General features: G+C 60.2%; 230 protein-coding genes, 2 tRNA genes, 3 pseudogenes and 1 riboswitch (1 of these 236 cut by a window edge). Of the genes and pseudogenes, 107 read left to right on the forward strand and 128 right to left on the reverse strand.

Features of this window, described 5'->3' with window-relative positions; translation table 11 throughout:
• Positions 1-5: 5 nt before the first annotated feature.
• Complete coding sequence (locus ACI77D_RS08930) at positions 6-302, forward strand: hypothetical protein (protein ID WP_407016547.1); 297 nt, start codon at positions 6-8, stop codon at positions 300-302.
• Between the two features lie 57 nt (positions 303-359).
• On the opposite strand, the gene ACI77D_RS08935 is transcribed toward ACI77D_RS08930, so the two are convergent.
• The 25 genes from ACI77D_RS08935 to ACI77D_RS09055 all read right to left on the reverse strand — a co-directional run bounded on the left by ACI77D_RS08935 (position 360) and on the right by ACI77D_RS09055 (position 19,776).
• The gene (locus tag ACI77D_RS08935) at positions 360-1,454 is read right to left on the reverse strand and encodes an acyltransferase family protein (protein WP_407016410.1); all 1,095 of its coding nucleotides are present in this window, start codon (positions 1,452-1,454) and stop codon (positions 360-362) included.
• 92 nt (positions 1,455-1,546) lie between these two features.
• On the reverse strand, positions 1,547-2,518 hold the full coding sequence (locus ACI77D_RS08940; protein ID WP_407016411.1) for a hypothetical protein: 972 nt from the start codon (positions 2,516-2,518) through the stop codon (positions 1,547-1,549).
• On the reverse strand, positions 2,491-3,195 hold the full coding sequence (locus ACI77D_RS08945; RefSeq protein WP_407016412.1) for a hypothetical protein: 705 nt from the start codon (positions 3,193-3,195) through the stop codon (positions 2,491-2,493). The genes ACI77D_RS08940 and ACI77D_RS08945 overlap by 28 nt, the downstream gene beginning before the upstream one ends.
• On the reverse strand, positions 3,192-3,737 hold the full coding sequence (locus ACI77D_RS08950; protein ID WP_053253857.1) for a hypothetical protein: 546 nt from the start codon (positions 3,735-3,737) through the stop codon (positions 3,192-3,194). The genes ACI77D_RS08945 and ACI77D_RS08950 overlap by 4 nt, the downstream gene beginning before the upstream one ends.
• Positions 3,734-4,663, reverse strand: coding sequence for a hypothetical protein (locus tag ACI77D_RS08955; RefSeq protein ID WP_407016413.1), 930 nt, complete (start codon positions 4,661-4,663; stop codon positions 3,734-3,736). Before ACI77D_RS08955 ends, ACI77D_RS08950 begins: the two co-directional genes overlap by 4 nt.
• Positions 4,653-5,156 carry a hypothetical protein gene (locus tag ACI77D_RS08960; RefSeq protein WP_407016414.1) on the reverse strand — a complete coding sequence of 168 codons (504 nt, stop codon included), beginning with the start codon at positions 5,154-5,156 and terminating at the stop codon, positions 4,653-4,655. Before ACI77D_RS08960 ends, ACI77D_RS08955 begins: the two co-directional genes overlap by 11 nt.
• The gene (locus ACI77D_RS08965; protein WP_407016415.1) at positions 5,153-7,543 is read right to left on the reverse strand and encodes a phage tail protein; all 2,391 of its coding nucleotides are present in this window, start codon (positions 7,541-7,543) and stop codon (positions 5,153-5,155) included. The genes ACI77D_RS08960 and ACI77D_RS08965 overlap by 4 nt, the downstream gene beginning before the upstream one ends.
• Positions 7,544-7,551: 8 nt before the next feature.
• Positions 7,552-8,076 carry a phage tail protein gene (locus ACI77D_RS08970; RefSeq protein WP_407016416.1) on the reverse strand — a complete coding sequence of 175 codons (525 nt, stop codon included), beginning with the start codon at positions 8,074-8,076 and terminating at the stop codon, positions 7,552-7,554.
• Positions 8,073-9,245: a baseplate J/gp47 family protein gene (locus ACI77D_RS08975; protein ID WP_407016417.1), complete on the reverse strand. Its 1,173-nt coding sequence runs from the start codon at positions 9,243-9,245 to the stop codon at positions 8,073-8,075. Before ACI77D_RS08975 ends, ACI77D_RS08970 begins: the two co-directional genes overlap by 4 nt.
• Positions 9,242-9,559, reverse strand: coding sequence for a DUF2590 family protein (locus tag ACI77D_RS08980; protein ID WP_053253851.1), 318 nt, complete (start codon positions 9,557-9,559; stop codon positions 9,242-9,244). Before ACI77D_RS08980 ends, ACI77D_RS08975 begins: the two co-directional genes overlap by 4 nt.
• The gene (locus ACI77D_RS08985) at positions 9,556-11,952 is read right to left on the reverse strand and encodes a phage tail tape measure protein (RefSeq protein WP_407016418.1); all 2,397 of its coding nucleotides are present in this window, start codon (positions 11,950-11,952) and stop codon (positions 9,556-9,558) included. Before ACI77D_RS08985 ends, ACI77D_RS08980 begins: the two co-directional genes overlap by 4 nt.
• Before the next feature lie 6 nt (positions 11,953-11,958).
• Positions 11,959-12,102, reverse strand: a complete 144-nt coding sequence (locus tag ACI77D_RS08990) for a DUF6890 family protein (protein WP_407016548.1) — start codon at positions 12,100-12,102, stop codon at positions 11,959-11,961.
• 20 nt (positions 12,103-12,122) lie between these two features.
• Positions 12,123-12,410 (reverse strand): putative phage tail assembly chaperone, encoded by a 288-nt coding sequence (locus ACI77D_RS08995; protein WP_073638010.1) that lies wholly within the window; start codon positions 12,408-12,410, stop codon positions 12,123-12,125.
• Between the two features lie 14 nt (positions 12,411-12,424).
• Positions 12,425-12,895 (reverse strand): lysis system i-spanin subunit Rz, encoded by a 471-nt coding sequence (locus tag ACI77D_RS09000; RefSeq protein WP_407016419.1) that lies wholly within the window; start codon positions 12,893-12,895, stop codon positions 12,425-12,427.
• Entirely contained in the window at positions 12,895-13,428 is a 534-nt protein-coding gene (locus ACI77D_RS09005; RefSeq protein WP_407016420.1) for a lysozyme, read from the reverse strand. Before ACI77D_RS09005 ends, ACI77D_RS09000 begins: the two co-directional genes overlap by 1 nt.
• Complete coding sequence (locus ACI77D_RS09010) at positions 13,425-13,631, reverse strand: hypothetical protein (RefSeq protein ID WP_407016421.1); 207 nt, start codon at positions 13,629-13,631, stop codon at positions 13,425-13,427. Before ACI77D_RS09010 ends, ACI77D_RS09005 begins: the two co-directional genes overlap by 4 nt.
• Entirely contained in the window at positions 13,628-13,846 is a 219-nt protein-coding gene (locus ACI77D_RS09015) for a TraR/DksA family transcriptional regulator (RefSeq protein WP_407016422.1), read from the reverse strand. Before ACI77D_RS09015 ends, ACI77D_RS09010 begins: the two co-directional genes overlap by 4 nt.
• Entirely contained in the window at positions 13,846-14,295 is a 450-nt protein-coding gene (locus ACI77D_RS09020; RefSeq protein WP_407016423.1) for a phage protein, read from the reverse strand. The genes ACI77D_RS09015 and ACI77D_RS09020 overlap by 1 nt, the downstream gene beginning before the upstream one ends.
• Before the next feature lie 5 nt (positions 14,296-14,300).
• Entirely contained in the window at positions 14,301-15,428 is a 1,128-nt protein-coding gene (locus ACI77D_RS09025; RefSeq protein ID WP_407016425.1) for a DUF2586 domain-containing protein, read from the reverse strand.
• A gap of 11 nt (positions 15,429-15,439) precedes the next feature.
• Positions 15,440-16,120 carry a virion morphogenesis protein gene (locus ACI77D_RS09030; RefSeq protein WP_407016427.1) on the reverse strand — a complete coding sequence of 227 codons (681 nt, stop codon included), beginning with the start codon at positions 16,118-16,120 and terminating at the stop codon, positions 15,440-15,442.
• Entirely contained in the window at positions 16,110-16,559 is a 450-nt protein-coding gene (locus ACI77D_RS09035) for a phage tail protein (protein ID WP_407016428.1), read from the reverse strand. Before ACI77D_RS09035 ends, ACI77D_RS09030 begins: the two co-directional genes overlap by 11 nt.
• On the reverse strand, positions 16,556-17,017 hold the full coding sequence (locus ACI77D_RS09040) for a head completion/stabilization protein (RefSeq protein ID WP_407016429.1): 462 nt from the start codon (positions 17,015-17,017) through the stop codon (positions 16,556-16,558). The genes ACI77D_RS09035 and ACI77D_RS09040 overlap by 4 nt, the downstream gene beginning before the upstream one ends.
• Positions 17,018-17,115: 98 nt before the next feature.
• Complete coding sequence (gene gpM / locus ACI77D_RS09045) at positions 17,116-17,841, reverse strand: phage terminase small subunit (RefSeq protein WP_407016430.1); 726 nt, start codon at positions 17,839-17,841, stop codon at positions 17,116-17,118.
• Positions 17,838-18,860: a phage major capsid protein, P2 family gene (locus tag ACI77D_RS09050; RefSeq protein ID WP_407016431.1), complete on the reverse strand. Its 1,023-nt coding sequence runs from the start codon at positions 18,858-18,860 to the stop codon at positions 17,838-17,840. The genes gpM and ACI77D_RS09050 overlap by 4 nt, the downstream gene beginning before the upstream one ends.
• Before the next feature lies 1 nt (position 18,861).
• Positions 18,862-19,776 carry a GPO family capsid scaffolding protein gene (locus ACI77D_RS09055; RefSeq protein WP_407016432.1) on the reverse strand — a complete coding sequence of 305 codons (915 nt, stop codon included), beginning with the start codon at positions 19,774-19,776 and terminating at the stop codon, positions 18,862-18,864.
• A gap of 161 nt (positions 19,777-19,937) precedes the next feature.
• Between ACI77D_RS09055 and ACI77D_RS09060 the strand changes: the two genes are divergently transcribed.
• From ACI77D_RS09060 to ACI77D_RS09070, 3 genes are all read left to right on the forward strand, one after another.
• Positions 19,938-21,989: a terminase large subunit domain-containing protein gene (locus ACI77D_RS09060; RefSeq protein WP_407016433.1), complete on the forward strand. Its 2,052-nt coding sequence runs from the start codon at positions 19,938-19,940 to the stop codon at positions 21,987-21,989.
• Positions 21,901-22,779: a phage portal protein gene (locus ACI77D_RS09065; protein ID WP_407016549.1), complete on the forward strand. Its 879-nt coding sequence runs from the start codon at positions 21,901-21,903 to the stop codon at positions 22,777-22,779. The genes ACI77D_RS09060 and ACI77D_RS09065 overlap by 89 nt, the downstream gene beginning before the upstream one ends.
• Before the next feature lie 65 nt (positions 22,780-22,844).
• A complete protein-coding gene (locus tag ACI77D_RS09070) occupies positions 22,845-23,093 on the forward strand; it encodes an ogr/Delta-like zinc finger family protein (RefSeq protein WP_407016434.1) in 249 nt (82 codons plus the stop codon).
• A 61-nt stretch (positions 23,094-23,154) separates the two neighbouring features.
• On the opposite strand, the gene ACI77D_RS09075 is transcribed toward ACI77D_RS09070, so the two are convergent.
• Complete coding sequence (locus tag ACI77D_RS09075; protein WP_407016435.1) at positions 23,155-23,331, reverse strand: hypothetical protein; 177 nt, start codon at positions 23,329-23,331, stop codon at positions 23,155-23,157.
• Between the two features lie 100 nt (positions 23,332-23,431).
• Positions 23,432-23,779, reverse strand: coding sequence for a helix-turn-helix transcriptional regulator (locus ACI77D_RS09080; protein ID WP_128588458.1), 348 nt, complete (start codon positions 23,777-23,779; stop codon positions 23,432-23,434).
• A 92-nt stretch (positions 23,780-23,871) separates the two neighbouring features.
• Here ACI77D_RS09080 and ACI77D_RS09085 point away from each other — a divergent pair, with 92 nt between their 5' ends.
• From ACI77D_RS09085 to ACI77D_RS09115, 7 genes are all read left to right on the forward strand, one after another.
• Positions 23,872-24,072 (forward strand): DNA-binding protein, encoded by a 201-nt coding sequence (locus ACI77D_RS09085; protein ID WP_128588461.1) that lies wholly within the window; start codon positions 23,872-23,874, stop codon positions 24,070-24,072.
• A gap of 29 nt (positions 24,073-24,101) precedes the next feature.
• A complete protein-coding gene (locus tag ACI77D_RS09090) occupies positions 24,102-24,581 on the forward strand; it encodes a YmfL family putative regulatory protein (RefSeq protein ID WP_407016436.1) in 480 nt (159 codons plus the stop codon).
• On the forward strand, positions 24,578-24,814 hold the full coding sequence (locus ACI77D_RS09095) for a hypothetical protein (RefSeq protein ID WP_407016437.1): 237 nt from the start codon (positions 24,578-24,580) through the stop codon (positions 24,812-24,814). Before ACI77D_RS09090 ends, ACI77D_RS09095 begins: the two co-directional genes overlap by 4 nt.
• A gap of 74 nt (positions 24,815-24,888) precedes the next feature.
• The gene (locus ACI77D_RS09100) at positions 24,889-25,122 is read left to right on the forward strand and encodes a hypothetical protein (protein ID WP_407016438.1); all 234 of its coding nucleotides are present in this window, start codon (positions 24,889-24,891) and stop codon (positions 25,120-25,122) included.
• A gap of 4 nt (positions 25,123-25,126) precedes the next feature.
• Positions 25,127-27,925 carry a toprim domain-containing protein gene (locus ACI77D_RS09105; protein WP_407016439.1) on the forward strand — a complete coding sequence of 933 codons (2,799 nt, stop codon included), beginning with the start codon at positions 25,127-25,129 and terminating at the stop codon, positions 27,923-27,925.
• A 14-nt stretch (positions 27,926-27,939) separates the two neighbouring features.
• Positions 27,940-28,128 carry a hypothetical protein gene (locus ACI77D_RS09110; protein WP_407016440.1) on the forward strand — a complete coding sequence of 63 codons (189 nt, stop codon included), beginning with the start codon at positions 27,940-27,942 and terminating at the stop codon, positions 28,126-28,128.
• A complete protein-coding gene (locus ACI77D_RS09115; protein ID WP_215502449.1) occupies positions 28,125-28,400 on the forward strand; it encodes a pyocin activator PrtN family protein in 276 nt (91 codons plus the stop codon). Before ACI77D_RS09110 ends, ACI77D_RS09115 begins: the two co-directional genes overlap by 4 nt.
• A 1-nt stretch (position 28,401) precedes the next feature.
• Here ACI77D_RS09115 and ACI77D_RS09120 read toward each other — a convergent pair whose 3' ends face one another.
• A complete protein-coding gene (locus tag ACI77D_RS09120; RefSeq protein WP_407016441.1) occupies positions 28,402-29,526 on the reverse strand; it encodes a tyrosine-type recombinase/integrase in 1,125 nt (374 codons plus the stop codon).
• Positions 29,527-29,628: 102 nt separating this feature from the next.
• Here ACI77D_RS09120 and dusA point away from each other — a divergent pair, with 102 nt between their 5' ends.
• Both dusA and tal read left to right on the forward strand, forming a co-directional pair.
• Positions 29,629-30,639, forward strand: a complete 1,011-nt coding sequence (dusA, locus tag ACI77D_RS09125; RefSeq protein ID WP_407016443.1) for a tRNA dihydrouridine(20/20a) synthase DusA — start codon at positions 29,629-29,631, stop codon at positions 30,637-30,639.
• A gap of 485 nt (positions 30,640-31,124) precedes the next feature.
• Positions 31,125-32,051 (forward strand): transaldolase, encoded by a 927-nt coding sequence (gene tal / locus ACI77D_RS09130; RefSeq protein ID WP_064451405.1) that lies wholly within the window; start codon positions 31,125-31,127, stop codon positions 32,049-32,051.
• Positions 32,052-32,192: 141 nt separating this feature from the next.
• Here the strand turns inward: tal and rssC are convergent, their stop codons facing one another.
• Both rssC and rssB read right to left on the reverse strand, forming a co-directional pair.
• Positions 32,193-32,675, reverse strand: coding sequence for an anti-sigma factor antagonist RssC (rssC, locus tag ACI77D_RS09135; RefSeq protein WP_010566476.1), 483 nt, complete (start codon positions 32,673-32,675; stop codon positions 32,193-32,195).
• A complete protein-coding gene (rssB, locus tag ACI77D_RS09140) occupies positions 32,675-33,856 on the reverse strand; it encodes a two-component system response regulator RssB (RefSeq protein WP_064451404.1) in 1,182 nt (393 codons plus the stop codon). The genes rssC and rssB overlap by 1 nt, the downstream gene beginning before the upstream one ends.
• 276 nt (positions 33,857-34,132) lie before the next feature.
• Here rssB and ACI77D_RS09145 point away from each other — a divergent pair, with 276 nt between their 5' ends.
• The gene (locus ACI77D_RS09145) at positions 34,133-34,429 is read left to right on the forward strand and encodes a PilZ domain-containing protein (protein WP_064454876.1); all 297 of its coding nucleotides are present in this window, start codon (positions 34,133-34,135) and stop codon (positions 34,427-34,429) included.
• A 61-nt stretch (positions 34,430-34,490) separates the two neighbouring features.
• Here the strand turns inward: ACI77D_RS09145 and ACI77D_RS09150 are convergent, their stop codons facing one another.
• Positions 34,491-35,180: a VacJ family lipoprotein gene (locus ACI77D_RS09150; RefSeq protein WP_064451403.1), complete on the reverse strand. Its 690-nt coding sequence runs from the start codon at positions 35,178-35,180 to the stop codon at positions 34,491-34,493.
• 196 nt (positions 35,181-35,376) lie between these two features.
• On the opposite strand from ACI77D_RS09150, the gene ACI77D_RS09155 reads away from it, so the two are divergent.
• Both ACI77D_RS09155 and ACI77D_RS09160 read left to right on the forward strand, forming a co-directional pair.
• Positions 35,377-35,985 carry a hypothetical protein gene (locus tag ACI77D_RS09155; RefSeq protein WP_064451402.1) on the forward strand — a complete coding sequence of 203 codons (609 nt, stop codon included), beginning with the start codon at positions 35,377-35,379 and terminating at the stop codon, positions 35,983-35,985.
• Between the two features lie 110 nt (positions 35,986-36,095).
• Positions 36,096-36,362, forward strand: a complete 267-nt coding sequence (locus tag ACI77D_RS09160; protein WP_221294227.1) for a DUF4404 family protein — start codon at positions 36,096-36,098, stop codon at positions 36,360-36,362.
• 135 nt (positions 36,363-36,497) lie between these two features.
• On the opposite strand, the gene queF is transcribed toward ACI77D_RS09160, so the two are convergent.
• Together queF and ACI77D_RS09170 are read right to left on the reverse strand one after the other, a co-directional pair.
• Complete coding sequence (queF, locus tag ACI77D_RS09165) at positions 36,498-37,328, reverse strand: NADPH-dependent 7-cyano-7-deazaguanine reductase QueF (RefSeq protein WP_064451400.1); 831 nt, start codon at positions 37,326-37,328, stop codon at positions 36,498-36,500.
• A gap of 69 nt (positions 37,329-37,397) precedes the next feature.
• Positions 37,398-37,919: a plastocyanin/azurin family copper-binding protein gene (locus ACI77D_RS09170; RefSeq protein ID WP_407016444.1), complete on the reverse strand. Its 522-nt coding sequence runs from the start codon at positions 37,917-37,919 to the stop codon at positions 37,398-37,400.
• A gap of 155 nt (positions 37,920-38,074) precedes the next feature.
• On the opposite strand from ACI77D_RS09170, the gene ACI77D_RS09175 reads away from it, so the two are divergent.
• Complete coding sequence (locus ACI77D_RS09175) at positions 38,075-38,755, forward strand: heavy metal response regulator transcription factor (protein WP_407016445.1); 681 nt, start codon at positions 38,075-38,077, stop codon at positions 38,753-38,755.
• The gene (locus ACI77D_RS09180; RefSeq protein ID WP_407016551.1) at positions 38,752-40,107 is read left to right on the forward strand and encodes a heavy metal sensor histidine kinase; all 1,356 of its coding nucleotides are present in this window, start codon (positions 38,752-38,754) and stop codon (positions 40,105-40,107) included. The genes ACI77D_RS09175 and ACI77D_RS09180 overlap by 4 nt, the downstream gene beginning before the upstream one ends.
• Before the next feature lie 106 nt (positions 40,108-40,213).
• Here the strand turns inward: ACI77D_RS09180 and ACI77D_RS09185 are convergent, their stop codons facing one another.
• Genes ACI77D_RS09185 through ACI77D_RS09195 form a run of 3 tightly spaced genes read right to left on the reverse strand, consistent with a single transcriptional unit; the run spans position 40,214 to position 43,460 of the window.
• Entirely contained in the window at positions 40,214-41,458 is a 1,245-nt protein-coding gene (locus tag ACI77D_RS09185) for a lipoprotein-releasing ABC transporter permease subunit (RefSeq protein WP_064451397.1), read from the reverse strand.
• A gap of 60 nt (positions 41,459-41,518) precedes the next feature.
• Positions 41,519-42,202 carry a lipoprotein-releasing ABC transporter ATP-binding protein LolD gene (lolD, locus tag ACI77D_RS09190; protein ID WP_017477213.1) on the reverse strand — a complete coding sequence of 228 codons (684 nt, stop codon included), beginning with the start codon at positions 42,200-42,202 and terminating at the stop codon, positions 41,519-41,521.
• A gap of 7 nt (positions 42,203-42,209) precedes the next feature.
• A complete protein-coding gene (locus ACI77D_RS09195; RefSeq protein WP_407016446.1) occupies positions 42,210-43,460 on the reverse strand; it encodes a lipoprotein-releasing ABC transporter permease subunit in 1,251 nt (416 codons plus the stop codon).
• Positions 43,461-43,554: 94 nt separating this feature from the next.
• Between ACI77D_RS09195 and ACI77D_RS09200 the strand changes: the two genes are divergently transcribed.
• Both ACI77D_RS09200 and ACI77D_RS09205 read left to right on the forward strand, forming a co-directional pair.
• Complete coding sequence (locus ACI77D_RS09200) at positions 43,555-44,139, forward strand: PilZ domain-containing protein (RefSeq protein WP_064451395.1); 585 nt, start codon at positions 43,555-43,557, stop codon at positions 44,137-44,139.
• Between the two features lie 44 nt (positions 44,140-44,183).
• A complete protein-coding gene (locus tag ACI77D_RS09205) occupies positions 44,184-44,906 on the forward strand; it encodes a glycerophosphodiester phosphodiesterase family protein (protein WP_064451394.1) in 723 nt (240 codons plus the stop codon).
• A 42-nt stretch (positions 44,907-44,948) separates the two neighbouring features.
• On the opposite strand, the gene sthA is transcribed toward ACI77D_RS09205, so the two are convergent.
• Positions 44,949-46,343: a Si-specific NAD(P)(+) transhydrogenase gene (gene sthA / locus ACI77D_RS09210; RefSeq protein ID WP_012722857.1), complete on the reverse strand. Its 1,395-nt coding sequence runs from the start codon at positions 46,341-46,343 to the stop codon at positions 44,949-44,951.
• 234 nt (positions 46,344-46,577) lie between these two features.
• On the opposite strand from sthA, the gene ACI77D_RS09215 reads away from it, so the two are divergent.
• A complete protein-coding gene (locus tag ACI77D_RS09215) occupies positions 46,578-47,120 on the forward strand; it encodes a chalcone isomerase family protein (protein WP_407016447.1) in 543 nt (180 codons plus the stop codon).
• A gap of 257 nt (positions 47,121-47,377) precedes the next feature.
• Positions 47,378-48,676: an MFS transporter gene (locus ACI77D_RS09220; RefSeq protein WP_407016448.1), complete on the forward strand. Its 1,299-nt coding sequence runs from the start codon at positions 47,378-47,380 to the stop codon at positions 48,674-48,676.
• Positions 48,677-48,838: 162 nt separating this feature from the next.
• On the opposite strand, the gene ACI77D_RS09225 is transcribed toward ACI77D_RS09220, so the two are convergent.
• Complete coding sequence (locus tag ACI77D_RS09225) at positions 48,839-50,302, reverse strand: glyceraldehyde-3-phosphate dehydrogenase (RefSeq protein WP_017137429.1); 1,464 nt, start codon at positions 50,300-50,302, stop codon at positions 48,839-48,841.
• A 340-nt stretch (positions 50,303-50,642) separates the two neighbouring features.
• On the opposite strand from ACI77D_RS09225, the gene mfd reads away from it, so the two are divergent.
• Genes mfd through ACI77D_RS09240 form a run of 3 tightly spaced genes read left to right on the forward strand, consistent with a single transcriptional unit; the run spans position 50,643 to position 57,373 of the window.
• The gene (gene mfd, locus ACI77D_RS09230; RefSeq protein ID WP_407016449.1) at positions 50,643-54,092 is read left to right on the forward strand and encodes a transcription-repair coupling factor; all 3,450 of its coding nucleotides are present in this window, start codon (positions 50,643-50,645) and stop codon (positions 54,090-54,092) included.
• An 11-nt stretch (positions 54,093-54,103) separates the two neighbouring features.
• The gene (locus ACI77D_RS09235) at positions 54,104-54,673 is read left to right on the forward strand and encodes a CsiV family protein (RefSeq protein WP_064451390.1); all 570 of its coding nucleotides are present in this window, start codon (positions 54,104-54,106) and stop codon (positions 54,671-54,673) included.
• Positions 54,674-54,682: 9 nt separating this feature from the next.
• Positions 54,683-57,373 (forward strand): DEAD/DEAH box helicase, encoded by a 2,691-nt coding sequence (locus ACI77D_RS09240; protein WP_128586655.1) that lies wholly within the window; start codon positions 54,683-54,685, stop codon positions 57,371-57,373.
• Positions 57,374-57,467: 94 nt separating this feature from the next.
• Here the strand turns inward: ACI77D_RS09240 and nagZ are convergent, their stop codons facing one another.
• Positions 57,468-58,478: a beta-N-acetylhexosaminidase gene (nagZ, locus tag ACI77D_RS09245; protein WP_407016450.1), complete on the reverse strand. Its 1,011-nt coding sequence runs from the start codon at positions 58,476-58,478 to the stop codon at positions 57,468-57,470.
• 153 nt (positions 58,479-58,631) lie between these two features.
• Positions 58,632-59,339, reverse strand: a complete 708-nt coding sequence (locus ACI77D_RS09250; protein ID WP_053255043.1) for a TetR/AcrR family transcriptional regulator — start codon at positions 59,337-59,339, stop codon at positions 58,632-58,634.
• Positions 59,340-59,602: 263 nt separating this feature from the next.
• On the opposite strand from ACI77D_RS09250, the gene lexA reads away from it, so the two are divergent.
• Together lexA and sulA are read left to right on the forward strand one after the other, a co-directional pair.
• Positions 59,603-60,211: a transcriptional repressor LexA gene (lexA, locus tag ACI77D_RS09255; RefSeq protein WP_017137423.1), complete on the forward strand. Its 609-nt coding sequence runs from the start codon at positions 59,603-59,605 to the stop codon at positions 60,209-60,211.
• Positions 60,212-60,221: 10 nt separating this feature from the next.
• The gene (gene sulA, locus ACI77D_RS09260) at positions 60,222-60,695 is read left to right on the forward strand and encodes an SOS-induced cell division inhibitor SulA (RefSeq protein WP_064451387.1); all 474 of its coding nucleotides are present in this window, start codon (positions 60,222-60,224) and stop codon (positions 60,693-60,695) included.
• Between the two features lie 284 nt (positions 60,696-60,979).
• Here the strand turns inward: sulA and ACI77D_RS09265 are convergent, their stop codons facing one another.
• The 7 genes from ACI77D_RS09265 to ACI77D_RS09295 form a co-directional block, all read right to left on the reverse strand.
• The gene (locus ACI77D_RS09265) at positions 60,980-61,213 is read right to left on the reverse strand and encodes a hypothetical protein (protein WP_053255041.1); all 234 of its coding nucleotides are present in this window, start codon (positions 61,211-61,213) and stop codon (positions 60,980-60,982) included.
• A 266-nt stretch (positions 61,214-61,479) separates the two neighbouring features.
• The gene (locus tag ACI77D_RS09270; protein ID WP_064451386.1) at positions 61,480-62,001 is read right to left on the reverse strand and encodes a DUF6586 family protein; all 522 of its coding nucleotides are present in this window, start codon (positions 61,999-62,001) and stop codon (positions 61,480-61,482) included.
• Between the two features lie 126 nt (positions 62,002-62,127).
• On the reverse strand, positions 62,128-64,749 hold the full coding sequence (topA, locus tag ACI77D_RS09275; RefSeq protein WP_064451385.1) for a type I DNA topoisomerase: 2,622 nt from the start codon (positions 64,747-64,749) through the stop codon (positions 62,128-62,130).
• 114 nt (positions 64,750-64,863) lie between these two features.
• Positions 64,864-65,100 (reverse strand): DUF1653 domain-containing protein, encoded by a 237-nt coding sequence (locus ACI77D_RS09280; RefSeq protein ID WP_064451384.1) that lies wholly within the window; start codon positions 65,098-65,100, stop codon positions 64,864-64,866.
• 97 nt (positions 65,101-65,197) lie between these two features.
• On the reverse strand, positions 65,198-66,373 hold the full coding sequence (gene fadA / locus ACI77D_RS09285; protein ID WP_053255037.1) for an acetyl-CoA C-acyltransferase FadA: 1,176 nt from the start codon (positions 66,371-66,373) through the stop codon (positions 65,198-65,200).
• Positions 66,374-66,402: 29 nt separating this feature from the next.
• On the reverse strand, positions 66,403-68,550 hold the full coding sequence (fadB, locus tag ACI77D_RS09290; RefSeq protein WP_064451383.1) for a fatty acid oxidation complex subunit alpha FadB: 2,148 nt from the start codon (positions 68,548-68,550) through the stop codon (positions 66,403-66,405).
• A gap of 511 nt (positions 68,551-69,061) precedes the next feature.
• Complete coding sequence (locus ACI77D_RS09295; RefSeq protein ID WP_064451382.1) at positions 69,062-69,499, reverse strand: hypothetical protein; 438 nt, start codon at positions 69,497-69,499, stop codon at positions 69,062-69,064.
• Between the two features lie 105 nt (positions 69,500-69,604).
• Between ACI77D_RS09295 and ACI77D_RS09300 the strand changes: the two genes are divergently transcribed.
• A complete protein-coding gene (locus tag ACI77D_RS09300) occupies positions 69,605-70,057 on the forward strand; it encodes a universal stress protein (RefSeq protein WP_058419614.1) in 453 nt (150 codons plus the stop codon).
• Positions 70,058-70,268: 211 nt separating this feature from the next.
• Here the strand turns inward: ACI77D_RS09300 and ACI77D_RS09305 are convergent, their stop codons facing one another.
• Entirely contained in the window at positions 70,269-72,188 is a 1,920-nt protein-coding gene (locus ACI77D_RS09305; protein ID WP_064451381.1) for an ATP-binding cassette domain-containing protein, read from the reverse strand.
• Positions 72,189-72,401: 213 nt separating this feature from the next.
• Between ACI77D_RS09305 and ACI77D_RS09310 the strand changes: the two genes are divergently transcribed.
• On the forward strand, positions 72,402-74,330 hold the full coding sequence (locus ACI77D_RS09310; RefSeq protein WP_407016451.1) for a transglycosylase SLT domain-containing protein: 1,929 nt from the start codon (positions 72,402-72,404) through the stop codon (positions 74,328-74,330).
• An 88-nt stretch (positions 74,331-74,418) separates the two neighbouring features.
• Here ACI77D_RS09310 and ACI77D_RS09315 read toward each other — a convergent pair.
• Both ACI77D_RS09315 and ACI77D_RS09320 read right to left on the reverse strand, forming a co-directional pair.
• Positions 74,419-75,183, reverse strand: a pseudogene (locus tag ACI77D_RS09315) (Fic family protein); the annotation flags it as partial.
• Positions 75,184-75,245: 62 nt separating this feature from the next.
• Positions 75,246-77,021, reverse strand: a complete 1,776-nt coding sequence (locus tag ACI77D_RS09320; RefSeq protein ID WP_262667314.1) for an ABC transporter transmembrane domain-containing protein — start codon at positions 77,019-77,021, stop codon at positions 75,246-75,248.
• 246 nt (positions 77,022-77,267) lie between these two features.
• Between ACI77D_RS09320 and ACI77D_RS09325 the strand changes: the two genes are divergently transcribed.
• Positions 77,268-77,441: a PA1571 family protein gene (locus tag ACI77D_RS09325; RefSeq protein WP_053255030.1), complete on the forward strand. Its 174-nt coding sequence runs from the start codon at positions 77,268-77,270 to the stop codon at positions 77,439-77,441.
• 53 nt (positions 77,442-77,494) lie between these two features.
• Here ACI77D_RS09325 and pdxB read toward each other — a convergent pair whose 3' ends face one another.
• Complete coding sequence (gene pdxB, locus ACI77D_RS09330; RefSeq protein ID WP_064451377.1) at positions 77,495-78,637, reverse strand: 4-phosphoerythronate dehydrogenase PdxB; 1,143 nt, start codon at positions 78,635-78,637, stop codon at positions 77,495-77,497.
• Between the two features lie 284 nt (positions 78,638-78,921).
• Between pdxB and ACI77D_RS09335 the strand changes: the two genes are divergently transcribed.
• On the forward strand, positions 78,922-80,304 hold the full coding sequence (locus ACI77D_RS09335) for an MATE family efflux transporter (protein ID WP_064451376.1): 1,383 nt from the start codon (positions 78,922-78,924) through the stop codon (positions 80,302-80,304).
• Here the strand turns inward: ACI77D_RS09335 and tusA are convergent.
• Together tusA and rlmM are read right to left on the reverse strand one after the other, a co-directional pair.
• Positions 80,301-80,552: a sulfurtransferase TusA gene (tusA, locus tag ACI77D_RS09340; RefSeq protein ID WP_053255027.1), complete on the reverse strand. Its 252-nt coding sequence runs from the start codon at positions 80,550-80,552 to the stop codon at positions 80,301-80,303. The genes ACI77D_RS09335 and tusA overlap by 4 nt on opposite strands.
• Positions 80,553-80,693: 141 nt before the next feature.
• Positions 80,694-81,770, reverse strand: coding sequence for a 23S rRNA (cytidine(2498)-2'-O)-methyltransferase RlmM (gene rlmM / locus ACI77D_RS09345; protein ID WP_407016452.1), 1,077 nt, complete (start codon positions 81,768-81,770; stop codon positions 80,694-80,696).
• A gap of 196 nt (positions 81,771-81,966) precedes the next feature.
• Between rlmM and acnA the strand changes: the two genes are divergently transcribed.
• Positions 81,967-84,708, forward strand: a complete 2,742-nt coding sequence (acnA, locus tag ACI77D_RS09350; RefSeq protein ID WP_407016453.1) for an aconitate hydratase AcnA — start codon at positions 81,967-81,969, stop codon at positions 84,706-84,708.
• A gap of 127 nt (positions 84,709-84,835) precedes the next feature.
• On the opposite strand, the gene ACI77D_RS09355 is transcribed toward acnA, so the two are convergent.
• Positions 84,836-85,774, reverse strand: coding sequence for an aspartyl/asparaginyl beta-hydroxylase domain-containing protein (locus tag ACI77D_RS09355; protein ID WP_407016454.1), 939 nt, complete (start codon positions 85,772-85,774; stop codon positions 84,836-84,838).
• A gap of 279 nt (positions 85,775-86,053) precedes the next feature.
• Positions 86,054-87,028 (reverse strand): cysteine synthase A, encoded by a 975-nt coding sequence (gene cysK, locus ACI77D_RS09360; protein WP_262667308.1) that lies wholly within the window; start codon positions 87,026-87,028, stop codon positions 86,054-86,056.
• Positions 87,029-87,152: 124 nt separating this feature from the next.
• On the opposite strand from cysK, the gene ACI77D_RS09365 reads away from it, so the two are divergent.
• The 4 genes from ACI77D_RS09365 (at position 87,153) to ACI77D_RS09380 (ending at position 90,668) form a co-directional block, all read left to right on the forward strand.
• On the forward strand, positions 87,153-88,226 hold the full coding sequence (locus ACI77D_RS09365) for a DUF748 domain-containing protein (protein WP_407016455.1): 1,074 nt from the start codon (positions 87,153-87,155) through the stop codon (positions 88,224-88,226).
• 90 nt (positions 88,227-88,316) lie between these two features.
• A complete protein-coding gene (locus ACI77D_RS09370; RefSeq protein WP_407016456.1) occupies positions 88,317-88,538 on the forward strand; it encodes a hypothetical protein in 222 nt (73 codons plus the stop codon).
• 106 nt (positions 88,539-88,644) lie between these two features.
• Positions 88,645-89,490, forward strand: a complete 846-nt coding sequence (locus ACI77D_RS09375; protein WP_003210690.1) for a MoxR family ATPase — start codon at positions 88,645-88,647, stop codon at positions 89,488-89,490.
• Positions 89,490-90,668, forward strand: a complete 1,179-nt coding sequence (locus tag ACI77D_RS09380) for a VWA domain-containing protein (RefSeq protein WP_064451368.1) — start codon at positions 89,490-89,492, stop codon at positions 90,666-90,668. Before ACI77D_RS09375 ends, ACI77D_RS09380 begins: the two co-directional genes overlap by 1 nt.
• A gap of 121 nt (positions 90,669-90,789) precedes the next feature.
• Here the strand turns inward: ACI77D_RS09380 and ACI77D_RS09385 are convergent, their stop codons facing one another.
• Genes ACI77D_RS09385 through ACI77D_RS09395 form a run of 3 tightly spaced genes read right to left on the reverse strand, consistent with a single transcriptional unit; the run spans position 90,790 to position 93,142 of the window.
• Positions 90,790-91,704 carry a biotin-dependent carboxyltransferase family protein gene (locus ACI77D_RS09385; RefSeq protein ID WP_407016457.1) on the reverse strand — a complete coding sequence of 305 codons (915 nt, stop codon included), beginning with the start codon at positions 91,702-91,704 and terminating at the stop codon, positions 90,790-90,792.
• The gene (locus ACI77D_RS09390) at positions 91,701-92,405 is read right to left on the reverse strand and encodes an allophanate hydrolase subunit 1 (protein ID WP_262667304.1); all 705 of its coding nucleotides are present in this window, start codon (positions 92,403-92,405) and stop codon (positions 91,701-91,703) included. The genes ACI77D_RS09385 and ACI77D_RS09390 overlap by 4 nt, the downstream gene beginning before the upstream one ends.
• Positions 92,402-93,142: a 5-oxoprolinase subunit PxpA gene (locus tag ACI77D_RS09395; RefSeq protein ID WP_221294216.1), complete on the reverse strand. Its 741-nt coding sequence runs from the start codon at positions 93,140-93,142 to the stop codon at positions 92,402-92,404. Before ACI77D_RS09395 ends, ACI77D_RS09390 begins: the two co-directional genes overlap by 4 nt.
• A gap of 175 nt (positions 93,143-93,317) precedes the next feature.
• On the opposite strand from ACI77D_RS09395, the gene ACI77D_RS09400 reads away from it, so the two are divergent.
• The gene (locus ACI77D_RS09400; RefSeq protein WP_064451364.1) at positions 93,318-94,238 is read left to right on the forward strand and encodes a LysR family transcriptional regulator; all 921 of its coding nucleotides are present in this window, start codon (positions 93,318-93,320) and stop codon (positions 94,236-94,238) included.
• A 108-nt stretch (positions 94,239-94,346) separates the two neighbouring features.
• Here the strand turns inward: ACI77D_RS09400 and ACI77D_RS09405 are convergent, their stop codons facing one another.
• From ACI77D_RS09405 to ACI77D_RS09415, 3 genes are read right to left on the reverse strand one after another with little or no spacing between them, the layout of a single operon-like run.
• Positions 94,347-94,889 carry a DUF2937 family protein gene (locus tag ACI77D_RS09405; protein WP_064451363.1) on the reverse strand — a complete coding sequence of 181 codons (543 nt, stop codon included), beginning with the start codon at positions 94,887-94,889 and terminating at the stop codon, positions 94,347-94,349.
• Between the two features lie 11 nt (positions 94,890-94,900).
• Positions 94,901-95,677 (reverse strand): class II glutamine amidotransferase, encoded by a 777-nt coding sequence (locus ACI77D_RS09410; protein WP_407016458.1) that lies wholly within the window; start codon positions 95,675-95,677, stop codon positions 94,901-94,903.
• Positions 95,678-95,707: 30 nt separating this feature from the next.
• Positions 95,708-96,244, reverse strand: a complete 537-nt coding sequence (locus ACI77D_RS09415; protein ID WP_221294215.1) for an MFS transporter — start codon at positions 96,242-96,244, stop codon at positions 95,708-95,710.
• 21 nt (positions 96,245-96,265) lie between these two features.
• Between ACI77D_RS09415 and ACI77D_RS09420 the strand changes: the two genes are divergently transcribed.
• Together ACI77D_RS09420 and ACI77D_RS09425 are read left to right on the forward strand one after the other, a co-directional pair.
• The gene (locus ACI77D_RS09420; RefSeq protein ID WP_407016459.1) at positions 96,266-98,320 is read left to right on the forward strand and encodes a S9 family peptidase; all 2,055 of its coding nucleotides are present in this window, start codon (positions 96,266-96,268) and stop codon (positions 98,318-98,320) included.
• A 66-nt stretch (positions 98,321-98,386) separates the two neighbouring features.
• Positions 98,387-98,860 (forward strand): cyclic nucleotide-binding domain-containing protein, encoded by a 474-nt coding sequence (locus tag ACI77D_RS09425; protein WP_064451359.1) that lies wholly within the window; start codon positions 98,387-98,389, stop codon positions 98,858-98,860.
• Here ACI77D_RS09425 and ACI77D_RS09430 read toward each other — a convergent pair.
• The gene (locus ACI77D_RS09430) at positions 98,857-99,141 is read right to left on the reverse strand and encodes a hypothetical protein (protein ID WP_053255010.1); all 285 of its coding nucleotides are present in this window, start codon (positions 99,139-99,141) and stop codon (positions 98,857-98,859) included. The two genes, ACI77D_RS09425 and ACI77D_RS09430, sit on opposite strands and share 4 nt — an antisense overlap.
• A gap of 78 nt (positions 99,142-99,219) precedes the next feature.
• Here ACI77D_RS09430 and ACI77D_RS09435 point away from each other — a divergent pair, with 78 nt between their 5' ends.
• A complete protein-coding gene (locus ACI77D_RS09435) occupies positions 99,220-99,906 on the forward strand; it encodes a spermidine synthase (protein WP_064451358.1) in 687 nt (228 codons plus the stop codon).
• A 113-nt stretch (positions 99,907-100,019) separates the two neighbouring features.
• Here the strand turns inward: ACI77D_RS09435 and ACI77D_RS09440 are convergent, their stop codons facing one another.
• The gene (locus tag ACI77D_RS09440) at positions 100,020-100,940 is read right to left on the reverse strand and encodes a ParB/Srx family N-terminal domain-containing protein (RefSeq protein WP_262667301.1); all 921 of its coding nucleotides are present in this window, start codon (positions 100,938-100,940) and stop codon (positions 100,020-100,022) included.
• A gap of 151 nt (positions 100,941-101,091) precedes the next feature.
• Between ACI77D_RS09440 and ACI77D_RS09445 the strand changes: the two genes are divergently transcribed.
• From ACI77D_RS09445 to ACI77D_RS09455, 3 genes are all read left to right on the forward strand, one after another.
• Entirely contained in the window at positions 101,092-101,466 is a 375-nt protein-coding gene (locus ACI77D_RS09445) for a YajD family HNH nuclease (protein ID WP_003172528.1), read from the forward strand.
• A gap of 96 nt (positions 101,467-101,562) precedes the next feature.
• Positions 101,563-102,030, forward strand: coding sequence for an RNA methyltransferase (locus ACI77D_RS09450; protein ID WP_003189607.1), 468 nt, complete (start codon positions 101,563-101,565; stop codon positions 102,028-102,030).
• A gap of 67 nt (positions 102,031-102,097) precedes the next feature.
• Positions 102,098-102,448, forward strand: coding sequence for a DUF2892 domain-containing protein (locus tag ACI77D_RS09455; protein WP_064451356.1), 351 nt, complete (start codon positions 102,098-102,100; stop codon positions 102,446-102,448).
• 156 nt (positions 102,449-102,604) lie between these two features.
• Here the strand turns inward: ACI77D_RS09455 and ACI77D_RS09460 are convergent, their stop codons facing one another.
• Together ACI77D_RS09460 and ACI77D_RS09465 are read right to left on the reverse strand one after the other, a co-directional pair.
• Positions 102,605-103,813 carry a hypothetical protein gene (locus ACI77D_RS09460; protein ID WP_407016460.1) on the reverse strand — a complete coding sequence of 403 codons (1,209 nt, stop codon included), beginning with the start codon at positions 103,811-103,813 and terminating at the stop codon, positions 102,605-102,607.
• A gap of 13 nt (positions 103,814-103,826) precedes the next feature.
• The gene (locus ACI77D_RS09465) at positions 103,827-104,276 is read right to left on the reverse strand and encodes a YcgN family cysteine cluster protein (RefSeq protein WP_064451354.1); all 450 of its coding nucleotides are present in this window, start codon (positions 104,274-104,276) and stop codon (positions 103,827-103,829) included.
• A 152-nt stretch (positions 104,277-104,428) separates the two neighbouring features.
• On the opposite strand from ACI77D_RS09465, the gene ACI77D_RS09470 reads away from it, so the two are divergent.
• Positions 104,429-105,022: a nitroreductase family protein gene (locus ACI77D_RS09470; protein ID WP_064451353.1), complete on the forward strand. Its 594-nt coding sequence runs from the start codon at positions 104,429-104,431 to the stop codon at positions 105,020-105,022.
• A gap of 123 nt (positions 105,023-105,145) precedes the next feature.
• Here ACI77D_RS09470 and ACI77D_RS09475 read toward each other — a convergent pair whose 3' ends face one another.
• The 5 genes from ACI77D_RS09475 to ACI77D_RS09495 form a co-directional block, all read right to left on the reverse strand.
• Positions 105,146-106,078: a D-2-hydroxyacid dehydrogenase gene (locus tag ACI77D_RS09475; RefSeq protein ID WP_128586687.1), complete on the reverse strand. Its 933-nt coding sequence runs from the start codon at positions 106,076-106,078 to the stop codon at positions 105,146-105,148.
• Between the two features lie 107 nt (positions 106,079-106,185).
• The gene (locus ACI77D_RS09480) at positions 106,186-106,479 is read right to left on the reverse strand and encodes a YcgL domain-containing protein (protein WP_259762901.1); all 294 of its coding nucleotides are present in this window, start codon (positions 106,477-106,479) and stop codon (positions 106,186-106,188) included.
• A complete protein-coding gene (gene rnd, locus ACI77D_RS09485) occupies positions 106,476-107,609 on the reverse strand; it encodes a ribonuclease D (protein WP_064451351.1) in 1,134 nt (377 codons plus the stop codon). The genes ACI77D_RS09480 and rnd overlap by 4 nt, the downstream gene beginning before the upstream one ends.
• Before the next feature lie 122 nt (positions 107,610-107,731).
• Positions 107,732-108,331 carry a class I SAM-dependent methyltransferase gene (locus tag ACI77D_RS09490; RefSeq protein WP_128586689.1) on the reverse strand — a complete coding sequence of 200 codons (600 nt, stop codon included), beginning with the start codon at positions 108,329-108,331 and terminating at the stop codon, positions 107,732-107,734.
• Positions 108,332-108,431: 100 nt separating this feature from the next.
• A complete protein-coding gene (locus tag ACI77D_RS09495) occupies positions 108,432-109,802 on the reverse strand; it encodes a glutamine synthetase family protein (RefSeq protein ID WP_064451349.1) in 1,371 nt (456 codons plus the stop codon).
• Positions 109,803-110,216: 414 nt separating this feature from the next.
• Here ACI77D_RS09495 and ACI77D_RS09500 point away from each other — a divergent pair, with 414 nt between their 5' ends.
• Positions 110,217-110,990, forward strand: coding sequence for a transporter substrate-binding domain-containing protein (locus tag ACI77D_RS09500; protein ID WP_407016461.1), 774 nt, complete (start codon positions 110,217-110,219; stop codon positions 110,988-110,990).
• Between the two features lie 49 nt (positions 110,991-111,039).
• Positions 111,040-111,876, forward strand: coding sequence for a cache domain-containing protein (locus ACI77D_RS09505; RefSeq protein WP_407016462.1), 837 nt, complete (start codon positions 111,040-111,042; stop codon positions 111,874-111,876).
• Between the two features lie 71 nt (positions 111,877-111,947).
• Here ACI77D_RS09505 and ACI77D_RS09510 read toward each other — a convergent pair whose 3' ends face one another.
• Together ACI77D_RS09510 and pobA are read right to left on the reverse strand one after the other, a co-directional pair.
• Positions 111,948-113,465: an MDR family MFS transporter gene (locus tag ACI77D_RS09510; RefSeq protein WP_407016463.1), complete on the reverse strand. Its 1,518-nt coding sequence runs from the start codon at positions 113,463-113,465 to the stop codon at positions 111,948-111,950.
• Between the two features lie 66 nt (positions 113,466-113,531).
• Complete coding sequence (gene pobA / locus ACI77D_RS09515; protein WP_407016465.1) at positions 113,532-114,725, reverse strand: 4-hydroxybenzoate 3-monooxygenase; 1,194 nt, start codon at positions 114,723-114,725, stop codon at positions 113,532-113,534.
• A 180-nt stretch (positions 114,726-114,905) separates the two neighbouring features.
• Between pobA and ACI77D_RS09520 the strand changes: the two genes are divergently transcribed.
• Positions 114,906-115,781, forward strand: coding sequence for a helix-turn-helix domain-containing protein (locus tag ACI77D_RS09520; protein ID WP_064451344.1), 876 nt, complete (start codon positions 114,906-114,908; stop codon positions 115,779-115,781).
• On the opposite strand, the gene ACI77D_RS09525 is transcribed toward ACI77D_RS09520, so the two are convergent.
• Both ACI77D_RS09525 and ACI77D_RS09530 read right to left on the reverse strand, forming a co-directional pair.
• Positions 115,774-115,950, reverse strand: a complete 177-nt coding sequence (locus ACI77D_RS09525) for a hypothetical protein (protein WP_167353682.1) — start codon at positions 115,948-115,950, stop codon at positions 115,774-115,776. The genes ACI77D_RS09520 and ACI77D_RS09525 overlap by 8 nt on opposite strands.
• A 98-nt stretch (positions 115,951-116,048) precedes the next feature.
• The gene (locus ACI77D_RS09530) at positions 116,049-116,954 is read right to left on the reverse strand and encodes a LysR family transcriptional regulator (protein ID WP_259762902.1); all 906 of its coding nucleotides are present in this window, start codon (positions 116,952-116,954) and stop codon (positions 116,049-116,051) included.
• Between the two features lie 108 nt (positions 116,955-117,062).
• Here ACI77D_RS09530 and ACI77D_RS09535 point away from each other — a divergent pair, with 108 nt between their 5' ends.
• Both ACI77D_RS09535 and ACI77D_RS09540 read left to right on the forward strand, forming a co-directional pair.
• On the forward strand, positions 117,063-117,929 hold the full coding sequence (locus ACI77D_RS09535; protein ID WP_407016468.1) for an MBL fold metallo-hydrolase: 867 nt from the start codon (positions 117,063-117,065) through the stop codon (positions 117,927-117,929).
• 34 nt (positions 117,930-117,963) lie between these two features.
• Positions 117,964-118,578 carry an NAD(P)-dependent oxidoreductase gene (locus tag ACI77D_RS09540; protein WP_407016469.1) on the forward strand — a complete coding sequence of 205 codons (615 nt, stop codon included), beginning with the start codon at positions 117,964-117,966 and terminating at the stop codon, positions 118,576-118,578.
• Positions 118,579-118,693: 115 nt separating this feature from the next.
• Here ACI77D_RS09540 and ACI77D_RS09545 read toward each other — a convergent pair whose 3' ends face one another.
• Complete coding sequence (locus ACI77D_RS09545) at positions 118,694-119,572, reverse strand: LysR substrate-binding domain-containing protein (protein ID WP_221294206.1); 879 nt, start codon at positions 119,570-119,572, stop codon at positions 118,694-118,696.
• A 110-nt stretch (positions 119,573-119,682) separates the two neighbouring features.
• Here ACI77D_RS09545 and ACI77D_RS09550 point away from each other — a divergent pair, with 110 nt between their 5' ends.
• The 4 genes from ACI77D_RS09550 to ACI77D_RS09565 all read left to right on the forward strand — a co-directional run bounded on the left by ACI77D_RS09550 (position 119,683) and on the right by ACI77D_RS09565 (position 125,221).
• A complete protein-coding gene (locus ACI77D_RS09550; RefSeq protein ID WP_407016470.1) occupies positions 119,683-121,308 on the forward strand; it encodes a 5-guanidino-2-oxopentanoate decarboxylase in 1,626 nt (541 codons plus the stop codon).
• Positions 121,305-122,747 carry an aldehyde dehydrogenase family protein gene (locus tag ACI77D_RS09555; RefSeq protein ID WP_221294204.1) on the forward strand — a complete coding sequence of 481 codons (1,443 nt, stop codon included), beginning with the start codon at positions 121,305-121,307 and terminating at the stop codon, positions 122,745-122,747. The genes ACI77D_RS09550 and ACI77D_RS09555 overlap by 4 nt, the downstream gene beginning before the upstream one ends.
• A gap of 213 nt (positions 122,748-122,960) precedes the next feature.
• Positions 122,961-124,148, forward strand: a complete 1,188-nt coding sequence (locus tag ACI77D_RS09560) for a cyanate transporter (protein ID WP_407016471.1) — start codon at positions 122,961-122,963, stop codon at positions 124,146-124,148.
• A gap of 137 nt (positions 124,149-124,285) precedes the next feature.
• Complete coding sequence (locus tag ACI77D_RS09565) at positions 124,286-125,221, forward strand: LysR family transcriptional regulator (RefSeq protein ID WP_407016472.1); 936 nt, start codon at positions 124,286-124,288, stop codon at positions 125,219-125,221.
• 3 nt (positions 125,222-125,224) lie between these two features.
• On the opposite strand, the pseudogene ACI77D_RS09570 reads toward ACI77D_RS09565, so the two are convergent.
• The 3 genes and pseudogenes from ACI77D_RS09570 to ACI77D_RS09580 all read right to left on the reverse strand — a co-directional run bounded on the left by ACI77D_RS09570 (position 125,225) and on the right by ACI77D_RS09580 (position 127,806).
• Positions 125,225-125,586 (reverse strand): annotated as a pseudogene (locus ACI77D_RS09570) (5-carboxymethyl-2-hydroxymuconate Delta-isomerase).
• Positions 125,587-125,656: 70 nt separating this feature from the next.
• Entirely contained in the window at positions 125,657-126,844 is a 1,188-nt protein-coding gene (locus ACI77D_RS09575) for a low temperature requirement protein A (protein ID WP_064451334.1), read from the reverse strand.
• Between the two features lie 26 nt (positions 126,845-126,870).
• Positions 126,871-127,806, reverse strand: a complete 936-nt coding sequence (locus ACI77D_RS09580) for a LysR substrate-binding domain-containing protein (RefSeq protein WP_064451333.1) — start codon at positions 127,804-127,806, stop codon at positions 126,871-126,873.
• A 129-nt stretch (positions 127,807-127,935) separates the two neighbouring features.
• Here ACI77D_RS09580 and ACI77D_RS09585 point away from each other — a divergent pair, with 129 nt between their 5' ends.
• Entirely contained in the window at positions 127,936-128,112 is a 177-nt protein-coding gene (locus ACI77D_RS09585; RefSeq protein ID WP_167353681.1) for a hypothetical protein, read from the forward strand.
• Between the two features lie 55 nt (positions 128,113-128,167).
• Positions 128,168-128,560 carry a VOC family protein gene (locus ACI77D_RS09590; protein WP_407016473.1) on the forward strand — a complete coding sequence of 131 codons (393 nt, stop codon included), beginning with the start codon at positions 128,168-128,170 and terminating at the stop codon, positions 128,558-128,560.
• Positions 128,561-128,624: 64 nt separating this feature from the next.
• On the opposite strand, the gene ACI77D_RS09595 is transcribed toward ACI77D_RS09590, so the two are convergent.
• Positions 128,625-128,771 carry a hypothetical protein gene (locus ACI77D_RS09595; RefSeq protein ID WP_167353680.1) on the reverse strand — a complete coding sequence of 49 codons (147 nt, stop codon included), beginning with the start codon at positions 128,769-128,771 and terminating at the stop codon, positions 128,625-128,627.
• 197 nt (positions 128,772-128,968) lie between these two features.
• Between ACI77D_RS09595 and ACI77D_RS09600 the strand changes: the two genes are divergently transcribed.
• Positions 128,969-130,273, forward strand: coding sequence for an MFS transporter (locus ACI77D_RS09600; RefSeq protein ID WP_407016474.1), 1,305 nt, complete (start codon positions 128,969-128,971; stop codon positions 130,271-130,273).
• The gene (locus ACI77D_RS09605; protein ID WP_407016475.1) at positions 130,273-131,031 is read left to right on the forward strand and encodes a substrate-binding domain-containing protein; all 759 of its coding nucleotides are present in this window, start codon (positions 130,273-130,275) and stop codon (positions 131,029-131,031) included. The genes ACI77D_RS09600 and ACI77D_RS09605 overlap by 1 nt, the downstream gene beginning before the upstream one ends.
• On the opposite strand, the gene ACI77D_RS09610 is transcribed toward ACI77D_RS09605, so the two are convergent.
• Positions 131,023-131,925, reverse strand: coding sequence for a LysR family transcriptional regulator (locus ACI77D_RS09610; RefSeq protein WP_064451328.1), 903 nt, complete (start codon positions 131,923-131,925; stop codon positions 131,023-131,025). The genes ACI77D_RS09605 and ACI77D_RS09610 overlap by 9 nt on opposite strands.
• 340 nt (positions 131,926-132,265) lie before the next feature.
• Between ACI77D_RS09610 and ACI77D_RS09615 the strand changes: the two genes are divergently transcribed.
• The 3 genes from ACI77D_RS09615 (at position 132,266) to ACI77D_RS09625 (ending at position 133,828) form a co-directional block, all read left to right on the forward strand.
• Positions 132,266-132,547 (forward strand): type II toxin-antitoxin system ParD family antitoxin, encoded by a 282-nt coding sequence (locus ACI77D_RS09615; protein ID WP_407016476.1) that lies wholly within the window; start codon positions 132,266-132,268, stop codon positions 132,545-132,547.
• A complete protein-coding gene (locus ACI77D_RS09620; RefSeq protein WP_407016477.1) occupies positions 132,544-132,882 on the forward strand; it encodes a type II toxin-antitoxin system RelE/ParE family toxin in 339 nt (112 codons plus the stop codon). The genes ACI77D_RS09615 and ACI77D_RS09620 overlap by 4 nt, the downstream gene beginning before the upstream one ends.
• A 112-nt stretch (positions 132,883-132,994) precedes the next feature.
• Positions 132,995-133,828 (forward strand): hypothetical protein, encoded by an 834-nt coding sequence (locus tag ACI77D_RS09625; RefSeq protein WP_407016552.1) that lies wholly within the window; start codon positions 132,995-132,997, stop codon positions 133,826-133,828.
• A gap of 23 nt (positions 133,829-133,851) precedes the next feature.
• Here ACI77D_RS09625 and ACI77D_RS09630 read toward each other — a convergent pair whose 3' ends face one another.
• From ACI77D_RS09630 to ACI77D_RS09645, 4 genes are all read right to left on the reverse strand, one after another.
• On the reverse strand, positions 133,852-133,983 hold the full coding sequence (locus tag ACI77D_RS09630) for a hypothetical protein (protein WP_257784296.1): 132 nt from the start codon (positions 133,981-133,983) through the stop codon (positions 133,852-133,854).
• Positions 133,984-134,144: 161 nt separating this feature from the next.
• A complete protein-coding gene (locus ACI77D_RS09635) occupies positions 134,145-134,696 on the reverse strand; it encodes a tetratricopeptide repeat protein (protein ID WP_221294194.1) in 552 nt (183 codons plus the stop codon).
• 247 nt (positions 134,697-134,943) lie between these two features.
• A complete protein-coding gene (locus tag ACI77D_RS09640) occupies positions 134,944-135,198 on the reverse strand; it encodes a hypothetical protein (protein ID WP_128586716.1) in 255 nt (84 codons plus the stop codon).
• Positions 135,167-135,451 carry a hypothetical protein gene (locus tag ACI77D_RS09645; protein ID WP_407016478.1) on the reverse strand — a complete coding sequence of 95 codons (285 nt, stop codon included), beginning with the start codon at positions 135,449-135,451 and terminating at the stop codon, positions 135,167-135,169. The genes ACI77D_RS09640 and ACI77D_RS09645 overlap by 32 nt, the downstream gene beginning before the upstream one ends.
• Before the next feature lie 28 nt (positions 135,452-135,479).
• Between ACI77D_RS09645 and ACI77D_RS09650 the strand changes: the two genes are divergently transcribed.
• Complete coding sequence (locus tag ACI77D_RS09650) at positions 135,480-136,706, forward strand: MFS transporter (protein ID WP_064451323.1); 1,227 nt, start codon at positions 135,480-135,482, stop codon at positions 136,704-136,706.
• Between the two features lie 77 nt (positions 136,707-136,783).
• On the opposite strand, the gene ACI77D_RS09655 is transcribed toward ACI77D_RS09650, so the two are convergent.
• Positions 136,784-138,250, reverse strand: a complete 1,467-nt coding sequence (locus ACI77D_RS09655; RefSeq protein ID WP_407016479.1) for a glycosyl hydrolase family 18 protein — start codon at positions 138,248-138,250, stop codon at positions 136,784-136,786.
• A gap of 446 nt (positions 138,251-138,696) precedes the next feature.
• On the opposite strand from ACI77D_RS09655, the gene ACI77D_RS09660 reads away from it, so the two are divergent.
• Positions 138,697-140,385 carry an FAD-binding protein gene (locus ACI77D_RS09660; protein WP_407016480.1) on the forward strand — a complete coding sequence of 563 codons (1,689 nt, stop codon included), beginning with the start codon at positions 138,697-138,699 and terminating at the stop codon, positions 140,383-140,385.
• 197 nt (positions 140,386-140,582) lie between these two features.
• Here the strand turns inward: ACI77D_RS09660 and ACI77D_RS09665 are convergent.
• The 5 genes from ACI77D_RS09665 to dapA all read right to left on the reverse strand — a co-directional run bounded on the left by ACI77D_RS09665 (position 140,583) and on the right by dapA (position 144,271).
• A tRNA-Ser gene (locus tag ACI77D_RS09665) sits at positions 140,583-140,672 on the reverse strand.
• Between the two features lie 83 nt (positions 140,673-140,755).
• Positions 140,756-141,469, reverse strand: a complete 714-nt coding sequence (purC, locus tag ACI77D_RS09670) for a phosphoribosylaminoimidazolesuccinocarboxamide synthase (RefSeq protein ID WP_407016481.1) — start codon at positions 141,467-141,469, stop codon at positions 140,756-140,758.
• A 27-nt stretch (positions 141,470-141,496) separates the two neighbouring features.
• Entirely contained in the window at positions 141,497-142,255 is a 759-nt protein-coding gene (locus ACI77D_RS09675) for an MBL fold metallo-hydrolase (protein ID WP_064451320.1), read from the reverse strand.
• A gap of 4 nt (positions 142,256-142,259) precedes the next feature.
• Positions 142,260-143,375, reverse strand: coding sequence for an outer membrane protein assembly factor BamC (gene bamC, locus ACI77D_RS09680; RefSeq protein ID WP_064451319.1), 1,116 nt, complete (start codon positions 143,373-143,375; stop codon positions 142,260-142,262).
• A gap of 17 nt (positions 143,376-143,392) precedes the next feature.
• Positions 143,393-144,271, reverse strand: a complete 879-nt coding sequence (gene dapA, locus ACI77D_RS09685) for a 4-hydroxy-tetrahydrodipicolinate synthase (protein WP_064451318.1) — start codon at positions 144,269-144,271, stop codon at positions 143,393-143,395.
• A gap of 273 nt (positions 144,272-144,544) precedes the next feature.
• Between dapA and ACI77D_RS09690 the strand changes: the two genes are divergently transcribed.
• Together ACI77D_RS09690 and ACI77D_RS09695 are read left to right on the forward strand one after the other, a co-directional pair.
• Positions 144,545-145,105, forward strand: a complete 561-nt coding sequence (locus ACI77D_RS09690) for a glycine cleavage system protein R (RefSeq protein ID WP_003172487.1) — start codon at positions 144,545-144,547, stop codon at positions 145,103-145,105.
• Positions 145,106-145,115: 10 nt separating this feature from the next.
• A complete protein-coding gene (locus tag ACI77D_RS09695) occupies positions 145,116-145,589 on the forward strand; it encodes a peroxiredoxin (protein ID WP_262667284.1) in 474 nt (157 codons plus the stop codon).
• A gap of 37 nt (positions 145,590-145,626) precedes the next feature.
• On the opposite strand, the gene ACI77D_RS09700 is transcribed toward ACI77D_RS09695, so the two are convergent.
• On the reverse strand, positions 145,627-146,697 hold the full coding sequence (locus ACI77D_RS09700) for an AI-2E family transporter (RefSeq protein ID WP_064451316.1): 1,071 nt from the start codon (positions 146,695-146,697) through the stop codon (positions 145,627-145,629).
• Positions 146,698-146,727: 30 nt separating this feature from the next.
• The gene (locus ACI77D_RS09705; RefSeq protein WP_064451315.1) at positions 146,728-146,967 is read right to left on the reverse strand and encodes a sulfurtransferase TusA family protein; all 240 of its coding nucleotides are present in this window, start codon (positions 146,965-146,967) and stop codon (positions 146,728-146,730) included.
• 94 nt (positions 146,968-147,061) lie between these two features.
• On the opposite strand from ACI77D_RS09705, the gene ACI77D_RS09710 reads away from it, so the two are divergent.
• On the forward strand, positions 147,062-148,495 hold the full coding sequence (locus ACI77D_RS09710) for a M48 family metalloprotease (RefSeq protein ID WP_064451314.1): 1,434 nt from the start codon (positions 147,062-147,064) through the stop codon (positions 148,493-148,495).
• A 74-nt stretch (positions 148,496-148,569) separates the two neighbouring features.
• On the opposite strand, the gene ACI77D_RS09715 is transcribed toward ACI77D_RS09710, so the two are convergent.
• The 4 genes from ACI77D_RS09715 to rpoE all read right to left on the reverse strand — a co-directional run bounded on the left by ACI77D_RS09715 (position 148,570) and on the right by rpoE (position 152,424).
• Positions 148,570-150,012 (reverse strand): DegQ family serine endoprotease, encoded by a 1,443-nt coding sequence (locus tag ACI77D_RS09715; protein ID WP_064451313.1) that lies wholly within the window; start codon positions 150,010-150,012, stop codon positions 148,570-148,572.
• A gap of 234 nt (positions 150,013-150,246) precedes the next feature.
• Positions 150,247-151,206, reverse strand: a complete 960-nt coding sequence (locus tag ACI77D_RS09720; RefSeq protein ID WP_407016482.1) for a MucB/RseB C-terminal domain-containing protein — start codon at positions 151,204-151,206, stop codon at positions 150,247-150,249.
• Positions 151,207-151,222: 16 nt separating this feature from the next.
• Positions 151,223-151,810, reverse strand: a complete 588-nt coding sequence (locus tag ACI77D_RS09725; protein WP_003172479.1) for a sigma-E factor negative regulatory protein — start codon at positions 151,808-151,810, stop codon at positions 151,223-151,225.
• A 32-nt stretch (positions 151,811-151,842) separates the two neighbouring features.
• The gene (gene rpoE / locus ACI77D_RS09730) at positions 151,843-152,424 is read right to left on the reverse strand and encodes an RNA polymerase sigma factor RpoE (protein ID WP_003172477.1); all 582 of its coding nucleotides are present in this window, start codon (positions 152,422-152,424) and stop codon (positions 151,843-151,845) included.
• Between the two features lie 464 nt (positions 152,425-152,888).
• Here rpoE and nadB point away from each other — a divergent pair, with 464 nt between their 5' ends.
• Positions 152,889-154,505, forward strand: coding sequence for an L-aspartate oxidase (gene nadB / locus ACI77D_RS09735; RefSeq protein ID WP_064451311.1), 1,617 nt, complete (start codon positions 152,889-152,891; stop codon positions 154,503-154,505).
• On the opposite strand, the gene ACI77D_RS09740 is transcribed toward nadB, so the two are convergent.
• Both ACI77D_RS09740 and ACI77D_RS09745 read right to left on the reverse strand, forming a co-directional pair.
• Entirely contained in the window at positions 154,474-154,920 is a 447-nt protein-coding gene (locus tag ACI77D_RS09740) for a protein YgfX (RefSeq protein WP_064451310.1), read from the reverse strand. The genes nadB and ACI77D_RS09740 overlap by 32 nt on opposite strands.
• Positions 154,904-155,158, reverse strand: a complete 255-nt coding sequence (locus ACI77D_RS09745) for a succinate dehydrogenase assembly factor 2 (RefSeq protein WP_053254893.1) — start codon at positions 155,156-155,158, stop codon at positions 154,904-154,906. The genes ACI77D_RS09740 and ACI77D_RS09745 overlap by 17 nt, the downstream gene beginning before the upstream one ends.
• 140 nt (positions 155,159-155,298) lie before the next feature.
• Between ACI77D_RS09745 and ACI77D_RS09750 the strand changes: the two genes are divergently transcribed.
• Both ACI77D_RS09750 and ACI77D_RS09755 read left to right on the forward strand, forming a co-directional pair.
• Positions 155,299-156,240: a YgfZ/GcvT domain-containing protein gene (locus ACI77D_RS09750; protein ID WP_407016483.1), complete on the forward strand. Its 942-nt coding sequence runs from the start codon at positions 155,299-155,301 to the stop codon at positions 156,238-156,240.
• Positions 156,241-156,277: 37 nt separating this feature from the next.
• Positions 156,278-157,099, forward strand: coding sequence for an HDOD domain-containing protein (locus tag ACI77D_RS09755; RefSeq protein ID WP_064451308.1), 822 nt, complete (start codon positions 156,278-156,280; stop codon positions 157,097-157,099).
• Here ACI77D_RS09755 and ACI77D_RS09760 read toward each other — a convergent pair whose 3' ends face one another.
• Together ACI77D_RS09760 and ACI77D_RS09765 are read right to left on the reverse strand one after the other, a co-directional pair.
• Positions 157,100-158,485 (reverse strand): sensor histidine kinase, encoded by a 1,386-nt coding sequence (locus ACI77D_RS09760; RefSeq protein ID WP_064451307.1) that lies wholly within the window; start codon positions 158,483-158,485, stop codon positions 157,100-157,102.
• A complete protein-coding gene (locus ACI77D_RS09765) occupies positions 158,478-159,149 on the reverse strand; it encodes a response regulator (protein ID WP_064451306.1) in 672 nt (223 codons plus the stop codon). The genes ACI77D_RS09760 and ACI77D_RS09765 overlap by 8 nt, the downstream gene beginning before the upstream one ends.
• 235 nt (positions 159,150-159,384) lie before the next feature.
• On the opposite strand from ACI77D_RS09765, the gene ACI77D_RS09770 reads away from it, so the two are divergent.
• The 5 genes and pseudogenes from ACI77D_RS09770 to ACI77D_RS09790 all read left to right on the forward strand — a co-directional run bounded on the left by ACI77D_RS09770 (position 159,385) and on the right by ACI77D_RS09790 (position 164,827).
• Positions 159,385-160,674: an OprD family porin gene (locus tag ACI77D_RS09770; protein ID WP_407016484.1), complete on the forward strand. Its 1,290-nt coding sequence runs from the start codon at positions 159,385-159,387 to the stop codon at positions 160,672-160,674.
• A gap of 34 nt (positions 160,675-160,708) precedes the next feature.
• Positions 160,709-161,692 carry a Bug family tripartite tricarboxylate transporter substrate binding protein gene (locus ACI77D_RS09775; protein ID WP_407016486.1) on the forward strand — a complete coding sequence of 328 codons (984 nt, stop codon included), beginning with the start codon at positions 160,709-160,711 and terminating at the stop codon, positions 161,690-161,692.
• A 130-nt stretch (positions 161,693-161,822) separates the two neighbouring features.
• Positions 161,823-162,281, forward strand: a complete 459-nt coding sequence (locus tag ACI77D_RS09780; RefSeq protein WP_407016487.1) for a tripartite tricarboxylate transporter TctB family protein — start codon at positions 161,823-161,825, stop codon at positions 162,279-162,281.
• Position 162,282: 1 nt separating this feature from the next.
• Positions 162,283-163,797 carry a tripartite tricarboxylate transporter permease gene (locus ACI77D_RS09785; protein ID WP_407016488.1) on the forward strand — a complete coding sequence of 505 codons (1,515 nt, stop codon included), beginning with the start codon at positions 162,283-162,285 and terminating at the stop codon, positions 163,795-163,797.
• Positions 163,790-164,827 (forward strand): annotated as a pseudogene (locus tag ACI77D_RS09790) (AbrB family transcriptional regulator). The gene ACI77D_RS09785 and the pseudogene ACI77D_RS09790 overlap by 8 nt, the downstream one beginning before the upstream one ends.
• A 123-nt stretch (positions 164,828-164,950) precedes the next feature.
• Here the strand turns inward: ACI77D_RS09790 and ung are convergent.
• Positions 164,951-165,643 (reverse strand): uracil-DNA glycosylase, encoded by a 693-nt coding sequence (gene ung, locus ACI77D_RS09795; protein ID WP_407016489.1) that lies wholly within the window; start codon positions 165,641-165,643, stop codon positions 164,951-164,953.
• A 135-nt stretch (positions 165,644-165,778) separates the two neighbouring features.
• Between ung and ACI77D_RS09800 the strand changes: the two genes are divergently transcribed.
• Positions 165,779-166,891: an enoyl-CoA hydratase/isomerase family protein gene (locus ACI77D_RS09800; RefSeq protein ID WP_407016490.1), complete on the forward strand. Its 1,113-nt coding sequence runs from the start codon at positions 165,779-165,781 to the stop codon at positions 166,889-166,891.
• Positions 166,892-166,898: 7 nt separating this feature from the next.
• On the opposite strand, the gene ACI77D_RS09805 is transcribed toward ACI77D_RS09800, so the two are convergent.
• Positions 166,899-167,330, reverse strand: coding sequence for a DUF3757 domain-containing protein (locus tag ACI77D_RS09805; RefSeq protein ID WP_407016491.1), 432 nt, complete (start codon positions 167,328-167,330; stop codon positions 166,899-166,901).
• Positions 167,331-167,493: 163 nt separating this feature from the next.
• On the reverse strand, positions 167,494-167,832 hold the full coding sequence (locus ACI77D_RS09810; RefSeq protein ID WP_262667279.1) for a hypothetical protein: 339 nt from the start codon (positions 167,830-167,832) through the stop codon (positions 167,494-167,496).
• A gap of 421 nt (positions 167,833-168,253) precedes the next feature.
• Positions 168,254-168,355, forward strand: a riboswitch (guanidine-I (ykkC/yxkD leader).
• Positions 168,356-168,415: 60 nt separating this feature from the next.
• On the opposite strand from ACI77D_RS09810, the gene ACI77D_RS09815 reads away from it, so the two are divergent.
• The 13 genes from ACI77D_RS09815 to ACI77D_RS09875 all read left to right on the forward strand — a co-directional run bounded on the left by ACI77D_RS09815 (position 168,416) and on the right by ACI77D_RS09875 (position 181,626).
• A complete protein-coding gene (locus ACI77D_RS09815) occupies positions 168,416-169,483 on the forward strand; it encodes a putative urea ABC transporter substrate-binding protein (RefSeq protein WP_262667278.1) in 1,068 nt (355 codons plus the stop codon).
• Between the two features lie 12 nt (positions 169,484-169,495).
• Positions 169,496-170,311, forward strand: a complete 816-nt coding sequence (locus tag ACI77D_RS09820; protein ID WP_064451296.1) for an ABC transporter permease — start codon at positions 169,496-169,498, stop codon at positions 170,309-170,311.
• Positions 170,308-171,072, forward strand: coding sequence for an ABC transporter ATP-binding protein (locus tag ACI77D_RS09825; RefSeq protein ID WP_221294186.1), 765 nt, complete (start codon positions 170,308-170,310; stop codon positions 171,070-171,072). The genes ACI77D_RS09820 and ACI77D_RS09825 overlap by 4 nt, the downstream gene beginning before the upstream one ends.
• Positions 171,069-171,794 (forward strand): urea amidolyase associated protein UAAP1, encoded by a 726-nt coding sequence (locus tag ACI77D_RS09830; RefSeq protein ID WP_407016492.1) that lies wholly within the window; start codon positions 171,069-171,071, stop codon positions 171,792-171,794. Before ACI77D_RS09825 ends, ACI77D_RS09830 begins: the two co-directional genes overlap by 4 nt.
• A 9-nt stretch (positions 171,795-171,803) precedes the next feature.
• The gene (locus ACI77D_RS09835; RefSeq protein WP_064451293.1) at positions 171,804-172,433 is read left to right on the forward strand and encodes an urea amidolyase associated protein UAAP2; all 630 of its coding nucleotides are present in this window, start codon (positions 171,804-171,806) and stop codon (positions 172,431-172,433) included.
• A gap of 258 nt (positions 172,434-172,691) precedes the next feature.
• Positions 172,692-176,330, forward strand: coding sequence for an urea carboxylase (uca, locus tag ACI77D_RS09840; protein ID WP_407016553.1), 3,639 nt, complete (start codon positions 172,692-172,694; stop codon positions 176,328-176,330).
• 28 nt (positions 176,331-176,358) lie between these two features.
• Positions 176,359-178,131 carry an allophanate hydrolase gene (gene atzF, locus ACI77D_RS09845; protein ID WP_407016493.1) on the forward strand — a complete coding sequence of 591 codons (1,773 nt, stop codon included), beginning with the start codon at positions 176,359-176,361 and terminating at the stop codon, positions 178,129-178,131.
• 63 nt (positions 178,132-178,194) lie between these two features.
• Positions 178,195-178,407, forward strand: coding sequence for a cysteine-rich CWC family protein (locus tag ACI77D_RS09850; RefSeq protein ID WP_064451291.1), 213 nt, complete (start codon positions 178,195-178,197; stop codon positions 178,405-178,407).
• Entirely contained in the window at positions 178,407-179,099 is a 693-nt protein-coding gene (locus ACI77D_RS09855) for a 16S rRNA pseudouridine(516) synthase (protein WP_407016494.1), read from the forward strand. Before ACI77D_RS09850 ends, ACI77D_RS09855 begins: the two co-directional genes overlap by 1 nt.
• Before the next feature lie 304 nt (positions 179,100-179,403).
• On the forward strand, positions 179,404-180,288 hold the full coding sequence (locus tag ACI77D_RS09860; RefSeq protein ID WP_064451289.1) for an alpha/beta fold hydrolase: 885 nt from the start codon (positions 179,404-179,406) through the stop codon (positions 180,286-180,288).
• A 214-nt stretch (positions 180,289-180,502) separates the two neighbouring features.
• A tRNA-Gly gene (locus ACI77D_RS09865) sits at positions 180,503-180,576 on the forward strand.
• A 196-nt stretch (positions 180,577-180,772) separates the two neighbouring features.
• A complete protein-coding gene (locus tag ACI77D_RS09870) occupies positions 180,773-181,297 on the forward strand; it encodes a DUF3833 domain-containing protein (protein WP_064451288.1) in 525 nt (174 codons plus the stop codon).
• A 23-nt stretch (positions 181,298-181,320) separates the two neighbouring features.
• On the forward strand, positions 181,321-181,626 hold the full coding sequence (locus tag ACI77D_RS09875; RefSeq protein ID WP_221294183.1) for a DUF6482 family protein: 306 nt from the start codon (positions 181,321-181,323) through the stop codon (positions 181,624-181,626).
• Between the two features lie 81 nt (positions 181,627-181,707).
• Here ACI77D_RS09875 and ACI77D_RS09880 read toward each other — a convergent pair whose 3' ends face one another.
• Entirely contained in the window at positions 181,708-181,947 is a 240-nt protein-coding gene (locus tag ACI77D_RS09880) for a DUF6124 family protein (protein ID WP_064451286.1), read from the reverse strand.
• Positions 181,948-182,379: 432 nt separating this feature from the next.
• On the opposite strand from ACI77D_RS09880, the gene ACI77D_RS09885 reads away from it, so the two are divergent.
• Positions 182,380-182,583, forward strand: a complete 204-nt coding sequence (locus tag ACI77D_RS09885; RefSeq protein ID WP_221294182.1) for a hypothetical protein — start codon at positions 182,380-182,382, stop codon at positions 182,581-182,583.
• 19 nt (positions 182,584-182,602) lie between these two features.
• Here the strand turns inward: ACI77D_RS09885 and ACI77D_RS09890 are convergent, their stop codons facing one another.
• The 4 genes from ACI77D_RS09890 to ACI77D_RS09905 all read right to left on the reverse strand — a co-directional run bounded on the left by ACI77D_RS09890 (position 182,603) and on the right by ACI77D_RS09905 (position 185,762).
• Positions 182,603-182,896, reverse strand: a complete 294-nt coding sequence (locus ACI77D_RS09890; protein ID WP_064451284.1) for a DNA-binding transcriptional regulator — start codon at positions 182,894-182,896, stop codon at positions 182,603-182,605.
• Positions 182,896-183,210: a hypothetical protein gene (locus ACI77D_RS09895; RefSeq protein WP_221294181.1), complete on the reverse strand. Its 315-nt coding sequence runs from the start codon at positions 183,208-183,210 to the stop codon at positions 182,896-182,898. Before ACI77D_RS09895 ends, ACI77D_RS09890 begins: the two co-directional genes overlap by 1 nt.
• 189 nt (positions 183,211-183,399) lie before the next feature.
• Complete coding sequence (locus tag ACI77D_RS09900) at positions 183,400-184,602, reverse strand: MFS transporter (RefSeq protein ID WP_407016495.1); 1,203 nt, start codon at positions 184,600-184,602, stop codon at positions 183,400-183,402.
• Positions 184,599-185,762: an MFS transporter gene (locus ACI77D_RS09905; RefSeq protein ID WP_221294179.1), complete on the reverse strand. Its 1,164-nt coding sequence runs from the start codon at positions 185,760-185,762 to the stop codon at positions 184,599-184,601. Before ACI77D_RS09905 ends, ACI77D_RS09900 begins: the two co-directional genes overlap by 4 nt.
• Positions 185,763-185,857: 95 nt before the next feature.
• Here ACI77D_RS09905 and ACI77D_RS09910 point away from each other — a divergent pair, with 95 nt between their 5' ends.
• The 6 genes from ACI77D_RS09910 (at position 185,858) to ACI77D_RS09935 (ending at position 189,089) form a co-directional block, all read left to right on the forward strand.
• Positions 185,858-186,751, forward strand: coding sequence for a LysR family transcriptional regulator (locus tag ACI77D_RS09910; RefSeq protein WP_221294178.1), 894 nt, complete (start codon positions 185,858-185,860; stop codon positions 186,749-186,751).
• A gap of 167 nt (positions 186,752-186,918) precedes the next feature.
• Positions 186,919-187,101 carry a type II toxin-antitoxin system HicA family toxin gene (locus tag ACI77D_RS09915; RefSeq protein WP_221294177.1) on the forward strand — a complete coding sequence of 61 codons (183 nt, stop codon included), beginning with the start codon at positions 186,919-186,921 and terminating at the stop codon, positions 187,099-187,101.
• A 22-nt stretch (positions 187,102-187,123) separates the two neighbouring features.
• Positions 187,124-187,534: a type II toxin-antitoxin system HicB family antitoxin gene (locus ACI77D_RS09920; RefSeq protein ID WP_064451279.1), complete on the forward strand. Its 411-nt coding sequence runs from the start codon at positions 187,124-187,126 to the stop codon at positions 187,532-187,534.
• Positions 187,535-187,619: 85 nt separating this feature from the next.
• Positions 187,620-187,952, forward strand: a complete 333-nt coding sequence (locus tag ACI77D_RS09925; RefSeq protein ID WP_262667268.1) for a hypothetical protein — start codon at positions 187,620-187,622, stop codon at positions 187,950-187,952.
• 100 nt (positions 187,953-188,052) lie between these two features.
• Complete coding sequence (locus ACI77D_RS09930) at positions 188,053-188,553, forward strand: methylated-DNA--[protein]-cysteine S-methyltransferase (RefSeq protein WP_407016496.1); 501 nt, start codon at positions 188,053-188,055, stop codon at positions 188,551-188,553.
• 110 nt (positions 188,554-188,663) lie between these two features.
• Positions 188,664-189,089, forward strand: coding sequence for a low affinity iron permease family protein (locus ACI77D_RS09935; protein WP_064451276.1), 426 nt, complete (start codon positions 188,664-188,666; stop codon positions 189,087-189,089).
• A gap of 54 nt (positions 189,090-189,143) precedes the next feature.
• Here ACI77D_RS09935 and ACI77D_RS09940 read toward each other — a convergent pair whose 3' ends face one another.
• The 4 genes from ACI77D_RS09940 to ACI77D_RS09955 all read right to left on the reverse strand — a co-directional run bounded on the left by ACI77D_RS09940 (position 189,144) and on the right by ACI77D_RS09955 (position 191,828).
• Positions 189,144-189,671: a DUF4142 domain-containing protein gene (locus ACI77D_RS09940; RefSeq protein ID WP_064451275.1), complete on the reverse strand. Its 528-nt coding sequence runs from the start codon at positions 189,669-189,671 to the stop codon at positions 189,144-189,146.
• Positions 189,672-189,790: 119 nt separating this feature from the next.
• A complete protein-coding gene (locus ACI77D_RS09945) occupies positions 189,791-190,432 on the reverse strand; it encodes a LysE family translocator (RefSeq protein ID WP_128586749.1) in 642 nt (213 codons plus the stop codon).
• A 54-nt stretch (positions 190,433-190,486) separates the two neighbouring features.
• Entirely contained in the window at positions 190,487-190,897 is a 411-nt protein-coding gene (gene fos, locus ACI77D_RS09950; protein ID WP_064451273.1) for a fosfomycin resistance glutathione transferase, read from the reverse strand.
• A gap of 13 nt (positions 190,898-190,910) precedes the next feature.
• The gene (locus tag ACI77D_RS09955) at positions 190,911-191,828 is read right to left on the reverse strand and encodes a LysR family transcriptional regulator (protein ID WP_407016498.1); all 918 of its coding nucleotides are present in this window, start codon (positions 191,826-191,828) and stop codon (positions 190,911-190,913) included.
• A 77-nt stretch (positions 191,829-191,905) separates the two neighbouring features.
• Here ACI77D_RS09955 and ACI77D_RS09960 point away from each other — a divergent pair, with 77 nt between their 5' ends.
• Positions 191,906-192,394 carry a DMT family transporter gene (locus ACI77D_RS09960; protein ID WP_064451271.1) on the forward strand — a complete coding sequence of 163 codons (489 nt, stop codon included), beginning with the start codon at positions 191,906-191,908 and terminating at the stop codon, positions 192,392-192,394.
• Here the strand turns inward: ACI77D_RS09960 and ACI77D_RS09965 are convergent, their stop codons facing one another.
• From ACI77D_RS09965 to yiaY, 6 genes are all read right to left on the reverse strand, one after another.
• The gene (locus ACI77D_RS09965) at positions 192,395-193,726 is read right to left on the reverse strand and encodes an MFS transporter (RefSeq protein WP_407016500.1); all 1,332 of its coding nucleotides are present in this window, start codon (positions 193,724-193,726) and stop codon (positions 192,395-192,397) included.
• Between the two features lie 59 nt (positions 193,727-193,785).
• On the reverse strand, positions 193,786-194,727 hold the full coding sequence (locus tag ACI77D_RS09970; RefSeq protein WP_407016501.1) for a hydroxymethylglutaryl-CoA lyase: 942 nt from the start codon (positions 194,725-194,727) through the stop codon (positions 193,786-193,788).
• On the reverse strand, positions 194,724-195,917 hold the full coding sequence (locus ACI77D_RS09975) for a CaiB/BaiF CoA-transferase family protein (protein ID WP_064451268.1): 1,194 nt from the start codon (positions 195,915-195,917) through the stop codon (positions 194,724-194,726). The genes ACI77D_RS09970 and ACI77D_RS09975 overlap by 4 nt, the downstream gene beginning before the upstream one ends.
• 68 nt (positions 195,918-195,985) lie before the next feature.
• Positions 195,986-196,915, reverse strand: a complete 930-nt coding sequence (locus ACI77D_RS09980; RefSeq protein WP_262667264.1) for a LysR family transcriptional regulator — start codon at positions 196,913-196,915, stop codon at positions 195,986-195,988.
• Positions 196,915-197,589, reverse strand: a complete 675-nt coding sequence (locus ACI77D_RS09985) for an NAD(P)H-binding protein (protein ID WP_407016502.1) — start codon at positions 197,587-197,589, stop codon at positions 196,915-196,917. Before ACI77D_RS09985 ends, ACI77D_RS09980 begins: the two co-directional genes overlap by 1 nt.
• 92 nt (positions 197,590-197,681) lie before the next feature.
• Positions 197,682-198,830 (reverse strand): L-threonine dehydrogenase, encoded by a 1,149-nt coding sequence (gene yiaY, locus ACI77D_RS09990; RefSeq protein WP_064451265.1) that lies wholly within the window; start codon positions 198,828-198,830, stop codon positions 197,682-197,684.
• A 123-nt stretch (positions 198,831-198,953) separates the two neighbouring features.
• On the opposite strand from yiaY, the gene ACI77D_RS09995 reads away from it, so the two are divergent.
• Positions 198,954-199,970: a DUF4917 family protein gene (locus ACI77D_RS09995; RefSeq protein WP_407016503.1), complete on the forward strand. Its 1,017-nt coding sequence runs from the start codon at positions 198,954-198,956 to the stop codon at positions 199,968-199,970.
• Positions 199,971-200,111: 141 nt separating this feature from the next.
• On the opposite strand, the gene ACI77D_RS10000 is transcribed toward ACI77D_RS09995, so the two are convergent.
• Positions 200,112-200,639: a helix-turn-helix domain-containing protein gene (locus ACI77D_RS10000; protein ID WP_064451263.1), complete on the reverse strand. Its 528-nt coding sequence runs from the start codon at positions 200,637-200,639 to the stop codon at positions 200,112-200,114.
• 159 nt (positions 200,640-200,798) lie between these two features.
• Between ACI77D_RS10000 and ACI77D_RS10005 the strand changes: the two genes are divergently transcribed.
• From ACI77D_RS10005 to ACI77D_RS10030, 6 genes are all read left to right on the forward strand, one after another.
• Complete coding sequence (locus ACI77D_RS10005) at positions 200,799-201,581, forward strand: aldolase (RefSeq protein WP_064451262.1); 783 nt, start codon at positions 200,799-200,801, stop codon at positions 201,579-201,581.
• Between the two features lie 27 nt (positions 201,582-201,608).
• Positions 201,609-202,481 (forward strand): dihydrodipicolinate synthase family protein, encoded by an 873-nt coding sequence (locus ACI77D_RS10010; protein ID WP_221294170.1) that lies wholly within the window; start codon positions 201,609-201,611, stop codon positions 202,479-202,481.
• Positions 202,482-202,678: 197 nt separating this feature from the next.
• Positions 202,679-203,218, forward strand: a complete 540-nt coding sequence (locus ACI77D_RS10015; RefSeq protein ID WP_221294169.1) for an RNA polymerase sigma factor — start codon at positions 202,679-202,681, stop codon at positions 203,216-203,218.
• Positions 203,215-204,183, forward strand: a complete 969-nt coding sequence (locus ACI77D_RS10020; RefSeq protein ID WP_064451259.1) for a FecR domain-containing protein — start codon at positions 203,215-203,217, stop codon at positions 204,181-204,183. The genes ACI77D_RS10015 and ACI77D_RS10020 overlap by 4 nt, the downstream gene beginning before the upstream one ends.
• A 125-nt stretch (positions 204,184-204,308) precedes the next feature.
• Complete coding sequence (locus tag ACI77D_RS10025; protein WP_407016504.1) at positions 204,309-206,867, forward strand: TonB-dependent hemoglobin/transferrin/lactoferrin family receptor; 2,559 nt, start codon at positions 204,309-204,311, stop codon at positions 206,865-206,867.
• 285 nt (positions 206,868-207,152) lie between these two features.
• Positions 207,153-208,052, forward strand: a complete 900-nt coding sequence (locus ACI77D_RS10030; protein ID WP_262667260.1) for a DMT family transporter — start codon at positions 207,153-207,155, stop codon at positions 208,050-208,052.
• A 154-nt stretch (positions 208,053-208,206) separates the two neighbouring features.
• Here ACI77D_RS10030 and ACI77D_RS10035 read toward each other — a convergent pair whose 3' ends face one another.
• From ACI77D_RS10035 to ACI77D_RS10050, 4 genes are all read right to left on the reverse strand, one after another.
• Entirely contained in the window at positions 208,207-209,424 is a 1,218-nt protein-coding gene (locus ACI77D_RS10035; protein ID WP_221294166.1) for an SAM-dependent methyltransferase, read from the reverse strand.
• Between the two features lie 245 nt (positions 209,425-209,669).
• Entirely contained in the window at positions 209,670-210,287 is a 618-nt protein-coding gene (locus tag ACI77D_RS10040) for a TPM domain-containing protein (RefSeq protein WP_407016506.1), read from the reverse strand.
• 49 nt (positions 210,288-210,336) lie between these two features.
• Positions 210,337-211,065: a YgcG family protein gene (locus ACI77D_RS10045; RefSeq protein ID WP_064451254.1), complete on the reverse strand. Its 729-nt coding sequence runs from the start codon at positions 211,063-211,065 to the stop codon at positions 210,337-210,339.
• Positions 211,066-211,083: 18 nt separating this feature from the next.
• Positions 211,084-211,695, reverse strand: coding sequence for a LemA family protein (locus tag ACI77D_RS10050; RefSeq protein WP_407016507.1), 612 nt, complete (start codon positions 211,693-211,695; stop codon positions 211,084-211,086).
• 241 nt (positions 211,696-211,936) lie between these two features.
• Here ACI77D_RS10050 and bglX point away from each other — a divergent pair, with 241 nt between their 5' ends.
• On the forward strand, positions 211,937-214,228 hold the full coding sequence (bglX, locus tag ACI77D_RS10055; RefSeq protein WP_407016508.1) for a beta-glucosidase BglX: 2,292 nt from the start codon (positions 211,937-211,939) through the stop codon (positions 214,226-214,228).
• 114 nt (positions 214,229-214,342) lie between these two features.
• On the opposite strand, the gene ACI77D_RS10060 is transcribed toward bglX, so the two are convergent.
• From ACI77D_RS10060 to ACI77D_RS10075, 4 genes are all read right to left on the reverse strand, one after another.
• Positions 214,343-215,500: a phospholipase D-like domain-containing protein gene (locus tag ACI77D_RS10060; protein WP_407016509.1), complete on the reverse strand. Its 1,158-nt coding sequence runs from the start codon at positions 215,498-215,500 to the stop codon at positions 214,343-214,345.
• A 1-nt stretch (position 215,501) separates the two neighbouring features.
• Positions 215,502-216,083 carry a YceI family protein gene (locus tag ACI77D_RS10065; RefSeq protein WP_064451250.1) on the reverse strand — a complete coding sequence of 194 codons (582 nt, stop codon included), beginning with the start codon at positions 216,081-216,083 and terminating at the stop codon, positions 215,502-215,504.
• 171 nt (positions 216,084-216,254) lie between these two features.
• On the reverse strand, positions 216,255-216,569 hold the full coding sequence (locus ACI77D_RS10070; protein ID WP_064451249.1) for a hypothetical protein: 315 nt from the start codon (positions 216,567-216,569) through the stop codon (positions 216,255-216,257).
• Entirely contained in the window at positions 216,566-217,648 is a 1,083-nt protein-coding gene (locus ACI77D_RS10075) for a serine hydrolase domain-containing protein (protein ID WP_407016555.1), read from the reverse strand. The genes ACI77D_RS10070 and ACI77D_RS10075 overlap by 4 nt, the downstream gene beginning before the upstream one ends.
• Before the next feature lie 335 nt (positions 217,649-217,983).
• Between ACI77D_RS10075 and olsB the strand changes: the two genes are divergently transcribed.
• A complete protein-coding gene (gene olsB, locus ACI77D_RS10080) occupies positions 217,984-218,739 on the forward strand; it encodes an L-ornithine N(alpha)-acyltransferase (protein ID WP_064451247.1) in 756 nt (251 codons plus the stop codon).
• Positions 218,739-219,530: a lysophospholipid acyltransferase family protein gene (locus tag ACI77D_RS10085; RefSeq protein WP_407016510.1), complete on the forward strand. Its 792-nt coding sequence runs from the start codon at positions 218,739-218,741 to the stop codon at positions 219,528-219,530. Before olsB ends, ACI77D_RS10085 begins: the two co-directional genes overlap by 1 nt.
• A gap of 115 nt (positions 219,531-219,645) precedes the next feature.
• Here the strand turns inward: ACI77D_RS10085 and ACI77D_RS10090 are convergent, their stop codons facing one another.
• The gene (locus tag ACI77D_RS10090) at positions 219,646-220,230 is read right to left on the reverse strand and encodes an ACP phosphodiesterase (protein WP_064451245.1); all 585 of its coding nucleotides are present in this window, start codon (positions 220,228-220,230) and stop codon (positions 219,646-219,648) included.
• 154 nt (positions 220,231-220,384) lie between these two features.
• Here ACI77D_RS10090 and ACI77D_RS10095 point away from each other — a divergent pair, with 154 nt between their 5' ends.
• Both ACI77D_RS10095 and ACI77D_RS10100 read left to right on the forward strand, forming a co-directional pair.
• Positions 220,385-220,711 carry a helix-turn-helix transcriptional regulator gene (locus ACI77D_RS10095; protein WP_053254831.1) on the forward strand — a complete coding sequence of 109 codons (327 nt, stop codon included), beginning with the start codon at positions 220,385-220,387 and terminating at the stop codon, positions 220,709-220,711.
• A 14-nt stretch (positions 220,712-220,725) separates the two neighbouring features.
• Positions 220,726-221,743: the 5' portion of an MFS transporter gene (locus ACI77D_RS10100; RefSeq protein ID WP_407016511.1), read on the forward strand. Its footprint extends 149 nt past the window's final position; 1,018 of the gene's 1,167 nt are visible here — the first part of the coding sequence; its start codon is at positions 220,726-220,728; its stop codon lies beyond the right edge, outside the window.

Here is a 221,743-nt window from a genome sequence, read left to right on the forward strand (position 1 = left end):
CTAGGATGCACATGCTGATTACGCCCATGCGCTTTAAAGGCGTTGCTTTGACCGCCCTGGAAAGGCGGCAATACGCTGCATTCAAAGGTGACGTTAGGGTCGTCGCGGAAGACAGAGCAGAATTGGGCCGCAGTTCGAATATTGGGAAGGTTTTCGCAGGATTGCCGCTGGAACCGTCTCCACTTCCCGACTTGCTTGATGCAACACTATCGGGAATGGCTACGACAGGATTTGTCTTGAGCGGTATCGAGTACGTCGACGGCTGTGCTTACGCGCAGTCTTGGTGGTGTCGACAAGGATGAAACATCGATCAGCCGGGCCTTATAGGGCATAAGGTCCGGCCGACGATCAATTAATTACTAACTGGCTGGCTGGCTAGTCGTGCGCACTTTAAAACCTTGCGAAAGATACCTCGTCAAAGGGCGCTCTATGAATCTGTAACTTATATACGCCACTGCAATAACCACCGGCAGCGATATAGCCCAAAAGATCATAGATGCTACAACCCCACCCTCAGCACCACCAAGGGTGATCCAAACTCGGCCGCACACGCTTAGCGTCAAAATATGCGATAGATAAAGCGAATAAGACATGTCCCCTAACGACTTAAGGAAGCCTGGCACTTCCCTTTGGGATTTAAACTCCTGCATTGCTAATGCAAGCAAAAATAATGTGTACCCACCGCCCACTATAAGCGCTCTTTCTAGAGAGATAGATTGAATTACATCTGACCCGTCTATTTGTACTGCGAGCATCGCATAAGCTATAAGTGCGGCTCCGGCCAGAGCGATAACGCCGGTAGGCAAACGCCACTTAGATGGCTCATTCATGCCTTTCAAGTAGACGACACCGGCAAGCGCGCCAAGGATGAATTCAATGGAAAATTCGTGCTTTACAACTCGTAAATATGGGTTGACCGGGCCTGTGTACAGGACAGACGCACCAATGATCGCGCAAAGCCAAACAACAAATGCCAATGGCATCCATCGCTGTGGCAACAGCAAAATGAAGGCGAATACCAGGTAAAACCAAACTTCATGAATAAGCGACCAGGCGACCATAACAAGTGGTAAGTTATCGTCAGGTAGAAGGAGAAATGAGTGAAGAAGATTCACTTCGCCCGCTTGCGAGCTATTGACCATGCCAGGCTTTAATAAAAACACCATCAGCACGGCGAAGAAGTAAACCCAATAGACCGGATATATGCGTATTACACGCCCTTTAAGAAAATTAAAAACCTCACTCCGCACACCAAACTTATTTGCAGAAGCCAGCACCATAACGAAGCCGCTTATTACAAAAAAAAGATCCACTCCCGTTTGCCCAAACACGAACATATCCGGTAACCAGGTGTCACCAGGAACGTACTTTGCATTAATAAAAAGCGAGTGGAATGCAATTACCGCTAGTGCGGCCAGCCCTCTGGCCGCTTGTAATGATGAAATCTTATGCACAGTGTTCTGTCCTTTACGCTAGTGCTTTTCGGGGCGGGCATATTGGGAGAAGCCCGGAACAGTTGCAAGCTGCACGGTCAGGAAAGAGGACGCTACATAGTGACGGGCTTTAATCTTCCTGCCATTTGAGTGGCGCTGACGGCGTTGGCTGAGAATGCAGCCGCGTTTCCAGGTGGCGGTGTCGGTCCATGCGTATGCGCCGCCAGCTGCGTATTCATTTGCTGGAGCAGATCGAGCGTATCGCAGACCACTTTAAACAAGTTGACGCTTTCGGACCCGACCCAATTTTTCGGCGCTTGCAGCCGTTGACTGACCGCCGCCACGCTCTTACGCAGACCCTGAATCCTTTCCTCCATATCGCCACCCACCGTGGCGTTGTGCTTCTGCCCCACCACCAGGTTCAAGTCTCGCCCGGTCGCCTGGTGCAGATCATCGACAGCCGCCAAACTCGCAGATCCGCCCGACAGCAGCTTGAGCGCGCCCAGGGCCTCCAGCGTCTTGATGCCCCCTACCGACTCGGTTGAATGGTCGTCCACGGTCCTGGTGTGGCTCTGGTACCGCTCGGTGTTGCCCATCGCCTCCACTTCCCGCTCGATCGCCTTGTCCAGGATCTTGCCGTCAGTCTGGCGCAGCCAGTTGCCGTCCGCGTCGACACGTTGCTGACAGGCCTCGCTGTGCTGCCACACCTGGTCACCCTTCGGGACGCTGGGCATGCTCAGGCCGTGGGGCAGAATGGTTTGGATATAGGGCTTGTGTGGCAGGCCGTAGGCAAAGCACACCACGACTTGGGTGCCTTCCTCGGGGAACGCGTAGATGCCCATTTCCTCGCCACCGGTGGGCAGCGGCAACGGCACGCCGGCAAGGATCGGCAGCTTGGTGTCTGGCTCGCCGTCCGGCCCCAGGACCTCGATGTCGACGGCATAGCGCGGCCGGAAATCGTCACAGATGCCGGCGCCGGCCGGGGCGTCGGCTACGGCGACAACACGGGCAAATCGTGGCAGGTGGTAACCGCCGGTAAGTTCGGGAAATTGTCGTTCTACGCTGCGGCGGATTGCGTCGTCCATCGGATGGCCATCTGGTTGTCGATGAGCGCCACACTGGTGATGCGCTCGCCGTGGTTGATTGTTGCACCTGGTCGCAACCCGGGAAGGGCCGCAATCATCGCGCTTTGGTTACCCTGGTAGTCGTCGAACAGTTCCACCGGCAGCTGCAGCGGCGAGCGAACGCCGAAGAAACTGTCAGCCCAACTGCCTACGAATACTTCCCCGTCACCCTGCTGTTGCCAGATGAAGTCTGGAATGTTGAAAACCCGGGCCAGGCTATCCATAGCTTGGTAGCCAGCTGCCAGGCTGTAGAAAAATGGCGCCTTGACGCTCGCATAAGGCTGTTCTGGGATACGGAATCGCAAACCGGTGTGCTGGCCGATCTCGACCAGGACCGCGCGCAGGTCGACGTGTCGAAGATTCAGCGGCAATGGGTTGGCCAGGATCGCGGCCAGCTCTCGGCAGAACAGCACCTGCTGGCCACTGCTGGCCGTGGTGGAGCGTTCCACGTAGCCAATGAAGTGTCGCTGCAGCGTGCTGTCGTTGTAGCCGATATCGAGCGTCACAAGCCCTTTGACCGGCGCAGGGGCCTGAATGGTGAACGTCGCCCGGCCTGGGCTTTTTGCATCCAGCCGTACTTCGTTTTTGACCAGGACATACGGTTTGCCGTTGATGGCCAATTCCTTGTGCAGCTTCATTCCTTGGCACTCCCGCCCAGCCAGGTATCAACTTTTTTCAACGTTGCTTCAAAGCCGGTCAGTTCCTCGGCCCCATCAGGAGAGTCGCCACCGGCGCCGCCAACAGCCCCGCCAGGGCCAGACTGCGCGGTAACCGCGTTGCCCGATCGCCGTCCCTCGACCTTTTCGGGGTTGGACAGTTTTTCTGCCAAGGTGAACTGAATCAGCCAAGCGCGCAGATTGTCGTCTTCCCGGGCGCTCACGCCCTCGGTGAACGTCACCTGGCGCATGCCGAACGCGGCAGCAGTGTCGTTGACGATTCGGTAGGTCTTGAGCTGGCCACCGCCGGCAGTAGCTTCCACCAGGCGCATCAGATCGCGCAGTTGCACCTGGTCAACAAAAGGAATCATCAGGCTAACCGTCAGAGTCTTCGGCTTGAAGCCTTTGTGCCCCTTGTCGGTATTGCTGGTCTGGCCTGATAGGTCGTCGCTCTCGATGCGCAAATTGCCGGTGACCTTGAGGTTTTTCCCGCGCACCTGTTGCCCGTCAAGTAACAGAGTCATAGGCCCACCAGTTCGCGGACGAAGCTCAAACCCTTCTCAGATCCCACCAGCAGCGCGCCCGCGCACAGCACCCATTCATGCCCCGGGGCATCGCCCGTCAACAGCGCCTCGCGTAGCTCGGTGGCGTTGCCAGGGCCGATCATGCGGACACACATGCTGCTGTCCGGGTTGCCATCGGCCAACAGCGCTTTAAGGTCGGCCAGTTGCTGATCCCGCCCCTTTTGCTGGGCGGCTTTGCGACTGGCCAGCGCGGCAAGGTCAGCCATGGGCGAACTGTCGGCGGCGTAACCCTCCAGAACAGCAAGCTGGCCCGCCATGGATTGCTGCGCGGCCTTTACGACGGTGCAGCGCTCCAGTGGCAGCGACTGCCAACGCGGCAAGGTGCCGGCGGCGGGGATCTCCCACTTTTCCGTCTCCAGCTTCGACAGGTGACGTGCGCGGCGTTCAGTTCGCACCAGGTCAGGCAACGGCAACAAGGCGTTAAAGCGTGCCAGGCTCGCAGCCAACTGATCAAAGCGCGTCGACAGGAACATTACGCAAAGGGCGAACCGGGGGCCGTCCGGCCGGCCGGTGTCGCTCACATCCACCAGTTTGCCGGCCAGCTGCTGCAGCAAGTTCGGCGCCGAAAGAAAACGCTGGTAACCACTGCCCTGACCAATCCCGCTTTGAAATGGCGTCACCACCAGACATGTAGGAACGTCGCCCATTTGATCAGCGAGTGCAGCTCGACCCGCCGCTATCGCGCCCTGGGCGGCATCACCCACTGGCCCTGGGCTTGTTGAGGTTTTCCCGCTCAGGTCAGCCAGCCGCTTAGCTGTGCTGGCCAGCTCGCCGCCGGCAAGTCCTTGGGCCGCTGAAAGCTGCCCCATCCACTGCGTAGCCTGGGCAGGCCAACGCATGGTTACCGGCGCCCAATCACTGATCATTTTTCAGAACCGCGCTCAACCATTGTGGGGCATCGGGCCGGCTCGACTCCGCCGGATACCGTTTTGCCTTGGGCCACTCCCTTACCGCCTGACGCCAGGTCAGCAGAGCCGTGAACTGCTCAGCCGTAATGGGTGGAGTCCCGCCCAGGTCCCGGGCGTCGCGGTATTGAGCAACGAGCGTTTCCGTATTCTGCAAACTTGTTTCGGCCCAAAGCCGAGCGATAACGATCGGATCTGACTCGACAAAAATGTCCTCTGCATATTTTTTAAACTTGCCACCCTCGTCCAGGTAAGCGCGAACAGCTTGATACAACGGGGCGTTATAGTCCTGGGTAACATGGCAACGATTGCCAGCGACAGTAACCACAAACGTTTTGTCCGGCTTTACCGAGACATCGCTAAATGTAACCAATACCTCCGCCAGGGGCACTTCCGAAGACTTCTCTACAGGGGCAATAGCCCCGATTACTTTAGTTTTATTTTCATTGCTCAAGGTGCATACCTCCAAGCGAAGCCATAGATAGTTGCCCCGCCACTAAAAGAAATAACTGTGCCACCAGGTGCGTGTCCACTTTTACCAACAACGCCCTGACCTGCCGCGTAGTAGTGCATTACCGAGTAGCACCATGAGCCACCAGCAGGTAGCTGAAAAGACGTGCCTGTAACACCGACCGGCATAAAGTTGTTGGGGTCGGGTCGATAGAAATTTGCCTCGCCCCACTGAATACCCAAATCGGTCGTATCAACTTGGGCACGCATCCCGCGACCTTGCGCATCCCAGCCGTACCTGACTTTATTCGCGGACTGGCCTACGCCACCGCCCTGCTCAGTCGGCACGAAACCCAGACGACGCTGTAGATAGAGAACTTCACTGGTGGTCTGATCTCGAACATAGGGGTACTCAGGATTACCGCTCGCAATTCCAGCATGCGAAATACCGTCACCGATAACCCTCATCGACAACTGTTGGTTAGTCTGAGCGATGGTGTAACCATCCGTAATCCCATAGCCTGCAAGCGTATTAGCCTTTAGCGCACGCGTCTGAACGTCATCATAAGTGCCGAGTCTCACAACCACGTTAGATGTTGAATGCCGAAAGTACGGCTGCGCTGCGTTTCCGCCTGCAAAGCCAGCAAAGGACAACGTGTCAGCGTTAACTTTCGTTGCTAGAAACTGGTTCACGGCATCTTTATTGTAGACAGCGGCTACATCAGCCTTCTGTGAGGGATCAAAATTGTACTCACTCCAAATCCCTCCCAAATCCAAGTTATCGACAGTGACTTTTAATTTATTTCCGCTCCAGCCCATATAAAGATCGTTTGGGCTCTGACCGATACCACCGCCTTGCTTTACAAACCCAAGCTTGGTTTCAGCTTTCGTAAATGCATCCGAAATACCATAGCCACTGAGGGAGGTAGCTTTGTCGGCCTTGCTATTAGGGTTAAAGACATTTTCAGTCCAGATCCGCCCCAGATCGAGTTCGTCTACGGTGGCCTTTAAACCATCAGCGGACCAACCAATGTAAACCCTGTTGAATGTCTGACCGACACCCCCACCCTGCTTTACGAATCCGCTCGCCACCTCATTTTTTGTGTATCCATCGGTAATTCCATAACCGGCAAGCGTCGTTGGGTTACTTCCAGCGAAGACCACGCCTTTAGAGTTGACGGCCACTTTCGTATAAGGGCCTGGCACCACACCGCTATCGGCCAGTGTCAGGGTAATTTCCGGGTCCGCGGTGCCGTCAAACGTCGCACTACCTGTGACCGCACCATTAAATTTAAACGTGCGCGCCGTAGCCAGCTTCAAGGCTTTGCCCGCCGCCGTGGTGCCGGACACCAACGCGTTGATGCCGGCGGCGAGGTTGTGTCGCACCCTCTGCACCATATGCGTGGTAGCCAGTACCCAAGGGTCATCAGACTCCGAATCAGTGCTGATGGCATTCGGGACTTGCCCCAGCCCCACGTCAGCCTTTGTCGTGGATCGAGCGCGTAAGCCCGGATAATCGCCAGTACGAGCGGCCAGGTGCTTGATCAGTTCGCCGGCGATCGGCTCAACGGCTCGCAGATCGCTGATCGAGGCCGTTGTTGGCAGTTCCGCAATGGGGACCAGGTAATGCCGTACACCTGCGCTGTCGGTGTAGTCCTGCTTGCCCCAACCAAATACGACCTGGAACGTACCGACCACATCGCTTAATTCGCGCTGCAGGCGCACGTCAAGCCAGGCCACGTTAGGGATTGAAGGCACAGCAACAGCTTGGGCGCTTTTTAGCTCCAGCCGAACACCTTCAACATAGGCAATGCCGGGTTTCAGGCTGTACGCATTGCCCACTTTTTGCAGTTCAAGCGCACTGCCGTGGAAGCAAGCGCGCCCGAAAACATCGCGATTGCTCAAGCGCTCGCGCTCATCGATGCCGCTTAGGCGCACGGTAAAGTCATGCTGCCAGGTGCTGGCATCGACCTTGATCCCGGTCAGCGCCTGGGCACCGTCGAACACCACCAAAAAGTTACGCGTTACGTTGTTGCCGATCTGACGCGGCGGAATGTTCCGGCGCTTTTGCTGTACCGGCACATAAGCTACGGCCAGCAACACGTTTTCACTGGTCTCAAGGCCGATCCAGTTGAAGTCAAAGTCTCCGATATCGCTACCAAGCATCAGGCTATAGACCACCTGGTTCGGATTCACAAAACCTTTCTGGGTAACGTCATAGGTGCCGACGATTTGCGCCGGCACTGGCTTGCCCGCTGTTCGATCCACACCGGCATTCGGGTCAAGCCCGGGCACGTTGGCCAGGACAAATCGGGCAACGCTTAGTGTTTGTTGTGCGCCGAGTTTCTGCGCGATCAGGCTTTCACCTGCAAGGGTCATGCTGGCTCCCATGGGGGCTCCTACAGGCTGGCAACCAGCGTTTGCTGGTCGTCGTTGAAGTCCACCGCGACGATGCGCAGTGATACGGGGGTGATGGTCACGAAGTCATATCGCCGGCAGGTGCGGCCGTACTGTTGAATCAGCACGCGCATCAGCTCCGGGTTTTGCGACAGTTGGGAATCGGAGAGGCGCAGCAGCACCACGTCCCAATCCCGATCGGGTAACCGCTCGTTGATCTCGACGTAACCAACGCCCAGTCGCTGCAGGATGCGTTTGAGCCCGGCCGTGCTGCCGGCGTCAACCGCGTTGATGAAGGCGAACTTCACCCGCAGTCGGTAAAGGTTTTCCGGCTCGTCCTTGAAACGGCTGATATCGCGCTGCCAAGCCAGCAGATCGAGGATCGTTATGTGGCAGGTGTCCGCGTCCATCTGCAGGAGCGGCCATTGCAGCCAGCCTTCGACCTTTTCCCACCAGGACTGCGCGGCCGCTTTCAACTTGGCCAACTGCGGGCCGTCCAGCCAGAAAGGCAAACTTAGCTTGATCATGCCGGCACCACCTGCAGGGTCTTGATCCTGGGAATGCTCAGCTCTGACACGATGTCGGCATTGTCAAAATGTAGCGACTCGATGCCGGCGAACTGCTGGTGAAGCTCTTCGCCCAAGCGGCTGAACGAAAACCGTGACTGGGGATAGGTCAGCGTCGGCTGATAGTCGCCCGTGCCGCTCTCGCGAAAGGCTGCCCGGATGAACTGCCCAATTTCCGCCTGCAGCTTTTCGCGCTGCTCGACGGTCAGCAACGATCGTGGCCACCAGGTGAGGCTTAGCGCGTGCTGTGTCTCAGGCATGACCATCACCAGCAGGTCATCACCGTGGCCATGGTTGCCCTGGTCGCGGATATGCGCGTTGATTTGCTCCAGGTAAGTCGCCGCCGGCACATCCGCATCAAACAGCACATAGGCATTGGCGCTGCCCGGGCCACGTGGCGCGCCGTGCAGGAAATACACGCCATCTGGCCGCACGCCTGGGAAGGCTGAAATCATGGCGCGGTACACCGAATCGGTGTGCCACTGGTTGACCGCTGAGAACTGGTTGCGTGTACGCAAACGCAGCTGATCGTCCGGCTCGGGGTCTGCACCTGGTGCAATCAGCCAACCGTCCGCATTCACCACCTGGGCGATGCCGGCAATGGGCACGGGGAGGATTGCGTAATAACCCGGGGCCAGGTTGTAACCGCTGCCCACTTCCTGGGCCTCTACCGGGACTTCCAGCTGCAGCACGCCATCAGCGAAGGTCACGGCCTGGGTCGTGGTCAACTGGTAGATATGGCCGTTGATAGCAGCGGACTGCACCAGGACGCCGGCGGGCAACTCAAGCACGCCGCCGGCGACATTGCGGGTAAAAAGCAACACACCTTTGGCCTTGGTCGCCCCTTTGCGCTCGACGTTGACCGCCCAGGCCAGCATGTCCAGCCACTTGCCAACAGCGGTTTTAACAAAGAAGTTGGGCAGGACGGTGCCGCTGACAAAGTTGATCAGCCACAACACCGGCTTGGTCACCAGCGCTGTGATCAGCCGCCAGAACGGCGAGTAGGCGCTGGTGTTGCTCAGCTTGCTACCTTGCGCGGCAACTTCGCTTTCCCAGGCCTTGCGCAAGCCGTCCTCAGTCACCGGAATGCCGCTGTCTGCCAGTGCCTGTTTAAAATCTACGTCGCTCACAACGTCACCTCGATGTCGCCAAATTTCAGCGTTTTCGCCGTGACCAGGTAATGGCCAGACTCCACTTGTTTGATCAGCGCCGTACCCGGCACCAGGCGCTCGTCGGCCTCCACCAGCAGCTCCAGTTGCTGGATGCAGTCGCGCTGACGCAGACGGCTACGCTCGGCCACCAACGTGACCAGCAAGCCGCTCTCGCGGATCATGTGCGCGATGTCCTGGGCGATGCTGGCCCGATCCTCGATCAGCAGCGGCTGACGCGACGGGTCCAGTACCAGGTCGTTGTCCATGATCAGCAGGTCGATGTATTCGCTCATCCGCCCACCGCCATGGCCAACATGCCTTCCAGCTCCAGCGAGTTCATTTGCTTGCCGGTGTGAATGTTGACGTTCTCCACATGAGTGCCCTTGTTCTGGGTTTGATTGTTGTTCTGGATGCTGGCCAGGAAACCGCCCCGGGGCACGGTGTCAGGCCGTTTCGGAGACAAGCTTGATACCGAGCCGTTGATGCGCTGCTGGCTTTGCTCGGCCTTCTCCGTGGGAGCGGGAGCGGTGACCAGGGGCGGCGTCTGCAGCGGCTGCGGGATGGTCAATTGCGGCCCGATCGGCGCCGGGGTCTGCACCGGTGGTACTGCCACCAGCTTTGGCAACGTGCTCGGCAATTCCCGGGGCGTTTGGGGTTGAGCCACCGGTGCCGGCGCTTTCGGCACCGGTGCCAGGACCTGGACCGGAAGCTGTGCCGGCGGCTGCAACGCTGCAGGTGTAGCCATTGCCGGTGCTGCTGCCTTCGGGGCCGGGGCCAATACCAGTGCCGGCGCCTTCGCTGGGGGCTGCAACGCTTCCAGCGTCGGCATCACCGGCGCCGTTGCTTTAGGCGTGGGAGCCAGCACCAGGGGCGGTGCCTGGATCGACTGCTGGGGCGCGCTTACCAGTTGAGGCAGTAACGGCGCTTCGACCTGCGGGGCGCTGATGGTTGGAATCTCCGGCGCCGCCGGCATATCCCCGAACGCCGCTTCAATGTTCACGCCGGGGATCTTGTTCAACATTTCAATCAAGCCATCGATGGCGCTTTTAAAGACGTTGACGATGGCGTCCCACGCGGCGCTGGCCATGTTCGACCAACCGCCCATCGAGTCGAACCACTCCGACAGCGCAGTCAGCTGGCCGCTAACCCACTGGAACGCCTCGCTGTTGAGTAGTGCGCTGGTCCAGTCGTCCCAATAGATGATCGCAGCCGCCACGGCCGCGACCAGGGCCACAATGCCGATCACGATCCACGCCACCGGGTTGGCCAACAACGCGGTGTTGACCAGCCAGATCGCGCCCTGCCACAGCAACATCGCGCCTTTGACCAGGCCCATCCAAGCGACCATCAGCACCAGGCCGGCCACGAACCCCACCACCATGACGGTGTGGTACAGGAACATGGCGATGCTGCGATAACCCGACCAGGTGAGTGCGTTCCACACCACGACGGCCCCCAGCCACGCCATTTTCGAAAGCCCCACGGTCAGCGTAAGCAACGACATGGCGGCGGTAATCGCCAGGAACGACAGGGTTACGATCCCAATCAAGCGCGTGATGTTGGGGAACAACTGAGTCCAGCGGGTTAACGTGCTGGCAATCCCCACCAGGCGCTCCATCAGTGGGGTCAAGATCGGGATCAACACCTGGCCGAAGGCAATGCGCAACGCCTCGACAGCGGAGCTAAACTGCTGCCATGGGTCCACCATGTTCTTGGCCATCCGCTCGGCGTTCTCCAGGCCGCGCACATTGCCCAGTCGCTCCATGCCGTTTTTCAGGCGGTCGGTGTCGCCCATCAGGCTGCTTATCAACCGTGCAGCTTCGCCACCGAAAGCTTCGCGCAGCTTCGCGCCGTTGGCCTCAATCGATAGATCCCCAAACTTGCCTTTGAGCTTGTCCAGGATGTCCATCATCGGCAGCAACTTGCCCTGCTGATCCACGAACTTCATGCCCAGCTTTTCAGACGCGCCGCTGACGTTCTCAAAGAAGGATTTGTAGAGGCCGCCGGCCTCGCCGCCGTCCATGGTGCTGCCCAGCGTGCCCAGCACTGCCATCTGCTCGGCCAGGCTTACACCGGCGGTGCTGGCCAAGCCACCTGCAGCCTTGAACGCCTCACCGATCTGCTCGCCACTGGTGCGAAACAGCTGCACGGCCGTGGCCGTCTGGCCCGCCAAGGTTTCAACCCATTGGCCTTTGCCCATGGCGTCGGCCTGGCCTTTGAACAGGTTGTACATGGTGCCGACGTAGGTGCCCATGGTGTCGGCGTCGGACTTGGTGGCCTTGGCCAACACGTTGCTGGCATTGGTGAAGGTGGCCAGCTGACTGCCAACCAACCCTTTGATGGCGCCCTCGATGTGATACGCCGAGGCGACAAAATCCTTGGCGTTCTCGCCGTAGGCCACTGAAAATTCCAGTGACTTACGGTTCAGCGAGTTCAAGGCGTCTTCGGCCACGTTCAGCGATCGGACCTCGCCAAGGGCGCGGTTCATCTCCAAGGCGGGTTCCATGGATTGTGTGATACCGACATAAGCGCCCGTGATTCCCGCCAGACCAAAACCCATGGTTTTGATGTGCTTTTCGCTCTGTTCGGCCAGGTCGGAAAAACCGGTTTTGACCTTGCCCATTGGCGCCGTGACCTTATCGGTCAGGCTCAAAATAAAGGCCAGGCGGGCGCTTTTGTCAGCCATCAGTGTTTATCCGTTGAGTGCGTAGGCAATGCCATTGGCAATGGCGATTTCCATACGGCGCCAATGCTCGTCCTCCAGCCACTTGGCCGTTCCCATCACCTCGGCGGTGGGCTCGGCACCTGGTAGCCAGCGGCAGGCCAGGGCCACCAGTTGGCCCAGGCCGTTTTCGGTCAGTCGTTCGGCGTGGTCGAGGGCTTTTTTACGGTGATTTCAATGTCCGGGCCGTACTCTTCCAGCAGCGCGCCGGCCAGTTGCATGACCAGCACCGGGTTACCCAGCTGGGACTTGAGCGTGGCGCGCTGTTCCTGCTTAACGGTGGTCACCAGCAGGTTGTTCGCCGGCGAAACCTTGTTGGCTTGGGTAACGGCGTTGAAGTACTTCGTCACGTCCTGCGGGGTCATTTCGAAGGTGAATTCCTGCTCGCCTACTTCCAGGGTGATATCGCGTTTATCGGTCATGGGTGTTGCTCCGTTCAGGGGTTGAGTGTTGGTTGGCGCGGGCATACCCGCAGGGCGTGGTCTTGCAGGCCCAAGATCATTTTTTTGCTCAGGGCGAGCTGGTCGACAAGGGTGAAATAATCCGGTCTAGCGTCTGCTGCGAGTTCGGCGGTGGCTGCATCAGCCACGCCGCCGGCGCGGGTACTGGCGGACACTGGGGCGCTGCAGGTGGCGTTGACGCGCAACCGCTTAAGGCCAGCATCAACATCAAGGCGCAGAGCATCGTTTTCAGCACGTTCATGGTTCAATTCCTGGGTACGTTGAAGGTCGATAGCGTCACGCTCAGCCAGCATTTCGCCGCTGATGCGGGCCGCTTCGCGAAGGCCGCTCATTTCGCCCTGCGCGGCGTCACGCTCAGCACGTGCGGTGTCGCGCTGGCCTTCCAGCAGGTCGAAGCCGAACCAGGCCAGCAGGCACAGCACCAGGATGAAAGAGCCCTCGCGCATCACAGGCCCGCCTGACACAGAGCGGCTTCCGCCAATCGGCGGGCGTGCAGGCCTGGGACAAACACATTTTTGCCTTGGCCGGTCGTCACAAAGGCCCACACCGGCGTCCTGCCATCAGGCGCCCAGGCAAGCGCCTGGCAGCCCTCTTTAATGCGGCCGGCATTGATCAGGCCCACGGCACGACTGGCGCACGTGCTGGCCGTGCCGAAGTTGTGGCCATGGCTACTCAGGGCATCGAATGTGTTCTGGCCCACGTTCTGGTTGGTGATGCAGTCGGCCAGCTGCAGTTGGCCCTTACTGATCACCAGCTGCTCCACCTCGCTGCAGCGCGCATCCGACCAGTAGTCGCCTACAACCACCGGGTAGGGGCTTGTATGACGGGTGATGCCCTTGCACACGGTGGGCAGGCCACGGGCCAACTTGTCCGCATAAACGGTGTTCTGGGCGTTGCCTTCCCAGGTGCCCAGGAAAACGACCAGCGCAGAGCTGCAGAGCGTGATAGCGCCGGCGGCGATCTTGCCGCGCAGGCTCATAGCTTCACCTTCCAGTCGCGCAACATCTGGCGATACTTGGGAACCAACAGCAGAATCTGCAGAACCATGTAAATGGCAGTCAGCATGTAGGCGACAGCCGACCAATCGATGGCCCCTGTCGCCCCAGTGGCGGCTACCCCGATCGCAGGTGACGCCTTCGCCAGCGCGATGGCGGTGTCCTGGGCCGCCTGATTCGTGCTCATCGCTGCACTCCTTTTTCGAAAAAAGACTGGCACGGGACGCAACGGGTCTTGCCGCCCAGCGCGCGGCGCGCCTCGGGAATTTCGTTATCGCAATCCACGCAGTAGGTAAGGCTTGGGCCCGTTGATTCACGCCGGGCTTGGGCCAACTGGGCGTTGATAGCCTGGTCCCGCTGACGTTGTTCCAGGGCTTGGGCGCGATCGAACGGGCATACCATCAGCTAATGCCCTCGATCTCGGTGGAGTCCAGGTAAGGCACGCCGTTGATGCGGATAAAGTCCGGACTGGTGACCTCAAACGGCACCTTGTGCTTGGTCTTCTCGCCGCCCTTCGGATCAATGCTCAGCAGGCTGGAAATCTTCAACTTGCAGCCGAACGCCTCGATGCGCAGCTCGTCGTCGCCAGCCATGGCGAAAAACACCACGTCGAACGCATCCAGCTTGCGGAAGCTGCCGGCAGTGCGTGCAGCTTCGACCACCAGGTTAAAGTTGGTCGAATCCAGCTCAACTTCACCAGCCGCCGCCACGTCGCCGTCGACGTAGCCATCAGGCACGCCCCGGGTTTGCGCAGTCTTGCTGTTGTCGGTGATATCCAGGGTGCAGCTTTCGACGTGTACCTGCAGATCGCCCAGGTTCACGTCAAAGTTCTTGCCGCCAATACGTGACATGGGGGTTACTCCGAATCGTCGTTGGAAAGATCCAGGGCGATGTTCGCCGTGAGGTCTTTCGGGCAGTTGTGGGGCTTGAGCTTGATGTAGGCCTCGACGGCGGTTTTGCTCTTCCAGGTCAGCACGATGTCGCCGTCTTTCGGCGTCTCGATCTCTCCCGGGAACACCTGGCCGGCGAACTTGACCGACTTGGCCATCTGGCGCAGTGGCGCCATCAGCGCGTTGACGTTCACGGCCATGCTGTTGGGGGTGTTGTTCAAGCGACGATCAGCCACACGGCGGATTAGCAGCGGCCGCACCTGGCGCGCCGCCTTGTCCGTCAGGCGCAGATATTCGATTACCTGGTAGTCGCTGCCTGGGGTGTCCAGCATGTTGCCGTCGCCCCAATAAACACCCGGGTAGTCCGGGTAGGTCTGGGAAACAGAAAAGCGAGACTTGTCCAACTCGGCGCGGATTGCGGACGGCAGCGGCACGCCCTTTTTATCGACCGGCACACTGCCCAGGCCGGTTACGGCACCGGTGGCCACACGCATTGGGCTGTCGGCAATACTCACGGCAGCGTTGGCCAAGCGACCGGCCAACACGCCCAGGTCATTGCCGTGCAGCTGCGGCACCACCATCACACGCGGCGCTGCCACGTTGGCGGTAATTGCCTTTTGCTCGGCCACATATTCCGCCCAGGACTGCAGCACTGTCGGGCTGGCAGTTGCGGCCATCACGAACAAGCGGCGGCCGTAGACGTTATTAACCGACACTGCCGCGTCGTGCATGGCAGCCAGGTCGTCGCCCTTGGTCACAGGCTGGGTGATAACGACTGCCTCGACCGAAAAGCCCTGCTGCTGGCAAGTCTCCAGAGAGGCGCGCCAGTCGGTATCAGCCACGATCGGTGCCGCCAGACAGGCCCAGCGATCGCCGCCGTTCGAGCGCGCAGCAGTGATTTGTGTTTTCAGGTCACTGGCAGCAGTACCCAGGGCGACATCGAGGTCGCTTTCGGTATTGAGCGGCACCAGTTTGCCGAAGTTTTTGGGAGCGGTTTTCGGACCAGGCCCGATAAACAGAAAATAGCGTTCGATCTCAGTCACGGCGCCTTGGCCCAGATTGAGATTGTTAACGCTGACTTTGCCAAGTGCCATGCTGTGCCTCGTTAGCGGGGTGAATTAAGGATTTGTTCAAAGACCTGGTTAACCAGCTCGCGGGTTTCGCTGCCGGTCTCCACGCCAAGGAACTGGCGTTTTGGCAGGGTGATGTCCCAGCTTTGCGCGCCCGTTTTCTCTGTTTGTTCGTCGTTCAATATGCGGATCAGCAAGCCGGCCTTGGCGTAGTTCACATGCTCTTGAATCCATGCCACCGAAGGCCTGGCCATCGCCTTTTTGCCCTTCTGGCGAACACGGAAGCCCAGCCGGCGCAGGCGCTTGGCCTGTTTGTCGGTGCATGCAATACCGGGCGGGACTTTGTTCCAGCGGCGCATTTGCGCAGCGGTACGTCGCTCGCTGACGCCGTTGTGCTGCTGGGCGGCGACCCAACGGGTTAAGGCGTTCTTCCAGCCCAACTCGGCTTCGTCAGAACTAACGCGGGTGATCTGCAGTAGCTTGGCCAGGCCGGCTTCCATCTTCTTTTTGCCTTTGGCGCTGCCCTTGCGTTCAGCGAACGGGGTGCCGTCGGTGTTCTTCTGCTCGCGCACACGCTTACGGCTCATCGTCCGCACGCGTGTGGTCACTCTGTTCAGCAATCGCCGGCGCAGCTGCGGAGGCAGTTCAAGCAACGCCAACTGGGCGTCGACGTCGAGCAAGCCCCTGATATCGAGGTCGAGCGGGTTAGCGGCCATTGCTGCCAACCTCGCCATGCTCGGCAATCCACAGATCGAAAGGGACGAAAGCCCAGGTCTTGCCGAATGCCTCAATCTCGCCGGTGGGATCTTCGGCCAGGTACTGCGGCTCAACGAATTCCAGCGACAGCTCCACGTCGAAGCTGTCCTGGTCGAGCGGTTCGACGGTGAACATCGGCGCCGGCAGTTCGTGGCGGTCGCGGTCGGTGTCGTGGGTTTCCAGCCAACTGCCCACCAGGGCCATCAGCCTGGCCGGGTGGCCGGTGAAACGCTCCAGGGAGAACACGGCGCGATAGCGCATGTCACTCATGTGCAGGCCGTCGCGGTCGGGCTTCCAGATCAATTCCAGACTGACCTGCTCGGTCCAGCTGTCGAACTGCTCCGGGGCAACCAGGTTTCGGGCCATGAGGTAGGCGGTCAGCGCCTGCAGCTGGATCACAGCAGCGCCGCCGTGATGCGGCCACGGCCCTGCAGGGCACGCACGGCTTGCTGGCTGAAAGCCAGGAAGGTTTCGGCACGCTCGGGCGCTTCCTTGCCTGTGTTTTCGGCGCTTTCGCGTCGGGTGACGGTGGCGAACTGCGGCAGCAAGTTGCCCTTAGCGCGGCAGTACACGGCGCGCTTGTATAGCTTCACCTGGAAGGAACGTTCCGGCAGCAGCGTGGAATCTGCGGACTCGACACGCGCAACGCCGTTGGCTTGCCAGCGGGATTTGCACTTGGCCAAGTCCGTATTGACCTCGAACATGGCGGCGTTCAAAGCATCGGCCAGCAGCTCTACCAGGTATTCCGCCGGTAGGCGTTGTTCCTTCTGGAATTCGGACACGGAGAGGTCTGGCCAGAAGCCGTCATTCTCAATCGTCAGTTCCACAAAGGTGGTGGGTTTCCCGGAAAAGCTCATTGCTGGCTGCTCAAATAGGGCGGGGAGCCTGTTTTCAGTGGGACGGTCCATAAATGGGCGGCTCACTTCCACAGGTCCCCGCTGGGGGGGGTAGTCGGTTATTCGGAAGCCGGGGTAGCGGCCGCTTGTTTTGCCAGGGCCTTGCGGACCTTTTCGATACGGGTGTCGTTGCCGGCCTGGGCGTACAGTTCCGTCGAACGCTCCAGGTGCTTGAGTGCTTCCTCAAAATTCCCGGCCTCCATGGCACGCATACCGATTAACTTGTGGTACTTGCTCGGGATCTGCTCCGTCAGTTGCCATTCACCGTCAACTAGGGGCAGCAGGTCGGAGAGGTAAGGCTCTGGGCTGCGGTTGGCTTTGTATTCGGCGTAGGCCCACTCGCACACAGCGTCGGCGACGAAGGTCTGGATATCGCGGCGCTTGAAGCGCTCCGGCATCTGCTGGCCCTGCTCGATCAGGAAGTCCGCCAGTTCCAGGGCATCGTCGAACTGCGCGGTATCGAACAGCCAGACCATGACCTGCACCGCAACACGATTCGGGAAATTCAGCCCCGATTCGCAGTAGCGCTGGACGTATTCCTGGTACTTGGGTAGCAGCTCTTCGCGCTTGAGCGCCTGACGCCCAGCCAGGCCGTTAATGGCGCTGATCCGTGCCAAGTCCTGGTCCAAAGCCGCTTCTTGCAACAGCAGGTGTTTACGCGCATTGGCGGGACTGCTCAGGGCATCAGCCGGGGAATAGGCCATGCCTGCAGTAGCAGCGAGTGCCGCCACTGCAGTGCTGCCCAAGGCGATAGTGCGGCGCTTGTGCGCCAGGGCCAGGCTCACGCGACCACCAGCTCAACGTTTTCAGTAAACGCGATCTTTTCCAGCTGCTCGATCACGTAGCCTTCGTTGCGGCTGTTGTAGTCCTCGACTCGTGAGCGTTTCGGGTTCTCGATCGTCTGCTTACGCCAGCTGGTGTCCTGGAAGTAAATCGAGAGGTTGTCCCAGCTGGTGACCAACACCGCGTTGACCGGGAAGTTCGGCACGCTGAACGCCGGCAGACCGCCGTAGGTCGCAATGACCTGCGCGTTTTCGATGCGCTCTTTTTCGGTCGGGGTGTCCCCCTGCTTGGTGTACAGCTTGGCCTTGTCAGCGGCGAGCAAATCGGTGCCGATGATCGCAACCAGGTCGCCGTCTTCGCGCAGAATCTCGTCCACCATCTGCTTGGTGTCGTGCACCAGGGCATCAAGGTTGGCGTAGTCGCCACCGGCGCCGAGCGTGACCTTGCCAGCAGTGGTTCCCTCTTTCAGAACCTGCTGCGGGGCCTGCTCGCGCAGTTGCTGCAGCCAGCCCTTGTTCACGTCCTGCAGCTTGGGGAATTTCGCCAAGTCGGTCTGCGTGGCGGCGTGGGTACCATGGAAACCGATAACGATTCGGTCCTGCGCGATACGCTTCTGCACTGCAGCGGAATAACGCTCTTTGAAGTCCGGAAACTTCGCCCAGGCGTCGATTTTGGCGTACGGCAGGCCAACGTCCGACTGGGTATCAGCCAGCTCGTAGGTAGTATTGTCCAGCGCCGAAGCATCCTTGGCTTCTCGATCGGTTGTCTTGGTGTTGGTGCGGCCAGTGACTGGGCCATTCACACCGATGAAGACTTTTTCGCCCTTGATCTCACTCACCGGAACGACGTTGATACGCTCCAGGAAATCAGCCTTGGCGGTGATCGCGTCGTTCAGCTCCTGGGCGATCGTGGGTTCCACACTGAACATGCGGCTCGATCGCTCGACGCCATAGGCTTCGGCCATCGCTTCCTGCAGCTCGGCATATTGCTTGGCGCCACGGGCGCTTAAAGGCTGGGCCATATCAGAGCACCTTCTTTTTGGTGGTGGTCACCGGGCCGGCGTTGCGGGGCAACTGGCGACCGGTCGAGGTGTTCTGCAGTGCGGAGAACTGCTTTTGCAGCTTCTCCAACTGAACCAGAACGGCCTTGTTCGACCCACCGCTACGGCGGAACTCACGTTCCTCCTCGGCGGTTGTGACGATATCGTCCACGGCCGCGCTCACATCGTCGATGGGTGCTTGGTCTGGTTCTGGCGCATCTGCGGCGGCGGGTTCAATCACAGCCTGAATGCCGGCAGCGACGACAAGCAGCTGCTCCAGCAGAGCCTTGAGGGCCGTTGCGGTAGCTTCATCCATTGGGGTTTTGCTCTCAGTTGGGGTGGTGGGTTCGGCGGGGTCGGCATTCGTGGCAAAGCGCTTGAATAGGCCAGTGAGCAAGCCGATCAGCTTGCCGACCTCGCTCTGCGGTTCGGCTTCAAAGGAGCTCAGCTCGACGGAGGCGGCATAGAAGGAGTTTTGGTGGGTCTGCTTGGAAAAATAGAGTTCCTGGGTGCCCAGGCTGGCGGGCTCATCGGTGACGCCAAGACCTGTCAGGTAGGCTTTTCCGCTGCCGGCGAAGTTCGGGGTGATCTCGATGCTGGAAAAGAGCTTTTGGCCCTGATCATTCAGCTGCAGTAGGCGATCATTGGGCTTGAGCTGTGCCTCCAAGGCGATTTGCCCAGGCTCAAGGTCTTCGCCCTCTTCCACCAGGCGCACCGCAAAGACGGTACCGTGGGAACCGCTCCACCGTTCGTGGTCGCACCAGATCACCGCCGTGTATTTCGATGGTTTGTAGGTTTCAGCGATATCGCGCAGTTCCTGGGGAAGGATCTCGCGACCATCGGCGGTGGTGCCGCTGGTGGCGACACGTTTCCAGTACGAAACAAGGGAACGGGGCATGGGCGATAACTGCGCTCAATCGTTGAATGAGCCGCCACGATAGGGAGCCGCCAAGCCCCAAACAAACGGTTCAAATGCGCGTTTCTCCTATATTCGACATATAGGTGGATCACGGAATTTAACCCCGCGTTTCCAGCGTTTTCGCCGCATAGACTGCGGCCATGTACTACTCGACCGAAGTTAAAGAAGCCGCCAAACGCCTGTTTCTGCGCCGCTATAAGGCCAAGGAAATTCAGGCGCAGCTCAACCTGCCCAACATCCGCATCGTCTACTACTGGATACGCCAGGGCGGTTGGGAAGACATGCTGTCGGATGAAGAACCGCTGACGGCCGTTGGCCGGCGAATCACCCTCCTCCTGGACAAAGCCGGCAGCCTGACCAAGGATGAACTCAACGAGCTGGACCGGCTGACCACCTTGCGCGAGCGTCTATTGAAGCAAGCCGCCAAACCGTTGCCAGCGCCGATCGGGGAAACTGCCAACGAGCCACAGGAAGGCCGCCAGAGGCCGCGTGGCGAACGCTCGGCCCGGGGGGATAGCGGCGGAAAGAAACGCGAAAAGAAAGCCAAGAACGACATCAGCGGGCTGACCGAAGTCGACTTCCTGGATAAGTTCATCAGCAAGATGTACCGCTATCAGCAGGAGCTGTTCGCAGCCAAGCAAAGCCCGCTGACGTGCCGAATCCGCAATATCCTGAAAAGCCGCCAGGTGGGCCTGACGTACTACTTCGCCGGCGAAGCCTTCATGGACGCGGTGCTGACGGGTGACAACCAAGTATTCCTGTCAGCCAGCCGCTCGCAGTCGGAAATTTTCCGCAGTTACATCATCCAGTTTGCCAAGCAGTGGTTTGACATCGAGCTGACCGGCAACCCGATTACGCTCAGCAACGGCGCCGAGCTACGTTTCCTGTCGACCAACAGCAGCACCGCCCAGGGCTACCATGGCCACGTCTACGTCGATGAGTATTTCTGGATACGTGACTTCGACAAACTCAGCACCGTGGCCAGTGCCATGGGCACCCACAAGAAGTGGCGTAAAACCTACTTTTCGACGCCCAGCGCGGTGTCGCACCAGGCGTACCCGTTCTGGTCGGGCGAGGAATTCCGCAACAGCAAGCGCGGCAAGAAGGCCGGCGGCACCTGGCCCACCGAGGCGTCCTACACACAGGGCGCGCTGTGCCCGGATGGCCAATGGCGCAAGACAATCACCCTGGACGATGCCATCGCCGGCGGCTGCGATTTGTTCGACCTCGAGCAACTGCAGCTGGAGTACGACGAGGACAAATTTCAGCAACTGTTCTACTGCAAGTTCATCGACAGCAGCCAGAGCGCCTTCGGGCTCAAGGATCTGGAGCGGTGCTATTCCGACCTGTCGTTGTGGGAGGACTACAACCCGGATCTGGATCGGCCCTTCGGCAACAGCCCGGTATGGCTTGGATACGATCCGAGCCGCACCCGTGACGACGCCACGTGTGTGGTGGTCGCCCCGCCACTGGAACCCGGGGCGAAATTCCGCATTCTGGAAAAGCACAGCTGGCGGGGGCATTCGTTCACATACCAGGCCGCTCAGGTCAAAAAGCTTACCGAGCGTTTCAACGTGCAACACATCGGTATCGATATCACCGGTGTGGGATACGGCGTGTTCGACCTGGTGCGCGACTTTTACGCGAAGGCCACGCCGATCCACTACAGCCTTGAGACTAAAAACACACTGGTACTCAAGGCCCAAGACACGATCCAAGGCAGTCGCATCGAGTGGGACGCCGGATGGACCGATATCGCCCAGGCATTCCTGACCATCAAACGCGGCACCACCACCAGCGGCCAGGTGACCTACAGCGCTTCGCGCACGGACGCCACCGGCCACGCCGACATCGCCTGGGCCCTCATGCACGCCCTGGCCAATGAACCCCTAAACCACAACAAGCGGCGCCGCAGCCGCTATGTCACGAGCTCAACCAATGCCCAAGCCACGACGCAGAAAACCCCAGGCCAACCAGCAGGCGCAACAGCCACAGCCCATGCGGGCGTTCACCTTCGGGGAACCCGAACAGGTGCTGTCCGGCAACATCGGCGAGTACCTGGGGGTATTTCTCAGCGACGACGGCGAAATCTACAAGCCACCGGTGTCCCGGGCGGGCCTGGCCAAGCTGCTGCGCGCCAACGCTCACCATGGCGCCATTCCCAAGTTCAAGCGCAACCTGCTGTTGCGTGAATTCCTACCCTCAGAGGGCTGCAGTACGCAGACCATGGGCCGGGCCAGCCTGGATTACATGGTGTTTGGCGAAGCATATTTCTATCGCGATACCAACGCCTTTGGTGAAGTGCTGGAGATGCAGCACCTGCCGGCGATTAACATGCGGGTGAAGGTGGACGGCGGATTCAGGATGCTGCTGCCAGACAGCAAATATATGGACTTCGACCAGGACGAAATCGAACACGTCCTGGACTACGACGTGGAACAGAACATCTACGGCGTGCCCGACTACCTGGGCGGTCTGCAGGCGCTGTTGCTCAACGAAGCCGCGACCCTGTTCCGCCGGCGCTATTACAGCGACGGCGCACACGCGGGATACATCTTCTACACCAACGACCCGGACCTGACCGAGGAAGACGAAGAAAACCTGCGCGCCCAGATCAGCGCCAGTAAGGGCGTGGGCAACTTCCGCTCGATGTTCGTCAACATCCCCAACGGCAAGGAAAACGCGATTCAGATCATTCCCGTGGGGGACTTCCAAGCCAAGGACGAGCTGGAGAAGGTCAAGAACATTACCCGCAACGACGTGATCGCCGCCTGGCGGATGAACCCAGCTTTGGCCGGGATCATCCCGGAAAACAACGGCGGGTTTGGGGATATCGAAAAGATCGATCGCGTTTACACCAGTAACGAAATAAGGCCAATTTGTCAGCTGTTCAATCAGTTAAATGAAACACTGAGAAAAGACAGGAAAATAAGCTGGGAAAAGCCAATAACACTAGTTAATAGCACTCCAAAAACAGACTAAAGCAGCTATTACCACTAACAATTGTGGCAACATATAGGCTGTTGGCTGCCCTGGGGAGGGACACAATGAGAGTTGTATGCAAGTGCGGAAACAAAGGCCGTATCGCCTCTAGAGAAGAGCTTTCGCGGGATTTTGCGAAGCTGTATTGCCAGTGCCTCGACGCAACATGCGGGCACACATGGGTAGCGAATTTGACGTTTTCGCACACGCTCAGCCCGTCCGCTCAATCCTACGAAAGAATGCTATTTGACCGATTGAGGGATATGCCCAAGGCGAAGCAACGAGAACTGTTCGATCAGCTTGGCGCTGCTTGAGACCTAAGGAAACGCCGGTCACAAGGGGCCGGCGCATGCTTTCGAGGTTATGACAGGTTTGTCATTCGACGTCAGAGGGCTGAGCTAAATAACCAGTAATCCGTCGTACTTGCTTACGGTCTTTTTCAGATATTTGTCGGTATAGCTTGATAAGGCGCACTTCCAATGCAGTCAGTTCCAGCCATTCATTACCAACTGATTCGCGATAGCTGCTTTCCAATTTCTTGCGATCCAACATGCGTACTGCTCCGTTATTGCGTTTGCTGAACCGCCGTTATTTGGCAGTGATACCCAGCCTGACGCAGCAATTTCATCGGAGAGACGCAAATTGTTACAAGTTAATCGCGATGTTCATCCGCCTCAGCAGCCATGGACTTTACGATCCGACGCACAGTTTTTTGATCATCAGCAGGCAAACGCCTGAACTGTTCAACCAGATCCGCTTCTGCAGGATCAAGGCCCTGACCTGGTGGCGGGGAGCGGTGTCCAGAAAGCACGTAGCCCGCGTCAACCTTGTGTTCCGTCAATGCAGAAACATAACGAAGGTCCAATGAATTGGCACCTAGCTCGTAATTTTTTTGAGTCCCACGGCTGACCCCCAGCAACGTTCCAAAATCCGTTTGATTCAAACCTAATCGCTCGCGCTCTTCTCTTAGGCGATCACCTACCCCGTCAGCTATGAGCATTTTTTTATTCACCACACTTGACCTGATCAAATATTTGACCAAGAATCGCCCCAGACAAACAGAAATAACCACAAACAAACAGAGTAGACATGATGCCCGCCACCATTACACCCGAGCAAGCCCGGGCCGCTCTTGATCACAAGGGAGTGAGCATCGCGGAGTTCAGCCGCAGACACGGTTTGAATAAAAATTTAGTCAGCGACCTATTGAACGGTCGGATCAAAGGTCGCCGTGGGGAGGCACATCGCGCCGCCGTGTTGCTCGGCATCAAAGACGGCGTAATTGCACAGTAATAGCCAGGCCATTGGGGGAACAGCAGAAGATGAAAAGTCAGGTTCTAAAAACACGCCGTGAAGTCGTCAGTGCAATTATTTGCACCTTTGAAGGTGGCCGCGAACGCGCCGCCGCGCGCATCGGCCTGCCACTCAAGAAGTTCGATAACCACGCTTACGAGAACAACAACTGCCGCCCGCTGACAGATCTGCAGATCTTTCAACTGGAACAAGTCACAGGCACCCAGCACCTGGCCAACTACGTAGCGGCAATGTACGGCGGCATGTTTGTGCCGGTCATCCAACCGGAAAACCTGGACAACGTTGAGATGTACGCACGGGCAGTGCAGACCTCGGCCAAACAGGGCACGGTCGATCAGGTTATCGCTCAGGCGATCGAGGACGGCGTAATCACCGAAGACGAGGCCGAGCTGATCCTCAATGCGCACGTTCTGCACATAGCTGCGCGCACTGCCGAAATTCATGCCGCCATCGATCTTTACCGTGTCAAGTCAGGGAAAGGTCAATGAACACTCAGACAAATGCTTTGGACTACCAACAGTACATTCAGAACGCTGCACTGGCGTTCCTTAAGCGCCATCAAGCCGAACACCTGGGCGAACTATCGGCACTACGTAAACGGGCAGTCATTCATCTGGTGGAGAGCCTCGACGTGGCCAAACCGGTTGCAACCAAACTGACCGAACTTGCCCACATCGAGTTGTTGGACCTGGCACACCGCCAACGCTCCGCAAACTCCTAACACCCAACCCAACCAATCGCCGGCCCCACTTACCGTGGGTTTGGGTGAGCTGCGCCCGAAATTGAGGTTTAACGATGACAAACGCCGTAATTGTCACCACACATCTGCCCCCAGCCGAGGCCGAAGCGTTGCTGGCCAACCTGCGTGAACAGTATCGCTTGAGCCTCAACGAACACTGGTACGCCGACCAATTCCGCCTTGTTACGGCCGGTCTGCGCCACGGCGCGATTCTCGCCCATATCCCGGTCATGGCTGCGCAAAAACGCCTCATGGCAGCCCTGTCCCACAGCCTCAAAGCAGTGAAGTAACCCCATGAAAGAAGACCTACGTCACGACGTGCTGCAACGGCTTCAGGCCGACTTCGGGCTCAAGCACCGCACGGGCACCGACTACATGCGCGGCGGCACCTGCCCGAAGTGCAAAAAGAAAGAACTGTATTCCCGCTTTGATACGCCATGGATGGTGATTTGTGGTCGCCCCGAAAAGTGTGGCCACACCCTGCACGTAAAAGAGCTGTATGACGATCTGTTCGAAGACTGGAGCAAGCGAGCGCCGGCGACAGACCAGCACCCTAACGCAACAGCACGCGCCTACCTTGAGTTTGCCAGGGGCTTTCGGTTTGAGCTGATCCAGGGCTGGTTCACCCAGGAAACGTTCTACTCCGCTGAACACAACGCCGGCAGCGCAACGGTGCGCTTCGCCCTGGAAAAAGGCGGTTGGTGGGAACGCCTGATCGATCAACCGCACCGCTTCGGCAAGATGAAAGCGCGCTTCAAATCCAAGGACAGCTATCGCGGCGTCTGGTGGTGCCCGCCCTGCGTCGACCTTCTTGAAGCCAAGGAAATCTGGATTGTCGAAGGGATCTTCGATGCCATCGCTTTGGTGCACAACGACATCGTGGCTGTCTCGGCCATGTCCTCTAATGCGTTCCCAGGGGATTCGCTTAAAGCGTTGGTCAAGATCCGCGATGGCGGGAAGTTGCCCAAGTTGGTTTGGGCGCTTGATAACGAACCCAGCGCCAACGCATACACCCGGCGCTGGGTACGTGAAGCCCGCGCACTGGGCTTCGTCTGTGAGTCGGCACAGATCCCACAACGTGACGGCCGCAAATCAGACTGGAACGACGTTCATCAGCGCTGGAGCTTCATCCAGGACGACACCAAGCGCGCCGAACAGATCGCTGCTGACCTCAAGCAAGCCCGTCACCAGGGCGCCCTACTGCTGGCCGAGAGCGCAGCGGAAAAGGCCTTGCTGATGTACGACTGGAACAAGCGCGGGGAATTTCACCTGGGTTTCGGCAGCCGCCTGTACTGGTTCAAGTTGGACATGGAGAAATTCAACCGGGCCATGTCCGACATCGAGGACAGCGAGAATCACGACGACCAACTGCTTAACCAGGCGCAACAACGCGAAAAAGCGCTGCAGCAGTCAGGCAGTGTTGTGGAGATTGCCAACTGCTACCCACAAGCCCTGTACTTCCAGCGTAACGAGGTAACAGACGAATCCTGGTACTACCTACGCGTGGACTTCCCGCACGACTCCGAAAGCGTGAAAAACACCTTCACCAGCGGCCAGCTGTCGGCCGCAAGCGAATTCAAAAAGCGACTGCTCGGCATGGCGGCGGGCGCAATGTTTACCGGTAGTGGCCAGCAGCTCGACAAGCTCATGAAGGACCAACTGTTTGGCATCAAAACCGTTTCAACCATCGACTACGTGGGTTACAGCAAGGAATACGCCTGCTACGTCTACGGCGATATCGCGATCAAGGACGGCACCACCTACAAGGTCAACAGCGAAGACTATTTCGAGTTCGGCAAGCTGCGCCTAAAAACTCTGCAGAAAGGTGTCCCCATCAAACTGCAGCGCGAAGCAAAGGGCTTTGACGAGAAGTGGGTGCAGTTGCTGTGGACCTGCTTCGGCGCCCAGGGCTTTGTCGCCCTAGCGTTCTTCTTCGGCTCGCTGTTCTGCGAACAGATCCGCGCTCGCTACCAGTCCTTCCCGTTCCTGGAAGCTACCGGTGAAGCCGGCGCCGGCAAAACAACACTGCTGAACCTACTTTGGAAACTCCTCGGTCGTGAAGGCTATGAAGGATTTGACCCGATGAAATCCACCAAGGCCGGGCGCTCTCGTCTGATGGGCCAGGTCTCCGGTATGCCCGTTGTATTCCTGGAAGCCGATCGACACAGCGATGATCGGGCACACGCTAAAACCTTCGAATGGGACGAGCTGAAAGACTTCTACGGCGGCGGCACTTTGGCCACCAAAGGCGTCAAGACAGCGGGCAACGAAACGTATGAACCGCCTTTCCGGGGAACGATCGCAATCAGCCAAAACGCGGCTGTGGTCGCCCACGAAGCGATCATGACGCGCATTGTAAAACTGCACTTTGTACGCCCCAACGTCACACCAGAAAGCCGCGCTGCAGCTGATCAGTTAAACGCTTTAGACGGCGGCACCCTTAGCCACTTCCTTTTGCGTGCCGTGGGCAAAGAGTCCGCGGTGCTTGAGTTGTTCGCCCAGCGTATGTCCGAACACGAAGCGAAACTGCGTCGCCTGCATACCCAGTGCTTTGCCTGCGGCACCGCCTATACCAGCGATCAGGGCAACTGCTGCAGTTGCGGTTATGACTTGCGCGGGTACATCCGTGTTGAGCGCATCAGCAAGAACCACGCGCAGCTGCTCTCGCTGCTGGATTGCCTGCGCCTGGTGCTGAAGCTCAGTGATCCCCAGGTCGCTGCCACCCAGCGACAAATTGTGCGGATGGCGATCGAGCGCCAAGCCTCGATCAGTTCCGACCATTCGGCCGTGGCCGAGTTTTGGGAGGTGTACGACTACCTCGAGTCCTTGAGCGAAGAACCGGTGGTGAACCACAGCAGCGACCCCACCGTGATAGCTATCAACCTCAACGAATTCAGCGAACGCGCCGCTGAACACAAACAGAAGTTAGCCGACGTGGCTACGTTGCGCGATCTGCTTAAAGAGTCACGTTCCCGCAAGTTTCTAGACCGCAACAAGGCAGTACACAGCGCAGTCCGCGCTGCGATGAATAGCAAAACACCACTGGCGCCAGGTCGTCCCACGACAGTCAAGTGCTGGATTTTCAAAGCGTAAGGGAGGCTACAACGATGCAAATCCAAGTTTTTATGGGTAATGCTGGTGGCAGCAAGACGAGCAAGCTGCAGGAGATACAGGACCGGCTGGAATGGATGAATGCGGATGAGTTCGCTGTTATTGCTCAACTATTTGCTGGGCATCCATCGACTAGGAACGACAGAACTATTCGGACTTTTTCACTTGAAGGAGCAACACAATGAAAACGTTATTTGTCTTGATGGCTCAATACAACGGCCAGGTGGTCATTCCCCTGGATCGAGTATGTAAGGACTACTTCACTCATCTAACCACCGAGATGTTCCAGCGCAAGGTGGGGGCCGGGCAAATCAAGATTCCTATCACGCGTATGGAGCCAAGCCAAAAAAGCGCAAAGGGTATTCACATCACGGACCTTTCCGAATACCTGGATGCGCAACGCGCCGCTGCCGTCAAAGAGAGCAATCAGCTGAACAGCGCGCCACGCGGTAGCTAGATCACTTAAGTGTCCTGGCGCCCAGCTTTACGGGCGCCTGTAGGACTTTTTCCAACCACTTCCATTTTTCGTACGCGTCCCCGCGTCCGCGAAGGTGGGTATAGCGCCGCATTGAGTTCCAATCACGATGCCCCGATACACTCGCTACCCGAGGAATGTCCCAGTCCATTTCGAACAGGCGGCTGACACCGTCGTGGCGCAAGTCATGAAAGTGCAGATTCTCGATTCCAAGTATCTGACAAGCCCTGGTCCATGAAGTGGATACAGACTCTGCACTGTAAGGAAATATCTCCGGTAGCACCTTCGGCATGGTTTGGAGAATTGCCCAGGCTTCTGGCGGTAAATGGCACCACACGTCGTTACCAATCTTCTGGCCAGGGTTTTTCATGTCACGTACCAGTACCCGATGGCCCACCTCATCGAGATCCGTCCACTGAATCCGCGTAATTTCCTCCTGCCGGCGTGTTGAAAACAATGCGAACCCGGTCATCTTGAGCATGTTGATCGACGTTGGGCGGCGCGCTTGGATACCCTGAAAGTGCGTAAGTAGCTTGTCGAGTTCCTCCAAAGTGGGGCGTCGATCTCGCTCGCGACTTTTCATGTTATACCCCAGCTTTTTCAAGACCCGCCGTGCATCCGTCATTGCGTGTGGGTCGACTGCATAACCCCAGGCAGGCCGAGCGATAGATAGCACCGCACCCAGATGCGCCAGATCATTGCCAGCCGTCTGTGGCTGTACTGTCCCGCCCTCCTTGCCCATGCGCCACAGCGCGTACTCCACCAGCACCTGACTGCTAATGTCCTGATCGTTCAATTTGCCCAGGTACGATTCGCTAATTGCTTTGAGCGTAGCGAGCTTGGTCTTACCCAAAGGTCGGACCTTTTCCATCTCACTCAAATAACGATCAATCATCTCCTTGACCGTCGCGGCTTTGCGGTTAGCGCGCTCGATCGCGCCGGGCTCAGCCAGCTCGGTTTCGCGTTTGCGAGCCCACGCTTGGGCGGCCTGTTTCCGGGCGAAGGTCTGGCACTCTTGGTAGACTAAGGCCCCTTTGTTTTTAAGGCGGATCTGGACCGTATAACTGACCGATCCGTCGGCCTTCTTTCTTGCTCTAATGGTTGCCATCGTTCCAGTGGTACAAATGAGAAAGTGAGTGGTACATTTTACCACCGGCCTTTAAAAAACGTCTGAAAACGCCTAAAAACGGCCCAGAATTCGCAGAGAAAAATGCTAGCTAAAACAGTCACTAAACCACAGAACACAAGCTCTGCACTGTCTCGGCGGTTTAGCGTTGCGCCCATGATGGACTGGACCGACCGCCACTGCCGGTTCTTCCTGCGCCTGCTCTCCAAGCACGCCCTGCTCTACACCGAGATGGTCACCACTGGCGCGATCCTGCATGGCGACCACGAGCGCTTCCTGCGTCACAACGAAGCCGAGCACCCGCTTGCGCTGCAGTTGGGGGGCAGTGTTCCTGCCGACCTGGCCGCTTGCGCGCGTATGGCTGAGGCTGCCGGTTACGATGAAGTGAACTTGAACGTCGGCTGCCCGAGTGATCGGGTGCAGAACAATATGATCGGCGCGATCCTGATGGCGCACCCTGCGCTTGTGGCGGATTGCGTGAAGGCGATGCGTGATGCGGTGTCGATTCCGGTGACGGTGAAGCATCGTATCGGGATCAATGGGCGCGACAGTTATGCCGAGTTGTGTGATTTCGTCGGGACGGTGAGGGATGCCGGGTGCACCAGTTTTACGGTGCATGCGCGGATTGCGATTCTGGAGGGGTTGTCGCCGAAGGAGAATCGCGACATTCCGCCGTTGCGCTATGACGTGGCGGCGCAGTTGAAGCAGGATTTCCCGGAGCTGGAGATTGTGCTGAACGGTGGGATCAAGACGCTGGAGCAGTGCCAAGCGCATTTGCAGGTGTTTGATGGGGTGATGTTGGGGCGCGAGGCTTATCACAATCCGTATTTGCTGGCGGAGGTGGATCAGCAGTTGTTTGGCAGTGAGGCGCCGGTGATTAGTCGGGCTGAGGCGCTGGCGCAGTTGCGGCCGTATATTGCGGAGCATTTGGCCAGTGGTGGGGCGATGCATCACATTACTCGGCATGTGCTGGGGTTGGGGACAGGGTTTCCGGGGGCTCGCCGGTTCAGGCAGTTGTTGTCGGTGGATATTCATAAGGCGAGTGATCCGTTGGCGTTGCTGGATCAGGCGGGGGAGTTGTTGGAGGGGCGGTGATTTAGCGGGTTGGGTGTCAGTGGGGTTATTTGGGGCTGACAGGCCGCCTTCGCGAGCAAGCCCGCTCCCACAGTTTTGGGTGATGGGTGTCAGGGGGATGTTTAGTGGCTGGGCTGGCATCATCGCAAGCAAGCCCACTCCCACAGTTTTGGGTGATGGGTGTCAGGGGGATGTTTAGTGGCTGGGCTGGCGTCATCGCTGGCAAGCCAGCTCCCACATTTTGAGCTGTGTGCATCAGGTAGGTGGTGGTGGTTTTTTGAGGGCGTCATTGCTGATACGCCAGCTCCCACATTTTGCCCGGGGTGGTCATCGGGCAGTTGGGTTGAACCTGATGGCGATTTTGGCCTCCTAACTAGCAGTATGGCCGGTGATTCAAACGGCTGTTTTCAGGTTGTTGCCCTCGCAAACGATCGAACGCATTTGCGCCCTTGAGCGCCTGCCGGCGCTCGGGTAATGTCATCAGACCCACAGGACAGAGCACGCCCATGACTTCCAAGCTGGAACAACTCAAGCAATTCACCACCGTTGTAGCCGATACCGGCGATTTTTCTACTCTCGCCAAGCTCAAGCCGCAAGACGCCACCACCAACCCTTCCCTGCTGCTCAAGGCCGCTTCGATCCCAGGCTATGCCAAGCTGCTGGATGAGTGCGTTAAGGACTGTAACGGCGACGTGGGCCTGGCCAGCGACCGTTTTGCGGTGGCGGTGGGTCAAGAGATTCTGAAAGTCGTACCGGGCCGTATTTCCACTGAGGTGGATGCCCGCCTGTCGTTCGACACTGACGCCGTACTCAAGCGTGCGCACCGTCTGATCGACCTGTACGACAAAGCCGGCGTTGGCCGTGACCGTGTGCTGATCAAGATCGCCTCCACCTGGGAAGGCATCCGTGCAGCCGAAACACTGGAAAAAGAAGGTATCCAGACCAACCTGACGCTGCTGTTCTCGTTTGCCCAGGCCGTGGCCTGTGCCGAGGCTGGGGTGTTCCTGATTTCGCCGTTCGTGGGCCGTATCTACGACTGGTACAAGAAGGCCAACGGCAACGACTACACCGGTTCCGATGATCCGGGCGTGCAGTCGGTGACGCGCATCTACAACTACTACAAGGCCAATGGCTACAAGACGGTGGTGATGGGTGCGAGCTTCCGTAACCTCAGCCAGATTGAAGAGCTGGCCGGGTGTGATCGCCTGACCATCAGCCCGGACCTGCTGGAGAAGCTGGCGGCGGATGAAGGCAAGCTGGAGCGCAAGCTGGCACCAGGCCATGCCGGTGAAGCACGGGTGCATTTGACTGAAGCGCAGTTCCGTTGGGAGTCCAACGAGGACGCGATGGCGACTGAGAAACTGGCGGAGGGGATTCGTCAGTTTGCTCGGGACCAGGAGAAGTTGGAGGCGTTGTTGGCTGCCAAGTTGTAAGGCAGTCGGCGACAAAAAGGGCGGCACCTGTGAGGGTGCCGCCCTTTTTTGTGCCTTTCGCTGGTCTCAAGCCGGTCACAGTTCAAACTGTGGGAGCTGGCTTGCCTGCTCCCACATTGGAATTGGGTTTCAACTGGGAGGCTAGTGGCGTTCCAGGGCGTTGACGAGGTCGTGGAAGGCTTCGCGGTTGGACTCGTTCAGGCCCATCAGGATCTTGTGCGCTTCGAGCACCTTGATCCGTACCACTTCTTCGGACTGGTCTTGCGAAGGCAGGTCGGTCAGGCATTCCGGGCAGGGGATCGGGCGGTCAACGATGTTGAACACCTGGTCGAAACCCATGGACTGCAACAGCCGGGTGATGTCTTCGTGGGTGGTGACGACAGTCGGCAACAGGCCGACCTTCTGCCGTGACAGAATGGACAACTTGGCCAGCAACCCAAGGGTGGTGCTGTCGATGCTGCGGGTTTCGGTCAGATCGATCACGATCGCCGAGAAATTCAGGGCTGTGAAAATCCGCTCAATCGTTGCATCCAGCGCCGAACATAAGGTCAGGCGCACTTCACCGACAAACTTCAGGACGAAGGTCCCGTCTTGCTCGGCGAATTGGATTCTTCCGGTACTCATCAAAGATTCCTGCTCAACACCAATAGGGCGATATCATCCGGCATCTCCCCTAGCGTGGCCAATCCAAAAACCTGCCGCAGGCCATCCAGGCTGCCGCCCGCCGACTTGACCTTTTCAGGCAAGGCGGCTTCTTTCTCCTTGAGTGTAGGCTCTGGAAGCAGGTCCAGGATACCGTCGGACATCAGCGTGAGGCTGAAGGTCGGCGGCAGTTCCAGGATGTGGTCTTCGTAGGTGGCTTCATTGAACAAGCCCACCGGCAGACCACGGCCTTCCAGGTAACGCACACTGTCTGGAGTGTATAAAACCGGCATCGGCAGGTGACCGCCGATGCTGTAGGTCAAAAGACCGGTTTCTTCATCGATCACGCCGCCGACCATCGTCACGTGCTTGCCCAGCTTACAGCTGATCAGGCCTCGGTTGATGTGGCCCAGCACCTCGGAGGGGGTGAACTCCGGCAAGGTGCCATTGCGCTTGGATTCGAACAACAGCCGTGTGGTCATGAACTTCAACAACACGGTGACAAAAGCAGAAGAAGCGCCGTGGCCGGAGACGTCGGCCAGGTAGAACGCCACACGCCGCTCATCGACGCGGAAATAATCGACGAAATCACCCGACAGGTACAACGACGGGATGATCTGGTGCGCAAACTTGAACTCGTCGATGGTCCAGGGGCTGACCGGCAGCATGTTCATCTGCACCTGGCGACCGGCGTTCTGGTCTTCCTGGAGCAGGTTGAGGCTGGCTTCGAGCTCGCGGTTGGCGGTTTCGAGCTTTTCGCGGTAGCGCTGGTTTTCCAGCAGCAGGCGGGCACGGTCCAGCGCGCGGCGCACCGAGTGCTCCAGCACGGCCAGATCTTCCAGGGGCTTGATCAGGTAATCGGCAGCGCCCAGGCGCAGGGCCTCGACGGCGTCGTTCATCACGCCGGCACCGGACACAACAATCACCGGCGTCTGCGGGGCAAGCTCAGTCACCTGGCGGATCAGCTCGAGGCCGCCCATCTGGGGCATGCGCAGGTCGCAGATCACAAGGTCGGGCTTGTCGCGCTCGAATACCTGGAGACCCTGTTGGCCATTGCTGGCCTGCAGGACGCTGAAGCCACTGTCTTCCAAGTAGGCCGCGAGGCTCGCGCGCACTACTTCGTCGTCATCGATTATCAGCAGCGTGGCACTGGTTTTTTGCATGTGGGCAAACGGCGCCAGAATTAGGTTGGCGTAGGTGGCTCGACAATGGCCGGGCTCACGTACTGGATTCGCTTTCTAGCCTCTCTGTCCTACAAAGCATTGGGATTTTGCCCATGCACAAAGGTAAAGCAGAGGTGCCCTTCTAAGGCGCAGACGGTACTCCCATCCGTCAGGGGTTTCAAGCTCATGCCGATGGTCGCCGGGCGTCTTTACACCGCAAATCACCGGGAGTTATAAGAACAGCCACCACCACAACACAAAGTAAGGATGGAAGCTGTGAGCGAACATGAGCGCGACTACGCCGAAAAACGCGATTTCATCCGCATGCGAGTGGATGCCGATGTGTCGTTGATCCACGCCGGGCAGGAGATTGCCGGGGTCTGTGTAGACCTTTCCAGCTCCGGTATGCAGGTTGAGGCACCGCGCCAGTTCGAGGTCGGAGACCCGCTGACGGTGCGTATTGATTCAGAGCACGCTGCCCTCGCGGGCCTGGAGGCGGACACCGAGGTGGTGTGGGCCAGGAATGAAGGCGAGCGCCAGCACCTGGGCCTCAGGATCTTGAAAATGCGCTGAAACCGCGCACAAAAAAGGCGACCACTCGGGTCGCCTTTTTTTCATTTCAAAACGTCACGGCTTAAAAGTCGTCGACGACCTTGCCGTCCTTGACCTTGAACTCACGGTTTTGCAGGTAAGCGTTACGGATGAAGGTGTATTTGTCGCCAGAGATCAGCTTCTCGCTGTCGAGCAGGCTGGCACGGGTATCGACGATGTTCAGGCCGAAGGTGCTGTTGCGCCAGCCGATATCGTTCATGTAACGGTACGGTTGGGTGTAGCTGTCAACGTATTTGGACGGCGCATCACGCAGGGTGCTTGGGCCGAGCAGCGGCAGCATCACGTAAGGACCGCTGCCGACGCCCCAGCGACCCAGGGTCTGGCCGAAGTCTTCGTCGTTGCGTTGCAGCCCCATTTTGGTGCCGACATCAATGAAGCCCAGCACACCAAACGTGGTGTTCATCAGCAAACGAGCGGTGTCGACACCGGCCGCGTGTGGCTTGAGCTGCAACACGTCGTTGGCAAAGTTGCCGACATCGCCGATGTTGCGGAAGAAGTTATGGATGCCCGTCTGCATGAATTGCGGGGTGACAAACTGGTAGCCCTGCGCCAATGGCTTGAGCGCGTAGGTATCAACGGTATCGTTGAAGGTGAAGATCGGGCGGTTAACGCTTTCCCATGGATCGTCTTCCGACGCAGCCTGGACGGCGAACGGGGCCAGAAGGACGGTGGCACACACAGATAGCTGAGCGAAGTAGTGGCTCCAGCGCATAGCTTTTGCTCCTTGAATGGTCTGTCATGGGCGCTATGCCCTGAATAAGATCGTCAGTATATGACGGAAGTGTCGATTTAGGCAGCAGCGAGGAAACGACATACGCAAAATGCACAAAATTCCTACAAGCACACCTGAGTGTCATCCGCTTGTCATGTCGCCCCGATAGCGTCACAGCTATTTCAGGGATGTCGAAATGCCTCACGCCGAAATTGCCGTCGCCAGAGCCCCCTCCTTGACTGCCGTGCTGTTTGGCCTGAGTGGCTGCCTGGTGGATTTCGGTTCCCAGGCCCGCACCGACTCGCCCGCCCCCGATTCCCAAGCCACGCCTGGCGCGCTGAAGATATTGCGCAGCCTCAAGGACCAAGGCGTACCTTGCGCCTGGCTGGATGAGCTGCCCGCCTCAGTGACCACACCGCTGTCGGCCGCATTGCCCGACTGGGTGAAGGCAACGCCGCCCTCCTCCATCCGCTGGCCGGCGCCGCATGCCTGCTGGCAAGCCTTGATGGCCTTGAATATCGAACGCCTGGAAGGCTGCGTGCTGGTCAGCGGCGAGCCACGCTTGCTGCAAGCGGGCCTCAACGCCGGGTTGTGGACCATCGGCCTGGCGTCCTGCGGCTCACTGTGCGGCTTGGCACCGGAGCAATGGCAGGCGCTGACCGAGCAGCAACGCGAGCATAAGCGCGGTAAAGCCACGGTGGCGCTGTATGGGTTGGGCGTGCATTCGGTGATCGACCACCTTGGCGAGCTGGGCACGTGCCTGGCGGATATCAGCCTGCGCCAGCTCAAAGGCGAGAAGCCCTGATAGAGATCATGCACTGAAGGCGCCGGTGGATTAATCTACAGGTCAGCCCGTAGACCTTTCCCGGCGTGCCGCGGTCTATGCCAGTGCCTATCGATAAAAGGAAGAACGCCATGCCTGCCCGCGAAGAGTTGAAAAACCAAGTCAAAGTATTGCGCGAGCAATTGGACAGCGACCCGCTGATGTCAGCGGAAAAACGCGACGAACTCGAAACACTGATTGCCGAACTTGAAGTTCAAGAGCCTCTGGAAGGCGCCATTCAGGACCCAAGCATCGCCGATGGCGTGAACCTGGCGGTTGAACGCTTCGAACTGGACCACCCGGGCATTGCCGGGACCTTGCGCAATATTGTGACGACCCTGGGCAATATCGGGATATAACCCGAACCCAAGCCAAACGCAGAACCAAAATGTGGGAGGGGGCTTGCTCCCGATTGCAGTGGGTCAGGCACAAATACTGTGCCTGACACTCCGCTATCGGGAGCAAGCCCCCTCCCACATTTTTTTGTATTAAGGCTACTGACGCGCCAGGCGCACGTTCTGGAACGGCATGTCTTCCGTGCTGCGATACGGGTTGATGTCCAACCCACCGCGCCGCACATACCGCGCATACACCGTCAATTTTTCCGGCTTGAGCAAGCGCTGCAGGTCGAGAAAGATCCGCTCCACGCACTGCTCATGGAAGTCCGAATGCTGGCGAAAGCTCACGATGTATTCCAGCAGGCTGGCGTGATCCAGGGCCGAACCACGGTATTGCACCGCCACACTGCCCCAATCGGGCTGGCTGGTAACCGGGCAGTTGGATTTGAGCAGGTGGCTGTGCACGCTCTCCTCGACAATGCGCGAATCATCGCAGCGCAGCAGTTCCGGGCGCGGGTGTTCGTAGTTGCTGACGCTGATGTCCAGGTCATCAATGCACACACCTGGCAACGCCTGCACACCTTCGGCCTCAACCTCGGCCAAACGGCGGATACGCACGCTCACCGGTTTGCCGGCGGCGGCGCTGAGGTCGGTGCGCAAGGTCGCTTCCAGGCTTGCCGTATCGGCAAACGCGGTCTGGTTCAGCGAGTTGAGGTACAGCTTGAAGGACTTGGACTCGATGATGTTCGGCGAGTCGGCCGGAATGCTGAATTCACCGATGGCCACCACCGGCTTGCCCGACGGCAGCAGCCAGGACAATTCGAAGCAGTTCCAGAAATCCACGCCTTTGTAAGGCAGGGTTTCGGCGCTCAGTCCCAGCTCGGCCCATTTGGCGGCGCGAGGGATCGGGAACAGCAACGACGGGGTGTAGGTGGAGATGTATTCACTGGACTTGCCCAGCGGCGAATGTTCGGCTGCGGGATGCATGGCGGAAACCTGGCTAAATAAACCGCGCCAGTCTACCAGCCTTTGCCCCCGCCCCTAAAAAACACCCGATCAATCGACGTTGAGCTTGCCGACCATGCCCGCCTGATAGTGCCCGGGGATATTACAGGCGAATTCCAGGCCCGTGGCCTTGGTGAAGGTCCAGGTCAGCTCGGCCGTTTTGCCGGGCTCTACCAGCACACTGTTGGGGTCGTCATGTTTCATGCCGCCCATGTCACCGTGGCCCATGGCGCTGTGGTCCATCTTGCCCATGCCGGTGGCGGTGAGCATGCCGCTGGCCTGCATCTGCAACATTTCCTTCTGGTGTTCGGCATGCATCGCCGCGTCGCCCAGGTTGAATTCATGCAGCAACTGGCCTTTGTTGACCAGCACAAAGCGCACGGTCTCACCGGCTTTTACGTCCAGCGACTTGGGCGAAAAGGAAATATCCTGCAGCACCACTTCCACGCTGCGCGTGGCTTTGTCAGCCGACGCCGCATGGCCGAAGGCAAATGTGTGGGCCGTGTCAGCCACCGCATCGAAACTCAAGGCCAACAGGCAACCCACCAGCAACAGGGGTGAACGCAACGCCATCTCGATTCTCCAAAAGTGTGTGAACAGCTTGGGCAGCACTCTAAGATGGCGCCGCTGCCAGCCAGCTGACTGCTAGATTACAACTTTGTCAGGTTGCGCCCCTGCCCTGGCGCCCACGGTATAAAGCCCGCTGCTCCCGCTGCCAAGAGTCGCCCATGAAACTGCTGATCGTCGAAGACCAACCGAAAACCGGCCATTACCTGCGCCAGGGCCTGACCGAGGCGGGCTTTACCACCGAATTGGTGGCTGACGGCACCACCGGGCAACATCTGGCGTTGACCGGCGATTACGACCTGCTGATCCTCGATGTGATGCTGCCGGGCCGCGACGGCTGGCAAATCCTGCAAGCCGTGCGCAGCGCCGGCCTGGACATCCCGGTGCTGTTCCTCACCGCCCGCGATGCCGTGGAAGACCGCGTGCACGGCCTGGAGCTGGGCGCCGACGATTACCTGGTCAAGCCCTTCGCCTTTTCCGAACTGTTGGCCCGGGTGCGCAGCCTGTTGCGCCGTGGCAGCAGCACACCGCAGGAAACCGCGCTGCAACTGGCCGACCTGCGCCTGGACCTGATCCGCCGCCGCGTCGAACGGGACGGTCAGCGCATCGACCTCACCGCCAAAGAATTCTCCCTGCTGGAACTGCTGCTGCGCCGCCAGGGCGAAGTGCTGCCCAAGTCGCTGATCGCCTCTCAAGTGTGGGACATGAATTTCGACAGCGACACCAACATCATCGAAGTGGCGATTCGCCGATTGCGCCTGAAAGTCGACGACCACTTCCCCAACAAGCTGATCCACACCGTGCGCGGCATGGGCTATGTGCTGGAGGAACGGTGCAATTGATCAAGCGCCTGTCCCTGGCCAGCCGTCTGGCGCTGCTGTTTGCGGCGTGCACGGCGGTGGTCTCGCTGATCGCCGGCGTGTTGTTCAACCAGGCCAGTGAGGCGCACTTTGTCGAACTCGACCAACAGTTGCTGGACGGCAAACTGGTGGCCTTGCGCAGCACGTTGCAGGGTGTGGATACGCCGCAGTTGTTCGCCCAGCGCGAAGCGCAATTGCGCACCGAACTCAACCGGCAACCTGACCTTGCGTTGCGCATCACTGCCGCCGGCCAGCGCTGGTATGACGGCGCACCGGGCGTCGCACTGCCCGCGGCGCCCGGCCTGCACAGCCTGCAAAACGCCGGCACCGACTATCGCGTGTACAACGTGCCGTTGCTGCCAAACCAGCCGGGCTCGCCGCAACTGAGCCTGATGCTCGACATCACCCATCACCAGCACTTCCTGCAACGCATGCAGCATCTGATCTGGCTGACGGTCGGCCTCTCGGCCCTGGCCACCGCCCTGCTCGGCGCCTGGGCGGCGCGCAGTGGCTTGCGGCCGTTGCGGCGCATGAGTGAAGTGGCTGCCGGAGTATCTGCTCAGTCATTGACCCAACGCCTGCCCCAGCAGCAAATGCCGGTGGAGCTGGCCGAGCTGGCCCAGGCCTTCAACGCGATGCTGGGCCGCCTGGACGACTCGTTCCAGCGCCTCTCGGCCTTCTCTGCCGACATCGCCCACGAACTGCGCACGCCGCTGTCGAACCTGCTGACCCACACCCAGGTCATCCTCACCCAGCCGCGCCCACTGGAGGATTACCGCGAGGCGCTGCACAGCAACCTGGAGGAGCTGCAATGGATGGCGCAGTTGGTGAATGACATGTTGTACCTGGCCAAGGCGGATCACGGGCTGCTCATGCCCAAGCGCGAAGCCTTGGTGCTGGAAGATGAAGTGGAGGCGCTGCTGGAGTTCTTCGCCTTGTTGGCGGAAGACGCCCACGTGAGCCTGGTGCGCGAAGGCACCGCCCATACGGCGGGTGATCGCGGCATGTTGCGCCGGGCCTTGTCGAATTTGCTCGATAACGCACTCAGTTTTACCCCGGCCGGTGGCGAGGTGCGGGTGCGGATGGTTGAAAGCAAACGGGGCGTGAGGCTGACGGTGGAGAATACGGGGGAAGGCATTCCAGCGGCGTTGTTACCGCGGTTGTTTGACCGGTTCTACCGGGCGGACCCGGCGCGCCGTGAAGGCAGCAGCGAGCATGCAGGGCTGGGGTTGGCGATTACCCAGTCGATTGTACGGGCGCATGGGGGGAGGATTTATTGTGAGTCTGGGGCGGGTTGGACCAGGTTTGTGATTGAGTTGCCAACAGCAGATTGATGCAAGCTGTACCGGCCCTATCGCGGGCAAGCCCGGCTCCCACATTTTGATGTGTGAATACATTCAAATGTGGGAGCTGGCTTGCCTGCGATAGCGGTCTCAGACTTTACGAATACCTGAGCGCATGCGCCGGCTCAATCTTCGCCGCCCGATACGCCGGGTACAGCGTCGCCAAAAAGCTCAGCACAAACCCCGCCGAGCAAATCAGCAGCACATCGCCGCCCTGCAGTTCCGAAGGCAGGTTGCTGACAAAGTACACGTCCGAACTGAAGATATGCTGCCCGCTCACGCGCTCCAGCCACCCCACCAACTCACTCACGTTCAGCGCCGCAATCACGCCCAGCACGCCGCCGATCAAGGTGCCGACGATGCCGATCACCGTGCCCTGCACCATGAAGATCGCCATGATCTGCCGTGGCGTGGCGCCGATGGTGCGCAAAATCGCGATGTCAGCGCCCTTGTCGTTCACCACCATGATCAAGGTGGCAATGATGTTGAACGCGGCGACGGCGACGATCATCAGCAACAGCAGGCCGATCATGGTCTTTTCCATCTTCATCGCGCTGAACAGGCTGCCCTGGGTGTGGGTCCAGTCATCCGGCTTGTAGGCCGCGCCCAGGCTGGCGGCGATGTCCGCCGAGACCTTGGGCGCTGCGTACAGGTCCTTCACCGCCAGGCGCACGCTTTGCACCTGGTTCGGCTGCCAGTGCTGGATCTCGGCGGCGTCGGCCATGTTGATCAAGGCCATGGAGCCATCCAGCTCGGCGCCGACCTTGAAGATACCGACCACGTTCAAGCGCTGCATACGCGGGGTGATGCCGCCCGGCGCGGTGCTGATTTCCGGGACGATCAGGGTCAGTTTATCGCCCACGTTCAGGCGGAAACGCCGTGCGGTGATGTCGCCGATGACCACGCCGAATTCGCCGGCTTTCAGGTCTTCCAGCTTGCCACGCACGATATGCTGGGCCACGATCGACACCTTGCCTTCCTGGGCCGGGTCGACGCCGCTGATCTCGATCGGCTGCATCGCGCCTTTGTAGGAGAACATGCCGTCCATCTGCGTGAAAGGCACCGCTGCGGTGACTTCCGGGTTCTTCAACGCGGCAGCGGCCACGGGCTGCCAATCATCAATCGGGTTTACGCCGACGATGGTCGCGTGGGGCACCATGCCGAGAATCCGCGTGCTCATTTCGCGCTGGAAGCCATTCATCACCGACAACACCACGATCATCGCCAGCACGCCCAGGGCGAGGCCGATCATCGAGGTCATCGAGATAAACGAAACAAAACGGTTGCGGCGCTTGGCGCGGGTATAGCGCGTGCCGATGAAAATCGATAACGGTCTGAACATTCGCGGGCACCGTTTAAAAAAATGAAAAAGCCCGGCGCCAGGCGCCAGGCTTGAAACGGGTCAGATGGCGACCAAGTGACCTTCCTGCAGGTGCAACACACGGTCCATCTGGCGGGCCATGCTCATGTCATGGGTCACCACCAGGAACGCGGTGCGCATCTGGGTGCTCAGTTCCAGCATCAAATCCTTGATGCCCTGGGCGGTGTGGGAGTCGAGGTTGCCGGTCGGCTCGTCGAGCATCACCAGGCCTGGGTTGTTCACCAGGGCGCGGGCAATCGCCACACGCTGGCGCTCACCGCCGGACAGCTCGGCCGGCTTGTGCTCCAGGCGATGGCCGAGGCCGACGCGCTCCAGCAACGCCTTGGCGCGCTGGCGGGCTTCCGGGATCGCGGTCTTGCCGATCAGCAGCGGCATGCACACGTTTTCCAGTGCAGTGAATTCCGGCAGCAAGTGGTGGAACTGGTACACAAACCCCAACGAACGGTTGCGCAGTTGACCGCGCGCCTTCTCGCCAAGGGCCGACAATTCTTCGCCCGCCAGCCATACGCTGCCCTGGGACGGCGTATCCAGGCCGCCCAACAGGTTGAGCAAGGTACTTTTGCCCGAACCGGAACTGCCGACGATCGCCACGCGCTCGCCCGGGTGCAGTTCCAGCTGCAGGTTGGACAACACCACCACAGATTCCGGACCTTCCTCGTAGGATTTGCCCAGGTTGCGGCAGCTCAAAATCGCTTTTTCACTCATGCCCGATTCACTCATAACGTAAGGCCTGTGCTGGCTGGGTACGTGCCGCGCGCCAGGCTGGATACAGGGTGGCAAGGAAACTCAATAGCAACGCGGCGCCGCCCACCATCCACACGTCCTGGGCCTGAACCTGGGACGGCAAGTAGTCGATGAAGTAGACGTCGGCGTTGAGAAACTTGTGGCCGATGACTTTTTCCAGCGCGGCGATGGCGGCACTGACATTCAACGCGGCCAAAATGCCGACGGCGGTGCCGATCAAGGTGCCGACCACGCCAATCACGGTGCCCTGCACCATGAAGATCGCCATGATCTGCCCCGGCGTGGCGCCAAGGGTACGCAGGATGGCAATGTCGCCCTTCTTGTCGTTCACCACCATCACCAGGGTGGAGATGATGTTGAACGCGGCCACGGCAACGATCAGCAACAACAACAGGCCGATCATGGCTTTTTCCATGCGGATGGCCTGGTACAGGTTGCCGTGGGTACGGGTCCAGTCGCGGGCGTAGTACTTGGATTCACCCAGGTGCTGGGCGATTTCCCAGGCGCCGCGCGGTGCGTCGAACAGGTCGTTGAACTTGAGGCGCAGGCCCTGCACCTGGTCCGGCTGCCAGCGATGCAGGCGCGCCAGGTCGGTGAGGTTGGTCAGGCCGAGGTAGCCGTCGATCTCGCCGGCGCCTACGTGGAACGTGCCGACCACGGTAAAGCGCTTCATGCGCGGGAACATGCCGGCCGGGGTCACGGTGACTTCCGGCGCGACGAAGGTCAGCTTGTCGCCGATGCCCACGCCGAGCTTGGCCGCGGCCTTGTCGCCGATCACGATGCCGAAGCTGCCGGGCGCCAGGTCGTCGAGTTTGCCCTGCAACATGAACTTGTCGATGATCGACACGTTACGTTCCTGGGCCGGATCGATGCCATTGAGCAGGATTTTCTGCACCTTGCCGTCGTTGGTCAGCAACCCCTGCATCTGGGTAAACGGCGCAACGGCCACCACCTTGGGGTTCTGCTTGACCTTGTCGGCCAGGCTTGGCCAGTCACTGATGGGCTCATCAGACTCGATGGTCGCGTGGGGCACCATGCCCAACACGCGGGTGCGCATCTCATGATCGAAGCCGTTCATCACCGACAGCACCACGATCATCACGACCACGCCCAAGGCGAGCCCGATCATCGAGGTGAGGGAAATGAACGACACAAAATGATTGCGGCGCTTTGCACGGGTATAACGCGTGCCGATAAATACGAAGAGAGGTCTGAACATGTCGGGGCTTGTTCGGAGGAAAAGAAGACGTCCCGGTGGCGGGGTCAGGTAAGCAGCTTTACACTCAGACCATTACCGCTACTTTGGGTTCGCCATGTCGACATTAGATGAAGAAGAACGCCGCGAATACTACCGTATCGACGACATGATCGCACTTCAAATCAGCACACTGTCTGCCCCGGAAGCGGCGAGCAAGGAAGTGTTGCTGGATGATTCCCCGCTGTTCAATCTACTCAGCGAACTGCACCTCAGCGAATTCGAAGCCCAGCACCTGCTGCGCCAGATCAGCGAGAAAGATCGCAGCCTGGCAGCCTTCCTCAAAGTCCAGAACAAACGCGTGGACCTGCTCAGCCAGATCATGGCCCGCGGCCTGCTGGATGAGGTGGGCGCGCCGCAGCCGGTGATCATTTCCGAGGGCGGCATTGACTTCATGCACCCCACGCCCCTCGCGCCCGGCGCTCACCTGGCCGTCAAGCTGGTGCTGATGCCTCAGGCGCTCGGCTTGCTGCTGCGCGCCCGCGTCACCCATTGTGACCCCAAGGGTGACGCATTTGAGGTGGGCACTGAGTTCGAATCCATGACCGATGCCCAACGCCAGTTGCTGGCACGCTATATCTTGCAGAAACAAGCCCAGGAACGACGCCTGGCACGGGAACAGAGCGACGCCCAAGACACCTGAATTCGTATTCACCCCGCCAGACAACCTGGCGCAAAGGAGCAACTGTGACCCTGATTTACGGCCACCGCGGTGCCAAAGGCGAAGCACCGGAAAACACCCTGACCAGCTTCCAGGAGTGCCTCAAGCACGGTGTACGCCGCTGCGAACTGGATTTGCACCTGTCCATGGACGGCGAGCTGATGGTCATCCACGACCCCACCCTCAAGCGCACGGCCGACCGGCGCGGCAAAGTCGTCGAGTATTCGGCGGCCGATCTTGTGAAGATGGACGCGCGCAAAGGCGGCCCAGGCTGGGTCAGCCCGTGCCCGATCCCGCGCCTGGAAGAACTGTTCGAGAAATGCGACTTCGATCACTGGCAACTGGAAGTCAAAAGCGCCTCACGCACCCGCGCCGCGACCACGGTGTTGGCGATTCGGGAGATGGCCGTACGTTTCGGCCTGATGGACAAGGTCACGGTGACCTCAAGCTCGCGGGAAGTGCTCAAAGCCGCCGTCGAACTCACCCCGGACCTGTCACGCGGACTGGTCGCCGAATACGCCTGGCTCGACCCGTTGAAGGTCGCGCAAAACTACGGCTGTGAATTTCTGGCGTTGAACTGGACGTTGTGCACCCCCGAGCGTCTGGAAAAAGCCCAGCGCCAGGGTTTGCATGTGTCCGTGTGGACAGTCAACGAACCTGCGCTGATGCGCAGGCTCGCCGACTTCGGCGTAGATAGCCTGATTACAGACTTTCCCGGTTTGGCCACTGCCACCCTCGAGAATTACTGAAATCGGTCTCCCCGGCCGGCTCAGGCCACCGGCCGGAGCCGCTCAAAAAAGCCGGTTGAGGCCGTCGTAGGCCGCTACCCGATAGGCTTCGGCCATGGTCGGGTAGTTGAACGTGGTGTTCACAAAATACTTGAGGGTATTTTGCTCACCCGGCTGACTCATGATCGCTTGGCCGATGTGCACGATTTCCGAGGCCTGGTAGCCGAAGCAATGCACGCCGAGGACTTCCAGGGTTTCGCGGTGGAACAGGATCTTCAGCATGCCTTGCGGCTCGCCGGCGATCTGCGCACGCGCCATGCTCTTGAAGAACGCCTTGCCGACTTCGTAAGGCACCTTGGCCTTGGTCAGTTCGTGTTCGTTTTTACCGATCGAGCTGATCTCGGGAATCGTGTAGATCCCGGTCGGCACATCGTTCACATAACGCCAGCTGCCGTTATCGACAATGCTGCCGGCCGCCGAACGGCCCTGGTCATGCGCGGCACTCGCCAGGCTTGGCCAGCCGATCACGTCACCGGCGCCGTAGATGTTGGTCACGCAGGTGCGGTAGTTCTCGTCCACTTCGATCTGGCCACGGCTGTTGACCTTGACCCCGATGTTTTCCATGCCCAGCTTGTCGGTGTTGCCGGTACGGCCGTTGCACCACAGCAAGGCGTCGGCCTTGATCTTCTTGCCGGACTTGAGGTGCAGGATCACGCCGTTGTCCAGGCCTTCGACCCGCTCGTACTCTTCGTTGTGGCGCACGGTGATGTTGTTGTTGCTGAAGTGGTAGCTCAACGCCTGGGAAATTTCCGAGTCGAGGAAGCTCAGCAACTGATCACGGTTATCCACCAGCTCCACCAGCACACCCAGGCCGCTGAAGATCGAGGCGTATTCACAGCCAATCACGCCGGCGCCATAGATGATCAGTTTGCGCGGGGTGTGGCCCAGGCTCAGGATGGTGTCGCTATCGTAGATACGCGGGTGGTGGAAATCGATATCGGCCGGGCGATACGGGCGCGAACCGGTGGCGATGATGATGTGCTTGGCCACCAGCTTCTCGACCACGCCGTTGGCGCAGACCACTTCGACGGTCTGCTCGTCGGCGAAACTGCCGGTGCCGAAGAACAGGTCGACACGGTTGCGGGCGTAGTAACCGGTGCGCGACGCCACTTGTTTGGAGATGACTTTCTCGGCACTTTTCAACACGTCCGGGAAGGAGAACCAGCGCGGCTCACCAATGGCCCGGAACATCGGGTTGGTGTTGAACTGCATGATCTGGCGCACCGAGTGACGCAAGGCCTTGGACGGGATGGTACCCAGGTGGGTGCAGTTACCGCCGACCTGGCGACGGCTATCGACCATCGCCACCTTGCGCCCAGCTTTGGCGGCGTTCATCGCCGCACCTTCTCCAGCCGGGCCGGAACCCAGTACCACCACGTCGTAGTTGTAGACAGCCATGCGTACTCCTCAGAACAGGCCAGGCGCACGGTTGGACGCCTGGCTAAATCATGCCGCGGCCAGCGGGCATGAAGGACAATTTGGCTCAAGTGTGTGAGCCGGGGCACAGTCTATATAAGCCTCAACGCCGCGAACATTAACCCTTGGTCGCGTCGTAGGCCAGTCTTGCCTTTACTACAGAACACGGAATTTGGAATTAGACTACTGACACTCACCTTTGCAGGACGAACCATTATGCGGCATGTCGTTTTCTGTTTAATGATGATTTTTTCGCTTGCGGTGCAGGCCAGTGAGGCTGATCGGCTCAGGCAGGCCGCTTTCCCCGCGCAATCTCATGAACTGGTGCTGAAAAACCAGGCCGTGCTGGTCTATCTGTGGGCCGATGTGTACGCCGCAGCGCTCTACACCCCGGCTGACCTGCGCGCAAAACAGGCCTGGGACCAGCAAAAGGACCTGCGCCTGGTGCTGTTCTACTTTCGCGACATCGATCGTAATGATGTGATCAAGGCCGCCAACACGGCGCTGGAACGCCAGCAAAGCAGCGCCACCCTGGCCCGCTTGAAGCCTGAACTGGACCAACTGCATGCCAGCTTTCGAAACATCCGCAGCGGTGATCGTTATGCCCTCGACTTTCGTCCTGGCCGTGGGTTGAACCTGGAGATCAACGAGCAGGTGGTGTTCAGCAGTCGCGATGATGAGTTGGCAAAAGCCTACCTTGGCATCTGGCTGGCGCCGAAAGGCCTGTCGGACAGCCTGCGCAAAAGCCTCCTCAACTGAACGCAAATCCCCTGTGGGAGCGGGCTTGCTCGCGAAAGCGGTGGGTCAGTTATTCATAAGTTGACTGACACACCGCTTTCGCGAGCAAGCCCGCTCCCACATTGTTTTTTCGCTGCCCTCTGATCTTGCGGCAATTAGTCAGCTTGCTATCAGTTTTTATTGCCTGTAGTGGCCAATACACATATGGTTACAAAACTGCAGCAAGGACGAATGATGACCAAGGATCACTAATAAGACAGCCTAAATGAGTGCATGACATGTCCACTACAACGGGCAAAGGCAAAGCGATTTTTCGCGTTGTCAGCGGCAACTTCCTAGAGATGTTCGACTTCATGGTCTATGGCTTCTATGCCACGGCCATCGCCAAAACCTTCTTCCCCAGCGACAGCGCCTTTGCCTCGCTGATGCTGTCCCTGGCGACCTTCGGCGCCGGCTTCCTGATGCGGCCCCTGGGCGCAATCTTCCTCGGTGCCTACATCGACCGCCACGGCCGCAAGAAAGGCCTGGTCATCACCTTGGCCTTGATGGCCGCCGGCACCGTCCTCATCGCCTGCGTACCCGGCTATGCCACATTGGGTGTGGCCGCGCCGCTGATCGTGCTGTTCGGTCGACTGCTCCAGGGTTTCTCGGCAGGCGTCGAGTTGGGCGGCGTGTCGGTGTACCTGGCGGAAATCGCCACACCGTGCCGCAAGGGCTTCTTCGTCAGTTGGCAGTCCGCCAGCCAGCAAGCCGCCGTGGTGTTCGCCGGTTTGCTCGGCGTGGGCCTGAACCACTGGCTAAGCCCCGAAGAAATGGGTGATTGGGGCTGGCGCGTGCCGTTCCTGATCGGCTGCCTGATCGTGCCGGTGATTTTCGTGATTCGTCGCTCGCTGGAAGAAACGCCTGAGTTCCAGGCGCGCAAACACCGCCCTACCCTGCACGAAATCGTCCGCTCTATCGGTCAGAACTTTGGCATCGTCATCGCCGGTATGGCCCTGGTAGTGATGACCACTGTGTCGTTCTACCTGATCACCGCCTACACCCCGACCTTCGGCAAGGCCGAATTGCACCTCTCGGATTTCGATGCGTTGCTGGTGACGGTGTGCGTGGGCATTTCCAACTTCATCTGGCTGCCGGTGATGGGCGCGGTGTCGGACAAGATCGGGCGCAAGCCGCTGCTGCTGGGTGCGACGATTCTGGCGATCCTCACGGCTTACCCGGCGCTGTCCTGGCTGGTGGCCAACCCGAGCTTTAACCACCTGCTAATTGTGTTGTTGTGGTTGTCGTTCCTGTACGGCTCGTACAACGGTGCGATGGTCGTGGCGCTGACCGAGATCATGCCGGTGGAAGTTCGCACAACCGGCTTCTCCCTGGCCTACAGCTTGGCGACCGCAACGTTCGGCGGCTTCACGCCGGCGGCCTGCACCTATCTGATCCATGTGCTGGACAACAAGGCGGCACCGGGAATCTGGCTCAGTGGGGCGGCGGTGTTGGGGTTGATTGCCACACTGATCCTGTTCAAGGGCAATCGGCATGAACTGCGCACGGCGCAGGCTTCCGTAGTCGGCGGCGCTTGATACACCGCTATCGCAGGCAAGCCAGCTCCCACATTTGACTGTATTCACAGATCGATATGTGGGAGCTGGCTTGCCTGCGATGAGGCCAGTGCACACACCCCAAAAACAGCAGGCACAAAAAAGCCCCGAACCAGTCGGGGCTTTTTCATTCACCGCAGAAGCTTAGCGCGGGAACGCAGGCGGGTTAACCCCAGCCATGTCTTCCATCACACGAACCACCTGGCAGCTGTAGCCGAACTCGTTGTCGTACCAGACGTACAGTACAACGCGGTTGTCCTGGGTGATGGTCGCCTCAGCGTCCACCACACCGGCGTGACGCGAGCCAACGAAGTCGGTGGAGACCACTTCCTGCGAATTAACGAAGTCGATCTGCTTATGCAGGTCGGAGTGCAGCGCCATGTAGCGCAGGTACTCGTTCATCTCTTCACGGGTGGCGGCTTTCTCAAGGTTCAGGTTGAGAATGGCCATCGACACGTTTGGCGTCGGAACGCGGATCGCGTTACCGGTCAGCTTGCCGGCCAGTTCAGGCAGGGCCTTGGCAGCAGCGGTGGCAGCACCGGTCTCGGTGATAACCATGTTCAGCGCGGCGCTACGGCCACGGCGATCGCCTTTGTGGAAGTTGTCGATCAGGTTCTGGTCGTTGGTGTACGAGTGAACCGTTTCAACGTGACCGTTAACGATACCAAACTTGTCATTCACAGCCTTCAGCACCGGCACGATGGCGTTGGTGGTGCAGGAAGCAGCGGACACGATCTTGTCGTCGGCGGTGATTTCACCGTGGTTGATGCCGTGCACGATGTTCTTCAGCTTGCCTTTGCCAGGCGCGGTCAGCACAACGCGGTCGATACCCGGGCAAGCCAGGTGCTGGCCCAGGCCTTCGGCATCACGCCATACGCCGGTGTTGTCCACCAGCAGGGCGTCCTTGATACCGTACTGGGTGTAATCCACCTCAGCCGGGTTCTTCGCGTAGATCACCTGGATCAGGTTACCGTTGGCGGTGATGGTATTGTTTTCTTCGTCGATGACGATGGTGCCGTTGAACGGACCGTGTACCGAGTCGCGACGCAGCAGGCTGGCGCGCTTGGTCAGGTCGTTCTCGGCGCCTTTACGTACCACGATGGCACGCAGGCGCAGGCCGTCGCCGCCACCGGTTTTTTCGATCAGGATGCGCGCCAGCAGACGGCCGATACGACCGAAACCGTACAGCACGACATCAGTGCCTTTGCGGGCAGCAGCGTTTTGCTGGCCAACCACATCGGCCATTTCTTCACGCACGAACTGCTCGGCGCTGCGGCCAGCACCTTCTTTGCGGAATTTGTAAGCCAGCTTGCCCAGGTCTACCGAGGCCGCGCCGAGCTTGAGCTCGCTCATGGCTTTAAGCAGAGGGAATGTTTCGTGGACGGAGAGTTCGCTGTCGTCGGCAGAACGATGGCGAGCAAAGCGATGCGCTTTGAGAATCGCGATGACTGACTGGTTGATCAGGCTGCGGCCATAGATCGAGCTCACCACATTGTTATTGCGGTACAGCTGACCGATAAGCGGAATCATCGCTTCAGCGAGCGCTTCACGGTCGATCCATTCACCAAGACACTGGTCGGGCTTCTGAGTCACGGGAACCTTCCACATGTAGGGGCAGAAAAAAGGGGCTACATTATGCCGCCCGACCGGCCTCGGAGCAATGCGCGCCAGGCAACAAAAAGTGCTTGCGAAAAAATCACACCCCGCTGCAGCCCAGTAAATACGCGGGTTCCAGAAGGCCGCTCGTTGAGCGCCAACCCCGACTTGTCCGTAACCCTCCGAAACATCTGCACAAAATGGCACTACATATTGAGTCAAAACACGCCATTGTTTGTCTTAGCCACTACATTTCCTACAAACCGTAATAGGCTCAGTCAGCAACTGACAGGCGGCACCTCAGGCCGTTACAATTACCGACTTTGTCGCAACGCTTGGAGCTCAACCTTCCGTGCCCGTTCTGCGTCTACCGCTTCTCCCTGCCGCGGCAGGTAAACAGCACTGGGGCAACCTGCCCGGTGCCGCCCTGAGCCTGGCCATTGCCGAGGCTGCCAGCGCAGCCAAGCGCTTTACCCTGCTGCTCACCGCCGACAGCCAAAGCGCCGAGCGGCTGGAGCAGGAGCTGAGCTTCTTCGCCCCCGATTTGCCGGTGCTGCATTTTCCCGACTGGGAAACCCTGCCCTACGATCTGTTCTCGCCGCACCAGGACATCATCTCCCAGCGCATCGCCAGCCTGTACCGCTTGCCGGAACTGGCCCACGGCGTGCTGGTGGTGCCGATCACCACGGCCCTGCATCGCCTGGCACCGACCAAGTTCCTGCTGGGCAGCAGCCTGGTGCTGGATGTCGGCCAGAAGCTCGACGTGGAACAGATGCGCACGCGCCTTGAGGCCAGCGGCTACCGCTGCGTCGACACGGTGTACGAACACGGCGAGTTTGCCGTGCGCGGGGCGTTGATCGACCTGTTCCCGATGGGCAGCAAATTGCCGTACCGCATCGACCTGTTCGATGACGAAATCGAAACGTTGCGCACCTTCGACCCGGACAACCAACGCTCCATAGATAAAGTGGACTCGATCAAGCTGCTGCCGGCACGGGAATTCCCGCTGCAAAAAGACGCGGTCACGCGCTTCAAGGCACGCTTTCGTGAACGCTTCGACGTGGACTTCCGCCGCTGCCCGATCTTCCAGGACTTGAGCAGCGGGATCACACCGGCCGGTATCGAGTACTACCTGCCGCTGTTCTTTGACGAAACCTCCACCCTGTTCGATTACCTGCCCCAGGACACCCAAGTGTTCTCGCTGCCGGGCATAGAGCAGGCAGCGGAAAACTTCTGGAACGACGTGCGCAGTCGCTATGAAGAGCGCCGCGTCGATCCGTCGCGTCCTTTATTGCCGCCCGCCGAGCTGTTCCTGCCGGTGGAAGACTGCTTCGCCCGCCTGAAAAACTGGCCGCGCGTGGTTGCCAGCCAACAGGACGTGGACACAGGCAGCGGCCGCGAGCGCTTCCCGGCGGGCACACTGCCGGATCTGGCGATCCAGGCCAAAGCCACGCAACCGCTGGAGGCGCTGTCCAACTTCCTCGGTGATTTCCCCGGCCGCGTGCTGTTTACCGCCGAATCCGCCGGCCGTCGCGAAGTGCTGCTGGAACTGCTCGAACGCCTGAAGCTGCGCCCGAAAACCGTCGACAGCTGGCCGGATTTCGTCGCGAGCAAAGAGCGCCTGGCGATCACCATCGCGCCGCTGGATGAAGGTTTGTTGCTGGACGACCCGGCCCTGGCGCTGATCGCCGAAAGCCCGCTGTTCGGCCAGCGCGTGATGCAGCGCCGTCGACGTGAAAAACGCGCGGACGCCAACAACGACGCGGTCATCAAAAACCTGACCGAGCTGCGCGAAGGCGCGCCGGTGGTGCATATCGACCACGGCGTGGGCCGCTACCTGGGCCTGCAGACCCTGGAGATCGATAACCAGGCCGCCGAATTCCTCACCATGGAATACGCCGAAGGCGCCAAGCTCTATGTGCCGGTAGCCAGCCTGCACTTGATCGCCCGCTACACCGGCAGCGACGATGCCCTGGCGCCGTTGCACCGCCTGGGCTCCGAGACCTGGCAGAAAGCCAAGCGCAAAGCCGCCGAACAAGTGCGCGATGTGGCTGCCGAATTGCTCGACATCTATGCACGCCGTGCGGCGCGCGAAGGTTACGCCTTCGCCGACCCGAAGGCCGACTACGCCACCTTCAGCGCCGGCTTCGCCTTCGAAGAAACCCCGGACCAGCAAACCACCATCGAAGCGGTGCGCGCCGACATGCTCGCGCCCAAGCCGATGGACCGCCTGGTGTGTGGCGACGTGGGCTTCGGCAAGACCGAAGTGGCCATGCGCGCCGCCTTTATTGCGGTGCACGGCGGCAAGCAGGTGGCGATTCTGGTGCCGACCACCCTGCTCGCCCAGCAGCACTACAACAGCTTCCGCGACCGCTTTGCCGACTGGCCGGTGAGCGTCGAAGTGATGAGCCGCTTCAAGTCCGCCAAGGAAGTGAATGCCGCCGTCGCCGATTTAGCTGAAGGCAAGATCGACATCGTGATCGGCACGCACAAGCTGCTGTCGGACGACGTGAAGATCAAAAACCTGGGCCTGGTGATCATCGACGAAGAGCACCGCTTTGGTGTGCGTCAGAAAGAACAACTGAAGAACCTGCGCAGCGAAGTCGACATCCTCACCCTCACCGCCACGCCGATTCCGCGCACGCTGAATATGGCCGTGTCGGGCATGCGCGACCTGTCGATCATCGCCACGCCGCCCGCCCGTCGCTTGTCGGTGCGCACGTTCGTGATGGAGCAGAACAAAAGCACGGTCAAGGAAGCGCTGCTGCGGGAATTGCTGCGCGGCGGGCAGGTGTACTACCTGCACAACGACGTGAAGACCATCGAGAAGTGCGCCGCCGACCTCGCCGAGCTGGTGCCGGAAGCACGCATCGCCATCGGCCACGGGCAGATGCGCGAACGCGACCTCGAACAGGTGATGAGCGATTTCTACCACAAGCGCTTCAACGTGCTGATCGCCTCGACCATCATCGAGACCGGCATCGACGTGCCGAGCGCCAACACCATCATCATCGAGCGTGCCGACAAGTTCGGCCTGGCGCAGCTGCATCAACTGCGTGGCCGCGTCGGGCGTAGCCACCACCAAGCGTATGCCTATTTGCTGACGCCACCGCGCCAGCAAATTACCGGCGATGCCGAAAAGCGTTTGGAAGCCATCGCCAACACCCAGGATCTCGGTGCCGGGTTTGTACTGGCCACCAACGACCTGGAAATCCGTGGCGCAGGCGAACTGTTGGGCGACGGCCAGAGCGGGCAGATCCAGGCCGTGGGCTTCACCCTTTATATGGAGATGCTCGAGCGCGCGGTGAAAGCCATCCGTAAAGGCGAGCAACCGAACCTCGATCAACCCTTGGGCGGCGGCCCGGAAATCAACCTGCGCTTGCCCGCGTTGATTCCGGAAGACTACCTCCCGGACGTACACGCGCGGCTGATCCTGTACAAGCGCATCGCTTCGGCCACCGACGAAGACGGTCTCAAGGACCTGCAAGTAGAGATGATCGACCGCTTCGGCCTGTTGCCCGAGCCGACCAAGAACCTGGTGCGCCTGACCCTGCTCAAATTGCAGGCCGAGCAGCTTGGCATCAAGAAGGTCGATGCCGGGCCGCAAGGCGGGCGTATCGAGTTCGAAGCGCAAACGCCGGTGGACCCGCTGGTGTTGATCAAGCTGATTCAGGGCCAGCCCAACCGCTACAAGTTCGAAGGGGCTACGCTGTTCAAGTTCATGGTGCCGATGGAACGCGCCGAAGAACGCTTTAATACATTAGAGGCGCTGTTTGAGCGCCTCATCCCGAAATCTGCTTGAAGGACGCCCCAATGCGCCTGTTCCGCATTTTGAGCTTGTTATTGGTGGTCGTTGCCCCTTCGGCGTTTGCCGACAGCCCGTACCTGGTGGAAATGATCCTGGTCCGCCAGAACGCCGAGCCGGTTATCAGTAGCCGCGCGGCGCCGGAAAACTGGGACGCCGGGGCTTCACGGTTGCCTGCGGACAAAATCAGCCCGCCGCGGTTGGGCAACATCGTCGACAAACTCAGTGCCGACAACAGTTACACCGTGCTGCTGCACCGGGCCTGGGACCAGAACCTGGGCGAACAACCGGTGAAACTGGCCATCAGCGATGGCCAGGAACAGTTCGGCCAATTTCCCATCGAAGGTACCCTGAACCTGCAACTGGGGCGCTTTACCGACATCGACGCCGACTTCTGGATCAACCAGTTCGACGCCAACGGTAGCGTCATTGCCAGCGAACACCTGAGCCAGCAAGACGTGCGCACCAAAAACAATCAGCTCAACTACCTGGACGGCGGCCACCTCGCCCTGCTGATCAAGATCACTTCGCTGACCGCCAAACCACCCAGCGCGCCACCGCCCGACATCCAGGACTGATCCAGCGCCATGCCCCTGACGTCGTCGTTGACCAAACCCCTGGCTCCTTCGTGGGCCAATCGCTTTAAAGAGCAAAGCCTTGAGCGCGGGCGGCGCTACGCCCTGGAAAACCGCGTGCGCATCGTCGAGTCCGGCGACAGCACCATCGTGGCCAGTTGCGAAGGCTCGGGCGGTAACGTTTACCGGCAGACCATCTCGCTGCGCGAATCGGCCAAAGGCACGCTGATCCTGGTGGACAGTCGCTGCACGTGCCCGGTGCACACCAACTGCAAACATATTGCGGCGGTGTTGCTCAAGGTCCAGGAAACCCTGGCCTACCCGGCGGCGGCGCAGGATGCCGAACTGCTGGAAAAGCTCCAGGCCGTGCTGGATAACCGCGTGGTGTTGCCGCAAGTGGTGATGGAAGAAGTGCGGCCCGTGCCGCGCCTGTGGCTGGCCAGTGTTGAGTTCAGCGCGTTTGAACCGCGCAATGGCAAGATGCAGCGCTATATCCAGCACCGTGCCGCGCTGTCATTCAACTACCTGGGTAACTATGTCAGCGGGCAGAAGAACGCCGATATCGTCGTGCGCCAGGACACCCAGAGCCTGCGCATCAAGCGCCACCCGGAGCTGGAGCAGCCTTATCGCGAGCAACTGCGCCTGCTGGGCTTCAAGATCGCCACGCGCCAGAGCAAGGCGTTGCCGGAGAGTGCCGGTGAATTGTTTGAGATGGTCAATGACAGCGCCTGGCTGAACTTTACCCTTAACGCATCGCCAGCCCTGCGCGCCGAGGGTTGGGAACTGCAGATCGATGAGGATTTCGGCTTCGACCTGAGCGCCGTCGACGACTGGTACGCGACGGTCGACGAGGGCCCGGAGCGTGACTGGTTCGACCTGGAACTGGGCATCATCGTCAATGGTGAGCGCCTGAGCCTGTTGCCGATCCTGCTGAACCTGATGCGTTCGCACACCGAGATCCTCAACCCGGAAAAACTTGCCCGGCGCCGCGATGACGAGCTGATCCTGGTGAATATCCCCGGCCTGCCCAACGGCCACGGCCCGCTGCAGGTGGCACTGCCCTACGGCCGATTGAAACCGGTGCTGGCCACCCTCGGCGAGTTTTACCTGCAGGAAACCGGCACCACCACCTTGCGCCTGGCCAAGGCCGATGCGATTCGCCTCAACCCGCTGGAAGACCTGCCGCTGCAATGGGAAGGCGGCGAGAAGATCCGCAACTTCGCCCAGCGCCTGCGCGACATCAAGGATTTCAGCTGTGTGGCGCCCGAGGGTTTGAACGCGACCTTACGCCCCTACCAGCTGGAAGGTTTGAGCTGGATGCAGTCGCTGCGCCAACTCGAGGTGGGCGGGATTCTCGCGGATGACATGGGCCTGGGTAAAACCCTGCAAACCCTGGCGCATATTCTTACTGAGAAAGCCGCCGGGCGCCTCGACCGGCCATGCATGGTGGTGATGCCCACCAGCCTGATCCCGAACTGGCTCGACGAAGCGGCGCACTTCACGCCGCAACTCAAGGTGCAGGCGCTGTATGGCGCAACGCGCAAAAAGCACTTCGCCAACCTGCAGGACTATGACCTGCTGCTGACCACATATGCATTGCTGCCCAAGGACATCGAACCGCTCGCTGCCCTGCCCTTGCACATACTGATCCTTGATGAAGCCCAGTACATCAAGAACCCCAACAGCAAGGCCGCCCAGGCGGCGCGCGAGCTGAATGCGCGCCAGCGCCTGTGCCTGAGTGGCACACCGCTGGAAAACCACTTGGGCGAGCTGTGGTCGCTGTTTCACTTCCTGCTACCGGGCTGGCTGGGTGACGTAAAAAGCTTCAATCGCGATTACCGCGTGCCCATCGAAAAACGCGCCAGTGACGTGCGCTTGCAGCACCTCAACGGTCGGATAAAACCCTTCCTGCTGCGGCGCACCAAAGAGCAGGTGGCAACGGAACTGCCGCCCAAGACCGAGATCATCCATTGGGTTGACCTCAATGAGGCCCAGCGCGACGTGTACGAGACCATGCGCCTGGCCATGGATAAAAAAGTGCGCGACGAAATCACCCGTAAAGGCGTCGCGCGCAGCCAGATCATCATTCTTGAAGCGCTGCTCAAGCTGCGCCAGGTGTGCTGCGACCTGCGCCTGGTGAACGACGCCACCCTGCCCGCCCGGGGCAGCAGCTCGGGCAAGCTGGACAGCCTGATGGAAATGCTCGAAGAGCTGTTTGCCGAAGGGCGCCGGATTCTGCTGTTCTCCCAGTTCACCTCAATGCTCAGCCTGATCGAAGCCGAACTGAAAAAACGCGGCGTGGCCTACGCACTGCTGACCGGCCAGACCCGCGACCGGCGCACGCCGGTGAAGGATTTCCAGAGCGGCAAGCTACAGATTTTTCTGATCAGCTTGAAGGCTGGCGGCGTGGGCTTGAACCTGACCGAAGCCGACACGGTGATCCACTACGACCCATGGTGGAACCCGGCCACGGAAAACCAGGCCACCGACCGAGCGTATCGCATCGGGCAGGAGAAGCCGGTGTTCGTCTACAAGATGATTGCCCGGGGCACGGTGGAGGAGAAAATCCAACACCTGCAGAAGGAAAAATCCGACTTGGCGGCAGGTGTACTGGACGGACGCAAGACGGGGGATTGGCAGTTGGGCAACGAGGATATCGAGGCGTTGTTTGCGCCGTTGCCCCACAAGCAAGAGAAGCGCTGACTGAGAGACCGCCTTCGCGAGCAAGCCCGCTCCCACATTTGGAATGCATTCCCCTGTGGGAGCTGGCTTGCCTGCGATGGCAGCAACGCGGTTATCAGTCGATCAACTGAGCATCCCGCAACGCAGTAAGCGCCGCCAACCAACGCGGGTCCTGCTTATAGTCCGTAGAGGCAATCGCCTGCCCACGCATACGCGCGATTCGGGCAGACGGCGTGACCTTCATGCGTTGCGCAGCCGTCAGCGCCAGTTCGGCAGCCGCGCGGTCATTGCACACCAGGCCCATATCACAGCCGGCCGTCAACGCCGCCTCGATTCGACTGGCCGCATCACCGACCACATGCGCACCCGCCATAGACAGGTCGTCGCTGAAAATAACCCCATCGAACTGCAACTCGCCACGCAAAATATCCTGCAACCAGCGACGCGAGAAACCGGCTGGCTGGGCGTCAACCTGTGGGTAGATGACGTGGGCAGGCATCACGGCCGCCAACTGTTTGCTCAGGCGCGCGAAAGGCACCAGGTCATTCGCGCGAATCTGTTCCAGGCTGCGCTCATCATTGGGAATCGCGACGTGGGAATCAGCCTCAGCCCAACCGTGGCCAGGGAAGTGTTTACCGGTAGCGGCCATGCCGGCGTTGTTCATGCCGCGAATGAAGGCGCCCGCGAGCACGGCGGCGCGCTCGGGGTCGCCTTCGAACGAACGCGTGCCGACCACGGCGCTGCGCTGGTAATCCAGGTCCAGCACCGGGGCGAAACTCAGGTCAAGGCCGACCGCCAGCACTTCAGTGGCCATGATCCAGCCGCATTGCTCGGCAAGGTATTCGGCATTCGGTTTATCCGCCAATAAACGCATGGCCGGCAGGCGCACAAAGCCCTGGCGCAGGCGCTGCACGCGGCCGCCTTCCTGGTCGACGGCCAGCAGCAGGTCCGGGCGCACGGCACGGATCGCCGCGCTCAATTCGCGCACCTGGCGTGGGTGCTCGATATTGCGTGCAAAAATGATCAGCCCGCCCACTTCAGGCTGGCGCAACAGGTGGCGATCCTCGGCCGTCAGCCAAGTACCGGCCACATCGACCATTAAAGAACCTTGCAGGGCAGCAGTCATAAACCTTCCTTAAATAACGCACACAACCCGTTGCCCTCACGTGGCGCCCTTAATAACGGGTGCTCGGTGAAAACAACGGGTTGCGAGTAAATAGCTGAAATCGGCATGGCGGCTAGCTTAGCGGATGCAAGCGGCCGCGCACACCCGGGCAGGTCACGCCTTGGCGACAGCCGGTGTCGATTTGCTGCGTGGGCGCAATTGCGCGGCGGCCATGGCCTGGTCGGTCACGCCGGTTTCGGCGCGCATGCCGGCGGCAAGGAACGGCACCATCAGGCGCATCACTTGCTCGATCGACGTGTTCACGCCGAAATCGGTTTCGGCAATCGCTCGCAACGCCTTGATCCCGGACATGCTGAACGCGGCCGCGCCGAGCATGAAGTGCACGCGCCAGAACAGCTCAATCGGCGGAATACGCGGGGCAGCTTCGTTGACCAGCAACATGTAACGGCGGAAAACCTTGCCATACATGTCTTCCAGGTAACGCCGCAGGTGACCCTGGCTCTGGCTGAAGGCCAGGCCCAACAGACGCATGAAGATCGACAGGTCGTTGCCGCTGCGTGGTTGCACCACCAGCGCCTGCTCGACCAGGATTTCCAGCAGGTCTTCCAGGCTTGGCTTGTTTTCAGGCTTGGTCTGGCGGCGCTCCAGCTCACGGTCGAGGCTGGCGCAGAATGGCCCCAGAAAGCGCGAGAACACAGCCTGGATCAGGGCTTTTTTTGAGCCGAAATGGTAGTTCACTGCGGCAAGGTTGACCCCAGCCTTGCTGGTGATCAGCCGCAATGAAGTTTCAGCAAATCCTTTTTCCGCGAACAATTGCTCGGCAGCATCGAGAATGCGTTCAACGGTTTCCGACTGGGCCATGGCTACTCCGCCTGACAAACACTTGTTTGAAACATACGTTTCAGTGTGTGTCTTGTCAAGCCTGCGAGTCCGTTTTCCGGCCGGGCAGTCATCTAATTCGCCGCTATTTAATCACATCCTTTCCGGTCTGTAGGCAGCGCTGTCTCTGCCTTGCAGGACGGGTGACGAATGACCGTCCAGCGGAGTGCCAAAAAAGGATGATTGCCAAGCGCAGTTCACTGTATATAATCCCAGTCACTGTATAAAAAGACAGAGCGATCAACATGCTAAAACTGACGCCACGCCAAGCTGAGATTCTGGCTTTTATCAAGCGCTGCCTCGATGACAACGGCTACCCGCCGACACGAGCGGAAATTGCGCTGGAACTGGGGTTCAAATCCCCCAACGCTGCCGAAGAACACCTCAAGGCCCTCGCTCGCAAAGGCGCGATCGAGATGACCCCAGGGGCTTCACGCGGCATTCGCATCCCTGGCTTCGAAGCCAAGGCCGACGAGTCGACGCTGCCGATCATCGGTCGCGTCGCCGCCGGTGCGCCGATCCTGGCGCAACAGCACGTCGAGGAATCCTGCAACATCAACCCGACCTTCTTCCATCCGCGTGCCGACTACCTGTTGCGCGTACACGGGATGAGCATGAAGGACGTGGGGATTTTCGACGGCGACCTGCTGGCCGTCCACACCACCCGCGAAGCCCGTAATGGCCAGATCGTCGTCGCGCGTATCGGCGATGAAGTCACCGTCAAACGCTTCAAGCGCGAAGGCAGCAAGGTCTGGCTGATGGCCGAGAACCCTGAGTTCGCCCCGATTGAAGTGAACCTGAAAGATCAGGATCTGGTGATCGAAGGCTTGAGCGTCGGCGTCATTCGCCGCTAAAGGAGGCACCATGCAGCTCGTGCACACCCCACAACACACACAACTGTCGCTGTTCGAGGCCTTTATGGCCCAACCCCTTGCGCCCATCCTCAAGGAAACGGTCGAAGCCCCTTGGGGCTCCGAACCTGAGGCGTTCAGTGAGCTGTCGTTGCGCGGTGCTGCCGGGAGCTGCCTGAGCCTGCTGGCGCCGATCCTTCGCGAATTGAGCGAGGAGCAGGACGCGCGCTGGCTGACGCTGATCGCCCCGCCAGCCAGCCTGACCCAGGCGTGGCTGCGGGATGCCGGCCTCAACCGTGAGCGCATCCTGCTGCTGCAACCGCGCGGCACGCAAAGCGCCCAGCAATTGACTTGCGAGGCCTTGCGCCTAGGCCGCAGCCACACCGTGGTGAGCTGGCTGAACCCGCTGAACGCTACCGCCAAGCAGCAGTTGATCAGCGCCGCACGTACGGGCGATGCACAGAGCTTGAATATTCGATTGGGGTAATCAGGCTAGCTGCTTGCCTATGTGGCAGAGGTACGCCTGTGGCAATGGGGTTTACCATGGAATGTAGGCTTGCTGTGGAGGATGGGCTTTCTGTGGCGAGCGGGCTTGCCCCGCGTTGGACTGCGAAGCAACCCCAAAACCAAGCACCGTGGAATACCTGATACACCGCATTAAATCTATTTAGAGTCGCTTTGCAGCCCATCGCGGGGCAAGCCCGCTCGCCACACAAGGCCAACTGCAGCAGCAAGACCCTTCACTGGAACGAGCCAACGCGCCACAAAAACTCAGTGAAGAACCCGCGGGCCGTCATCCTTCTCCGGTTCGCCTTCTGCCAGGCGACCTGCCATCTGCACGCCCACGCTCAACATGGCTTTCGCTACTTCCACGTGCTGGCCTTGCAGGAACGCTTTTGCGTCCTCCGAAAAATCCAAGATAACCAGAGAACCCTCGTCCTCAGCCCGGCGCAGCTCGATTCGGCCGTCAGGCAATTCAACAATTTCCAGAAAGGACGTTGGCATAAAAGTCTGTTCTCCACGAAAGGCCGGGATTATATCAGTCATCCACCCCGCCTCGCTGCGGATCTGAACAGGTTTCTTTACGGCTTGATGAATGGTGCTTATTGAAGGTTGCGAGCCCTGTGCCGGATGTACTTCCTGCTCGGTTCAACTGTGGGAGCGGGCTTGCTCGCGAATGCGGTGGGTCAGTAATGAACCTGTTGACTGATACTCCGCTTTCGCGAGCAAGCCCGTTCCCACAGTTTTGAGTGCAGCTTAGCGAAAACGCCTCAGCACTCGTTCAACCCTTCACGAAACCGCAACGCCATCTTTTTCAGCGCCTGACGCCAGCTCTCCAGCTCTTCCCGGCCCAGTGGCTTGGGCTCATCCTCTTCCAGAGCCACTGCCACGATCAGCGGCTGTGTCACATCGCCCTTGGGCACATGGGGAACACGTGGCGGCTGGAACATATCAGCATGTGCCTTGAGCAGACGGGCTACCCAACTGTCGGGGCTCTGGGCCATTTCTACCAACTCGGCCAGTTCAGGGATAGCCATGCTCGCCAGCACGTCGTGGTTCATGATCATTTCTGCACGCGGCGAACCAGCCTGGGGCAGACGGTAGAACCCGGCAATCTCATGACACAACCCCAGCAGCGCGCCGTACAGGTGGAACAACGCCGCTTCACGCCCGGCCTGGACCAGCGCGATGGCATTCATCTCCTTCCCTTCCTCGGCACGGCCAAGGGCTTCCAGGGACAAACCCGCGAAGTAAATTTTCTGATTGGTACGGGTATAGAGTTCGTTGGCCATAACGGCAATCTCCACAACGAATAAGCGTGATGCTGGCTGAACAGTGTCACGGATCAGCCGAACGCACTGCAAGCGCAAAAAAAGGCCGCCTATGCAGGCGGCCTTTTTATTTCGCAGATGAGCCGATCAAGCGCCCTGGCGCTTGTCCTCGACCTTCCACTTGCCGCCGTCGTAGAACGCTTTCCAGCCGGTAGGCTTGCCGTCCACTTCGGTCTGCACGTACTGCTCCTTGGTTTTACGGCTGTAACGGATCACCGCCGGGCGACCGTCGGGGTCCTTCTTCGGCGCTTCACACAGGAAGTGGTACTTAGGATCGATTTCGTCCTTGTGCGGCACGATCTCCAGCACCAGCGGCGCGCGGGTCTCGCGGTTTTTCGGGAACTGGCTTGCGGCCAGGAACAACCCCGATGCGCCGTCACGCAGGATGTAGGTGTCGTTGACCTTCTCGCACTTGAGTTCGGGCATCTTCACCGGGTCCATCTTTGGCGGCGCCGCGTCACCGCTTTTCAGCAGTTTGCGGGTGTTCTTGCAGGTCGGGTTGGTGCAACCAAAGAACTTGCCGAAACGGCCGGTCTTGAGCTGCATCTCGCTGCCGCACTTGTCGCATTCCAGGCTCGGGCCTTCGTAGCCCTTGATGCGGTAGCTGCCCTCTTCGATCTCGTAGCCGTCGCAATCCGGGTTGTTACCGCAGATGTGCAACTTGTGCTTCTCGTCGAGCAGGTAGGCGTCCATTGCCGTGCTGCAGATCGGGCAACGGTGCTTGCCGCGCAGTACCAGCGACTCGGATTCACCCTCGTCGTCTGCCGCGATTTCGTCACCCGGCACCAGATTGACGGTGGCCTTGCAGCGCTCTTTCGGCGGCAGGCTATAGCCCGAGCAACCGAGGAACACACCGGTGGACGCCGTACGAATTTGCATCGGGCGCCCGCAGGTCAGGCACGGGATGTCAGTCATTACCGGCTGGTTGGCACGCATGCCGCTCTCAGGGCTTTCGGCCACTTCGAGTTTCTTTTTGAAGTCGCCGTAGAACTCGTCGAGCACGTTTTTCCAGTCGCGCTCGCCCTGGGCCACGTCATCGAGGTTCTCTTCCATGCCGGCGGTGAAGCCGTAGTCCATCAGGTTGGAGAAACTCTCGGACAGGCGCTCAGTGACGATGTCGCCCATCTTTTCCGAATAGAAACGACGGTTGTGCAGGGCCACGTAGCCACGGTCCTGAATGGTCGAGATGATCGCCGCATAGGTCGAAGGACGACCGATACCGCGCTTTTCCATCTCTTTCACCAGGCTGGCTTCGGAGTAACGCGCCGGCGGCTTGGTGAAGTGCTGGGACGGGTCGAGCTTGATCAGCTTGAGCGTATCGCCCTGGGCCATGTCCGGCAGCACGTCGTCATCGCCTGGCTTGGCAATTTGCGGCATGACGCGGGTGTAGCCGTCGAACTTGAGGATACGGCCCTTGGCACGTAGCTCGAAGTCGGAAGCCGCCACACTGACGGTGGTGGACAGGTATTGCGCCGGCAGCATCTGGCACGCCAGGAATTGGCGCCAGATCAGCTCGTAGAGGCGCTCAGCGTCGCGCTCCATGCCACTCAGCTTGCTTGGCTCGGTGTTGGCGTCAGAAGGACGAATCGCTTCGTGAGCCTCCTGGGCGCCTTCTTTGCTGCTGTAGACGTTCGGCTTCTCCGGCAGGTATTTCTTGCCGAACTCGCTTTCAATATAAGTACGCGCCATCGCCACCGCGTCTTGCGACAGGTTGGTGGAGTCGGTACGCATATAAGTGATGTAGCCGGCTTCGTACAGACGCTGGGCCATCATCATGGTTTTCTTCACACCGAAACCCAGGCGGTTGCTCGCGGCCTGTTGCAGGGTGGAGGTGATGAACGGCGCCGACGGCTTGCTGCTGGTCGGTTTGTCTTCACGCTTGACGATGCTGTAGCTGGAAGATTTGAGCTTCTCCAGCGCGGCCATGGCCTGGGCTTCATTCAGCGGCTTGAACGCCTCGCCTTTCTCGCGGGCTACTTCAAAGCGCACGTTGGCGCCCTTGGCAGTGCCGAGGTCAGCGTGCACGTCCCAGTATTCTTCGGGGTTGAACGCACGAATCTCGCGCTCACGCTCTACCACCAGCTTGACCGCTACCGATTGCACACGGCCGGCGGACAGGCCACGGGCAATCTTGGCCCACAACAATGGCGAGACCATGTAGCCCACGACGCGGTCGAGGAAGCGACGGGCCTGCTGGGCGTTTACACGGTCGATGTCCAGCTCGCCCGGCTTGGAGAAGGCTTCCTGGATGGCTTTCTTGGTGATTTCGTTGAACACGACACGCTTGTAGCGGCTGTCGTCACCGCCGATGGCTTCCCGCAGGTGCCAGGCAATGGCTTCCCCTTCGCGGTCCAAGTCCGTCGCGAGATAGATGGTGTCAGCATCTTTGGCGAGCCGGCGCAGCTCTTCGATGACCTTTTCCTTGCCGGGAAGGATTTCGTACTTGGCCTTCCAGCCATGTTCCGGGTCCACACCCATGCGGGAGACCAGCTGCTTGCGCGCTTTCTCTTTAGGGGTGAGCACCGGACCTTCGCCCGCAGCCGCCTTGCCGCGCTTGGCGGCCGGCTCCTTGCTGGCGCTAGCCGAACCGCTGGTGGGCAGGTCTCGGATATGGCCGATACTCGACTTCACCACGTACTCGTTACCCAAGTACTTGTTGATGGTCTTGGCCTTAGCCGGGGATTCCACAATGACCAGCGATTTGCCCATGGATCGGAAAATTCCTGAATTCGAGAAGTGAAAGGCAGTTGGCGCCTGTCGCGGCAACGCTATATATAGTGGCAACAAGGTGAGGTCAAGCGCAGCATTCTGCGGGACCTGCCGTTATTGCCTTGAAAAAAGACTGGGTTCGGCCTGGACCAAAGCAAAGCGCGGGACCTGCTCGCCGTCAACTTCGACGGTCTCCAGGAACATGCTCAAAGGGCGCACCCAAAAGCCGTAATCGCCATACAGTGCTTGGTAAAACACGACTTCTTCTTCGGTCTCGGAGTGCCGCGCCACATTAAAAACGCGGTACTGCGGCCCCTTATAATGTTGGTAGAGCCCGGGTTCGACTTTCATGCTCTGGCCCTCTTACAAAATTTGTTGAAAAAAAATATTAAAAATTCCAAAAAACAAAAACCGGGGCACTGGGCCCCGGCTTCCGTCAACTCAACGCTTAGAGGCGTTCGAAGACGGTGGAAATGCCTTGGCCGAGACCAATGCACATGGTTGCAACCCCAAGGTTGCCGCCATTTTGCTTCATCACGTTAAGCAAAGTGCCGGAGATACGAGCACCGGAGCAACCGAATGGGTGGCCCAGGGCAATCGCACCGCCGTGCAGGTTAACCTTCTCGTTCATCTTGTCGAGCACTTTCAAATCTTTCAGCACTGGCAGGGCCTGTGCGGCGAAAGCTTCGTTGAGCTCGAAGAAGTCGATATCGGAGATGGTCAGGCCCGCGCGCTTCAAGGCTTTTTGTGTGGCCGGTACTGGACCATAGCCCATGATTGCCGGGTCCACACCCGCAACGGCCATCGAACGAATCACGGCCATCGGCTGAATACCCAAGTCCTGGGCACGCTGCGCCGACATCACGATCATGCATGAGGCACCGTCGGTGATTTGCGACGAACTACCGGCAGTCACGGTGCCGCCCTTTGGATTGAAGGCAGGCTTGAGGGCCGCCAGGCTTTCCAGGGTGGTATCCGGACGAATGGTTTCGTCGTAGTCGAACAGTTTCAGGAAGCCGTTCTCGTCGTAGCCGTTCATCGGGATGATTTCATCCTTGAACTTGCCTTCCACCGTCGCCTTCTGGGCGAGTTGATGGGAACGCAGGGCGAACGCGTCCTGGGCTTCGCGGGTAATGCCGTGCATTTTGCCAAGCATTTCTGCGGTGAGGCCCATCATGCCCGACGCTTTTGCCGCGTACAGCGACATGTGCGGGTTAGGGTCGACGCCGTGCATCATGCTGACGTGGCCCATGTGCTCCACGCCGCCGACGACGAACACATCACCGTTACCGGTCATGATCGCTTGCGCAGCGGTGTGCAGCGCGCTCATCGACGAGCCGCACAGGCGGCTTACAGTCTGACCGGCCGCCGTGTGCGGGATCTGCGTCATCAAGGAGGCCATGCGCGCGATGTTCCAGCCCTGCTCCAGGGTCTGGTTGACGCAGCCCCAGATCACGTCTTCGACTTCGTTCGGGTCGACCTTGACGTTGCGCTCCAGCAACTTGCTGATCAGGTGCGCCGACATGTCTTCGGCGCGGGTGTTGCGGTGCATGCCGCCCTTGGAGCGGCCCATTGGCGTGCGACCGAAGTCGACAATCACCACGTCTCTTGGATTCAAGCTCATAAATATTCTCGCTCTAGTCGTCTGGGCGCTTAACCGAAGAAGCTCTGGCCATTTTTGGCCATCTCACGCAGCTTCGCGGTCGGGTGGTACAGCGGGCCCAAATCAGCGTATTTGTCAGCCAGGGCAACGAACTCGGCCACACCGATCGAGTCGATGTAACGCAGCGCACCACCACGGAATGGAGGGAAACCAATACCGTACACCAGGCCCATATCGGCTTCGGCGGCGGTTTCAACGATGCCGTCTTCCAGGCAACGCACGGTTTCCAGGCACAGGGCGATCATCATCCAGTTGATGATGTCCTCGTCGGACACCTCACGCTGTTCGTAGATAACCGGCGCGAGCACTTCGTGAACCGATGGGTCGGCCACTTTCTTCTGCTTGCCCTTCTTGTCGGCCTCGTAAGCGTAGAAGCCTTTGCCGTTCTTCTGGCCCAGGCGCTTGGCTTCGTAGAGCGCGTCGATCGCCGAACGGCGGTCGTCTTTCATGCGGTCCGGGAAGCCTTCAGCCATTACGTCGCGACCGTGGTGGCCGGTGTCGATGCCGACCACGTCCATCAGGTACGCCGGGCCCATTGGCCAGCCGAATTTTTCCATGACCTTGTCGATGCGCACGAAGTCCACACCAGCACTGACCAGCTTGGCGAAACCGCCGAAGTACGGGAACAGCACGCGGTTGACCAGGAAGCCCGGGCAGTCGTTGACCACGATCGGGTTCTTGCCCATTTTCTTGGCATAGGCAACGGTGGTGGCAACCGCCAGTTCGCTGGACTTCTCGCCACGGATCACTTCCACCAGCGGCATCATGTGCACCGGGTTGAAGAAGTGCATGCCGACGAAGTTTTCCGGACGCTTGAGGGCCTTGGCCAGCAAGCTGATGGAAATCGTCGAGGTGTTCGAGGCCAGGATGGTGTCGTCTTTAACCTGGGCTTCCACTTCGGCCAGTACAGCCTGCTTGACCTTAGGGTTCTCGACTACCGCTTCGACCACCAGGTCGACGTGACCGAAATCGCCGTAGGACAGCGTAGGACGAATACCGTTAAGCACTTCAGCCATTTTCGCAGCCGTCATACGACCTTTATCAACGCGGCCCACCAGCAGCTTGGCGGCTTCCGCCAGGCCTTGCTCGATACCGTGCTCGTTGATGTCTTTCATCAGGATCGGCGTGCCTTTGGACGCCGACTGATAGGCGATACCGCCGCCCATGATACCGGCGCCGAGTACGGCAGCCTGCTTCACGTCTTTGGCGATTTCGTCGTAGGCCTTGGCCTTTTTCTTCAGCTCCTGATCGTTCAGGAACAGGCCGATCAGGCTCTGGGCCGCCGAGGTTTTCGCCAGTTTGACGAACCCTGCCGCTTCCACTTCCAGGGCTTTGTCGCGACCGAAGTTCGCAGCCTTCTGGATGGTCTTGATCGCTTCAACCGGCGCCGGGTAGTTCGGGCCGGCCTGGCCAGCCACGAAACCTTTGGCGGTTTCGAACGCCATCATTTGTTCGATGGCGTTGAGCTTGAGTTTTTCCAGTTTCGGCTGACGCTTGGCCTTGTAGTCAAATTCGCCGCTGATGGCGCCTTTGATCAGGTTCAGTGCGGCTTCGGCCAGTTTGTCCGGAGCAACCACAGCATCGACGGCACCGACTTTCAGCGCGTCTTCAGCACGGTTTTCCTTGCCGGAGGCAATCCACTCGATGGCGTTGTCGGCACCGATGATGCGCGGCAGGCGGACGGTGCCGCCAAAACCTGGGTAGATGCCCAGTTTGACTTCAGGCAAGCCGATTTTGGCGGTGGCCGACATGACGCGGAAGTCTGCGGCCAGGCACATTTCCAGGCCGCCGCCCAACGCGATGCCATTGATCGCGGCAACGGTCGGCACGTTGAGGTCTTCAAAATCGCTGAAAATCTTGTTGGCTTCGAGGTTGCCAGCCACCAGCTCGGCATCGGGCAGCTTGAAGTTGTCGACGAATTCGGTGATGTCAGCGCCGACGATAAACACGTCCTTGCCGCTGGAGACGATCACGCCCTTGACCGAAGCATCTGCTTTGATGGTGTCTACGGCCTGACGCAGTTCGTTCAGGGTTAGACGGTTGAACTTGTTGACGGACTCACCCTTGAGGTCGAATTTCAATTCGACGATGCCACTTTCAAGAGCCTTAACCGTGATGGCTTTACCTTCGTAAATCATCAACTGATCTCCACGATATGGAAGCTGAACAGTACACATTGGACGCTGGCCTATGGTTGGACATTGATGATGACGTCAATGCTCACGCCAATCCGCCAGGCACACCCGCCAATGCGATAGTCGGGGTTATGTATGAGCCGTCTGACAGACAAACGCTCAATTCATACGCCCGTTTGATTTGGGTACGCCACCTTCATCCAATTCCGAGCAATTGTCAATCGCTCGAAAGGCTAGGAAAAACGCGACTTTCCAGTCATTTCAGAACCCCACCCCCAAGCCTACGCCTAGCCGATACTCAACTATTCACGAGATCAATAATGGAAAAGATGTGGGAAAAGACTGTACAGAACGGGATATGCCGCTAGGCTTGCGACAATCGTAACGCGCCTGGATGAACATCCGACGCATGACACACAGATTTACCGGCCTGCCTGGCCAACTCCAGCCCGATGATGATGTCGGGCTTTTTATTGCCCGCCTTTCTGACAGGGCGCGCTTGCTCCGGGCGGCGTTACGCCAAGGCTTTAAGCAACGTATCAATGTCCTTCAACACACTCGCCTCGCCCTTCTCGCCCCAATACAAGGCGATCATTTGCTTGTCGGCTTCGACCTTGTAGACGTTGGCCGGCAACGTCGCAAAATGCGGCAACAACTTTTCATCGACGCACACTTCGCGCCATTGATTGACCCAAACCCCTGGCTCCATCTGCCAATAACTCCATATCGCCGGCGCACTGCCGCGCCGTGGCCGGCAGTACTGCGCGCAAGGGCTCGGCGGCTCCTGCTTGAGCCAATACGGCCACTCCTGAGGTGCCAACTGCATGGCCAGACCCATGCGGCGCGCCTCCATCCGCAGGGCCATGCGCCCGCTCTGATGACGCGACGGGCGCAGCCATGCCAGAGGGCTCAGAACCACCAGAAGGATTGACACCACTATCCAGACCGTCATATGTGTACTCCCGAATTTCTAGATGAGCGGGTTTGAGCTGACGCAACCCCATCCGCTTGAAACCAGCCATACTGAACTTATTGCAGTCTCCTGGAGGAACGCGCCATGCCCAACGAACATTCCTACAAACATATCCTGGTCGCTGTCGATCTGACCGAAGAGTGCGACCCGGTTATCAAGCGCGCGCAGGCTTCAGCAATCGCCAACGGTGCCAAGCTGTCACTCGTGCATATCGTCGAGCCCATGGCCATGGCCTTTGGTGGCGACGTGCCCATGGACCTTTCCCAGTTGCAGCAACAGCAGTTTGACCAGGCCAAAGAGCGCCTGGATCGCTTGATCCTGAAGTACCCGGAAGTGACCAAGGAAAACTCCCATCTCACCTACGGCCAGCCGCGCCAGGAAATCCACCACTTGGCCAAAGAGCAGAACTGCGACCTGATTGTGGTCGGCAGCCATGGCCGCCACGGCCTGGCGTTGCTGCTGGGCTCTACCGCGAATGATGTGCTGCACGGCGCGCCGTGTGATGTGCTGGCGGTGAAGCTGGTAAAAAGTTCTTAAGCCTGACGCAAATCCGATGTGAAAGCTGGCTTGTGTGGGAGCTGGCTTGCCTGCGATAGCATCACCGCGGTTTGACTGACACACCAAGGCGCCTGCATCGCGGGCAAGCCCGACTCCCACACAAGCCCTCCCACATGTTGAATCGCATTCCATATGAAAAACCCGGTGTTCATCCAAGTGAACACCGGGTTTTTTAATGCGCTTGAATCACTCAGGCATCCAGCTCAGCCCAACGCTCAACCAGCACTTCCAGCTCCTGGTTCAACGTCTCCAGGGAAGCAATGACCTTGGCAGTTTCCGCCGCCGGACGCAGGTAGAAACCTGCGTCGGCCATTTCTGCTTCTACCGCAGCAATCTGCTGCTCCTTGGCGTCAATGTCACCCGGCAAGGCTTCCAGTTCGCGCTGCAGCTTGTAGCTGAGCTTCTTCTTGGCCGCCGGCGCAGCTTCCTGGGCCGGTGCATCTGCGGCCACCGGGGCCACAACGGCGGAGGTCAGGTCGGCTTTGCCGGACTTGCTCTCGGTTACGCCCAACAGGCGCGGCGAACCGCCCTGACGCAGCCAGTCCTGATAACCACCAACGTATTCGCGCACCTTACCTTCACCTTCGAAGACCAGGGTGCTGGTGACCACGTTGTCGAGGAATGCCCGGTCGTGGCTGACCATCAGCACGGTGCCGTTGAAGGTCAGCAGAACCTCTTCCAGCAGCTCGAGGGTTTCCACGTCGAGGTCGTTGGTCGGTTCGTCGAGCACCAGCAGGTTGGCAGGCTTGCTGAACAGCTTGGCCAGCAGCAGGCGCGCACGCTCACCACCGGACAAGGCTTTCACCGGCGTACGTGCACGCTGCGGGCTGAACAGGAAGTCGCCCAGGTAACTCAGCACGTGGCGGCTCTGGCCGTCGATGTCGATAAAGTCGCGGCCTTCGGCGACGTTGTCGATCACGGTTTTTTCCAGGTCCAACTGATGGCGCAACTGGTCGAAGTAGGCCACGTCGATCTTGGTGCCTTCCTCGACCGTGCCGCTGGTCGGCTGCAGGCCATTGAGCATCAGCTTGAGCAAAGTGGTCTTGCCGGTACCGTTGGCGCCCAGCAGGCCGATACGGTCGCCGCGCTGCAGGACCATGGAGAAGTCCTTGATCAGGAACGGGCCATCCGGGTGATGGAAGCTGACGTTCTCCAGCACCATAACCTGCTTGCCCGACTTGTCGGCGGTGTCGAGCTGAATATTCGCCTTGCCAGTGCGTTCGCGACGCTCGCTACGCTCATTGCGCAGAGCCTTGAGGGCACGTACGCGACCTTCGTTACGGGTGCGACGGGCCTTGATGCCCTGGCGGATCCAGACTTCTTCCTGAGCCAGCTTTTTGTCGAACAGCGCGTTGGCGGTCTCTTCAGCGGACAGCGCAGCTTCTTTGTGCACCAGGAAACTGGCGTAGTCGCCGTTCCAGTCGATCAGGCCGCCACGGTCCAGTTCAAGGATGCGCGTTGCCAGGCTCTGCAGGAAGGCACGGTCGTGCGTGATAAACAGCACGGCGCCCTGAAAGTCCTTGATGGCTTCTTCCAGCCAGGCGATTGCGCCGATGTCCAGGTGGTTGGTGGGTTCGTCGAGCAGCAGCAGGTCCGGCTCGGACACCAATGCCTGGGCCAGCAGCACGCGACGACGCCAGCCACCGGACAATTCGGCGAGGGTCTTGTCGGCCGGCAGTTGCAGGCGGCTCAAGGTGCTGTCGACGAGTTGCTGCAAGCGCCAGCCATCACGGGCTTCGAGGTCTTGCTGGACGTGCATCAGCTTGTCCAGGTCCTCTTCGGTGACGCAGTTCTGCGCCAGGTGATGGTATTGCGCGAGCAACTCACCGACGCCGTCGAGGCCTTCGGCAACCACGTCGAACACTGTCCGTCCGTCGGCCACCGGCAATTCTTGCGGCAATTCGCCGATCTTGAGGCCCGGGGCGCGCCAAACAGAGCCGTCATCGGGCTTCTGGTCGCCTTTTACCAGCTTCATCATGCTGGACTTGCCGGTGCCGTTGCGGCCGATGATGCACACCCGCTCACCACGGGCGATCTGCCAGGACACCTTGTCCAACAACGGCATAGCGCCGAAAGCAAGGGACACATCGCTGAATTTGAGCAGGGTCATACGCTTCTCCAAAAACTGGGCGCGCATTCTACCTGACTTGAGGGTGGGATGCGGCCGGCATTTTCGCTATCGACACGTTCTGAAGGACATTTACAACCAACTTGAACCAACCGGCCGGCAAAGCTTTCGCCGGCCGCTGGCAAAAGGCTAAGCTAGGGGCAATCAGTGTCGGCGGTGCCGGTGCTAGTCGTGATTTCTTTGCACGGACGTCTCATGCGCAGTCGCCTTTTCAACTTTTTATCTTGTCTGCTTCTTTCCGCCACCGCCGTTCAATCCGCCCAGGCCGTGGACCTCACCACCCAACGTCAATATTACGATGAAGCCAAACGCGCCCTCGCCAAAGGCGACAGCGGCCCGTACATGCAATACAGCCAGGCCCTGGCCGACTACCCGCTCACGCCGTACCTGGCCTATGACGAACTGACCGCCCGCCTGAAAACCGCGAGCAACGAGGAAATCGAACAGTTCCTCGCCAAAAACGGCGACCTGCCCCAGGCCAACTGGATGAAGCTGCGCTGGTTGCGCTGGCTGGCTGACCGTGGCGACTGGCAGACGTTTGAAAAGTACTACGACGCCAAGCTTAATTTCGTCGAACTGGACTGCCTGCATGGCCAGTACCAACTCACCCACAATCTGAAAGCCGAAGGCTACAAGACCACCGAAAAACTCTGGCTGACCGGCAAATCCCAACCCGCCGCCTGTGATGCCACCTTCGGTCAGTGGGCCGCCGATGGCCAACTCACCGAACAGAAAATCTGGGACCGCGCCAAGCTTGCCGCCGAAGCCCGCAACTACGCGCTGGCCAATAGCCTGGTGAAAACCCTGCCGACCCTCGGTGCCCAAGGCCGCCTGATGGTGGACGTAGCGCAAAAGCCCGACATGCTCGGTGACCCGTCACGCTTCCTGCCGGCCAACGAAGCCATGTCTGACGCCGTAGGCCTGGGCCTGCGCCGCCTGGCACGCCAGGACCCGGACAAGGCGATGGCCCTGCTCGACGGTTACGCCAGCAGCATGCACTTCTCCCGTGACGAAAAAGTGTCGATCGCCCGCGAAATCGGCCTGACCCTGGCCCGCCGCTACGATCCACGCGCCCTGGACGTGATGACCAAATACGACCCAGAGCTGCGTGACAACACCGTTTCCGAATGGCGCCTGCGCCTGCTGTTGCGCCTGGCCCGCTGGGAAGATGCCTACCAGCTCACCCGCAAACTCCCACAAGACCTGGCCACCACCAATCGCTGGCGTTACTGGCAAGCGCGCAGTCTTGAACTGGCCGAGCCGAAGAACCCGCAACCGTTGGTGCTGTACAAAAACCTCGCGCAGGAACGTGATTTCTACGGCTTCCTCGCGGCTGACCGTTCCCAAGCGCCGTATCAACTGAAAAACAAACCGTTGGTGATGAGCCAGGCACTGGTCAATAAGGTCCGCAACACCCCGGGAGTGCGCCGTGCGCTGGAGTTCTATGCACGTGGCCAAATCGTTGACGGCCGCCGCGAGTGGTACCACGTCAGCCGCCACTTCAACCGCGATGAAATGGTCGCCCAGGCCAAGTTGGCCTATGACATGAAGTGGTACTTCCCGGCGATCCGCACCATCAGCCAGGCGCAGTATTGGGACGACCTGGATATCCGCTTCCCAATGGCCCACCGCGACACCCTGGTGCGCGAAGCCAAGGTACGTGGCCTGCATTCCAGCTGGGTATTTGCCATTACTCGCCAGGAAAGCGCCTTCATGGATGATGCCCGCTCCGGCGTCGGCGCCAGCGGCCTGATGCAATTGATGCCCGGCACCGCCAAGGAAACCGCACGCAAGTTCAGCATCCCGCTCGCCTCCCCGGCCCAGGTGCTGGACCCGGACAAAAACATTCAGCTCGGCGCCGCCTACCTGAGCCAGGTGCACAGCCAGTTCAACGGTAACCGCGTACTCGCTTCCGCTGCCTACAACGCTGGCCCCGGTCGCGTGCGCCAATGGCTGCGCGGTGCCGATCACCTGAGTTTCGACGTGTGGGTGGAAAGCATCCCGTTCGACGAAACCCGCCAGTATGTGCAGAACGTGCTGTCTTATTCGGTGATCTACGGGCAGAAGCTCAACTCGCCACAGCCGTTGGTGGATTGGCATGAGCGCTACTTTGATGATCAGTAAAAAGAGCAGCTTCAAGCTGTAAGTTTGAAGCTTCAAGAGAAATGCCCGCATTGAGAGATGCGGGCATTTTTTATGGGGCGCTCGGACGCTCGCTTTGCACAGCCTCAGCCAAGGCCAGACTCAATGCTTGCAACATAAATTCGACGAAGGGAGTCGCTTCCGCCTTCTGGTCGGCAGCCGACAGCGCCGCGTAATAGGCGTCCTGCTGTTCGCGTATAACCGCTTCCACCGGCAGATAGGCCAACACAGGGCGCCATTGACTAAGTATTAAGGTTTGCCAAAGGCGCCCCATCCGTCCATTGCCGTCTGCGAAGGGGTGGATAAATTCGAATTCGTAATGGAATACACAACTGGCGATCAGCGGATGCCAATCAGAAACCGACAGCCATTGCAGTAAGTCATCCATCAGATGCGTTACGCGACTTGCGGGAGGAGCCATATGGACCAACTGCTCACCACGATAAATGCCGAAACCCGCCTGGCGAAACCGTCCTGCATCATCGATCAAACCGAACATCAGCAGATCGTGTGCTTTTAACAAGTCCGCCCGATCACTAGGCACCCATTGCGGCATCGCCTCGTAAGCAGCAAATGCATTACGCACTTCCTGGATCTCCCGAGGCAACCCCAACACTCGCTTACCCTCTAGAACAGCGGTCACCTGTTCAACGCTGAGGGTATTGTTCTCGATAGCCAGCGAAGCCTGGATTGTGCGAATTCGATTGCCACGTCTTAGCTGAGGCGTCTGACGACTATCATCACCGACTGAAAGTTGACCGATCTGCTCACTGATGTCGGCTACCAGAGCCAGCATCTTTGTAGTCAGTGTCAACGGAGGTTGATAACGGCTCATGTCCTCATCCAGTTCAATAACGAAAGGTCACATGATGCCTTAGGAACAGACACACCGCAGCTTCATTCCGCCTCCACCCCATCACTGAACTGCAATGCCGCCAACCGCGCATACAGCGGATTGCTCGCAATCAACTGCTGATGCGTGCCGACCGCCACCAACTTGCCCTGGTCCATCACCGCGATCCGATCCGCGTTCTTCACCGTGGCCAATCGGTGCGCGATGACCAGGGTGGTGCGGCCCTGCATTAATTGCGGCAGCGCCTGCTGGATCAGGTGTTCGCTCTGGGCATCGAGGGCGCTGGTGGCTTCGTCCAGCAGCAGGATCGGCGCGTCTACCAGCAACGCGCGGGCGATGGCCAGGCGTTGGCGTTGGCCGCCGGAGAGGCCCATACCGCCGTCGCCGAGGTGGGTCTGGTAGCCGTCAGGCATTTGCAAAATGAAGTCGTGGGCATGCGCGATGCGAGCGGCGGCCTCGACCTGGGCGGAGGTGGCGGACGGATTGCCGTAGCGGATGTTTTCTTCGACGCTGCCAAAAAACAGCGCCGGGCTCTGGGACACCAGCGCGAAGTGCCGGCGCAGGTCCATGGGGTCGAGTTCCGTCAGCGCGTGGCCTTCGAGCAGGATGCGGCCTTGCTGGGGGTCGTAGAAACGCAGCAGCAGGTCGAATATCGTCGACTTACCGGCGCCGGACGGGCCTACGAGGGCCAGGGTTTCGCCGGGGTTGATGGTCAGGCTCAAGCCGTCGACGGCGTAGCTGTCCGGCCGCGAAGGGTAGGAAAAGCGCAGGTCTTGCAGCTCCATACGTCCGCTGACCCGTGCCGGCAACCGCACGGTGCCATCCGTGGGCGCGTGGATTTCGTTGGTCGATTGCAACAATTCACCAATCCGCTCGGCGGCCCCCGCCGCGCGCTGCAACTCGCCGAGTACTTCGCTCAAGGTGCCGACGGCGCTGCCGACGATCAAGCTGTAAAACACGAACGCCGCCAGCTCACCGCCGGAAATGCGCCCGCCGATCACGTCCATCCCGCCCACCCACAGCATCACGCCCACGGCGCCCAGCACCAGCATGATCACCAGGGTAATCAGCCAGGCACGCTGCGCGATGCGCTTGCGCGCGGTGGCAAACGCCTCTTCCACGGTGACGGCGAACCGTTGTTCGTCCTGCACCTGGTGGTTGTAGGCCTGCACGGTCTTGATTTGGCCGAGGGTCTCGGACACGTAGCTGCCGACATCGGCGATACGGTCCTGGCTCAAGCGCGACAGGCTACGCACGCGCCGACCGAAGATCAGGATCGGCGCCAGCACCAGCGGCAGCGCGATGACCACGATGCTGGTGAGCTTGGGGTTGGTGACAAACAGCAGGACGATGCCGCCGATGACCATCAAGGCGTTGCGCAGGAAAAGCGACAGCGACGAGCCGATCACCGATTGCAACAAGGTGGTGTCAGTGGTCAGCCGCGACTGGATTTCCGAGCTGCGGTTGTTCTCGTAAAAGCCTGGGTGCAGGTAGATCAGGTGGTTGAAAACTTGCCGGCGGATGTCCGCCACCACTCGCTCGCCGATCCATGACACCAAATAAAACCGTGCAAACGTACCCACGGCCAGGCCCAGCACCAGGATCATGAACAGGCCGATGGACTGGTTGAGCAGGTGCGGTGACTGGGTCATGAACCCCTGATCCACCAGCAGGCGAATGCCCTGCCCCATGGACAAGGTGATGCCCGCAGTGACGATGAGTGCCAACAACGCACCCAGCGCCTGCCAGCGGTACGGCGCAATAAAGCGGCTGGCCAGTCGAATAGCACGGCGTTGACGGACGGAGAACATGGAAGGCATCACCTGCGTGAGGGAGTTAGGTTGCTACATCCCAACATTGGGGGAACTTGGGGGAATAACAATGAGTCAGGTTAATTATGCCCGCCGAGACAGATCCCTAGAGGCTTTCGGTCTAATGCCTGGCTGGAAATTTGTATCGGTTTCTGGTGGACTGGGTGTTCGAACCGGTGGCTTTGTAAGGAGTTGTAATAGCTCGGTCACGCGGGGGAATTACAGTAGGTACACAACCTGATGAGGAGACAGGCCATGACCTTGCAAAACAGCAGCGATGCCAAGATTGAAGTGATCCGCCAACCGCAGCATCTGCCTTGCTCCGTCATCGACGCCCAAGGCCGCGAAGTGCAGATTACCGAAGAGATGATCCAGCAAGCATGTCGCGAGCTGGAACAGCGATTGGTCAAGCCTGCCAAGCAAGGCTGAAGTGCCCACGCTCTTTCAAACCCGGCCTTGATGGCCGGGTTTTTTATCGGTGCTTAAATCGCTACCGCGCCCAGCGCCGACACGATGTTCGACAACTGCGCCGATTCCCCGTTAATGCGTACTTTCAAGCCGTCAATCTCACGCCGCTCCGGGTAGTGCTTGCGCAGGAGGTCGAACGCCTTGCGTTGCTCTTGCACGGTTCCGACAAGGCTGCGACGGAAGTCCGCATCATCGCGGCGCGGGTCGTACACGCTGCGGCACAACGTCGCCAAGGCCCAGGCCGGATCGGTCGACGCGTTCAGGTGCACCTCGGCCAGCCACGGTGGCGGCAGCAGATCACTTAACTGAATGCTCGGTTCGTGGCCGAGGTGCGCGCAGAGTGCCTGGTAAATCTGCGCGGTACCGCGCTGCTTGCCATCGAGGCTGTAGCCTGCGATATGCGGAGTGGCCAACACGCACAGGTCGGCCAGGTCGACGTCTACTTCGGGCTCGCCTTCCCACACATCCAGCACGGCTTGCAGGTCTTCGCGCTGCAGCAGCACCTCGCGCAGGGCGGCGTTATCCACCACCGGACCACGGCTGGCGTTGATCAGCCAAGTGCCGGGCTTGAGGCGGTTGAGCCGCTCGCGGTCAAACAGGTGCCAGGTGGAACCGTTGCCGGACTTGGTCAGCGGCGTGTGCAGGCTGATCACGTCGCACTGCTCGATAATCTGCTGCAGGCTGACGTAATCACCGTCTTCGGCGATCTGGCGCGGCGGGTCACACACCAATACGTTCCAGCCCAGGCCCTTGAGTACCTGCACCAGGCGGCCGCCCACTTCACCGGCACCCACCACACCGTAGGTGCGCTGGTTGAGGTCGGCGCCTTCGATTTCGGCCAGGGTCTGCAAGCTGCCCAGCACATAGTCCACCACGCCCCGCGCATTGCAACCGGGGGCGCTGGACCAGGTGACACCGGCCTGCTTGAAGTAATCCAGGTCCAGGTGATCGGTGCCGATGGTGCAGGTGCCGACAAAGCGCACTTGCGTGCCTTCCAGCAAGGCGCGATTAACGTTGGTCACCGAGCGCACCAGCAGCACATCGGCCTGCTCGACCGTGGCGCGGTCGATGGAACGACCGGGCACCCGGCGAATTTCGCCAAACCCCTCAAAGAAGGCATCGAGCAGCGGAATATTTTCGTCGGCAACAATCAGCATGGCAGGCTCCTTTCGCGGACCAGCAGTGTACAGGGATGCGACCTGCGTTCCAGCGCAGATGCCAGGTGGGCAGTGCTTAGGTGGGAGCTGGCTTGCCTGCGATGCAGGCGACTCATTCTGTCGCTCAAAACCGAGGTGATGCCATCGCAGGCAAGCCAGCTCCCACAGGGGGTCGGCGCCAGCCGGAAGATCGCTTACAAATCGCTAACACAGGTTTTTTCCTGACCACTGCGTCAGCGCGTAGACTGCGCCGTCCTTTGCAACTCTTTTACGGACACCCGCACGTGAACACCGCCACCGCGACCCTCTCCCGCCCCGCCCGCGTCAGTCGCGAGGTGCGCAGCCTGCTGACCCTGGCCCTGCCGATCATGATCGGCCAACTCGCCACCACTGCCATGGGCTTCGTCGATGCGGTGATGGCCGGGCGCGTGAGCCCGCGAGACCTGGCAGCGGTGGCCCTGGGCAACTCGATCTGGATTCCGGTGTACCTGCTGATGACCGGCACGCTGCTGGCCACCACGCCCAAAGTCGCCCAGCGCTTCGGCGCCGGCCACCACACCGAGATTGGCCCGCTGGTGCGCCAATCCCTGTGGCTGGCGGTGGTGGTGGGCATTACTGCCCTGCTGATGCTGATCAGCGCCGAACCGATCCTGCACGCGATGAAGGTCGACCCCGAGCTGATCAAACCCTGCATGGCCTACCTGCACGGCATCGCGTCCGGCATGCCGGCCATCGCCCTGTATTACGTGTTGCGTTGCTTCAGTGATGGCATGGGCCGTACGCGCCCAAGCATGGTCATGGGCCTGTGCGGGCTGGCGTTGAACATTCCACTGAACTACGTGTTCATTTATGGCCACTTCGGTGTGCCGGCCATGGGCGGCGTGGGCTGTGGCTGGGCCACGGCCATTGTGATGTGGGTGATGATGCTCGGCCTCGCCGCTTGGACCCGCTGGGCACCGGCGTACCAGAGCAGCGAATTGTTCAAGCGTTTCGACTGGCCGCAATGGGCAGTGATCAAGCGCGTGCTGAGCATCGGCCTGCCGATCGGGATCGCGGTGTTCGCCGAATCGAGCATCTTTGCGGTGATCGCCCTGCTGATCGGCAGCCTGGGCGCCAACGTGGTGGCCGGGCACCAGATCGCGCTGAACTTCAGCTCGCTGGTGTTCATGATCCCCTATTCGCTGAGCATGGCGGTCACGGTGCGGGTCGGCCAGGCATTGGGCCGTGGCGAGCCGCGTGAAGCACGTTTTGCCGCCGGAGTCGGCATGGGCACGGCACTCACCTACGCGTGCCTGTCTTGCAGCCTGATGCTGCTGTTTCGCGAACAGATTGCCACGATTTACACGCCTGACCCGCGGGTGATCCACGTGGCGTCGATGCTGATCGTGTTTGCGGCGCTGTTCCAGTTCTCCGACGCGATCCAGGTCACCGCGGCCGGCGCGCTGCGTGGTTACCAGGACACGCGGGTGACCATGGTGCTGACCTTGTTTGCTTACTGGGGCGTGGGGTTGCCGGTGGGTTATGCCCTGGGGCTGACCGATTGGCTGGGCGCGGCGAGTGGGCCGAGTGGCCTGTGGCAAGGGCTGATCGTGGGCTTGAGCTGCGCCGCGGCGATGCTGGTGATCCGCCTGGCACGCAGCGCGCGCCGGCGGATTCGCCTGGTTTAAGCGGACTTCTTGCGAATCCAGTACAGGTACGTACCGGCGTGTTCCTGCTGATCCACCAGCTCGTGGTCCAGGAACACACAGAACTTGGGAATATCGCGGCGGGTCGACGGGTCGGTCGCGATCACCTTGAGCAGGCCGCCAGGCGGCAAGTCGCGGATGTGCTGGTGCAGCATCATCACCGGTTCCGGGCAGTTGAGGCCCGTCGCATCGAGCACGGCGTCTACGGGCAAATCGAGAGGCTGATTCATACATCACTCCTGAAACAGACCCACTCTCCTGTGGGAGCGGGCTTGCCCGCGATAAGGGGCACATTCACTATAAATTTCGACTGTTATCCCGCCATCGCAGGCAAGCCAGCTCCCACATTTTGAGCGGCGTGCGGCTTAACGTCAGCGCGACTTGGTCTTCTTCACATCCACCAGCCGACGCAGGTGGCAGGTGACTTCCTCACGGTCGTGGTACAGCTGCTTGCAGCCGATTTCCACGCGAATACCACGCGCCTTGAAACCGTCTTCAATGCGCTCCAGCAAGCGTTTCACTTCGGCGTAACGCTGCTTCATCGGCAACTTCAGGTTCACCACCGCCTCGCGGCAATAGCCCTCGCCGATCCAGGTTTCCAGCAGGGCCGCGTTACGCGCCGGTTTTTCGACGATGTCGCAGACCATCCAGTCTACCGGCTGCTTGGGCACGAAGGTAAAGCCGTCAGCCATCAAATGCTGCACCAGGCCGGTGTCCATCAGGCTTTCGGCCATCGGGCCGTTGTCGATGGCGGTCACCAGCATGCCGCGGTTGACCAGTTGCCAGGTCCAGCCGCCGGGGGCTGCGCCGAGGTCAACACCGGTCATGTCACCGTGCAGGCGCTCGTCCCACTGGTCGCGGGGGATGAAGTGGTGCCACGCCTCTTCCAGTTTCAGGGTCGAACGGCTGGGCGCGTCACGCGGGAATTTCAGGCGCGGGATGCCCATGGGCCACATCGCCGAGTTGTTCGACTCGGCCAGGCCCATGAACACTTCACGGCCGCTTTTGAAGGTCAGCAGCAGGCGCGGCCTGCTCGGGTCATCCACCAGCTTGCCGGCGTTCAACAAGGCTTTGCGCAAGTGCACTTCAAACTTCTTGCAGAAGTTCGAGAGCTCCTTGCCGTCGTTGGTGTCGACCATCTCCAGCCACAGGCTGCCACACACCGGGAAGCCTTGCAGGTGGGCGAGGATCACGCTGATGCGGTCGGTTTCCGGCAGGTCGATGAACACCCCGCGCGCCCACTGCCTCGGGAAGATCAGCTCGGCAAAGCGCTGGCCGTGCATCAGGCGCTGGGCGCCGTCTTCTTCGGTGCAGACAAATTCGGCGCAGGCGCTGCCGGTCTTGGTCTTGGCATAGCCGGAAACGTTCAGGCGCGCGGCGTGTTCCGCGATCTCGGAACAGACTTCGCCTTCAAAACCCGGGCGGCAGTGCATAAAAAGGGTGTTCATCAACTCTCCTGGTGACTCAACCGGCATTGCTCTATCGCAATACCTGTCATGAAAACGCGCGCATGATAGCCGAGTTCGGAACCTTGGACTTAACGATAGAGTCCAGTTATTAGCCTGCTAATGAAAACAGGGCTAAGTTGAAAGCTCTGTTCGTCCCGTCAGGTCCGTAGCCGTGCGGACCATAAGGAGTCATGTAATGTCATCCGTTGATAGCCTGAGAACCCTTAAAACACTGGAAATAGACCGCAAGACCTACCACTACTTCAGTCTGCCCGAAGCGGCCAAGAGCCTGGGTGACCTGGACACGCTGCCGATGTCGCTCAAAGTGCTGCTGGAAAACCTGCTGCGCTGGGAAGACAACAAGACCGTCACCGGCGCCGACCTCAAGGCCATCGCTGCCTGGCTCAAAGAGCGCCAGTCCGACCGCGAAATCCAATATCGCCCCGCCCGCGTGCTGATGCAGGACTTCACCGGCGTGCCTGCGGTGGTCGACCTGGCCGCCATGCGCGCCGCCGTGGCCAAGGCGGGAGGCGACCCGCAGCGTATCAACCCGCTGTCCCCCGTGGACCTGGTGATCGACCACTCGGTAATGGTCGACAAGTTCGGCAGCAACAGCGCGTTTGAGCAGAACGTCGACATCGAAATGCAGCGCAACGGCGAACGCTACGCCTTCCTGCGCTGGGGCCAAAGCGCCTTCGACAACTTCAGCGTCGTGCCACCGGGCACCGGTATCTGCCATCAGGTCAACCTCGAATACCTCGGCCGCACCGTGTGGACCAAAGAGGAAGACGGCCGCACCTACGCCTTTCCCGACACCCTGGTGGGCACCGACTCCCACACCACCATGATCAATGGCCTTGGCGTACTCGGCTGGGGCGTGGGCGGCATCGAAGCGGAAGCGGCGATGCTCGGCCAACCGGTGTCGATGCTGATTCCGGAAGTGATCGGCTTCAAGCTCACCGGCAAACTCAAGGAAGGCATCACGGCCACCGACCTGGTGCTGACTGTCACCCAGATGCTGCGTAAAAAAGGCGTGGTGGGTAAATTCGTCGAATTCTATGGCGACGGCTTGGCCGACTTGCCCCTGGCCGACCGCGCGACCATCGCCAACATGGCCCCGGAATACGGCGCCACCTGCGGCTTTTTCCCCGTGGATGACGTGACCCTGGACTACCTGCGCCTGTCGGGCCGCCCGGCAGAAACCGTGAAGCTGGTCGAGGCCTACACCAAGGCTCAGGGCCTGTGGCGCAATGCCGGCCAGGAGCCAGTGTTCACCGATACCCTGGCGCTGGACATGGGCAGCGTCGAAGCCAGCCTTGCCGGGCCGAAACGCCCGCAGGACCGTGTTTCGTTGCCAAATGTGGCACAAGCCTTCAGTGACTTCCTCGACCTGCAATTCAAACCCACCACCAAAGAAGAAGGCCGCCTGGAAAGTGAAGGTGGTGGCGGTGTCGCCGTGGGCAACGCCGACCTGGTGGGCGAAACAGACTACGAATACGACGGCCATACCTATCGCCTGAAAAACGGCGCGGTGGTGATTGCAGCGATTACCTCGTGCACCAACACCTCCAACCCCAGTGTGATGATGGCTGCAGGCCTGGTGGCGAAAAAGGCCGTGGAAAAAGGCCTCACCAGCAAACCGTGGGTGAAAACCTCGCTGGCACCTGGCTCCAAAGTGGTGACTGACTACTACAAGGCGGCGGGCCTTACCCAGTACCTGGATAAACTCGGTTTCGATCTGGTCGGCTATGGCTGCACCACCTGCATCGGCAACTCCGGCCCACTGCCTGAGCCCATCGAAAAAGCCATCCAGAAAGCTGACCTCGCGGTCGCCTCGGTGCTGTCCGGCAACCGCAACTTTGAAGGCCGCGTGCACCCGCTGGTGAAAACCAACTGGCTGGCCTCGCCGCCGCTGGTGGTCGCCTATGCATTGGCCGGCACCGTGCGTATCGATATCAGCAGCGAGCCGCTGGGCGAAGGCAAGGACGGCCAGCCGGTGTACCTGAAAGACATCTGGCCAAGCAGCCAGGAAATCGCCGACGCCGTCGCCCAGGTCAGCACCGGCATGTTCCACAAGGAATATGCCGAAGTATTTGCCGGTGATGAGCAGTGGCAAGCCATTGAGGTGCCGCAGGCCGCGACTTACGTGTGGCAGAAGGATTCCACCTACATCCAGCACCCGCCGTTCTTCGACGACATTGCCGGGCCACTACCGGTTATCAAAGACGTCACAGGCGCGAATGTGCTGGCGCTGCTGGGTGATTCGGTGACCACCGACCACATCTCCCCCGCCGGCAACATCAAGACCGACAGCCCCGCCGGCCGCTACCTGCGCGAGCAAGGTGTGGAGCCGCGTGACTTCAACTCCTACGGTTCACGCCGGGGTAACCATGAAGTGATGATGCGCGGTACGTTTGCCAATATCCGCATTCGCAACGAGATGCTCGGCGGCGAGGAAGGCGGCAACACGCTGTACATCCCCACTGGCGAGAAAATGCCCATTTACGACGCGGCCATGAAGTACCAGGCGTCGGGCACGCCGCTGGTGGTGATCGCCGGTCAGGAATACGGCACCGGCTCAAGCCGCGACTGGGCGGCCAAGGGCACCAACCTGCTGGGGGTCAAGGCGGTGATCGCCGAGAGCTTCGAGCGGATTCACCGCTCCAACCTGGTGGGCATGGGCGTGCTGCCACTGCAGTTCAAGCTGGATCAGAACCGCAAGGCGCTCAAACTCACCGGCAAGGAAAAGATCGACATTCTCGGGCTGACCGGGGCCGAGATCGAGCCACGGATGAACCTGACGCTGGTGATTACGCGCGAGGATGGCAGCAGCGAGAAGGTCGAGGTGCTGTGCCGGATTGATACCCTCAATGAAGTCGAGTACTTCAAGGCGGGCGGGATTCTGCACTATGTACTGCGCCAGCTGATCGCGTCTTAAGCAACACTGCAAAACCAAATGTGGGAGCGGGCTTGCTCGCGAATGCGGAGTGTCAGTCGATACATTCTTGACTGACCCACCGCTTTCGCGAGCAAGCCCGCTCCCACATTTTTAACCGCGTTTCAAATTAGCCGAACAACCACTTCCACAACAGCACCAGCACGATTACAGCCAGCACCGGCCGCGCAATGCGGTAGGCCTTCGGATGCTTGCGCTTCCACTGCTTGACCACACCGCTGAACTTGTCGCTGAAGGTCTTGCTCCAGGCATACGCCTGGTTGATCCCGCCCACACGCTCATCATCAAGGTTTTGCGGCGCCGTGGCGCGGCCCAACTGCTTGCTGACCCAGCGGTTGATGCGCGTCATCAGCCGGTTGCTCAGCGGGCGTTCGATGTCGCAGAACAGAATCACGCGGGTCTTTTCAGTCTCGTTCTTCACCCAGTGCACGTAGGTTTCGTCGAACATCACGTCTTCACCGTCGCGCCAGGCGTAAACCTGGCCATCGACGAAGATGCGGCAGTCGTCGGAGTTCGGCGTGGACAGACCCAGGTGATAACGCAGCGAACCGGCAAACGGGTCGCGGTGCGGGTTGAGGTGGCTACCCCCCGGCAACAGCGCGAACATTGCGCCCTTGACGCTGGGGATGCTGCTGACCAGCGCCACGGTTTTCGGGCACAGGGCCTCGGCCGATGGCAGCGGTTTGTCGTACCACTTGAGGTAGAAGCGCTTCCAGCCCTTTTTGAAGAACGAACCGAAACCGGCGTCGTTGTTCTTTTCGGCGGCGCGGATGTACCCCTCGTCGAACAGGTGCATCGCCTCTTCGCGAATCACTTCCCAGTTGTCCTTGAGCACATCCAGCTCCGGGAACTTGCTGCGGTCCAGGTACGGTTTGGACGGCACGGCCGAGAATATATACATCAAGGCGTTGTACGGGGCGAACAGCGCCGAATGGTTGACGAACTGGCGCAACATCGGCAAACGGGCCTTGCCGCGCAAGTGCACATACAGCGTGCTGCCGATAAACAACAGCAGCACCGACAGTTTGGCGGCCAAAGAAAAGGTCATGCAGCAACTCCTGGAAATAAGCGCCTGGCCAGCGACCTCCCGTCAACGGGAAACCAGACGTAGCAGCCGGCCATGATAAACAGTTGGGCCATTATGCAGAAGGCCTGGGCCGACCGGCTGACATAAATCAAAACCCTGTGGCAAGTCGAACCCTTATGGTGAGCGGGCTTGCCCTAATGCAGTTCAGTTAAGCGAACACGATGCTCAAAGCAGCGAAGATCAAATGTGGGAGCGGGCTTGCCCGCGAAGACGTCGGCCCCGCCCGCCACCGATAACCGATCAGGCCTGGTTTTCTTGCTCGGTAAACAAATCGCTGAACAACATGCTCGACAGGTAGCGCTCACCCGAGTCCGGCAGGATCACCACGATGGTCTTGCCCTGCATTTCCGGTTTCTCGGCCAGCCGTACCGCCACCGCCATGGCGGCGCCGCAGGAGATACCGCACAGAATGCCTTCTTCCTGCATCAGGCGCCGAGCCATGACCTTGGATTCGTCATCGGTCACCAGCTCCACGCGGTCAACCATCGACAGGTCGAGGTTTTTCGGCACGAAACCGGCGCCGATGCCCTGGATTTTATGCGGGCTGGGTTTGATCTCTTCACCGGCCAGCGCCTGGGTAATCACGGGCGAGGCGAACGGTTCAACGGCCACCGACAGAATCGGCTTGCCGGCAATGTTCTTGATATAACGCGACACACCGGTAATGGTGCCGCCGGTGCCTACGCCCGCGACCAGTACGTCCACGGCGCCATCGGTGTCGTTCCAGATTTCCGGGCCGGTGGTTTTCTCGTGGATTGCCGGGTTGGCCGGGTTTTCGAACTGGGCCGGCATAAAGTAGGTCGCCGGGGCGCTGGCGAGGATTTCGGCAGCTTTTTCGATAGCGCCCTTCATGCCCTTGGCCGGTTCGGTCAACACCAGTTCGGCGCCCAGTGCCTTGAGCACTTTGCGTCGCTCGATGCTCATGGACGACGGCATGGTCAGCAGCAGCTTGTAGCCACGGGCGGCGGCGACAAACGCCAGACCAATGCCGGTATTGCCGGAGGTCGGTTCTACAATCGTCATGCCGGGCTTGAGTTTGCCGGTGCTTTCGGCGTCCCAGATCATGTTTGCGCCAATGCGGCACTTCACCGAATAACCCGGGTTACGCCCTTCGATCTTGGCCAGGATGGTCACGCCACGCGGTGCGATGCGATTGATCTGAACCAGGGGCGTATTACCGATGGAGTGCGCGTTGTCTGCAAAGATGCGGCTCATAACGGGTCCTTAGGGCAATTTCAATAAGGCTCCAAGGGTATGCCTCAGGTTGGGAGGCGTCCAGTCAGAGGAACGTTGCGCCAATACATGCGGTCCATCGCCTATACCGTTGGAGAACCTGAACATGAAACGTCGCTACAGTGGGCTGCTATGGATCGTCGCCGTACTGGTGGTAGTACTGATCGCTCTGGACCTCGCCCTGCCCTACCTGGTGCGCAACTACCTGAACGACAAGCTCGCCGACATGGGCGATTACCGCGGCCAGGTCACGGACGTGGACGTGGCCCTGTGGCGCGGCGCCTACAAAATCAACGGCCTGCAGATCGTCAAGGTCGACGGCAAGGTGCCTGTGCCGTTCGTCAAGGCACCATTGATCGACGTGGCGGTAAGCTGGCATTCGCTCTGGTACGACCATGCGGTGGTCGCCGAGATGCAGTTCTTCAAGCCGGAGGTGAATTTCGTCGACGGTGGCAGCCAACAGGCGTCCCAGACCGGTAAGGGCACCGACTGGCGCGAACAACTGAGCAAACTGTTGCCGATCACCCTCAACGAAGTGCGCATTCAGGACGGCAAGGTCGCCTTCCACAACTTCAATTCCAAGCCTGCGGTGAATATCTATGCCACCGCGGTCAACGCGAGCTTTTTCAACCTGACCAACGTCGTCGATGTGAAGGGCAAGCGTGACGCCAGCTTCGAAGGCAAGGCGCAGATGCTGGGGCAGGCACCGCTGGAAGCCACTGCCGCCTTCGACCCGCTGAGCAATTTCGAAGACTTTGAATTCCGCTTTCGCGCCAAAGACATCCAGCTCAAGCGCCTGAATGACTTCGCGTCGGCCTACGGCAAATTCGACTTCAAGGCCGGTACCGGCGATCTGGTGGTCGAAGCCCAGGCTGAAAAAGGCCAATTGAAAGGTTACATCAAGCCGTTGCTGCGCAATGTGGAAGTGTTCGACTGGAAACAGGATGTAGAGAACAAGGACAAAAATATCTTTCGCTCGATCTGGGAAGCCGTGGTTGGCACCAGCGAGACGGTGCTGAAGAACCAGAACAAAAACCAATTTGCCACCCGCGTAGAACTCAGCGGCAGCGTTCACCAGCAAGATATCAGCGCGTTCTCGGCGTTTTTGGCGATTTTGCGCAACGGTTTCATCCAGGCGTTCACTGCGCGCTATGAACAGCCCAAGCCGAGTGCTGACTGAATCACACGCCCGAGGGCAACTATGGTGAAACACCGAGCCCTCGTTTATCGTACCGCCGAGTAAATTCCCACGACTAGTAAGGACACTAAAATGCGCATCTGCGGCTGGATACTGACAATTCTTGGTTATCTTTGGGCCTTTTCGGGCTGTGTGCGAATAGCGATATTCGCCATGGACGGCGGGCCGATGGCCGGCCAGATGATCCTCATAAGCCTGGGCACACTGGTTTTAGCAGCACTCGCCCTGTGGGGCGGCAGCAAGCTCAGGGATAATGCCGATGCGCGGGCGTATGCGTTGGAAAAAAACCGCTAGCGGTCACGCGTGACCAGCCATTCAGAGACTGAATAACCCGTCTGCGTTCACAGTCGCCGGGGCTGCGCGGTATAGTCCGGGCATTGATGAATGCGAGGAATGACCGATGAAGTTCGAAGGCACCCAGGCCTACGTTGCTACCGATGACCTGAAATTGGCCGTGAACGCCGCCATCACCCTGGAACGGCCATTGCTGGTCAAGGGCGAGCCCGGCACCGGCAAGACCATGCTCGCCGAACAACTGGCCGAATCCTTCGGCGCCAAGCTGATCACTTGGCACATCAAGTCCACCACCAAGGCGCATCAGGGCCTCTACGAGTATGACGCGGTAAGCCGTCTGCGCGACTCGCAGCTGGGCGTGGACAAAGTGCACGACGTGCGCAACTACCTGAAGAAGGGCAAGCTCTGGGAGGCCTTCGAGTCCGAGGAGCGGGTGATTCTGCTGATCGATGAAATCGACAAGGCTGACATCGAGTTCCCTAACGACCTGTTGCAAGAACTCGACAAGATGGAGTTCTACGTCTACGAAATCGACGAGACCATCAAGGCCAAGAAACGCCCGATCATCATCATTACCTCCAACAACGAAAAAGAGCTGCCGGACGCGTTCCTGCGCCGCTGCTTCTTCCATTACATCGCCTTCCCCGACCGCACGACCCTGCAAAAGATCGTCGATGTGCACTACCCCGACATCAAGAAAGACCTGGTCAGCGAAGCGCTGGACGTGTTTTTCGACGTGCGCAAAGTGCCAGGCCTGAAGAAAAAGCCGTCCACCTCCGAACTGGTCGACTGGCTCAAACTGCTGATGGCCGACAATATCGGTGAAGCCGTGCTGCGCGAACGCGACCCCACCAAAGCCATCCCGCCGCTGGCCGGGGCTTTGGTGAAGAACGAGCAAGACGTGCAATTGCTGGAGCGTCTGGCGTTCATGAGCCGTCGCGGTAATCGATAATGTTGCTCAACCTGTTCAATGAGATGCGTGCAGCCAAGGTGCCGGTGTCGGTGCGCGAGCTGCTCGACTTGATCAATGCGCTGAAACAGCGCGTGGTCTTCGCCGACATGGACGAGTTTTACTACTTGGCCCGGGCAATCCTGGTGAAGGACGAACGGCATTTCGACAAGTTCGACCGGGCGTTCGGCGCCTATTTCAACGGCCTCGAAAAGCTCGACGACCACCTGCAAGCGCTGATCCCCGAGGACTGGCTGCGCAAGGAGTTCGAACGCTCGCTGACCGATGAAGAACGCGCGCAGATCCAGTCCCTCGGCGGCCTGGACAAGCTGATCGAAGAATTCAAGAAACGCCTGGAAGAACAGAAAGAGCGCCATGCCGGCGGCAACAAGTGGATCGGCACCGGTGGCACCAGCCCGTTCGGCTCCGGCGGCTACAACCCGGAAGGCATTCGCGTCGGCGACGCCGGCAAGCGCCAGGGCAAAGCGGTGAAAGTCTGGGACCAGCGCGAGTACAAGAACCTCGACGACCAAGTCGAACTGGGCACGCGCAACATCAAGATCGCTCTGCGCCGCCTGCGCAAATTCGCGCGCCAGGGTGCGGCCGAAGAGCTGGATATCGACGGCACTATCGACCACACCGCCCGCGACGCCGGGTTGCTAAATATCCAGATGCGCCCGGAGCGGCGTAACACCATCAAGCTGTTGCTGCTGTTCGACATCGGCGGCTCGATGGACGCCCATGTAAAGATCTGCGAAGAATTGTTCTCGGCCTGCAAGACCGAGTTCAAGCACCTGGAGTACTTCTACTTTCACAACTTCGTGTACGAATCGGTGTGGAAGAACAACCAGCGCCGCACATCGGAGCGCACCTCCACACAGGATTTGCTGCACAAGTACGGCGCTGACTACAAAGTGATTTTTATCGGCGATGCGTCGATGGCGCCCTACGAAATCACCCAGGCCGGCGGCAGCGTCGAGCACTGGAATGAAGAGCCTGGGTATGTGTGGATGCAGCGCTTCATGGCCAAGTACAAGAAGCTGATCTGGATAAACCCGTACCCGAAGGACACGTGGGGGTATACGGCGTCGACAGGGATTGTGCGGGAGTTGGTGGAGGATCAGATGTATCCGCTGACCTTGCGCGGCTTGGAAGAAGGAATGCGCTTTCTCTCCAAGTAAACGCAGAGGCAAATGTGGGAGCGGGCTTGCTCGCGAAAGCGGTGGGTCAGTTATTGATGGACTGACTGACACCCTGCATTCGCGAGCAAGCCCGCTCCCACATGTTGGGTTGCGGTGATCTTTAGCCCGCGGTGAAGCGCTGCAAAAACTCCACATGCTGCCGATGCGCCGTCTCCTGCACCACCGGCACCAAGCGCACCTTCTCCCCTGGCAAGCACTGCGCCAGCCGCGCCAGCGCCAACGGCGTCAACGCGCCCAATCGCGGATAGCCACCAATGGTCTGCCGGTCATTGAGCAACACAATCGGCTGCCCATCCGGCGGCACCTGGATGGCCCCCAGCGGAATGCCCTCAGAGATCAACGAGGGCCCCTGATACTGCAACGGCGTACCCAACAGCCGCATGCCCATGCGGTCTGCACGGCTGTCGAGGGCCCATTCAGTATTGAACGCATCGAACAAACTCTGCCCGCTGAACTGGCCGATCTGTGCGCCGACTATCACCTCCAGTGGTGCCTTGGCTGGCAAATCAGGCGCACTCAGCACTTTCATCGCCCCGCCCACACCGGAATAAGCCAACCGCCCGCCTACGGCCAACGCCTTGCCGAAACCGTCCACCCCGCCCAACTCTTCACGTACCACCGTGGCACAACTGCCGAGCACAGCCGGCGCATCAAAACCGCCCGGTGCCGCCAGATAAGCGCGCGCACCGCTGAACGGCTGGGTAAAGCGCAAACGCTGACCCTTTTGCAGGATAAAACTGCGCCCCGGGCTGATCGCACGCTCATCGATATACGCGCCCAGATCCGCACCGGCCAACGCCAGCAAGCAATACTCCTCGGCTTGCACGGTAAACCCGCCCAAGGTGATTTCCACTACGGGCTTATCCAGGGCATTACCCAGCAGCCAATTGGCCCAGGTCATCGACACCCAATCCAGCGCGCCACCCTGGGTCACGCCCAGGTGCCGCACGCCAAAACGGCCGGTGTCCTGCAACAGGCACAGCGGCGTGCTGGCCTCGATCAACAAGCGGCTCATGCCTGCGCCTCCAACGGCGTGTCATCGCCACCCAGGTTGATGAATTCGGCGTGGCCGACGGCTTCGAAGCGCACCGTATCGCCGGGCTGCATCAGGCTGTAGCCGTCGCGTTCGCGGTCGAACAGCTTGGCCGGGGTGCGGCCGATCAGGTTCCAGCCACCGGGGGATACCACCGGGTAGGCGGCAGTTTGCCGTTCGGCAATGCCGACGCTGCCGGCAGCCACTCGTTTACGTGGGGTGTTCAGCCGTGGCGTGGCGAGGATCTCGTCCACCAGCCCCATAAAGGCAAAACCGGGAGCAAAACCGAGGGCAAACACTTGGTATTCGTGGGCACTGTGGCGACGGATTACATCGTCTACCGCCAGGCCGCTGCGCTGGCTGAGCAGGTTCAGTTCAGGGCCGACACTCAGGTCGTACCACACCGGCAGCACGTGGCACTGGCCGCTGCCCTGGGCCTGGGGTTGCAGGTCGGTCAGCGCCTGGCCAATCAGTTCCCGTGCCTGGGCCGGGCTCAACGCAGTGAGGTCGTAATGCACCATCAGCGTGGTGTAGGACGGCACCAGATCCACCAGCGCCGCGCCGAACCCCTCGCGCAGACGCTGGGTGGCGGCGAGCATCCACGGCATATTGGCTTCGGCAATCACATCGAACAGACGCACCATCAGGCAATCAATCGCCACCACTTCAATGCGTGGCTTCATGCTGGCTTCAACGCCTCGCGAATGCGCTGCACCGCGGCGACCGAGCTGGCGTTATCGCCGTGCACGCACAGGGTATTGGCCTGCAACACCAGGGCGCTGCCGTCGCTGGCGGTCAAGGCTTCGCCACGGGAAATAGTCAGGGCTTGCTGCACGATGATGTCGGAGTCGTGGTGCACGGCGCCCGGCAAATGGCGGGAAACCAGGTGCCCCTTGTGGTCGTAGGCACGGTCGGCGAAGGCTTCGAACCACAGGATCACGCCGTATTCGTCGCCCAACGCCTGGGCGGCGCTGTTGTCGCGGGTGGCCAGCAGCATCAGCGGCAAGTCGCCATAGGCAGCCACGGCCTGGATCACCGCACGCAATTGCGCCGGGTTGGCCATCATGTCGTTGTACATCGCACCATGGGGTTTGACGTAGCTGACCCGCCCGCCTTGCGCCCGGCAGATGCCGTCGAGGGCACCGATCTGGTAGTGCAACAGGTCCTGGATTTCATCGGCGGTATAAGCCATTGAGCGCCGACCGAACCCTTGCAGGTCCTGGTACGCCGGGTGCGCCCCTACTTGCACGCCGTGCTTGAGGGCCAGGCTGACGGTCTTGCGCATGATGCTCGGGTCACCGGCATGGAAGCCGCAGGCCACGTTGGCACAATCAATGAACGGCATGACCTCGGCGTCCAGACCCATGGTCCAGTTGCCAAAGCTTTCGCCGATGTCGCAATTCAGTAGCAGACGGCTCACGGTGGGTGCTCCTGTAGGCTTTATAGTTTTTGTAGTGTGGGATTTTTTACGCAAAACGCGCAACTTGTCCTCACACCCCAACGACGCTTATCGTGGAATAGCTCGATTTTTGGCGTTTGCCCGGTGCGGCGTCCAACTAATAAAAACCGATCCATGCATAAGAAAAGTTGATCCCATGAATTTGAAGTTCCTCGAAACCTTCGTCTGGGTGGCCAAGCTCAAGAGCTTTCGCCTGACGGCCGAGAAGCTGTTCACCACCCAGGCCTCGATTTCCAGCCGTATCGCCGTGCTCGAAAGCGAACTGGGCGTGAAGCTGTTTCTGCGCGATTCGCGCGGCGTGAGCCTGACCCCGGACGGCTTGAAGGTGCTCGATTACGCCGAGCAGATGATGGTGACCATGCAGGGCCTGAAGCAGTCCCTGGAAACCACCAGCAGCAAGGTCGGGCGGATTCGGATAGGCGCGATGGACACGGTCATCCACACCTGGCTGAGCCCGCTGGTCGCTGAATTGATGGACCACTTTCCCCTAGTGGAAATCGAATTAGTCGCCGATACCGCGCTTAACCTCAGCGATCAGCTGCAAAAAGGCTTCCTCGACCTGATCCTGCAAACCGACTTGCTGCGCCTCGAAACGGTGCGCAGCCTGGAACTGGCCAGCCATCCCATGGCCTGGATCGTCGCCAGCCACTCCCTCTACAACCGCGACTACGCCTCCCTCGCCGAACTGGCCCAGGAGCGCATCATCACCTACTCGAAAAACTCCCACCCGCACCAGGACGTGCTGAGCCTGATGCAGGCCAACGGCGTCGCCGCCCCACGGATGAACTGTGTGAATTCGGTATCGGCCATCACCCGCTTGCTGCGCGATGGTTTCGGGATTGGCGCATTGCCGCCGGTGCTGGTCAGCGAGGAATTGGCACGCGGGGAATTGGTGATGTTGCCGATGGCGCAGAAGCTGCCGAACTTGCAGGTCGTGGTGTCGTGGCGTGTCGGGGTGGAGCTGGTGGAGGAGATTGTCGGGCTGTGCCAGAAGGTCGTGGCGCGGTATGCCGAGGAGGTGGGTGAACAGCACATGGTGCTGACGAAACCGGATTAAAACTGTGGGAGCTGGCTTGCCTGCGATAGCGGTGTATCAGTGGCAGATGTGCAAGCTGACCCACCGCTATTGCAGGCAAGCCAGCTCCCACATTGACCGAGCCGGTCTTCAGAGGCCTTTGAGGTCACGCTCTTCAATCGGCCGGCTCTGGCGCAGGCGCTTGCCGCCCAACACCACCCAGTCGATCAAGCGGAACAGGCACTCGATGCCGAACGACAACAACATCGCCCCGCCCAGGCCCCAGCCCATGGCTTCCGGCGTCAGCAGGATCTGATAGCTGTAGCCGTTCCAGGTTTCCAGGCGAATGGCCGGGTCGGCGGCCACCGCCACTTGCAGGGCGCGGATATACCAAGGTCCTTGCATGGCCTGGAATTGCTTGTCCAACGCCACCTGGCGGTCGAGCAAGGTGCCCAGGCTGTTGGCATCGCTCTGGAACACCGGGTCATCACTGGCGCGGTAATGCGCCACCAGCGCCTTCAAGTCACCATTGAAGAACTGCCGTGCGGTGCTTTCAAACCCGCTGAGGCCGGTCTGGGCCTCGATCAGGTGGGCCTCGACGCGTTTGGCATAGTCGTTGATAAACCCCGGCACCTGCACGCCGACCAACAAGCCAATCGCAAACAGCACCAACCGCAGATAACTCAGCAACATGGTCGATATCCTTACTCGGTGATGCCCTGGCTGACGCATTCACCGCGTCGCCACAGGCTCCATTGGCCCGGTTCGTAGCGGGTCCAGTTTTCATTGTCGGTCAACGGCTCGGTAGCGATCACCGTCACCACATCATTTGGCGTGGTTTCGGCCTGAAAATCGACGATCACGTCGACATCTTTCAAACGCGCCGGGCCAAAGGGTGCGCGCCGGGTAATCTGCGCCAATTTGGTGGAGCAGTAGCAAAACAGCCAGTCACCGTCGCTGAGCAGGCAGTTGAACACGCCTTTGCTGCGGTATTCGGCGCAGGCGGCGATCAAGTCCGGCAGCACTTGTTCGATGTCCACCGGTTCCGGGAAGGCTTCGCGCACACGGTTGAGCAGGTCACAGAAGGCCGCTTCGCTGTCGGTATCGCCTACCGGGCGGTAGAACGTGGCGCGGGGGTTGAAGTCCGCCAGTTGGCCGTTATGGGCGAAGCACCAATTGCGGCCCCACAGCTCGCGCACGAACGGGTGGGTATTGGCCAGGCTCACCTTGCCCACATTGGCCTGGCGGATATGGCCAATTACCACTTCACTTTTGATCGGGTAACGCTGCACCAGCAGCGCCACTTCCGACTCGCTGCTGGCGGCCGGGCCCTGGAACAGACGCAGGCCACGGCCTTCGTAAAAGGCGATGCCCCAACCGTCGCGGTGGGGGCCGGTACGCCCGCCCCGCTGCATCAGCCCAGTAAAGCTGAACACGATATCGGTGGGGACGTTGGCACTCATGCCCAATAATTCACACATGCCAGGGCTCTCGCTGCAGGGCGTACAACGTTAAAGGCGCGGTTCGACCCGCATACCGCCGACCGGCGCCGGGCGGCGGTAGGGCTCGTCGTCTTCGTCCACGGGCTCGGCGGCCAGCGCCGCATCGGCAGCGGCCTTGCGCTCACGGCGGGCGTTGGCGGCGCGCTCGATGGGCCAGCGGATCAACACAAAGACGATATACACGCCCAACGCGATCATCGTGTACATAAACAGGTCGGAGATGGCGCGCCAGGCGTTATTACCGACATGCAGCACCAGGTCCAGGGCGGTAATCGCCACCGCCGGTGCGAACTGGGTCTTGACCGGGTCGACGATGGTCGGGCTGAACAGCAGCACCGCCATCAGCAATTGCAGCGGCTCGCGCAGCCAGCGCCAGATCCAGCGGGTCATGCGCCACCATACCAACAGGCAGCCCAAAGCGGCGAAGGCGTAAAGGCCCCAAGCGGTCAGATAGTCGTTCTCGGTCATGGTGTCCATGGCAAGGTAGGCAAACAGGCGGCTATGATAACGGCTTTTGCGTGTCTCGGCTGCAATGCCTGCCACCATCCGCCAGACAGAGAGTAGTCCATGCCTTCATCGCCCCACATCACTGCCGCCCCGATTGCTCGCAAGGCCGAAGGCCAGGACCCGTACGCCTGGCTGCAAGCGCGTGACACGGCTGAAGTCCTCGATTACCTCAAAGCCGAAAACGCCTGGCAGGAAGCGCAGCTCGCCGACCAGGCAGACCTGCGCGAAAGCCTGTTCGAAGAGATCAAGGGGCGCATTCTCGAAACCGACTTGTCCCTGCCCTCGCCGTGGGGGCCGTACCTGTATTACACGCGCACCACTGCGGGTGACGAATATGCCCGCCACTACCGTTGCCGCCGCCCGGCGGATGACAGCAATGGAGTAGACGAAAACAGCGAAGAACTGCTGCTCGACCCCAACGTGCTGGCCAATGGCGGCTTTTTCTCCCTCGGCGCGTTCAGCATCAGCCCCGACCACCAGCGCCTGGCCTACAGCCTCGACACCAGCGGTGAAGAGATTTACACCCTGTACGTGAAGGAACTGGCCACCGGTAAAGTCAGCGAACTGGAGTTTGAAGACTGCGACGGCAGCATGACGTGGGCCAATGACAGCCTGACCCTGTTCTTCGGCGAGCTGGACGACACCCACCGCCCGCACAAACTGTATCGCTACCGCCTGGACGGAACGGCGGCGCAGGAAGTGTTCCACGAGCCTGACGGACGCTTCTTCCTGCATTGCTACCGCTCCAGCTCCGAGCGCCAGTTGCTGCTGGCCCTGGGCAGCAAGACCACCAGCGAAATCTGGGCCCTCGACGCCGACCAGCCGCACCTGGACTTCACCTGCCTGGCACCACGGGTCGAGGACCATGAATACGATGTCGACCACGGCATGCGCGACGGCGAATGGACCTGGTTTATCCGCAGCAACCGCGACGGCATCAACTACGCGCTGTTCGTCGCCGCCGACACCGGCGGTGTGCCGACCGAAGACCAATGGCAAAACCTGATCCCCCACAGCGATGACGTGATGCTCGATGGCGTGACCCTCAACGCCAGCGCCATGACCTTGAGCCTGCGCATCGGCGGCCTGCCGGTGATCGAAGTGCACCCACAGGGCTTACCTACCTATCGGGTGGAATTGCCTGACGCCGCCTACAGCCTTTATGTACAGAACAGCCTGGAATTCCCGAGCGACAAGATCCGCCTGCGTTATGAAGCCCTGAACCGCCCGGCCCAGGTGCGTCAGCTTGAATTGGCGACAGGCGCGCAAGTCGTGCTCAAGGAAACCCCGGTGCTTGGCGTGTTCAACGCCGACGACTACGTCAGCCAGCGTCTGTGGGCCACGTCGGCCGATGGCACCCAGGTGCCGATCAGCCTGGTGGTCAAGCGCGACCAACTGGGCCAGCCGACGCCGCTGTACCTGTACGGCTACGGCGCCTACGGGCAAAGCCTCGACCCGTGGTTCTCGCATGCACGCCTGAGCCTGCTGGACCGGGGCGTGGCGTTTGCCATCGCGCATGTACGCGGCGGCGGTGAGCTGGGTGAAGCCTGGTACCGCAACGGCAAGCAGGAACACAAACAAAACACCTTCAGCGACTTTATCGCCTGCGCCGAGCACTTGATCGCCGAGGGGCTGACCACCTCCAAGCAACTGGCTATCAGCGGCGGCAGTGCGGGCGGCCTGTTGATCGGCGCGGTGCTCAATCAGCGCCCGGCGCTGTTCCAGGCGGCCATTGCGGAAGTGCCGTTCGTCGATGTGCTCAACACCATGCTCGACCCGGAACTGCCGCTGACCATCACCGAGTACGACGAGTGGGGCAACCCTGAAGAACCTGAGGTGTATGAACGTATCAAGGCCTACGCGCCTTACGAAAACGTCAGCGCCCAGGCCTATCCGGCCCTGCTCGTGATCGCCGGGTACAACGACAGCCGCGTGCAGTACTGGGAAGCGGCCAAGTGGGTGGCCAGGTTGCGTGACACCAAGACGGACGACAACCTGCTGCTGCTCAAGACCGAATTGGGCGCCGGCCACGGCGGCATGAGCGGCCGTTACCAGGGATTACGTGACGTAGCGCTCGAATATGCATTTGTGTTCAAGGCGCTGGGGTTGATTTAGGAACTTAGCGCGGCGGTCCTGTCTGAACACAGGACCGCCTACTCGATTGATGGATCAAGATTAGTCATGCCCCAACCCACATTACTCAACAATGAAATCCGCGACATGCTTATGGACTGCGGCCTGTTCGACCCCTTGTTGCCGGAAGATTTTCACGTGGCGGCGGGCTACTTCAATATCAGCAGCATTGCCCAGGGCGAGGTGATTTTCCTTGAAGGCGATGCCGGCACCTTTATGTGCATCCTCCACAGTGGGCAGGTGGCCGTGCAGAAAACCAACCACGAAGGCCAGCGCCTCACCATCGCCACCCTGCGCAGTGGCCGGGCGTTTGGCGAGATGGCGGTGCTGGATGGCGAACGGCGTTCTGCCAGTTGCATCGCGGCAAGTGACAGCGTGTTGCTGAACCTGGGCAAGGATTCCCTGGAAAAAATGCTCAACGAAGCCCCCAGGGTGGCGGCCAAGATCATCCGCGCGATTGCCATTGCCTTGTCCAAGCGCCTGCGCATGGCCGACGGGCAATTACTGTCTCAACAGTTTTAACCGCCAGGGGTCTTTGGCTTGCTGTCGTTTTGCAGCAGGCCAGGCACCGTCTGATCTTTTGGCGGTGTCGGTAACACGATCGGCACCAATGCAGGTGAACCGTTCGCCGTGGCTTTGGGCGCGACAGGCGGGGTGACTTGCGGATACAGCGTCGGCGTTGGCGTGCCCGGCGCACCGGGGGTTGGCGCGGGTGCGACCGGCACGGTTTGCACCTCTTGCGCCTGCGCCGCGCCCAATGTGAGCGCGCTCAACACAATGACCGTTAGAATGCTGCACTTCATCGATGGCTCCATGGCCTGACCGGAATATCGTAAGGCTACTCCCAACCGCGCAAGAATGCCCTTCCCAATGAGATTTCCATGAAACGTTTCGTTCTGCTGGACACCACTCCGATCCCCGACAACGGCGGTGCCTTGTGCCTGTTCGAATACGGCGAGGATTTTGTCATCAAGATCCAGGGCGGCGATGGCGGCCAGTTGATGAACACGCGCATGCACGGTTCCGAAGACGCGCTGGCGGAAATCCCCTGCCGTAAAGTCGCCGGGCGCCCGGGTTCGCGGGTGTTGATCGGCGGTTTGGGCATGGGATTTACCCTGGCCTCGGCCCTCAAGCACTTGGGCAAGACCGCCGAAGTGGTCGTCGCCGAGTTGGTGCCCGGCGTAGTGGAATGGAACCGTGGGCCGCTGGGCGAAAAATCCGGCCGCCCGCTGCTCGACCCGCGCACGGTGATTCGCATGGAAGACGTGGCCAACGTGCTGCAGGCCGAGCCTCAGGGTTTTGACGCAATCATGCTCGACGTCGACAACGGCCCCGAAGGCCTCACGCAAAAAGCCAATAGCTGGCTCTACTCCGCCGGTGGCCTGGCTGCGTGCGCAAAGGCCCTGCGCCCCAAAGGCGTGCTGGCAGTGTGGTCGGCAAGCGCCGACAAACTGTTCAGCGACAAACTGCGCAAGGCCGGTTTCAAGGCCGAAGAAGTGCAGGTGTTTGCCCATGGCAACAAGGGCACCCGGCATACCATCTGGATTGCCGAAAAGCTCAAGGGCTGAGCCGCGACTCCCCTGTGGGAGCTGGCGTGCCTGCGATGGCTTCAACTCGGTACGCCGGATACACCGAGGTGACAGCATTGCAGGCAAGCCAGCTCCCACATTTAGGCTCCCCGTCAGTTACGGGCTTTGCGGTAATCAATCAAGTACGGCACTTTTTTGTCGAAGGTCTTTTCCAGCTCACGTTGGTCAAGCGTGGTCATGCCGCCCAATTGATGGGCGGTAAAACCGCTGTCACCGACCTGTGAGCCCGGTGCCAGGCTGACCATGCGCTTGGCCACGGCTTCAATTGCGTCCTTGTAGCCGCCCTTCTTGTTCAGGTTGAAAGCGCTCAAATCAATTTGCGTGCGCAGCCAGTTGCCCCAGTAAAACTCCAGGAATTCCGGTGCGATCGCGCCATCGTCCGGCTTGCCGTAGGCGGCCTTGCGCGTGAAATACACCAGGCTGCGGAAAGTGTCGTCCTGCAAGCTCTTGAAGCCCAAGTGCGCTGGCAACTGTGCAGGTGGCAGGGTGCGGCCCTGGTTGTCCTTGAGCCAGACTTTGCGGGCAGCCTCCATGCGTTGCCAGAACGTGGCCAGGTCAGGGCTGTTGCTGAAATCGTCGGTCACCTTGACCCACATTTTCAACTGAGGGCCACCGCCGGGCACTTCCCACAAGGTGGTGAAGCTGTGGTGACCGTCGGTCAGGTACAGCTGGCCTGCGGGGCCGACCACCACAGTTTTCATGTCCTCGGGGTGAGTGCCCACAGGGTCCTTGCAGGTAAAGCTCGCCGGTTGGTGCAAGTCGGCCTTTTTGGGTACGTTGTCGGCGGCGCCCTGCCCGTTGGTTTCACAGTATTCGTCGAACACCTTGGCGGGCTTGTCGGCGAACAGCCCCAGGCTGTAGTCAATCTGGTCGAACCCCACCACGGCCTGAGTCGGGTGCAGTTGTTCAAGGGACACCTCGATCACCTGGCCGGGCTTGGGCGTGGAGAACGCGTGGGCTTGAGCCGTCAAGGCGCAGAGCAGGAGTGCAACGGTCCATGTGTGCAGACGCATAAATTTCAGATCCCGGTGAATGGCGTGAGCCGATACTACAAACGATTGCCGCTGCCAGGCTGTACCGTTGCTGAAAAAGCCAGCGGTGTTTTACAGCGCGAGCGGCTAGAATCTATGTTATCCGTGACCCACCAAATAGCCAGGAGCCATGATGAGCTCGACCAACCCGCCCTCCCACACCGCCAAGCTGGACCGCATCCTCGCCGATGCACAGCGCGACCGGGAAATGGGCTACCGCGACAAAGCCTTGAAAATGTACCCGCACGTGTGCGGCCGCTGCGCCCGTGAATTCGCCGGCAAGCGCTTGAGCGAGCTGACCGTGCACCACCGCAACCACAATCATGATGACAACCCCCAGGACGGCTCCAACTGGGAGCTGTTGTGCCTGTACTGCCACGATAACGAACACTCGCGCTACACCGACCAGCAGTATTTCGGCGAAGGCTCCACCAGCAGCCCGACCATTGCCAAGGCCACGCACAACCCGTTTGCGGCGTTGGCGGGGTTGATGAAAAAAGATAGCTGAAAGCTTCAAGCTGCGAGCCTCAAGAAAAAGCCGCTCTGCTTTTAACTTGCAGCTCGTAGCTTGCCGCTATAATGCTGCCTTTTCAAAGGCACTCCCGTGGGCAATAAACGCTACAGCTGCATCGGTCTGTATAACCCCAAATCCCCCGAAAACGTCGGTTCGGTGATGCGCGCCGCCGGTTGCTACGGCGTGGCCTCGGTGTTCTACACCGGCGTGCGTTACGAGCGCGCCCGGGACTTCATCACCGACACCAAGAAGGTCCACCACGACATTCCGTTGATCGGCATCGACGACCTGAAAAAAATCCTGCCGCTGGGCTGTATTCCGGTGGCTGTAGAACTGGTCGAGGGCGCCCGCCCACTGCCGGAATACACTCACCCCGACCGCGCGCTGTATATCTTCGGCCCCGAAGACGGCTCCCTCGACAAAGAGATCCGCGACTGGTGTGAAGACGTGGTGTACATCCCGACCACCGGCTGCATGAACCTCGCCGCCACCGTCAATGTGGTGCTCTACGACCGACTGGCCAAGGGCAACAACACCCGCTCGGGCCCAAAATACTGATTTTTCGGGAACATCCGGCGTCTGCAAACAGTCAGCTACTAACACTTGCCCTTGTTGGAGACAGATCATGAGCGACAGCAAAATCCTGCGACCTATCATCGAACACGCGCCCTTTGACACCCAGCCCACCCAAAATGTGCACGGTTGGGAACGCATCGGTTCGGTAGCCGGCGGCGTAATGATGGTCGGCAAAGGCCTGCGCCGTGGCGGGATCTTCGGCCTGATTCAGGTAGCGATCGGGGGGGTGGCGCTGGTGCGCGGCGTCACCGGGCACAGCTCGCTCAAAGACAAGCTGGAGCAGGGCCGCCAGGAAATGAACAGCGTGCGCACGAAGATCGAGCGGGCCGGGCAAGAGTTGAAAAACCTGAAGACCAAGGCGGAAGTGGCGGCTGAGAAGGCCACTAAAACGGCCGACTAGTACACCTCTGCGATCAGTTGGAGATCCAAATGTGGGAGCGGGCTTGCTCGCGAAAGCGGTGTATCAGTCAGTACATCTTTAACTGACAGACCGTATTCGCGAGCAAGCCCGCTCCCACATTTTTGATGGGTGTATGGCTTAAGCTCAGCGCAGTAGCTAGGTGTCCAGCACCACCGACGACTCGCCGATCACACTCTCCGCCAGCTGCACAAACTCCGCGGTGGTGATGCTGTTCGCACGCATCACCGCCTGCGCCAGGTCATCCAGCGAACGTTTGTTGTGGGTTTTCACCCGAATCTCGCGATCCAACTCCTGCAACACCACCACCGCCCGCGCCACGGTTGCCGCACTGACATGCTCGCCCCTGAGCGTGGTGACGTCTTTGCCTTCCTTGCTCAATCGCGCCTGGATCGCGGCGTAGCGCTCATCGGTGATGCCGCCGGCACGCCGCACCAGTTCAATGGCGTAATACTCCCCCAAGCCTTCGCCGATCCAGTCACTGCTGTGGTGGTCGTTGAAGCGGCCGATGGCTTGCACCACTTCGCGAATCAACGGGCTACTGCCATTTTCACTCACCAGCGGCGTGCGGCTGCTGAGGTAGATCGAGTCGCGGGACGAAAACACGCCACGGCGCATCGGGTCGCTGGCGCCCACCACCAGCAGTTTGGCCGGGTGGCGCGGGAACGCAGCGTCAACCTGGGGCCAGACAAAGGTCAGCAACGTCAACACATCCATGCGCCGCATGGCCTGACCCTTGGGCGAGGCGACGGTGACTTCGGTCTCCCCCAGGCGCACGCGACGGCTGCCCAGCGTGCCGGCGAGCATCCAGCCCGTAGGCCGGTCGAACAACCGGGAAACGTTGTCGATACGGAATTTGTTCTTGCCGATACGCGGCCAGGGCGTCTCGATGCTTTTCCAGCCTGCCGGCAACTCGAATATCAAGCGCGAGACCAGCTCCACGCCGTCCTGCTGGTCGAGCCGCGCCGTCGGCACCAGGTCTTCACCCCGAAACAGCGCCCAACTCGGCGTCATCCGCGCTTCATACATTCCCGGTTTGCGAGCGTGAGTGAGCCGTACACGGTAGGTCAGGCTGGCTTTGTCGGCGCTGGGTTGCCACAGGCCACGGTGCCCGCTGACGCGCCATTGGCCATCGGCCTTGAAGTCGCTGTAGTCGCCGTCGTGGCCCAGGTCGAAGTCAAGACTGCGCACCGCCGAGCCCTGGGACAGGCTCACGCGGACTTCGGCCTGATCGCTCTGGGGCAGCAGTTTGACGTGATAGTCGAGGTCGACTTTCTTCGCGCACCACGCGGGCAGGCTCAGCGCCAGCAACACGAAAGAGGCCGCCAGCTTGGTTGCCACCGTCATACACACTCCTTTTTCAGCCTGCGCGAAAGATCAGGTGATCCTCCCAGTCGTCTTCGGGCACGCTGCCTTCGGCGAGCATTCGGCCGGACTGGGAAATGCGTTCGTGGTGCACGGCATCACGGTCGCCGCAAACCAGGTGGTGCCACAGCGGCAGGTCTTTGCGTTCGCTGACCAAGCGGTAGCCGCAGGTCGGCGGCAGCCATTTGAACTGATCGGCCTGGCCCGGCGTGAGCTGGATGCAATCAGGCACCGAGGCGCGGCGGTTGGGGTAGTCGGTGCACTGGCAGGTGTTCAGGTCCAGCAGCTTGCAGGCGATGCGCGTGTAATAGACGCTGTTGTCGTCCTCATCCTCAAGCTTTTGCAGGCAGCACAGGCCACAGCCGTCGCACAACGACTCCCACTCCTCCTGGTCGAGGTGTTCAAGGGTTTTGCGTATCCAGAAAGGTTCGACTTTAGCGGCCATGGCTCTACATCAGTATCGGTCGGTGAAAAGGCCGCCAGTCTAGTGCCCAAGGCCCTTGGGGCCAAGCGCTTACGACTGCCGGTATGACAAGACTTGTCAGGCTTGGGGCGGCGCAGTAGCTTTGAGCCCCGGTTTTTCATCAGGATCTGTCCATGAGCAATAACCCACGCGTTGCCGATTACCCGATCCACACCCAGTTTACCGAGCGCTGGTCGCCCCGCGCCTTTACCGGCGAGAGCATCCCGCAGGAGACCCTGCTGAGTTTCTTCGAAGCCGCACGTTGGGCGCCGTCGGCCTACAACTCGCAGCCATGGCGTTTTCTCTACGCGCGCCGTGACACGCCGAACTGGGAACGCTTCCTGGGCCTGCTCAATGAATTCAACCGTGGCTGGGCGCAACACGCGTCGGCGCTGGTGATCATCGCCTCGAAAACCGACTTCACCGCCCCCGGCGCCACCGAAGAAACCCCGGCGCTGTGGCACACCTTCGACACCGGCTCGGCCTGGGGCCACCTGGCGCTGCAAGCCAGCCTTAGCGGCTGGCATACCCATGGCATGGCCGGCTTCGATCAGGCGTTGACCCGCAAAGAGCTGAAGATTCCAGAAGGGTATGCGCTGCACGCGGCGGTGGCCGTCGGCAAGCTGGGCGACAAATCGAGCTTGCCTGAATACCTGCAAGGCCGTGAAGCACCAAGCCCGCGTAGGCCGCTGAGCGAGCTGGTGTCGGAAGGTGACTTCAGCCTGTAAGCCTTGCCGATATCCCTGCGGGAGCGGGCTTGCCCGCGATAGCGATGGGTCAGTCACTGCATGGCAGGCTGATACACCGTCATCGCGAGCAAGCCCGCTCGCACATTTTGATTTGTGGTGATTTTAATAACCGCGCTCGAAATCCACTTCGCCGCGCAATGCTTCCTTGGCCTGATAAGCCCGCAGGTTCTGCACAAACAACTCCACCATCATCAGCGGCGAGGTCGGCGCCGAGCTGTGGCCGGTCAACAGCAGGCCCCAGGCGGTCCAGAACGGATGGCGTTGCGGCAGGGGTTCCTGGCGGCAGACGTCGATCACCGCGCCAGCCAGGTGCCCTTCTTTCAGGGCTTCGACCAGGTCGGCATCGACCACGGCCACGCCACGCCCGACATTGATAAACACCCCGGTCGGTTTGAATTGCTTGAACAGCGCAGCGTCGTACAAGTCATGGGTATTGGGCGTATTGGGCAGCAGGTTGATCACGTAGTCCACCTCCCCCACCAATCGGCCCAATTGATCCAGCGCGGCGACTTCGATAAACGGCGCCTGCTCACGCGCGGTGCTGGCGATGCCGTAGAGCTTGACGCCAAACGGCAGCAGAAAATCGGCAACACGCTGGCCAATATCGCCGGTGCCGACGATCAGCGCCTTGCGCCCCGCCAGGCTCTGGCCCAGGCGGTTGTCCCACTTGCGCTCGACCTGGCTGACCAACCGCGCGAGCACTTCCCGCTCGTGGCCGAGCATATAAGTGAGCACAAACTCGGCCATGACCTGGCCAAAGATACCGACCGCACGGGTCAGGCGGTAGTCGCGCGGCAAACCTTCGGCCAGCAGCGGCGTGACACCGGCCCAGGTCGATTGCAGCCACTGCGGCTGATGACCTTGGCGCAACAGGGTAGCAAGCAAATCCGGCTGGCCGAGCCATACCGGGCAATCGGCGGCCAGGCGCGACAGTTCGGCCGAGTCGCCGCTGGTCAGCACCTCGACGTCCGGTGCCGCTTCACTGAGCAATTGGGCGTAGAGCGGGTAATCCTGTTCAGCAATCAGAACACGCATGGTTCAAACCTTTCAAAAACACTGCAGACGGCCGCCCGCATCCATACGGCCACCACCCACTTATACGTTTGCGTTGAAGACGGTGCCCTGGACAGGGCACTGACTGATCACATCGGGTCGTTGCGGCGCAGCAGCTCTTCGGGCAAGTGTTCGATGTACTCGTCCTCGGCCGGTGGCATTTGCAGGTGATAGCCCTGCTTGTCGAGGTTTTCCAGGACCACGGCGATGTCCTCGCGGGACAGCTTGCGCTCCGGCGTCAGCACCATTTCGAACGCGAGATGGGCCTTGCCGAAGGCTTCCATCAACGGTTCCGGCACACGCTCCAGCGCATCGCTTTTCAGCACGTAGAGGTACATCCCGTCTTTTTTCAAGCTGCGATAGATGGAGCAAATACGTTTCAAGGCTGTTCTCCGGCAGTGGCCAGGCTGTCGAGCAGCGCCTGGCCCATCAACTCGCGGCGCCAGCCACGCAGCGAGTCTGGCAATTTATAAGGCCCATCGGGGTAGCCACTTTTGACCAGGGCTTCGAGGGTTTTCTTGCGCAGCATCAGTTCCGGCGCCATGTCCAGGCGTTCGGCTTCGGCCTGGCCGAGGGCGCGCAGTTGCTTGATCAGCGTGGCGGCGTCCACCGGCAGCGGTTCAGCCACAGCGGGCGGCCATTGGTCCATGGACACACTGCCGGCACGCTTGATCAGGTCCAGCAGGAACTGGCCATCCTGACGCACGGTGCGCGGGTGCATGTCTTCGATTTTGCCCAGTGCGGCGAGGTTATCCGGCTGGGTTTTGGCCAGGGGCCACAACGAGTGTTCACGAATGATGCGGTTGCGCGGCAGGTCACGGGCACGGGCTTGCTGCTCGCGCCAGGCGCACAGTTCGCGCAGCACGGCGAGCTGGGCACGGGACAGCTTCCACGCCAGCTTGGCGTCGCGATACACCTCGTACGGGTCGACTTCACGGCGCAGGTTCGCTACCAGTTCGGCGCCGTCGTCCAGGACCCACGCATATTTGTCGTCTGACAGTCGCGGGCGAAGTCTGGTGTAGACCTCGGCCAGGTGCACCGCGTCTTCGGCGGCGTAGCTCACTTGCGTCTCGGACAATGGCCGCTGCAGCCAGTCCGAGCGGGTTTCACCCTTGGGCAGTTCGATATCCAGCACGGCTTGCACGAGGCGCGAGTAGCCCATGGAGAAGCCGAGGTTCAGGTACGCCGCCGCCAACTGCGTGTCGAACAACGGCACCGGCAGGCTGCCGGTCAGGCGCAACAACACTTCCAGGTCTTCGCTGCACGCGTGTACCACTTTGATCACCGCTGGGTTCTCCAGCAAGGCGGCCAAGGGTTGCCAGTTGTCGATGGTCAGGGGGTCGATCAGGTAAGCACGGATGCCATCGCCGATCTGGATCAGCCCGGCAATGGGATAAAAGGTGTCGACCCGCATGAATTCGGTGTCGAGGGCGACGAATGGCAACTGCTGCCATTCGGCGCAATGCTGGCCGAGGCTATCGTTGTCGCAGATCCAGTGAATATCGATGGCCACACGGCTCTCCCTTGAAGAATGGCGCGCAGTATATATCGCGAAAGGGACTTGCGAGCATCCGCAGTGCACACGCCATCATGAAAACCCCTACAAGAGGCGAAGAATAGTCCGACAGGAGGGAGTTAGCCTCTCTTACGCAGAACGTAAACGCGCCACAGCTTGGAGCCCGGCAGGAATTCCTGATGATTGAGGACTTTAAAACCCGCCAGGCGGAACTCATCCTCTACCGGCGTACGAGCGTTTACCGAGACAATCACCGTGTCACGGCTGACTCGGTGAAATTCGCGCAACAACGCCAATCGCACGTCACTGCTGGGTACATGGCGAAACAATTCAAGGCAGAAAATGCAGTCCACCGCATTCGCCGACAGGCCGATGGAAAACGCTGAGCCCTGGAACGTTTTGACACGTTTGAGCAACGCCGCCGGGTGATGCGTGCATGCGTGGTCGAGCATGTCCTGGGAGTTGTCCGAGGCCAGGATTACCCGGTTGATGTGTTCGGCCAATACGGGCCAGAACCGTCCCGAGCCACAGGCCAGATCAAGGATCAGCCCCGGTTCGCCCGCGACTTTCAACGCCTGGCGCACCAACCGGTCATCGCGCCACGCGGCCAGCCGCTTGAGCAGCGCGGGCGGGCGCGTGTCGCCGCAGACCCTGGCATGCTCGCGGTCGCAGCGTTCGGCGAATTCAATCTCGATAGAAGATGGAGATGGTGACGACATCACGGGCTCATGTGTGTGAAACGGTAGTGAATGACCTTGATTCGTAGCTTAACCAGCACAACGTGAAAAAAAGGTCGAAACCACCGTTGCCTTAAACCCGTCACGCCGAGTGCAGGTACCAACGCCAATCCTGCTCGCCCACTTCCCCCATGAACTGGCGGTATTCGGCGCGTTTTACCGCCAAGTACACACCCAGGAACTCGCTGCCGAACGCATCCCGTGCCCAGCTTGAACCTTCCAGTGCACGCAGCGTGGTGAGCCAGTCGGTGGGCAACCGTTCATTGGCCTGGGCGTAGCCGTTACCTTGTACTGGAGCGCCAGGATCGCGTTGTTCACGGATGCCACGGTGGATACCGGCGAGGATCGCGGCAGCCGCCAGGTAAGGGTTGGCGTCGGCGCCGCAGATACGGTGTTCGATATGCCGCGAATTCGCCGGGCCACCGGGTACGCGCAGGCTGACCGTGCGGTTGTCCACGCCCCACGTGGCGGCCAGTGGCGCGTAGCTGTTGGTCTGGAAGCGGCGGTAGGAGTTGGCGTTAGGGCAGAACATCAGTAGCGAATCGAGCAAGGTACTGAGCATGCCGCCCACCGCCTGACGCAGCAACGGTGTGCCATCGGCGGCCTCACTGGCGAACAGGTTATGGCCGTGGGCATCGGCCAGGCTGACGTGCATGTGCATGCCGGTGCCGGCCAGGTCATCGAACGGTTTGGCCATGAAACAGGCCGTCATCCCGTGCTTATGGGCGACGCCCTTGACCAAGCGTTTGTAACGCACGGCTTCGTCCATCGCTTGCAGCGCGTCGGCACGATGCTCCAGGGTTATTTCCACCTGGCCCGGGGCGTATTCGGAAATCGCCGTACGCGCCGGGATACCTTGCAGTTTGCAGGCGCTATAAAGGTCGGCAAGGAACGGCTCGATTTGCTCCAGCTCGCGCAAGCCATACACCTGGGTCGAGCGCGGGCGATTACCGTCTACATCCCGCGCCGGTTGCGGGCGGCCGTTGCTGTCGGGCTTCTGGTCGAGCAGGTAAAACTCCAGCTCCGCCGCCATCACCGGGTAATAACCGTCGGCTTTCAGGCCGTCGATCACCCTGGCCAACACATGCCGCGGGTCGGCCACGGTAGCGGGCAGGCCTTCGGTGGGGTGCATGCTGACTTGCACCGCCGCCGTCGGGATCAGGCGCCACGGCATGCGCTGCAAACTGCCGCTGACCGGGTAGGCGCGGCAGTCGATATCGCCGACTTCCCACACCAGCCCGGAGTTTTCCACGTCATCGCCATTAATCGTCAGGCCGAGGATAGTGCTGGGTAACGGCCGACCACTTTCGTACACCGCCAGCAGCTCATCGCGGTGCAGCAACTTGCCGCGCGGTACGCCGTTGTTGTCGAGGATAAACAGCTCGAACATCTCGATGTCCGGGTTCTGCTCAAGGAAAGATCGGGCTTCGTGCAGGCTCGCAAAAACACTCATGGGAATTCTCATACGTTTGCGTCAGGCAGGCACACAGGCGCTGCCGGGCAGATGCGCACGGGTGCGCGTCATCCATGGGGCGGATCAACGTAGGAGAAAAGTATCTGGTGGGCGTGCGTGTCGGCAGTGGAACAGGGCCCAGAAAGCCAGCTCGGAAGGTAGCGCCTCGACATCGGCCGGACGGCTCGGCGCAAAGGCGCCAGGCAATGTCGCGGGGTGAGTGTCGGGGGAATCGTCCATGCGCAAATCACAGTGAGCCAGATGCCCGGCAGCGTCACACGCCTGCACAGGCGGTTAAATTCAGGGTTGATGGAGTTTGGTTGCAACCTGGCTAAACATTCCGTAGCCCTTGCTACCTTGTCGCTCAGCTGGAAATAATGATCGCCCCGATCATGCCCCCAAGGATTCGACCGCATGAAAGCTTTTCTAGCCCTGTGCACACTGGCGAGTGTGGCAACCACCGCCCTGGCCGACACCCCCACCTCGCGCCTCGATGACGTGCTGCAGCGCGGCACGCTCACGGTCTGCACCACCGGCGACTACAAGCCCTACTCGTCACTGCGCGCCGATGGCCGTTATGAAGGCATCGACATTGCCATGGCCGAATCCCTGGCCAAGAGCCTGAATGCGAAAATCACCTGGGTGCCCACCACCTGGAAAACCCTGATGCCGGACTTCCTGGCACAGCGCTGCGACATCGCCGTGGGCGGCATTTCGGTGTCCCTTGAGCGCCAGAAAAAAGCGTTCTTCAGCCAGGCCCTTGGCGTCGACGGCAAAATCCCGCTGGTGCGCTGCGCCGAAGTGCAGCGTTACCAGACCGTCGAGCAGATCAACCAGCCGCAGGTGCGCGTGATTGAACCGGCGGGCGGCACCAATGAAGTGTTTGCGCGCGCACATCTGGGCCAGGCGCAAATCCGCCTGCACGATAACGTGACGATCTTCGACGAGCTGCTCGCAGGCAAGGCCGACGTGATGATCACCGACGCCAGCGAGGCGCGCTTCCAGCAGAAGCTCAAGCCCGGGCTGTGCGCGGTCAACCCCGAGCGGCAAATGCAGTACAGCGAAAAAGCCTTCCTGCTGCCCCGCGATGATGTGGCATGGAAAAGCTATGTCGACCAATGGCTGCATTTGAGCGTGGCCACCGGGGTGTACGACGGCATCGTCAACCAGTGGCTGGCGGCGCCCTGAGCGGGAGCGACTACGCTGTTGTCACACCAACAATAATGAGGGATGGGGAATGAAGGGACTCTTGCGAATCACCTGGCTGCTGCTGTTGTGTTTCAGCCAGGTGCACGCGGCGACTCAGAATGAGGACGCCCAGGCCGCCAAAGCCTTGCTGGAAAGGGCCTTGGCCTTTTACCAGAGCAATGGCGACAAGGCGTTCGCCGCGTTCAGCCGTCAGGGCGAGTTTGTCGACCATGACCGCTATGTGTTCGTGGTCGATACCCAGGGCGTGTTGCTGGCTAGCGGCGGGCCGTCTTCCGCCTTGATCGGCCGTGATGTGTTCGAGCAACTCGGGCCGGATTTGCAAGCCTCGTTCAAACAGGCACTGGCCGTCCCCGAGGGCCAGGGCATCCTACAGGCCGACTACCGCTGGCAGAACTGGAACGATGGCAAGGTTGAGCACAAACACGTGTTCTATCAACGTGTGGGCGAACGCATCCTGGCGGTGGGTTACTACCTGCCACGGGCCACGCCGGAACATGCACGCGCTTTGCGCGACAAGGCGGTAACGGCGCTGGTCAAGGATGAAGCCGGCACGCTCAAGGCGATCAACTCATTGCAGGGTGGGTTCCTGCAGGATGACTTGTATGTGTTTGTGGTCGACCTGAATACCGGGCGCTACGTAGCGCATGGCACGAACGTGCGGCTGGTCAATACCGACTTCGGCAAAATCAAGGACCCCGACGGCAAGCCGGTGGGTGAGCCGATCCTCAAGATAATGGCTGAGCAGGACCAGGGTGAGTACAAGTACCGCTGGAAAAACCCGGTGACCGACAAGGTCGAGAACAAGCACGCTTACCTGCGCAAGGCCGGGCATTTCATGGTGGCGGTCGGGTATTACAGCCCCTGATCTGCATTGAAAGGCGATTGACTGTGGGTGCCGGCAAGCCAGCGCCCACCGTTTGATCATGGTTGTATCAGTTACTTGGCTTTGTCTTCGCGGCCGCGCAGCACACGGTTTGGCATGGCAATCGCTGCCGCCAACCCCAACAGCGACACTGCCGCACTCACCATCAACAAATGCCGGAACGTCACTACCAACTCCCCGCGCAGCGCATCTTGCGCTGGGCCTGGGGCGGCGTTAAGGCCGTCGAGCAGCACATTCCCGGAACTGCCTTCGGCCACCAACGCACCGCTGGCCAAATGCGCAAAACTCGAGTCCTGCAACAACGCCAGCAACAGCGCCGACATGCAGGCCACGCCCACTGCCCCACCCAACGAGCGGAACAGGTTGGTGGTACTGGTGGCGACGCCGATATCGCGCTGCTCCACCGAATTCTGCGTCCCGACCAACGACGTCGGAAACTGCATACCGGCAGCAATCCCACACAGCAGCATAAACACCGCCGTCAGCCCAACCGCCTGCGGCGCACTGTAGGCCATGCCGAGAATCGCGAAAGGACTCAACAGCGCCCCCGTGAGGATCATCGGTTTATAGCGCCCGGTCACCGAGGTCATCCGCCCGGCGAAATAAGCGCCCATCGGCAACCCCATGGCCAGCGGCAACAGGTGCAATGCGGCACTGTCGGCACCGGAGCCGGTCACCGTCTGATAACGCAAAGGCATCAACACTGTCAGGGAAATCGCCTGGAAGCTGGTGAAGAAAATCGTGCACCAGCACAGCACCGCGCTGCGGTTGGCGAACAGGTGCATCGGCAACAAGGGCTCGCGCGCACGGCGTTCGTGCCAGACAAACACGCTGAGCGCCACCAGGGCACACACCAGCAGCCCCAGTACTTGCTCGTCACGCCAATGATGGCCCTGGCCGATTTCAGTAATGCCCAACAGCAAGGCCGTCAGGCCAATGATCATCAGCACGGTGCCGAGGTAATCGATAACCGACTTGCGCTGCGGCACTGGCAGCCCCACCAGGGTGCGATGGGCCACGTACCAGGCACCGGCACCCAGCGGCAGGTTGATCAAAAACACCCAGCGCCACGACAGGTACTCGGTCATATACCCGCCCAGCACCGGCCCGGCCACGCTGGCCACCGCGTACATGCTGCTGAAGTAGCCTTGATAACGCCCGCGCTCACGGGGTGGAATAATGTCGCCGATGATCGCCTGGCTTACCGAGATCATGCCGCCGGCGCCAATGCCCTGGAGAATCCGCGCCAGCACCAGTTGTTCCATGCTCTGCGCCATACCGCAGAACAGTGACGCCAGGGTGAACACGCCCATGCCGATCAGCATCATCGGGCGACGCCCGTACAAATCACCCAGCTTGCCGTAGATCGGCACTGCCACCGTCATCGCCACCATGTAGCCGGAGATCACCCAAGCCAGCAGGTTGACGTCATGAAATTGCGCGGAAATAGCCGGCATGGACACGGCCACAATGGTCTGGTCCAGGGCGCCGAGAAAGATCGCCATCATCAAGGCGGCAAGGACGCTGCGTACGGCGGGAACGGGTTGAGCAGGCTGATTGAGATTGGTCACGGCATAACCTTCGAGCAGGGCCCGCTGGAAAAGGCAGCCAGCGGGAATGCTCGATACGATAGCAGGCTACTCGATAGCTTCGTAAGGAAGCCCGACGTAATTTTCTGCGATGGTTGTGCGACCCGCCTCGGAGCCGATGAAGTACGCGAGCTCACTCTCGGCAATGCGCTGGCTGAACCCGTCTGCCTCCGGGAATTGGTGCAACATCGAGGTCATCCACCAGGAAAACCGCTCGGCCTTCCATACCCGGCGCAGGCAGATCGCCGAGTACTTTTCCAACAGGTCCACCCGCCCCTCGCGATAGACCTTGAGCAAGATCCGAAACAGCGTACTCACGTCGCTGGCCGCCAGGTTCAAGCCCTTGGCCCCGGTGGGCGGCACGATATGCGCAGCGTCCCCCAGCAGGAACAGGCGCCCGTATTGCATCGGCTCCACCACGAAGCTGCGCAGCGGCGCGATGCTTTTCTCGATTGACGGCCCGGTAACCAGTTGGGCCGCCAGCGCACTGGGCAAACGGGTTTTCAGCTCATCCCAGAAGCGCTGATCCGACCATTCATCCAGTGGCTCTTCAACCGGTACTTGCAGGTAATACCGGCTGCGTGTCGGCGAGCGCATGCTGCACAGGGCAAAGCCACGCGCATGTTTGGCGTACACCAGCTCGTCATGCACCGGCGGTGTGTCAGCGAGGACGCCCAGCCAACCGAAGGGATAGACGCGCTCGAAGACGTTCAACGATTGCGCCGGAATCGACTGGCGCGCCACACCGTGAAAACCATCACAGCCAGCGATGTAATCGCACTCCAGGCGAAAAGCTTCACCCTGATGCTCGAAGGTCAGCCAGGGTCGATCACTTTTGAGGCCATGGGGCTGCACGTTCTGCGTTTCATATAGAGTGATGGCACCGGCCGCTTCGCGGGCGGCCATCAGGTCGCGGGTGACTTCGGTCTGGCCGTAGATCATCACCGACTGGCCGCCGGTCAGCGCCTTGAGGTCGATATGGGTAAGCTCGCCATTGAGTGCCAGTTCGAAACCGTCATGCACCAGCCCTTCGGCGTCCATGCGTCGGCTGACGCCCGCCTCGCGCAGCAGGTCGACCATGCCTTGTTCCAGCACCCCGGCACGGATGCGACCTTGCACGTAGTCGGCGCTCTGGCGCTCTAGAATGAGGGTCTGGATACCCGCGTTGTGCAGTAACTGGCCGAGCAGCAATCCGGAGGGACCGGCGCCAATAATGGCGACTTGGGTTTTTAGCGTTTTCATTATTTTTATGGCTCGCAAGCTTCACCCGAACGGATCAAGTGAAAGAGTTGTCATTGGTCTTGTGGCTGACATTTTTCACTTGAGCGGGCAGCATAAGAAGGTGAAAACTGCGCCAAAGCCTGCGCTTTTTGCCAATCGGGGCGATTACCGCACCACTATCCTGAGTATCGGATTGAAACCATGACCAAAACCGCGATTCCGGTCTTCAAGCTTTACGGGGAAAGCCAGCAATGGCCGACACCCGATTTGTTGCACTGCGAAACCATCTCCCGGCGAAGTCGGGAATACCAGTGGGAAATCCAGCCCCACCGGCACGCGGATCTGTGCCAGTTGTTGTACGTACACAAAGGCCAGGCACAACTGGAAATCGAAGGCCAGCGCACCACACTGAGCGAGTCGACCTTGCAGGTGTTGCCGCCCCTGTGTGTGCATGGGTTTCGTTTTTCCGAGGATGTGGAAGGTTACGTAGTGACCCTGGCGGCGCCGCTGGTCAGCCACTTGCAGGCGCAACTGGGTGCAACGGTTGACGGTTTGCAGGCGCTGGGTAATTACCCGGCCGGCAAGGACAGCGACTACCTCAACAGCCTGTTCACCCGCCTGCAGAGCGAATACGCCGATGAGCAACCGGCGCGCGACATGATGATGCACGCGCTGGTGAGCGTGCTGCTGGTATGGATCAGCCGCCAGGCTATCCAGCGCCGCCACCCGCGAGCACCGCGTGGCCGTGAATATTTCCGGCGTTTTACCCAGTTGGTCGAACAACACTACCGCGAACACCCGAAGATCGAGGACCTGGCCCACAAGCTGGGCATTTCGGTCTCACACCTGAACGGTACGTGTCGGGAATTGGGCGGGCAGCCGGCGCTGCAGATCATGCATGACCGCCAGCTCCTGGAAGCCAAGCGCCTGCTGACCTACACCAGCATGACGATCAATGAGATGTCGGAGGTGTTGGGGTTCTCCGACCCGACTAACTTCTCACGGCTGTTCCGCCGCCGGGTCGGGTTTTCGCCCAAGGCATTTCGCGAGCAACTGAAGGCCGAGCAGCCTACCTGAGCGCGCTGAAACTGCCGGTGCGCGGAACGCACAGGTCCTGATGGCAGCTGATCGCAAAGGTCGGCTGCATGCGGGTCTGTTCAACCCGGTAGGCCGCCGTGCCATACAGCGCGGTGGCCAAGGCGGACAGGATGAAAATCATCAGGTACTTTCTGATTTTTAGAGTCATGGCACACCTCTGAATGAATCGACTCGGTGCTGTTTAAAGCATAGGTCAGTCAGGGCGAGTTGCCATTATTGGGCGCTATTCAAGATGTTTATGTCGGATCAGAGCCCGACATCCCAGGTCGGTTCTTCCGGGAACCTGAGCACCAAAAAATCCAACAGGCTGCGCAGCGCCGAAGGCATGTGTTTGCGCGAGGCGTACACCGCGTAGATGTTCATCTGCCGAGGCTCGGCCTCGGGCAACAGGCGTACCAGTTCGCCACGACGAATGTAGTCGCCCGCCTGGTAACTGGGAAGCATCGAAACCCCTGCCCCGGCCAGGGTTACGCGCAACAAGGTACTGGCCTCGTTGGACGTGATATTGCCGTTTATCGGCACCGAGACGTGCTCGCCGTTTTCTTCGAAATGCCACAGGCTTTTGCCGAAGTAAGAGTGGGTCAGGCAGTTGTGCCGGGCAAGGTCTTCGACTTTCTGCGGGGCCGGGTGCTCCAGCAGATACGCAGGCGTTGCACAGACCACTGAACGACAGACGGTCAGCCGCCGCGCGATGAGGTTAGGGTCCAGGTCATTGCTGGTACGGATGGCCAGGTCGATGCGCTCGTCCACCAGGTTCACAGTGCGGTCAAGCATCTGCAAGTCGACCGTCACCAAGGGGTAGCGCTGGACGTACTCGGCAATCGCGTCGGCCAACTGCGCCTGGCCGAACGAGGTGCTGACGCTCAACCGCAGCAGGCCACGGGGCGCGTCATCAGGCTCGCTGACGGCGGCTTGCATGTCGCAGCACAGTTCCAGCAACTGTCGGCAGCGCGGCAGGGTTTCACCACCGGCGGCGGTCAGGCTGAGTTTGCGCGTGGTGCGGTGCAGCAGGCGCGCGCCGACCCAATCTTCCAGCTCGGCCAAGTAACGTGAGACCACCGGGCGCGACAGGTCCAGATGATCGGCAGCGGCCGATTGGCTGCCCAGGTCCACCACGGTCACAAACACCCGCATTGCTTGGAGACGATCCATGATTTGCACGCTTTTAGAAACAAACTATGTTCCAGCATCGCATTTTTTGTTGCGTTTAGTGCAACTAAGCTCTGTGCATCACTTAACGATTACTGGAGCTGCCCCCCGATGCTATCCACTCTCAAGCGCCTGACCCTGACAACTGCCGCGCTGGCCTTCGCCGCTCACGCTTCGGCGGCAGAGCTGAAACTCGACGTGTATAACCCAGGTGAAGCAGCCATCTTCCCCGTCAGCTCTGTGCTGGTCAGCGGCGCGAAAGACGCGATTCTGGTGGACGCGCAATTCGGCAAAGGCCAGGCCGAGCAGCTTGTGCAAAAGATCCGCGCCAGCGGCAAGCACCTGACCACCATCTACATCAGCCATGGCGACCCGGACTACTACTTCGGCCTCGACACCCTGACCGCCGCCTTCCCCGACACCAAGGTACTGGCACCGCAACCAGTGGTCGACCATATCAAGGCGACCGTGGCCGGCAAGCTGGAGTTCTGGGGGCCGAAAATGGGGGCCGACAAACCGGCTAAAACCATCGTGCCACAGGTGCTTGAAGGCCATAGCCTGAGCCTGGAAGGCCAGCAGCTGGAAGTCATCGGGCTGGACGGCCCACAGCCGGATCGCAGCTTTGTATGGATTCCTTCGATCAAGGCCGTGGTTGGCGGTGTCGTGGTCGCCGAGAACATTCACCTGTGGATGGCCGACACCCAGAGCGCACAGTCGCACAAAGACTGGCTGGCTACGCTGCAACGTATTGAACAGCTGAAACCGAACACGGTGATTCCAGGCCATTACCTGGGTAACCCATCGCTGAAGTCTGTGGCTTTTACCGCCGACTACATCAAGGCTTTCGACATTGAGACCGCCAAGGCCAAGGACTCCGCTGCCCTGATCGCGGCCATGAAAAAGCGTTACCCCACCCTCGCCGACGAAAGCTCACTGGAACTGAGTGCCAAAGTCGCCAAGGGCGAAATGAAGTGGTGAATGGTTTTAACCCTTTAACGAACTGGAGAACGTCATGAGCAAGATTGCAATCATTGGGGCCACCGGCCGTGCCGGTAGCCAACTGCTGGAAGAAGCGTTGCGCCGTGGGCATACCGTCACCGCCCTCGCCCGTAATACCGACAAACTGGCCGCCCGCCCGGGTGTCACCGTTAAACAAGTCGATGCCCTGGATGCGCAAGCCTTACAACAGGCCATTAGCGGCAACGATGTGGTGATCAGTGCGGCGCACTTTGCCACCCTGCCGGCCAGCGCCGTGATCGGCCCGGTGAATAAAGCGGGTGTGAAACGCTTGCTGGTGGTGGGCGGTGCCGGTTCGCTGCTGTTGCCAGGCGGCAGCCGCGTGATCGACAGCCCGGGCTTCCCGGCAGAGTACAAGGCCGAAGCCAGCGCAGGGGCTGAATTTCTGGCAGCGCTGCGTGAGGAAAAGGAGCTGGATTGGACCTTCCTGTCGCCGTCGGCAGAGTTCGTAGAAACCGAGCGCACCGGGAAATTCCGCCTGGGTCAGGATGATTTGCTGGTGAGTAGCGACGGCCGTAGCTGGATCAGCTTTGCCGACTACGCCATCGCGCTGATCGACGAAGTGGAAACACCGAAGCACTCGCGCCAGCGTTTCACGGTCGGCTACTGACCGAGCGCGGTCAACACGATGGGAGCGGGCTTGCTCGCGAAGGCGTTGGTTCAGTTAGAGCATCGTTGACTGACACATCGCTTTCGCGCGCAAGCCCGCTCTCACATTTGGATCTTCAGTGCCAAGACTGTTGTGCCTGGCTCACCAACCAATCCATCAGTGCTTCCAGCCCAGCCGACGGCTCAGTCCCCGGCGGATACACCAGGTAATAGCCCATCCCCGTCGGCACCCGCAGTTCAAACGGCGTCGCCAACCGCCCGGCCTTCACATCCTCGCCAATCAACGCACTGTCGCCAATCGCCACCCCGGACCCTTGGGAGGCCACCGTCATTGCCAAATCCAATGTCTCGAAATGATGCCCCTGGGCCAGGTTGCTCAAGCGCGTATTGGCTGCCTTCAACCACAACGCCCAATCGCGCTCATCGCGTGTGGGGTGCAGCAGCACCTGTTGCTGCAAATCCGCCGCTGTGTGCAAACCATCGAGCAAAGCAGGCGCGCAAACCGGCGTGAGTTGCTCATCAAACAAGTGCCGCGCCTCGCTCGACTGCTCGGCGATGGGCGCATAGATCACTGCCGCGTCGAATTGCTCGCGGCGAAAGTCCACGGTGTAGGCCACGGTGGTGGTGAGTTCCACCGGCACATCCGGGCGCTCCTTTTGCCACTGCATCAAGCGCGGCAGCAGCCAGCGCATCACGCAGGTGGAGGCCTTGAGTTGCAAGGTCTGGCGGCGACGGCCGATTTGCTCCACGGCATCGCCGATCAGGCCGAACACCTGCTGTGCGCGTAACGACCATTCGCGGCCTTCTTCGGTCAGGCTCAAGCCCCGCGCCTGGCGCTGGAACAAGGCGTAGCCCAAATGGCGCTCCAACCCGGCAATCTGCCGGCTCACCGCACCTTGGGTGATGTGCAGGTGTTCGGCGGCGCGGGTGAAGTTGCAGCACTGGGCCGTGACCCAGAAGGTGTGCAACGCAGGCAGCGGCGGAAGGCGTTTCATCGGGCTCAGCCATGACGTGGAGACATGGCTAGTATGACTTTTTATCGATTGTTGCCGCTACGGGCCAACCGGTCCAATACCGCCTCGAATCCATCACAAGAGCGACATGTATGGCCACCTGCGGCGAAGTATTGGTCAACCTCCTGGAAAGCTACGGCGTGGACCAGGTGTTCGGCATCCCCGGCGTGCACACCGTGGAGCTGTACCGCGGCCTGGCGCGTTCGCGCATCCGGCACGTCACTCCGCGCCACGAGCAGGGCGCAGGCTTTATGGCCGACGGCTACGCGCGCACCAGCGGCAAGCCAGGGGTGTGTTTCATCATCACCGGCCCGGGCATGACCAACATCACCACCGCCATGGGCCAGGCCTATGCCGACTCGATCCCCATGCTGGTGATTTCCAGCGTGCAGTCGCGCAGCCAATTGGGCGGCGGACGCGGCAAGTTGCACGAGCTGCCGAACCAGGGCGCGATGATCGCGGGCGTCGCCGCGTTCTCCCATACCTTGATGTCGGCAGCGGAGTTGCCTGGCGTATTGGCGCGCGCGTTTGCGCTGTTCCAGGCCGGTCGACCGCGCCCGGTGCATATCGAGATCCCACTGGATGTGCTGGTCGAAAACGCCGATGCACTGCTCGGCAGTACGCCTGTCAGCGTCGCGCGCGCCGGTGCGGCGCCGTCGGCGGTCAAGCAGATGAGCCAGTTGCTCGCGGCCGCCAAACGCCCGCTGATCCTCGCCGGTGGCGGCGCCATTGATGCCGCCGCGCCACTGATGCGCCTGGTCGAAATCCTCGGCGCACCGATGGCGCTGACCATCAATGCCAAGGGCATGCTGGCGTCCACACACCCATTGCTGATCGGCTCGACCCAAACGCTTGTCGCCACCCGCGCCCTCGTCGCCGAAGCCGATGTGGTGCTGGCCATCGGCACGGAGCTGGCGGAAACCGACTATGACGTGACCTTCGCCGGTGGTTTCGAGATTCCCGGTTTACTGCTGCGGATCGACATCGACCCCGACCAGACCGTGCGCAACTACCCGCCGCATGTCGCGCTGGTGGCCGATGCACAAATAGCCGCCGAAGCCTTGCTGGCGGAACTGACAACCGCGCCATTGCCCGCTCGCCACAGCGACTGGGGCGCTCAGCGCGTCGCCCGTTTGTGGGCCGAATTGACGCCCGCCTGGGACGCCGCCACGCGCGCGCAAACCCTGTTCCTCAACACCGTCCTGGAGGAACTGCCCGATGCCGTGCTGGTGGGCGATTCCACCCAACCGGTGTACAGCGGCAACCTGACCCTGAACCTCGACCACCCACGCCGCTGGTTCAACTCATCCACCGGCTACGGCACCTTGGGTTACGCCCTGCCTGCGGCCATCGGCGCCTGGTTGGGGCGCGGCGACGGGCAGCCGGTGGTGTGCCTGATCGGCGACGGCGGCCTGCAGTTCACGCTGCCGGAACTGGCCAGCGCGGTGGAAGCGCGCGTGCCGGTGATCGTGCTGCTGTGGAATAACCAGGGCTACGAGGAGATCAAGAAATACATGGTTAACCGTTCCATCGAGCCGGTCGGCGTGGACATCTACACCCCGGACTTCATCGGCGTGGCCACGGCCTTGGGCTGCGCTGCCGAAAGCATCCAGGGCATCGAGCCACTGCGCACGGCATTGCGCGCCGCCGCCGATCGCCAGGGGCCGACGCTGATTGAAATCGACCAGGCGCTCTGGATGAAGGCGGTAGCGGTATGAGCACAGTATTGAACGGTGTGTTTATCGGTGGGGAATGGCGTGCGGGCCATGAAGTGCTGGAGGTGATCAACCCGGCCACCGAGGCGACGTTGGCCCACGTCAGCGTGGGCGATGCGCGCGCCGTGGCCCAAGCGGTCGGCGCGGCCAGTGCGGCTTTCATCGACTGGTCGAAAAGCACCGGCCGTGAGCGCGGCGCCCTGCTGCGCAAGGTCGCCCGGGGCGTGAGCGAGCAACGCGAATACTTGATGCAGCTGCAATCGAGCAACAGCGGCAAGCCTCTGTTTGAAGCGGGCATGGATGTGGATGACGTGATCGCCACCTTCGAGTATTACGCCGGCATCGCCGAAGAGATGGACGCCGGGCAAGACCGCCCGGTGATACTGCCCGCCGATGATTTCAGCGCGCGCCTGCGCCGAGAGCCGTGCGGCGTGGTGGGGCTGATCGTGCCGTGGAATTTCCCGATGGTCACCACCGCCTGGAAACTCGCCCCGGCGCTGGCTGCCGGCTGTTGCGTGGTACTCAAGCCGTCGGAAGTTACGCCGCTCGCGGAGCTGCACCTGGCGCGGATTATTGCTGAGGCAGGGTTCCCGGCCGGGGTGTTCAATCTGGTCTGCGGCACCGGCTTGGCAGTCGGTGCACCGCTGGCAGCGGACCGTCGAGTCGCGAAGATTTCCTTCACCGGCAGTAACGCCGTCGGCGTGCAGGTGATGCAACGTGCCGCTGAAACCATCAAGGGTGTAAGCCTGGAATTGGGGGGTAAATCCTCATTGCTGGTATTGGCCGATGCCGACCTCGACCTGGCAGTGGAACTGGCCTGTGGCGGCGGCTTTTTCAACGCCGGGCAGATCTGTTCCGCCACCAGCCGCGTGCTGGTAGCGGACAGCCTCGCGGATGAATTCCTGCAGCGTTTGCAGGCGCGGGCTGAAGGGATTCGTGTGGCGGACCCTTTTGTCGACGATGTGGAAATGGGCGCGTTGATTAACCGGGCGCAGTATCAGCGGGTGCTGGGGCACATTCAACGCGGCGTTCACGATGGCGCGCGGTTGTTGTGTGGCGGTGATCGCCCGGCGGGCCTGGCGAAGGGCTATTTCATTCGCCCGACGGTATTCACCGATGTGCCGTTGGACAGTGCCTTGTGGAACGAAGAGATCTTCGGCCCGGTGCTGTGTGTACGCCGTTTTGCCTCCGAGGAAGAGGCCATTGCGTTGGCCAACGACAGCGATTTCGGCCTGGTGGCCAGTGTGGTGAGCACCGATGCCGAAACCGCCGACCGCGTGGCCAATGCCTTGCAGGCCGGGCTGGTATGGATCAACGCGCCGCAGGTAATCTTCCCGCAGACGGCATGGGGCGGTTACAAACAGAGCAGCATCGGCCGCGAGTTGGGCCCGTGGGGGCTGGCGGCGTTTCAGGAGATCAAGCATGTGATTCGCTCCCACTAACGACGAAGGTCCCCTGTGGGAGCGGGCTTGCCCGCGAATGCGGTGTATCAGGCAATGAACCTGTGACTGACACACCGCTTTCGCGAGCAAGCCCACCTTTCGATTGGCGGTGTCTCAGTCACCTGCAATTTTTAGATAGCCCCAACGACTTTCTGATTTGCCCCCCTTCCCTGTGCGTGGCCTGATTCGCCCTTGTCTATTCAAGGCCCGCCCATGGAAAACGTTCACGCAAAACCCGCCACCGCTGTCTGGCTGATGATCAGCGTTGTACTGGTCGCCCTTAACCTGCGCCCGTCGATGGCCGCCATTGGCCCGCTGTTGTCGTCGATTCGCACGGATGTGCCGTTGAGTTTCAGCAGCGCGGCGTTGCTGACCATGCTGCCGGTCATGGCCATGGGCCTGGCGATGTTCTTTGGCATGGGCCTGGCCAAGCGTTTTGGCGAGCACCGCAGCATTGTGATGTCGCTGGCAGTCATTGGCCTCGCCACGCTCTCACGGCTGTTTCTGGATTCGGCACTGGAGCTGATCGTCAGCGCAATCGCTGCCGGCGTGGGCATTGCGATGATCCAGGCCGTGATGCCGGCGCTGATCAAGTCGCGGTTCAGCGATAACGTTTCGCTGTTCATGGGCCTCTACGTCACCGCCATCATGGGTGGCGCGGCGCTGGCAGCTTCGTTCTCGCCATTCGTGCAAGTGCAGACCGGCAGCTGGCGCATCGGCCTGGCGATCTGGGCCGTGTTGGCGTTGTTGGCCCTGGTGTTCTGGTATGCCCAGCGCTCGGCGCTGCCGCCGTTGACGCACGCCGGCGCCGGTGCGCAGGAATCGTTTTTGGGCAATCGCCGGGCCTGGTTGCTGGCGGTCTTTTTTGGTCTTGGTACCGCGTCCTACACCTGTGTACTGGCATGGCTGGCGCCGTATTACGTGGAGCAAGGCTGGAGCGAACAGAACGCCGGTTTGCTGCTGGGGTTCTTGACCGCGATGGAAGTGGTGTCCGGGCTGATTACCCCGGCCATCGCCAACCGCCGCCAGGAAAAACGCGGTGTGGTGGCGGTGCTGCTGGTGCTGATCATCGTGGGGTTCTGCGGCCTGATCCTGAGCCCGCAGCACGTGAGCCTGTTGTGGCCATGCCTGCTGGGCCTGGGCATTGGCGGCCTGTTTCCGATGAGCCTGATCCTGTCCCTCGACCACCTCGACAACCCTCGCCGCGCCGGCGGCCTGACCGCGTTTGTGCAAGGCATCGGCTATCTGATCGCTGGCCTGTCACCCCTTATCGCCGGGATGATCCGCGACCAATTGGGCAGCTTCGAATGGGCCTGGTGGTCGCTGACTGCGGTGATCGTCGTGATGCTGTTGATCGTCACGCAGTTCAACCCAAAGCATTACGCGCAACATATCCGCTGACGTCGTGTTGCCAACATTTTTTGTCCCAAGCCAAACATAGAAACGACCTACAGCACTTTCTATTGGCACGACCGTTCCGTTAAGCTTTTGCCCTTGTCGCGCGCTGCCTCAGTGCCAAGGCTTACCGGACGGAATGGATGCTAAACAGTAATTTGCTCAGAAAGCTCGATATGCAGGACTTGATGGTGTTTATCGCCGTCTACGACCAGAGCAGCGTTACCGAGGTGTCTGAAACGTTGTTCGTCAGCCAGTCCACCGTGAGCTACAGCCTGAAGAAACTGCGCACCAGTTTTGAAGATGAGCTGTTTATCAACACGCGGGCGGGCATGCGCCCTACGTACAAAGCCACCACCATGTACGAGCATGTGCAGAAGATCCTGGAAAGCATCAACCTGTGCCATTCCGGTGGCCAGGCCTTCGACCCGACGCAGAAGGCCGTGACCTTCAATGTGTGCGCCCCGGAATACTTCGAGCAGTTGATCCTGCCGCGCCTGTTGAAGAACTTCGACCAGGCCGACCTGCCGGTGATCGTCAATGTGCAAAAGCTGGAAACCGAGATCCCCGCCGACGACCTGCGTGAAGGCCGCCTCGATCTGGTGATTTGCTTCGGCCCGCACTTTCACCGCGCCCACAAAGACTTCAAGACCCAGATGCTGCTGGAAGACGACCTGGTGTGCGTGTTCGATAAACGCTCGGCACCGCGCGAGCCGACGTTCAGCCTGCAATCGTTCGTCGAGCGGCGCCACGTGTTCCCCACGCCGTGGACATCCGACACCAACATGATTGACGGCTGGCTTACACGCCAGGCGCACAAGCGCCAGGTCATCGCCCGGGCCAACAGCTACAGCGCGGCCTTGAAGATGATCACCGGCACTGACTTCATCGTTACCCTGCCGCGCCGCGTACAAAAGCTGCTGGCCCCGGCCACGGTGTTCGGCCATTGCGAAGCGCCCAACGGTTTACCGGGGTTCACACTGGACATGCAGTGGAACGAAACCAGTGAGCAGGACCGCGCCAACACATGGTTTCGCGAGCAGGTGGTGAAGGTGTGTGCGGACCAGGGGCTGCTGTAACCCTTAGCCGATCGCTACCTTGCTGTAGGAATCGCGATCCATGTCCACCAGTTGGACACTGAGTTGAACCTGCACATCCGCCGGCCAATCACCCAGGTCCTGCAATGCCGCCAACAGGCTTTGCGACAGCTGCTGCTTGACCTGCGGTGACCGCCCGCTGAGCAGCGACAGCTTCACCGCGATAAAACGCGCGGGCCGAGGGAAGTGCCGACCTGGAAACTCTCGACCTTCACGGCGCGGCTTTTGATATCGAACTCGGAACCGAACTGCCCGGATGCCATCAGCACGTTGTTGAGCCGCAGAAGCGTCTTCTCGACGGCAAGGCCTGTGAGGTTGGCGGTGTATTCCAGGTGCAGGTGCGGCATGAAAAGCTCCGAATGGTTGTAGGAAAAGAGTCATACGTATAGCACGCAGCCGAACTGATTCGGAGCGCTTTCAATGTGAAACTTCGGTCACGCTGCGCAACGAACGGTTTTCCCAAAACGCTACGATCACCAATACAGCGGTGGTCAGCGCCCCCAGTGCCAAGGCCGAAAACACCTGCGATAACCCCAGCAGCAACAGCACCAGCAACATCAGCAACCCGCCCAGGTGAGAAAACGGCGGCAACGGCCGGTCACTCATCACCCACTTGAACAGCGCACTGCCCAACAGAAACACCCCGGGGCCGGCGATGATCGCCATGACACCCGCCTGGCTGGCATGCCCCGGATGCACCAGCACCAGCTCATCAGCCACTGCACTGACAATGATCCCGGCGACGATCAATACGTGCAGGTAGGTGTAGGCAATTCGTGCCTGGCGACCCGGGTCGGCAGAGCTGGCGATACGGTGATGGGCGCGCTCGGCGCCGCTGTCAAAATAGATCCACCACAGGGCAATGCTGCCCACCACGGCCACCAGAAATGCGCCCAGGCCTTCCATGCTCCAGGGCAACTCCGCGAAGGTGGCGCCGGTCACCAGCAATGATTCGCCCAGGGCGATGATCACAAACAGGCCGCAACGTTCGGCCATGTGGTTGCCTTCCACATTCCAGTCCGCCAGTGTCGAACACCCGAGCCCCGGCACCCAGAAATACACCGACGGCGAGACCAGCTCAATCAACAGCGCCAGCGCCCAGAACGCCAGGCGCTGCTCACCGTCGAACAGCGCGCCAGTGACCCAGAACACCGCGGAACAGAGCATCCACGCCAGGATCCGCTGGAAATTGCGGGTCATGTTGAGTGACTCGCCGCGCACGGCCCACAACGCGAACAGCGTGCGGCCTACTTGCATAAAGACGTAGGCACCGGCAAACAGCAAACCGCGGTCGGTAAATGCCTTGGGAATCGACGAGGACAACAGCAGACCGGCCACCATCAACCCGAACAGGCCGATGCGAATCGGGATTTTCTCCGGGTCGAGCCAGTTGGTGACCCATGAGGTGAAGATCCACACCCACCAGACCGCGACCATCATCAACGCCACCTGCACCGCGCCGCCGAGGGTCAGATGGGCCAGCAGCGAATGGGACAGTTGGGTCACGGCAAACACGAACACCAGGTCGAAAAACAGCTCGACCATGCCCACCTTGCCGCTGTCATGGCTGCCGCGTCCGCGCAGCAAGGAACGGGATAGGATCATCGGTGGCTCTCCCTGAAGGGCTTATCTCAAGATTTTGGCGCCAGCACCGGCAGCATGTCCCGCTCGCTCATAAATGCCTCCAGCCTTGAACGCATCCAACGTTCCGCCGGGTCGGTGTCGACATGGCTGAGCCAAACCATGGACAAGTCCAGGGTCGGGGTTTCGAATGGAAATGGCTCGCAAAACAGGTGCCCGCCGGCCGCCATGGCCTGGGCCGTGTAGTCCGGCAGGCTGGCGATCATGTCGGTGCCGGCGAGCAACGCCGGCAGTGCGCTGTACTGCGGCACGGACAACACCACATGACGCTTGCGACCAATCTCCGCCAGCCATTCATCGGCAAACCCGGACACGTTGGCGGTGTGGGACACCAGTACATGCGGGCGGGCGCAATATTCGTCGAGGGTCAGCGGTTTGTCCGAGGCGTCGGCCCGCAACAGGCAGGGGCGGATATGCCGCAACAGTTTACGCTTGGCATTTGCCGGCAGGCCGCGTGTCTGGGTGATGCCAACGGTGATATCGCCCGAAGCCAGCAGGTCGGGGATACGCCAGTAATCCACGTGCTGCACCACAAATACCACCAGCGGCGCCTCCTGGCGCAAGGCCCGCAGCAAGGGCGGCAGCAGGCCGAACTCAACGTCATCGGACAGCCCGATGCGGAAGGTCATGGTGCTCTGGGTGGGGTCAAAATCGTGGGTCAGGCTCAAGGCCGACGACAGGGAATCGAGGGCCGGCGACAGGTGCTGGATGATCTCTTCGGCACGGGCAGTGGGCTCCATGCGGTGGCCGACGCGAATAAACAGCGGGTCATTGAACAAGGTGCGCAAACGGTTGAGGGCCGAGCTGATGGTGGGCTGGCCGAGAAACAGCTTCTCCGCCACACGCGTCACATTGCGCTCGAGCATCAGTGCTTCGAAGACCACCATCAGGTTGATGTCGGCCTTGCGTAATTCATTGCGATTCATCGGCGCCCGCCCCTTTCCCCAAGACAAGCCGCAGTTTAGAAAGGCCAGGGGGCTGCGTCTATGTGCACACTGTTCATCGGGTGGCTTTGGCGCTATAAATCAGCGTTTGAAGGTCACAGGAACACACTCGTGCTGGTCATTCTCGCCTTGGCCATCGTCGTGGCCGGGTACTGCCTCTGGGTTGTCAGGTTTCTCGCACACCCCACCGCGAGGACCTTGCTGCGGGTGTTTATCGGCCTGTGCCTGGCGGCAGTGGTGGCCTATTGGGTACTGGCGCTGGGCTTCCCTGTTTCCGCCCTGGCTTGATAAACCGATGCCTGCCTTTAAACACGCTGACTCTCTGAGCAAGGACTGCTTAACCATGAAATTCGCCTACACCATCATCTATGTGCCGGACGTGGCCGCATCACTGGCATTCTTCGAAAAGACCTTCGGTTTCAGTCGCCGTTTCCTGCATGAATCGGGCACCTATGGCGAATTGGAAACCGGCGACACCACCCTCTCGTTTGCCGCCCATGAATTGGGCGTACTGAATTTCGAGGGCGGGCACATAGCGGCGCATGCCTCTAAAAAGCCTTTGGGAATGGAGGTTGGGTTCGTGACCGAAGATGTGTTCGTCGCCCATGCCAAGGCGCTCATGCATGGCGCAAAGGAGCTGTCGCCGCCCAGCACCAAGCCTTGGGGGCAAGTGGTGTCGTATGTGCGTTGCCCGGATGGCACGTTGGTGGAGTTGTGTACGCCGATTCAAGGCTGAATAAGCAATTAAAGTGGGAGCTGGCTTGCCAGCTCCCACCGTTTGATCATCATTGCCTGGATATTCAGGGTTTCAGCGGGCGCTCCTGATCCCGCTCGGAAAGCTCATGCCCGTCATCTGGATGCTTCCAGGTCTGCGGCTTTTCTTCCTCATGCCGTCGCTCGGGTTGCTCGCGCGCCGACTCATCCTGACGCTTCTGTTCGTTAGCCATTGCCACCTCCCATCCGTAAGAATTGGTCACACCTTAAGCATAGAACAGGGTGTGGATTTTTGACGCGACGGACGATTGATAGCCTTGACGCATCAATACATCCAAATTACTCACTTATCATTTCTAAATGTGTCAGCCACTATCCGCGGTCTTAAGCGAAACAAGCACTTTAAAAAGAACGCTGGAGACACAAAACCATGACTAGCCCTTCCCGGCCCGACTCTGCCCGCTCGAAAGTTGGTGCGGTATTCCGCGTTACTTCGGGCAACTTCCTCGAACAGTTCGACTTCTTTCTGTTCGGCTTCTACGCCACCTATATCGCTGCCGCGTTCTTCCCCGCCGCCAATGAGTTTGCGTCATTAATGATGACCTTCGCCGTCTTTGGTGCAGGCTTCCTGATGCGTCCACTGGGCGCGATCATTTTGGGTGCCTATATCGACGACGTGGGTCGCCGCAAAGGGTTGATCGTGACGCTGTCGATCATGGCCAGCGGGACCTTGCTGATCGTGCTGGTGCCGGGTTATCAAACCATCGGTCTGTGGGCACCGTTGCTGGTGTTGCTGGGCCGCTTGCTGCAAGGCTTCTCTGCCGGTGCAGAACTGGGGGGTGTCTCGGTTTACCTCTCCGAAATGGCCACACCCGGGCGCAAAGGCTTCTACACCAGCTGGCAGTCGGGCAGCCAACAGATCTCCATCGTGGTCGCGGCCGCCTTGGGCTATGGCCTGAACGTCTGGATGCAACCAGCCGTGGTGGCCGATTGGGGCTGGCGCATTCCGTTCGCCATCGGCTGCGTGATCATCCCGTTCATCTTCGTGCTGCGCCGTAACCTGCAGGAAACCGAAGAGTTCGCCAATCGCAAGCATCGCCCGACCATGCGCGAAGTGCTGGCGACCCTGGTGAAAAACTGGACCATGGTCATCGGCGGCATGCTGATGGTGGCCATGACCACCACCGCGTTCTACCTGATTACCGTGTATGCGCCGACCTTCGGCAAGACCGTGCTGCAACTGAGCACCTCCGATGCACTGCTGGTGACGTTGCTGGTAGCCGTGTCGAACTTTGTCTGGCTGCCGATCGGCGGCACCTTGAGCGACCGCTTCGGCCGCAAGCCGGTGCTGGTGGCGATGACCGCCCTGACCGTTATCACCGCGTACCCGGCGCTGTCGTTCGTGGTGAACGCGCCAAGCTTCGCGCATATGCTGGAAACCCTGCTGTGGTTCTCGTTCCTGTACGGCATGTACAACGGCGCAATGATTCCGGCCCTGACCGAAATCATGCCGGTGGAAGTGCGCGTGGCGGGCTTCTCCCTGGCCTATAGCCTGGCGACGGCGATCTTCGGTGGGTTCACCCCGGCGATCTCCACCTGGTTCATTCACATCACCGAAGACAAGGCTTCGCCGGCCTACTGGATGATGTTTGCCGCGTTTTGCGCCTTGTGTTCGACCCTCGCGCTGTATCGTCGCGCCAATACCCGTGGGCAGGTGATGCAGGGGGCTGCGTGATGAAGCCGTGGTTCAAAACCCTGGCGGCCCTGGCCCTCGGCGCCCTGGCGCTGACGGCACAGGCCGAAGAGCTCAAGGTGATGACCTCCGGTGGTTTCACCGCCGCGTATAAATTGCTGGGCCCGCAATACGCCCAGCAAAGCGGTGACACCCTCGACACTATCCTCGGCCCGTCGATGGGCAAGGCGCCGGAAGCGATTCCCAACCGCCTGGCCCGTGGCGAACATGCCGACGTGGTGATCATGGTCGGTTATGCCCTGGATGACTTGATCAAACAGGGCAAGGTCGACCCTGCGTCCCGCGTCGAACTGGCGGACTCGCGCATCGGCATGGTGGTGAAGGAAGGCGCGGCCAAGCCTGCAATCGGCACCGATGCCGAGTTGAAAGCAGTGCTGAGCAAGGCCAAGTCCGTGGCGTACTCGGACAGCGCCAGCGGTGTGTATGTCGAGAAGGAGCTGTTCAAGAAGCTCGGCATACCGGCCAAAGGCACGATGATCGAACGCCTCCCGGTTGCCGAACAGGTCGCCAAGGGTGATTACGAGGTGGGCTTGCAGCAGGTTGCGGAATTGTTGCCGGTGCCGGGCGTGACCTACGTCGGCAAGATCCCGGAAGACATGCAGTCGGTGACGCGCTTTGCCGCGGGCATTCCGGTTAACGCCGAGCACCCGGCCCAGGCCAAGGCGTTGCTGCATTACCTGGCCTCGCCCGAAGCGCAACCGGTGGTGCAATCCACCGGCCTGGACTCGGTATCACGCTGACCGAAACGGCATCTCCCGTACCAACCGCTCCAACTCCAGCGCCGCTGGCGGCAATGTCCGCCCGCGGCGTTTTATCAGGCCCACATGGCGCATCACCTGCGGCTCGACCAGCGGCACACTCACCAGGATGGGATGGGTGCCCGCCGGCATCGCAATCGACGGCACCATCGCCACCCCCAACCCCGCCTCCACCAGCCCGATCATTGTGGTCACGTGGTGGGTCTCGCAAATACTCGGTTTTTTCACGCGCACGCCACGCAAGGCCTGGTCCAGCAGGAAGCGGTTGCCTGAGGTTTTGTCCACGGTGATGTAGTCGTGCTCATACGCTTCGGCCCAGGTCACGCTCGCGCGCTCGGCCAACGGATGACCACGGCGACAGGCCAGCACATAGCGCTCCTGAAACAGCAGCTCGAACTCCACCTCGTCGGCCAGGCTGCCACTGAAACTCACGCCGAAATCCGCCTCGCCACTTTCCACCGCGTTGCACACCTCACCGGCACTGGCATCCAGCACCCGCAGGCGAATCTTCGGGTACAGCTTGTGGAATTCGGAGATTACGTGGGGCATGAAGTAGTAAGCGGTGGACGGCACACAGGCGATGGTGACGTTACCCATGCGCGTGGACGCCACGTTACTGATGCCCATCAAGGCGGTATCGAGGTCGTCGAGTATGCGCTCCACCTGGGGCAGGAACGCTCGCCCGACCATGGTCAGGCTGACCCGCCGCGTGGTGCGCTCGAACAACTTTACATCGAGGGCGGACTCAAGCTTTTCGATACGCCGGCTGAGAGCCGGTTGCGAGATACGGATGGCCTCGGCGGCACCCCGAAAACTGCCCTTGTCCACCACGGCGCGGAAGGCTTGGAGGTCGTTGAGGTCGAAGTTGATGTTCACGGGAAGGCCAGTGTGGTCGATTTGAGGGGCATTATCGTATGGGCGGGGATGGGGCGCCATGCGTGACGGGGCCGGTTTGTATTAATAACCCTGCTACAAATATGAAGTCATACATATCAGTGGGTGATTCGCCCGCCGGCGCCACACAGTCGGCAAAAAGCGTCAATACTTTCGACCTGACCTACTCAGGGAGAGAAAGACGCTCATGGAAACCTGCCAGAACCCCCATCCTTTTTGGAACGACGACGAGACGCCATCGAGCGGTATCGGTCAGTTGCTTCTTGCAACACGCCAATGGTCCAGTAGGATTGAATCCTACTCAACACCTGCGGACGTCGACATGCGCTCAACCCAGCAAATGAGCATCACCCTGCCACTCGAGATGGCCGCCCTGGTCAAAGCCAAGGTCGCTGCCGGTGAATACGCGACCGAGAGTGAAGTCATACGCGACGGCCTGAGGGTGCTGCTGGCGCGTGACCGCGCGATGGAGGACTGGTTGCGCGACCAGGTGATCCCTGCGGCTGCCGCTCTCACGGCCGACCCTGGCGGGGCACTGTCCGCCGAGCAGGTTCGAGAACACATGGCGACAAAACGTCAGCGAAAGAGTACCGAAAAACCGTGAGTCATTCGGTAGCCTGTGCGCCTGAGGCGTTAGCCCAGCTTGACGCCCTCGAAGACTACATCAGCGATACCGAATCCCCAGTGGTAGCGGCACGCTTTGTTGACAACCTCATCAGCTACTGCGAAAGCCTTTGCGTGTTGCCCTTGCGCGGCACCCGCCGTGAAGACCTGCTACCCACGTTGCGCATCACCCATTACCGGCATACCACCGCCATCGCATTCAGGGTCGCCGCCGATACTCATGCGGTGTCGATCCTGGGAGTGTTTTACGGTGGCCAGGATTATGCCGCGCGGTTCCAGAGTCACGGCGCACACGCCCCCTCGGCAGACGCGTGAGAATCTCGCCGACGCTGACCGACAGCTTGATCAATAAACAAGGAAGATAAAAATGACTGACACCGGATCCCTGCATCAATTTCTGCGATGGGGGTTAAGTCTGATCGGCTTGATGGGTAGTGCAACCTTGGGCTTTTTCGCCTGGCAAAGCTTCTACCCCGTGAGCGCGGCGGCCGGCTGGAGTGTTCAAACCGTGCACAGCGATGTGCCCAAAGCGGCCTCGCTGATGCCTTTGCCTGACGGCTCGCTGATGGTCAGCCAGGAACTCAACGATGCGAAAGGCAGCATCGTGCGCATCCATCCCGACGGGCAACGCGAAGTGGTGGTCGGCAGCCTGTCCAAACCTGACGGCATGTTCGCAACGCACGGCGGCTGGGTGTTCAGCCAGGAAACCGGCGACGCCCCCGTCAGCTTTCTCAAGGAGGGTGTCGTCACTGAGCTGTTCCGGGGTGAAAACGTTCAAGGCCTGTGGGTCGAGGGTGATGACCTCTACGCCATCGAAGACCGCAAGGACAATGGGCGGCTATTGCGTTATCGCTGGAGCGACCAATCCCTGACCGTCGTGCGCGACCAGTTGCACGAGGGCGAATCCATTACGCGTTGCACCGATGGCCGAATGCTCTACACGGAAAAGAAAAAAGGCGTGGTACGGGAGCTGACCGAAGACGGCAGCGACCCTGTGGTGATGGCGGGCCTGAACAAACCGACGTTTTTGATGTGCGATGAACGCGGGCTGTGGGTCAATGAAGACTCGACGCATCGGGCAAGGTTGCTGCTGATCGACAAACAGGGGCAGCAACAGACGATTCTGTCGTTCTTGAAGGCGCCGCAGTCGATTGTGCGAACGGGGGACGGTACTTATTTACTGGCAGAAGGTGGTCGTAACCGAGTATTGAAACTGGTGAGCACATCGCTGGCGATTGCCAGCGACAGCCTACAGCACTAGCCCAGCCCAAGCCCAAACAATGGCTACTGGCAAGTCCCACCCTTGTGGTGCGACCCAGTGCCACCCACCGGGTGCGTGCCTTTCGGGCACGCCACCGCGAACATCGGGCTAACGGCCAGTACCACCAGCAACCCTACCAACGACAACGTCTTCATAACATCCTCCGTGACGATCACAATGCGTGATGGCACAAGGATATCATACCGCCATTACGCAGTCCTCAGCCGGGGGCTGTTGTCAGAACAACACGCTCTAGTCGCGACAAAATACAGCCATCACGGGTGATGGCTGTACCCTGCGGGTTCACTCATCTTTTTCAAGCCTGTGGCGCGGCAGCAATGGCTTCGGCCAGGTCTTCGTACTCTTCGCAGGTGGTGCTGCACAAGGCTTTGATTTTCACCAATTGCTCTTGTGCCAAGTCGACGCGGCCCTTGATCACGTAGGCCTCACCCAAGTACTCGCGAACCTGGGCGTAGTTGGGGTCGAGCGCGACCGACTTCAGGTAATAACTGATGCCTTCATCGGTACGCCCCAGTTTGCGCGTGGCGTAGCCGCGGTAGTTGAGGGCCTTGGCGGTATTCGGGTTTTGCAGGGTATCAAGCAAGGCCAGCGCCTCGTCATAGCGCCCATCTTTCGCCAGGCGGTAGGCATAGTCGGTACGGTCGGTGTCTGAGGTGGCTTTGCTGGTTTGCAGCACGCATTTTCCGGTCTTGGTGTCCCAGACCTGGCCTTTGGGGCAGTTGGGCTTGGGCGGTGCCGATTCATCACCAGAGGCATAGGCTTGGCCTGCGAGCAAAGCAGCGCCCAGGCAAGCCCCGAATAAAAGTGCAGTGCGGTATCCAACGGCGTGTTCGTGGCGGATCTTCATGGTGGTCATGCTCCGTAACGATAGGGAAGTACAGCAGCAGATAGCACAATGCGCCCTTTCCATCAGCAGGTTAAGCCTCGGGTGACTGCCGGCCCTTGGGCGATTCGCGCCGAGCAGCCGGACGCCATTCACTGAGACGCAAATAATAGAGGCGAGCCCGCCGAGAAAACCGGGACACCCAGCTAAGAAAAAGCCCCATAGCTTATTTGGCTACGGGGCTTTTTCAGGTAATGGCGGAGCGTGTAATTCAGTTTCCCCGTTCTTTATTGGCTTGGGAGAGAACCGAGGCAGCAAGGGATTTTGTAGCGTCGCTGTATTTATCGCTTTGAAGCGCCTTCCCGGCTTTCTCCTCCATCTCTGCACTCGTCTGCTTATCGGTACCGCTCTGAGCCAACGCTGAAGCAGCAAGGCTTTTGGCAATGGCTGAGGAATCGGGGTTGCTGAGCGTTTCCGCGGCCAGACTGGCCATGTTATCGGAGGTTCTTTTGATGTTTTTGCTCATGCTGCATGTCCTTTGCGGTGTGGGATTTTCTACCTGAAAATGCCTCAAAACCAAGATAGGCAGTTACCGTGAGAGCCGCAACGCGCTGTTTGTAGGCAACATTGGAGAAACCGGTACGAAAAGCGCAATCGTCCCGTAGGGCGTCGAATCGATTGCACTGATGGTTATTATCGAAACGATCGCCTGTGTGATTAGCAAAACCAATTCCTATAATCGCCTCCACTTTTCCTGCCCGTGCATCGCTTGATTTCAAGCGACATTCCCCTATGGAACCCAACACCATGCCAAGCGTCAGCCAGGCCTCCAGCGGCCGCCCTGAACATAATCAACAGAGTGTCAAACAGCAGTGGCTGGCGATTCTCTCGGTTGCCGTGGGTGCCTTCGCCCTGGTGACCAGTGAGTTTCTGCCCGTGGGCGTACTCAACGACGTCGCCAGCGACCTCGGCATCAGTGCCGGTCATGCCGGCCTGATGGTCACCCTGCCCGGCATCATGGCCGCCCTAGCTGCGCCTTTGCTGTCGGTGAGCATTGGCGCCATGGACCGGCGTTACCTGCTGATTGGCCTGACGCTGATCATGATCATCGCCAACACGGTCGTGGCCTACGCCAGCGACTTCAACCTGCTGCTGTTCGGCCGCGTGCTGCTGGGTATCAGCATCGGTGGTTTCTGGGCAACGGCCATCGCTCTCAGCGGCCGCCTGGCCCCCAAGGGCGTGGGCGTAGCGAAGGCGACCTCAATCATCATGATGGGGGTGACCCTGGCCACGGTACTGGGCGTGCCCGTGGGTACGTGGCTGAGTGGCCTGATGGGCTGGCGCATGACCTTTCTGGTCACCGCAATCGTGGGCGTACCGGTGCTGCTGGCGCAGGTATTCCTGCTACCGCGACTCACCCCGGAAAAGGCTATTCAGATCCGTGATCTGCCAGCCTTGTTTATCAACCCGCAAGCACGGGTCGGCTTGATCGCTGTCTTGCTGATCGGCCTGGCGCACTTTGCTGCATACACCTATGTTGCGCCCTTCTTCAAAAACAGTTCCGGCTTCGACGGCCCGACAATTGGCTCACTGCTACTGCTTTACGGCGTGGCCGGGGTAATGGGCAATGTCTTTGCCGGTTTCGCCGCCAACCGCAGCGTGCGTCACACCCTGTTGCTGGTCGCACTGATGATCGGCACCAGCACCGCCCTGTTCCCCTACTTCGCCACCGGCATGACCGGCGCCGCAATGCTGATCGCACTCTGGGGCTTCGCCTTCGGCGCCTTCCCGGCTTGCGCCAGTATTTGGATGTTTGTCGTCGCCCCCAAGGACGTCGAACGCGGCATGCCACTGTTCGTTGCCTTGTTCCAGGTGATCATCGCTTTGGGGTCGTTCTTCGGCGGCCAAATTGTCGATCAAATGGGTAGCGCGGTGTTGTTGAGCCTGGCGACAGCGTTGGTGGGCTGTGGCTTTGTAACGGTGCTGGTGCTCGGGCGTAATGTGAGCAATAGCTTGGTGGCCCAGCCTGGCTAACCGGACGACAAAAACGAAATAGCCCTATTCAAAGGCAAAGAAAAGCCCGGCACTTCTGCCGGGCTTTTCATACCGCTCTAAGCTCGTCGTTTGATTGCGACCTTCGACCACAGGGTAAAGGCGACGGGTGGTGTCCAGCCTGAGTTTGATGCGTGCTCTTGCAGGCACAAGTACCTGTTGCCCTCAAAAGTCACGCCATCCCCCTTGCGATACCGATGGTCCAATTGCCATTCGGGATACTCGGGGTCGGTTACGTCTCCGGCGGTTCTAACGCTCAGGCTCATGCTGGGAAGCGACTCTTTTCCCAAAGAGTCGGTTGCCGTAACAAAGTAACTGTACTGCGTGTTCGGGGTTAGACCCGAGTCTTCCCGCGTCAAGTTCGCCGTCTGACCTATGGGGGTCCCGTTGCGGTACAGCGTGTATGTTTGAATTGGACGAGGGCCCGCTGCGGCCCCCCAACTCAAGGTCACGCGGGTTTCAGTCACGTCCTTATAGGACAAATTGGCGGGAGCCGTTGGCCGGTCGCCGATACCTGTATCACCGTGAATCAACGGAGCATAGCGATTGTAGAACTCCCAATCGTAGGGAACATTGTCCCTGCTGACGCCATTGTCCCAGTTGATCGACCAGGTCATCAGTCCTTTGATGGAATGGCCGGCAGCATCGAGACGTTTAAACGCATTAACCACCGCAGCAGGCTCAATGACATAGCCTGTCGCCGCAGCGTCAATGTTGGTCGGCAAGCCAATGACGAACTTGTCCGCGGGGATGGCGATGTAGTCCCGAGTGCCGGTTACCAGGCTCTCGGTCAGGTAGTAAAGAAAGTCCTCCTTCATCGCATCATTGTTCTGCGCAATCCAGACCCCCTGACCGTTATTGAATTCTTGAACCCAGATCCCATCGCCACCTTGGTTGTAGTATTGAGGCGCAATGAAATCGTAGTAGCCCTCGAGCGCCTGAATGTAATCAACGTACTTGCCGCCCGCCCGGAGATAGGGAAACTCAGGCGCCATACTGATAATAAAATGCTTGCCCTCACCCTTGTAGTGATCCTTGACCAGTTTCAAGGCTGTCGGCAGCACCGTCTTGTTGTCAGCGAAATCAATGGCACTTTGCTCAAGGTCGATATCCAACCCATCGAAGCCGTATGTTTCAACCAAGCGGATGATCTCATTGGCCAGAGGTTGTTCATCCCCTTTGTGCAACTCGATATGAGCGTCGGCACCGCCCAACGAGATCAAGACAGCCCTGCCCTGACTGTTCAGCACGCCCACCTGGCGGCGAAACTCGTCGTCGGAGAGGTTATAGGGTTTGAACGTAGGAATGCCCTGGCCTTTCATAAAAGCCACGGCAACAACGTTGTAGTCCTTGGGTATATCCACCAGTTCTAGATTAGCGAAATGCCCACCTTGATAACCGTCACTGTGGCCCGCTGGCCAATTATGCCAAAAGCCCATCAGGATTTTTTTATTGGCGATGTCAGGCATCAAAGAAGCTGAATCATTTATGGTTGACTTCAGTAATGAAAAATCAATCTTAGACATTGTTCTATTCCTTCAGAACGATACTAGGAGCCGTACATGGCCCGAGATTATTGACACCTCATCTCTTTGATGAATTGGCGCCTCACTCTAGAGTGAGCCCCTAAGGCTAGCGCAAGCTTTTAGATTGTCCATCATAAAAAATAAATTCGACGACAAAAGAAGAAAACACAAGGCGGCGAACGCCGACCGACACACACCTCACCCTTCTCTACCGCCAAGCACACGGGCGAAACAGTAGTGTATGACGATTAGCAACCGATAACCTTTCGGATACCCACCTAAAAATATCAGGCTAAGCGCTTTAGCAAGAAGCATGGACAGCGTGAAAATATAGACTAAGGTGAGATACGCCTAGTGAAACACGCACTTACATTCTGATTGAGCACTAACAGTCAGGACACTTGCGCAGCGCAGGGCACATATTTTTTGCAAGGAGGCGCACAAGTATGAGTACCCCAACAGGCAACTCGAGTTTTATTACAATAACGGAAGACAACAAGACATTTTCAACCTTACAGAAAGGCTTCAATCTCCGTTGGCCGCCAAGTCCCGGAACGGGAGCGAAACGAATCTACGTGTGCAAAACACCAGAAGAAGTACTGGACGCTGCGAATGAAGCCCTCTCACAAGGCTTTCGGATCACCGTAAGGAGCGGAGCACATTGCTATGAAGGCTTCGTGTCGAACCAATTAAACAACGAAAATCTAGCCATTATTGACGTGGGCGAACTTAAAGGTTTTTCTCATGATACGGATGGCAATATTCAACCGCTTTATAAACATGACAGTCATACCCCCACCCATTACCAATACGCTGCTTTCACAGGTAGCCAGAACTGGGATGGTTATGTGGCAATGTACAAACAGAGCGGCAAGACGATACCTGGCGGTTCGTGTTACTCCGTGGGGCTCGGAGGCCACATCAGCGGCGGTGGCTACGGTTTACTGTCGCGCCTTCAGGGGTTGACGGTCGACTGGGTAACCGGCGTGGACATCCTGATTCCGGACCCCGCCAATAGCGGCAGATCGTTAGTCCCCGTCCATGTCACCCCCCATTCAAATCTCAAGCTGCATCGAGAACTTTTCAAGGCTTGCTGCGGAGCCGGTGGCGGAAATTTCGGCATCATTATTCGTTACTACTTCAACGACCTGCCCGAGGCGCCACAAAAAGCTTATTGGACAACGCTCTCCTGGGACTGGTCTGACTTTGACAACATTAGTTTTAGAACATTTTTGCGTGGCTATCACGACTGGTTCGCCAAAAACGATTCAGATGCAACCTCGCCTATTTTATCAAAAGCCAACGGTGGTCTATTCAGCCTGCTGAAACTGAATCACATCGACGCCAACCCCAAAATCATTCTTGCCATCCAATACACGGGATGCGATGGCCTGGTGGGCGATCACGAGCGAGATGCTCCCTTTAACGATTTTCTCTCGGCTATAAACAGTGCCGCACCGGGCCACGGCAAGTTCTACGACGGTTTCGTATTACCCAACATCGCGCCAAGACCGCATAGCATGGCTGGCAGAGCTATCAGCAAAGCTTCGCCTGGATTGCTCATGGATTGGTTCTATATCACCCAGATGATTAATGGGTCAGGAAACAATCAAAGAGGAAAATACAAGTCTGCCTACCAAGTGGATAATTTCACCGACGAAGAATGCGATGCTTTTTATAATAATCTGAGCACCCCTTCGCAACATGGGACATTCAGCCAATCCCTTGTTCAAATTGATTCCTATGGTGGGAGAATCAATAGCCTGGGCCAAGGAAACACGGCTGTTCCACAGCGCAAATCAATATTAAAGTCTCAATATCAAACCTACTGGACTGACCCCGCTCAAGACAATATTCAACTCGAATGGATCAATAAAATCTACGAAGACGTCCACGCCAGTCAACCCAATCAGCGACCGGGCGTCGAGGGGCGATATGAAGGCTGCTACATAAACTATCCGGATGTCGACATGCTAGTGGTAAACGGCAGGCCTGATGACAGTTGGCTGGAACTTTACTATGGAGACTCGGGATTGGTAGATGAGTTGATTTCCCTGAAAAACCAGGTAGACCCTAACAACCTTTTCAGGCACCAAATGTCCATACCGCTAACAAGAGACAGTCAAAGGCGGTGAAGGCTGCCGACAGGCATAAACACCAGATTAAGCAGCCGCTTCTGCAGGCCCACTCCAACAGGGCTGCGCTCCCAGAGAACGACTGAAATGCGGCTTACGCAAGAAAACAGGGAGGCAGGAGTGGTAGAAACAAGTACGAACATCTGAAAACAAAAAAGCCCCGTCGCTTATTCAGCGACGGGGCTTTTTCTATGTAATGGCGGAGAGATAGGGATTCGAACCCTAGGTACCGGTGAAGGTACAACGGATTTCGAATCCGTCCCATTCGGCCACTCTGGCATCTCTCCAACGGCGCGCATCATAACAGTGTGTTTCGCGGAAGCAAACCCCAAAAGCGATTTTTTTCCGTTCTATCAGATGCTTGCGTCGATTAAAGCGGTACGCCGAGGCGCTCGGCGACTTCTTCGTAGGCTTCGATAACGTCACCGAGGCCCTGGCGGAAGCGGTCTTTGTCCATCTTCTTCTTGGTGTCTTTGTCCCACAGACGGCAGCCGTCCGGGCTGAATTCGTCGCCCAGGACGATGGAGCCGTCGTGGAACACGCCGAATTCCAGTTTGAAGTCGACCAGCAGCAGGCCTGCGTCGTCGAACAGCTTGCTCAGCACGTCGTTGACCTTGAGGGATAACTCCTTCATGCGTGCCAGCTGCTCAGCGGTGCCCCAGCCGAACGCCACGACGTGGGATTCGTTGATGAACGGGTCGCCCTTGGCGTCGTCCTTCAGGAACAGCTCGAAGGTGTAAGGGTTGAGCTTGAGGCCCTCTTCCACGCCCAGGCGCTTGACCAGGCTGCCGGCGGCGTAGTTACGCACGACGCATTCGACCGGGATCATGTCCAGCTTCTTCACCAGGCACTCGTTGTCGCCCAGCAGTTTGTCGAATTGGGTCGGAATGCCGGCCGCTTCGAGTTTCTGCATGATGAAGGCGTTGAACTTGTTGTTCACCATGCCTTTGCGATCAAGTTGTTCGATGCGCTTGCCGTCGAACGCCGAGGTGTCGTTACGAAACAGCAGGATCAGGCGGTTGGCGTCGTCGGTCTTGTACACCGACTTGGCTTTGCCGCGGTAGAGTTCTTCACGTTTTTCCATGATGGGCTCCGCTTGCTAAATGGTGGGCTAGGCGATGTGTCGCCAGTCGAGCCCTGAATCTTGATCGGCCAGTTGCAGCCAGTCCGGGTCGCACCCGAGGGTGTCGACAAAACATTGCCGGGCCAGCTGCGGCAGGTTGTTCTTGCTGCTCAGGTGGGCCAGGACCAGGTGTTGCAAGTCTTGCCAGCCCAACTCATACACCAGGTACGCCGCCTGGTGGTTGTTCAAATGTCCCAGCTCGCCGCCCACCCGTTGCTTGAGAAAGTACGGGTAATGACCACGTGCCAGCAGGTCTCGGCAGTGGTTGGACTCGATCATCAATGCATCGAGATCACGGTAACCGTCCAGTACCTTTGAGCAGTAGGAACCCAGGTCGGTGAGCACGCCGAAACGCCGCTCACCGTCACTGAATACGTACTGCGTCGGCTCCTGGGCGTCGTGCGCTACGGCAACCACATTGATGCTCAACGCACCAATCTGCAGCGTCTCGCCACCGGCCAGGAAACCTGCGGGTTCTATGGGTTTGCGCATCCCGCGCAAGGTGCCGCGACTCAGGTACACCGGAAGATTGTAGCGCCGAGACAGCAAACCCACGCCATGCACGTGGTCGGCATGTTCGTGGGTCACCAGAATCGCGCTCAGCTGCGCAGGGTTTACCCCCAGGCGTAGCAGGCGCCGCTCGGTTTCCCGCAGGGAGAAACCACAATCCACCAGCACGTACGTGTCGTCATGAGCGACCAGCGTGCCGTTCCCTTGGCTACCGCTGCCGAGAACGGCAAAGCGCATCGGATCAGCCCAGGTTGTCCTGAATCACGCCCAACACTTTGCGTGCTGTTTCAGCAGGCGCAACGGTGTTGATGTTCTTCTCGACAGTGACTTGCACGCTCTCGCCAACCTTGCTCAGACGAACCTGGTAACGCTCGGCGCGGGTTTCGATCTCTTCCTTGGTCGGCTTGCTGCCGAACAACTTGCCGAAGAAGCCTGGCTCGTCGTCTTTCTTCTCGGCCTTTTCAGCCACGTTGATGTAGTACAGGCCCAGGCTGCGGTTGATGTCTTCAACGCGCCAAGGACCTTGCTCCAACGCACGGCCAACACTGGCCCAGGCGCGGTCGAGGTCTTCACCCAGGGTCAGCACCACGTTGCCGCTGCCGTCTTCGGTGAGGCTGACGCGGTTAGGCGTGTCGAAGTTACCGGCGGCGAGCAGGGAGACTGAACCACCCTTCTCGGAGATACGGCTCATGCTGGCCAGCATCTCGTCGACCAGCGCGGCGTCAACGCCCATGTTGACCGAACGCGGGGTGAAATCGACGTTGGCAGTGCTGCCGGCAGGACGCTCGGCGCTGACCACGTAGACTTCACTGGTATTGCGTTGCACGCCTGGCTCGATACGCACACGCACACGGGCTTCGCTGTCGGCGGCTACACCACCGGCCTGCAGGCGCTTGGCCATGTTGGCGGACAGTTCGCTGCCGTGCTGCCACGCCGTGGTGAACTCACCGGTCTGCGGACGCTGCTGATCAATGCGGAAACCGTTGTCCTGGAAAAACTGCACCGCCACCGGCCAGACTTCGGCAGGTGGGCGCTGAGCGATGATCCAGCGGTTGTCGCCGCTCTTCTGCAGGCTGTAATCACTGGCGTCAGCCACGGCCGAGATCGGCTGTGGACGCGGCACCACGTACTCACCCTTGGTGGTGTCGTCGGCGACGTTGCGCGGGATCGGCAGCAACGGGTCAAGGCGCTTGGCGACATTGACGTCGGGCGGCAGTTGCATCGGTTTGGTTGCTTGTGCTTCCAGGTAATCGCTACCGCGGTCACGGAAGTAACCATCCGGGCCCCAAATCCAACCGCAGCCGCTGGTGCTGGAGATAATCAAGGCAAGTGCGGAAAGTCCGGCCAATCGCTTCATGCGTAGTGCTTCCTCAATTAAACCAGGACGCCGGACTGGCGCAGGGCCTGTCGCAGCGGTTCGTGACAGGCTTCGCTGAGCCGGGTGAGCGGCAGACGGATACCGTCCGGCATCAAGCCCATCTCAAACAGCGCCCATTTCACGGGAATAGGGTTGGATTCGATAAAGAGTGTCTTGTTGAGCGGCATCAACTGCTCGTGGATCGCACGCGCTTTCACGGCATCGCCGGCGATGGCAGCGGCGCACATGTCGCTCATAGCACGCGGGGCAACGTTGGCGGTCACCGAGATGTTGCCTTTGCCACCCAGCAGGATCAGTTCGACCGCCGTGGCGTCGTCACCGGAATACACCAGGAAGTCGCTGCTCACGCCGGCCAGGATGTCCTTGGCGCGTTGCAGGTCACCGGTGGCTTCCTTGATACCGATGATGTTCGGTACGGTGGACAGCCGAATCACGGTCTCGGCCTTCATGTCGCAGGCAGTGCGGCCGGGCACGTTGTAAAGGATTTGCGGGATATCAACGGCTTCGGCAATGGTGCGGAAGTGCTGGTACAGGCCTTCCTGGGTCGGCTTGTTGTAGTACGGGGTCACCAGCAGGCAAGCATCAGCGCCGGCTTTCTTGGCGTTTTTTGTCAGCTCGATCGCTTCACGCGTCGAGTTGGCGCCCGTACCGGCGATCACGGCGATACGACCCGCGACGCGCTTGACCACGAATTCGATCACCTGAATGTGTTCTTCCACATCAAGGGTGGCCGATTCACCTGTGGTGCCGACCGCCACAATGGCGTTGGTGCCCTCTTGCAGGTGGAAGTCCACCAGTTTGCCCAGGCTATCCCAGTCGAGATGACCTTGTGCATCCATGGGTGTGACCAGTGCCACCATACTGCCCGCAATCATGCAACCGCTCCTGCCGGAAAAAGAGAGCCGTAATGGTACTGGCGCCAAGATGCTTGTACAAGCGAAGTACCGCCTGAGGATGCGTTCTGGATCAACTAAACGACGGGCAATGCCATCATTGGGCCGAAGCGTTGCTTGAAGCACGCTGAAATCAGACCGATCACGCAATGAAAACGCCACCTCCTATCCCTTGGCGACGCTTTTCGCTACCCTTCATGCTTTGATCGATACAGCCCTCACCGTATCGACCGCTCATCGTTTTAGGAAGGCTGCATGTCCACCCCCACAGTTCGCGAACAATTCCTTGTTATCAGTGCCCTCGGCGCCAACCCCATGGAGCTGACCAACGTCCTGTGCCGCGCCAGCCATGAAAACCGCTGCGCCGTTGTGACCTCCCGCCTGACCCGCCATGGCGAGTGCAGTGCGTTGGTGCTGCAGATTTCCGGCACCTGGGATGCCCTGGCGCGTCTGGAAACCGGCCTGCCGGGCTTGGCGAAGAAGCACGACTTCACGGTCAACGTGGTGCGCAGTGCGGCGTTGGAAAACCGCCCACAAGCCCTGCCTTATGTAGCGTACGTCAGCTCGGCCTACCGCTCGGACATCGTCAACGAGCTGTGCCAGTTCTTCATCGACCATAACGTCGAGCTGGAAAACCTGACCTGTGATACCTACCAGGCGCCACAAACCGGCGGCACCATGCTCAACGCAACGTTCACCGTGACCCTGCCGGCCGGCGTGCAGATCAGTTGGCTGCGCGACCAGTTCCTGGATTTCGCCGATGCCCTGAACCTCGATGCGCTGATCGAGCCGTGGCGCCCACAAAACCCAATGTAAGGAAGAACTCATGCCGGTAGCCATCGACAAACCCGTGGCCGATTTCGAAGCCCAGGCCACCAGCGGCCAGACCTTCAGCCTCGCTGCACTCAAGGGCAAGCAGGTGGTGATCTACTTCTATCCGAAGGACAGCACCCCGGGCTGCACCACTGAAGGCCAGGGTTTCCGTGACCAGTACGCGGCGTTCAAGGCCGCCAACACCGAAGTGTTTGGCGTGTCGCGTGACAGCGTGAAATCCCACGAGAACTTCAAGAGCAAGCAGGCGTTTCCCTTTGAGCTGATCAGTGACAAGGACGAAGCGGTTTGCCAGTTGTTTGATGTGATCAAGCTGAAGAAGCTGTATGGCAAGGAATACCTGGGGGTTGATCGCAGCACTTTCCTGATCGACAAGGAGGGCGTGCTGCGTCAGGAATGGCGCGGCGTGAAAGTGCCGGGCCATGTGGACGCCGTTTTGGCGGCGGCACAGGCCCTGGAAAAGGCCTGACGCGTGAGGGGCGAACACTGGATGTTCGCCCCAACCGTTACAACAAAGGCGCAACCACCGGCTCTTTTCGTGGCCAGGCATCCAGTACGGCTTTGAACAACGTCGCCAGTGGAATCGCGAAGAATACGCCCCAGAATCCCCACAACCCACCAAACAACAACACTGCACAGATGATCGCCACCGGGTGCAGGTTGACGGCCTCGGAAAACAGCAGCGGTACCAGTACGTTGCCATCCAGGGTCTGGATAATGCCGTACACCGCCATCAGGTAGATGAACTGGTCACTCCAGCCCCACTGAAACAATGCGATCAACATCACCGGCACCGTCACCACCACCGCGCCGACATACGGCACCACCACCGACACGCCCACCAGCAACGCCAGCAGCGCCGCATAGTTCAGCCCGAGCGCGACAAATGCGATGTAGGTGACGCCTCCACAGATAACAATCTCAATCACTTTGCCGCGAATGTAGTTGGCGATCTGCCGGTTCATCTCTTCGGCCACGCGGGTAATGAGCGCGCGTTCACGCGGCAGGTAACCGCTGACCCAGCGGCCGATCATTGCGCGGTCCTTGAGGAAGAAAAACACCAGGATCGGTACCAGCACCAGGTAGATCATGATGTTGACCAGCAGCGGCAGGCTGGACAGGGAAAACGTCAGCGCCCACTGCCCGAATTTTCCGATCTCGCCACGCGCCACTTCGATGGCTTGCAGCACTTGCTCATCCGACACCAGGTGCGGGTAGCGTTCCGGCAACAACAGCAAGAGTGACTGCCACTTGGCGAGCATCCCCGGCAACTCGTTGAACAGGGTGATCAACTGATGCCACAGCAATGGCAAGACCACCACGATAAACACCACCAGCAACCCCATGAACAAGGCGAACACCAGGCCCACCGCAACGCCGCCCGGCAAGCGCAATCGCTCCAGGGTAGTGACCAGGCCCTGCATCAGGTAAGCCAGCACCATCCCTGCCAGCACTGGCGCGAGCATGCCGCCCAAGGTGAGCACGGCCGTGAAGGCCAGGAACAGCAGGACCGCCAGCACGACAGCTTCTTCGTCGGAGAAGTAGCGCTGAATCCAGTCTCGTAACACTTTGAACATCAATCAACCTCGGGTGAAGGGGCAAACGGCTCAGGCCTTGCGCAACCAGTAACGGTACACACCGGCGGCGTCTTCTTCGTGCAATAGAGTATGCCCGGCCAACCTCGCGAAGGTCCGGAAATCGCGCTGGGAGCCAGCGTCTGTGGCGATGACCTTAAGCACTGCACCGCTGGCCAACCGATTGAGTTCCAACTTGGCCTTGAGCAAAGGCAACGGGCAATTGAGGCCACTGGCATCGAGTTCGGCATCAAAGGCTACAGCGTCGGTCATGGTTTACTCCGGACAGGCGATTGGGGTGCTTAGAATATCTGGTCCGAAGCTCAGTGTCCGGCTACAGTAAGCTCTTTGTCGAAAGGCTCTGTGCATGACTTTTTTGCGCCCTACCCTGCTGACGCTGGCCTGCCTGCTGGCCTCTCCGGGCTTCGCTGACGACCTGCCGTCACTTGGCGACGCCAGTTCTGCCATTGTCTCTCCGCAACAGGAATTCCAACTGGGCCGTGCCTGGCTTGCCTACCTGCGGGGCCAGGTCTCGCAGCTCAATGATCCACAACTCAAGGATTACGTTGAAACCAGCGTGTACAAGCTGGTGGAAACCAGCCAGGTCAATGACCGACGCCTGGAATTCATCCTGATCAACAGCCCGCAACTCAACGCCTTTGCTGCGCCAGGCGGGATTGTCGGGGTCAACGGCGGCCTGTTCCTCAATGCCCAGACCGAAGGTGAATATGCCTCGGTGCTCGCCCACGAATTGGCTCACTTGTCCCAACGCCACTTTGCCCGTGGCGTGGAAGCTCAGTCGCGCATGCAGCTACCGATGATGGCGGCTTTGCTCGGCGGGATTATCGCTGCCGCAGCGGGTGCGGGCGATGCGGGGATTGCCGCGATTGCCGGCAGCCAGGCGGCGGCCATCCAGGAGCAGCGCCGGTTCTCCCGCCAGAACGAGCAGGAAGCTGACCGTATCGGCATTCTCAACCTGGAAAAAGCCGGTTACGACCCGCGCTCCATGCCCACCATGTTTGAACGCCTGATGCGCCAATACCGTTTCGACGCCAAGCCGCCGGAATTCCTGCTGACGCACCCGGTGACCGAGTCGCGGATCGCCGACACCCGCAACCGCGCCGAGCAAGCCAAACCCGGCGGCACGGAAGACAGTTTGCGCTATCAGCTGATTCGCGCACGGGTGCAGTTGCAATACGAAGACACCCCGGGCCTCGCCGCCAAGCGCTTCCAGGCGCAGCTGGACGAGAACCCGAAAAACGATGTGGCGCGTTATGGCCTGGCAATAGCCCAGATCAAAGGCACTCAGTACAAAGAGGCACGGGAAAGCTTGCAGCCATTGTTGGCCAAGGCGCCCAACGACATCACCTACAACCTGGCGCAGATCGAGTTGGATATGGCCAATAACCGCTTGCCCGATGCCCAGCAACGCACTGATCGGATGCTCACCCAGTACCCCGGCAACTATCCGCTGAATCAGGTGCGGGTGGACTTGCTGATCAAGCAGAACCGTATCGCCGATGCGGAAAAGGCCTTGGACGGGCTACTCAAATCACGTCCGGATGATCCGGATGTGTGGTACCAGGTTGCCGAGACACGTGGCCTGTCCGGCAACATCATCGGCCTGCATCAGGCCCGCGCCGAGTACTTTGCATTGGTGGGTGACTTCAAGCAGGCCATTCAACAACTGGACTTCGCCAAGCGCCGCGCCGGCAGCAACTTCCCACTGTCCTCACGAATAGATGCCCGCCAGCGTGAGTTGATCGAGCAAGAACGCTTGGTAAAAGGGATGATGAGCTAAACCCATCGCCCACAAAAAAGCCCCGCCTTCGTTAACCGAAGACGGGGCTTTTTGTTGGGATGCAGGCTGGCGAGTTACTCGGTCAGCTTGAAGGTGATGAAGCTTGCACGCCCCTGACGCAGTACGCGCATCGACACCGAGCGATTCTTCGGCAACGCCTTGGCAATGTCGGCGAACTCCTTGGTGGAGTTGATCGCCTGGTTATTCAAGTGGGTAATCACGTCGCCCGGCTGCAGGCCGATCAAGGCGGCTGGGCCGTCCTGAACTTCCTTGATCACAACACCGCTCTTGAGGTCGAAGCTCTTCTTCTGCTCCTCGCTCAGCTCAACCACGGCAATGCCAAGGCGATTGCTGCTGCGCTCGGCGCCCGGTTTGGCGTTGCCCAGAGCATCCAGGGTTGCGCCCTCTTCCGGGATCGCGCCAACGGTCAGTTCAACGGTCTGGCGCTTGCCATCACGAATCACTTCCAGCTTGGCTTTGCTGCCCGCTTTCAGGGCACCGACCAGATGCGGCAAGTCGGCCGACATGATGATCGGCTGACCATTCATGCTCAGGATCACGTCGCCCACTTGCAGACCGCCTTTGGCAGCCGGGCCGTCGTCCTGGATTTGCGCGACCAGCGCACCGGCCGGTTTGTCGAGGCCGAACGATTCAGCCAAGTCTTTGTTCACTTCCTGGATTACTACGCCCAACCAGCCACGGCTGACCTTGCCACCGGCTTTGAGCTGGTTGGAAACGTCCATGGCCACATCGATCGGAATGGCAAAGGACACGCCCATGAAGCCACCGGAGCGGGTGTAGATCTGCGAGTTGATTCCGACCACTTCGCCCGCCAGGTTGAACAGCGGACCACCGGAGTTACCCGGGTTGATCGGCACGTCGGTCTGGATGAACGGCACGTAGTTTTCGTTAGGCAGGCTACGACCGATAGCACTGACAATGCCCTGGGTAACGGTATGGTCGAAACCAAACGGAGAGCCGATAGCGACCACCCACTGCCCGGCTTTCAGATCCTGGGATTTGCCCAGTTTCAGCACCGGCAGGTCTTTACCATCGATTTTCAGCAAGGCTACGTCAGAACGCGGGTCAGTACCGACCAGCTTGGCTTTCAGCTCACTGCGATCAGCCAGGCGAACGAGGATCTCGTCAGCGTCGGCAATGACATGGTTGTTGGTGAGGATATAGCCATCAGGCGAAATGATAAAACCCGAGCCCAGGGACTGAGCTTCACGCTGGCCACCGCCACCGCCACCACGCGGGGAACGCTGTTGCGGCATGCCACGCTCGAAGAACTCGCGCAGCATTGGCGGCAAGCCTTCAAGGTCCGGCATCTGCTGGTTCGAGACTTTGCGCTCCGGCAGTTTCTGCGTGGTGCTGATGTTCACCACGGCAGGCGAAGCCTGCTCCACCAGTTGGGTGAAATCAGGCAGCTCGGCCGCTTGCGCGGACACGGCCTGACCCAGCACCAGCACCGTGGCGACTATGGATAGGTAAGACTTCAAACGTGGTATCGACATACAGCTCCCGTTACGACGAGCAGGGTTGAGCGACAGGGTTCAAGAAACGCCGAAAACTGCGACCGGCTTCCTTGTTCCGCGAACAAAATAAGGTCAGGACCTACAGGCCCTGACCTATAAAAAACATGTGGATTTTTTGCAAGTGAAAATACTGATCCAGAGATTTCATGCTCACAGCTCCTAACCAAGCATCGGCTCACATTGAAAGATCAGGATGAACATAAGATTAACGATTCACGGCTTGGCGGCGGTCTTTTCGCCGCGCACCGACAGCGCGATACGCTCAGCGGTGCCGATAGGGATTTCTCCGACAACCGTCACCATGACTTCGCCATCTACGGTGTTCAGGCGGCGAGACACGGCAACAGTCGGACCGAGTTGGGTGCGTGTTTCGCTCACGCTCGCACCATCGGTCGATTCAAGAAACACTGAAAAGCGCGCCAGCCCGTCGCCATACATCAGGCTGTCGACGGTGGTTTTGGTCTGGGTATCTTTTCGCGAGATGCTGTTGGTGAGCTGGAAGCCAGGGGGCAACCAGTCCAAGTGCCATGCCTGGGTGGCGGGCACTTCGGGCGCTTTACCGTTCGAAACCGCTACAGCCGTGCACTCGCCACTGGGCTGCAAGTCGCGATCCGTTAGTGCTGGCGACGTGTTCAGCCGCGTGAACTGAAAGCGCTCCAACAACTGGCCCTGATCATTGAGCAACAAAGATTTAAGCGGCAGCCCGGTTTCACGATCCAGGTGCAACTCGAAGCCATAACGGTATTGATCGCGCGGAGTGATCGACACAATCACCGCATTACGACCAGCCACACGAGATTTGCCAATGACGGCCAGTTCGTAGAATTGGGTGAGTTTTAGCGGGTCGAGTGCGCGCGAAGGCGCGTCAGGCGAATTGCCAAGGCCGGCAACCAATGTGCCACTGAAACATTGAGTTCTTCCATTTACCCGCACCAGTTCCTGGGCAGAACCATCGAGCTGCAACAGCCGCTCACGGACTTGACCGTCCTGGACACGATGCCAGATGTCATGGGTAGAAAAACTGCCGTTACGCTCGTAGACGAACGTACCTGCAAAGCTTTGCTGCTGCTCTGCACGCCCAAGTCGAGTCAGCCAGTCTTGGGCTTCGTCGGCATGGGCGGATAGTGCAAAACAACCACTGAGCAAAAGCGTAAGGAGCGGTATGGCGCGCATAGGGCCCCTTAACGGTTTAGCGGTTTTCCAGGCTTGCTGCACGAGCGTATGGCAGAGCGCTTTCAGTGCCTTTCAGTGCCGATTCCTGTGCGTGTTGGCGCAGGTAGCCTGGAAGACGCTGGTCCTGCCAGCCGGATTGCCCTTGAAGTACACCATTGGCCATAGGACCTGTGGTATCAGAGCTTTCCTTGTAGCCGGCCAGTACCGCTGGGCCTTTGACTTGCGGACCGGCCATGACCGGTTGCTGAGTCTGCTGGGCCAGTTCGGCACCGGCGATTTCGTCCTGGTTGTACAGGCGAACACCGGCCAACACGGCAACAGTCACCGAGGCAGCAACTGCCAGGCGACCCAGGCTACGCCAAGGGCCACGAGCAGCTTTTGCCGGAACGGCTTCATCAGCCAGCGCGGCAGAAACGGCCGCAGCAATATCCAGACGAGGGATTAGAAGATCCTTGTGCATCACCGCCCGAGCGACTTGGTAACGAGACCAGGTATCACGGGTTTCGGCATCATCAAATGCATTGAGCACTCGACGAAGTTCCAGTTCATCCGCTTCGTTATCCATCACTGCGGACAGCGATTCCTGCAGGGCATCACGACTCATGGCGGTTCCTCTCTTGGCTGTCGCCGCTGTCTTTAGTTTTCCTGCAACAACGGTTGCAAGGCTTTATCGATGGCTTCCCGGGCCCGGAAAATCCGTGACCTTACAGTCCCCACCGGACACTGCATGACGCTCGCAATGTCTTCGTAACTCAGACCATCGAATTCGCGTAAAGTTAACGCCGTACGCAAATCTTCTGGCAGTTGCTGAATTGTGCGATGAACGGTGCCTTCGATCTCGTCGCGCAGCAATGCACGCTCCGGCGACTCGAGATCTTTGAGGCCGTGATCACCATCGTAAAATTCTGCATCTTCTGAACTTACATCGCTATCAGGTGGGCGGCGTCCGCGAGACACCAGATAGTTCTTCGCCGTGTTAATGGCGATACGGTATAGCCACGTGTAAAACGCACTATCACCGCGGAAATTGCCAAGTGCACGGTACGCCTTGATAAAGGCTTCCTGTGCAACGTCCTGCGCTTCATGGGTGTCGTGCACAAACCGCACGATCAACCCGAGAATTTTGTGCTGGTATTTCAGCACTAGCAGATCAAATGCGCGCTTGTCGCCGCGTTGAACGCGCTCGACCAGCTGCTGATCCTCTTCCTGGGTTAGCATGAACACTCCTCGTTGTACTTGAAGGAGGCTTGCATAACTAAACGATCAGGCTTGCAAACATAGACTAGGACTTTTCGCAAAAGTTCTCCCCCTCCAAGCAAGTTTCCGGCATGCACTGATTTGGCACACACGAAAAACGCAGCGCGGGCTAGGCCGGCTGCGCGAATAATCTTGTCGCCGGTCTTCTGACGCGTCCAATGCTCCCGACGGGCCAATAAACTCAACGTTTTCCCAGCTTTCGGGCAACCTGCTATTGAGTCGGGGCTTATGCAAAAAGTTCCCACCTCAATAACCAGTCAGTCAGCCCCTCGCCGTGCACCGTAATTTCACATTGCCACGAATGCCCGGCTATTGTGCCGCTCCCCCCCTCTATATACTAGTGGCCCGTGTGACCCTTTGATTCGCCGATCCAGGCGTCCTGTTTGCGCCAACCCCTGTGGATCGCTTTTTGCGGAATCCTTCAAATGAGCCAACAGTTTCAACACGATGTTCTGGTGATTGGCAGCGGCGCGGCCGGCTTGAGCCTGGCACTGACCCTGCCCGGCCACCTGCGCATTGCCGTCCTGAGCAAGGGTGATCTGGCCAACGGCTCGACATTTTGGGCCCAAGGCGGTGTCGCGGCGGTACTGGACGACACCGATACAGTGCAATCCCACGTCGAGGACACCCTCAACGCCGGCGGCGGCCTGTGCAACGAAGACGCCGTGCGCTTCACCGTCGAGCACAGCCGCGAAGCCATCCAATGGCTGATCGATCAGGGCGTGCCGTTCACCCGCGACGAACACGCTGGCAGTGACGACGGCGGCTTCGAGTTTCACCTGACCCGTGAAGGCGGCCACAGCCATCGCCGCATCATCCACGCCGCCGACGCCACCGGCGCGGCGATCTTCAAGACCCTGCTCGACCAGGCCCGCCAACGCCCCAACATCGAATTGCTGGAGCAGCGTGTCGCCGTCGACCTGATCACGGAAAAACGCCTGGGCCTGGACGGCGAACGCTGCCTCGGCGCCTACGTACTCAATCGTGCCAGCGGTGAAGTCGACACCTACGGCGCACGCTTCACCATTCTCGCCTCGGGCGGCGCGGCCAAGGTCTACCTCTATACCAGCAACCCCGATGGCGCCTGCGGTGATGGCATCGCCATGGCCTGGCGTTCGGGCTGCCGGGTGGCCAATCTGGAATTCAATCAGTTCCACCCCACTTGCCTGTATCACCCGCAAGCCAAGAGCTTCCTGATCACCGAAGCCCTGCGCGGTGAAGGCGCACACCTGAAACTGCCGAATGGTGAGCGTTTCATGCAGCGCTTCGACCCACGCGCAGAATTAGCACCACGGGATATCGTCGCCCGCGCCATCGACCACGAAATGAAGCGCCTGGGCATCGACTGCGTCTACCTCGATATCAGCCACAAGCCCGAAGCCTTCATCAAGACTCACTTCCCCACCGTCTACGAGCGCTGCCTGGCGTTCAACATCGATATCACCAAAGGCCCGATCCCCGTGGTGCCGGCCGCGCACTACACCTGCGGCGGCGTGATGGTCGACCAGCATGGCCGCACCGACGTACCCGGCCTGTATGCGATTGGCGAAACCAGCTTTACCGGCCTGCATGGCGCCAACCGCATGGCGAGCAACTCACTGCTCGAATGTTTTGTCTACGCCCGCTCTGCGGCAGCCGACATCCTCGAGCAACTGCCACGCATCCCCGTGCCCGCCGCCTTGCCGCGCTGGGACGCCAGCCAGGTGACCGACTCGGACGAAGACGTGATCATCGCCCACAACTGGGACGAACTGCGCCGTTTCATGTGGGACTACGTCGGCATTGTGCGTACCAACAAGCGCCTGCAACGCGCTCAACACCGCGTGCGGTTGCTGCTGGATGAGATTGACGAGTTCTACAGCAACTATAAGGTCAGCCGCGACTTGATTGAGTTGCGCAACCTGGCCCAAGTCGCCGAACTGATGATCCGCTCAGCCATGGAGCGCAAGGAAAGTCGCGGCCTGCATTACACCCTCGACTACCCGCAGATGCTGCCTGAGGCCCGCGACACTATTCTGGTGCCAACCACCTACGGCGGCTGAACTTCAAGCGTACCCGCAGGCGCCGATGCACATCGGCGGCCTGCGAATCCATCGGCACACAGATCGAGCGCACCCGCCATTCGCCCTGCACCCGATAGCGCAGTACCACGATCAGCGGCAATGCCAGGCTATCTGGACGTAGCTGAACACTGTGCCAGCCTCGCTCATGGCTGAACAACTGCCAGCCATCTTCGTCGCGGCGCAGGCCACGAATCGACGAACGGTGGGTCAGCAGGATATGACGCGGCAAGACCCACGCAGCGTGAGCCAGGCACAACAAAATGCCAACGCTGGAGAAAGGTAAGTCAACAACAAGCAAGGCACCCAGCGCGAACACCTGGGCAAGCAGATACGCCGCCAGCAACAGCCGAGAGGCCTGCCAGCGGCATTCGAAGCGATTACTTGGGCTGGACACGGTCCAGAATCTTACGAACCATGCGCTGCAGCTCCGGATCTTCAGATTCGGCGCGTTCCATGAACCAGCCGAACATGTCCTGGTCTTCGCAAGTCAGCAGCCGCTCGTAGAGTTCGCGATCCACCTGATTGAGCGTCTTGTACACCTCTCTGGTGAAAGGCACCAACAACACATCCAACTCCAGCATGCCGCGACGGCTGTGCCAGTAGAGGCGATTGATTTCTACTTCTTCGACCATGGAGCGCTCCTCAAATAGGGCGCAAGTATACAGCCCCGACGGCAGCGGACCAGTCGGCTTTGGTCGCCTCATACGGAAACTATCCATTTACCGAACGCCCCTCTATGATGCACGCATGACTTTTTGACCTGCGATGACCCATGGCCGACTCTGCTTTTTTCTGCGCCCTGCACCACGAAGGCGTTCTCGCCGTCCGCGGCTCCGACGCTGCCAAGTTCCTGCAAGGGCAACTGACCTGCAACCTCAACTACCTGAGCGACACCCAGGCCAGCCTGGGCGCGCGCTGCACGCAAAAAGGCCGCATGCAGTCGAGTTTTCGCATCCTCCTGCAAGGTGATGGCGTGCTCATGGCCATGGCCACCGAACTGCTCGAACCGCAACTGGCCGATCTGAAAAAATACGCAGTGTTCTCCAAATCCAAGCTCACCGACGAAAGCGCCGCCTGGGTACGTTTCGGCCTGTCGAATGCGGACCAGGCCCTGGCCAGCCTCGGCCTTGAGCTGCCAGCCGAAACCGACAGCGTCGCCCGCACAGACACACTGATCGCCATTCGCGTCTCACCCGCCCGCGCTGAACTCTGGGTGCCGGCCGAGCAAGCGGAAACCGTACGCAATCAATTGGCCAGCCAACTGCAACACGCTGACTTGAATGAATGGCTGCTGGGCCAGATCCGCGCAGGCATCGGCCAGGTCATGCCGCAAACCCGCGAACTGTTCATCCCGCAGATGCTCAACCTGCAGGCCGTCGGCGGCGTCAGCTTCAAGAAAGGCTGCTACACCGGTCAGGAAATCGTCGCGCGCATGCAGTATTTGGGCAAGCTCAAGCGTCGCCTCTACCGCTTGAGCCTCAATGCGGCCGAACTGCCCGAGCCAGGCACTGCGCTGTTCTCGCCCAACCACAACAGCGCGATCGGGGAAGTCGTGATCGCGGCAAAAGCTGATCAATCGATTGAACTTCTGGCCGTGCTGCAAGCCGAAGCAGCCGAGAGCGGCGATGTGCACTTAGGCACCCTGGAAGGACCCGGTTTGCACCTGCTCGACGTGCCTTACCAACTGGATCGCGATAAAGAGATCCAGTGTTAATCGCCGTACCTTTTTTGCAACACCCTAGAGAGCATGAATGAACAAGCTGGCGGAAAAAGTCCAACAGGCTTTGGTGATGGCCATCGACAACGATGACCTGGTTCTGCCGACATTACCGGAAGTGGCCCTGAAAATTCGTCAGGCCGCCGAAGACCCGGAGATCAGCATCAGCCACTTGAGCAAAGTGATCGGTCGCGATACCGCCCTGTCGGCGCGCCTGATCAAAGTGGTCAACAGCCCGCTGCTGCGCGCGACCCAGGAAGTCACCGACCTGCACACCGCCATCACCCGGCTGGGCACCAACTACAGCAGCAACCTGGCCATCGGCCTGGTGATGGAACAAATCTTCCACGCCCGCTCCGAAGTCGTTGAGCTGAAAATGCGCGAAGTGTGGCGCCGTAGCCTGGAAGTGGCCGGTGTGAGTTATGTCTTGTGCCGCAGCCACAGCCATCTCAAACCGGACCAGGCGGCCCTCGGCGGGCTGGTGCATCAGATTGGCGTGCTGCCCATTCTCACGTACGCCGAAGATCATTACGAACTGCTCGCCGACCCTGTCAGCCTCAACCACGTCATCGAGAGCATCCACCCGTTGCTTGGGGACAAACTGCTCGGTGGCTGGGACTTCCCGGAGATGCTGGCGAAGCTGCCCGGGCAATACCTGGACCTGGAGCGCGACTCCGCGAGCCTGGACTACATCGATCTGGTTCAGGTCGCCGTGCTGTATTGCCACCGAGGCACCGATCATCCGCTGGCGAATGTGCCCGTTTCCAGCCTGCCGGCGATCAAAAAGTTGCGGCTCGACCCCTACAGCGAGGCCCTGCGTGCCGAGTTGGATGAAGCGCGCTCGATGTTTTACTGATCAACCCGCGATAAAACTCACCCGCACCTTCAATCCCGCCAACTCACCATCGTGCAGGCTGATCTGCGCCAGATGCGCGCGGCAGATCTCCCCGACAATCGCCAGCCCCAAACCCGAGCCCATGCCCTGCTGGCTGCGGCGATAAAACCGCTCAAATACCCGGTCCCGCTCATCCAGCGGGATGCCTGGGCCATCATCTTCGACTTCCAGAATGGCTGGCGCCGAAACCCGCAGGATCACATTGCCGCCTGAGGGTGTGTGGGCCAGCGCGTTGTCGACCAGGTTGCTCAGTAACTCATTCAACAAGGTCGGCTCGCCGCGCAACCACACGGGTTCATCTGCCTCCAACGCCAGGGCGACGCCGCGTGCATGGGCCAACGGTGCCATGGCCATACCCAGCTCCCGCGCCAGTTGGCTGAGGTCGAGCAATTGCGCGCCACCTTCGGCAATCGCCCGCGCGCCATTTTCGATGCGCGCCAGCGATAACAATTGGTTGGCCAGGTGAGTCAAACGGTCGGTGCCTTGGGCGGCGGTTTCCAGCGTACTGCGCCATGTCGCCGGAGCGTCGCTGCGCAGGCCCAGCTCCAGCCGGGCCTTGAGCGCCGCCAGCGGGGTTCGCAGTTCGTGCGCGGCGTCGGCGATAAACTGCGCCTGTCGCTCAAACTGGCCGCGCAAACGCTCGGTGAAGTGGTTGAGGGAACGCACCAGTGGGCCGAACTCGTGTTGCACCTCCACCAGCGGCAACGGCCGCAAGTCGTCAGGCTGACGCTCTTCCACTGCCGTACGCAGACGCTCCAACGGCCGCAGCGCCGCACTCACGGCATACCACACCAGCAGCAACGCGCCGACGGCCAACATCCCCAAACGCAATAACGTGTCGGCCAACAGGCTGCGGGCCATGCTCTCGCGCGCCTCATCGGTTTCCGCAACACGAATTTCCGCCATGCCATTCATGTTCGGCTCGGAGACCGCTTTGAGCAGGCTGACCACGCGTACATGCTGGCCCTGGTACATGGCGTTATAGAACCGCGCCAACGCCGGGTAGTCGTCGGTGCGCGGCGTGCCGGGCGGCGGGCCCGGGAGGTTTTCGTAGCCCGAAATCAGCTTCTGATTGATGTCATTGACCTGATAATAAATGCGCCCGGCGCTGTCGTAGGCGAAGGTGTCCAGCGCCACATAAGGCACATTCGCGCTCAGGGTGCCGTCCACCTGGGTCAACCCGGCGGCGATGGTACGCGCCGAGGCCAGCAAGGTGCGGTCATAGGCGGTGTCGGCGGCTTCGCGCCCATTCCAGTAGGCACTCATGCCGCTGGCCAGCATCAACACCACCAGCAACAGCGCCAGGTTCCACAGCAGGCGCCAGCGCAGGCTGCTGGGCTTATGCATCGCGCGCTTCCAGCAAATAGCCGAGGCCGCGGAACGTCACAATGGCGATGGGTTGGCCATCGAGCTTCTTGCGCAGGCGGTGCACATAGATTTCGATGGCGTCGGGGCTGGCTTCTTCATCCAGGCCGAAGACCTGAGAGGCCAGTTGCTCTTTGCTCATCACGCGGCCGGGCCGGGCGATCAGCGCTTCAAGCACCGCCTGCTCGCGGGAAGTAAATGTCATCAGTTCGCCGCCAACCGTGAAGCGTCGGGTATCCAGGTCGTAGACCAGCACGCCGCACGCCTGTTGGCGCTCCCCGCCCAACACACTGCGGCGCAACAGTGCCTTGACCCGTGCTTCCAGCTCGGTCAGTTCAAAGGGCTTGGCGAGATAATCATCGGCCCCCAGGTTCAGGCCATGCACGCGGTCTTTCACATCACTGCGCGCCGTGAGCATCAGCACGGGCAGATTTTTCCCACGCGCCCGCAAACGCGCCAACACCTCAAAACCATCCATGCGCGGCAGCCCTACATCGAGAATCACCACCGCGTATTCCTCGCTGCTCAAGGCCAGGTCCGCGGCCACCCCATCGTGCAACACGTCGACGGTCAAACCCGTGCTCTTGAGCGCCTGGGCAACACTTTCGGCGAGTTGCAAATGGTCTTCAACCAAGAGGACACGCATGGTTTTTCACCTCATTCGGGCATGGTCGACGCCACGCTTTGGCGGGCAGTTTACAGGCGCCGCCTGCCCTGTGAAGCCCGAAAACATTGAAAGACAGCTGAAAGGTTAGTGAAAGCTTCGCCCTTTAGCATCCAGCCACGGTGGGTAATGCCCGCCGAGCTACCTGATCCGTAGCGCCAGAAAAACGCCTCGAAGCGTTTTCGCCAAAATAAGAACAATAACGGAGTTCACAACGATGCTGTCGACACAGCCCCAGGCTTGCCCGCCTGTTCGTTTTTCTCGCCTTGCCCACACCGCCCTTGCCAGTGCCACTGCCCTTGCCGGCTTCTCGCCGCTGAGCCAGGCTGCCTTCTTCGAAGACAGCAGCGGCACCCTGGAAACCCGCAACATGTACTTCAACCGCGACTTTCGCGACGGCACCAGTGCGCAGCAATCCAAGCGCGATGAATGGGCCCAGGGCTTTATGCTTAACCTGCAATCGGGCTACACCGACGGCACCGTCGGCTTCGGCGTGGATGCATTGGGCATGCTCGGCGTCAAGCTCGACTCCAGCCCCGACCGCACCGGCTCTGGCTTGCTGCCCACCGACAATGGTCGGGCTGTCGACGAATACTCCAAACTTGGCCTGACCGGTAAAGTGAAGATCTCCGCCACCGAGCTCAAAATCGGTGCGCTGATCCCCGAACTGCCGATCCTCAAGCCCAATGACGGGCGCATTCTGCCGCAGACCTTCAACGGCGGATTGCTCACGTCCAAAGAATTCAAGAACCTGGTGTTTACCGGTGGCCGCCTGGACAAAGCCAAGGACCGCGACTCCACCGACTACGAAGACATCGCCCTTAACAACAAGAACAGCCGCTTCGTCAGCGGCGCCACCGGCAAGCACTTCAACTTCGGTGGCGTGGACTACAAATTCGCCGACAAGATCACCGGCAGCTACCACTTCGCCCAACTCGACGACGTCTACCGCCAGCACTTCCTCGGCCTGGTGGCCTCACGCCCGATGGGCCCTGGCACCTTCGGCGCCGACCTGCGCCTGGCCATCAGCGATGACACCGGCAGCGCCCGTGGCGGCAAGATCGACAACAAATCCGTCAACGGCCTGTTCAGCTATGCCCTCAACGGCCACAAGCTCAGCGCCGGCTACCAGCACATGTCTGGCGATAGCGCCTTTCCCTACGTGGATGGGAGCGATCCGTACCTTGTCAACTTCGTGCAGATCAACGACTTTGCCGGCGCCGAAGAACGCTCCTGGCAAGCGCGCTACGACTACGATTTCGCCAAGCTCGGGATTCCCGGCCTGAGTTTCATGAGCCGTTACCTGTCGGGTGACAACATCAAGCTCAGGAACGGTGAGACCGGCAAAGAGTGGGAACGCAACAGCGAGATCCGCTACATCGTGCAAAGCGGCACATTCAAGGATGTCGCCCTGCGCCTGCGTAACGCCACGTACCGTTCCAACTATTCGGCCCGTGATGCGGATGAAGTGCGCGTGCTGGTGAGTTATAGCCTCGCACTTTGGTAAGTAGCCTCTAATAACAACAAAGACGGAGATAAAAATGACCTATTCACTGCGTAAATTGGCCCTCGCCGCCGGCTGCATGCTGTTCGCCGGCCAACTGCTGGCCACCGACGAACCCAAACGCCCGGAGTGCATCGCCCCGGCCTCGCCCGGCGGTGGTTTTGACCTGACCTGCAAACTGGCGCAAAGCGCGCTGGTCAACGAGAAGTTGCTGAGCAAGCCGATGCGCGTCACCTACATGCCCGGCGGCGTGGGCGCGGTGGCCTATAACGCGGTGGTAGCACAGCGCCCGGCGGATGCGGGCACGCTGGTGGCCTGGTCCAGCGGTTCACTGTTGAACCTGGCCCAAGGCAAATTCGGTCGTTTCGATGAAAGCGCCGTGCGTTGGTTGGCGGCGGTGGGCACCAGTTACGGTGCCATTGCCGTCAAAAGCGATTCGCCCTACAAGACCCTCGACGATCTCGTAAAAGCCTTGAAGAAAGATCCAGGCAGCGTAGTGATCGGTTCCGGTGGCACCGTCGGCAGCCAGGACTGGATGCAAACTGCGCTGATCGCCAAGGCCGCCGGGATCAACCCGCGTGAGCTGCGCTATGTGGCCCTCGAAGGCGGCGGCGAAATCGCCACCGCCCTGCTCGGTGGCCATATCCAGGTGGGCAGTACCGACATTTCCGACTCCATGCCGCACATCCTCAGCGGCGACATGCGCCTGCTCGCCGTGTTCGCCGAAGAGCGCCTGGACGAGCCGGAAATGAAGAATATTCCTACCGCCAAAGAGCAAGGCTACGACATCGTCTGGCCGGTAGTTCGCGGCTTCTACCTCGGGCCAAAAGTCAGCGACGCCGACTACGCCTGGTGGAAAGACGCGTTCGACAAACTGCTGGCCTCCGAAGACTTCGCCAAGCTGCGTGACCAGCGCGAGCTGTTCCCGTTTGCCCTGACCGGCCCGGAGCTGGACAGCTACGTGAAGAAACAGGTGGCTGACTACAAAGTGCTGGCCAAAGAGTTCGGCCTGATCCAGTAAACGCCCCTCCGTGGGAGCGGGCTTGCCCGCGAAAGACTTCAACGATGACGCGTGCTACCTGGATACACGCGGCGTCCTTGCGTTCTTCGTGAGCAAGCGCGCGCCTACAAGAGTCTCCAAGGAGTTTCCTATGCTCTTACAACGCATTTTCGCCTCGGTGATGCTGCTGGCCTGCGCCGGTCTCGCGCTGATGGCCTGGCCGTATCAGGCGGCATTTTCCTACGAGCCGGTCGGGCCTCGTGCCTACCCACTGCTGATGCTCGGGCTGATGAGCCTGGGCCTGATCTACATGCTGTTCCGCCCACAACCGACCAAGCACACCGAGGAAGAACCCGCCCTGGACCGCGACACGCTGGTCAAGATCGGTATCTGCGTCACGTTGTTGATCGTGTTTGCCGCGACCTTCGAGTCCCTGGGTTTCATCCTCAGCAGCATGCTGATCGGCATCCCGATGGCACGCCTGTATGGCGGCCGCTGGTTCCCGAGCGTGGTGATCGTCACCTTGATGGCTATCGGCCTTTACCTGCTGTTCGATAAAGCCATGGATGTACCGCTGCCCCTCGGCCTGCTTGAAGTTCTGGAGAACTGATATGGATACGTTCAGCTATTTGGGCCAGGGCTTCGGCGTTGCACTGACCCCTTATAACCTGGTGACCGCCCTGTGCGGCACCTTGATCGGCACCGTGGTCGGCCTGCTGCCGGGCCTGGGCCCGATCAACGGCGTGGCCTTGTTGATCCCCATCGCGTTCGCCCTGGGCCTGCCGCCGGAATCGGCGTTGATCCTGCTGGCAGCGGTGTATCTGGGCTGCGAGTACGGCGGCCGTATCAGTTCGATCCTGTTGAACATCCCTGGCGAAGCCTCCACCGTGATGACCACCCTCGACGGCTACCCGATGGCCCGCAAAGGCCTGGCCGGTGTAGCGCTGTCGTTGTCGGCATGGAGTTCATTCATCGGCGCGTTCATCGCCACCTGCGGCATGGTGCTGTTTGCGCCTTTGTTGGCCAAATGGGCGATTGCCTTCGGCCCGGCGGAATATTTCGTACTGATGGTCTTCGCGATTGTCTGCCTCGGCGGCATGGCCGGTGACAAACCGCTGAAGACATTTGTTGCAGCGCTGATCGGCCTGTTCCTCTCGGCCGTCGGTATCGACGCCAACAGCGGCGTGTACCGCTTTACCGGCGATAACATCCACCTCACCGACGGCATTCAATTTGTGGTGTTGGTGCTGGGCCTGTTCTCCATCAGCGAGATTCTTTTGCTGCTGGAAAAAACCCACCGTGGCCAGGAAGCGGTGAAGGCCACCGGGCGGATGATGTTCAACCTGAAGGAAGCTTCCTCGGTGTTCGTGGTTAACATCCGATGCGGCCTGCTGGGCTTCATCATGGGCGTATTGCCAGGTGCCGGTGCAACACTGGCGTCAGCAGTTGCCTACATGACCGAGAAACGCCTGGCCGGTGCCAGCGGCAAATTCGGCCAGGGTGACATGCGCGGCCTCGCTGCGCCGGAAACCGCGATCGGCGCTTCCGCGTGCGGCGCGCTGGTGCCGATGCTGACCCTGGGCGTGCCAGGTTCGGGCACCACGGCGGTGATGATCGGCGCCCTGTCGCTGTACAACATCACCCCCGGCCCACTGCTGTTCCAACAACAGCCGGACATCGTCTGGGGCCTGATCGCGTCGTTGTTTGTCGCCAACATCATGCTGGTGATCCTCAACATCCCGATGATCCGCATCTTCACGCGCATCCTCGCCGTGCCGAACTGGGCGCTGGTGCCAGTGATCGCCATCATCACTGCAATCGGTGTGTACGCGGTTCACGCCACCACCTTCGACCTGTTCCTGATGGTCGGCATCGGCATCTTCGGCTACCTCCTGCGCAAGCTGGACTTCCCGCTGTCGCCGGTGCTGCTGGGCTTTATCCTCGGTGGCCTGATGGAGCAAAACCTGCGCCGTGCACTGTCGATCTCCAACGGTGCGCTGGACATCCTCTGGTCAAGCCCGATCACGTTCGGGGTGTGGGTGCTGACCGTGCTGATACTGGCCTTCCCGCTGGTGCGTATCTACCGTAAACGTGCCCTGCAGCGTCGTGCCCTGGCCGATGTCTGAGGTCACCTTTAAACAATGGTGGGCAACACCGCTGGTCGGCCTGGCCGGCGGTTACCTGGCCAGCCTCGTCGGCTGGCCTTTGCCGTATATGGTCGGCTCGTTGCTGGCGATCATTCTGGTGCGCTGCCTGACGCCGTGGCAGTTGGCGGAGATTCCCGGCGGGCGCAAATGCGGCCAATGGGTGGTGGGCATCGGCATCGGCCTGCACTTCACCCCGGTGGTGATCGAGCAGGTGATGAGCCACTTCGGCCTGATTTTCTTCGGCGCGCTGATCACCAGCGTGTCGAGCATCGTCGGCGTGTGGTTGATGCGCCGCAGCGGTTAAGACCGCGCCACTGCGTTTTTCTCCAGCATGCCGGGCGGCTCCGGGGAGATGGTCAACCTCGGCGCACGCAACGGCGCGGTGCTCAGCCGTGTCGCGGCCGGGCAGAGTTTGCGCGTGCTGGTGGTGGTGCTGTGTGTGCCGGCGATTTTCAAGTATTTGCTGGAAGGCGGTGCGCCGCAGTTTCATCCGGCGCCCGTGAGCTGGACGTGGCTGGCGCTACTGTTTCCGCTTGGCGCACTGGTGGCCTGGGGCTGGCAGCGTTTGCGCCAGCCCAACCCGTGGTTGTTCGGGCCGCTGCTGGTCAGCGCGACTGCCAGTGTTGTCTGGGACTTGCATATCGGCTTGCCCGACGGCGGCAGCCAGATCGGTCAATGGCTGATCGGCAGCGGTTTGGGCTGCCACTTCAACCGTCAGTTCTTTCGTCGGGCACCGTCGTTCATGGCCCGTACGCTGGTAGGTACGGCGTTGACCATGGCGCTGGCGACATTGGCGGCAGTGGGCTTGAGCGCCCTGACGCAGTTGGACTTGCGCTCACTGACGCTGGGCATGATGCCGGGCGGCATTGCCGAAATGAGCCTCACCGCCGAGACCTTGCAACTGTCGGTGCCTTTGGTAACGGCGATGCAGGTCATGCGCTTGTTGTTTGTGCTGTTTCTGGCGGAGCCGCTGTTCCGGCACTGGAACCGCCAGCCGGAAAAAGCTTAAAGCCTTCACTGAATTCCAAGGTGGGAGCTGGCTTGCCTGCGATGCAGGCACCTCGATGTTTCAGTCAGACCGAGGGGATGCCATCGCAGGCAAGCCAGCTCCCACATTGGACGGTGTTGAACCTTAGAGTGGCGGCAACCGCCACTCAATCGGCGTCTCACCATTCTGCTCAAGAAACTTGTTGGTCCGGCTGAAATGCCCGCACCCCAGAAACCCGCGATACGCCGAAAGCGGCGACGGATGCACCGACGTCAGCACCAGGTGTTTGGTCGCATCCACCAGCTTTTGTTTGCCCTGCGCGTGGGCGCCCCACAACAGGAACACCAGGTGCGGCTGATGCTCACTGACCACTTCGATAACTCGGTCGGTAAAGAACTGCCAGCCTTTACCCGCATGCGCGTTGGCAGTGGCGCGCTCCACGGTCATGGTGGTGTTGAGCATCAGCACGCCCTGATCGGCCCAGCTTTGCAGGCAACCGTGGTTGGGAATGTCGATGTTCAGGTCGCGCTTGAGCTCTTTGTAAATATTCACCAGGGACGGCGGCGTCGGCACACCCGGTTGCACAGAAAAACACAGACCATGGGCCTGGCCAGGGCCGTGGTACGGGTCTTGGCCGAGGATCACCACCTTGACCTTGTCCAGCGGCGTGGAGTTAAGCGCATTGAAAATCAGCGGGCCCGGCGGGTAAATTTCTTTGCCGGCGGCATGCTCCTGGCGCAGGAATTCGCGCAGTTCGGCCATGTAGGGCTTGTCGAACTCATCCCGCAGGGCGTGTTTCCAGCTGGGTTCGAGTTTGATACGGTCGCCTTCGGTCATGGTGTGTTCATCGTGTAAAAAAGAATGGGCGAACCCTAGGAAAGCCGACCCCGCTTGTCAATTGATCTGATACACAACCGGCACTTTCCGTTGAAGCGATCATACTGAACCTTCACTTTCTCGATTGAGGTCACGATGAACCTGCACTTCGAAGAGCTGACCGGCAGCGACGGTGCCCGCCTCGGCATCGCCAGCCTGGACGCTGAAAAGTCCCTCAATGCGCTCTCCTTGCCCATGATCCTGGCCTTGAGCGATCGCCTGGATGCCTGGGCCAAAGACCCGAATATCGTCTGCGTGCTGCTACGCGGCAATGGGCCAAAAGCCTTTTGCGCCGGCGGTGAAGTCCGCAGCCTGGCCGAGGCCTGCCGTGAACTCCCCGGCGAAGTGCCTGCCCTGGCCGCGCAGTTCTTCGCTGCCGAATACCGCCTCGACTATCGCCTGCATACCTACCCAAAACCACTGATTTGCTGGGGCCACGGCTATGTGTTGGGCGGTGGCATGGGCCTGCTGCAAAGCGCGTCGGTGCGTATCGTCACACCGAGCAGCCGCCTGGCCATGCCCGAGATCAGCATCGGCCTGTACCCGGATGTCGGGGCCAGTTGGTTCCTGTCGCGGCTGCCGGGCAAACTCGGTTTATTCCTTGGCCTCACCGGTGCGCACATCAATGGTCGTGATGCGCTGGACCTGGGCCTGGCTGACCGTTTCCTGCGCGATGACCAGCAAGAAGAATTGATCGAAGGCCTGCTGCAACTGAACTGGCAGGAACAAACCGCCATGCAGCTCAACAGCCTGCTCAAGGCGCTGGCCCAGGAAGCCGTCAGCCAGCAACCCGAGGCGCAATGGCTACCACGCCGTGCGCAAATCGATGAATGGCTCGATGTGGGTGATGTGCGGTGTGCCTGGCGAGCCTTGAGCCCGTTGCGCGAGCATGCCGACCCCCTCTTCAGCCGCGCCGGCAAGACACTCAGTGAAGGTTGCCCGCTGACTGCGCACCTGGTGTGGGAACAGATCCAGCGGGCTCGGCACCTGTCTTTGGCCCAAGTGTTCCAGATGGAATACACCCTGAGTCTCAATTGCTGCCGTTACCCGGAGTTCAGCGAAGGCGTGCGGGCGCGTTTGATCGACAAGGACCAGCAGCCCCATTGGCATTGGCCCGATATCAACACAGTCCCGGACGCCGTAGTCCAGGCGCACTTTACCAAGGCGTGGGAAGGCAGAAACCCACTGGCCGACTTATCAGACTACTGACAGGTGATCAGTGCAGCCGCCTGACCGTGAATGAACAATTGTCCGGCTGGCTGTCCTGGCAGATGTAGACGTCCTGATTCAACGGATCAGTGGTGAGTTGCCAATGCAAAGTGGCCGTGAGTGACATGGTGTCGAGCTTCCCCGGCGTGTCATACCGCAAAGCCATCATCTGGCCGTTGCCCATGCGGTATAGGCACTTGTCCAAGTGGCCGTATTCCCGCTCCTGCCCTTTGCCCGGCGTGAAGAGTGCGCCAATGAAACGATCGGCAAAATCATCCACGTCGACCTTGGGGCTTTGCCACAGCGACTGCCCGCTGGAGGCTTGGAAATAACCGTCCGCATATTTGACCGATGAGGGATACGGACAGCCCTGCTCCGCCTTGAGCGGTGTAATCCCGGCTGCCGTAAAAAAGACTGCACACACTAATTGTTTGATCATGAGGCGCTGGTTCCATTAGCCCACTGGTTCCTGGACACGCACAACGGCGCTCCCACAGTGAACTGCATCTGAAACACTGACGATAGCTGTTAAAACTGACAGTACCGATAAACCGCAGCGCAAAAAAAGCGGCGCTTGATGCGCCGCCTCACGTCCAGACCTGCTACCGGTGGCCGCCGCGCCCCCCTCCATGATCAGATCCACGACCTCGGCCACCATTGCCCCAGTGACCGCCTCCCCAGCCCTGGTTCGGGTACGGCCGGTAAGCAGGCCTTGGGTAATAACGCGGCGCTGGCTGGTAGTAACGTGGCGCCGGCTGGTAGTAACGTGGCGGCGCGTAGTAACTGCGTCCATACGAGTAGGTGGGGCCACCGTAGTAATAGGCCGGCGCCGGTGCGGTATAGACCTCCGAGCGATAGTAAGTGGCGCCGCCATCGTAATAAGGCACACACGCAGAAAGGGTCAGGCCGAATAAAGCGCTAAGCAGCAGTCGTCGATACATGGCGGCCTCCTGGACCGCGGGAGAGCACCTCCAGCGACGCTGGAGGGCGGCATTCATCTTTCACTGAATGACGAAACATCTGACATCAAAAACCGAATCTGGTGCGTTTCTGTAACAACTTGGTACATCTGCGCTGCAGCCAGGTGTCGTCCGGCTCGCCAACCCCCTGGGACTGACCTTTTCCAGCAAACGGGTTTCTGTCAGCACTGCGGCATCCACGCTGAATGGCCTGGCCAGCTAGTTACAGCGGTAATCGCCTCATTACTGTGCGCCGGCGCACCGACCTGACGCACAACCCTTCGCGCGCAAGCCCCACGGCGCCCATGCCGGGCTGAAAAGCCGGGCGCTTGCCTCACTTGGCACGACTCTCGCTTTACCTCCCTCGTGCAGGATTTATTACAGGTTCGCGGCACCACAATTTGCAATGGCTGACTAGGGTTCCGGCTCGCTGATCGCGAGTGGCTGGTCCGAGAGTTGGCGACCTCCAGTTGAGGTTACACGGCGGGATAAAAGCCCGGGAGACAAGCCACCGTTCACGGTGCCGCGTTGCTCCTGCTCGCCCTTGATCAACTGGAGAAGCCCCATGCCCTCAATCCGTTTACCCGCCCTGCTCGCCGCCGCCTTTGCCGCCTTGATGAGCGTTCAAACCCAAGCCGCCCCCAAAGACCACTTCAGTGTGTGCTGGACCATCTACGCCGGTTGGATGCCGTGGGAATACGCCGGCAGCCAAGGCATCCTCGACAAGTGGGCCAAGAAGTACGGCATCAAGATCGACATGGTGCAGCTCAATGACTATGTCGAATCCATCAACCAGTACACCGCCGGCCAGTTCGACGGCTGCACCATGACCAACATGGACGCCCTGACCATTCCTGCCGCCGGAGGCGTGGACAGCACCGCGCTGGTGGTCAGCGACTTCTCCAACGGCAACGATGGCGTGGTGATCAAGGGCACCGGCAAGACCGTGGCTGACCTCAAGGGCATGAACGTCAACCTGGTGGAACTCTCGGTGTCCCACTACCTGCTGGCCCGCGCCCTGGAGTCGGCCGATCTCACCGAAAAAGACTTGAAAGTAGTCAACACCTCCGACGCCGATATCGCCGCGGCCTTCAACACCGACCAGGTGCAAGCCGTCACCACCTGGAACCCGATGCTCTCTGAGATCAAGGCCAAACCGGGCGTCACCGAAGTGTTCGACTCCAGCAAAGTGCCCGGCGAAATCATGGACATGATGGTGGTCAACACCCAGACCCTCAAAGACAACCCCAAGCTGGGCAAAGCGTTGACCGGCGCCTGGTTCGAAGTGGTTGCGCTGATGAACGCCAAAAACGCTGCCAGCACCGACGCGCTGGAGCACATGGCCAAAGCCTCCGGCACCGACCTCAAGGGTTTCCAGTCGCAACTGGACACCACCAAGCTGTTCGCCACGCCCAAGGAAGCCCTGGCCTTCGCCACCAGCGCGCAGTTGCCCGCCACCATGCGCAAGGTCGCCGAGTTCTCGTTTGAACACGGCCTGCTCGGCGAAGGTGCCAAGGACACCAGCGCCGTGGGCATGAGCTTCGCCAACGGCGTGACCAGCGGCGACAAAACCAACCTCAAGCTGCAGTTCGACCCCCGCTACGTGCAGATGGCCGCCGACGGCACGCTGTAAGAGGACCCGGCCATGCGCCTGATCAACCGTCACCCGGAACGCTCCAGCCGCCTGTTGTTGGTGATGCTGCCGTTCGCCCTGCTGCTGTTCGCCTACTTTTTGGGCTCGGCCGAGCGCCTGGCGGACAACCCCAACGACAAGCTGCTGCCCAGCGCCGTACAAATGGGCGACGCCATAAAGCGCCTGGCGTTCAGCGCCGACACCCGCACCGGTGAATACGTGCTGTGGCAAGACAGCGCGTCGAGCCTGCGCCGCCTGGCCATCGGCCTGGGTATCAGTGCCCTCGCCGGCCTGTGCCTGGGCATCGCCGCCGGAACGCTGCCGCTGTTTGGCGCGCCGTTGTCGCCGTTGCTCACGGTGCTGTCGATGGTGCCGCCGCTGGCGATCCTGCCGATTCTGTTCATCGTGTTCGGGTTGGGGGAATTGTCCAAGGTGATGCTGATCGTCATCGGCATCACACCGGCCCTGGCGCGCGATCTGGAACAGCGCGCCCGGGAAATTCCCGTCGAGTTGCTGGTCAAGGCGCAGACCCTCGGCGCCTCCACCTGGACTTTGATGCTGCGCGTGGTGCTCCCGCAATTGCTACCGCGCCTGCTGATCTCACTGCGGTTGATGCTCGGCTCGGCGTGGTTGTTCCTGATCGCTGCCGAAGCCATCGCTTCCACCGACGGTTTGGGCTACCGGATTTTCCTGGTGCGCCGCTACCTGGCGATGGACGTGATTTTGCCTTACGTAGTGTGGATCACCCTGCTCGCCTGGCTGATGGACTGGGGCCTCAAAACCCTGACCCGGCGTGCGTTCCCCTGGTACGAAGGAGCGCGGGCATGAGCTTTATCAGCGTCAACAATGTGTGGCAGCGCTATGGCGACCAGGTCGTACTTGAAGGGCTCAACCTGCAGGTCGATGAGGGTGAGTTCTGCACGCTGGTCGGCACCTCGGGCTGCGGTAAATCCACCTTCCTGCGCCTGCTGCTGGGCCAGGAAACTGCGAGCAAGGGCCAGATTCTGCTGGATGGCCAGGCGCTCGCCGCCGAGCCGGATGCGAGCCGTGGCGTGGTGTTCCAGCGCTACTCTGTGTTCCCGCATTTGACCGTGCTGGATAACGTCGCCCTCGGCCTTGAGCTGCCCCGCTCGCCGTTGCTGGGGCGGCTGTTCGGCAGCGCCAAAGACCACGCACGGGAACAGGCTGCGGCACTGCTGCTCAAGGTCGGCCTGGGCCACGCGCTGGACAAATACCCGGCGCAGCTCTCCGGCGGCATGCAACAACGCCTGGCCATCGCCCAGGCCCTGATCATGAAACCTCGTGTATTGCTGCTGGACGAACCCTTCGGCGCCCTCGACCCGGGCATTCGTAAAGACATGCACCAGTTGCTGCTGGCGCTGTGGCGCGAAACCCGGCTGACGGTGTTCATGGTCACCCACGACCTGAGTGAAGGCTTCAGCCTCGGCACGCGCTTGCTGGTGTTCGACAAGGTTCGCCTCGACCCCCACGCCCCCGGCGCCTATGGCGCCCGCATCACCTACGACATCCCTTTGAACAGCGAGCGCCGCAAAGCGCTCGCCGCCGAACTTGGAGCCACTTCCAAATGACCGATTCCACTCAACTGTTCCCCCCGTTCGCGGAAGAGATGCTGCCCGGCGGCGGCCACCGCTCCTTCGTGCTCAAGCGCGGCCAACTGCTGCGCCTCACCGACATTCGTGGCGGTGCCAACGTCAGCCTGACCCTGCTCAACGCCAACGAAAAAACTGAGCGCCTGAACCTGCCCGACAGCCTCAAGTGCCAACACACCGCCAAGCTCACCAGCGGCCACTGCCTGTACTCGGACATGGGCCGCGTGCTGGCCGCCATTATCGCCGACACCTGCGGCTGGAGTGACAGCATCGGCGGTGTGTTGTGTGCGTCCGAAGTGGCCGAGAAATACGGCCAGGGCCGCTATCAGGAGCTGCGCAACGGCTTCTTTCGCAACGGCACCGATAACCTGCTGGTGGAATTGGGCAAGTGGGGGCTGGGGCTGTCCGACCTGCTGATGACCCTCAACCTGTTCAGCCGCGTCAGCGTAGAGAGCGACGGTGGCTTGCACTTCGTGCCGGGCAATTCCAAGGCTGGCGACTACATCGAGCTCTACGCGCCGATGGACACGCTGGTGGTGCTGACCGCCTTGCAACACCCGATGGACCCCAACCCGAACTACGCCCCACAGCCGCTGAAACTCAGCTGGATGAACGCCGACCCCAGTGTCGCCGAACACTGCCGCACCTCGCGCCCGGAAAACGAGCGCGGCTTTATCAACACCGACCGCCTGTTCGCCTGAGGAGCTGCCATGTCTATCGCACTGAAACACCCGGACGCGGCCGTGTACCGCGCCACTATTCCCGCCGGCGAGCCCTGGCTGATGGAGGTCAAGGCCGGCCAGACCTTGCGCATCCTCGACCTTGAAGGCAACCAGGCTGTCGACACGTTGTTCTACAGCCTTAAAAACCCGCGCGAGCGCTACGACGTGCAGCGCACGTTACGTCGGCAAAACAGCGTGTACCTGGGCACCGGCAGCGTGCTGTATTCCAACCTTGGCCAGCCGATGCTGACCCTCGTCGACGACACCTGCGGGCGCCACGACACCCTCGGTGGCGCCTGTGCCCAAGAGAGCAATACCGTGCGCTATGCCCTGGAAAAACGCTACATGCACAGCTGCCGCGATAACTACCTGCGCGCCTGCGCCCACGACGGTCGGCTGGGTAAAAGCGACATCGGGCCGAACATCAATTTCTTCATGAATGTGCCGGTCACGGCCGACGGCGGGTTGACCTTTGAAGACGGTATTTCCGCCCCCGGCAAGTACGTCGACCTGCGCGCGGAAATGGATGTGATCGTGCTTATTTCCAACTGCCCGCAACTGAACAATCCGTGCAACGCCTACAACCCGACCCCTGCGGAGTTACTGGTATGGAACTGAAACTCAAGCGCCTGCGTAAATGGTTGTTCACGCTGTGCCAATCCCGCGCCGGGCAGTGCCTGCAAAAACGCTGAAGGTTCCCTGTGGGAGCTGGCTTGCCTGCGATGGCGGTGAATCATCCAATAAATAAGGGGACAGACACACCGCCATCGCGGGCAAGCCCGCTCCCACAGTTGACCGCTTTCACCACCCGAGATTTGCGCCATGGACGACCCTGGCGCGTACCCCAATTGGCGGGACGGCCCGCAGGGTTTTGCCATGTTCGAAAAACTCTTGATCGCCAACCGTGGCGCCATCGCCTGCCGCATCCTGCGCACCTTGCGTGAGCTGCACGTCAAAGGCGTCGCCGTGTACGCCGAAGCCGATGCGGCCAGCCTGCATATCCAGCAGGCCGACGAAGCCTATAGCCTCGGTGAAGGCGCGGCGGCCAGTACCTACCTGGCGGTGGAAAAAATCCTCGCCACCGCCAAGGCCTGTGGGGCCAGGGCGATTCATCCCGGCTACGGCTTCCTCTCGGAAAACGCCGCCTTCGCCGAAGCCTGCGAAAACGCGGGTATCGCGTTTGTCGGGCCGACGTCTGAACAACTGCGCGTATTCGGTCTCAAGCACACCGCGCGGGCCTTGGCCAAGCAACACCAGATCCCGTTGCTGGAAGGCACCGAGCTGCTGGACAGCCTTGATGCAGCACTGTCAGCGGCCGACACGGTGGGCTATCCAGTCATGCTCAAAAGCACCGCCGGCGGTGGTGGCATTGGCATGCGCGTATGCCGCAGCGCAGCCGAGTTGAGCGACGCCTTCGAGGCAGTCAAACGCCTGGGGCAGAACAATTTCAGCGACGCCGGTGTGTTCATCGAGAAGTACATCGAGCACGCTCGCCATCTGGAAGTGCAGGTGTTCGGCGACGGCACTGGAGAGGTGATCGCCCTCGGCGTGCGCGACTGCTCCGTGCAACGGCGCAACCAGAAAGTCCTCGAAGAAACCCCCGCACCGAACCTGCCCGAAGGCATGGCTGAGGCCTTGTGCTCGGCCGCTATCACCCTGGCCAAAGCCGTGAACTACCGCAGCGCTGGCACCGTGGAATTTATCTTTGACAGCGCCGATGGCCACTTCTATTTCCTAGAAGTGAACACGCGCCTGCAGGTGGAACACGGCGTCACCGAGCAAGTGTGGGGCGTAGACCTGGTGCGCTGGATGGTGCAACTGGCGGCGGGTGAATTACCGCCATTGAGTGGGCTTGCGCTGCACCCCCGTGGCCATGCCATTCAAGCGCGACTGTATGCGGAAGACCCGGGCAAGGATTTCCAGCCGAGCCCTGGCCTGTTGACCCGCGTGGACTTCCCGGCTACCGAGGGGTTGCGGATCGATACCTGGGTAGAAGCCGGTTGCGAGATTCCAGCGTACTTCGATCCGATGATCGCCAAGCTCATTACATGGGCGCCGACCCGCGAACAGGCGCGCCTGGATTTGCATCAGGCCTTGAGCGACAGCCAGCTCTACGGCGTGGAAACCAACCGCGACTACCTGCGCCAGATTTTGCTGGCCACGCCCTTCGCCAGCGGTCGGCCATGGACGCGCTGCCTGGAAGGCCTGGTCTACAGCGCCGACACCTTTGAGGTGCTCAGCGCCGGCACGCAAACCAGTGTGCAGGACTACCCGGGGCGCCTCGGGTACTGGGCCGTCGGCGTGCCGCCGTCCGGGCCGATGGACAGCCGTGCGCTGCGCTTGGGTAATCGCCTGTTGGGCAATAGCGACGGCGCCGCCGCGTTGGAAATCACCATGAGCGGGCCGACGGTGCGCTTCAATTGTGCTGCCGTTGTGGCAGTGACGGGCGCCGATATTCCACTGTTGCTGAACGAGCAAGCGGTGCCGATGAATACCGCGCTGTTGATTGAGCCCGGTGCGGTCTTAAGCCTTGGCAGCCTCGCAGGACCAGGCGCGCGCAGTTACCTGTGCGTGCGTGGCGGGCTGCAAGTGCCGGACTACCTGGGCAGCAAAAGCACCTTCACCCTTGGCCAGTTCGGCGGGCATGGCGGGCGGGCTTTGCGCGCGGGTGATGTGCTGCACGTGTTGCCATTGCAGGACACAAGCGCGGGGCAACGCCTGGTCGCCGAACCCTTGGCGCAAACACGCACGCTGCGAGTGATTTATGGCCCGCACGGTGCGCCGGAATACTTCAAGCCCGAGTACATCGACACCTTCTTCGCCACCCAATGGGAAGTGCATTTCAACTCCAGCCGCACCGGCGTGCGGCTGATCGGGCCGAAGCCTGTTTGGGCGCGCACGGACGGCGGCGAAGCGGGGCTGCACCCGTCGAACATCCATGACAATCCCTACGCGATAGGGGCAGTGGATTTTACTGGCGACATGCCGGTGATCCTCGGGCCGGATGGGCCAAGCCTGGGCGGGTTTGTGTGCCCGGTGACGGTGATCGAGGCGGACCTCTGGCAGCTGGGGCAGCTCAAGGCTGGTGACAAGCTGCGCTTCGAGCCGGTGAACATTCAGACCGCCCGTGATCTCGCCTTGAAATGGGATCAATGTGGGAGCGGGCTTGCCTGCGATAGCAGCCACTCGGTACTTCAAGCAGACCCCAGTGATGCCATCGCGGGCAAGCCCGGCGCCCACACTGGCCACCCTCCACTTAACCTCGAGTCGCCTGTGGTGCTGGACATCGGCCAAGCCGACACCCGCCTCGTCGCGCGCCTCGCCGGCGACACCCACCTGCTGCTGGAAATTGGCGCCGCCGAACTCGACCTGGTACTGCGCTTTCGCGCCCACGCCCTGATGCAGGCGCTTGCAGCCCGCTCCCTGCACGGCGTGATCGACCTGACGCCGGGCATCCGCTCCCTGCAAATCCACTACCAGCCCGAACAACTGCCACTGGCCGACCTGCTGCCGCTGATCACCACGCACTGGGCCGCCGTGTGCGCCACGCCGAACCTGCAAGTGCCCTCGCGCATCGTGCATTTGCCACTGTCGTGGGACGACCCGGCGTGCCAGCTGGCGATCGAAAAATACATGACCACCGTGCGCAAGGACGCGCCGTGGTGCCCGAGCAACCTGGAGTTCATCCGGCGCATCAACGACCTGGCCAACCTCGATGAAGTACGCCACACCGTGTTCGACGCCAGCTACCTGGTGATGGGGCTGGGCGACGTCTACCTCGGCGCGCCGGTGGCGACCCCGCTGGACCCGCGCCACCGCCTGGTGACCACCAAATACAACCCGGCCCGCACCTGGACCGCCGAAAACTCGGTGGGCATCGGCGGCGCTTACCTGTGCGTGTATGGCATGGAGGGCCCGGGCGGCTATCAGTTTGTCGGGCGCACGTTGCAGATGTGGAACCGCTACCGGGAAGTTGCAGCGTTTGACGGCAAGCCGTGGTTGTTGCGGTTCTTTGACCAGATACGGTTCTACCCGGTGAGCAGCGATGAGTTAGTGCAAATTCGTCGCGATTTCCCTCTGGGGCGCTTTGAGCTGGGCATCGAGCACAGCCAGTTGAACCTGGCGGATTACCAGGATTTTCTCGCGCGGGAGGCCTCAAGTATCGACGCATTTCGCGCGCACCAGCAGCACGCTTTTAATGCCGAGCGCGAACGCTGGATCGCCAGCGGCCAGGCGCATTACGACAGTGAAGAACTGGCCGCGCCAATCGGCGCAGACGCGCCTCTACAGGCCAACGAAGTCAGCGTCGACAGCCCTCTCGCCGGCAACCTCTGGCAAGTCCAGGTGGCGACGGGTGATCAAGTGTCGGCCGGCGATGTGCTGGTGGTTCTTGAGTCCATGAAGATGGAAATCCCGGTAGTGGCACCCTTCGCCGGTACCGTGCGCGAGATTCCGGTGCAACCCGGCAGCGGCATCAGCGCCGGGCAACGGGTGGTGGTGCTGGAACGTGACTGACTTTTCTTTTTCGACAGGCGGACAAGCCATGAATCTGCAACTGGACAACCTGCGCAGTGCCTACCTCAGCGGCGACACCACACCCCGCGATCTGGTGCTGCAATTGCGCGAAAAAGCTGCGCAGTTGAACCCCGACTATCACCTGTTTATCCACCTGCTCAGCGTGGCGGAACTGGAGCCGTACCTGGCGGCACTGGACGCTCGCGAACCGTCCGAATTGCCGCTGTTCGGCGTGCCGTTTGCGATCAAGGACAACATCGACCTGGCGGGCATTCCCACCACAGCGGCGTGCCCGGCCTTTGCCTATGTGCCGACGCGCAGCGCGACGATTGTCGAGCAACTGATCGCCCTGGGCGCGGTGCCGCTGGGCAAGACCAACCTGGATCAATTCGCCACCGGGCTCAATGGCAGCCGCTCGCCCTATGGCGCCTGCCCCAACAGTGTGTTGCCGGAGTATCCATCGGGCGGCTCCAGCGCGGGGTCGTCGCTGGCCGTCGCCCTGGGCGTGGCGAGTTTTGCCCTGGGCACCGACACCGCCGGTTCCGGGCGGGTGCCTGCGGCGCTGAATAACCTGGTGGGGCTCAAGGCGAGTAAAGGGCTGATTTCCACGGCGGGCGTGGTACCGGCGTGCCGTACGCTGGATTGCGTCACCACCTTTACCCGCACCGCGCGCGAAGCCAGCCAGTTGCTGGCGTTGACCGCCAGGCTGGACCCGCTGGACGCTTACAGCCGCCAGAACCCGGCCTGGAATGATGCCTCGGCGTTCGGAACGCCGAAGCCGTTTCGCTTTGGCGTACCCCGCGAGCAGGACCTGGAATTCTTCGGCTGCGAGCAAGGCCCACAGCTGTTCCAGCAGGCCATTGCGCGCTTGATTGCCCTCGGCGGCGAGCCCGTCACGCTGGACCTGTCGCCCTTCCTCGAAGCCGCACGCCTGCTCTACGAAGGGCCGTGGGTGGCCGAGCGCTACAGCGTCGCGGGTGAATTGATGGCGCGTGATCCAGAAGCGGTGTTGCCGGTGATTCGTGCCGTGTTGGCCAAGGCGCCAGCGGTGAGCGGCGTCGACACCTTCCGCGCTCAGTACCGTCTGCAAAGCTTGAAAGCGCAATGTGACCTCTTGCTGAAAGCACTCGATTGCGTGCTGACGCCGACCATCGGTCGCCCGGTCACGCTGGAAGAACTGCGTGCCGAACCAGTGCTGCGCAATGCCGAACTGGGCTACTACACCAACTTCATGAACTTGCTCGACTACGCGGCCGTCGCCGTACCCAGCGGCTTGATGGAAAACGGTTTGCCCTGGGGCGTGACGCTGTTTGGTCGGGCGTTTACCGATCAATACCTGCTGGGTGTAGCGGATGCGTTGCAACGCCAGCAGGATGCGTCACTGGGCGCACCGTCAAACAGCGCCAGCCACGACGTCACGCGGCTGGTGGTGTGCGGCGCGCACCTGCAAGGGCTGGCGCTTAACCCGCAATTATTACGCCGGGGCGCCCGCTTGCTGGAGCGCACCCACAGCTCAGCGGACTATCAATTGTTCGCCCTGGCCGGCGGGCCACCTTATCGCCCCGGCATGCTGCGGGTGAGCGAGGGCGGCGTGGCCATCGAGGTGGAAGTGTGGGAGCTGCCGAGCGGCGAACTCGGGTCTTTCCTGACCGGCATCCCTGCGCCCTTGGGCATCGGCAAGGTGCAACTGGCGGACGGGCGCTGGGAAAGTGGGTTCATCTGCGAGCCCTACGGTTTGACGGGTGCCCTGGATATCAGCCACTTCGGCGGCTGGCGTGGCTACCTGCACAGCTTGCAATAGCGCGGCGGCGCTGTATCGTGCGGGGAACTGCATAGCCCTGCCCGATACAGCCTGAACCGACCGATGACCACGCCAAACCTCTGCCCCGCCTGTGGTGCCCGCAACGACTGCGCCCTGGCCGACCCGCGCACCGCCGACCAGGCCTGCTGGTGCTACAGCGTCGCCATTGACCCGGCGGTACTCGAAGCCCTGCCCGATGAACTGCGCAACACCGCTTGCCTGTGCCCGCGTTGCGCGCAGGTGGAGGCGCAACTGCGTGAGGCGGGTTCAGCGTAATGCGCGTTGATCGTTTCCTCAGCAATTTGCCGCGTTTCAATCGCCAGCAAGTGCGCTTGCTGCTGGTTGAGCGACGGGTGACGGTCGATGGTGTGGCCGTCAGCGATCGGCACCATGACGTGCGCGAATTCAGCCGCGTGTGCGTTGACGATGAGGTTGTGCAGGCCGGCAAACCGGCACGTTATTTCATGCTGCACAAACCTCAAGGCTGCGTCAGCGCCACCTCGGACCCGCAACACGCCACGGTCCTCGACTTGCTGGATGAACCCGACAAGGGCGAACTGCATATTGCCGGCCGCCTGGATTTCAACACCACCGGGCTGATGCTGATCACCAACGACGGCCAGTGGTCACGGCGCCTGACCCAGCCGCAGACCAAATTGCCCAAGGTTTACCTCGTACAAACCGAGCAGGCCATCGGCCCGGAGTACGCGGTGACATTTGCTGCGGGTCTGTATTTCGCGTTTGAAGACCTCACCACCCAACCCGCCGAGCTGGAACTGCTAGGGCCAAGGACAGCGCGGCTGAGCATCATCGAAGGCCGCTATCATCAGGTGAAGCGTATGTTCGGGCATTTTGATAACAAGGTGATCGGCTTGCACCGTGAGCGAATGGGGCCTTTGGAGCTGGATGCATCCCTTGCAGCGGGTGAATATCGGGCGCTGAGTGACGACGAAATCGCCCAAGTCTGACGACCGTTCGGCCGGTGATGGCAAAAAACCAGCCTATTGCCTTGCGAGGTGGCGGCTGTGCTGCTTGAATCAAGACGTCAGCCAAATTATGACTGGCGAGTCGCCTATAACCTCCAAGAAACACCTTGCCCCGCCCGCGCTTGATCTACGGGCTTCCCAGGCAAACAGCCCGCCATAACAACACCTCTCGGCCAGCCGCCATCGGACCGACATGGGCCCTCCTCTTCCAGGCGTATGCCTACCTGTCACAAAGCTCGTGCAGAGTGATCTGCGCGCACTACCCGCTTGCCAGGAGTCTTACGACATGAGGCCAGAAATCGCTGTGCTGGATATACAGGGTCAGTATCGGGTTTACACGGAGTTCTATCGCGCGGACGCAGCTGCCAAGACCATTATCCTGGTCAACGGCTCCATGGCCACCACGGCGTCCTTCGCCCAAACCGTGAAAAGCCTGTACCCGCAATTCAACGTGGTTTTGTACGACCAGCCCTACGCCGGCCGCTCCAAAATCCATAATCGCCATGAGAAGATGCTGACGAAGGAAATCGAAGGCCAGCTGCTGCTGGAACTCATCGACCACTTCGCCGCTGAACACGTGCTGTCGTTTTCCTGGGGCGGCGCGGCCACCCTGGTTGCCCTCGCCCACCGGCCGCGGCGCGTGGAAAAGGCGGTGATCAGCTCGTTCTCACCAGTGATCAACGCGCCCATGCGCGACTACCTTGAACGTGGCGTCGACTACCTCGGCAACCTCGACCGCGACCGCGTCGGCCACCTGGTCAACAGCACCATCGGCAAACACCTGCCGTCGCTGTTCAAACGCTTCAACTACAAACACGTCAGTAGCCTGGCCGAGCACGAATATGGGCAGATGCACTTCCACATCAGCCACGTACTCAACAGCGATCGGCTGTGCTACCTCAAGGCGGCCCGGCAGATCGACATTCCAGTGCTGTTTTTGAATGGCGAATGGGACGAATACACCAGCGCCCACGACGCCAAGTTGTTTGGCCAGCATGTGGCCAACAGCAGCTTCAGCACCATCCAGGCGACCGGGCATTTTCTGGACATGGAACACAAAGCGGCATGCCGGGATAGCCGAGAGGCCGTGGTGGGCTTTTTGAAACCGGAGCGGCAGGTTAGCCGATTGCGCTATCACCCAGGGCAGACGCAGCATGCCTTTGCGATCTGAACCGCTTTTGTGGGAGCCGGGCTTGCCCGCGATGCAAGCGCCTCGGTGTATCGGTTGCACTCAGGTGACGCCATCGCAGGCAAGCCCGCTCCCACGCAAGCTTGCGCGAGCATGAGGTCCGTTCGTCGACTGGCTGGATGAACGCAACCCACACATTTTTCGAAGAAAAACTTCAAATCCCGGCGAACATCTGGTACAAAGTCAGCCGCTCTGAGCGGGTATAGTTTAGTGGCAAAACGAAAGCTTCCCAAGCTTTAGTTGAGGGTTCGATTCCCTCTACCCGCTCCACTCAAATAGTGCACTCACGTCAGGATAGTTCTGACGAGGGATGCGTAAAAAACCGGTCCCTGGTGACCGGTTTTTTTATGGGCGCGATTTGAGGCATCGGTCATTCGTCCGGTCAAACCTGTACAAATCAATATTTTTGTACAAGTATCAAGTCTGAGCGTTGGCACTTCGCCACGTACGATCCCGGAGCCGGGCAATGACACGTCTACTGGTTTCATTGTTACTGGTGTTGAGTCTAACCAGTTGCGGCAGCGTAGGGGTCGACCACTACGCCGACCAGCAGCCGCAGTTGGATCTGCAACGCTTCTTCAGCAAACCCGTCAAGGCGTGGGGGATTTTCCAGAAGCGCTCGGGGGAAGTGGCCAAGCGCTTTGAAGTGAATATCACCAGCCGGCGCGAGGGCAACGCTCTAATTCTTGACGAGCGGTTCCTGTACAGCGATGGCACGCGCCAGCAGCGAGTGTGGACGTTGACACCCGATGGCCCTGGCCGCTGGCGCGGGCGCGCCGGTGATGTAGTCGGCGAGGCGATCGGCGAAGTGGCGGGTAACGCACTGCGTTGGCGCTACCGGCTCAACCTGCCGGTGGACGGTTCGGTGTACGAAGTCAGCTTGGATGACTGGATGTACTTGATGGACGAGGACACTTTGATCAACCGTTCCAGCATGACCAAATTCGGCGTCGAATGGGGCCAGATCACGTTGTTCTTCCGTCGCCAATGAACGACCGAGAGTGAGGGTGAATCATGAATATGAAAATGCTGACCGAACTGGCGGTAAAAGGCGAAGTGCGTGAGCTGGAACTGCTGTCGCTTGAGGGTGGTTTCTACATCGCGCGCGTCAGGTTGGATCATGTCGAGATGACGTTGCTGGACGATGATGCCAAGCCGATGCGTATCGGTTCCACCACGCATTTGCGCGACCTGTTGCAACGGGTTCCGCCGTTTCCCTGCGTGCTGGTGCAGCAGTGCGTGCACGATGAAATGTGCGGGGCACGGGAAGGGCCGATCGGCGCGTTGCGCATTCCGTTTACGTTGACCTCGTCCCTTTAAGGTGACTTGCGTTTTTTGGCTCCCCTCCCCCTTGGTATGGGCGGCCTGGGAAGGCAAGCCTGTTGCGGTGCGCGTAAGAACCTACGCGGCGCGGTCCACGCGGTCCTGCGCCGCTTCCACCAGCATCAGCCCCAATTCAATCATTTGCTGAATGGCCAGGGCCAGGTAGCGATGGTGGGCGGGCAGGCTGTCGGCGAACTCGTTAGTCATGGCACCAGCACCGGCAATGGTTTCGTAGGCGTTGGCGAGCAACGCTTCGGTGTTGGCTTCGGGGCGGACGCTGAACAGGGTTGCGGTGGGGTTACAGGAATCGGTACACATCGGTTGATCCTCGGTAAGGACCACCCCTCAAAGAGTAAGGGTGGCAGCTGTACGCAGGTTAGTAGACCGGGGAAATTCATCCGAAAACCGGCGCGCCCGAAGACGCCCTGCGTACAGTTACCAATAAGCACAGGCATGAAAGTGCCTGACGATAAGGACAGCCGTACGCCGGATAAATTTTCATCGGGCTACTAAACCCGACCGCTGATGGGCAGCGGCAGACGAACCTTAAAGAGCTCGCCCAAGACGCACAACTGAGACGATTCTGAGCGTTGTGTAGGCAATGCCGCAAGATACGAAACGACTCCCGACTCACCCAACGAGTTGCAACCTCCGGCAACAGAACACCCTGCAGATACGTTTGAACTCAACGTCTCGCGCACATCATTATTCTTAGCCATACCGGCCGACTGGCTAAACAAGGTGGCTAACATGAAGCGAAAACTGACACCGTTTGACATGGCTGGCGTGCTAGACAGTGAAGAAGCCATTAACGAATATTTAGCTCAAGTCCAGGCTGACGGTGATATTGCTGAGCATCTCAGAGCAATCGCATTTATCGCACAAGCTCGCGAAACGCTGACTCAGGCCAAACGAACACAAAACCCCGCAAATAGCCGGTTTCCATCGACCTGAAATTATTCTTTTCAGAGACTTATCGATGCCCCAGAGCGGCCAATACGTGATCCGGATCATTGTATAAGGCACGCAATAATGCCTTTGCCGGCCCCTCTGGTTCACGTCGCCCCTGCTCCCAGTTTTGAAGCGTTCCCACCGGCACATCAATTGCCTTCGCAAAGCGTGCTTGTGAAAGTCCTGTGGCTTGTCGAATCTCTTTTACCTTCAACGCATCAACAAAAAATTCGCGGGATGGGGCGCGCTCACCCCGTGCGATTTCGTCCATCTGGGTCATGCTTTCGACCAGACGATTGAACAGTTTTTTCTCCATCACTCCCACCTTCGGTTAATTTCGCTCAGCACGCTCTTTTCCACCGCAGAGAGATCATCTTTGATGCCCTTTCGATAGATCAGGATCAATCGAATTTGATAGGCCATGCAGAGGTGGTAATAGATCACTCTGACACCACCCCTCTTGCCCCTCCCCTGCAGAGCCCAGCGGATCTTTCTCAGACCATTGGTCCCTTGGATGACATCACCAGCAGTCGGGTTTTCGGCAAGAAATTCCTGGAACTCACCGTAGCTTTCCTCACTCAGTAGCGCTGGCAGGTCCTCGGTAAATACGGGTGATTCGACAAATATCACACCTACGCCCATACGTCATTGGCGTATAGCAAGCTTATTCGGATCGTTTCCTATCACGCAACAGCCACTCGTCACTGATTGATAGGCATTCGAAAAGTGCGCCGGGATTTTTCAAGCGCGAACTTTACAACCATGCAGCCCATGCAATTACGTAGGACGGAACTGAGTTTTCCATCCGAAACGAGCCAGTCAACGGTCCACGGCTATCCCCCGCTGCACCACCCACGCCAACGGCAACGTCACCCACAACATCCCCGCCAGGGCCATCACCGCCAGCGGCACACCCAACGCATCGCCTAACCCGCCAAACACCACCGGCGCCAGCGCCCCGCCGCCTATCGTGCCGGTGTAGAACACCGCAAAGGCCTGCTCGCGCTTGCCGGCGCCGGCCAGGTCCGGTACGGCGCCGTAAAGCACCGAAGACGTGCCGTTCAGCACCAGGCCCAACACCGGCAACATCACCATCAAGCCACTCAGCGGCAGGTACACGGCGGCGACGATCAGCAGTGCCGTGCTGGTTTCCGTCAGCCATACGGTTTTCATCATGCCGATGCGGGCACCGAGGTAGCCGCAGAACAATTTGCCGAACGCACCGCCGATGAACAGCAGGGTCAAGGCCAGGCCAATACCCGCCGTACTCGCACCTTTGGCTTGCAGCAGGAACGGCAGGAACGTGAGGAAGCCCATGCGCACGGCACTGTCGAGGGTGCCGGTGAGGATCAGCGCACGCAGGCCAATGACCGAGCCGGTTCCGTTGAGCGGCCTGGCGTTTTTTGTGGCGGCGGATTCGCCAACCTGAGTAGGCACCCACCACCACAGCAACCCCGCCGCAGCCAACCCGAGCAACCCCAGCAACCCCAGCAGGGTGGCGCTGGCGCGCCAGCTGATGACAGTGAGCAGCAAGCCAACCAACCCCGGGATCAGGGTTTTGCCGATGTCGCCGGAAAAGTTGTACTGCGATAACGCTTGCTTGACCCCACCACCGTCCTCATAAGCATCGGTAATCATTGAAGAGGCCAGCGGGTGTTGGGTGCTCGCTCCCAGCCCACCCAATAGCAACGCCAGCAACAACATGCCAAGCCCGGTGGCTTGCCCCACCAATAAGTAAGCGATACCTGCCAACGCGGTGCCGCCCACCAGCAACGGTACACGGCCCCAACGTTTGGCGGCACGGCTGGCCATGAGTTGGAACACGGCCATCATCCCGGAGTAGGCGCCGCGCAACAGGCCGATTTTGGCGTAGGACAAGGTGAATTGCGCCTGCCAGATCGGCAGCAGCACATAGATGACGTCGGTGAGGCCATCGTGTACGGCGTGGGCGCTGCAACCGGTAATCAGCGCGCGGCGGCGCATGGATGTTTCGCGGGCAGGCACGGCGACGGCGTCGTTCATGGGGTTTGACTCAACTCAGGTTGATGAGGCTTCCAGCCGGTCAGGGCGATCAGCAGGGTCAGCAGTTGAAAACCGATAATCAGTGCCACGCAGCCGGCCCAGCCCCACTGTTCCCAGATCAATGCCGGTGCGATGGCACCGCAACTGCCGCCCAGGTAGTAACACGTGAGGTAAACCCCCACGGCGCCAGCCTTGTTGTCACCGGCGGTGGTGGTGATGAACGCATTGGCAGCGGCCTGGGCGAGGAACACGCCCGTGGAACTGAGCGCCAGGCCCACTACGATGCAGCCCAGCGAAGGCACCAGGGTCAGCGCCGAGCCACTGACGCCAAGCACGGCGGCAATACCCAGCAGCTCGGCGTGGGGCCGGGCTTTGCTGAGGCGGCCCGCGATGGGGATCACGATCAAGGCCAGCAAAAACACCATGTAAAGCGTGCCCAACGCCGCAGGCCCGAGGTTGAACGGCGGCAAGCCAAGGTACAAACCCGCGTAAGTAAAGGCCGCGACTTGGGAGAACAACACGCAAAAACCTACGCCGTAGGCGGCCAACAAAGGTTTGCGGAGAACGCCGGAGGATGAGGTTTTAAATCGCTCGGTTCGCGGCCGGTCAGCGGGTAACAGGAACTGGATAAACCCGCCCACCATCAGGCTCAGTACCGCCAACAATTCGAAGGCTTCCCGCCAGCCTACGTACTCAGTCATCACACCGGTGACGAAGCGCCCGGCGAACCCGCCCAACACGGTACCCGCCACATAAAGGCTGGTGACTTCGGTGACCGTGCCGCCACGCCAACGGTCACCGATGTAGGCCACACTGGTCGCGAACACAACCGGAATCAACAGACCTTGCACGCACCGCCATACCAGTACTTCGGCAAAGCTGTCGGCATACGCGGTCATCAGTGCGGGCACCGCCAACAACAGCGCGGCCACGCTGATTACGGTACGTTGCTCGAAGCGCCCGGTCAGCCGGCTGACAAAGGGTGCAGTGACTGCAACGGCCAGGGTGGTGACCGTGATGCTCCAACCCGCGGCCTTGGCGCTGATATGAAACTGCGCGGCAAAGGTCTGCAGGATGCTCTGGGTGGCATAGAGGTTAAGAAACGCCGCGCAGCCACACAGGAACAGGGCAAGACGGGCACAATGCAGGCGCGGTTTCATGAAACCTCTCGTTTTATTTTGTGAGGTCTTTATAGAATGGCCGGCGGGTCTTAAACCAATACCGATTTCGAACCGATCAATACCCAGGGATCAGGATGCTCGACCTACGCAAGCTGCGTTACTTTCTGACGGTCGCCGAAGAATTGCACTTCGGCCGCGCAGCACTTCGCCTGCACTTGGCGCAGCCGCCGCTGACCCGGCAGATTTCAGCGCTGGAGGCGGAGTTGGGGTTCAAGCTGTTTGATCGCACCAGCCGCACGGTGACCCTCACCGCTCAGGGCCGTTCGTTCCTGCCCTATGCACGCGGGGTGTTGGAGCAGGTGGCGTTGGCACAGGTCATCGCCGGCAAACTGGCGGCGGGCACTGCGGGGCAATTGTCGCTGGGTTATGTCAGCTCAATCGCCTTGTCGGATCTGTTCAGCCAGGCGATCCAGGCCTTTGCGCAACGCTTTCCCGAGGTGCAGTTGACCTTGGTGGAATGCGCGTCCGGCAGCCTCGGCGCGCAAGTGGCTGACGGGCGGCTGGATATCGGGCTAAGTCGCCTATTGCCGCAGAATCAAGAGGTACAAGCACGATCGCTCGGCGAGGAACGCTTGGTGGCGGCCGTATCCAGCGACAGCCCTTTGGCCGGCCAGCCTGATGTCAGTTTGGCGCAGCTCAGTGCGTACCCGTTGATTCTGTTTCCGTCGGATTATGGGTCGGGATTGAACCAGTCCATCGAGCAACTTTATCGACACCACGGTGTGCCCCTGCGTGCCGGGCCGACCGGACGGCAGATCACCTCGATCATTGCGCTGGTGGCCGCCGGGCAAGGCGTGGCATTGGTGCCGGAATGCACGCAGAGCTTGATGAATAAGGGCGTTACGTATAAGCCGATGGCTGAGGTAGATGCCTGTGCTCAGTTGCTGGTGCTGACCCCTGCGGCAAGAAAAAGCGTATTGGCTGATGCGTTTCTCGCGGTTCTTGCGCAGTCTTCACACACCCGGTAACCCTTCGAAAAACCTCGCAATACCTCTCTCCAACGCCATTCCTGCGCGCTCATACACTGCCTACAACGCTTACCGAAACAACGGTCATCGACCGTTGGTAGGTAGAGTGTTGATAATTTATCTTCAGTGGTTATAGTCACCACCAACACACACCACAAGGAGGTGATGTGGATAGTCGATATTTGATAGGTCACATTGTTGCGTACGGCTGGTACCTGGTGCGCACCCGAGGCAGTCATCATCACTTCAAACACCCGACAAAACCGGGGCTGGTGACAATTCCTCATCCAAAGAAGGACCTGTTGGACAAAACCGCCAAGAGCATTTTGAAACAGGCTCTGTTGAGCTAACCGTCCCTGGAGGGCAATAGACATGCTTTACCCCATCGCAATTTCAACCGGCGACGAGGATCACGCCTGGGGTGTGGAAGTCCCGGATATTCCTGGCTGCTACTCAGCCGGGGAAGACCTCGACGACGCCATGGCCATGGCCCGGGAAGCGATCGAAGGGCACTTCGAAATCCTCGCGGAAGATGGCGCGCCGATCCCCACCGCGCAAAAAGTTACCCTGCACGCGGCAAACCCACAGTACGCCGGCTGCACGTGGGCCGTGGTGGACATTGATGTCACCAAGTACCTGGGCAAGGCTCAGAAACTCAACATTACCCTGCCGGGTTACCTGTTGAATCGTATTGATGAATACGTGCTGAATCACCCGGAAGAAAAAAGCCGTTCGGGGTTTCTGGCATCCGCGGCGCTCAAGGTATTGCAACAGGACGGGTAGTTGCCCTTCAGCATCATCTGACTGCGGCGGCGACCGAGAAGCGCAAAGATGTCTGCTCGTCAGCCCTCGGATCTGGATTACCGCAATGTTTGAACCTCTACAACACACACCGAAAACCGTACTGCGCCAAGTGGTGGGCTGGGTACTGGTTTTGCCGCTGTTGGTCACATTTGTAAGGCTGCCATTTCCCCTTGGATTGATCCTGGGGTTGGGCGCCATTGCAGCGTCGGCCTATGGCGTGCGGTATGCCAGGCGACACGCCAGCCGACGCGTTAGCGTGTTCGCTGGGATCGTCACACTGCTCAATGTGATGTCGTGGGTTGCAATGGGTGAGGTCTCTATACTCATGGGGCTTTATAGGATCTCCTGGCTCTACGGGTACCCGTATTACTCACATTGGGTGTATTGGAACGTTTGAGTGCGTGAGAATTTGATCGCAAGAATCGTAGTTTCCACTCCAGCCGCTGAAACTACAGTAGTGCTGTAGCTCAAAACGCCCCCCTTCGAGGAGCCCGCTCATGCCCTACGAATACAAGCTCATGCCCTCCCCCGTCGGCCAGCTCACTCTGGTGGCGCGCGATGGCAAACTCAATGCCATCCTCTGGGAAAAAGAGCGCGCCAACCGCGTGCGCCTGGGTGAGTTGCGCGAGGCTAACGACAGCTCTGTGCTCTTGGCAGCCGAGCAACAATTGAAGGAGTATTTCGCCGGCACCCGCCACCAATTCGAACTGGAACTGGACTTCACCGGCACTGAGTTCCAGAAGCAAGTCTGGCAGGCGCTGCTGACCATCCCCTTTGGCGAAACCCGCAGCTACAGCCAGATCGCCCAGCAGATTGGTAACCCGAAAGCCGTGCGTGCAGTGGGCGCTGCCAACGGGCGCAATCCCATCTCGATCATTGCGCCCTGCCATCGGGTGATAGGCGCCTCAGGCGGGCTGACCGGGTTTGCCGGTGGGCTGGAGGCCAAACAGTATTTGCTCGCGCTGGAAGGTGCAGGCCAGGCAGAACTGGCGTTCTAGTGACGGGCGACAAAAACGTACAACGTTGCTCACCCTTTAATTGTAAAAAGAAATTTCAAAGCGCGGCTGCGGTCCATAATTTCATCACCCACCCTTTGAGGAAAACGGTCATGAAATTCTCCGCAGTCTCGCAGTCTCTGTCCCGCTGGGCAGGCAGTGCCCGGACGTTCTACGCCGCCGTCGCACTGATTTTCCTGTGGAGCCTGAGCGGGCCTTATTTCCATTACAACGACACCTGGCAGCTGATCATCAACACCTCGACCACCATCATTACCTTCCTGATGGTGTTTCTGATCCAGAACACGCAAAACCGCGACAATGACATCCTGCATATCAAGATTGATGAGCTGCTGCGCGTGTCCAAGGATGCACAAAACGCCGTGCTGAGCCTGGATGGCCTGGACCGCAAAGAACTGGAAAAACTGCGCAACGAATACCGCAGCATCGGGGCGACGGGCAGTGTCAGCCTGAACAGCAGTTGCGGTGAAGCAGTAGACGATGCAGTACCGAGTAAAACCGATCTGAACCAGGCATAAAAAAACGGCGGTTGGAGATGCTCCAACCGCCGTTTTTCATTTCAAGTGACGGCTTCAACCGTCGCCCTGATGACCTTTACCGTAGGTCGATGCCAAGGCACGGGCCTTCTGCAGACGCTCTTCCAATCTAGGCAGCGTCTCATCTACCAGGGCCTTTATCTCCGGTACATCCGATGCCGCGCCTTCCCGTTTGAACAAGGCGATGGCGTCTTCGTTTTCCTTGACCTGCTGCGCCGTGTAGGCAGCGTCAAAGGAGTCGCCGTCCTTGAGTTCAGGCATCAGGGTTTCAGCTTTGTCGACGATCTTCTCGCGCGGTGCCACCGGCAAGTCGAGCTTCTTGGCAATCGCAGCCAGATGCTGGTTGGCCAGGGTGCGCTCATTGATCACCTCGATGGTGTAGTCCTTGATTTCCTGGGACGAGGTTTTGGCGTGGGCCATGCGACTGGTTTCGATATCGGCCATACCTTTGGCCGAAGCCTGCTCGATGAATTCAGCAGGCGACTGGGCGAAAGCATTGCTGGCGCCGAGGCCCAGCAGCATCGCGAAACTGGCGGTGCGTAACCGGATAGCCATGCGGCTCATGATGGGTTCCTCCAGGGCAAAAATAGGTGCGAGAACACACACCTCGCCCTGAATTCGAATTTTCAGGGCGGCAAAGGTTTAGAAAAAACTTGCCAGTGCGACGAACGGTCGTCGTTGCCTCACGCCGGTTTGCTGCCAAACAGGCCCGGTAATGCGTGCGCTAGCGCGTTAATGGCGAAGCCGATAAACATCACGCCGCAGAGCTTGGTGATCAGGATTTCATGGCGCTGATACACCGTACGTACGCGCTGAGCCCCGACCACAGCGATCAGAATCGCGTAAGCCAGCAGACCACCGACAAAGCTCAGGAAGATCAAGGACGGCAGCATTGCCCAGGTCAGCAGCTCGGCGCGGCTGGACAGCAATGCAGTGAAAGTCGCCACCGCCACCGGGTAGGCCTTCGGGTTGGTCAAGCCAAACAAAATGCCGTGCCAAAACGGATGCCGCGCAGCGCCCTGAGGGGCATCACTGCTACGCCGTTGAGTGCGAATGGCGCGCCAGCCGAGCCAGAACAGATACAACCCACTGAGCACACCCAACACATCAAATGCACCGCTACCGACTTCCCGCGCGCCAACAATGGCGATCAGCGCCGTACTGCACCACACCACATCCCCGAGCAAATGCCCGCACAGGAAACCCGCCCCGGCGCGACGGCCGCGCGCAGCACCGATACCGAACACGGCCAGTACCCCCGGGCCAGGCGTAATGCCGTAGATAAAACCCGAAGCGAGGACGGCGAGCAGCAAGGATGGGGTCATGGGCGCGACTCTGACAGACGGTTTAGAGGTGCAGGGATTCTGCACGTTCTGGTGCTACGGGTAAAACTTCATGCCTGCGTAAGGCTTGACACGACAGGCTTGCAGACGCGACGCCAAGTCACCGACATGGGCCTCAAGCTTGTGCCCATCGGGGTCGAGAAAATAGAACGAGGCACCTTCACTGCGGTTGTCGCGCCACTCCTGCACACCGCCGGCTCGCAGGCGCGCCACCAGTGCGCTGAAATCACCGGCATCCGCCGTGAACGCGTAGTGAGTGTATTCAGCCGCGGGTGCCGACAGGCGCGATGGATCAAGCGACAAACACAGCCACAGACCGGGCAACGAGAGGTAGGCGCCGTTGTCCCAGGTGGCGTCGAGCTGAAGCTGCAACAGCTCATGGTAGAAGCTGACGCTGCGGTTCAAATCGGTCACGGCAAGGGTCAGGTGGTTGAGGCCTGAGAGCATGGTGTTGTTCCTGTTATTGGAGGCCTTCGGACAATACACCCTGCACCTGCCCAATCAACCACTGCAAACCCGAATCCCCACCCCGGCGCGCATGCCACGCCAGTTCAAAGGCAAACGAGGGAATATGAAACGGCGGCGGCACGGCCAACAGCTGCTGCTGATCAATGTTGAGCAAACCTCTGGATGAGACGGTCAGAATCAGGTCCGTGCCCTGGATCAACTGCGGCGCCACACCCCAGTGCGGCAGGCTGATCGCCACATGCCGCCGCTCACGAATGGCCGTCAACGCGCGCTCGATTTCCGGGGTACCACTGCCACGCATTTCCAGCAGCACATGCGGGCGCGACAGGTAGGTGGGCAGGTCGAGCGTGCCACTTTGCGCCAGGCTGTGGCGGTCCACCAGGCAGGTGTAATGCTCCTCGAACAAAGGCGTGGTGCGCAGTTCGGCGGGCATATCGGGGAAGACGCCGGCAGCCAGGTCGATATCGCCATTGAGCACGCCGTCCACCATCCCTTCACGGCTGGCCTGGATAATTTGCAGGTCGATGCCGGGGGCTTCACGGCGCAACGTGCGCACCAGATCAGGCAGAAAAATGGCCGCGCTGTAGTCCGACATCGCCACGCGAAACCTGCGTTTGGCTGACGCCGGATCAAAGCGATTCGGCGCCAACAGTGCCTGCACCTGGGCCAAGGCTTCGGCCAACGGCGTCGCCAATTCCAGGGCACGCGCCGTCGGCACCAGCGTGCCGCCCTGGCGTACCAGCAACGGGTCACTCAACACGTCTCGCAGCCGGGCCAACGCGTGGCTGACCGCCGGCTGGCTCAGGTGCAAACGCTCGGCAGCGCGGGTGACGTGTTGCTCGCTGAGCAAGGCATCCAGAATCACCAACAGATTAAGGTCGATGCGGCGAAGATCATTCATCAGCTGCATGCTCGGCATAATAACTTTGAATTTAAATTTGCGCGACGAATAGCCTAGAGTCCAGAAAAACCTCTGGGAGATTCGAAATGACGACGTTGCATTGGGTAGGTTTGTTGGCGCTGGCGGTGATTGCGGGAGCGGTGGTGCCGTTTCAAAGTGCGATCAATGCCAACCTCGGGCGCGGCCTCGGTCACCCGTTGTGGGCCACGTTGGCGTCACTGCTGGTGAGCATAATCGTGTTGCTGCCGGTGATGCTGGCCCTGCGTTTACCGCTGCCGAGCCTGAGCTTTATCAGCAAGGCACCGCTGTGGATGTGGGCCGGTGGCGCATTTGGCGTGTGCTTTATTTCCCTGGCGTTGATGTTGCTGCCCAAGTTGGGCGCGTCAGGATTTATTGCACTGGCCATGGCCGGTCAGATTCTCGCCTCGCTGCTGCTCGATCACTTTGGCCTGTTCGGCCTGGTCGAGCGCCAACTCACAACGCCCCGTGTGCTGGGGGCGTTGTTGTTGATGGGCGGGGTGGCGTTGATTCAATTCAGCAGCACGCCCGCCCGGGCATTGGCAACGGCGGGCTGATCAACCCCGATCCAACGTGCGCAGCTTTTGCGGCAAGCCCCACAGCAGCAGCGCCGCCGCCAACAGTGCGCACACGCCGATCATATACAGCGCCGGGGTGGTGCTGCCGGTGAGGTCCTTGATCCGCCCCACCATCACCGGGCTGACGATGCCGCCGAACTGGCCCAGGGTGTTGATCACCGCAATGCCTCCGGCCGCACCGGCACCGGCGCCGGCCAGTAGCTTGGGGGGCAGGGTCCAGAACGTCGGGATCGAGGCGATAATGCCGGCGCCCAACATGCCCAGGGCGATGATCAGGAAGGTGGTGTGGTCGGCAAAGATCCCGGCACTGAAAAAGCCAATCGCACCGAGCACCACCAAGCCGCAGACAAACTTGCGGCGCTCGCCGGTGGCGTCCGACAGCCGCCCGATCACCACCATGCTGATTGCCCCGCACACATACGGAATCGCCGTGAGCAGGCCAATCGTCACCGGGCTCTGGGTGCCCGCGCTGCGGATCAGTTGCGGTGCCCAGAAGTTGAGGCCATAGGACGCCACCTGGATCAGGAAGTAGATAAACCCGAGCATCAGGAACCCAGGAATGCGGATCGCCGACAGCAGTGAACCACCGTGCGCGTTCGGCTCATGCTGGGCGATACGGCTGGACAGCAAGGTCTTTTCCGCAGGCGTCAGCCAATGGGCGTCTTCAATCCGGTCCTTGAGCAACGTCAGCACCAGAAAACCCAGGCCGATGCAGGGCAAGCCGCCGAGCAGGAACAACCAGTGCCAGCCGCGCATCTGTAGCACGCCGTCGAGATGTTCCAAGACCAGCCCCGAGAACGGCGCGCCGACCAATCCTGCGAACGCCGAAGCCAGGAACAGCAACGAGGTGATGCGCCCGCGAAAGTGCTGCGGGAACCACAACGTCAGGTAATACAACACGCCCGGCGCAAACCCCGCTTCCATCGCACCGATGATGAAGCGCAGGCCGTAGAACTGCCATTCGGCAGTGACAAACACCATGGCCGCCGTGGCCAGGCCCCACGACATCATGATCCGCGCGATCCAGCGGCGAGCGCCGACCTTGTACAGCATCATGTTGCTCGGCACTTCGAAAATCACATAGCCCACCACAAACAACCCGGCGCCCAGGCCGTAAGCGGTGTCACTCAGGCTCAGGTCGGTTTGCAACTGGAACTTGGCGAAGCTGATGTTGATGCGGTCAAAAAACGCGAACAGGTAACACACCATGATCAGCGGCATCAGGCGCCAGGCGACCTTGCTGACCAGGGCTTTTTCGGCATCGATTTCCGCGGCCGGGCGCACGCCTGCCTCTAACGTATTAGTGCTCATGCTTTCTCTCCAGCGGGCTGCTCAAAGGCGCCCGATTGTTTTTGTTGTCTGGTGCGGCGTTACAGCGTGGCGATGTAAGCGGGTGGTGAATGCAGGTCGCAATTGCGCCCCGCCTTGACCACCTGGCCGGGCAGCTCATGGCCGAGCAGGGCCGGCAAGCGGCGGGACATATGCAACAAGTGCGGCAGGTCGATGCCGGTGTGAATCCCCACCTCCTCGCACAGGTTGACCAGGTCTTCGGTGCAGATATTGCCTGACGCACCCGGCGCAAACGGGCAGCCGCCGAGGCCGCCCAGGGCTGCATCAAAACGGCGGGCGCCGGCTTCGTAAGCCGCCAGCACATTGCACAAACCCAAGCCGCGGGTGTTGTGAAAATGCAGGGTCAAGTCGCTGGCGGGGACGCGCTGCAACACGCGCTTGACCAGGCGTTCTACCTGTCGCGGATTGGCCATGCCCGTGGTGTCGGCCAGGGTGATGCCCTGGATGCCCAACTCGCGGTAGGCATCGACGATTTGCAGCACACGGTCTTCATCAATCCTGCCTTCGAACGGGCAACCGAAGGTGGTGGCGATGCTGCCATTGAGATGCACCGGGTAGTCGGCAGCAAAGCTGACAATGTCTTCAAATGCCGCCAACGAGGCCTCGCAGCGCATGCGCATATTCGCCAGGTTGTGGGTCTGGCTGGCGGACATCACCAGGTTCAGCTCATCGGCCCGCGACTCAATGGCGCGCTGCGCGCCTTTGAGGTTGGGGATCAGCGCGACATAGATAACGCCGGGGCGCCGGTGGATGCCCTGGAACACTTGCTCGCCATCGCGCAAGGAGGGAATGGCCTTGGGCGAGACAAACGAACCGGCTTCGATCCGCGAAAAGCCGGCCAGGGACAGCTGGTCGATCAACGCAATCTTGTCGGCCGTCTCGACCCAGGTGGGCTCGATTTGCAAGCCATCGCGCGGGGACACTTCCTGCACGATCAGCGGGTCGCAATAGTCTGTGATCATTGCACCACTCCCGAGGTTTTCAGGCGTTGGATATCAGCGTCTGTCAGGCCGAGGCCAGCGAGGATGTCGTCAGTGTGCTGGCCAAGCGTCGGGCCCTGCCAGTTCACGGCGCCAGGGGTTTCGGAAAGCTTGGGCACGATGCCGGGCATCTTCACTGAAACGCCACCGGGCAGTTCGGCATTGAGCAGCATGTCGCGCGCCTGGTAGTGCGGGTCGCTGACGATATCAGCCACTGAATAGATACGCCCGGCCGGCACTTCAGCGGCTTGCAAGGCACTGAGCACCTGGTCGATGGGCTGGCTGCTGGTCCAGTGGGTGATTGCCGCGTCGAGCAAGCCACTTTTGGCTGCGCGACCATCGTTGTGGGCGAATTCGGGCGCCTCGGCCAGGTCGGCGCGGCCAATGGTATGCATCAGGCGCTTGTAGATCGGGTCGCTGTTACCGGCGATTACCACATACGCGCCGTCGGCGGTCAGGTAGGTATTGGACGGCGCAATGCCGGGCAAGGCGCCGCCGCTGCGCTCACGCACATGGCCGAGCATGTCGTATTCGGGCACCAGGCTTTCCATCAGGTTGAACACACTTTCGGCCAGCGACACATCGACAATCTGCCCGTCGCCCTGCCCGGTCTTGACCCGCAGCAGCGACATCAACGCGCCAATCACACCGTGCAGTGACGCGAGGGAATCGCCCAGGCTCACACCCACCCGCGCCGGAGGCGAATCCGGGTTGCCGGTGGTGTAGCGGATGCCGCCCATCGCCTCGCCGATGGCACCAAAGCCCGGGCGGTCGCGATAAGGGCCCGTCTGGCCGTAGCCGGAGATACGCACCAGGGTCAGCTTGGGGTTGAGGGCGTGCAACACGTCCCAGCCCAGGCCGAGCTTTTCCAGGCCGCCGGGGCGCAGGTTTTCGATCAGCACGTCGGCGTCACCGAGCAGTTGCTTGATCAAGCCCAGGCCTTCAGGGGACTTGAGGTCCAGCGCCAGGGACTTCTTGTTGCGCGATTGCAGGTACCACCACAGCGACGTGCCTTCGTGCAGCTTTCGCCATTTGCGAAGCGGGTCGCCCTGGCCCATGGCTTCGATCTTGATCACTTCGGCGCCAAACTCGGCCATCAGCCGGGCGGCGAACGGCGCGGCAATCAGGGTGCCGATCTCGATCACCTTGATACCGCTCAACGGAGCCGTCATGGGGTGTGCCTCTTATTCTTGGAATGTGCGACCAAGGCTAGAGGACAAGGGGACGATAAATCCAACCGTCAGTTGGCAAGGAGCGTTCGCGAAACACGAACACTCAGATAATCGAACAGTAACCGACTGACCGGCGACAACTGCGCCTCATCGCGCACCACCACGATCAAGCGGCGATCCGACCAGGTATCCGTCAGCGGCACGGCGTGCAACCCCAACGCACGACCAAACAGTTCATAGGCCTTTTGCGGGAGGATGCCGATGCCCATATTCGCCTGGACCATCCGGCACATCGCATCAAACCCCGGCACATGGATGCGCAGGCGCAGCATCTTGCCCGCCTCGCGTGCGGCGGCGTGGGTGCGCATATTGATGGAGCTGGCGGCATGCAGGCCGACGTAATCGCTGTCGAGGGTTTCAGCGAATGCCAAGGTCTGGCGTGTGGCCAACGGATGATCCGCCGGCATCAGCACCACCAGTTTGTCGTGGCGATAAATCACGCTGGGCAGGCCTTTGGTGTCGGTGTCACTGGAGCAAATCCCCAGGTCCGCGACCCCATCCAGCACGCCTTGCACCACGCCATTGCTGGGGCGCTCTTCCAGGTCGGTTTTCACTTCGGGGTGCCGTGCGGAAAAATCGCGCAGGTCCTCCGGAAGGAACTGAATGATCGCCGACAGATTCGCCAGCATCCGCACATAACCGCGCACGCCGTGGCTATGTTCACCCAGTTCCAGGCCCATTTTTTCGACGTTGAACAGCATCTGCCGCGCATGGTGCAACAGGGTTTCGCCCGCAGCGGTCAGGTCCATCCCCTTGGCGCGGCGCACGAACAGGCTCACGCCCAGCACCTGTTCCAACTCCATCAGGCGCTTGCTCGCGGCCGAGACCGCAATGGCTTCACGGGCGGCCGCGCGGGTCAGCGTGCCTTCTTCGAACACCGCAACGAACAGTTGCAAGGTGATCAGGTCCAGGCGACGCACCAGGCTCTTGTGCAACATCAGCGACGCTCGGAGGCCAAGCGATTGATCTGCGCCTGTTCCACCACTGCATGCGGCGCGCCGTGGCGCACCGCCGCCAACATGGCCTGGCCAACGGTCTCGGTGCTTACCACCCAGCCTGGCTTGGCGCGACGCACAAACGAGAGCAACGGCCCGAGCACGGTATAGAAGGCTTGGTACAACGGCGTCTTCGAGCGCACGCCATGCAAGGGCTGGATAACCCCCGGCCGAAACAGGTACACCGCCTTGAACGGCAGACGCAGCAAGGCGTTTTCTGTCTTGCCTTTGATACGCGCCCACATCGACTTGCCTGCCTCGGAGCTGTCGGTGCCGGCACCGGACACGTAGATAAACGTCATTTGCGGGTTGAGCCGCGCCAGGGTACTGGCGGCGACCAGCGTCAGGTCATAAGTGAGGTGGGTGTACCGGGTTTCATTCATGCCTGCCGACGAAACGCCGAGGCAAAAAAAGCACGCGTCAAACCCTTGCAGCAAGTTTTCCAGGGGCTGGAAATCCAGCATATCGCTGTGCAACACCTGGTGCAGCTTGCCGTGCTCCTGGGTCAACGGGGTGCGGCCGACGGCGACGACTTCCTGGACGTCAGCCGCCAGCAGGCACTCGCGCAGCACGCCTTGGCCGACCATGCCGGTGGCGCCGAATAGGAGAACTCTCATTGGGGGACCTCAGCGGCAAGCCGCAAGCTTCATGCTCAAGTTGAATGCAGTTCAGCTCGTAGCTTAACGCTTGCAGCATGCGACTGCTCCTTTTAGAACGCGCTGCGAAAGATCTCCTCAATCTGACGCTGATCGGCCCGCCGTGGGTTGGTCAGGCCACAGGCATCCTTCAACGCATTGGTCGCCAGCAGCGGAATGTCCTGCAGCTTGGCGCCCAGCTCGCGCAGCCCGGCCGGAATCTCGACATCCTGGGCCAACGTGCGAATGGCGGCGATAGCCGCCTGGGCGCCCTCTTCCGGAGTAATGCCCTTGATATCGGCGCCCAATGCACGCGCCACGTCGCTCAAGCGTTCGGCGCTGACACTGGCGTTGAAGCTTTGTACATGCGGCAGCAGCACCGCGTTGCACACGCCGTGGGGCAAGTCGTACAGGCCGCCGAGTTGGTGGGCCATGGCGTGCACAAAACCCAGGGAGGCATTGTTGAACGCCATCCCGGCAAGAAATTGCGCATAGGCCATGTTTTCCCGTGCAGCCTTGTCGGTGCCATCGTGCACCGCCAGGCGCAGGTTGGCGCTGATCAGTTCGATGGCCTTGATCGCGCAGGCGTCGGTGATCGGCGTGGCAGCGGTGGACACGTAGGCTTCGATGGCATGGGTCAAGGCGTCCATGCCGGTGGCGGCGGTGAGGCCCTTGGGCATGCCGACCATCAGCGCCGGGTCGTTGACCGACAGCAGTGGCGTGACGTTGCGGTCGACGATGGCCATTTTCACGTGGCGGGTTTCGTCGGTGATGATGCAGAAGCGGGTCATCTCGCTGGCGGTGCCGGCGGTGGTGTTGATGGCCACCAGTGGCAGTTGCGGCTTACTGGACTGATCGACACCTTCGTAGTCGCCGATATGCCCGCCATTGGTGGCGCACAGCGCGATCCCCTTGGCGCAGTCATGGGGCGAACCGCCGCCCAGCGACACGACGAAATCACAGGCATTTGCTTCAAGCAACACCAGGCCTTTCTCGACGTTTTCCACATTGGGGTTAGCTTTGGCGCCGTCGTAAATCACCGAGTCGATGTCCTGCATCGCCAGCTTCTCGGCGATCATGCTGGCCACGCCGGCCTTGGCGAGACCCGCGTCGGTGACGATCAGCGCCTTGCGAAAGCCGTAGTTGCGGATGGCGGTCATGGCTTCGTCGAGGCAGTCGGTGCCCATGATGTTGACGGCGGGAATGAAAAAGGTGCTGCTCATGGCGAATCCTCAGAGGCGTTATGCCAACAGGATCAACCTGACTTGCCTGCGGCATCTTGACCAAGATCAACTCCGGCTCGTGATAAAGTCACCACCCAGCCGATTTCGAGTAGACCCGCCGCAATGATGGATTTCCAGGATATTGACGCCCACCTTGAAGACTGGAGCGCGCTGCGCAGCAGCGTGGACTTCAATGGGATTCTGATCGGCAACGGCGCCAGCCGGGCGATTTGGGAAGACTTTGCCTACGACTCGCTGTTCGAAAACGCGCGCACCGTCGAAGAAAAACCCCTGAGCCAATCCGAGCTGAGTGTGTTTGACGCCCTGCAAACCCGCAGTTTCGAACAAGCACTGGGCGCACTGAAAACCACCAGCCGGGTCAACAAAGCCCTGGCGGTCAGCTCAGCCGCGCCGCGCAATCGCTACTATACGATCAAGGAAGCGTTGATCAACACCATCCACGCCGTGCACATTCCGTGGCGCCTGGTGCAGCCCTCGACCCTGGCGACGATCAACGCGGAACTGGCCAACTACGCCACCGTGTTCACCAGTAACTACGACCTGCTCAACTACTGGGCGATCCTGCACACCCCGGGCATTGATGACCTGTTCCGCAGCGCCGACGCCAGCTTCGACCTGCGCAACACCCACACCGACGCCACGCGCATCCTCTACCTGCACGGCGGCCTGCACCTGGTGCGCAACCTCGACGGTACGGCGCGCAAATTGCCCTCCACCGACAGCACCTTGCTCAGCAGTTTTGCGATCAACAATACGATCAAGACTCTGGACGATGTGCCGCTGTTTGTCAGCGAAGGCAAGGTGGAAGAGAAGCTCAAGACCATCCGCAGCTCGGACTATCTGTCGTTCTGTTATGAGCAGTTGCTCAGCCATGAGGGCGCACTGTGCATCTTCGGCCATGATTTGGGGCCGCAGGATAAACACCTGGTGGATGCGCTTCGCCAGGCCAGGCTGACCACGCTGGCGATTTCGGTATCGGGGCGCAGCGACGGGTTTATTCGTCAGCAGAAGCGCCGGTATTCAGCGTTGTTTGAGGGCAGCGGTGTGGCGCTGAAGTTTTTTGCGGCACGGACACATCCGTTGGGTAATTCGGCGCTCTCGGTGCCGGTCGAGCGCTGATCACCTGCAACAAAGAAGGTCAACTGTGGGAGCTGGCTTGCCTGCGATAGCGGTGGGTCAGCAAACCGTGTGTCAACTGGCAGACCGCTATCGCAGGCAAGCCAGCTCCCACATTGATTGCATTTCAACTAGTGATCGCAGTCATTCCTCAGCACTGTGCACCACCACCAACAACTGCGCCTGCACCTCCCCCACCGAGCGAAGCCGGTGGGGCTTTTGCGCGTTGAAGTGCAGCGCGTCACCCCGCTCCAGAATCACCCGCTCGTTCATGAAATCCACTTCCACCTGGCCTTCATGCACGAATAAAAATTCCTCTCCCAGATGCTCCTTGAAGGTCTTGTCGGTGAACTCAGCCGGCGGGTAGATGATGAACGGCAGCAGGCTGCGCTCACTGACCTGATGCGCGAGCACCGCATAACCCGGCGCAGTGTCCGGCCGCTCATGGGCACGCACCAGGCTGTAGCTGTCGAGGCTGACGCTGTCTTCGCTGAACAGTTCTTCGACCTTCACGTTCAAGGCCTTGGCCAGTTTCAGCGCGGCGGCAATCGACGGCGTATTGAGCCCGCGCTCGACTTTCGACAGGTAGCTTTTGGTCATCCCGGACTTTTCGGCCAAGGACTCCAACGTTACGCCAAGTTTTTTTCTCAATAATTTCAAACGGATAGACATTTGATGCGGTTAATCCATGCAGAAAAGCGAGAGCTGCGCTTGCCAATGACACAAAGTGTCATATAGCATCTTTAGTGTCATTTGCGTTCACCCAACAGCCTTGCTCGCGCTGGAGACCCGCAAATCCGACGTCCATTGAACCACCCAAAGGACACCGATATGGCCAAGACATTAGCACTCTCAAAAGACCAACTGGTCAAGCAAGCGCTGATCCAGATGCAAAATTCCCTGGCGGATAATACGTGGACCGACCGGCAAAAGCTGGCGCTCACGTGCCGCATTCTGTTCGAACACGGCCACGACTCCGGCCTGGCCGGGCAGATCACCGCACGTGGCCCCACGCCCGGCACTTATTACACCCAGCAACTGGGCCTGGGTTTTGACGAAATCACCGCCAGCAACCTATTGCTGGTCAATGAGGACCTGGAAGTTTTGGAAGGCCACGGCATTCCCAACCCGGCCAACCGCTTTCACACCTGGGTGTACCGTGGGCGGCCGGATGTGAACTGCATCATCCATACGCACCCCACTCATATTGCCGCGCTGTCGATGTTGGAAGTACCGCTGCAGGTGTCGCACATGGACCTCTGCCCGCTGTACGAAGACTGCGCTTTTTTGGAAGCCTGGCCGGGGGTGCCGGTGGGTAATGAAGAAGGGGAAATCATCACCACGGCGCTCGGCGACAAACGCGCGATTTTGCTCTCGCATCACGGCCAACTGTCCACCGGGGCGAGCATCGAAGAAGCCTGTGTGATCGCGCAGTTGATCGAGCGCGCGGCCAAGTTGCAGTTGCTGGCGATGGCGGCGGGCACGATCAAGCCGATCCTGCCGGCGCTGGGGCACGAGGCCCATGACTGGATCTCCAAGCCCAAGCGCCACGGCGCCGCGTTCAATTACTACGCCCGGCAGAGCCTGCGCCAACACGCCGACTGCTTGAACTGATTGCCCTTTTTCGACTGGAGACTTCCCATGTCCACACCCACTATTCACGGCATCATCGGTTACACCATCACGCCGTTCAGCGCCGACGGCCAACGCATTGACCTCGACGCCCTGGGCCGCTCCATCGACCGTTTGATCGACAGCGGCGTGCACGCCATCGCGCCCTTGGGCAGTACCGGCGAGGGCGCCTACCTGAGCGACGCCGAGTGGGATGAAGTCAGTGCCTACAGCCTCGCGAAAATCGCCAGGCGCGTACCGACTATCGTCAGTGTGTCCGACCTGACCACCGCCAAGGCCGTGCGTCGGGCCCGTTATGCCGAGGCCAATGGCGCCGACGTGGTGATGGTACTGCCGGCCTCGTACTGGAAACTCAGCGAAGCAGAAATCCTCGCCCACTATGCCGCGATTGGCGACAGCGTCGGCGTGCCGATCATGCTCTACAACAACCCGGCTACCAGCGGCACAGACATGTCGGTGGAGTTGATTCTGCGCATCATCAAGCAGGTCGAAAACGTGACCATGGTCAAGGAGAGCACCGGGGATATTCAGCGCATGCACCAGTTGCATCGCCACAGCGACGTACCGTTTTACAACGGCTGCAACCCGCTGGCGCTGGAAGCTTTCGCGGCAGGTGCCAAGGGTTGGTGCACGGCGGCGCCGAACCTGATCGCGCAGCTCAACCTGGCGTTGTACGAGGCGGTGTTGGCCAATGATCTGACCAAGGCGCGGGCCCTGTTCTATCGCCAGTTACCGCTGCTGGAATTCATCCTCAAGGGAGGTTTGCCGGCGACGATCAAGGCTGGGTTGCGTTTGACCGGGTTGGAAGCGGGTGATCCAAGGTTGCCGGTGTTCCCATTGGGTGAAGCGGGAGTCGAGCAGCTAAGGACATTACTGCGATAGAGCCGTGGCCTCCTGTGGGAGCTGGCTTGCCTGCGATAGCATCTCCTCGGTTTAGCTGACAAATCGAGGTGCCTGCATCGCAGGCAAGCCAGCTCCCACATTTTGACCGAGTTCATTCATTACACAGCGACAAATGACAATAGTTCTCGATATCATTCATGGCTTTTCTACGTCGTGCTTCGTCAAGAAGGATAGCCATGTCTCGTCCCAAGCCCGACCCGTTGTCGGCCGATGCCTTTCGCGGGTTTTATGCAGATATTCTGTATTTCCTGCGCAAGCGCACGGACAACGCCAGCGACGCGGCGGACATGACCCAGGATGTCTTTACCCAGTGGCTGGACTACCGCGACCGCGCGAAGGTCGAGCAGCCACGGGCGTTTCTGTTCCAGATGGCGCGCAACCTGCTGCGCGATCACTGGCGTAAACAGAAGGTACGGCAGACCGCCCACGCTGAGCCGGCCGACAGGGACGCCGAGCCGGTCACCGACGAGCAAAATGACCCGATGGCCGCCGCGCAGCGCCTGCAACGCCTGGAACAGTTGAAAGAAGTCCTCGCCGAACTCTCGCCCCGCAGGCGAGAAGCCCTTATGCTGCACCGCTTCGAAGGCCTGAGCCAGGCGCAGATCGCCGAGCGCATGGGCATTTCGACCAGCATGGTGGAAAAGCACATCGCTTTTGCCCTGCTGCATTGCAAGCGACGTCTTCACATTGACCCCGGCACGGAGCAGCCAGAATGAACCGCTTGAGCGACATCGACGCCCTGGACATCGAAGCGAGCGACTCCATTGACGCCCAAGCCGCCAGCTGGTTCGCGCGCAACCGCAATGACGCGGGGCGTGCCGACCGCAAAGCCTTTGCCGCCTGGCAGGCTGAGCCCGCCCATGCACGCGCCTATGCCGAATTCGAGCAACTGTGGGCCGACCTCGCCCAGTTGCAGCAACTGAACCAACCCGTGCCACTGCCCACGCGTAAACCCTCGTTCTGGCGCCCCGCCCTGGCCGTGGCGGCCGCGCTGGTCTGCACAGTGCTGACCACGCACATCGGCGCGCCTCGCGAGCTCTACCACAGCCAAATCGCCGGGCATGCCAAAGGCATGCGCACGCTCAACCTGCCCGATGGCAGCACGCTGTATGTGAATGCCAACACCCATCTGCGGGTAGATTTCAGCGCCCATCAACGCATCCTTCATCTGGACAAGGGCCAGCTGTACATCGAGGTCGCTGCCGACAAGGAGCGGCCGCTGTACGTGCAGGCCGGCGAGGCGAACGTGCGGGTGGTCGGCACCGGGTTTGATGTGCGGCGCAGCCAGCAACAACTGGTGGTCAGCGTCGCCCATGGCCAGGTCGCCTTCGCGGCGGACGCCAAAAGCCCCGTCACCTTGCTCGGCGCGCAGCAACGCGCAACTTACAGCTACGCCAAAGGCACTGTTCAACAGCAAACCCTCACGGGCGAAGACGTCGCCGATTGGCGCAGCGGGCACCTGTCCTTTCGCAATCGCGACCTGGCCAGCCTCATTGATGAGCTAAGCCTCTACCGGCCCCAGGCACCGTTACAGGTCAGCAAAGCCGTGGCGCAACTGAAGCTCTCGGGCAATCTGGATGTGAATGACCCGGACGCCCTGCTCAATGCCCTGCCTGCCCTGCTCCCGGTAAAAACCGTGGCGTCGGCCGATGGCATCGTGAGAATCGAACCGATCAAGTAAGGCTCGCCCTCCATTTGAGAATATTTTGCATTCGCAGGTGTGGAATTTTTTGCCTGCGCCGTCTTCCTCCCGACTGTGTTTGATACGCACACCTTTTTGGCTATTTAGCCACCCCGGGGGATTCCATGTTTCGCGCGCCTTGCCACGCTTCGCACCTGTTTCTTCGACCGTCCCTGATTGCTACCTGCATGGCGTTCAGCCTCAGTGCCCAGGCCGAGACGTTCAAGCTGCAACTGCCCGCCCAGTCTCTGGCCACCTCGTTGAGCCAAGTGGCGCAGCAGGCGAAAATCCAGCTGCTGTTCGATGAAACATTGCTCAAGAACGTGCAGGCGCCGGCGCTCAATGGTGAGTTCACCCCGGAAGTGGCGATTCGCACCTTGCTGAAAAACGGCGAATTCACCCTGATCAGGGTCGGAACCACTTACGTCGTGCGCCCCGACGTAGGCAAGACCACCCACAGCGGCGCGATCCAGCTCGACGCCCTCAGCGTGATAGGCACGGGTAACGAAGTCGACGCCAGCACCGTCAACCGCTCCACCCTGACCCAGGCCGACATCGACCGCTACCAGTCCAACAACATTCCCAGCCTGTTGCAGACCTTGCCCGGCGTGAGCCAGGGCGGCTCGCTGAAACCCGGCGGCCAGACCATCAACATCCGCGGTTTCGGCGATGCCGAAGACGTGCCGCTGACCGTCGACGGCGCCACCAAGAGCGGCTTCGAGCGCTACCAGCAAGGCACCGTGTTTATCGAGCCGGAGTTGATCAAAAGCATCGAGGTCGAGAAAGGCCCCAACTCGCCGTTCACCGGCAACGGCGGTTTTGGCGGCACGGTCAACATGACCACCAAGGACGCCCCGGACCTACTCCAGAACGGTCGCAACAGCGGCGCAATGCTCAAATACGGTTACTCCAGCAACGACCACGAACAGGTCTACAGCAGTGCCGTGTATGGCCGCACCGACGACGGCCGTTTTGACGCGCTGGCCTACCTGACCCAGCGCGACGGCGGTGATATGAAGGTGGCCGCCAAGTTGCCCAACGACAACAACGAGTACCCGGTCAACCCGCAGCGCTTGCCCAACAGTGCCCAGGATGTGGACGGCAAGCTGTTCAAGGTCAACGCGCACTTCACCGATGAGCAGAGCGTTGGCCTGTCCTACTCGCGTTCCCACAGCAATCGCTGGACGCCCTTCTCCGCCGCCAGCTACCCGACGCCGCCGACCCAGGCCAACATCGACCGCTATGGCTACGAAGGTGCGTTGAAGCGTTTTTTAGCCCACCGCGATACTGTCGACACCACCTGGTCGGGCAAGTATGAATACACGCCGCTGGATAATCCGCTGGTGGACCTGACCGTCAAATATTCCCAGTCCAACACCGACCAGACCGACGAGCGCGACGCCAGCGCGTTTTTCCAACTGGCCACCGGCGGGCGCAAGATGGACACCGCCTACACCGACAAGCACCTCGACATCCGCAACGTCAGCCTGTTCGACACCGGGCCGTTGCAGCATGCGGTGACCGTCGGCGGGCAGATTCGCAGGCACATCCGCGAAACCGAGATGTGGATGCCTGGTGCCACGTACAACACCGCGCGCTATAACTATGGGCATTTCCAGCCGGGTTTCATGCCCCACGGCAAGGTCGATACCCACAGCTTCTTTGTCCAGGATGCGGTGACCGTCGGCGATGTGACCATCACCCCGTCCCTGCGCTACGACCACGTGCGCAACCGCGGCGAAGGCAACGATGCGCCGTACTACAACAACCCCGATCCGTCCTTCGGCCACGATTACAGCGACCGCACCTACACAGGCTGGTCACCGCGCCTGGCGCTGTTCTGGAACGTCACCCCGCACCTTGGGCTGTTCGCAAACTGGAGCAAAACCTGGCGCGCACCGGTCATCGACGAACAGTACGAAGTGCAAGGCCTGGGCAGCCGCACGGCCACCAGCGTCGACCTCGACCCCGAGCGCATCACGTCGATCACCGTGGGCAGTGTCGTCAGCTACGATAACGTGCTTGCCCAGGACGACAACCTGCAAGTGCGCACCACCGTGTTCCACAACAAAGTCGAAGACGAAATCTTCAAGGCCACCGGCGTCGGCTGCCAGAACCAGGCGATCAATGGCGGCACCATTTCCAGCGCCTGCCCATCGGGGGCGATGCCCAACTACCGCAACATCGGCGGCCTGACCATCAAGGGCTTTGAGCTCGAATCGTTCTACAACTCCACCTACCTGTTCGGCTCGGTGTCGTTCGCCTACGCCAAAGGTGAACACGAAGGCGCCTATACCAACCCATGGGGCCCGGACGTGCCGGCACATGACATTCCACCGACCAAATGGGTGCTGGTACTGGGCACCCACATTCCAGCCTGGGATGCCCAAGTGGGCTGGATGGGCCAGTTCATCGGCGCAACCGATCGCTTGCCGAGTGACAAATATTCCGGCGGCCCCGGCAGCAGTTTGGGCGACCTGTTCTACGACCAATACGGCAACAAGGCCTACAACACCCAAGGCCTGTTCGCCAAATGGAAACCGCAACAGGCTTACCTCAAAGGTACCGAGGTCAACTTCACCGTGGACAACCTGTTCAACAACAACTTCCGCCCGGCCTTGAGCGGCGACCGCGCCTACATCAAAGGCCGAGATGCGAAGATCAGCGTCACGCGGTTCTTCTGAGGTTAGGGGTGCAGCCGGCGATGCAGATTTCTCGGTCGGTCAGCACAACCGAGGCGATCCCTTCGCAGACTCGCTGAAGCTCGACAGCTCCCACATTGGTTCTCCATTCGCTGGCGATCTACTGTGGGAACTGTCGAGCCCCAGCGAGGCGGCGAAGGCGGCGGCACTGCCAACAGAGCGATTGAAACTGTACGGATAAATCCGCACCCAGCTGTAGGCCCGCTACCGGCAGGGGTTGTGGCTAGATGGGCTTCCCTTGAAGCCCTGCAGATTTCGGTCCCCATCATGAGCTCGCGCGAAAACACCGGCATGGCCCTCGGCCTGCTGGGCGTCATCATCTTCAGCCTGACCCTGCCCTTCACCCGCATCGTGGTGCAGGAAATCCACCCGTTGCTCAACGGCCTGGGTCGCGCGTTGTTCGCAGCGGTTCCGGCAGCGGCGCTGTTGCTGTGGCGCCGTGAGCGCTGGCCGACCTGGCGCCAGGTACGCGGGTTGTGCCTGGTCATCGCCGGCGTGATTCTCGGTTTCCCGGTGCTGTCGGCCTGGGCCATGCAAACCTTGCCGGCGTCCCATGGCGCGCTGGTCAACGGCCTGCAACCCCTGTGCGTGGCGCTGTACGCGGCGTGGCTGTCCCACGAGCGGCCGTCGAAAGCCTTCTGGGCCTGTGCGGCGTTGGGCAGTGCGTTGGTGTTGAGTTACGCGTTGATCACCGGCGCCGGCAGTATCCAGGCGGGTGATTTGTTGATGCTCGGCGCCATTGCCGTGGGCGGCCTGGGTTATGCCGAAGGTGGCCGGCTGGCCAAAGAGATGGGCGGCTGGCAGGTGATCTGCTGGGCGCTGGTGCTGTCGACGCCGGTGTTGATCGGCCCGGTGTGGTACCTGGCGGCGCAGCATCAAGGGGCGATTTCCATGCGCACCTGGTGGGCGTTTGGCTATGTGTCGCTGTTCTCGCAGTTCCTGGGATTTTTTGCCTGGTACGCCGGGCTGGCCATGGGCGGCATTGCACGGGTCAGTCAAATTCAGCTGTTGCAGATTTTCTTCACCATCGCGTTTTCGGCGTTGTTCTTTGGTGAACACATCGAGCCGATTACCTGGCTGTTTGCCTGTGGTGTGATCGCGACGGTGATGCTGGGGCGCAAGACGGCGGTGCAGGCTGCGCCCCTTCCCAAGCCGAACGCTATCTAATGTGAAAGCAGGCCTGTGTGGGAGCTGGCTTGTGTGGGAGCTGGCTTGCCTGCGATGCAGGCAACTCGGTCCGTCAGAAAACCGAGGCGATGCCATCGCGGGCAAGCCCGGCTCCCACACAAGCCTACCCTCCCACATTTGATTTGCAGCGTTCTCAGCTCAAATAACCATCCGCGCGCAGCAAGGTTTCCAGGCAGTGTTCGCTGATCTGGTAGAACGCCTTCAGCTCCCGGATTTTTTCCAGCAACTGCGCGTTGTCCAACGGCTCGGCGCGTTTGACCGCCAGGATCATCTTGTTCTTGTTGGTGTGTTCCAACGAGATGAACTCGAATACCTTGGTCTCATAACCGCAGGCTTCAAGGTACAACGCCCGCAGGCTGTCGGTGACCATTTCCGCCTGTTGGCCCAGGTGCAGGCCGTATTGCAGCATCGGCTTGAGCAGCACCGGGCTCTGGATTTGCAGACGAATCTGTTTGTGGCAGCACGGCGAGCACATGATGATCGAGGCGCCGGAGCGAATGCCGGTGTGGATCGCGTAATCGGTGGCGATGTCGCAGGCATGCAGGGCGATCATCACGTCCAGTTCGCTCGGCGCGACGCTGCGCACATCACCGCATTTGAACACCAGCCCCGGGTGTTCCAGGCGCGCGGCCGCGGCGTTGCACAGGGTCACCATGTCTTCGCGCAGCTCAACACCTGTGACCTCGCCCTCGGCCTTGAGGGTGTTGCGCAGGTAATCGTGAATGGCGAAGGTCAGGTAGCCCTTGCCCGAACCAAAGTCAGCAACACGCACCGGCCGGTCCAGTTTCAACGGTGACGAAGTCAGCGCATGGCTGAACACTTCGATGAATTTATTGATTTGCTTCCACTTGCGCGACATCGATGGGATCAGCGCCTGCCTGGCGTCGGTTACGCCCAGGTCAGCGAGGAACGGCCGCGTCAGGTCCAGGAAGCGATTTTTCTCGCGGTTATGCTCCGCGGACGGCGCCTCACGCAGTTGCTGCGGCTTGCTTTTGAACAGCGAGCTTTTGTTCTTCTTGCTGTACTCCAACTGGGCTTCATCCGTCAGCGACAGCAAGTGCGCGTTCTTGAACGACGCCGGCAGCAGCTCGGCAATCGCTGCCACGCCGTCCGCCAGCGGGAAGTTCTTGGTGATGTCGCGCGTCTTGTAGCGGTAGACGAAGGACAGGCACGGCTGCTCCTTGACCGTCACTGGCTTGATGATCAGCCGCTGCAACTCGGCCTCTTCACCGACGTACTTGGCCAGTACCAGCTTGATAAATGCATGCTGCGCGAGGCTTGCGCTCAGCAGTTCGATGAACTGGGCGTGATGATCCGGCGCAGGGCTGGCAGGTTGAGCAGTGACGGACATGAACAAAAACGCCTCGGGCTGGGAATGCCGGGCATTTTAGGGGGGATAGGCGTTGAGGGCACGGGGTTATTTGATCAACGGTCACTCAGCCGCCGCAAATCAAATGTGAGAGCTGCTTTGTGTGGGAGCTGGCTTGCCTGCGATGCTGGCACCGCGGTCCATCAGGCAAACCGAGGTGAGGCCATCGCGGGCAAGCCCGGCTCCCACAGAAAAGCAGCTCCCAAATAGGCTCAGAGGAATTTGGGTTATTCGAGCACGATCAGTCGGTTGGGCAGTTCATTACGCGTCTGCGTCACCGGCACATGCACCTTGAGCAACTCGCCACAGGCTTCAATACACGCAATAAACCCGGCCAGCGTTTGCCCCTGTTTTACCTGCTGGGTAAACGCCTTGACGATGCCATCCCAACTGCTGTTATCCAGGTGTTTGGAAATGCCCTCGTCCACCAGGATTTCCACATACCGCTCCGCCTCGCAGACAAAAATCAGCACGCCGGTGCCGCCCAGCGTGTGGTGCAGGTTCTGCTCCAGAAACTGCCGGCGTGCCAGGTTTGACGCGCGCCAATGGCGTACCGAACGCGGGATCAAGCGGGTGGTGACCTTGGGCAGGCGAAACACCAAGCACAGCACAATAAACGTCGCCCACTGCGCCAACAGCAAGGTGTACATGGTCAGGTAGCCCGACAAGTAATGCACCACGCCAGGCACCACCAACGCAATCAGGCTGGCCCATAGCAGCGGGATGTAAGCGTAATCGTCGGCGCGGGCCGCCAGCACGGTGACCAGTTCGGCGTCGGTGGTTTTTTCAACCCGGACGATCGCTTCGGCGACCTGGCGCTGCTCGTGTTCAGTCAGTAATGCCATGGTTGTAGATGCTCTTTTCTAGTTATTGTCATTACCCGCCGCACGTTCATTACCAGCCACCTGAGGCACCGCCGCCGCCGAAACCACCGCCGCCGCCTCGGAAGCCACCACCGCCGCCACCGCCACCGCCGCCGCGCCCACTGCTGCTGAGGATCGCCAGCAAGATAGCGCCAACCGGCAGGCCCAAGCGATTGCACAGCCATAACACGCCGATCAGCAGGATAAACAAGCCGATGGAAAACCCGGGATTATCCTTGGCGAAATTCGCATCCGCCACATGGGCCGGCACCGCCAGCGGCTCACCGCCCACCACTTGCACTATTGCCGCCACGCCGTCGCTGATGCCCTGGCTGTAATTACCGGCCTTGAACTTGGGCGCAATCACCTGGTTGATGATCACCCATGACTGCGCATCGGTCAGCACGCCTTCAAGGCCGTAACCGACTTCGATGCGCAATTTGTGCTCATCACGCGCGACGATCAACAGTGCGCCGTTGTCCTTGCCCTTCTGGCCGATGCCCCATTGGCGACCCAACTGGTAACCGTAGTCTTCAATCGGCACGCCTTGCAGGTCGGGGACGGTGACCACCACGATCTGGTCGCCGGACGTTTGTTCCAGCGCCTGCAACTGCTGGGTAATCTGCGCGCGCGTTGCCGGGTCGATCATCTGCGCGGCGTCCACCACCCGCCCGGTCAATGCCGGAAAGGTCAGCGCCGCCTGGGCCACACCGACGCACGCCAGCAACCACAGCGCCAAGCCTATCCGTAATAAACGCATCGACACCTCAGAGAAGCCTTATTTGAACTTCACTTGCGGCGCTTTATCGGCGTCGGCACTGGTGGCTTCAAACGTGGCGCGGATCGGCAAGTCGCTGTACATCACGCTGTTCCACAGGCGACCCGGGAAGGTGCGGATCTCGGTGTTGTAAGCCTGCACTGCCTGGATGAAGTCGCGACGGGCCACGGCAATACGGTTTTCCGTGCCTTCAAGCTGGGATTGCAGCGCCAGGAAGTTCTGGTTGGCCTTCAGGTCCGGGTAACGCTCGGACACCACCATCAAACGGCTGAGGGCACCGCTCAGGCCATCCTGGGCTTGCTGGAATTGCTTGAGTTTTTCCGGGTTGTCGAGGGTACTGGCGTCCACCTGGATCGAGGTAGCCTTGGCCCGCGCCTCAATCACGGCGGTGAGGGTGTCTTGTTCATGGGCGGCGTAGCCCTTGACCACTTCCACCAGGTTGGGGATCAGGTCAGCACGGCGTTGGTATTGGTTCTGCACCTGGCCCCAGGCGGCTTTGGCCTGTTCATCCAGGGTCGGAATCGTATTGATGCCACAACCGCTCAGCACGCTGCTGATCAGTAGCAGAGCCGCGGCCTTGAAGCCCCAGCGGTAATGTTGTGCTACTTGCATGGTGTCTCTCCTGCCCAAACTTGATGGAATTTGACGACTCACCCTATAAACCGCGCGCTTGGGGCATAATCCGCCACCACCACTGGAATGCATTGAGCCAATCAGCTAAAAGATGCCCAGCGCGATGTAGAGTTCAGAAGTGTGCGGTATTTATCTGAACAACACCCGAACAACAATAGACGCTCCCCACATTTTGGCCGATCAGCGTAATCGCTGTGCAGTGAGCCGAAAAAGGAAATTCATGAAGAAGCTGTGTTTGCTCGGCCTTGTTGCCACTCTGGCCACTCACCCCGTATGGGCAGAAACAAAGCCTGCTGCGCTTAAAGACAAGGACGCCTTCGTCAGCGACCTGCTCAAGCAGATGACCCTGGATGAAAAGATCGGCCAATTGCGCCTGATCAGCATCGGCCCTGAAATGCCCCGCGAGCTGATCCGCAAGGAAATCGCCGCCGGCCGCATCGGTGGCACCTTCAACTCGATCACCCGCCCGGAAAACCGTCCGATGCAGGACGCGGCCATGCGCAGCCGGTTGAAGATCCCGATGTTCTTCGCCTATGACGTGATCCACGGCCACCGCACGATTTTCCCGATCAGCCTGGCCCTGGCCTCCAGCTGGGACATGGACGCCATCGGCCGCTCCGGGCGTATCGCCGCCCAGGAAGCCGCCGCCGACAGCCTCGACATCACCTTTGCGCCGATGGTCGATATCTCCCGCGACCCACGCTGGGGCCGCACGTCCGAAGGCTTCGGCGAAGACACGTATCTGGTCTCGCGCATTGCCGAAGTGATGGTCAAGGCCTTCCAGGGCACCAGCCCCGCCAATGCCGACAGCATCATGGCCAGCGTCAAGCACTTCGCCCTGTACGGCGCGGTGGAAGGCGGTCGCGACTACAACGTGGTCGACATGAGCCCGGTCAAGATGTACCAGGACTACCTGCCGCCGTACCACGCGGCGATCAAGGCCGGTTCCGGCGGCGTGATGGTGGCGTTGAACTCGATCAACGGTGTACCCGCCACGGCCAACACCTGGCTGATGAACGACCTGCTGCGCAAAGACTGGGGCTTCAAAGGCCTGGCCGTGAGTGACCACGGCGCGATCTTCGAGCTGATCAAGCACGGCGTGGCCAAGGACGGGCGTGAAGCCGCCAAGCTGGCGATCAAGGCCGGCATCGACATGAGCATGAACGACTCGCTGTACGGCAAGGAATTACCCGGCCTGCTCAAGTCCGGCGAGATCGAGCAAAGCGACATCGACAATGCCGTGCGTGAAGTGCTCGGCGCGAAGTACGACATGGGCCTGTTCAAAGACCCGTACCTGCGTATCGGCAAGGCCGAGGATGACCCGGCCGACACCTATTCCGACAGCCGCCTGCACCGCAGCGATGCCCGCGATATCGCGCGCCGCAGCCTGGTCTTGCTGAAAAACCAGAACAACACTTTGCCGCTGAAAAAGTCCGCAACCATCGCCTTGGTTGGGCCATTGGCCAAGGCGCCGATCGACATGATGGGCAGTTGGGCGGCTGCCGGTAAGCCTGAACAATCGGTGACCCTGCTGGACGGCATGAACGCCGTGATCGGCGAGAAAGGCAAAGTGATCTATGCCCGTGGCGCCAACATCACCAACGACAAGGCGGTGGTCGACTACCTCAACTTCCTCAACTTCGATGCGCCGGAAGTGGTGGATGACACGCGCTCTTCGCAAGTGATGATCGACGAAGCGGTGAAAGCCGCAAAGGACGCCGACGTGGTCGTGGCTGCCGTGGGTGAATCCCGTGGCATGTCCCACGAATCCTCGAGCCGTACCGACCTGAACATCCCACAAAGCCAACGCGACCTGATCAAGGCCCTTAAGGCCACCGGCAAGCCTTTGGTGTTGGTATTGATGAACGGTCGCCCACTGTCGATTCTCGATGAGAACAAGCAGGCTGACGCGATCCTGGAAACCTGGTTCGCCGGCACCGAAGGTGGCAACGCCATCGCCGACGTGCTGTTCGGCGACTACAACCCGTCAGGCAAGCTGCCGATCACCTTCCCACGCTCGGTGGGGCAGATTCCGACCTACTACAACCACCTGAGCATCGGCCGGCCGTTCACCCCAGGCAAGCCGGGCAACTACACCTCGCAGTATTTCGATGACGTCACCGGCCCCCTGTTCCCCTTTGGTTATGGCCTGAGCTACACCACGTTCAGCTTGTCGGACATGGCGCTGTCGTCCACCACGTTGAATAAAACCGGCAAGCTCGACGCCAGCGTCACGCTGAAAAACACCGGCAAGGTAGACGGCGAAACCGTGGTGCAGTTGTATATCCAGGACGTGGCCGGCTCGATGATCCGCCCGATCAAAGAGCTGAAGAACTTCCAGAAAGTCATGCTCAAAGCCGGTGAAGAACGCACATTGCACTTCACCATCACCGAGGAAGACTTGAAGTTCTACAACACCCAGCTCAAGTTCGCCGCAGAACCGGGCGAGTTCAATGTACAGATCGGGTTGGACTCCCAGGATGTGCAGCAGCAGACATTCGAGCTGCTCTGATCTAAAACTGTAAAGGCGGTCAGTGTGGGAGCTGGCTTGCCTGCGATAGCGGTGGAACATTCACCATCGCTATCGCAGGCAAGCCAGCTCCCACATTTGACTTCAGTGGCTGGGTTAACCCCGCCGATCCAACAGATTCACCACCAACCGATCAATCCACCCCCACACCCGCTGCTTCACGCGCCGCCACAACGGCCGCGCCTTCCACGCCTCCAGACTCACTGCCTGGCTCTGGGCAAAATCGCGCTCGAAACTGCCCGCCACGGCCAGCGTCAACTCAGGGTCCAATGCCTCCAGGTTGGCTTCCAGATTGAAGCGCAAATTCCAATGGTCGAAATTGCACGAGCCGATGCTCACCCAATCATCTACCAGCACCATTTTGAGGTGCAGAAAGCACGGCTGGTATTCAAAGATCTGCACACCCGCACGCAGCAAACGCGGGTAATAACGATGCCCGGCGTAACGTACGGAGGGGTGATCGGTGCGTGGGCCGGTGAGCAGCAAACGCACATCCACGCCGCGTCCGGCCGCACGGCGCAAGGCACGGCGCACGCTCCAGGTCGGCAAAAAATACGGCGTCGCCAACCAGATGCGTTGCTGGCTACTGTTCAATGCGCGAATCAGCGACTGCAAAATATCGCGGTGCTGGCGGGCGTCGGCATAGGCCACGCGGCCAAGACCCGGCCCGGCCGCAGGCACCTTGGGCAGGCGCGGCAAACCAAAATGGGTAGAGGGCTTCCACGCGCGGCGCGCCACATTGGCGTGCCATTGACGTTCGAACAGTGCTTGCCAGTCCAGCACCAGTGGGCCGCTGATTTGCACCATCACTTCATGCCACTCGGCGGTATCCTGCCCCGGCGTCCAGAACTCATCCGTGACACCCGTCCCCCCCACCAGCGCGATGCTCTGGTCGATCAGCAACAGTTTGCGATGGTCGCGGTACAGGTTGCGCACCCACCGCCGCCAGCTCAAGCGATTGTAAAACCGCAGCTCCACGCCCGCATCGGTCAGGCGTTTGCGCAGCCCCAGCGTAAACGCCAAATTGCCGTAATCATCAAACAGGCAACGCACGAGCACGCCGCGTTCGGCGGCCAGCACCAACGCCTGCACCATGGCTTCGGCGCATGCGCCGGCTTCCACCAGGTACAACTCCAACTCGACTTGCTGCTCGGCGCGGGCAATGCCCACCAGCATCTGCGGGAAGAAACTCGGCCCGTCGACCAGCAACTCGAACCGGTTGGCGCTGCGCCACGGAAACACTGCGCCGCTCATCTCAGCGCGCCGTAAAGATCAGTACCGCACCCACCGGCACCGACAAACTGATCGACTTAAGCCCCGCCGCCTTACGCAACGCCGCCACGCCCGGCGCCAGCTCGAAATCCTCGGCATGCAACACCACCGGCTCCAGGGTCACCACCTGGAAACGGCGGTCATCCAGGCGGGTGGCCAACAACTCGGCGCTGTAGGTTTGGGTCTTGCCACGCAGGGTGACGCTCAGCGGCAGGCGCAATTCCACCTGCGCGCCGGGGGCCAGGTCATTGATGGGTTGCAGGTTGATTTGCGCGCGAATCAACGCTTCGGGGAAGGTCTTGATCTGGAACAGTTCATTGCGCATGCGCTCATCGCGCAGCGGGATGCCGCTGTTGATCGACTCCAGCTCCACTTCCAATTGCGCTGCGCCCTGGCTGTCGACTTTGCCGTGCAACACCAGGAAGCGATGCACTTCAGCGATTTCAGTATTTTTGGTGGTGACAAACGACAGCCGTGAGGATTCGTTATCCAGGTACCAATCGGCGTGGGCAGGCAGGGCTGCACAGGTCAGCAGCGTGAAAGCCAGAGGTTTGGCATTGAACATAAAGACTCATGGGGAAAAAAACCTGGACGAACCTTAAGCGCAATATCACAAACGGCGCAAATCCAATGTGGGCGCTGGCTTGCCTGCGATAGCGGCAAGTCAGTCAACATCACCGTTGCCTGTGCCGCCGTCATCGCAGGCAAGCCAGCTCCCACAGGAGATTTGGGTGTTTCAGGGGGTCAGGCGACAGCCCTGGCGCTCACCCAGCCACCTTGCCGTGTGCGTGCGGCCCAACCCACTCGCCGTCACTTCACTGCGTTCCGGCGTGTCGATGAAGCGGCTGACGGGCACGTACTGCTTCACATACCCCAGGCAATAGGCTGCCGGATTGTTCTCCACATACCGGCACGAGCAATACTCCTTGGCCGTGTACGCCGCGATGATGTCGGGGAAGGCTTGCAGGTTGACGCGCTCGTGCCAGATCCAACCCAGCAGGGCGAGTAACAGCAGCAGGAAAACGCTGATAAACGGGTGACGGCGGATCATGGTTGCACCGCCGCAAGCACGCGTTTGAGCAGTTCGTTATGGCGGTAGCTGCCGTCGCGGTCATCGCCGTAGCGCACGATCACCAGATGTTCATCCGGCATCACAAACAACGCCTGGCCCCAGTGGCCCAAGGCGGCGAAAGTGTCGGCGGGGGCGTCGGGCCACGGTCGGGCGGCGCCCTGCACTTCGCGGTTGAGCCACCATTGGCCGCCGGGCACGGCTTCGTCCTGGCCGGCTTTGTATTTGTCGAAGGGTTGGCGGTTGAAGGCGACCCACTCTTTAGGCAGCAATTGCTGCTCACCCCAGCGACCGTCGCGCACCATCAGCAGGCCGACGCGGGCCAGGTCGCGGGCGGTGAGGTAGGCGTAGGACGAAGCGACGAAGGTCTCGTCGGCATCGGTTTCCCAGGTAGCGTTGTGAATGCCCAGCGGCTTGAACAGCGCCTCCCACGGGTAATTCACATAGGCCTTGTGGCCGAGCATGCCTTTGAGGGCTGCGGACAAGATATTGCTGTCGCCGCTGGAATAACGGAAGGCCTGGCCCGGTGCGGCGGCGGCCTCGGTATCGGCGGCGAACTCGGCCATGTCAGCGCGGCCACGGGTGTAGAGCATCGCCACCACCGAGGATTTCAGCGGGGCATATTCATAGTCTTCCTGCCAGTCCAGGCCCGAGGCCCAGTGCAGCAGGTCGGCCAGGGTGACCTTGGGGTGTTGTTTCATCGGCGGGTAGAAGCGCGCCGCCAGGTCGGTGAGTTTGAAGCGGTTTTCGCCGTAGGCCACGCCGAGCACCGTGGCCATCAGGCTTTTGCTGATCGACCAGCTCAGGTGCGGGGTACTGGCGGTGGTGGGTGCGGCGTAGCGTTCGTAGATGATTACGCCATCGCGGATCACCAGCAGCGCGTCGGTGCGAATGCCTTGGCGGGTGGCGTCGTCACGGGTTGGAAAAGCGTAGGCATTGAGGGCTTCGACAGCGGGACCGTCGAGCGGTGTGCCCTTGGCCCAATCCTTGTCAGGCCAGGTTTCGGCGCGGGCGGTGACGGTGGCTAACAGCAGGGCAACGCACAACAGGCCTCGGACCATGGACACAAACTCAAGGGGGGCATTCAAGCCCGCGAGCCTAGCCTGGATGAGTGACAGTTTTGCTACGCGAGTCTTGAGTGGATGCATGTTAATTGTGGGAGGGGGCTTGCTCCCGATGGCAGTGGCTCAGTCAGCTTATCTGTAACTGATCCACCGTCATCGGGAGCAAGCCCCCTCCCACATTTGGATCGCGCTGCATCCGGTAGAAGGCGCCCTGCCGCGGCTGTCATCTAAGCGTCACTGGAACTTCATGGAGATGACACCGAGCCTACATAGCCTGAGTTTGGACAAACAAGTCGACCGGCCGGAACGTGGCTGGCACTCGGAGATTCGCCATGACTCAGATCGCCCGCATCAGCGACACCGGCAATGAACGCCGTCTGCAAGCCGAACGCCTGATTGGCGCGCAGGCATTGCAGGAAGCCCAGGCCCTGCGGTTCAACGTGTTCAGCGGCGAGTTCAACGCCAAGCTGAAAGGCGCCGAACTGGGTCTGGACATGGATGACTATGATGTTCACTGCAGCCACATTGGCGTGCGGGACTTGAACAGCGGTCGATTGGTGGCCACTACCCGTTTACTCGATCACCAGGCCGCCAGCACCCTGGGCCGGTTCTACAGCGAAGAAGAATTCAGCCTGCATGGCTTGCTGCACTTGCAAGGCCCGATCCTGGAGATCGGCCGCACCTGCGTCGACCCGGCCTATCGCAATGGCGGCACCATTGCCGTGTTGTGGGGCGAGTTGGCCGAGGTGTTAAATCAGGGCGGCTACAGCTACCTGATGGGCTGCGCGAGCATCCCGATGCACGACGGCGGCATCCAGGCCCACGCGATCATGCAGCGCCTGCGCGAACGCTACCTGTGCAACGAACACCTGCGCGCCGAGCCGAAAAGACCACTGCCGGCGCTGGACCTGCCGTCCAACGTCATCGCGGAAATGCCGCCGCTGCTCAAGGCCTATATGCGCCTGGGTGCGAAGATCTGCGGCGAGCCGTGCTGGGATGAAGATTTCCAGGTGGCCGACGTGTTCATCCTGCTCAAGCGCGATGAGTTGTGCCCGCGTTACGCGCGCCACTTCAAGGCGGCCATGTAATGGGCCGCCTGCGCGTGTACGGGCGCATCACCCGGGTGCTGCTGGTGGTGGCGCTGGGCTTGAGCATGGCCAGTGTGTTTGGTGTGTTCGAGCGTTTGGGTGTGGCCAATTCGATGGTGCGGCGCCAGCGCTGGTCGCGGTTTTTTATGGCGCGGCTGACCAACGCCCTGCCCTTTCGCGTGACAGTGCACGGTGTACTGCCGACGCAGCCAATGCTGTGGGTGAGCAATCACGTGTCCTGGACCGATATTCCGTTGCTGGGCGCTGTGGCGCCGATGTCGTTTCTGTCCAAGGCCGAAGTGCGCACCTGGCCGGTGGCCGGCTGGTTGGCGGCCAAGGCCGGTAGCCTGTTTATCCGTCGGGGTTCAGGCGACAGCCAGTTGATCCGCAAGCAGATGACCCGTCATCTGGAGCAACAGCACCCGCTGCTGATGTTCCCGGAAGGCACCACCACCGACGGGCGCAGCCTGCGTACCTTTCACGGGCGCTTGCTGGCCAGTGCGATTGACGCGGACGTGTCGCTGCAACCGGTGGCAATTCGTTACCTGCGCGACGGGCAAGTGGACCCGCTGGCACCGTTTATTGGCGATGACGATTTGCTCTCGCACCTGATGCGCCTGTTTGGCAATGACCAGGGCGATGTGGAAATCCATGTGCTCACACCGATTGCCTGCGCCGGGCAGGAACGCGCAGCGCTAGCGTTCCAGGCGCAGCAGGCGGTGCAGAAGGCGTTGTTCGGGCCGTTGCCGGAAACTGAGCAGGTGGCGGTGCGACCGGCGTTTGCTGCCTGAAACTGTGTGAGCACAATCAAAAATGTGGGAGCTGGCTTGCCTGCGATGACGATCTGCCAGTGAGTATATTGGTGGCTGACACACCGCTATCGCAGGCAAGCCAGCTCCCACATGTTTAGATCTCTGTAGCCAGATGGGCTTGTGCGAATTTCTGCAATTCGGGGTAGAACACCCGGAAGTCTTCGCTCAACGGCTCATACAAAACCCGCAACTCCTGCATCGCATGGCCCAATTCCTGGGGCTGTGTCAGGCGCCGCGAGATCCCACGCAACACCTGCTCCATCACCGCGAACTCACGGTACGAGCCCAGCCAATCATCCGCTGCCATATACGGCGCAATCTGCGCCAGCCGCCCCGGCAACTGGGGTTCGGCGGCCAGTACGCGATACACCTGCGACGTGAAGTGCTCCAGCGGCTGGTCGGCATACAGCGCCCAATCCCGCGCCAGGCAATGGTCGAAAAACACATCGAGGACGATACCGGCATAGCGCTTGCGGGTCAGGCTGAAGCGTGACAACGCCGCGCCTACCAACGGGTGGCTGTCGGTGAAACGGTCGATCGAGCGATGCAACTGAATCGCCGACTCGATTTGCGGGCTGAACTGCCCCTGCAGGCGGCCTTTGACGAAATCACCATAGAGGCTGCCCAGCAGTTGCGCAGGAAGTTGGCCGCCCAGGTGCAGATGTGCGAGATAATTCATGGCGCGCAGTTTAGCACTGCCGCCAACGTATCGTTATAACCCGATATACCGATTTGACCTGGGCTAAGATCAAAATCATATTGGTATATCGGGATATACCGATTTAAAGTTCGCCTCATCGCGATATAACGCTTTACGAAACCGAGCAACCGCCATGTCCATCGACCTCGACGAAATAATAAAAGCACTGGCACACCCAGTACGACGAGACATTCTCACCTGGCTCAAAGACCCGAAAGTGCAGTTCCCAGAGCAATTGCACAACCACGAATACGGCATCTGTGCCGGGCAGATCGACCAGCGCTGCGGCTTGTCCCAGTCGACCGTGTCGGCCCACCTGGCCACCCTGCAACGGGCCGGGTTGATCAGCAGCCAGAAGGCCGGGCAGTGGCACTTTTTCAAGCGTAATGAGGAAGTGATCCAAGCGTTCCTCGCGGCGCTCACGACTGAACTCAGCGCTGAAATCATCGAACCGCTGTAACCAAGGAAACGATAATGCCCCTCTCGCTACTCATACTGGCCCTGAGCGCCTTCGCCATCGGCACCACAGAGTTCGTCATCATGGGCTTGCTGCCCGATGTGGCGGCGGACCTGGGCGTGTCGATTCCCGGCGCCGGCTGGCTGGTCACTGGCTACGCATTGGGCGTGGCCATCGGCGCGCCCTTCATGGCACTGGCCACCGCCAGGCTGCCACGCAAGGCCGCCCTGGTAGCGTTGATGGGCATCTTTATTGTCGGCAACCTGCTCTGTGCCCTGGCCAGTGACTACAACGTGCTGATGGTTGCCCGTGTGGTCACCGCGTTGTGCCACGGCGCCTTCTTTGGTATCGGTTCGGTGGTCGCCGCCAACCTGGTGCCGGCCAACAAGCGTGCTTCCGCTGTAGCCTTGATGTTCACCGGCCTGACCCTGGCCAACGTACTCGGCGTGCCGCTGGGTACCGCGCTGGGCCAGGAAGCCGGCTGGCGCTCGACCTTCTGGGCAGTGACCGTCATTGGGGTGGTGGCGCTGATCGGCCTGATTCGCTTCCTGCCGGCCAAGCGCGACGAAGAAAAACTCGACATGCGCGCCGAACTGGCCGCCCTCAAGGGCGCCGGCATCTGGTTGTCGCTGACCATGACCGCGCTGTTCGCCGCCTCCATGTTCACCCTCTTCACCTATGTCGCGCCGCTGCTCGGCGACGTCACCGGCGTGTCGCCCAAAGGCGTGACCTGGACCCTGCTGCTGATCGGCCTGGGCCTGACCGTGGGCAACATCATCGGCGGCAAGCTGGCGGACAAGCGCCTGGCGGCCACCCTGATCGGCGTGTTCATCAGCATGGCGGTGGTCTCCACGGTGTTGACCTGGACCAGCGTCGCGGTGATCCCGACTGAAATCACCCTGTTCCTGTGGGCCGCCGCCTCGTTCGCCGCCGTACCGGCGCTGCAAATCAACGTGGTGACCTTCGGCAAGGCGGCACCGAACCTGGTGTCCACCCTGAACATCGGCGCCTTCAACATCGGCAACGCCCTGGGCG

It is taken from the genome of Pseudomonas sp. O39 (genome assembly GCF_045447295.1).
GTDB lineage: Bacteria > Pseudomonadota > Gammaproteobacteria > Pseudomonadales > Pseudomonadaceae > Aquipseudomonas > Aquipseudomonas antarctica_A.

Excerpts from the sequence above, each read along its gene's own strand:
- ACI77D_RS08930 (WP_407016547.1), top strand. The coding sequence starts at position 6 with ATGCACATGCTGATTACGCCCATGCGCTTTAAAGGCGTTGCTTTGACC.
- ACI77D_RS08940 (WP_407016411.1), bottom strand. The coding sequence starts at position 2,518 with ATGGACGACGCAATCCGCCGCAGCGTAGAACGACAATTTCCCGAACTT.
- ACI77D_RS08945 (WP_407016412.1), bottom strand. The coding sequence starts at position 3,195 with ATGAAGCTGCACAAGGAATTGGCCATCAACGGCAAACCGTATGTCCTG.
- ACI77D_RS08950 (WP_053253857.1), bottom strand. The coding sequence starts at position 3,737 with ATGACTCTGTTACTTGACGGGCAACAGGTGCGCGGGAAAAACCTCAAG.
- ACI77D_RS08955 (WP_407016413.1), bottom strand. The coding sequence starts at position 4,663 with ATGATCAGTGATTGGGCGCCGGTAACCATGCGTTGGCCTGCCCAGGCT.
- ACI77D_RS08965 (WP_407016415.1), bottom strand. The coding sequence starts at position 7,543 with ATGGGAGCCAGCATGACCCTTGCAGGTGAAAGCCTGATCGCGCAGAAA.
- ACI77D_RS08970 (WP_407016416.1), bottom strand. The coding sequence starts at position 8,076 with ATGATCAAGCTAAGTTTGCCTTTCTGGCTGGACGGCCCGCAGTTGGCC.
- ACI77D_RS08980 (WP_053253851.1), bottom strand. The coding sequence starts at position 9,559 with ATGAGCGAATACATCGACCTGCTGATCATGGACAACGACCTGGTACTG.
- ACI77D_RS08985 (WP_407016418.1), bottom strand. The coding sequence starts at position 11,952 with ATGGCTGACAAAAGCGCCCGCCTGGCCTTTATTTTGAGCCTGACCGAT.
- ACI77D_RS08995 (WP_073638010.1), bottom strand. The coding sequence starts at position 12,410 with ATGACCGATAAACGCGATATCACCCTGGAAGTAGGCGAGCAGGAATTC.
- ACI77D_RS09000 (WP_407016419.1), bottom strand. The coding sequence starts at position 12,895 with ATGCGCGAGGGCTCTTTCATCCTGGTGCTGTGCCTGCTGGCCTGGTTC.
- ACI77D_RS09005 (WP_407016420.1), bottom strand. The coding sequence starts at position 13,428 with ATGAGCCTGCGCGGCAAGATCGCCGCCGGCGCTATCACGCTCTGCAGC.
- ACI77D_RS09010 (WP_407016421.1), bottom strand. The coding sequence starts at position 13,631 with ATGAGCACGAATCAGGCGGCCCAGGACACCGCCATCGCGCTGGCGAAG.
- ACI77D_RS09015 (WP_407016422.1), bottom strand. The coding sequence starts at position 13,846 with ATGGTATGCCCGTTCGATCGCGCCCAAGCCCTGGAACAACGTCAGCGG.
- ACI77D_RS09020 (WP_407016423.1), bottom strand. The coding sequence starts at position 14,295 with ATGTCACGTATTGGCGGCAAGAACTTTGACGTGAACCTGGGCGATCTG.
- ACI77D_RS09025 (WP_407016425.1), bottom strand. The coding sequence starts at position 15,428 with ATGGCACTTGGCAAAGTCAGCGTTAACAATCTCAATCTGGGCCAAGGC.
- ACI77D_RS09030 (WP_407016427.1), bottom strand. The coding sequence starts at position 16,120 with ATGGCCGCTAACCCGCTCGACCTCGATATCAGGGGCTTGCTCGACGTC.
- ACI77D_RS09040 (WP_407016429.1), bottom strand. The coding sequence starts at position 17,017 with ATGAGCTTTTCCGGGAAACCCACCACCTTTGTGGAACTGACGATTGAG.
- ACI77D_RS09050 (WP_407016431.1), bottom strand. The coding sequence starts at position 18,860 with ATGGCCCAGCCTTTAAGCGCCCGTGGCGCCAAGCAATATGCCGAGCTG.
- ACI77D_RS09055 (WP_407016432.1), bottom strand. The coding sequence starts at position 19,776 with ATGCCCCGTTCCCTTGTTTCGTACTGGAAACGTGTCGCCACCAGCGGC.
- ACI77D_RS09060 (WP_407016433.1), top strand. The coding sequence starts at position 19,938 with ATGTACTACTCGACCGAAGTTAAAGAAGCCGCCAAACGCCTGTTTCTG.
- ACI77D_RS09070 (WP_407016434.1), top strand. The coding sequence starts at position 22,845 with ATGAGAGTTGTATGCAAGTGCGGAAACAAAGGCCGTATCGCCTCTAGA.
- ACI77D_RS09075 (WP_407016435.1), bottom strand. The coding sequence starts at position 23,331 with ATGTTGGATCGCAAGAAATTGGAAAGCAGCTATCGCGAATCAGTTGGT.
- ACI77D_RS09080 (WP_128588458.1), bottom strand. The coding sequence starts at position 23,779 with ATGCTCATAGCTGACGGGGTAGGTGATCGCCTAAGAGAAGAGCGCGAG.
- ACI77D_RS09085 (WP_128588461.1), top strand. The coding sequence starts at position 23,872 with ATGCCCGCCACCATTACACCCGAGCAAGCCCGGGCCGCTCTTGATCAC.
- ACI77D_RS09090 (WP_407016436.1), top strand. The coding sequence starts at position 24,102 with ATGAAAAGTCAGGTTCTAAAAACACGCCGTGAAGTCGTCAGTGCAATT.
- ACI77D_RS09095 (WP_407016437.1), top strand. The coding sequence starts at position 24,578 with ATGAACACTCAGACAAATGCTTTGGACTACCAACAGTACATTCAGAAC.
- ACI77D_RS09100 (WP_407016438.1), top strand. The coding sequence starts at position 24,889 with ATGACAAACGCCGTAATTGTCACCACACATCTGCCCCCAGCCGAGGCC.
- ACI77D_RS09105 (WP_407016439.1), top strand. The coding sequence starts at position 25,127 with ATGAAAGAAGACCTACGTCACGACGTGCTGCAACGGCTTCAGGCCGAC.
- ACI77D_RS09110 (WP_407016440.1), top strand. The coding sequence starts at position 27,940 with ATGCAAATCCAAGTTTTTATGGGTAATGCTGGTGGCAGCAAGACGAGC.
- ACI77D_RS09115 (WP_215502449.1), top strand. The coding sequence starts at position 28,125 with ATGAAAACGTTATTTGTCTTGATGGCTCAATACAACGGCCAGGTGGTC.
- ACI77D_RS09120 (WP_407016441.1), bottom strand. The coding sequence starts at position 29,526 with ATGGCAACCATTAGAGCAAGAAAGAAGGCCGACGGATCGGTCAGTTAT.
- dusA (WP_407016443.1), top strand. The coding sequence starts at position 29,629 with ATGCTAGCTAAAACAGTCACTAAACCACAGAACACAAGCTCTGCACTG.
- tal (WP_064451405.1), top strand. The coding sequence starts at position 31,125 with ATGACTTCCAAGCTGGAACAACTCAAGCAATTCACCACCGTTGTAGCC.
- rssC (WP_010566476.1), bottom strand. The coding sequence starts at position 32,675 with ATGAGTACCGGAAGAATCCAATTCGCCGAGCAAGACGGGACCTTCGTC.
- rssB (WP_064451404.1), bottom strand. The coding sequence starts at position 33,856 with ATGCAAAAAACCAGTGCCACGCTGCTGATAATCGATGACGACGAAGTA.
- ACI77D_RS09150 (WP_064451403.1), bottom strand. The coding sequence starts at position 35,180 with ATGCGCTGGAGCCACTACTTCGCTCAGCTATCTGTGTGTGCCACCGTC.
- ACI77D_RS09155 (WP_064451402.1), top strand. The coding sequence starts at position 35,377 with ATGCCTCACGCCGAAATTGCCGTCGCCAGAGCCCCCTCCTTGACTGCC.
- ACI77D_RS09160 (WP_221294227.1), top strand. The coding sequence starts at position 36,096 with ATGCCTGCCCGCGAAGAGTTGAAAAACCAAGTCAAAGTATTGCGCGAG.
- queF (WP_064451400.1), bottom strand. The coding sequence starts at position 37,328 with ATGCATCCCGCAGCCGAACATTCGCCGCTGGGCAAGTCCAGTGAATAC.
- ACI77D_RS09170 (WP_407016444.1), bottom strand. The coding sequence starts at position 37,919 with ATGGCGTTGCGTTCACCCCTGTTGCTGGTGGGTTGCCTGTTGGCCTTG.
- ACI77D_RS09175 (WP_407016445.1), top strand. The coding sequence starts at position 38,075 with ATGAAACTGCTGATCGTCGAAGACCAACCGAAAACCGGCCATTACCTG.
- ACI77D_RS09185 (WP_064451397.1), bottom strand. The coding sequence starts at position 41,458 with ATGTTCAGACCGTTATCGATTTTCATCGGCACGCGCTATACCCGCGCC.
- lolD (WP_017477213.1), bottom strand. The coding sequence starts at position 42,202 with ATGAGTGAAAAAGCGATTTTGAGCTGCCGCAACCTGGGCAAATCCTAC.
- ACI77D_RS09195 (WP_407016446.1), bottom strand. The coding sequence starts at position 43,460 with ATGTTCAGACCTCTCTTCGTATTTATCGGCACGCGTTATACCCGTGCA.
- ACI77D_RS09200 (WP_064451395.1), top strand. The coding sequence starts at position 43,555 with ATGTCGACATTAGATGAAGAAGAACGCCGCGAATACTACCGTATCGAC.
- sthA (WP_012722857.1), bottom strand. The coding sequence starts at position 46,343 with ATGGCTGTCTACAACTACGACGTGGTGGTACTGGGTTCCGGCCCGGCT.
- ACI77D_RS09215 (WP_407016447.1), top strand. The coding sequence starts at position 46,578 with ATGCGGCATGTCGTTTTCTGTTTAATGATGATTTTTTCGCTTGCGGTG.
- ACI77D_RS09220 (WP_407016448.1), top strand. The coding sequence starts at position 47,378 with ATGTCCACTACAACGGGCAAAGGCAAAGCGATTTTTCGCGTTGTCAGC.
- ACI77D_RS09225 (WP_017137429.1), bottom strand. The coding sequence starts at position 50,302 with ATGTGGAAGGTTCCCGTGACTCAGAAGCCCGACCAGTGTCTTGGTGAA.
- ACI77D_RS09235 (WP_064451390.1), top strand. The coding sequence starts at position 54,104 with ATGCGCCTGTTCCGCATTTTGAGCTTGTTATTGGTGGTCGTTGCCCCT.
- ACI77D_RS09240 (WP_128586655.1), top strand. The coding sequence starts at position 54,683 with ATGCCCCTGACGTCGTCGTTGACCAAACCCCTGGCTCCTTCGTGGGCC.
- nagZ (WP_407016450.1), bottom strand. The coding sequence starts at position 58,478 with ATGACTGCTGCCCTGCAAGGTTCTTTAATGGTCGATGTGGCCGGTACT.
- ACI77D_RS09250 (WP_053255043.1), bottom strand. The coding sequence starts at position 59,339 with ATGGCCCAGTCGGAAACCGTTGAACGCATTCTCGATGCTGCCGAGCAA.
- lexA (WP_017137423.1), top strand. The coding sequence starts at position 59,603 with ATGCTAAAACTGACGCCACGCCAAGCTGAGATTCTGGCTTTTATCAAG.
- sulA (WP_064451387.1), top strand. The coding sequence starts at position 60,222 with ATGCAGCTCGTGCACACCCCACAACACACACAACTGTCGCTGTTCGAG.
- ACI77D_RS09265 (WP_053255041.1), bottom strand. The coding sequence starts at position 61,213 with ATGCCAACGTCCTTTCTGGAAATTGTTGAATTGCCTGACGGCCGAATC.
- ACI77D_RS09270 (WP_064451386.1), bottom strand. The coding sequence starts at position 62,001 with ATGGCCAACGAACTCTATACCCGTACCAATCAGAAAATTTACTTCGCG.
- topA (WP_064451385.1), bottom strand. The coding sequence starts at position 64,749 with ATGGGCAAATCGCTGGTCATTGTGGAATCCCCGGCTAAGGCCAAGACC.
- ACI77D_RS09280 (WP_064451384.1), bottom strand. The coding sequence starts at position 65,100 with ATGAAAGTCGAACCCGGGCTCTACCAACATTATAAGGGGCCGCAGTAC.
- fadA (WP_053255037.1), bottom strand. The coding sequence starts at position 66,373 with ATGAGCTTGAATCCAAGAGACGTGGTGATTGTCGACTTCGGTCGCACG.
- fadB (WP_064451383.1), bottom strand. The coding sequence starts at position 68,550 with ATGATTTACGAAGGTAAAGCCATCACGGTTAAGGCTCTTGAAAGTGGC.
- ACI77D_RS09295 (WP_064451382.1), bottom strand. The coding sequence starts at position 69,499 with ATGACGGTCTGGATAGTGGTGTCAATCCTTCTGGTGGTTCTGAGCCCT.
- ACI77D_RS09300 (WP_058419614.1), top strand. The coding sequence starts at position 69,605 with ATGCCCAACGAACATTCCTACAAACATATCCTGGTCGCTGTCGATCTG.
- ACI77D_RS09305 (WP_064451381.1), bottom strand. The coding sequence starts at position 72,188 with ATGACCCTGCTCAAATTCAGCGATGTGTCCCTTGCTTTCGGCGCTATG.
- ACI77D_RS09310 (WP_407016451.1), top strand. The coding sequence starts at position 72,402 with ATGCGCAGTCGCCTTTTCAACTTTTTATCTTGTCTGCTTCTTTCCGCC.
- ACI77D_RS09320 (WP_262667314.1), bottom strand. The coding sequence starts at position 77,021 with ATGCCTTCCATGTTCTCCGTCCGTCAACGCCGTGCTATTCGACTGGCC.
- ACI77D_RS09325 (WP_053255030.1), top strand. The coding sequence starts at position 77,268 with ATGACCTTGCAAAACAGCAGCGATGCCAAGATTGAAGTGATCCGCCAA.
- pdxB (WP_064451377.1), bottom strand. The coding sequence starts at position 78,637 with ATGCTGATTGTTGCCGACGAAAATATTCCGCTGCTCGATGCCTTCTTT.
- tusA (WP_053255027.1), bottom strand. The coding sequence starts at position 80,552 with ATGAATCAGCCTCTCGATTTGCCCGTAGACGCCGTGCTCGATGCGACG.
- rlmM (WP_407016452.1), bottom strand. The coding sequence starts at position 81,770 with ATGAACACCCTTTTTATGCACTGCCGCCCGGGTTTTGAAGGCGAAGTC.
- acnA (WP_407016453.1), top strand. The coding sequence starts at position 81,967 with ATGTCATCCGTTGATAGCCTGAGAACCCTTAAAACACTGGAAATAGAC.
- ACI77D_RS09355 (WP_407016454.1), bottom strand. The coding sequence starts at position 85,774 with ATGACCTTTTCTTTGGCCGCCAAACTGTCGGTGCTGCTGTTGTTTATC.
- cysK (WP_262667308.1), bottom strand. The coding sequence starts at position 87,028 with ATGAGCCGCATCTTTGCAGACAACGCGCACTCCATCGGTAATACGCCC.
- ACI77D_RS09365 (WP_407016455.1), top strand. The coding sequence starts at position 87,153 with ATGAAACGTCGCTACAGTGGGCTGCTATGGATCGTCGCCGTACTGGTG.
- ACI77D_RS09370 (WP_407016456.1), top strand. The coding sequence starts at position 88,317 with ATGCGCATCTGCGGCTGGATACTGACAATTCTTGGTTATCTTTGGGCC.
- ACI77D_RS09375 (WP_003210690.1), top strand. The coding sequence starts at position 88,645 with ATGAAGTTCGAAGGCACCCAGGCCTACGTTGCTACCGATGACCTGAAA.
- ACI77D_RS09380 (WP_064451368.1), top strand. The coding sequence starts at position 89,490 with ATGTTGCTCAACCTGTTCAATGAGATGCGTGCAGCCAAGGTGCCGGTG.
- ACI77D_RS09385 (WP_407016457.1), bottom strand. The coding sequence starts at position 91,704 with ATGAGCCGCTTGTTGATCGAGGCCAGCACGCCGCTGTGCCTGTTGCAG.
- ACI77D_RS09390 (WP_262667304.1), bottom strand. The coding sequence starts at position 92,405 with ATGAAGCCACGCATTGAAGTGGTGGCGATTGATTGCCTGATGGTGCGT.
- ACI77D_RS09400 (WP_064451364.1), top strand. The coding sequence starts at position 93,318 with ATGAATTTGAAGTTCCTCGAAACCTTCGTCTGGGTGGCCAAGCTCAAG.
- ACI77D_RS09405 (WP_064451363.1), bottom strand. The coding sequence starts at position 94,889 with ATGTTGCTGAGTTATCTGCGGTTGGTGCTGTTTGCGATTGGCTTGTTG.
- ACI77D_RS09410 (WP_407016458.1), bottom strand. The coding sequence starts at position 95,677 with ATGTGTGAATTATTGGGCATGAGTGCCAACGTCCCCACCGATATCGTG.
- ACI77D_RS09415 (WP_221294215.1), bottom strand. The coding sequence starts at position 96,244 with ATGGTGGCAGGCATTGCAGCCGAGACACGCAAAAGCCGTTATCATAGC.
- ACI77D_RS09420 (WP_407016459.1), top strand. The coding sequence starts at position 96,266 with ATGCCTTCATCGCCCCACATCACTGCCGCCCCGATTGCTCGCAAGGCC.
- ACI77D_RS09425 (WP_064451359.1), top strand. The coding sequence starts at position 98,387 with ATGCCCCAACCCACATTACTCAACAATGAAATCCGCGACATGCTTATG.
- ACI77D_RS09430 (WP_053255010.1), bottom strand. The coding sequence starts at position 99,141 with ATGAAGTGCAGCATTCTAACGGTCATTGTGTTGAGCGCGCTCACATTG.
- ACI77D_RS09435 (WP_064451358.1), top strand. The coding sequence starts at position 99,220 with ATGAAACGTTTCGTTCTGCTGGACACCACTCCGATCCCCGACAACGGC.
- ACI77D_RS09440 (WP_262667301.1), bottom strand. The coding sequence starts at position 100,940 with ATGCGTCTGCACACATGGACCGTTGCACTCCTGCTCTGCGCCTTGACG.
- ACI77D_RS09445 (WP_003172528.1), top strand. The coding sequence starts at position 101,092 with ATGAGCTCGACCAACCCGCCCTCCCACACCGCCAAGCTGGACCGCATC.
- ACI77D_RS09455 (WP_064451356.1), top strand. The coding sequence starts at position 102,098 with ATGAGCGACAGCAAAATCCTGCGACCTATCATCGAACACGCGCCCTTT.
- ACI77D_RS09460 (WP_407016460.1), bottom strand. The coding sequence starts at position 103,813 with ATGACGGTGGCAACCAAGCTGGCGGCCTCTTTCGTGTTGCTGGCGCTG.
- ACI77D_RS09465 (WP_064451354.1), bottom strand. The coding sequence starts at position 104,276 with ATGGCCGCTAAAGTCGAACCTTTCTGGATACGCAAAACCCTTGAACAC.
- ACI77D_RS09470 (WP_064451353.1), top strand. The coding sequence starts at position 104,429 with ATGAGCAATAACCCACGCGTTGCCGATTACCCGATCCACACCCAGTTT.
- ACI77D_RS09475 (WP_128586687.1), bottom strand. The coding sequence starts at position 106,078 with ATGCGTGTTCTGATTGCTGAACAGGATTACCCGCTCTACGCCCAATTG.
- ACI77D_RS09490 (WP_128586689.1), bottom strand. The coding sequence starts at position 108,331 with ATGTCGTCACCATCTCCATCTTCTATCGAGATTGAATTCGCCGAACGC.
- ACI77D_RS09495 (WP_064451349.1), bottom strand. The coding sequence starts at position 109,802 with ATGAGTGTTTTTGCGAGCCTGCACGAAGCCCGATCTTTCCTTGAGCAG.
- ACI77D_RS09500 (WP_407016461.1), top strand. The coding sequence starts at position 110,217 with ATGAAAGCTTTTCTAGCCCTGTGCACACTGGCGAGTGTGGCAACCACC.
- ACI77D_RS09505 (WP_407016462.1), top strand. The coding sequence starts at position 111,040 with ATGAAGGGACTCTTGCGAATCACCTGGCTGCTGCTGTTGTGTTTCAGC.
- pobA (WP_407016465.1), bottom strand. The coding sequence starts at position 114,725 with ATGAAAACGCTAAAAACCCAAGTCGCCATTATTGGCGCCGGTCCCTCC.
- ACI77D_RS09520 (WP_064451344.1), top strand. The coding sequence starts at position 114,906 with ATGACCAAAACCGCGATTCCGGTCTTCAAGCTTTACGGGGAAAGCCAG.
- ACI77D_RS09525 (WP_167353682.1), bottom strand. The coding sequence starts at position 115,950 with ATGACTCTAAAAATCAGAAAGTACCTGATGATTTTCATCCTGTCCGCC.
- ACI77D_RS09530 (WP_259762902.1), bottom strand. The coding sequence starts at position 116,954 with ATGGATCGTCTCCAAGCAATGCGGGTGTTTGTGACCGTGGTGGACCTG.
- ACI77D_RS09535 (WP_407016468.1), top strand. The coding sequence starts at position 117,063 with ATGCTATCCACTCTCAAGCGCCTGACCCTGACAACTGCCGCGCTGGCC.
- ACI77D_RS09540 (WP_407016469.1), top strand. The coding sequence starts at position 117,964 with ATGAGCAAGATTGCAATCATTGGGGCCACCGGCCGTGCCGGTAGCCAA.
- ACI77D_RS09545 (WP_221294206.1), bottom strand. The coding sequence starts at position 119,572 with ATGAAACGCCTTCCGCCGCTGCCTGCGTTGCACACCTTCTGGGTCACG.
- ACI77D_RS09550 (WP_407016470.1), top strand. The coding sequence starts at position 119,683 with ATGGCCACCTGCGGCGAAGTATTGGTCAACCTCCTGGAAAGCTACGGC.
- ACI77D_RS09555 (WP_221294204.1), top strand. The coding sequence starts at position 121,305 with ATGAGCACAGTATTGAACGGTGTGTTTATCGGTGGGGAATGGCGTGCG.
- ACI77D_RS09560 (WP_407016471.1), top strand. The coding sequence starts at position 122,961 with ATGGAAAACGTTCACGCAAAACCCGCCACCGCTGTCTGGCTGATGATC.
- ACI77D_RS09565 (WP_407016472.1), top strand. The coding sequence starts at position 124,286 with ATGCTAAACAGTAATTTGCTCAGAAAGCTCGATATGCAGGACTTGATG.
- ACI77D_RS09575 (WP_064451334.1), bottom strand. The coding sequence starts at position 126,844 with ATGATCCTATCCCGTTCCTTGCTGCGCGGACGCGGCAGCCATGACAGC.
- ACI77D_RS09580 (WP_064451333.1), bottom strand. The coding sequence starts at position 127,806 with ATGAATCGCAATGAATTACGCAAGGCCGACATCAACCTGATGGTGGTC.
- ACI77D_RS09590 (WP_407016473.1), top strand. The coding sequence starts at position 128,168 with ATGAAATTCGCCTACACCATCATCTATGTGCCGGACGTGGCCGCATCA.
- ACI77D_RS09595 (WP_167353680.1), bottom strand. The coding sequence starts at position 128,771 with ATGGCTAACGAACAGAAGCGTCAGGATGAGTCGGCGCGCGAGCAACCC.
- ACI77D_RS09600 (WP_407016474.1), top strand. The coding sequence starts at position 128,969 with ATGACTAGCCCTTCCCGGCCCGACTCTGCCCGCTCGAAAGTTGGTGCG.
- ACI77D_RS09605 (WP_407016475.1), top strand. The coding sequence starts at position 130,273 with ATGAAGCCGTGGTTCAAAACCCTGGCGGCCCTGGCCCTCGGCGCCCTG.
- ACI77D_RS09615 (WP_407016476.1), top strand. The coding sequence starts at position 132,266 with ATGCGCTCAACCCAGCAAATGAGCATCACCCTGCCACTCGAGATGGCC.
- ACI77D_RS09625 (WP_407016552.1), top strand. The coding sequence starts at position 132,995 with ATGGGTAGTGCAACCTTGGGCTTTTTCGCCTGGCAAAGCTTCTACCCC.
- ACI77D_RS09630 (WP_257784296.1), bottom strand. The coding sequence starts at position 133,983 with ATGAAGACGTTGTCGTTGGTAGGGTTGCTGGTGGTACTGGCCGTTAGC.
- ACI77D_RS09635 (WP_221294194.1), bottom strand. The coding sequence starts at position 134,696 with ATGAAGATCCGCCACGAACACGCCGTTGGATACCGCACTGCACTTTTA.
- ACI77D_RS09640 (WP_128586716.1), bottom strand. The coding sequence starts at position 135,198 with ATGAGCAAAAACATCAAAAGAACCTCCGATAACATGGCCAGTCTGGCC.
- ACI77D_RS09650 (WP_064451323.1), top strand. The coding sequence starts at position 135,480 with ATGCCAAGCGTCAGCCAGGCCTCCAGCGGCCGCCCTGAACATAATCAA.
- ACI77D_RS09655 (WP_407016479.1), bottom strand. The coding sequence starts at position 138,250 with ATGTCTAAGATTGATTTTTCATTACTGAAGTCAACCATAAATGATTCA.
- ACI77D_RS09660 (WP_407016480.1), top strand. The coding sequence starts at position 138,697 with ATGAGTACCCCAACAGGCAACTCGAGTTTTATTACAATAACGGAAGAC.
- purC (WP_407016481.1), bottom strand. The coding sequence starts at position 141,469 with ATGGAAAAACGTGAAGAACTCTACCGCGGCAAAGCCAAGTCGGTGTAC.
- ACI77D_RS09675 (WP_064451320.1), bottom strand. The coding sequence starts at position 142,255 with ATGCGCTTTGCCGTTCTCGGCAGCGGTAGCCAAGGGAACGGCACGCTG.
- bamC (WP_064451319.1), bottom strand. The coding sequence starts at position 143,375 with ATGAAGCGATTGGCCGGACTTTCCGCACTTGCCTTGATTATCTCCAGC.
- dapA (WP_064451318.1), bottom strand. The coding sequence starts at position 144,271 with ATGATTGCGGGCAGTATGGTGGCACTGGTCACACCCATGGATGCACAA.
- ACI77D_RS09690 (WP_003172487.1), top strand. The coding sequence starts at position 144,545 with ATGTCCACCCCCACAGTTCGCGAACAATTCCTTGTTATCAGTGCCCTC.
- ACI77D_RS09695 (WP_262667284.1), top strand. The coding sequence starts at position 145,116 with ATGCCGGTAGCCATCGACAAACCCGTGGCCGATTTCGAAGCCCAGGCC.
- ACI77D_RS09700 (WP_064451316.1), bottom strand. The coding sequence starts at position 146,697 with ATGTTCAAAGTGTTACGAGACTGGATTCAGCGCTACTTCTCCGACGAA.
- ACI77D_RS09705 (WP_064451315.1), bottom strand. The coding sequence starts at position 146,967 with ATGACCGACGCTGTAGCCTTTGATGCCGAACTCGATGCCAGTGGCCTC.
- ACI77D_RS09710 (WP_064451314.1), top strand. The coding sequence starts at position 147,062 with ATGACTTTTTTGCGCCCTACCCTGCTGACGCTGGCCTGCCTGCTGGCC.
- ACI77D_RS09715 (WP_064451313.1), bottom strand. The coding sequence starts at position 150,012 with ATGTCGATACCACGTTTGAAGTCTTACCTATCCATAGTCGCCACGGTG.
- ACI77D_RS09720 (WP_407016482.1), bottom strand. The coding sequence starts at position 151,206 with ATGCGCGCCATACCGCTCCTTACGCTTTTGCTCAGTGGTTGTTTTGCA.
- ACI77D_RS09725 (WP_003172479.1), bottom strand. The coding sequence starts at position 151,810 with ATGAGTCGTGATGCCCTGCAGGAATCGCTGTCCGCAGTGATGGATAAC.
- rpoE (WP_003172477.1), bottom strand. The coding sequence starts at position 152,424 with ATGCTAACCCAGGAAGAGGATCAGCAGCTGGTCGAGCGCGTTCAACGC.
- nadB (WP_064451311.1), top strand. The coding sequence starts at position 152,889 with ATGAGCCAACAGTTTCAACACGATGTTCTGGTGATTGGCAGCGGCGCG.
- ACI77D_RS09745 (WP_053254893.1), bottom strand. The coding sequence starts at position 155,158 with ATGGTCGAAGAAGTAGAAATCAATCGCCTCTACTGGCACAGCCGTCGC.
- ACI77D_RS09750 (WP_407016483.1), top strand. The coding sequence starts at position 155,299 with ATGGCCGACTCTGCTTTTTTCTGCGCCCTGCACCACGAAGGCGTTCTC.
- ACI77D_RS09755 (WP_064451308.1), top strand. The coding sequence starts at position 156,278 with ATGAACAAGCTGGCGGAAAAAGTCCAACAGGCTTTGGTGATGGCCATC.
- ACI77D_RS09760 (WP_064451307.1), bottom strand. The coding sequence starts at position 158,485 with ATGCATAAGCCCAGCAGCCTGCGCTGGCGCCTGCTGTGGAACCTGGCG.
- ACI77D_RS09765 (WP_064451306.1), bottom strand. The coding sequence starts at position 159,149 with ATGCGTGTCCTCTTGGTTGAAGACCATTTGCAACTCGCCGAAAGTGTT.
- ACI77D_RS09770 (WP_407016484.1), top strand. The coding sequence starts at position 159,385 with ATGCTGTCGACACAGCCCCAGGCTTGCCCGCCTGTTCGTTTTTCTCGC.
- ACI77D_RS09775 (WP_407016486.1), top strand. The coding sequence starts at position 160,709 with ATGACCTATTCACTGCGTAAATTGGCCCTCGCCGCCGGCTGCATGCTG.
- ACI77D_RS09780 (WP_407016487.1), top strand. The coding sequence starts at position 161,823 with ATGCTCTTACAACGCATTTTCGCCTCGGTGATGCTGCTGGCCTGCGCC.
- ACI77D_RS09785 (WP_407016488.1), top strand. The coding sequence starts at position 162,283 with ATGGATACGTTCAGCTATTTGGGCCAGGGCTTCGGCGTTGCACTGACC.
- ung (WP_407016489.1), bottom strand. The coding sequence starts at position 165,643 with ATGACCGAAGGCGACCGTATCAAACTCGAACCCAGCTGGAAACACGCC.
- ACI77D_RS09800 (WP_407016490.1), top strand. The coding sequence starts at position 165,779 with ATGAACCTGCACTTCGAAGAGCTGACCGGCAGCGACGGTGCCCGCCTC.
- ACI77D_RS09805 (WP_407016491.1), bottom strand. The coding sequence starts at position 167,330 with ATGATCAAACAATTAGTGTGTGCAGTCTTTTTTACGGCAGCCGGGATT.
- ACI77D_RS09810 (WP_262667279.1), bottom strand. The coding sequence starts at position 167,832 with ATGTATCGACGACTGCTGCTTAGCGCTTTATTCGGCCTGACCCTTTCT.
- ACI77D_RS09815 (WP_262667278.1), top strand. The coding sequence starts at position 168,416 with ATGCCCTCAATCCGTTTACCCGCCCTGCTCGCCGCCGCCTTTGCCGCC.
- ACI77D_RS09820 (WP_064451296.1), top strand. The coding sequence starts at position 169,496 with ATGCGCCTGATCAACCGTCACCCGGAACGCTCCAGCCGCCTGTTGTTG.
- ACI77D_RS09825 (WP_221294186.1), top strand. The coding sequence starts at position 170,308 with ATGAGCTTTATCAGCGTCAACAATGTGTGGCAGCGCTATGGCGACCAG.
- ACI77D_RS09830 (WP_407016492.1), top strand. The coding sequence starts at position 171,069 with ATGACCGATTCCACTCAACTGTTCCCCCCGTTCGCGGAAGAGATGCTG.
- ACI77D_RS09835 (WP_064451293.1), top strand. The coding sequence starts at position 171,804 with ATGTCTATCGCACTGAAACACCCGGACGCGGCCGTGTACCGCGCCACT.
- uca (WP_407016553.1), top strand. The coding sequence starts at position 172,692 with ATGTTCGAAAAACTCTTGATCGCCAACCGTGGCGCCATCGCCTGCCGC.
- atzF (WP_407016493.1), top strand. The coding sequence starts at position 176,359 with ATGAATCTGCAACTGGACAACCTGCGCAGTGCCTACCTCAGCGGCGAC.
- ACI77D_RS09850 (WP_064451291.1), top strand. The coding sequence starts at position 178,195 with ATGACCACGCCAAACCTCTGCCCCGCCTGTGGTGCCCGCAACGACTGC.
- ACI77D_RS09855 (WP_407016494.1), top strand. The coding sequence starts at position 178,407 with ATGCGCGTTGATCGTTTCCTCAGCAATTTGCCGCGTTTCAATCGCCAG.
- ACI77D_RS09860 (WP_064451289.1), top strand. The coding sequence starts at position 179,404 with ATGAGGCCAGAAATCGCTGTGCTGGATATACAGGGTCAGTATCGGGTT.
- ACI77D_RS09870 (WP_064451288.1), top strand. The coding sequence starts at position 180,773 with ATGACACGTCTACTGGTTTCATTGTTACTGGTGTTGAGTCTAACCAGT.
- ACI77D_RS09875 (WP_221294183.1), top strand. The coding sequence starts at position 181,321 with ATGAATATGAAAATGCTGACCGAACTGGCGGTAAAAGGCGAAGTGCGT.
- ACI77D_RS09880 (WP_064451286.1), bottom strand. The coding sequence starts at position 181,947 with ATGTGTACCGATTCCTGTAACCCCACCGCAACCCTGTTCAGCGTCCGC.
- ACI77D_RS09885 (WP_221294182.1), top strand. The coding sequence starts at position 182,380 with ATGAAGCGAAAACTGACACCGTTTGACATGGCTGGCGTGCTAGACAGT.
- ACI77D_RS09890 (WP_064451284.1), bottom strand. The coding sequence starts at position 182,896 with ATGGAGAAAAAACTGTTCAATCGTCTGGTCGAAAGCATGACCCAGATG.
- ACI77D_RS09900 (WP_407016495.1), bottom strand. The coding sequence starts at position 184,602 with ATGAACGACGCCGTCGCCGTGCCTGCCCGCGAAACATCCATGCGCCGC.
- ACI77D_RS09905 (WP_221294179.1), bottom strand. The coding sequence starts at position 185,762 with ATGAAACCGCGCCTGCATTGTGCCCGTCTTGCCCTGTTCCTGTGTGGC.
- ACI77D_RS09910 (WP_221294178.1), top strand. The coding sequence starts at position 185,858 with ATGCTCGACCTACGCAAGCTGCGTTACTTTCTGACGGTCGCCGAAGAA.
- ACI77D_RS09920 (WP_064451279.1), top strand. The coding sequence starts at position 187,124 with ATGCTTTACCCCATCGCAATTTCAACCGGCGACGAGGATCACGCCTGG.
- ACI77D_RS09925 (WP_262667268.1), top strand. The coding sequence starts at position 187,620 with ATGTTTGAACCTCTACAACACACACCGAAAACCGTACTGCGCCAAGTG.
- ACI77D_RS09930 (WP_407016496.1), top strand. The coding sequence starts at position 188,053 with ATGCCCTACGAATACAAGCTCATGCCCTCCCCCGTCGGCCAGCTCACT.
- ACI77D_RS09935 (WP_064451276.1), top strand. The coding sequence starts at position 188,664 with ATGAAATTCTCCGCAGTCTCGCAGTCTCTGTCCCGCTGGGCAGGCAGT.
- ACI77D_RS09940 (WP_064451275.1), bottom strand. The coding sequence starts at position 189,671 with ATGAGCCGCATGGCTATCCGGTTACGCACCGCCAGTTTCGCGATGCTG.
- ACI77D_RS09945 (WP_128586749.1), bottom strand. The coding sequence starts at position 190,432 with ATGACCCCATCCTTGCTGCTCGCCGTCCTCGCTTCGGGTTTTATCTAC.
- fos (WP_064451273.1), bottom strand. The coding sequence starts at position 190,897 with ATGCTCTCAGGCCTCAACCACCTGACCCTTGCCGTGACCGATTTGAAC.
- ACI77D_RS09955 (WP_407016498.1), bottom strand. The coding sequence starts at position 191,828 with ATGCAGCTGATGAATGATCTTCGCCGCATCGACCTTAATCTGTTGGTG.
- ACI77D_RS09960 (WP_064451271.1), top strand. The coding sequence starts at position 191,906 with ATGACGACGTTGCATTGGGTAGGTTTGTTGGCGCTGGCGGTGATTGCG.
- ACI77D_RS09965 (WP_407016500.1), bottom strand. The coding sequence starts at position 193,726 with ATGAGCACTAATACGTTAGAGGCAGGCGTGCGCCCGGCCGCGGAAATC.
- ACI77D_RS09970 (WP_407016501.1), bottom strand. The coding sequence starts at position 194,727 with ATGATCACAGACTATTGCGACCCGCTGATCGTGCAGGAAGTGTCCCCG.
- ACI77D_RS09975 (WP_064451268.1), bottom strand. The coding sequence starts at position 195,917 with ATGACGGCTCCGTTGAGCGGTATCAAGGTGATCGAGATCGGCACCCTG.
- ACI77D_RS09980 (WP_262667264.1), bottom strand. The coding sequence starts at position 196,915 with ATGTTGCACAAGAGCCTGGTGCGTCGCCTGGACCTGATCACCTTGCAA.
- ACI77D_RS09985 (WP_407016502.1), bottom strand. The coding sequence starts at position 197,589 with ATGAGAGTTCTCCTATTCGGCGCCACCGGCATGGTCGGCCAAGGCGTG.
- yiaY (WP_064451265.1), bottom strand. The coding sequence starts at position 198,830 with ATGAGCAGCACCTTTTTCATTCCCGCCGTCAACATCATGGGCACCGAC.
- ACI77D_RS09995 (WP_407016503.1), top strand. The coding sequence starts at position 198,954 with ATGATGGATTTCCAGGATATTGACGCCCACCTTGAAGACTGGAGCGCG.
- ACI77D_RS10000 (WP_064451263.1), bottom strand. The coding sequence starts at position 200,639 with ATGTCTATCCGTTTGAAATTATTGAGAAAAAAACTTGGCGTAACGTTG.
- ACI77D_RS10005 (WP_064451262.1), top strand. The coding sequence starts at position 200,799 with ATGGCCAAGACATTAGCACTCTCAAAAGACCAACTGGTCAAGCAAGCG.
- ACI77D_RS10010 (WP_221294170.1), top strand. The coding sequence starts at position 201,609 with ATGTCCACACCCACTATTCACGGCATCATCGGTTACACCATCACGCCG.
- ACI77D_RS10015 (WP_221294169.1), top strand. The coding sequence starts at position 202,679 with ATGTCTCGTCCCAAGCCCGACCCGTTGTCGGCCGATGCCTTTCGCGGG.
- ACI77D_RS10020 (WP_064451259.1), top strand. The coding sequence starts at position 203,215 with ATGAACCGCTTGAGCGACATCGACGCCCTGGACATCGAAGCGAGCGAC.
- ACI77D_RS10025 (WP_407016504.1), top strand. The coding sequence starts at position 204,309 with ATGTTTCGCGCGCCTTGCCACGCTTCGCACCTGTTTCTTCGACCGTCC.
- ACI77D_RS10030 (WP_262667260.1), top strand. The coding sequence starts at position 207,153 with ATGAGCTCGCGCGAAAACACCGGCATGGCCCTCGGCCTGCTGGGCGTC.
- ACI77D_RS10035 (WP_221294166.1), bottom strand. The coding sequence starts at position 209,424 with ATGTCCGTCACTGCTCAACCTGCCAGCCCTGCGCCGGATCATCACGCC.
- ACI77D_RS10040 (WP_407016506.1), bottom strand. The coding sequence starts at position 210,287 with ATGGCATTACTGACTGAACACGAGCAGCGCCAGGTCGCCGAAGCGATC.
- ACI77D_RS10045 (WP_064451254.1), bottom strand. The coding sequence starts at position 211,065 with ATGCGTTTATTACGGATAGGCTTGGCGCTGTGGTTGCTGGCGTGCGTC.
- ACI77D_RS10050 (WP_407016507.1), bottom strand. The coding sequence starts at position 211,695 with ATGCAAGTAGCACAACATTACCGCTGGGGCTTCAAGGCCGCGGCTCTG.
- bglX (WP_407016508.1), top strand. The coding sequence starts at position 211,937 with ATGAAGAAGCTGTGTTTGCTCGGCCTTGTTGCCACTCTGGCCACTCAC.
- ACI77D_RS10060 (WP_407016509.1), bottom strand. The coding sequence starts at position 215,500 with ATGAGCGGCGCAGTGTTTCCGTGGCGCAGCGCCAACCGGTTCGAGTTG.
- ACI77D_RS10065 (WP_064451250.1), bottom strand. The coding sequence starts at position 216,083 with ATGTTCAATGCCAAACCTCTGGCTTTCACGCTGCTGACCTGTGCAGCC.
- ACI77D_RS10070 (WP_064451249.1), bottom strand. The coding sequence starts at position 216,569 with ATGATCCGCCGTCACCCGTTTATCAGCGTTTTCCTGCTGCTGTTACTC.
- ACI77D_RS10075 (WP_407016555.1), bottom strand. The coding sequence starts at position 217,648 with ATGGTCCGAGGCCTGTTGTGCGTTGCCCTGCTGTTAGCCACCGTCACC.
- olsB (WP_064451247.1), top strand. The coding sequence starts at position 217,984 with ATGACTCAGATCGCCCGCATCAGCGACACCGGCAATGAACGCCGTCTG.
- ACI77D_RS10085 (WP_407016510.1), top strand. The coding sequence starts at position 218,739 with ATGGGCCGCCTGCGCGTGTACGGGCGCATCACCCGGGTGCTGCTGGTG.
- ACI77D_RS10090 (WP_064451245.1), bottom strand. The coding sequence starts at position 220,230 with ATGAATTATCTCGCACATCTGCACCTGGGCGGCCAACTTCCTGCGCAA.
- ACI77D_RS10095 (WP_053254831.1), top strand. The coding sequence starts at position 220,385 with ATGTCCATCGACCTCGACGAAATAATAAAAGCACTGGCACACCCAGTA.